This is a genomic window from Rhodanobacter panaciterrae (assembly GCF_014651895.1).
Lineage (GTDB): Bacteria > Pseudomonadota > Gammaproteobacteria > Xanthomonadales > Rhodanobacteraceae > Rhodanobacter > Rhodanobacter panaciterrae.
Window position 1 is genome coordinate 1,252,352 of record NZ_BMXT01000001.1, and the last position, 230,686, is coordinate 1,483,037.

At 63.0% G+C, this 230,686-nt stretch carries 199 protein-coding genes, 5 tRNA genes, 1 pseudogene and 1 riboswitch (2 of these 206 cut by a window edge); of the genes and pseudogenes, 105 read left to right on the forward strand and 100 right to left on the reverse strand.

The features are described from left to right. A protein-coding gene (locus IE071_RS05835; protein WP_189440920.1) for an NAD(P)H-quinone oxidoreductase crosses the window boundary here: on the reverse strand, positions 1–460 show its 5' end (the start). 542 nt of this gene lie to the left of the window's left edge; only the first 460 of its 1,002 coding nucleotides appear in the window; its start codon is at positions 458–460; its stop codon lies off the left edge, out of view. A gap of 221 nt (positions 461–681) precedes the next feature. Here IE071_RS05835 and IE071_RS05840 point away from each other — a divergent pair, with 221 nt between their 5' ends. From IE071_RS05840 to IE071_RS05850, 3 genes are read left to right on the forward strand one after another with little or no spacing between them, the layout of a single operon-like run. Next, on the forward strand, positions 682–3,378 hold the full coding sequence (locus tag IE071_RS05840) for a beta-mannosidase (RefSeq protein ID WP_308427764.1): 2,697 nt from the start codon (positions 682–684) through the stop codon (positions 3,376–3,378). Next, a complete protein-coding gene (locus IE071_RS05845; protein WP_189440921.1) occupies positions 3,378–4,814 on the forward strand; it encodes a glycoside hydrolase family 125 protein in 1,437 nt (478 codons plus the stop codon). The genes IE071_RS05840 and IE071_RS05845 overlap by 1 nt, the downstream gene beginning before the upstream one ends. 34 nt (positions 4,815–4,848) lie before the next feature. After that, positions 4,849–7,272 carry a GH92 family glycosyl hydrolase gene (locus IE071_RS05850; RefSeq protein WP_189440162.1) on the forward strand — a complete coding sequence of 808 codons (2,424 nt, stop codon included), beginning with the start codon at positions 4,849–4,851 and terminating at the stop codon, positions 7,270–7,272. On the opposite strand, the gene IE071_RS15990 is transcribed toward IE071_RS05850, so the two are convergent. Continuing rightward, positions 7,269–7,496 carry a pirin family protein gene (locus tag IE071_RS15990; RefSeq protein WP_229792765.1) on the reverse strand — a complete coding sequence of 76 codons (228 nt, stop codon included), beginning with the start codon at positions 7,494–7,496 and terminating at the stop codon, positions 7,269–7,271. The two genes, IE071_RS05850 and IE071_RS15990, sit on opposite strands and share 4 nt — an antisense overlap. A gap of 18 nt (positions 7,497–7,514) precedes the next feature. After that, on the reverse strand, positions 7,515–7,970 hold the full coding sequence (locus tag IE071_RS15995; RefSeq protein ID WP_229792766.1) for a pirin family protein: 456 nt from the start codon (positions 7,968–7,970) through the stop codon (positions 7,515–7,517). 281 nt (positions 7,971–8,251) lie between these two features. Here IE071_RS15995 and IE071_RS05860 point away from each other — a divergent pair, with 281 nt between their 5' ends. Beyond that, a complete protein-coding gene (locus tag IE071_RS05860) occupies positions 8,252–9,910 on the forward strand; it encodes a M20/M25/M40 family metallo-hydrolase (protein WP_189440163.1) in 1,659 nt (552 codons plus the stop codon). A gap of 414 nt (positions 9,911–10,324) precedes the next feature. After that, positions 10,325–10,720: a carboxypeptidase-like regulatory domain-containing protein gene (locus IE071_RS05865; protein WP_189440164.1), complete on the forward strand. Its 396-nt coding sequence runs from the start codon at positions 10,325–10,327 to the stop codon at positions 10,718–10,720. A gap of 104 nt (positions 10,721–10,824) precedes the next feature. Here the strand turns inward: IE071_RS05865 and IE071_RS05870 are convergent, their stop codons facing one another. Continuing rightward, positions 10,825–12,405 (reverse strand): SDR family NAD(P)-dependent oxidoreductase, encoded by a 1,581-nt coding sequence (locus IE071_RS05870; RefSeq protein WP_425503427.1) that lies wholly within the window; start codon positions 12,403–12,405, stop codon positions 10,825–10,827. Between the two features lie 506 nt (positions 12,406–12,911). Between IE071_RS05870 and IE071_RS05875 the strand changes: the two genes are divergently transcribed. The 4 genes from IE071_RS05875 (at position 12,912) to IE071_RS05890 (ending at position 18,906) form a co-directional block, all read left to right on the forward strand. After that, positions 12,912–13,832, forward strand: a complete 921-nt coding sequence (locus IE071_RS05875) for a hypothetical protein (protein ID WP_229792767.1) — start codon at positions 12,912–12,914, stop codon at positions 13,830–13,832. A 139-nt stretch (positions 13,833–13,971) separates the two neighbouring features. Beyond that, positions 13,972–14,502 carry an ECF-type sigma factor gene (locus tag IE071_RS05880; RefSeq protein ID WP_189440167.1) on the forward strand — a complete coding sequence of 177 codons (531 nt, stop codon included), beginning with the start codon at positions 13,972–13,974 and terminating at the stop codon, positions 14,500–14,502. A gap of 63 nt (positions 14,503–14,565) precedes the next feature. Continuing rightward, positions 14,566–17,241, forward strand: coding sequence for a serine/threonine-protein kinase (locus IE071_RS05885; protein WP_189440168.1), 2,676 nt, complete (start codon positions 14,566–14,568; stop codon positions 17,239–17,241). Positions 17,242–17,463: 222 nt separating this feature from the next. Beyond that, on the forward strand, positions 17,464–18,906 hold the full coding sequence (locus tag IE071_RS05890) for a hypothetical protein (RefSeq protein WP_189440169.1): 1,443 nt from the start codon (positions 17,464–17,466) through the stop codon (positions 18,904–18,906). Positions 18,907–19,056: 150 nt separating this feature from the next. Here the strand turns inward: IE071_RS05890 and IE071_RS05895 are convergent, their stop codons facing one another. Then, positions 19,057–21,180 carry an autotransporter family protein gene (locus IE071_RS05895; protein ID WP_189440170.1) on the reverse strand — a complete coding sequence of 708 codons (2,124 nt, stop codon included), beginning with the start codon at positions 21,178–21,180 and terminating at the stop codon, positions 19,057–19,059. 511 nt (positions 21,181–21,691) lie between these two features. Between IE071_RS05895 and IE071_RS05900 the strand changes: the two genes are divergently transcribed. Continuing rightward, complete coding sequence (locus tag IE071_RS05900) at positions 21,692–22,774, forward strand: hypothetical protein (RefSeq protein ID WP_229792768.1); 1,083 nt, start codon at positions 21,692–21,694, stop codon at positions 22,772–22,774. Between the two features lie 526 nt (positions 22,775–23,300). Here the strand turns inward: IE071_RS05900 and IE071_RS05905 are convergent. The 4 genes from IE071_RS05905 to IE071_RS05920 all read right to left on the reverse strand — a co-directional run bounded on the left by IE071_RS05905 (position 23,301) and on the right by IE071_RS05920 (position 29,217). Further along, positions 23,301–24,677 (reverse strand): hypothetical protein, encoded by a 1,377-nt coding sequence (locus tag IE071_RS05905; protein WP_189440171.1) that lies wholly within the window; start codon positions 24,675–24,677, stop codon positions 23,301–23,303. Between the two features lie 154 nt (positions 24,678–24,831). After that, on the reverse strand, positions 24,832–26,037 hold the full coding sequence (locus tag IE071_RS05910; RefSeq protein ID WP_189440172.1) for an acetyl-CoA C-acyltransferase: 1,206 nt from the start codon (positions 26,035–26,037) through the stop codon (positions 24,832–24,834). A 118-nt stretch (positions 26,038–26,155) separates the two neighbouring features. After that, complete coding sequence (locus IE071_RS05915; protein WP_189440173.1) at positions 26,156–28,543, reverse strand: 3-hydroxyacyl-CoA dehydrogenase/enoyl-CoA hydratase family protein; 2,388 nt, start codon at positions 28,541–28,543, stop codon at positions 26,156–26,158. A gap of 47 nt (positions 28,544–28,590) precedes the next feature. Then, the gene (locus tag IE071_RS05920; RefSeq protein ID WP_189440174.1) at positions 28,591–29,217 is read right to left on the reverse strand and encodes a TetR/AcrR family transcriptional regulator; all 627 of its coding nucleotides are present in this window, start codon (positions 29,215–29,217) and stop codon (positions 28,591–28,593) included. 223 nt (positions 29,218–29,440) lie between these two features. Here IE071_RS05920 and ndk point away from each other — a divergent pair, with 223 nt between their 5' ends. From ndk to der, 7 genes are all read left to right on the forward strand, one after another. Continuing rightward, on the forward strand, positions 29,441–29,866 hold the full coding sequence (ndk, locus tag IE071_RS05925; protein WP_189440175.1) for a nucleoside-diphosphate kinase: 426 nt from the start codon (positions 29,441–29,443) through the stop codon (positions 29,864–29,866). 28 nt (positions 29,867–29,894) lie between these two features. Then, positions 29,895–31,028 (forward strand): dual-specificity RNA methyltransferase RlmN, encoded by a 1,134-nt coding sequence (gene rlmN, locus IE071_RS05930; protein ID WP_189440176.1) that lies wholly within the window; start codon positions 29,895–29,897, stop codon positions 31,026–31,028. Then, positions 31,018–31,806, forward strand: a complete 789-nt coding sequence (gene pilW / locus IE071_RS05935) for a type IV pilus biogenesis/stability protein PilW (RefSeq protein ID WP_189440177.1) — start codon at positions 31,018–31,020, stop codon at positions 31,804–31,806. Before rlmN ends, pilW begins: the two co-directional genes overlap by 11 nt. Further along, the gene (locus tag IE071_RS05940; RefSeq protein WP_189440178.1) at positions 31,803–32,804 is read left to right on the forward strand and encodes a helix-turn-helix domain-containing protein; all 1,002 of its coding nucleotides are present in this window, start codon (positions 31,803–31,805) and stop codon (positions 32,802–32,804) included. The genes pilW and IE071_RS05940 overlap by 4 nt, the downstream gene beginning before the upstream one ends. A 164-nt stretch (positions 32,805–32,968) precedes the next feature. Further along, complete coding sequence (locus IE071_RS05945; RefSeq protein ID WP_189440924.1) at positions 32,969–33,619, forward strand: YfgM family protein; 651 nt, start codon at positions 32,969–32,971, stop codon at positions 33,617–33,619. Beyond that, positions 33,616–34,812, forward strand: a complete 1,197-nt coding sequence (gene bamB, locus IE071_RS05950; RefSeq protein ID WP_189440179.1) for an outer membrane protein assembly factor BamB — start codon at positions 33,616–33,618, stop codon at positions 34,810–34,812. The genes IE071_RS05945 and bamB overlap by 4 nt, the downstream gene beginning before the upstream one ends. Positions 34,813–34,834: 22 nt before the next feature. Continuing rightward, positions 34,835–36,238, forward strand: coding sequence for a ribosome biogenesis GTPase Der (gene der, locus IE071_RS05955; RefSeq protein WP_189440180.1), 1,404 nt, complete (start codon positions 34,835–34,837; stop codon positions 36,236–36,238). 22 nt (positions 36,239–36,260) lie between these two features. Here the strand turns inward: der and IE071_RS05960 are convergent, their stop codons facing one another. Beyond that, entirely contained in the window at positions 36,261–36,839 is a 579-nt protein-coding gene (locus IE071_RS05960) for a GNAT family N-acetyltransferase (protein WP_189440181.1), read from the reverse strand. Between the two features lie 75 nt (positions 36,840–36,914). Between IE071_RS05960 and folD the strand changes: the two genes are divergently transcribed. The 4 genes from folD to tadA all read left to right on the forward strand — a co-directional run bounded on the left by folD (position 36,915) and on the right by tadA (position 41,615). Beyond that, positions 36,915–37,784: a bifunctional methylenetetrahydrofolate dehydrogenase/methenyltetrahydrofolate cyclohydrolase FolD gene (gene folD / locus IE071_RS05965; protein ID WP_189440182.1), complete on the forward strand. Its 870-nt coding sequence runs from the start codon at positions 36,915–36,917 to the stop codon at positions 37,782–37,784. Between the two features lie 83 nt (positions 37,785–37,867). Then, the gene (gene guaB, locus IE071_RS05970) at positions 37,868–39,325 is read left to right on the forward strand and encodes an IMP dehydrogenase (RefSeq protein ID WP_189440183.1); all 1,458 of its coding nucleotides are present in this window, start codon (positions 37,868–37,870) and stop codon (positions 39,323–39,325) included. 145 nt (positions 39,326–39,470) lie between these two features. Continuing rightward, positions 39,471–41,048 carry a glutamine-hydrolyzing GMP synthase gene (gene guaA / locus IE071_RS05975; RefSeq protein WP_189440184.1) on the forward strand — a complete coding sequence of 526 codons (1,578 nt, stop codon included), beginning with the start codon at positions 39,471–39,473 and terminating at the stop codon, positions 41,046–41,048. 78 nt (positions 41,049–41,126) lie between these two features. Further along, positions 41,127–41,615: a tRNA adenosine(34) deaminase TadA gene (gene tadA / locus IE071_RS05980; protein ID WP_189440185.1), complete on the forward strand. Its 489-nt coding sequence runs from the start codon at positions 41,127–41,129 to the stop codon at positions 41,613–41,615. 9 nt (positions 41,616–41,624) lie between these two features. Here tadA and IE071_RS05985 read toward each other — a convergent pair whose 3' ends face one another. Both IE071_RS05985 and IE071_RS05990 read right to left on the reverse strand, forming a co-directional pair. Next, positions 41,625–42,455 carry an NAD-dependent protein deacetylase gene (locus IE071_RS05985; RefSeq protein WP_189440186.1) on the reverse strand — a complete coding sequence of 277 codons (831 nt, stop codon included), beginning with the start codon at positions 42,453–42,455 and terminating at the stop codon, positions 41,625–41,627. A 43-nt stretch (positions 42,456–42,498) separates the two neighbouring features. Continuing rightward, positions 42,499–43,047 (reverse strand): VOC family protein, encoded by a 549-nt coding sequence (locus IE071_RS05990; protein WP_189440187.1) that lies wholly within the window; start codon positions 43,045–43,047, stop codon positions 42,499–42,501. Positions 43,048–43,337: 290 nt separating this feature from the next. On the opposite strand from IE071_RS05990, the gene IE071_RS05995 reads away from it, so the two are divergent. The 5 genes from IE071_RS05995 (at position 43,338) to IE071_RS06015 (ending at position 48,635) form a co-directional block, all read left to right on the forward strand. Continuing rightward, on the forward strand, positions 43,338–43,517 hold the full coding sequence (locus IE071_RS05995) for a hypothetical protein (RefSeq protein WP_189440188.1): 180 nt from the start codon (positions 43,338–43,340) through the stop codon (positions 43,515–43,517). 147 nt (positions 43,518–43,664) lie between these two features. Beyond that, positions 43,665–44,186, forward strand: coding sequence for a sorbitol dehydrogenase family protein (locus tag IE071_RS06000; RefSeq protein ID WP_229792769.1), 522 nt, complete (start codon positions 43,665–43,667; stop codon positions 44,184–44,186). A gap of 12 nt (positions 44,187–44,198) precedes the next feature. Beyond that, positions 44,199–45,845 (forward strand): GMC family oxidoreductase, encoded by a 1,647-nt coding sequence (locus tag IE071_RS06005; RefSeq protein WP_189440189.1) that lies wholly within the window; start codon positions 44,199–44,201, stop codon positions 45,843–45,845. 5 nt (positions 45,846–45,850) lie between these two features. Next, on the forward strand, positions 45,851–47,230 hold the full coding sequence (locus IE071_RS06010; protein WP_229792770.1) for a c-type cytochrome: 1,380 nt from the start codon (positions 45,851–45,853) through the stop codon (positions 47,228–47,230). Further along, positions 47,163–48,635, forward strand: a complete 1,473-nt coding sequence (locus IE071_RS06015; RefSeq protein ID WP_229792771.1) for a carbohydrate porin — start codon at positions 47,163–47,165, stop codon at positions 48,633–48,635. The genes IE071_RS06010 and IE071_RS06015 overlap by 68 nt, the downstream gene beginning before the upstream one ends. Before the next feature lie 4 nt (positions 48,636–48,639). Here the strand turns inward: IE071_RS06015 and IE071_RS06020 are convergent, their stop codons facing one another. Next, on the reverse strand, positions 48,640–49,011 hold the full coding sequence (locus tag IE071_RS06020) for a helix-turn-helix domain-containing protein (protein ID WP_189440191.1): 372 nt from the start codon (positions 49,009–49,011) through the stop codon (positions 48,640–48,642). Between the two features lie 366 nt (positions 49,012–49,377). On the opposite strand from IE071_RS06020, the gene IE071_RS06025 reads away from it, so the two are divergent. From IE071_RS06025 to IE071_RS06070, 10 genes are all read left to right on the forward strand, one after another. Beyond that, on the forward strand, positions 49,378–49,545 hold the full coding sequence (locus IE071_RS06025) for a hypothetical protein (RefSeq protein WP_189440192.1): 168 nt from the start codon (positions 49,378–49,380) through the stop codon (positions 49,543–49,545). A gap of 85 nt (positions 49,546–49,630) precedes the next feature. Next, positions 49,631–49,834 (forward strand): hypothetical protein, encoded by a 204-nt coding sequence (locus IE071_RS06030; protein WP_189440193.1) that lies wholly within the window; start codon positions 49,631–49,633, stop codon positions 49,832–49,834. Positions 49,835–49,943: 109 nt separating this feature from the next. Then, positions 49,944–50,231 (forward strand): hypothetical protein, encoded by a 288-nt coding sequence (locus tag IE071_RS06035; protein WP_189440194.1) that lies wholly within the window; start codon positions 49,944–49,946, stop codon positions 50,229–50,231. After that, a complete protein-coding gene (locus tag IE071_RS06040; protein ID WP_189440195.1) occupies positions 50,218–50,406 on the forward strand; it encodes a hypothetical protein in 189 nt (62 codons plus the stop codon). The genes IE071_RS06035 and IE071_RS06040 overlap by 14 nt, the downstream gene beginning before the upstream one ends. Beyond that, entirely contained in the window at positions 50,399–50,668 is a 270-nt protein-coding gene (locus tag IE071_RS06045; protein WP_189440196.1) for a hypothetical protein, read from the forward strand. The genes IE071_RS06040 and IE071_RS06045 overlap by 8 nt, the downstream gene beginning before the upstream one ends. After that, complete coding sequence (locus IE071_RS06050) at positions 50,661–51,488, forward strand: rolling circle replication-associated protein (protein WP_189440197.1); 828 nt, start codon at positions 50,661–50,663, stop codon at positions 51,486–51,488. The genes IE071_RS06045 and IE071_RS06050 overlap by 8 nt, the downstream gene beginning before the upstream one ends. Then, positions 51,485–51,760, forward strand: a complete 276-nt coding sequence (locus tag IE071_RS06055; protein WP_189440198.1) for a hypothetical protein — start codon at positions 51,485–51,487, stop codon at positions 51,758–51,760. Before IE071_RS06050 ends, IE071_RS06055 begins: the two co-directional genes overlap by 4 nt. Before the next feature lie 33 nt (positions 51,761–51,793). Then, entirely contained in the window at positions 51,794–52,045 is a 252-nt protein-coding gene (locus IE071_RS06060; protein WP_189440199.1) for a hypothetical protein, read from the forward strand. 32 nt (positions 52,046–52,077) lie between these two features. Next, a complete protein-coding gene (locus IE071_RS16010; RefSeq protein WP_229792772.1) occupies positions 52,078–52,296 on the forward strand; it encodes a hypothetical protein in 219 nt (72 codons plus the stop codon). A 67-nt stretch (positions 52,297–52,363) separates the two neighbouring features. After that, the gene (locus IE071_RS06070) at positions 52,364–52,867 is read left to right on the forward strand and encodes a hypothetical protein (RefSeq protein WP_189440200.1); all 504 of its coding nucleotides are present in this window, start codon (positions 52,364–52,366) and stop codon (positions 52,865–52,867) included. Between the two features lie 602 nt (positions 52,868–53,469). Here IE071_RS06070 and IE071_RS06075 read toward each other — a convergent pair. Next, the gene (locus IE071_RS06075) at positions 53,470–53,754 is read right to left on the reverse strand and encodes a hypothetical protein (protein ID WP_189440201.1); all 285 of its coding nucleotides are present in this window, start codon (positions 53,752–53,754) and stop codon (positions 53,470–53,472) included. Between the two features lie 16 nt (positions 53,755–53,770). On the opposite strand from IE071_RS06075, the gene IE071_RS06080 reads away from it, so the two are divergent. From IE071_RS06080 to IE071_RS06095, 4 genes are all read left to right on the forward strand, one after another. After that, a complete protein-coding gene (locus tag IE071_RS06080; protein ID WP_189440202.1) occupies positions 53,771–54,082 on the forward strand; it encodes a hypothetical protein in 312 nt (103 codons plus the stop codon). Between the two features lie 103 nt (positions 54,083–54,185). Next, positions 54,186–54,761, forward strand: a complete 576-nt coding sequence (locus IE071_RS06085; protein WP_189440203.1) for a hypothetical protein — start codon at positions 54,186–54,188, stop codon at positions 54,759–54,761. A 4-nt stretch (positions 54,762–54,765) separates the two neighbouring features. Continuing rightward, on the forward strand, positions 54,766–56,058 hold the full coding sequence (locus tag IE071_RS06090; protein ID WP_189440204.1) for a zonular occludens toxin domain-containing protein: 1,293 nt from the start codon (positions 54,766–54,768) through the stop codon (positions 56,056–56,058). 390 nt (positions 56,059–56,448) lie between these two features. Next, a complete protein-coding gene (locus IE071_RS06095) occupies positions 56,449–56,754 on the forward strand; it encodes a hypothetical protein (RefSeq protein ID WP_189440205.1) in 306 nt (101 codons plus the stop codon). A 384-nt stretch (positions 56,755–57,138) separates the two neighbouring features. Here IE071_RS06095 and zipA read toward each other — a convergent pair whose 3' ends face one another. The 12 genes from zipA to IE071_RS06155 form a co-directional block, all read right to left on the reverse strand. Next, on the reverse strand, positions 57,139–58,146 hold the full coding sequence (gene zipA / locus IE071_RS06100) for a cell division protein ZipA (protein WP_189440206.1): 1,008 nt from the start codon (positions 58,144–58,146) through the stop codon (positions 57,139–57,141). A 10-nt stretch (positions 58,147–58,156) separates the two neighbouring features. Next, the gene (gene smc / locus IE071_RS06105; protein WP_189440207.1) at positions 58,157–61,666 is read right to left on the reverse strand and encodes a chromosome segregation protein SMC; all 3,510 of its coding nucleotides are present in this window, start codon (positions 61,664–61,666) and stop codon (positions 58,157–58,159) included. Between the two features lie 138 nt (positions 61,667–61,804). Then, positions 61,805–62,068: a BolA family protein gene (locus tag IE071_RS06110; protein WP_189440208.1), complete on the reverse strand. Its 264-nt coding sequence runs from the start codon at positions 62,066–62,068 to the stop codon at positions 61,805–61,807. Between the two features lie 13 nt (positions 62,069–62,081). Continuing rightward, entirely contained in the window at positions 62,082–62,381 is a 300-nt protein-coding gene (locus IE071_RS06115) for a YciI family protein (RefSeq protein ID WP_189440209.1), read from the reverse strand. Between the two features lie 3 nt (positions 62,382–62,384). After that, a complete protein-coding gene (gene lysS / locus IE071_RS06120) occupies positions 62,385–63,902 on the reverse strand; it encodes a lysine--tRNA ligase (protein WP_189440210.1) in 1,518 nt (505 codons plus the stop codon). A 105-nt stretch (positions 63,903–64,007) separates the two neighbouring features. Further along, the gene (locus IE071_RS06125) at positions 64,008–64,325 is read right to left on the reverse strand and encodes a hypothetical protein (protein WP_189440211.1); all 318 of its coding nucleotides are present in this window, start codon (positions 64,323–64,325) and stop codon (positions 64,008–64,010) included. Between the two features lie 46 nt (positions 64,326–64,371). Then, a protein-coding gene (gene prfB / locus IE071_RS06130; RefSeq protein WP_189440212.1) for a peptide chain release factor 2 occupies positions 64,372–65,497 on the reverse strand; the annotation gives its coding sequence in 2 pieces (ribosomal slippage) (positions 64,372–65,421 and positions 65,423–65,497; 1,125 coding nt in all). Positions 65,498–65,565: 68 nt separating this feature from the next. Continuing rightward, positions 65,566–67,248 (reverse strand): asparagine synthase B, encoded by a 1,683-nt coding sequence (asnB, locus tag IE071_RS06135; RefSeq protein ID WP_189440213.1) that lies wholly within the window; start codon positions 67,246–67,248, stop codon positions 65,566–65,568. A 296-nt stretch (positions 67,249–67,544) separates the two neighbouring features. Next, positions 67,545–67,919, reverse strand: a complete 375-nt coding sequence (locus IE071_RS06140; protein ID WP_189440214.1) for a SpoIIAA family protein — start codon at positions 67,917–67,919, stop codon at positions 67,545–67,547. A 127-nt stretch (positions 67,920–68,046) separates the two neighbouring features. After that, the gene (recJ, locus tag IE071_RS06145) at positions 68,047–69,795 is read right to left on the reverse strand and encodes a single-stranded-DNA-specific exonuclease RecJ (RefSeq protein WP_229792773.1); all 1,749 of its coding nucleotides are present in this window, start codon (positions 69,793–69,795) and stop codon (positions 68,047–68,049) included. Further along, a complete protein-coding gene (locus IE071_RS06150; RefSeq protein ID WP_189440215.1) occupies positions 69,756–70,679 on the reverse strand; it encodes a phosphoglycerate mutase in 924 nt (307 codons plus the stop codon). The genes recJ and IE071_RS06150 overlap by 40 nt, the downstream gene beginning before the upstream one ends. Positions 70,680–70,688: 9 nt before the next feature. After that, positions 70,689–72,608 carry an ABC-F family ATP-binding cassette domain-containing protein gene (locus IE071_RS06155; RefSeq protein ID WP_189440216.1) on the reverse strand — a complete coding sequence of 640 codons (1,920 nt, stop codon included), beginning with the start codon at positions 72,606–72,608 and terminating at the stop codon, positions 70,689–70,691. Positions 72,609–72,813: 205 nt separating this feature from the next. Between IE071_RS06155 and IE071_RS06160 the strand changes: the two genes are divergently transcribed. From IE071_RS06160 to IE071_RS06180, 5 genes are all read left to right on the forward strand, one after another. Beyond that, on the forward strand, positions 72,814–73,170 hold the full coding sequence (locus IE071_RS06160) for a hypothetical protein (RefSeq protein WP_189440217.1): 357 nt from the start codon (positions 72,814–72,816) through the stop codon (positions 73,168–73,170). Between the two features lie 126 nt (positions 73,171–73,296). After that, positions 73,297–74,346 (forward strand): agmatine deiminase family protein, encoded by a 1,050-nt coding sequence (locus IE071_RS06165; RefSeq protein WP_189440218.1) that lies wholly within the window; start codon positions 73,297–73,299, stop codon positions 74,344–74,346. A 66-nt stretch (positions 74,347–74,412) separates the two neighbouring features. Continuing rightward, positions 74,413–75,303: a carbon-nitrogen hydrolase gene (locus IE071_RS06170; protein ID WP_189440219.1), complete on the forward strand. Its 891-nt coding sequence runs from the start codon at positions 74,413–74,415 to the stop codon at positions 75,301–75,303. Between the two features lie 81 nt (positions 75,304–75,384). After that, positions 75,385–76,617, forward strand: a complete 1,233-nt coding sequence (locus tag IE071_RS06175; RefSeq protein WP_189440220.1) for a TraB/GumN family protein — start codon at positions 75,385–75,387, stop codon at positions 76,615–76,617. A gap of 85 nt (positions 76,618–76,702) precedes the next feature. Continuing rightward, positions 76,703–76,789, forward strand: a tRNA-Leu gene (locus IE071_RS06180). 126 nt (positions 76,790–76,915) lie between these two features. Here IE071_RS06180 and IE071_RS06185 read toward each other — a convergent pair. Then, positions 76,916–77,302 (reverse strand): HU family DNA-binding protein, encoded by a 387-nt coding sequence (locus tag IE071_RS06185; protein WP_189440221.1) that lies wholly within the window; start codon positions 77,300–77,302, stop codon positions 76,916–76,918. Between the two features lie 246 nt (positions 77,303–77,548). On the opposite strand from IE071_RS06185, the gene IE071_RS15835 reads away from it, so the two are divergent. Then, complete coding sequence (locus IE071_RS15835) at positions 77,549–77,854, forward strand: EAL domain-containing protein (protein ID WP_229792774.1); 306 nt, start codon at positions 77,549–77,551, stop codon at positions 77,852–77,854. A 282-nt stretch (positions 77,855–78,136) separates the two neighbouring features. Here the strand turns inward: IE071_RS15835 and IE071_RS06195 are convergent. From IE071_RS06195 to serC, 9 genes are all read right to left on the reverse strand, one after another. Further along, positions 78,137–78,210, reverse strand: a tRNA-Cys gene (locus tag IE071_RS06195). An 82-nt stretch (positions 78,211–78,292) separates the two neighbouring features. Continuing rightward, positions 78,293–78,368 (reverse strand) — tRNA-Gly (locus tag IE071_RS06200). Between the two features lie 144 nt (positions 78,369–78,512). Next, positions 78,513–78,588: transfer RNA gene (locus tag IE071_RS06205), tRNA-Gly, on the reverse strand. Positions 78,589–78,660: 72 nt separating this feature from the next. Beyond that, complete coding sequence (gene pgsA / locus IE071_RS06210) at positions 78,661–79,275, reverse strand: CDP-diacylglycerol--glycerol-3-phosphate 3-phosphatidyltransferase (protein WP_189440222.1); 615 nt, start codon at positions 79,273–79,275, stop codon at positions 78,661–78,663. Between the two features lie 72 nt (positions 79,276–79,347). Beyond that, the gene (uvrC, locus tag IE071_RS06215) at positions 79,348–81,174 is read right to left on the reverse strand and encodes an excinuclease ABC subunit UvrC (RefSeq protein ID WP_189440223.1); all 1,827 of its coding nucleotides are present in this window, start codon (positions 81,172–81,174) and stop codon (positions 79,348–79,350) included. 46 nt (positions 81,175–81,220) lie between these two features. Continuing rightward, the gene (gene kdsB / locus IE071_RS06220) at positions 81,221–82,000 is read right to left on the reverse strand and encodes a 3-deoxy-manno-octulosonate cytidylyltransferase (protein ID WP_189440224.1); all 780 of its coding nucleotides are present in this window, start codon (positions 81,998–82,000) and stop codon (positions 81,221–81,223) included. A gap of 62 nt (positions 82,001–82,062) precedes the next feature. Further along, a complete protein-coding gene (gene aroA / locus IE071_RS06225; protein WP_229792775.1) occupies positions 82,063–83,370 on the reverse strand; it encodes a 3-phosphoshikimate 1-carboxyvinyltransferase in 1,308 nt (435 codons plus the stop codon). A 19-nt stretch (positions 83,371–83,389) separates the two neighbouring features. Then, the gene (gene pheA, locus IE071_RS06230) at positions 83,390–84,478 is read right to left on the reverse strand and encodes a prephenate dehydratase (protein ID WP_189440226.1); all 1,089 of its coding nucleotides are present in this window, start codon (positions 84,476–84,478) and stop codon (positions 83,390–83,392) included. Positions 84,479–84,552: 74 nt separating this feature from the next. Next, positions 84,553–85,638 carry a 3-phosphoserine/phosphohydroxythreonine transaminase gene (gene serC / locus IE071_RS06235; RefSeq protein WP_189440227.1) on the reverse strand — a complete coding sequence of 362 codons (1,086 nt, stop codon included), beginning with the start codon at positions 85,636–85,638 and terminating at the stop codon, positions 84,553–84,555. A 134-nt stretch (positions 85,639–85,772) separates the two neighbouring features. Here serC and IE071_RS06240 point away from each other — a divergent pair, with 134 nt between their 5' ends. After that, on the forward strand, positions 85,773–86,756 hold the full coding sequence (locus tag IE071_RS06240) for a LysM peptidoglycan-binding domain-containing protein (protein WP_229792776.1): 984 nt from the start codon (positions 85,773–85,775) through the stop codon (positions 86,754–86,756). Between the two features lie 60 nt (positions 86,757–86,816). On the opposite strand, the gene IE071_RS06245 is transcribed toward IE071_RS06240, so the two are convergent. The 3 genes from IE071_RS06245 to IE071_RS06255 all read right to left on the reverse strand — a co-directional run bounded on the left by IE071_RS06245 (position 86,817) and on the right by IE071_RS06255 (position 89,947). Then, on the reverse strand, positions 86,817–88,520 hold the full coding sequence (locus IE071_RS06245) for a protein kinase domain-containing protein (RefSeq protein WP_189440228.1): 1,704 nt from the start codon (positions 88,518–88,520) through the stop codon (positions 86,817–86,819). Positions 88,521–88,530: 10 nt separating this feature from the next. Continuing rightward, complete coding sequence (locus tag IE071_RS06250; protein WP_189440229.1) at positions 88,531–89,055, reverse strand: FHA domain-containing protein; 525 nt, start codon at positions 89,053–89,055, stop codon at positions 88,531–88,533. Positions 89,056–89,179: 124 nt separating this feature from the next. Further along, positions 89,180–89,947, reverse strand: a complete 768-nt coding sequence (locus tag IE071_RS06255) for an FHA domain-containing protein (RefSeq protein WP_189440230.1) — start codon at positions 89,945–89,947, stop codon at positions 89,180–89,182. Positions 89,948–90,027: 80 nt separating this feature from the next. Between IE071_RS06255 and IE071_RS06260 the strand changes: the two genes are divergently transcribed. Beyond that, positions 90,028–90,303 (forward strand): polyhydroxyalkanoic acid system family protein, encoded by a 276-nt coding sequence (locus IE071_RS06260; protein ID WP_189440231.1) that lies wholly within the window; start codon positions 90,028–90,030, stop codon positions 90,301–90,303. 107 nt (positions 90,304–90,410) lie between these two features. Beyond that, a complete protein-coding gene (gene infA, locus IE071_RS06265) occupies positions 90,411–90,629 on the forward strand; it encodes a translation initiation factor IF-1 (protein ID WP_007508585.1) in 219 nt (72 codons plus the stop codon). A gap of 140 nt (positions 90,630–90,769) precedes the next feature. Here infA and clpA read toward each other — a convergent pair whose 3' ends face one another. Then, entirely contained in the window at positions 90,770–93,043 is a 2,274-nt protein-coding gene (gene clpA / locus IE071_RS06270; RefSeq protein WP_189440232.1) for an ATP-dependent Clp protease ATP-binding subunit ClpA, read from the reverse strand. A gap of 66 nt (positions 93,044–93,109) precedes the next feature. After that, a complete protein-coding gene (gene clpS, locus IE071_RS06275) occupies positions 93,110–93,436 on the reverse strand; it encodes an ATP-dependent Clp protease adapter ClpS (protein ID WP_158753515.1) in 327 nt (108 codons plus the stop codon). A gap of 122 nt (positions 93,437–93,558) precedes the next feature. On the opposite strand from clpS, the gene IE071_RS06280 reads away from it, so the two are divergent. Genes IE071_RS06280 through hflD form a run of 3 tightly spaced genes read left to right on the forward strand, consistent with a single transcriptional unit; the run spans position 93,559 to position 95,823 of the window. After that, positions 93,559–94,044 carry an NUDIX hydrolase gene (locus IE071_RS06280; protein ID WP_189440233.1) on the forward strand — a complete coding sequence of 162 codons (486 nt, stop codon included), beginning with the start codon at positions 93,559–93,561 and terminating at the stop codon, positions 94,042–94,044. After that, positions 94,041–95,189: a tRNA 2-thiouridine(34) synthase MnmA gene (mnmA, locus tag IE071_RS06285; protein ID WP_308427765.1), complete on the forward strand. Its 1,149-nt coding sequence runs from the start codon at positions 94,041–94,043 to the stop codon at positions 95,187–95,189. Before IE071_RS06280 ends, mnmA begins: the two co-directional genes overlap by 4 nt. A gap of 10 nt (positions 95,190–95,199) precedes the next feature. Next, complete coding sequence (hflD, locus tag IE071_RS06290) at positions 95,200–95,823, forward strand: high frequency lysogenization protein HflD (protein ID WP_189440234.1); 624 nt, start codon at positions 95,200–95,202, stop codon at positions 95,821–95,823. Positions 95,824–96,115: 292 nt separating this feature from the next. Here hflD and IE071_RS06295 read toward each other — a convergent pair whose 3' ends face one another. Continuing rightward, positions 96,116–97,486, reverse strand: coding sequence for a porin family protein (locus IE071_RS06295; protein WP_189440235.1), 1,371 nt, complete (start codon positions 97,484–97,486; stop codon positions 96,116–96,118). A gap of 185 nt (positions 97,487–97,671) precedes the next feature. Here IE071_RS06295 and rnt point away from each other — a divergent pair, with 185 nt between their 5' ends. From rnt to phoU, 6 genes are all read left to right on the forward strand, one after another. Continuing rightward, a complete protein-coding gene (gene rnt / locus IE071_RS06300; RefSeq protein WP_189440236.1) occupies positions 97,672–98,331 on the forward strand; it encodes a ribonuclease T in 660 nt (219 codons plus the stop codon). 170 nt (positions 98,332–98,501) lie between these two features. Then, complete coding sequence (gene pstS / locus IE071_RS06305) at positions 98,502–99,533, forward strand: phosphate ABC transporter substrate-binding protein PstS (protein WP_189440931.1); 1,032 nt, start codon at positions 98,502–98,504, stop codon at positions 99,531–99,533. 74 nt (positions 99,534–99,607) lie between these two features. Further along, entirely contained in the window at positions 99,608–100,624 is a 1,017-nt protein-coding gene (gene pstC / locus IE071_RS06310) for a phosphate ABC transporter permease subunit PstC (RefSeq protein ID WP_189440237.1), read from the forward strand. Beyond that, positions 100,624–101,490, forward strand: a complete 867-nt coding sequence (gene pstA, locus IE071_RS06315) for a phosphate ABC transporter permease PstA (RefSeq protein WP_189440238.1) — start codon at positions 100,624–100,626, stop codon at positions 101,488–101,490. Before pstC ends, pstA begins: the two co-directional genes overlap by 1 nt. Beyond that, complete coding sequence (pstB, locus tag IE071_RS06320) at positions 101,483–102,292, forward strand: phosphate ABC transporter ATP-binding protein PstB (protein ID WP_189440239.1); 810 nt, start codon at positions 101,483–101,485, stop codon at positions 102,290–102,292. Before pstA ends, pstB begins: the two co-directional genes overlap by 8 nt. A 17-nt stretch (positions 102,293–102,309) precedes the next feature. Next, positions 102,310–103,041 (forward strand): phosphate signaling complex protein PhoU, encoded by a 732-nt coding sequence (gene phoU, locus IE071_RS06325; protein WP_189440240.1) that lies wholly within the window; start codon positions 102,310–102,312, stop codon positions 103,039–103,041. Positions 103,042–103,083: 42 nt separating this feature from the next. Here the strand turns inward: phoU and sugE are convergent, their stop codons facing one another. From sugE to rnr, 4 genes are all read right to left on the reverse strand, one after another. Further along, positions 103,084–103,401, reverse strand: coding sequence for a quaternary ammonium compound efflux SMR transporter SugE (gene sugE, locus IE071_RS06330; RefSeq protein ID WP_189440241.1), 318 nt, complete (start codon positions 103,399–103,401; stop codon positions 103,084–103,086). A gap of 84 nt (positions 103,402–103,485) precedes the next feature. Further along, on the reverse strand, positions 103,486–103,755 hold the full coding sequence (locus tag IE071_RS06335) for a CBU_0592 family membrane protein (protein WP_189440242.1): 270 nt from the start codon (positions 103,753–103,755) through the stop codon (positions 103,486–103,488). After that, a complete protein-coding gene (gene rlmB / locus IE071_RS06340; RefSeq protein ID WP_189440243.1) occupies positions 103,752–104,498 on the reverse strand; it encodes a 23S rRNA (guanosine(2251)-2'-O)-methyltransferase RlmB in 747 nt (248 codons plus the stop codon). Before rlmB ends, IE071_RS06335 begins: the two co-directional genes overlap by 4 nt. After that, entirely contained in the window at positions 104,495–107,203 is a 2,709-nt protein-coding gene (gene rnr / locus IE071_RS06345) for a ribonuclease R (protein ID WP_229792777.1), read from the reverse strand. The genes rlmB and rnr overlap by 4 nt, the downstream gene beginning before the upstream one ends. Positions 107,204–107,350: 147 nt before the next feature. Between rnr and IE071_RS06350 the strand changes: the two genes are divergently transcribed. Beyond that, positions 107,351–107,437: transfer RNA gene (locus IE071_RS06350), tRNA-Leu, on the forward strand. 87 nt (positions 107,438–107,524) lie between these two features. On the opposite strand, the gene IE071_RS06355 is transcribed toward IE071_RS06350, so the two are convergent. Continuing rightward, complete coding sequence (locus IE071_RS06355) at positions 107,525–107,932, reverse strand: VOC family protein (protein ID WP_189440933.1); 408 nt, start codon at positions 107,930–107,932, stop codon at positions 107,525–107,527. 189 nt (positions 107,933–108,121) lie between these two features. Then, a riboswitch (glycine riboswitch) is annotated at positions 108,122–108,219 on the forward strand. Positions 108,220–108,270: 51 nt separating this feature from the next. On the opposite strand from IE071_RS06355, the gene gcvP reads away from it, so the two are divergent. After that, positions 108,271–111,141: an aminomethyl-transferring glycine dehydrogenase gene (gene gcvP / locus IE071_RS06360; RefSeq protein ID WP_189440244.1), complete on the forward strand. Its 2,871-nt coding sequence runs from the start codon at positions 108,271–108,273 to the stop codon at positions 111,139–111,141. A 53-nt stretch (positions 111,142–111,194) separates the two neighbouring features. Here gcvP and IE071_RS06365 read toward each other — a convergent pair whose 3' ends face one another. The 5 genes from IE071_RS06365 to IE071_RS06385 form a co-directional block, all read right to left on the reverse strand. Continuing rightward, positions 111,195–112,133, reverse strand: a complete 939-nt coding sequence (locus tag IE071_RS06365) for a GGDEF domain-containing protein (RefSeq protein ID WP_189440245.1) — start codon at positions 112,131–112,133, stop codon at positions 111,195–111,197. 135 nt (positions 112,134–112,268) lie between these two features. Then, positions 112,269–114,923 (reverse strand): M1 family metallopeptidase, encoded by a 2,655-nt coding sequence (locus IE071_RS06370; RefSeq protein WP_189440246.1) that lies wholly within the window; start codon positions 114,921–114,923, stop codon positions 112,269–112,271. A gap of 430 nt (positions 114,924–115,353) precedes the next feature. Beyond that, positions 115,354–115,626, reverse strand: coding sequence for a hypothetical protein (locus tag IE071_RS06375; protein ID WP_189440247.1), 273 nt, complete (start codon positions 115,624–115,626; stop codon positions 115,354–115,356). 236 nt (positions 115,627–115,862) lie between these two features. Then, on the reverse strand, positions 115,863–116,618 hold the full coding sequence (locus IE071_RS06380; RefSeq protein WP_189440248.1) for a hypothetical protein: 756 nt from the start codon (positions 116,616–116,618) through the stop codon (positions 115,863–115,865). Then, positions 116,615–117,106 (reverse strand): RNA polymerase sigma factor, encoded by a 492-nt coding sequence (locus tag IE071_RS06385; protein ID WP_189440249.1) that lies wholly within the window; start codon positions 117,104–117,106, stop codon positions 116,615–116,617. The genes IE071_RS06380 and IE071_RS06385 overlap by 4 nt, the downstream gene beginning before the upstream one ends. 121 nt (positions 117,107–117,227) lie before the next feature. Between IE071_RS06385 and IE071_RS06390 the strand changes: the two genes are divergently transcribed. Beyond that, on the forward strand, positions 117,228–118,475 hold the full coding sequence (locus IE071_RS06390) for a S8 family serine peptidase (RefSeq protein ID WP_189440250.1): 1,248 nt from the start codon (positions 117,228–117,230) through the stop codon (positions 118,473–118,475). A gap of 106 nt (positions 118,476–118,581) precedes the next feature. Next, the gene (locus tag IE071_RS06395) at positions 118,582–119,619 is read left to right on the forward strand and encodes a hypothetical protein (protein ID WP_189440251.1); all 1,038 of its coding nucleotides are present in this window, start codon (positions 118,582–118,584) and stop codon (positions 119,617–119,619) included. A gap of 115 nt (positions 119,620–119,734) precedes the next feature. On the opposite strand, the gene IE071_RS06400 is transcribed toward IE071_RS06395, so the two are convergent. After that, complete coding sequence (locus IE071_RS06400) at positions 119,735–120,229, reverse strand: hypothetical protein (RefSeq protein ID WP_189440252.1); 495 nt, start codon at positions 120,227–120,229, stop codon at positions 119,735–119,737. 722 nt (positions 120,230–120,951) lie between these two features. Between IE071_RS06400 and IE071_RS06405 the strand changes: the two genes are divergently transcribed. Next, positions 120,952–125,427 carry a DEAD/DEAH box helicase gene (locus IE071_RS06405; RefSeq protein ID WP_189440253.1) on the forward strand — a complete coding sequence of 1,492 codons (4,476 nt, stop codon included), beginning with the start codon at positions 120,952–120,954 and terminating at the stop codon, positions 125,425–125,427. Then, entirely contained in the window at positions 125,424–126,134 is a 711-nt protein-coding gene (locus tag IE071_RS15930) for a type ISP restriction/modification enzyme (RefSeq protein ID WP_189440254.1), read from the forward strand. Before IE071_RS06405 ends, IE071_RS15930 begins: the two co-directional genes overlap by 4 nt. Before the next feature lie 191 nt (positions 126,135–126,325). Here the strand turns inward: IE071_RS15930 and IE071_RS06415 are convergent. The 8 genes and pseudogenes from IE071_RS06415 to miaA all read right to left on the reverse strand — a co-directional run. After that, positions 126,326–126,700 (reverse strand): annotated as a pseudogene (locus IE071_RS06415) (adenylosuccinate synthetase); the annotation flags it as partial. A gap of 9 nt (positions 126,701–126,709) precedes the next feature. Further along, positions 126,710–127,690, reverse strand: coding sequence for a Fic family protein (locus tag IE071_RS06420; protein WP_189440255.1), 981 nt, complete (start codon positions 127,688–127,690; stop codon positions 126,710–126,712). Positions 127,691–127,822: 132 nt separating this feature from the next. Continuing rightward, complete coding sequence (locus tag IE071_RS06425; RefSeq protein WP_189440256.1) at positions 127,823–129,115, reverse strand: adenylosuccinate synthase; 1,293 nt, start codon at positions 129,113–129,115, stop codon at positions 127,823–127,825. A 115-nt stretch (positions 129,116–129,230) separates the two neighbouring features. Beyond that, entirely contained in the window at positions 129,231–130,097 is an 867-nt protein-coding gene (gene hflC, locus IE071_RS06430; protein ID WP_189440934.1) for a protease modulator HflC, read from the reverse strand. Beyond that, a complete protein-coding gene (gene hflK / locus IE071_RS06435) occupies positions 130,097–131,173 on the reverse strand; it encodes an FtsH protease activity modulator HflK (RefSeq protein WP_189440257.1) in 1,077 nt (358 codons plus the stop codon). Before hflK ends, hflC begins: the two co-directional genes overlap by 1 nt. Positions 131,174–131,330: 157 nt before the next feature. Beyond that, entirely contained in the window at positions 131,331–132,632 is a 1,302-nt protein-coding gene (gene hflX, locus IE071_RS06440; protein WP_189440258.1) for a ribosome rescue GTPase HflX, read from the reverse strand. Between the two features lie 57 nt (positions 132,633–132,689). Then, a complete protein-coding gene (gene hfq, locus IE071_RS06445; RefSeq protein ID WP_189440259.1) occupies positions 132,690–132,977 on the reverse strand; it encodes an RNA chaperone Hfq in 288 nt (95 codons plus the stop codon). A gap of 158 nt (positions 132,978–133,135) precedes the next feature. Continuing rightward, complete coding sequence (miaA, locus tag IE071_RS06450) at positions 133,136–134,101, reverse strand: tRNA (adenosine(37)-N6)-dimethylallyltransferase MiaA (protein ID WP_189440260.1); 966 nt, start codon at positions 134,099–134,101, stop codon at positions 133,136–133,138. Between the two features lie 129 nt (positions 134,102–134,230). Between miaA and IE071_RS06455 the strand changes: the two genes are divergently transcribed. Then, complete coding sequence (locus tag IE071_RS06455; RefSeq protein ID WP_189440261.1) at positions 134,231–134,926, forward strand: hypothetical protein; 696 nt, start codon at positions 134,231–134,233, stop codon at positions 134,924–134,926. A gap of 88 nt (positions 134,927–135,014) precedes the next feature. On the opposite strand, the gene IE071_RS06460 is transcribed toward IE071_RS06455, so the two are convergent. After that, positions 135,015–137,177: a S46 family peptidase gene (locus IE071_RS06460; protein WP_189440262.1), complete on the reverse strand. Its 2,163-nt coding sequence runs from the start codon at positions 137,175–137,177 to the stop codon at positions 135,015–135,017. A gap of 239 nt (positions 137,178–137,416) precedes the next feature. Between IE071_RS06460 and tdh the strand changes: the two genes are divergently transcribed. The 3 genes from tdh (at position 137,417) to kbl (ending at position 143,564) form a co-directional block, all read left to right on the forward strand. Next, on the forward strand, positions 137,417–138,439 hold the full coding sequence (gene tdh, locus IE071_RS06465; RefSeq protein WP_189440935.1) for an L-threonine 3-dehydrogenase: 1,023 nt from the start codon (positions 137,417–137,419) through the stop codon (positions 138,437–138,439). Between the two features lie 166 nt (positions 138,440–138,605). Further along, the gene (locus tag IE071_RS06470) at positions 138,606–142,274 is read left to right on the forward strand and encodes a DUF748 domain-containing protein (protein ID WP_189440263.1); all 3,669 of its coding nucleotides are present in this window, start codon (positions 138,606–138,608) and stop codon (positions 142,272–142,274) included. A gap of 90 nt (positions 142,275–142,364) precedes the next feature. Next, positions 142,365–143,564: a glycine C-acetyltransferase gene (gene kbl / locus IE071_RS06475; RefSeq protein ID WP_189440264.1), complete on the forward strand. Its 1,200-nt coding sequence runs from the start codon at positions 142,365–142,367 to the stop codon at positions 143,562–143,564. A gap of 55 nt (positions 143,565–143,619) precedes the next feature. Here the strand turns inward: kbl and IE071_RS06480 are convergent, their stop codons facing one another. From IE071_RS06480 to IE071_RS06490, 3 genes are all read right to left on the reverse strand, one after another. Beyond that, positions 143,620–144,399: a pseudouridine synthase gene (locus tag IE071_RS06480; RefSeq protein WP_229792778.1), complete on the reverse strand. Its 780-nt coding sequence runs from the start codon at positions 144,397–144,399 to the stop codon at positions 143,620–143,622. Positions 144,400–144,569: 170 nt separating this feature from the next. After that, on the reverse strand, positions 144,570–145,718 hold the full coding sequence (locus IE071_RS06485) for an OmpA family protein (RefSeq protein WP_189440266.1): 1,149 nt from the start codon (positions 145,716–145,718) through the stop codon (positions 144,570–144,572). 359 nt (positions 145,719–146,077) lie between these two features. Next, positions 146,078–147,529: a bifunctional 2-methylcitrate dehydratase/aconitate hydratase gene (locus tag IE071_RS06490; RefSeq protein WP_189440267.1), complete on the reverse strand. Its 1,452-nt coding sequence runs from the start codon at positions 147,527–147,529 to the stop codon at positions 146,078–146,080. 274 nt (positions 147,530–147,803) lie between these two features. Here IE071_RS06490 and IE071_RS06495 point away from each other — a divergent pair, with 274 nt between their 5' ends. Then, positions 147,804–148,493 (forward strand): TerC family protein, encoded by a 690-nt coding sequence (locus IE071_RS06495; protein ID WP_189440268.1) that lies wholly within the window; start codon positions 147,804–147,806, stop codon positions 148,491–148,493. Between the two features lie 57 nt (positions 148,494–148,550). Beyond that, positions 148,551–149,162: a glutathione S-transferase N-terminal domain-containing protein gene (locus tag IE071_RS06500; RefSeq protein WP_189440269.1), complete on the forward strand. Its 612-nt coding sequence runs from the start codon at positions 148,551–148,553 to the stop codon at positions 149,160–149,162. Between the two features lie 7 nt (positions 149,163–149,169). Here IE071_RS06500 and IE071_RS06505 read toward each other — a convergent pair whose 3' ends face one another. From IE071_RS06505 to prpB, 7 genes are all read right to left on the reverse strand, one after another. After that, complete coding sequence (locus IE071_RS06505) at positions 149,170–150,417, reverse strand: acetate kinase (protein ID WP_229792779.1); 1,248 nt, start codon at positions 150,415–150,417, stop codon at positions 149,170–149,172. Between the two features lie 246 nt (positions 150,418–150,663). Then, positions 150,664–151,134 carry a hypothetical protein gene (locus tag IE071_RS06510; protein ID WP_189440271.1) on the reverse strand — a complete coding sequence of 157 codons (471 nt, stop codon included), beginning with the start codon at positions 151,132–151,134 and terminating at the stop codon, positions 150,664–150,666. A gap of 111 nt (positions 151,135–151,245) precedes the next feature. Next, complete coding sequence (locus IE071_RS06515) at positions 151,246–151,953, reverse strand: C39 family peptidase (RefSeq protein WP_229792780.1); 708 nt, start codon at positions 151,951–151,953, stop codon at positions 151,246–151,248. Continuing rightward, positions 151,950–152,336 (reverse strand): hypothetical protein, encoded by a 387-nt coding sequence (locus tag IE071_RS06520; RefSeq protein ID WP_229792781.1) that lies wholly within the window; start codon positions 152,334–152,336, stop codon positions 151,950–151,952. The genes IE071_RS06515 and IE071_RS06520 overlap by 4 nt, the downstream gene beginning before the upstream one ends. A 132-nt stretch (positions 152,337–152,468) precedes the next feature. Beyond that, positions 152,469–153,311, reverse strand: coding sequence for a hypothetical protein (locus IE071_RS06525; protein ID WP_229792782.1), 843 nt, complete (start codon positions 153,309–153,311; stop codon positions 152,469–152,471). A 551-nt stretch (positions 153,312–153,862) separates the two neighbouring features. Then, complete coding sequence (gene prpC, locus IE071_RS06530) at positions 153,863–155,014, reverse strand: bifunctional 2-methylcitrate synthase/citrate synthase (protein ID WP_189440273.1); 1,152 nt, start codon at positions 155,012–155,014, stop codon at positions 153,863–153,865. Positions 155,015–155,083: 69 nt separating this feature from the next. Beyond that, positions 155,084–155,974 (reverse strand): methylisocitrate lyase, encoded by an 891-nt coding sequence (gene prpB, locus IE071_RS06535; protein WP_189440274.1) that lies wholly within the window; start codon positions 155,972–155,974, stop codon positions 155,084–155,086. A 302-nt stretch (positions 155,975–156,276) separates the two neighbouring features. On the opposite strand from prpB, the gene ahpC reads away from it, so the two are divergent. Both ahpC and ahpF read left to right on the forward strand, forming a co-directional pair. After that, a complete protein-coding gene (ahpC, locus tag IE071_RS06540; protein ID WP_189440275.1) occupies positions 156,277–156,840 on the forward strand; it encodes an alkyl hydroperoxide reductase subunit C in 564 nt (187 codons plus the stop codon). Positions 156,841–156,980: 140 nt separating this feature from the next. Further along, positions 156,981–158,576, forward strand: a complete 1,596-nt coding sequence (gene ahpF / locus IE071_RS06545; protein ID WP_189440276.1) for an alkyl hydroperoxide reductase subunit F — start codon at positions 156,981–156,983, stop codon at positions 158,574–158,576. A gap of 57 nt (positions 158,577–158,633) precedes the next feature. On the opposite strand, the gene prpE is transcribed toward ahpF, so the two are convergent. The 3 genes from prpE to IE071_RS06560 all read right to left on the reverse strand — a co-directional run bounded on the left by prpE (position 158,634) and on the right by IE071_RS06560 (position 162,931). Beyond that, positions 158,634–160,529: a propionate--CoA ligase gene (gene prpE / locus IE071_RS06550; protein WP_189440277.1), complete on the reverse strand. Its 1,896-nt coding sequence runs from the start codon at positions 160,527–160,529 to the stop codon at positions 158,634–158,636. Positions 160,530–160,665: 136 nt separating this feature from the next. Further along, on the reverse strand, positions 160,666–161,652 hold the full coding sequence (locus IE071_RS06555; protein ID WP_189440278.1) for a malate dehydrogenase: 987 nt from the start codon (positions 161,650–161,652) through the stop codon (positions 160,666–160,668). A 79-nt stretch (positions 161,653–161,731) separates the two neighbouring features. Next, positions 161,732–162,931, reverse strand: coding sequence for an aminotransferase class I/II-fold pyridoxal phosphate-dependent enzyme (locus IE071_RS06560; RefSeq protein ID WP_189440279.1), 1,200 nt, complete (start codon positions 162,929–162,931; stop codon positions 161,732–161,734). Between the two features lie 217 nt (positions 162,932–163,148). On the opposite strand from IE071_RS06560, the gene IE071_RS06565 reads away from it, so the two are divergent. Continuing rightward, positions 163,149–163,406 (forward strand): GlsB/YeaQ/YmgE family stress response membrane protein, encoded by a 258-nt coding sequence (locus IE071_RS06565; RefSeq protein ID WP_189440280.1) that lies wholly within the window; start codon positions 163,149–163,151, stop codon positions 163,404–163,406. Positions 163,407–163,490: 84 nt separating this feature from the next. Here the strand turns inward: IE071_RS06565 and IE071_RS06570 are convergent, their stop codons facing one another. From IE071_RS06570 to IE071_RS06580, 3 genes are all read right to left on the reverse strand, one after another. Then, the gene (locus tag IE071_RS06570; RefSeq protein ID WP_189440281.1) at positions 163,491–163,922 is read right to left on the reverse strand and encodes a YidB family protein; all 432 of its coding nucleotides are present in this window, start codon (positions 163,920–163,922) and stop codon (positions 163,491–163,493) included. A gap of 138 nt (positions 163,923–164,060) precedes the next feature. After that, the gene (locus IE071_RS06575; protein WP_189440282.1) at positions 164,061–164,570 is read right to left on the reverse strand and encodes a peptidylprolyl isomerase; all 510 of its coding nucleotides are present in this window, start codon (positions 164,568–164,570) and stop codon (positions 164,061–164,063) included. Between the two features lie 108 nt (positions 164,571–164,678). Further along, the gene (locus tag IE071_RS06580) at positions 164,679–166,427 is read right to left on the reverse strand and encodes a 3-hydroxybutyrate oligomer hydrolase family protein (protein WP_189440283.1); all 1,749 of its coding nucleotides are present in this window, start codon (positions 166,425–166,427) and stop codon (positions 164,679–164,681) included. A 207-nt stretch (positions 166,428–166,634) separates the two neighbouring features. On the opposite strand from IE071_RS06580, the gene IE071_RS06585 reads away from it, so the two are divergent. After that, the gene (locus IE071_RS06585; RefSeq protein ID WP_189440284.1) at positions 166,635–167,294 is read left to right on the forward strand and encodes a response regulator transcription factor; all 660 of its coding nucleotides are present in this window, start codon (positions 166,635–166,637) and stop codon (positions 167,292–167,294) included. Between the two features lie 62 nt (positions 167,295–167,356). On the opposite strand, the gene IE071_RS15840 is transcribed toward IE071_RS06585, so the two are convergent. From IE071_RS15840 to IE071_RS06600, 4 genes are all read right to left on the reverse strand, one after another. After that, positions 167,357–168,004 carry a DUF6988 family protein gene (locus IE071_RS15840; RefSeq protein ID WP_229792783.1) on the reverse strand — a complete coding sequence of 216 codons (648 nt, stop codon included), beginning with the start codon at positions 168,002–168,004 and terminating at the stop codon, positions 167,357–167,359. A 214-nt stretch (positions 168,005–168,218) separates the two neighbouring features. After that, positions 168,219–171,527: a hybrid sensor histidine kinase/response regulator gene (locus IE071_RS06590; protein WP_189440285.1), complete on the reverse strand. Its 3,309-nt coding sequence runs from the start codon at positions 171,525–171,527 to the stop codon at positions 168,219–168,221. A 211-nt stretch (positions 171,528–171,738) separates the two neighbouring features. Further along, complete coding sequence (locus IE071_RS06595) at positions 171,739–172,776, reverse strand: extracellular catalytic domain type 2 short-chain-length polyhydroxyalkanoate depolymerase (RefSeq protein WP_189440286.1); 1,038 nt, start codon at positions 172,774–172,776, stop codon at positions 171,739–171,741. Positions 172,777–172,897: 121 nt separating this feature from the next. After that, positions 172,898–175,210: a TonB-dependent receptor gene (locus IE071_RS06600; RefSeq protein ID WP_189440287.1), complete on the reverse strand. Its 2,313-nt coding sequence runs from the start codon at positions 175,208–175,210 to the stop codon at positions 172,898–172,900. A gap of 154 nt (positions 175,211–175,364) precedes the next feature. On the opposite strand from IE071_RS06600, the gene IE071_RS06605 reads away from it, so the two are divergent. The 3 genes from IE071_RS06605 to typA all read left to right on the forward strand — a co-directional run bounded on the left by IE071_RS06605 (position 175,365) and on the right by typA (position 179,709). Then, the gene (locus tag IE071_RS06605; RefSeq protein WP_189440288.1) at positions 175,365–176,762 is read left to right on the forward strand and encodes a GntP family permease; all 1,398 of its coding nucleotides are present in this window, start codon (positions 175,365–175,367) and stop codon (positions 176,760–176,762) included. Positions 176,763–176,903: 141 nt separating this feature from the next. Beyond that, positions 176,904–177,605 (forward strand): alpha/beta hydrolase family protein, encoded by a 702-nt coding sequence (locus IE071_RS06610; RefSeq protein WP_189440289.1) that lies wholly within the window; start codon positions 176,904–176,906, stop codon positions 177,603–177,605. Between the two features lie 277 nt (positions 177,606–177,882). After that, entirely contained in the window at positions 177,883–179,709 is a 1,827-nt protein-coding gene (typA, locus tag IE071_RS06615; RefSeq protein ID WP_189440290.1) for a translational GTPase TypA, read from the forward strand. Positions 179,710–179,767: 58 nt separating this feature from the next. Here typA and IE071_RS06620 read toward each other — a convergent pair whose 3' ends face one another. Further along, positions 179,768–180,718: a LysR family transcriptional regulator gene (locus IE071_RS06620; protein WP_189440291.1), complete on the reverse strand. Its 951-nt coding sequence runs from the start codon at positions 180,716–180,718 to the stop codon at positions 179,768–179,770. A gap of 255 nt (positions 180,719–180,973) precedes the next feature. On the opposite strand from IE071_RS06620, the gene acnA reads away from it, so the two are divergent. After that, the gene (gene acnA / locus IE071_RS06625; RefSeq protein WP_189440292.1) at positions 180,974–183,724 is read left to right on the forward strand and encodes an aconitate hydratase AcnA; all 2,751 of its coding nucleotides are present in this window, start codon (positions 180,974–180,976) and stop codon (positions 183,722–183,724) included. Positions 183,725–183,794: 70 nt separating this feature from the next. On the opposite strand, the gene IE071_RS06630 is transcribed toward acnA, so the two are convergent. Further along, complete coding sequence (locus IE071_RS06630) at positions 183,795–184,241, reverse strand: hypothetical protein (protein ID WP_189440293.1); 447 nt, start codon at positions 184,239–184,241, stop codon at positions 183,795–183,797. A 139-nt stretch (positions 184,242–184,380) separates the two neighbouring features. Between IE071_RS06630 and IE071_RS06635 the strand changes: the two genes are divergently transcribed. Then, on the forward strand, positions 184,381–186,060 hold the full coding sequence (locus IE071_RS06635) for an AMP-binding protein (RefSeq protein ID WP_189440294.1): 1,680 nt from the start codon (positions 184,381–184,383) through the stop codon (positions 186,058–186,060). A 72-nt stretch (positions 186,061–186,132) separates the two neighbouring features. On the opposite strand, the gene IE071_RS06640 is transcribed toward IE071_RS06635, so the two are convergent. Further along, on the reverse strand, positions 186,133–186,501 hold the full coding sequence (locus IE071_RS06640) for a PilZ domain-containing protein (protein WP_189440295.1): 369 nt from the start codon (positions 186,499–186,501) through the stop codon (positions 186,133–186,135). A gap of 968 nt (positions 186,502–187,469) precedes the next feature. Between IE071_RS06640 and IE071_RS06645 the strand changes: the two genes are divergently transcribed. The 4 genes from IE071_RS06645 to arsC are packed head-to-tail and all read left to right on the forward strand — an operon-like array spanning position 187,470 to position 191,275. Continuing rightward, positions 187,470–188,402 (forward strand): segregation and condensation protein A, encoded by a 933-nt coding sequence (locus IE071_RS06645; RefSeq protein ID WP_189440296.1) that lies wholly within the window; start codon positions 187,470–187,472, stop codon positions 188,400–188,402. A 49-nt stretch (positions 188,403–188,451) separates the two neighbouring features. Then, positions 188,452–189,315, forward strand: a complete 864-nt coding sequence (gene scpB, locus IE071_RS06650) for an SMC-Scp complex subunit ScpB (protein WP_189440297.1) — start codon at positions 188,452–188,454, stop codon at positions 189,313–189,315. After that, the gene (locus tag IE071_RS06655) at positions 189,312–190,892 is read left to right on the forward strand and encodes a pseudouridine synthase (protein WP_189440298.1); all 1,581 of its coding nucleotides are present in this window, start codon (positions 189,312–189,314) and stop codon (positions 190,890–190,892) included. The genes scpB and IE071_RS06655 overlap by 4 nt, the downstream gene beginning before the upstream one ends. A 38-nt stretch (positions 190,893–190,930) precedes the next feature. Beyond that, positions 190,931–191,275 (forward strand): arsenate reductase (glutaredoxin), encoded by a 345-nt coding sequence (gene arsC, locus IE071_RS06660; protein WP_189440299.1) that lies wholly within the window; start codon positions 190,931–190,933, stop codon positions 191,273–191,275. Between the two features lie 67 nt (positions 191,276–191,342). Here arsC and IE071_RS06665 read toward each other — a convergent pair whose 3' ends face one another. From IE071_RS06665 to IE071_RS06675, 3 genes are all read right to left on the reverse strand, one after another. After that, the gene (locus IE071_RS06665; protein WP_189440300.1) at positions 191,343–192,143 is read right to left on the reverse strand and encodes an amidohydrolase; all 801 of its coding nucleotides are present in this window, start codon (positions 192,141–192,143) and stop codon (positions 191,343–191,345) included. Positions 192,144–192,160: 17 nt separating this feature from the next. Then, entirely contained in the window at positions 192,161–193,303 is a 1,143-nt protein-coding gene (locus IE071_RS06670) for a pyridoxal phosphate-dependent aminotransferase (protein WP_189440301.1), read from the reverse strand. Positions 193,304–193,381: 78 nt separating this feature from the next. Next, positions 193,382–194,356, reverse strand: coding sequence for a LysR substrate-binding domain-containing protein (locus IE071_RS06675; RefSeq protein WP_189440302.1), 975 nt, complete (start codon positions 194,354–194,356; stop codon positions 193,382–193,384). Between the two features lie 112 nt (positions 194,357–194,468). Here IE071_RS06675 and IE071_RS06680 point away from each other — a divergent pair, with 112 nt between their 5' ends. The 8 genes from IE071_RS06680 to IE071_RS06715 all read left to right on the forward strand — a co-directional run bounded on the left by IE071_RS06680 (position 194,469) and on the right by IE071_RS06715 (position 201,186). Continuing rightward, positions 194,469–195,059 carry an FMN-dependent NADH-azoreductase gene (locus tag IE071_RS06680; RefSeq protein ID WP_189440303.1) on the forward strand — a complete coding sequence of 197 codons (591 nt, stop codon included), beginning with the start codon at positions 194,469–194,471 and terminating at the stop codon, positions 195,057–195,059. 143 nt (positions 195,060–195,202) lie between these two features. After that, positions 195,203–196,867, forward strand: a complete 1,665-nt coding sequence (locus IE071_RS06685; RefSeq protein ID WP_189440304.1) for an amidohydrolase — start codon at positions 195,203–195,205, stop codon at positions 196,865–196,867. 264 nt (positions 196,868–197,131) lie between these two features. Continuing rightward, positions 197,132–197,470, forward strand: a complete 339-nt coding sequence (locus tag IE071_RS06690) for a hypothetical protein (RefSeq protein WP_189440305.1) — start codon at positions 197,132–197,134, stop codon at positions 197,468–197,470. Between the two features lie 3 nt (positions 197,471–197,473). Next, a complete protein-coding gene (locus tag IE071_RS06695; protein ID WP_189440306.1) occupies positions 197,474–197,848 on the forward strand; it encodes a GntR family transcriptional regulator in 375 nt (124 codons plus the stop codon). After that, entirely contained in the window at positions 197,845–198,702 is an 858-nt protein-coding gene (locus IE071_RS06700) for an ABC transporter ATP-binding protein (RefSeq protein WP_189440307.1), read from the forward strand. Before IE071_RS06695 ends, IE071_RS06700 begins: the two co-directional genes overlap by 4 nt. Then, on the forward strand, positions 198,699–199,667 hold the full coding sequence (locus IE071_RS06705) for an ABC-2 transporter permease (RefSeq protein WP_189440308.1): 969 nt from the start codon (positions 198,699–198,701) through the stop codon (positions 199,665–199,667). Before IE071_RS06700 ends, IE071_RS06705 begins: the two co-directional genes overlap by 4 nt. 37 nt (positions 199,668–199,704) lie before the next feature. Then, positions 199,705–200,409 carry a hypothetical protein gene (locus IE071_RS06710; RefSeq protein ID WP_189440309.1) on the forward strand — a complete coding sequence of 235 codons (705 nt, stop codon included), beginning with the start codon at positions 199,705–199,707 and terminating at the stop codon, positions 200,407–200,409. Positions 200,410–200,469: 60 nt separating this feature from the next. After that, positions 200,470–201,186: a YggN family protein gene (locus IE071_RS06715; protein WP_189440310.1), complete on the forward strand. Its 717-nt coding sequence runs from the start codon at positions 200,470–200,472 to the stop codon at positions 201,184–201,186. Positions 201,187–201,257: 71 nt separating this feature from the next. Here IE071_RS06715 and IE071_RS06720 read toward each other — a convergent pair whose 3' ends face one another. Continuing rightward, positions 201,258–202,640, reverse strand: a complete 1,383-nt coding sequence (locus tag IE071_RS06720; protein ID WP_189440311.1) for a class II fumarate hydratase — start codon at positions 202,638–202,640, stop codon at positions 201,258–201,260. 129 nt (positions 202,641–202,769) lie between these two features. On the opposite strand from IE071_RS06720, the gene purB reads away from it, so the two are divergent. From purB to IE071_RS06740, 4 genes are all read left to right on the forward strand, one after another. Then, on the forward strand, positions 202,770–204,137 hold the full coding sequence (gene purB / locus IE071_RS06725; RefSeq protein WP_189440312.1) for an adenylosuccinate lyase: 1,368 nt from the start codon (positions 202,770–202,772) through the stop codon (positions 204,135–204,137). Between the two features lie 279 nt (positions 204,138–204,416). After that, positions 204,417–205,001 carry a hypothetical protein gene (locus tag IE071_RS06730; protein ID WP_189440313.1) on the forward strand — a complete coding sequence of 195 codons (585 nt, stop codon included), beginning with the start codon at positions 204,417–204,419 and terminating at the stop codon, positions 204,999–205,001. 561 nt (positions 205,002–205,562) lie between these two features. Continuing rightward, entirely contained in the window at positions 205,563–205,997 is a 435-nt protein-coding gene (locus IE071_RS06735) for a DUF1801 domain-containing protein (RefSeq protein WP_189440314.1), read from the forward strand. 126 nt (positions 205,998–206,123) lie between these two features. Further along, complete coding sequence (locus IE071_RS06740) at positions 206,124–206,555, forward strand: GNAT family N-acetyltransferase (protein ID WP_189440315.1); 432 nt, start codon at positions 206,124–206,126, stop codon at positions 206,553–206,555. 86 nt (positions 206,556–206,641) lie between these two features. On the opposite strand, the gene cysK is transcribed toward IE071_RS06740, so the two are convergent. After that, positions 206,642–207,580: a cysteine synthase A gene (gene cysK / locus IE071_RS06745; protein WP_189440316.1), complete on the reverse strand. Its 939-nt coding sequence runs from the start codon at positions 207,578–207,580 to the stop codon at positions 206,642–206,644. A gap of 101 nt (positions 207,581–207,681) precedes the next feature. On the opposite strand from cysK, the gene IE071_RS06750 reads away from it, so the two are divergent. The 8 genes from IE071_RS06750 to IE071_RS06785 all read left to right on the forward strand — a co-directional run bounded on the left by IE071_RS06750 (position 207,682) and on the right by IE071_RS06785 (position 217,969). Next, positions 207,682–208,875 carry a cupin domain-containing protein gene (locus IE071_RS06750; protein ID WP_189440317.1) on the forward strand — a complete coding sequence of 398 codons (1,194 nt, stop codon included), beginning with the start codon at positions 207,682–207,684 and terminating at the stop codon, positions 208,873–208,875. After that, the gene (locus IE071_RS06755) at positions 208,872–209,822 is read left to right on the forward strand and encodes a GNAT family N-acetyltransferase (protein ID WP_189440318.1); all 951 of its coding nucleotides are present in this window, start codon (positions 208,872–208,874) and stop codon (positions 209,820–209,822) included. The genes IE071_RS06750 and IE071_RS06755 overlap by 4 nt, the downstream gene beginning before the upstream one ends. Before the next feature lie 312 nt (positions 209,823–210,134). Continuing rightward, positions 210,135–212,981, forward strand: coding sequence for a 2-oxoglutarate dehydrogenase E1 component (locus IE071_RS06760; protein WP_189440319.1), 2,847 nt, complete (start codon positions 210,135–210,137; stop codon positions 212,979–212,981). Positions 212,982–212,998: 17 nt separating this feature from the next. Next, the gene (gene odhB, locus IE071_RS06765; RefSeq protein ID WP_189440320.1) at positions 212,999–214,192 is read left to right on the forward strand and encodes a 2-oxoglutarate dehydrogenase complex dihydrolipoyllysine-residue succinyltransferase; all 1,194 of its coding nucleotides are present in this window, start codon (positions 212,999–213,001) and stop codon (positions 214,190–214,192) included. 164 nt (positions 214,193–214,356) lie between these two features. Next, positions 214,357–215,781 carry a dihydrolipoyl dehydrogenase gene (lpdA, locus tag IE071_RS06770; protein ID WP_189440321.1) on the forward strand — a complete coding sequence of 475 codons (1,425 nt, stop codon included), beginning with the start codon at positions 214,357–214,359 and terminating at the stop codon, positions 215,779–215,781. 121 nt (positions 215,782–215,902) lie between these two features. After that, complete coding sequence (locus IE071_RS06775; protein WP_189440322.1) at positions 215,903–216,499, forward strand: LOG family protein; 597 nt, start codon at positions 215,903–215,905, stop codon at positions 216,497–216,499. 15 nt (positions 216,500–216,514) lie between these two features. Then, on the forward strand, positions 216,515–217,513 hold the full coding sequence (locus IE071_RS06780) for a YhdH/YhfP family quinone oxidoreductase (protein WP_189440323.1): 999 nt from the start codon (positions 216,515–216,517) through the stop codon (positions 217,511–217,513). Between the two features lie 90 nt (positions 217,514–217,603). After that, the gene (locus tag IE071_RS06785; protein WP_077441820.1) at positions 217,604–217,969 is read left to right on the forward strand and encodes a response regulator; all 366 of its coding nucleotides are present in this window, start codon (positions 217,604–217,606) and stop codon (positions 217,967–217,969) included. A 71-nt stretch (positions 217,970–218,040) separates the two neighbouring features. On the opposite strand, the gene IE071_RS06790 is transcribed toward IE071_RS06785, so the two are convergent. Then, positions 218,041–218,943 (reverse strand): DnaJ C-terminal domain-containing protein, encoded by a 903-nt coding sequence (locus IE071_RS06790; protein WP_189440324.1) that lies wholly within the window; start codon positions 218,941–218,943, stop codon positions 218,041–218,043. 255 nt (positions 218,944–219,198) lie between these two features. Between IE071_RS06790 and IE071_RS06795 the strand changes: the two genes are divergently transcribed. Together IE071_RS06795 and IE071_RS06800 are read left to right on the forward strand one after the other, a co-directional pair. Continuing rightward, the gene (locus IE071_RS06795; protein ID WP_189440325.1) at positions 219,199–219,681 is read left to right on the forward strand and encodes a peroxiredoxin; all 483 of its coding nucleotides are present in this window, start codon (positions 219,199–219,201) and stop codon (positions 219,679–219,681) included. Between the two features lies 1 nt (position 219,682). Further along, entirely contained in the window at positions 219,683–220,126 is a 444-nt protein-coding gene (locus IE071_RS06800; protein ID WP_189440326.1) for a hypothetical protein, read from the forward strand. A 156-nt stretch (positions 220,127–220,282) separates the two neighbouring features. Here the strand turns inward: IE071_RS06800 and gyrA are convergent, their stop codons facing one another. The 9 genes from gyrA to rbfA all read right to left on the reverse strand — a co-directional run. Continuing rightward, the gene (gene gyrA / locus IE071_RS06805) at positions 220,283–222,898 is read right to left on the reverse strand and encodes a DNA gyrase subunit A (protein ID WP_189440327.1); all 2,616 of its coding nucleotides are present in this window, start codon (positions 222,896–222,898) and stop codon (positions 220,283–220,285) included. A 223-nt stretch (positions 222,899–223,121) separates the two neighbouring features. Continuing rightward, the gene (gene mtnA, locus IE071_RS06810; protein WP_189440328.1) at positions 223,122–224,141 is read right to left on the reverse strand and encodes an S-methyl-5-thioribose-1-phosphate isomerase; all 1,020 of its coding nucleotides are present in this window, start codon (positions 224,139–224,141) and stop codon (positions 223,122–223,124) included. Positions 224,142–224,249: 108 nt separating this feature from the next. Beyond that, positions 224,250–224,441 carry a PspC domain-containing protein gene (locus IE071_RS06815; protein ID WP_189440329.1) on the reverse strand — a complete coding sequence of 64 codons (192 nt, stop codon included), beginning with the start codon at positions 224,439–224,441 and terminating at the stop codon, positions 224,250–224,252. Between the two features lie 35 nt (positions 224,442–224,476). Then, positions 224,477–225,544, reverse strand: coding sequence for a class III poly(R)-hydroxyalkanoic acid synthase subunit PhaC (locus tag IE071_RS06820; RefSeq protein ID WP_189440330.1), 1,068 nt, complete (start codon positions 225,542–225,544; stop codon positions 224,477–224,479). Between the two features lie 12 nt (positions 225,545–225,556). Further along, positions 225,557–226,648: a poly(R)-hydroxyalkanoic acid synthase subunit PhaE gene (locus IE071_RS06825; RefSeq protein ID WP_189440331.1), complete on the reverse strand. Its 1,092-nt coding sequence runs from the start codon at positions 226,646–226,648 to the stop codon at positions 225,557–225,559. A gap of 121 nt (positions 226,649–226,769) precedes the next feature. Further along, positions 226,770–228,884, reverse strand: a complete 2,115-nt coding sequence (pnp, locus tag IE071_RS06830; protein ID WP_189440332.1) for a polyribonucleotide nucleotidyltransferase — start codon at positions 228,882–228,884, stop codon at positions 226,770–226,772. Positions 228,885–228,967: 83 nt separating this feature from the next. Next, entirely contained in the window at positions 228,968–229,237 is a 270-nt protein-coding gene (rpsO, locus tag IE071_RS06835; protein ID WP_007513234.1) for a 30S ribosomal protein S15, read from the reverse strand. A 167-nt stretch (positions 229,238–229,404) separates the two neighbouring features. Further along, entirely contained in the window at positions 229,405–230,331 is a 927-nt protein-coding gene (truB, locus tag IE071_RS06840) for a tRNA pseudouridine(55) synthase TruB (protein ID WP_189440333.1), read from the reverse strand. 28 nt (positions 230,332–230,359) lie between these two features. Beyond that, positions 230,360–230,686, reverse strand: the 3' portion of a protein-coding gene (gene rbfA, locus IE071_RS06845) for a 30S ribosome-binding factor RbfA (protein ID WP_189440334.1). Its footprint extends 66 nt past the window's final position; only the last 327 of its 393 coding nucleotides appear in the window; the start codon falls outside the window, past its right edge — the gene reads right to left on this strand; the stop codon is at positions 230,360–230,362.

Here is a 230,686-nt window from a genome sequence, read left to right on the forward strand (position 1 = left end):
GCACCAGCAGGGTTTCGTGCGCACCGCCTTCGCCGCGACCGAGCTGGCCGCGATCGAATACGTTGCTCCACACGGTGAAGTAATTCTCCGGCAGCGCCGCGGCCTCGACCAGCGACAGTCCAGCCGGCACCGGCAGGCACTGCGCCAACGGTGCCACCGCATATTCCGCATAGCCGCCGCCGGCGAGCAGGGCGCATACCGCGTCGCCACGCTTGAGACCGAACGGGTTGTCGCCGCCAAAGTCGCCATCCACCAGCTCGCCGGCCACTTCCAGGCCGGGTAGGTCGGACGCGCCCAGCGGCGGCGCGTAATGACCCTGGCGCTGGAACACGTCAGGCCGGTTCACGCCGGATGCTGCCACCTTGATCAGCACCTCGCCCGGCCCGGGCTGCGGGATCGGACGCTGGGCCAGCTGCAGGACGTCCGGTGCGCCGAAGCGGGTGATCTCGATGGCTTGCATGGTGGTCATGGTGGCTTCGCTTGATGAATCAACAGGTAGACACTGGCGCCGGTGCGCGAGATATCAAGTGCCTGCATCGCATGGCACGGGGGCTCGACCCGTGCGGGAAGTCAGATTTACCACGTGCCTGATCGCGTATACCTTCACGGAGTCGCCGCCACGGTAATCGGCAACGGCACCACATCTTCATGGTCAAAGGCTCGCGCATGACGAAACATGGGATGCGACAGGGTAGGAATGTCTACTCCACCGCCGCGATTTTCCTGCGTGGGCGCATGGCGATCCTGGTGCTGTTCGCATGGGCATACGGCATCGGCACCGTCATGGCGGCCACGCAGACGCTCGCGACAGGTTGGCGTTTCCGCCTCGCGCCGGGCTCGGCCGCCGTGCAGACCCATCCGGAAGCGGCTGCATGGCGCACTGCCCACGTGCCGGGCAGCACGCAGACCGACCTGCTGACGGCGGGTGTGATCCGCGATCCGTTTGATCGCGACAACGAGGCCCAACTGCAATGGATCGGCCTGGCGGACTGGCAGTATCAGTTGCCGGTGACGGTCGATGCGGCGACGTTGCGGAATGAGCACGTCGAGCTGGTCTTCGACGGTCTGGACACATTTGCCGACGTCTCGCTCAACGATCACAAGCTGCTGTCCGCCGACAACATGTTCCGGCGCTGGCGGGTGTCGGTGAAGGATGTGCTGCATGTGGGCAGCAACACGCTGCTGGTCACGCTGCATTCGCCGATCACCCGGTTGCAGCCGTGGTTGCTGAAACAGCCGTATGCATTGCCAGGCGAATTCGATTCCGCGTTCGGCGACGAGCCGAAAGGCAAACAGACGTCCAACTACGTGCGCAAGGCGAATTACCAGTACGGCTGGGACTGGGGTCCGCGCTACGTCACCGAGGGCATCTGGCAGCCGGTACATCTGGAGAGCTGGAACGATCTGCGGCTGACGGATTTCCACATCGCCCAGCAGCACGTCGATGCGGACGCCGCGCAGTTGCTGGCGCAGTTCGACATTCGTGCCGACCATGCCGGCAAGGTCCAGCTGCAGCTGACGTGGAGCGCTCCGGACGGTAGCCGTCGCAGCACGATGCTGGAGAAGTTGCTGGAAGCAGGCGACAACCACCTCGATCTGCCCGTGCGTATCGAACACCCGCAACGTTGGTGGCCGGCCGGCTACGGCGCGCCGAACCTCTATCACTTCCACGCCGACGTCGTCGTTGCCGGCAAGGTGGTTGCCAGCAGCGAGCGCGACACCGGGCTGCGCAGTGTGGAGCTGCGGCGGCAGCATGATCGCTGGGGCCGCAGCTTCGCCTTCGTGATCAACGGCGTGCCGATCTTCGCCAAGGGCGCCAACCTGATTCCGTTCGACAGCTTTCCCGAGCGGGTCACCAATGCGCGCGTGCAGCAGATCCTGCAGTCTGCGCACGATGCCAACATGAACATGTTGCGTGTATGGGGCGGGGGTTACTACCAGAGCGATGCGTTCTACGCGATGGCTGACAAGATGGGCCTGATGATCTGGCAGGACTTCATGTTCGGCGGCGCGGTTCCGCCGTATGACGACGCGTTCCGCGAGAACACGCGGATCGAGGCGGCCGAACAGGTCATGCGACTGCGCGACCATCCCAGCATAGTGTTGTGGTGTGGCAACAACGAGGTGCAGACGGGTTGGGAGTCCTGGCCGGATCGGAAGCAGTTCGCCCAAGCGATCGGGCTGGCCGAACGCGCACGTGTCGAGCACGGCATGCGCACCCTGTTCGGTGAGACCCTGCGTGGCGTGGTGCAGCGTTACGCGCCGGACGTGCCGTACTGGGCCAGTTCGCCAAGCACGGATTTCGACGGACCAGCCAACGTGCCGAGTGACGGCGACATGCACGTATGGGATGTCTGGGCGGGCTCCGCGCCGATCGAGGATTATCTGAGGACCACGCCACGGTTCCAGTCCGAATACGGCCTGCAGTCGTTGCCAGCGCTGGCGACGATCCAGACCTTCGCTACGCCAGCTGACCTGTCGCCGGATTCGCCGGTGCTGCGCGCGCACCAGAAGTTTGATAGCGGCAACGGCAATCAGCGCCTGCTGTTCTATATCCGCAAGTACTACGGTGAACCGAAGGATTTCGCCTCCTTCGTCTACCTCAGTCAGGTGATGCAGGCCGAGGGCATTGAGCTGGCTGCCGACCATCTACGCAGCGCACGACCGCAAAGCATGGGCTCGCTGTACTGGCAGCTCAACGATGTATGGCCTGGAGCATCATGGTCCAGCATCGATTATTTCGGACGCTGGAAGGCGCTGCAGTTCCACGCACGCCGCTTCTATGCACCGCTGCGTGTGGCGCCGATCCGTCGCGACGGGCACACCGACGTGTTTCTGATTTCTGATCGGACCGCGCCACTGGATGCGCAGTTGCGCACGCGCGTGATGGACATGGATGGACGACTGCTGCATGAGCGGCTCGATAAGGTGCATATGCCCGCGCTGGCCAGCACCCGCGCCGCCGAGCTGGACGATGCGGCGTTGTTGCAGGGCGCCGATCCGCATCGCAGCTTCGCCGTATTCGAGCTGATCGAGCAGGGCAAGACGGTATCGCGTCAGCTGCTGTACTTCGAGCCAGCGCTCGCGCTGCAGCTACCCGAGCCGGACCTGAATGTTGAGCTCCACGACAGCGGCCAAGGCATCGTGCTGAGCGTGCGTGCGGAGCGTCTGGCGCGCGAGGTCTGGATCGACTTCGGTTCGCTCGACGCGCAGGTTTCCGACAACGCGTTCGATTTGCTGCCTGGCGAGCGTGTCGAGCTGCAGGTTACTGGCGCGGCCGACATCGTATCGTTGCGCGATGCACTACATGTACATTCGCTGTTCGATGCCACCATGCGCCAACACGCACCAATCGTCCTGAAGGCTGCACAGCCATGATCACCTCGCGCCGCTCGCTGCTGAAGTTGATGGCTGGCGCCGTCGGCGGTCTGATGTTTGGCCGCGTGCCGATGGCACGGGCTGCGCCGCGCTACATCAGTCATCGCACACCGATCGGCCAGCGCAAGTTCGTCAGTCCGGCGGTGGAAGCGCTGATCGCCCGCACCAAGGCGAAGATCGGCGATCCCGAACTGGCCTGGCTGTTCGAGAACTGCTACCCGAACACGCTGGACACCACGGTGCAGCTGGGCAGCCTGCACGGCAAGCCGGATACCTTCATCGTCACCGGCGATATCGATGCGATGTGGCTGCGTGATTCGTCCGCGCAAGTGTGGCCGTACGTGCCACTGGCGGCGCACGACGAACCGCTGCGCCGGCTGTTCCGCGGCCTGATCCGGCGCCACGCGCTGTGCATCTCGATCGACCCGTACGCCAATGCGTTCCTGCCCGACCCGCAGGCGAAGACGCCGCTATCGTGGGCGCAGCAGGACCTCACCGACATCCATCCGGGTGTGGCTGAGCGCAAATGGGAGATCGATTCGCTGTGCTATCCGATCCGGCTGGCGCATGCCTACTGGCAGGCCACCGGCGATCGTGAGCCGTTCGACGACGACTGGCGCGCCGCGATGCACACCGTGCTGGCGACCTTCCGCGAACAGCAGCGCAAGCACGGTCCTGGTCCGTATCACTTCCAGCGGCCTTCGGCGAACCCGACCGATACCCAGTTCCTCGACGGCTACGGCAATCCGACCCGCGCCGTCGGACTGATCCACGCGATGTTCCGGCCTTCGGACGACGCCTGCATCTATCCGCTGTCGATCCCCGGCAACCTGTTTGCGGTGAGTTCGCTGCGCCAGCTGGCGCAACTGGCCATCGCGCTGCATGACGATCGCGCCTTTGCTGCCGAGTGCAATGCCCTGGCCGGTGAAGTCGAACGTGCGCTGCAGGAGTTCGGTGTGATGCACGACGAGCACGGCAACGAAATCTGGGCCTACGAAGTCGATGGCTACGGCAACCAGCTGTTCATGGACGACGCCAACGCGCCGGGATTGTCGAGCCTGGCCTACCTCGGCTGCTGCCGCAGCGACGACGCGCGCTACCGGCGCAGTCGCGAGCTGGCCTGGAGTCCGCGCAATCCGTATTTCTTCCGCGGCAGCGCAGCGCAGGGCATCGGCGGTCCGCACGAGGGCTTGCGGATGATCTGGCCAATATCGATCATCATGCGTGGCTTGACCAGCGACGACAGCGGCGAGATCCGCCAATGCCTGCACTGGCTGAAGACCACGCATGCCGGCACCGGCTTCATGCACGAAGCCTTCGATCAGGACGATCCGGCACATTTCACCCGCGCGTGGTTCGCCTGGGCCAATACCCTGTTCGGCGAACTGATCGTGCAACTGGCGGCGCAGCGACCGGAATTGCTGCGGCGCGCATGACGAGCCATCCGGTACACGCAACGGAGAACGCACCATGGTGACACGCAGACGTTTCCTGCAGGGCGCAGCCGCATTGAGCCTGCTCGGCAGCCGGCTCGAACCGCTGGCGGCGTTCGCGACGCCTGGCAGCGATCATGCGATGTCGCCGGTGCCGGAGCCCGATGGTTTCGCCCGGCATGTCGACGTCTTCATCGGCACCGGCGGTCATGGCCACGTCTATCCCGGCGCCACGCTGCCGTTCGGCATGGTGCAGCTGAGCCCCGACACCAACGACGCGGGCTGGGATGCCTGCTCGGGTTATCACCAGGGCGACGGCTCGATCATGGGTTTCTCGCACACGCATCTGAGCGGCACCGGTGCCAGCGATATGCTCGATGTGTTGGTGATGCCGGCGCAGGGACCGGTGCTGCTGCAGCCCGGTGCTCGCGGTTTGCCGGAGCAGAATTACCGCTCGCATCACGACGGCGCCGCCAGCGGGGATCAGCTTTCGCCCGATGCGGTGGCACAGCCCGGCCCGGGCTACCGCTCGGGCTACGACCAGGAGCAGGCGCGGCCGGGCTATTACCAGGTACACCTGAAGAACCACGACATCCTTGCCGAGCTGACCGCGACTCTGCGCACGGGACTGCATCGTTATACGTTCCAGGGCGACGGCAGCGGCCACCTGCTGGTCGACCTTGCGCACGGTTACCACGACGATGCCGCGGTGCCGTGCAAGGTCAGCGATGCATCGCTGAAACTGGTCGGCAACAACACCCTGGTCGGCGAGCGCCGCGTGCATCAGTGGGCCGGCGGCCGGCACATTTATTTCGCGATGAAGCTGTCGCGTCCGATCACGCAGGCCACGCTGTATACCGAAGATGCCGCGTTGCCTGCTGGTGCCGACGAAGCGCACGGCACGCATCTGAAAGCGGCGCTGCACTTCGACAACGTCGCCAGCGCACCGCTGCTGGTCAAGGTCGGCATCTCCGGTGTCGACGTGGCAGGCGCATTGCGCAACCTCGACACCGAAATGGCCGGCTGGGATTTCGAGCAGGTGCGCAAGGCCGCAGCCGCATCATGGGAACGCGAGTTGGGCCGCATCCGCATCGACACCGTGTCAGAGGATATGCGCACCACGTTCTACACCTCGCTCTACCACACCATGCTGGCGCCGACCCTGTTCAGTGACGTCGACGGTCGCTATCGCGGCATGGATCTGGCCGTGCACCAGCTGCCGCAAGGTGCGAACAACTACAGCACCTACTCGCTGTGGGACACCTACCGGGCGCAGCATCCGTTGCTTACGCTGTACCAGCCCGATCGCGTGCCGGACCTGGTCAACGGGCTGGTGCGAATGGCCGGAGAGAGTCCCGACGGTCCGCCGGTATGGCCGCTGCAGGGCGTGGAAACCGGCTGCATGATCGGCTACCACTCCGCCGTGGTGGTGGCCGAGGCGCACGCGAAAGGCTTCACCGGCATCGACTACGCCAAGGCGTGGCCGCTGTTCCGCAAGCGCGCGATGGACGACGATTACCGCGGCCTGCCGTACTACCGCAAGCTCGGCTATATCCCCAGCGACAAGGAAGGCGAGGCGGTCAGCAAGACGCTCGAATATGCATATGACGACTGGGCCGTCGCGCACTTGGCCGATGCCGCCGGCGCGCATGCCGATGCCACCCGGCTGAAGCATCGCTCGCGCAACTACCAGCACGTGTTCGACCGCAAACTGGGTTTCGTGCGGCCGCGTGCGAATGATGGCCACTGGCTGGAGCCCTTCGATCCGCGCGGCATGGGCCACGCCGCGAAATGGCGTGACTTCACCGAATCGAACGCGTGGCAGGCGAGCTTCCTCAACCAGCACGACTTGTACGAATACATGAAATTGTTCGGCGGCGAGCGGGCGTTCGAGCGTAAGCTGGATGCGCTGTTCAGCACCAGCTCGGCGCTGCCGGTCGACGCGCCGCCGGATATCGCCGGCATGATCGGCCAGTACGCGCACGGCAACGAACCCAGCCATCATGTGGCCTACCTGTATGCGTACACCGGCGCGCACCACAAGACGCAGGCGCGTGTGCGCATGCTGCTGGAAACCATGTACGAGGCGCAGCCGGACGGCCTCGCCGGCAACGAGGACTGCGGCCAGATCAGCGCCTGGTACGTGCTCAGTGCGCTCGGCCTTTACGCGGTCGATCCGGTCAGCGCGAATTACGTGTTCGGCAGCCCGCTGATCGATCGCGCGGAGATTGAACTCGCCGGCCGACGCAAGCTGATGGTGCTGGCGCCGGGCAACGGGCCGGACAGCCCGTACATCCAGTCGGTCAGCTGGAACGGCCAACCGTGGAGCCGCAGCTGGATCAGCCATGCCGAACTGGCCGCCGGTGGCACCTTGGTGTTCCAGATGGGCAGCGCGCCGAATACCGAGTTCGGCGCGGCTCCGGCGAATCGGCCGCCGTCGTTCGGCAAGGCAGCTGTTTAGGGCGCGGTGTCGACCAGCACCAGCTCGGCATCCTCGATCGCGGTGATGCGCAACGCTTTCTCGTCGCGAATCGCCGCGCCATCACGGGTATCGAGCCGGATGCCGTTGATCTCCACCGACCCGGTGGATGGGACCAGGTACGCGTAGCGGCCGTCAGCCAACGCGTAGTCGACGGTGTCGCCGGCCTTCAGTGTGGCGCCGAGTACGCGCGCGTCGGTGCGCAACGGCAATGCCTCGGTGTCTTACTTGAAGCCGCTGGCCAGCGCCACGAACTTGCCCGAACGCTCGCCCTTCGGAAACGGCCGCGCGCCCCACGCTGGCGGCTGGCCGCTTTCGTCGGGAATGATCCAGATCTGGAAGATGCGCGTAGTGCCGGGTTCCACGTTGTACTCGGAGTGGGTAATGCCGCTGCCGGCACTCATCACCTGCACGTCGCCGGCTTCGGTACGGCCCTCGTTGCCGAGGCTGTCGCGATGGGTGATCGCGCCTTCGCGCACGTAGGTGATGATCTCCATGTTCGCGTGCGGATGCGGCGGAAAGCCACTCTGCGACGCGATGGTGTCGTCGTTCCACACGCGCAGCGCGCCCCAGCCCATGCGGCCGGCATCGTTGTAGCTGGCGAACGAGAAATGATGTTTCGCCTTGAGCCAGCCGTGGTCGGCTCCGCCCAGGCGGTCGAAGGGTCTGCGTTCAATCATGGCGGTGGCCTCCTAACGATGTGCCGGCATGGACAAGTACGCCAAGATAGATCGGATGCGTTGGCGAACACAGGCACAACGTTTGAACGGACTGTTGCTGGATTGAGTCATCCGTGCCGGATGAGGCGAGACAAACCGCGTTGGAATGTTGGTTCGTAAGCGACGGAAATTGCGCAAGTTTTGACGCTTAATTCGCAAATTAAAACGATCTTATCGTGCCGGTTGCGCCCGCCATTGACACCTGCGTACATTCGCCGTTTATCACTCGGGGGAGTGTGCTTGTGTATCGTTTGTTGCTGGTGGCCGTCATCAGTCTGTTTCTCTTTGCTTGCCATCATCATTCGGCCAGCAATCGGAACGGCGGCTACGGCAATGCGGTGTTTTCGCCCGGCATCATCGAAGCCGATGTGAGTCAGCACGTGAGGGTGCTGGCCTCCGATGCGTTCGAGGGCCGTGCACCAGGCAGCAAGGGTGAGCAGCGCACTACCGAGTATCTGATCCAGCAGTTTCAGCGCATCGGCCTGCAGCCAGGCAATCACGGCAGTTGGCTGCAGGCCGTGCCGTACGTGCAAGCCACGTTGCAGCATGCTGATCAATCGCAGCTTGCGATCGATGGCGGCAAGGGAAAGTCCGTATTGAGCTTCGGCAGCGACATGGTGGTCGGTTCGCCGGCGGACGAACCGCATGTCGAAATCAAGGACTCGCCGATCGTCTTTGTCGGCTACGGCGTCGATGCCCCTGAGCAGCAATGGAACGATTATGCCGGCCTCGATTTCAAGGGCAAGACGGTGGTGATACTGGTCAACGATCCAGGCTGGGGGAGCCAGGATCCGATGCTGTTCAAGGGTCGAGAGCTTACCTGGTACGACCATTGGACCAGCAAGTTCGAGGCGGCCGTGCGCCACGGTGCCGCAGCGGCCTTCATCGTTCACGACACGGCGGCAGCGGGTTACCCGTGGAATGTGGTGCAAACCGGTTGGAGCAGCCCGCGCTTCAGTCTGCCGGCCAGCGAGGATGCAACGCCACGCCTGCCAATCGCTGGCTGGCTGACTACCGCGGCGGCGAGAAAGCTATTTTACGATGCTGGTGCCGATTTCGATGCGCTGAAGAAAAATGCCGACGTGCGTGGCTTCAAGCCGGTCGAGCTGGACGCCAAGGCCAGCATCGCGATCGACAGCACGATCGTCCGTGGCCAATCGCACAACGTGATCGGAGAACTGCCAGGCAGCTTGCGCCCGTACGAAGCGATCATCTATTCCGCGCACTGGGATCATCTCGGTCGGGATGACAAAAATATCTATCACGGTGCGGTGGATAACGCCTCGGGTGTGGCCGGCATGCTGGAGATCGCCGAGGCGTTCGCGCATCGACGGCCGAAACCACAGCGCACGATCCTGTTCATGGCGCTGACGATGGAGGAATCAGGTCTGCTCGGCTCGCACTACTATGTCAACCATCCGGTGGTGCCGCTGGATCTGACTCTGGCCGATCTCGACATGGACGCGTTGACGGTGATCGGCCCCAGCCGCGATATAGCGGTCATCGGTTATGGCCAGTCGCAGCTGGACGACTATCTCGCCGAAGGTGCACGGAAGCAGCGGCGGATCGTCGCGCCGGACGTAGTGCCGAAACCGGGTTTCTTCGCACGCTCCGGCCAGTTCAACTTCGCCAAGGCCGGTGTGCCGGTGCTGTATGCGCGTTCAGGCTTTGATCTGCTCGACGGCGGCGTAACCGCGGGTCGCAAGGCCTACGAGGACTACATCACGAATCGTTACCACCAGCCCGCCGATGCATTCGATCCGAACTGGGATCTGCGCGGCATGGTGCAGGACCTGCGGGTGCTCTACATGGTCGGCAGCAAACTCGCCAAGGGAAATGCTCCGTTCCCGCAATGGAAGCCGGGCAGCGATTTCAGACGCCCCGGTGCGGAAGCGAAGTGATTCCAACAGGGGTGCGGCGGCGGATGGCCGCGCTCCTCCAAGAGCTTCCAGACGACGAGTGTTGAAGCTGTCCATCGTCCTTTGACACATGACCTTTGGCCCTTCGACAGATAACCCGATGCACATAGGCTGTGGCAGCGAGCCGGTATGTGGCTTTTAGTAACTGCAGGGGGAGTGGCCGAGGGCGCAGAACAGAACGGTACAGAGTCCAACTGCTAGCCAGACGCATGTCGGGTAGAGAGCCTAACTACTTATGCCCATTTCGGAACGCCGCGGCTCTGCGCACGCGAGTACATGGGGACAAATAGCAAATACACGGTAGTAAACCGAAGCCGACTTGAAAATCACCTTGCGCACGAATCCGGTCGGCAGCTTCGATTCAACGGATAGCCACTTATGAAATCAGGGAGTTCCATGAAAAGCAGCAGGCACCTCGAAATCAACCATCCAAAACGCCGCGTGAGTTTCTCCGCGTGGGGTCTTGCCATCGCAATCGTTCTGGGCGTCTATGGCGCGGTGGGGTCCACCACTGTTCATGCGCAAGCTACCTCCGGCAAGATTTTTGGATGGGCGCCAGCAGGTGAAACCATCACAGCGCGCAGCACATCCGGTGTCAATCGTCACTCCAAGGTAAATGCTGCGGGCCGTTACACCATCGGGTCGCTGCCCATGGGCGTTTACACGGTAGCGCTGGAGAAGGATGGAAACGCCGTCGACACACGCTCGAAAATCAAGCTTGCCGCGGGCGGGGGGGCTGAGGTTGATTTTGCCTGTCCCCACGACCAATGCGCAGAGTCTGCAAACAACTAGCCCTGCAATAATACTTGCTTGTCACGCGAGCCATGACTATCCGGCGCTGAAAAGCGAGGGATAGTCATGGTCCGTTTTGAATTGCAAACAGACGTCAAACCATTTCACCAATCCGTCGGTCGATAGTCCTTCAGGAACTGTCCCCACACGTGCTCGCCGGTGTTGATGCCGCTGATGATCGGATCGACGATGCGCGCGGCGCCGTCGACGATGTCCAGCGGTGGATGGAAGCGTTCCTCGGCAACCTTGCGCGCGGCCAGTGCCGCCGGATCCTCGTCGGTCACCCAGCCGGTGTCGACGCTGTTCATGTGGATGCCGTCGTTGTGATAGTCGGTGGCCGAGGTGCGCGTCATCATGTTGAGCGCGGCCTTGGCCATGTTGGTGTGCGGATGCCGGGTGGTCTTGAAGTTGCGGTAAAACTGGCCTTCCATCGCCGACACGTTGACGATGTGCTTGTCGCGTTCGGGGGTGCGCAGCATCAGCGGCTTCAGGCGCGCGTTGATGATGAAGGGTGCGATCGCATTGACCAGCTGCACCTCCAGCAATTCCACCGACGGCACTTCGGCCATCAGCAAGCGCCATGAGTTGCGCTCGCGCAGATCGACCTGCTGCAGATCCTGGTCGAGCCGGCCTTCGGGGAACAGGTGGCTCTGCGCCAGCAGCTCCTCCGGCAGCAACGGCACCTGCGACAGCTCCGCGGCGCGGGTCAGACCGGGGACGTGCGAGTCACGCCCGGCGAGCGTGAGCGCCGGTGCTTCGGCTTCCGGCAGGATGTGCGAACTGCGCAAGCCCTCGTAGTGGCCGACCAGCGTGCGCACATGTTCCGGCATGTCGTGCAGCGCGGCGGTCTCGCCTTCCATCATGTGCGCGTAGAAGTCCGGCGGACGGCGCACGGTCTGGCAGGCGTTGTTGATGATGAAGTCCAGTCGCGGCCGCGTGGCAACCAGTTCCTGGCAGAACGCTTCCACACTCGGCGTATGGCGCAGGTCGAGCCCGTACACCTGCAGGCGATGGCCCCATTCGGCGAAGTCCGGTTCCTCCGCGTAACGCGCGGCCGAGTCGCGCGGAAAGCGCGTGGTCACGATCAGTTCCGCACCGGCACGCAGCAATTTCAGGCCGGCCTGATAGCCGATCTTCACGCGACCGCCAGTCAGCAGTGCGACGCGTCCGCGCAGATCGACCAGTTCGGTGCGCTTTGCATAGTTGAACGCGGCGCAAGCGGGGCACAGCTGGTCGTAGAAAAAGTGAATCGTCGAGTACTTCTGCTTGCACACATAGCAGTGCTTCGGCTCGATCGACTCGCGCGGCTGCGCGGCGTCGGCTTCGGGCTTGATGTCATGCGGTTCAAATCCCAGCGGCGCATGCACATTCGGCGTGGTGAACACCGGCCGGCGGCGCAGCTCGCGGATGCCGGTCTGGTTGAGTACCGCGTCCTCGGCCTGGATCCTCGACGCATGCCGCGCCTTCTCGGCCGCTTTCAGCTTGATCCGGCGTGCGCCGGGATCGGGATGGTAGAGCTGCGCCACCGCCTGATGCAGCCGCTGGCGATCAGCCGCCGGCAACTGGTCCAGCAGTTGCCGATCGGCCGCAACCGATTCCAACAGCTCCGCTGCGGCGCGCAGGCGCTCAAGCAGTGCGGTATCTGCGTCGTCCGGCAGGGGCGGGGTGGCCGTCGTGATCGTCAAGAGTCTCATCCGTCGTGAGTGGGGCGGGGCGCAGGCGCGCCTCCGTTACAGGTGGCAGGCCAGCATCGCCGGTCGCCAACCGCGTATTTTGCCTGTTCCGGCCGGACTTCGGGGAAAACGGGTCACGCAGCGCGGGTGCAACGGCAGCCATAACGGCGCATTCGCCGCAACCACGAGGTGCAAATACTGCAGACCACCGCACATTACGATGGCATGACTCATGCAAAAGTGGCGTCGTGGCTATCCAGGCGGGATGGCATGAATATCCGGGGTATGGCGTAGCGGAGTTTCGCGTCATGACTACCCATAGCGACGAAGGTTGTTTCGTGAGTTTGCAAGTAGCAGTTGCCAAGAATGTGCAGGTGGCCGTACCGGCCCCATCCGTCGTTATTTCAATCCCGGCTGTTGACCTCATGCTGGGGAATTTGCCCACCGCACATCGTGCTCTGCCGATCGGGCGCCGGATTGCCGGGCAGGGCTGTCATGGCGCGAAAAAGTTTGCCGGCATGCGTTGGGTCTCGCACGCGCCTCGTATCCGCTTTGTCTACTTCCCGATGGCCGACGGCGATGATCGCTGGACGACCTGTCATCAACATCTGGTCATTGCCGAAGTGCTGCTGGATCGTGTGCTGGCCGCCCATACGGCCGGGCTTCGTTCGATGGTCCCTGCGCTCGACCATGCCGCCGAGGCGCGTGCGCTGGTGCGACCGCCGCGCGGACTGTTCCATGCGGCCACGCTGGAGTACCGCCGCTGGTATCACGCAGACGGCACGACGCGCGCGCAACCGCTGACCCAGGAAGCGCTCGCCATGCAGTTGGCGGTTGCCGATGGCCTGTCGATGGAAGAGGCACGGCATCGTGCCGCCCGTCGCTCGCATGCGCTACCCGCGGCAGATCAGGCGTGGCTGATCGATCGCCGCAACACCTCGCTGCAGCAGCGTCCGCTCAATCAGACGGAGTTCCATACCCTGGTCAACGCGATCGACGGCGTCTGGCAGAGTTGCGCTGGCACATCGCATGGTGAGCGCGCGAATCGCCAGATCGCGTTGCGCGTCGCGGCGATGCTGGGCAACCTGCTGGACGAATACGTAGCCTCGCCATTCAAGGTCGACGCCCTGGCGCAGGCCTTCACCGAACGTCATCTCGGTCACTTGCGCCAGACCATCGAGAATTCACGCCAGGCCGAGTCCACCTCGGGCGTCCTGCTGACTGGTCCCAAGGCATGGTTCGCCGCCAAGTCCGCACGGATGCGTGCCGAACACCAGATCGGGCTGGCCATGTCGCCGACCGCATTCCCGGCACTGCAACTGACCGTGCGCCCCGTAATCGCCGTCGTAGGCGGTCGGCTGCGCACTTTCGTGCACGGCTGGCGTCGCGGCGACTCAAGCGTTACGCAGCTTGCCACGGACTTCTCCGCGTTCGGTTGAACGTCGGCCACGAGAATCAGCCGGCGCTGCGATAGCCTCCACTGAGACTCACGCCAGAGCTATCGATAGCACTCCGACGCCCCGGCGGAGGCGTACCATGCGGCGGTGGAAGCCTGCATCTGCATGGAGGTGTTCCGTTATGCCCGATACCCGGCAGGTGCCCACCGTCCATTCGACGGATGTGCTGTTTATCACGGTCTACGCGCGCCTCAAGGCGATGGCTGCGCGACAACTGGCCGGTCGTCGCAATGCCACCCTGGATACCACCGAGCTGGTGCACGAGCTGTATTTGCGCATGGGCCAGCGTCAGGCGTTGCAGTTCGAGCATCCGGCCCAGTTTTTCAGCTATGCCGCGCGCGCCATGCGCCACCTGCTGATCAATCGCGCACGCGACCGCCTGCGCCTTTGCGCCGGCGGCCAATGGATGCGGGTCACGCTCGACGATCACAATCTGAAACTGGCGCTCGACACTGCCGAGCAGGCACTGGCACTGGACGCCGCGCTGGACACGCTCGAGCAGACCGATGCGCGTGCGGCCCAGGTGGTGGAGCTGCGCTTCTTCGCCGGACTCAGCCTGGAGCAGGTCGGCGAAACCCTTGGGCTGGCTCGGCGCACCATCGACCGCGACTGGCGCTTCGCCCGCGCGTTCATCAAGGCACGCATGGAATAAAAGGTCGCAATTGGCGCGCAGCTGGGGTTTATCGAAGGCATGGCATCTCGGGGAGAGTCTGTCGTGGAGTCCACACCGTCACTGCGCGACCTGTTCGAAGAAGCACTCACGCTGCCCGCTGCGGCGCGCCGGCGCCTGCTGACCGAGCGCTGCCCCGATCCGTTGCGCCGCGCCGAAGTCGAACGCATGCTGGCCGCCGACGCCATCGACGGCGAGTTGTTGTCCACCGGTGATGCCGCCAGCGCCGCGCGGGTGATCGGCGATACCAGTGTCGTCGAAGCGATGCCGGCCGGCAGTCACATCGGCCCGTTCGAGCTTCTCGAGGTGCTCGGCGAGGGCGGCTCGTCCACCGTGTTCCGCGCCTTTCGCGATGCCGACGGCGTGCGCCAGGAGGTCGCCATCAAGCTGCTGGCGCGCGGCCTGTACACCGCCGATGCGCAACGCCAGTTTCGCCGCGAACGCGAGGCGCTGGCACGCCTGCGACATCCGGGCATCGCGCGCCTGATCGAAGGCGGCATCACCGACAACGGCCTGGCCTACATCGCGCTGGAGCTGGTCGATGGCCTGCCGATCACGCGCTATGCACGCGAACACAACCTGGATCTGCGCCAGCGGCTGGTGCTGTTCCTGATGGTCTGCCGCGCGGTCGAGACGGCACACCGTGCATTGATCGTGCATCGCGACCTGAAACCATCCAATGTGTTGGTCACCGCCGACGGTCACGTCAAGCTGCTCGATTTCGGCATCGCCAAACTGCTCGACGAAGATGTGACCGGTGCCATCCGCACCCAGCATCGCGCGCTTACCCCAGCCTATGCCGCGCCAGAGCAGTTTGCGCAGGAGCCGGTCACCACCGCCACCGATGTGTATGCGCTGGGCATCCTGCTCGACGAACTGATCACCGGGCGCCGGCGCGCCACCAGTGATAGCGGCACGCCATCGTCGCGCATCAATCAGCCTTCCATCGCCACCGCCTACGGTCCAGCCCAGGTGCCGGCATCGGTGGCATCGATTCGACACAAACTGCGCGGCGATCTCGACAACATCGTGCTGATGGCCACCACCACCGAACCGGAACACCGCTACGCGTCGGCCGGTGCGCTGGCAGAGGACATTGAGCGTCATCTGGACCGCCAGCCAGTGCTGGCTCATCCGCCTTCGCGCTGGTATCGCACCAGCAAATTCGTGGCCCGCCATCGCGGCGGTGTCGTCCTCACTGCGATGTTCATGGCGGCCATCCTTACCTCGCTGTCGATTGCCGTGTGGCAGGGCCAGGTAGCGCGTCACGAAGCGCAACGCGCCGATGCGATCCGCGATTTCGTGGTCGGCCTGCTGCGCAAGACCGCACCCGACGTGCCCGCCAGCCAGCGTCCCGACGTGCCGACCCTGGTCTATACCGCCGCTGCGAGCCTGCCGCAGGAATTGCGCGACCAGCCGGAGTTGCACGCCGAGCTGCTGGTCACGCTCGGCAATGTGCTGCGCGACATGGGCGACACGGAACATTCCGAGATACTGCTGCGCGATGCGGAATCGAGCGAGGCAGCGCTGCCGGAGTATTCACCGGTGCGCATCGAGACCCAGATTGGCCTGACCCGAACCCTGATCCGTCGCGACAACTACACCGAGGCGGCGAAGCGCATCAACTTGCTGCTGGCCATCCCGGCCCGGCGGCTTCCGGCAGATACGACACGCGCCGAGTTGCTGAAGATCGCGATGGTCGTCGCCGACGGCCACGCCGACATGATTCCGGCCGTGGCGTTAGGACGCGAGATGCTCAAGGCGTACCGCGTCGACTGCGCGGCAGGCCTGCGTTGCCACGAGCTCAGCTCGGCCATCCACGATCTGGCCAGTGTGCTGCTCGACGCCGACCGTATCGCCGAGGCACGCGGGCTGGCTGACGAGGTGCTCGCGCTCAGGCTGCACGATGCAACGCCGATGAGCCTCGCCAATGCATACGAGTTGCAGTCGAAGATCGCACTCTACCGTGGCGACCTCGACGTCGCCGAAGCGGATGCGCTGAAAGCCGATGCCTTGCTCGATTCGCTGGGCAACAGCCTGCAGCGCAGGCCGCTGGAACCGAAGACCCAGCGCATCGACGTGCTGCTGGCCAGGGAAAACGCCAGCGACGCACTTGCGCTGGTGACCGCGCTCATCGCCGAACAGCACGCGCGCCATGCGTCGCGCTGCACCATCGCGTGGAGCGAAATGCAGCAGGCCCGCGCCGAACTGCTGCTGCAGCGCCCGCAGGATGCCAGCGCCAGTGCTGCGCACGCACTCGATGACGGTGCCGATTGCCACCGCGAGATCATTCGTGATGTCACCGTGGCACTGGCTCAACTTGTCCATGGCCGCGCGCTGGCCGCGACGGGCGACACGGCGGGCGCCGAAGCGGCCTATGCGAAGGCATTCGCGCAAAATGCGCACGTGCATGCCGACGATCCACTGTCGTGGCCGCTGTACCTGACCGAGTCGATGCGTCTGGCCAGCGCGCTCGGCCATACCGACGCCGCCGCGCGTGACGCGCATCTGCTGCTGGCCGCGCTTGATCGTGCCGAGGCTCCGGTCACCCACCCCTGGCGCCTGGAAGCGCAGCTGTCGCTGGCCAGCCGGTCTTCCGGGAATGGCGATGTCGCCGCGATGGGCGGACCTGTCTTCGACGCCGCCCTCGGCAGGATCCGCACGTGGCCCGTCGGTGCGCGGTTGGCGCAATGGCGCGCCAGCATGCACGGCCGCCCATAGCCCAACGGGGCAATTGCCGCCGATGCGTCGTCGATAACGACGCTCCACCAAGCATCAGCCGGCGTGGTGAGCCGGATATGTGTGCTCTCCAAGAAATTCGTCATGAGTCGCGGGTGCATGTCGCAATCTGCCGCCATGCGGTGTTTTGTGTAATGCCACGTCCGTGCAGACCGTGGCAGGGGCAGGGGAGTGCACACCGACAACTCTTGGGGGCATACCGTCATGTTTCAGCACAGCACTATCCGATCTGCCGTCTGTCAGCGACTGACCGCCGCTGCGGTGGCCTTCCTGCTTGCGGGCGTCGGCAGTACGCACGCGCAACAGGCCAATCGCCAACCGGCGACTGCCAGCCCGCTGATCACCACCGATCCCTCGGGCCTGCTGCAGACCAACGCACCCGGTGGCAGCATCGACAGCAGCAACCCGTTCTTCCAGAGCTTCGGCAGCAACGGACGCAGCTGCAACTCCTGCCATCGCCAGGCCCAGGGCTGGTCGATCACCCCGGATGAGTTGCGTCAGCGCTTCACCAAGACCAACGGTAACGATCCCATCTTCGCGCTGGTCGATGGCGCGGTCTCGCCGGTGGCGGATGTCTCCAGCGTCTACGCACGGCGCATTGCCTATGCCATGCTGCTCAGCCGCGGCGTGGTACGCATCGGCATGCCGATTCCAGCGAATGCCGAATTCCGCCTGACCAAGGTCGACGATCCTTACGGCTATGCCAGTGCGCGCGAGCTGTCGCTGTTCCGCCGCCCGCTGCCGTCCACCAACCTGATCTGGGATACCGCGGTGATGTGGGACGGTCGCGAAACCGCCGCACCGTTCAAACCGCCGATGGATGCCGGCATCGATCACGAAGACCTGCTCGAAAGCCTCGCCTCGCAGGCACGCGATGCGATCCTGGGCCATGAGCAGGCCGGCGCCGCGCCCGGCGCCGCCATCATCGACCAGATTGTCGATTTCGAAACGCACCTGTTCACCGCACAGCTTTCCGACCAGGATGCCGGCCAGCTCAACCACAGCAATGGCATGGGTGGCGCCAACATCCTCGCCCAGCAACGTTTCTGGATCGGCATCAACGACGTCCTCGGCAACGATCCAACCGCCGAACCGTTCGATGAAAACGCCATGCGTCTGTTCGATGACTGGAACGATCCCAATGCGCAGTTCAATCACGACCCAGGCAGTCGCGCGCGCGCTGCCGTCGCCCGTGGCCAGCAGCTGTTCAATACCTTGCCGATCGCCATCACGGGCGTGGGCGGCCTCAACGATGCAACCGGTCAGGCGGTCATCCACGGCACCTGCAGCACCTGCCATGACTCGCCCAATATCGGCAACCACTCGGTAGCGCTACCGATCAACATCGGCATCGCCGATGCCAGCCGGCGCACCCCGGACATGCCGCTATACACCCTGACCAACTACAGCACCGGCCAGACCGTGCAGACCACCGACCCGGGCCTGGCACTGCGGACCGGCAAGTGGGCTGACATCGGCAAGTTCAAGGGCCCGATCCTGCGCGGCGTGGCAGCACGTGCGCCGTACTTCCACAACGGCTCGGCGGCGGCGTTGGGCGATGTGGTCGACTTCTACAACACCCGCTTCAACATCAATATCACCGCGCAGCAGAAACACGATCTGGTGGCGTTTCTGTCGGCGTTGTGAGGCGTGGTTGCTGACGAAAGTCTGGGTGCTGTAGCCCGACTCCCGGTTACGCGAATTCATGGCGAATACCGCAGCTCTCGTTCACGACGAGCTGCGGCATGCATGCCACTTCAATCCATCAGGTTGTGCCATCCGGAATGGACGCTGTCCTCACAGCGCCAGCGCGAACTTGACCATGACCTGGCCCGACTTGTAGCTGTGGTTGAACTGGTAATCGTAAGCGCCTTCGACCGACCATCTCGTGCTGCTGGCGATCAGAAGTCCAGCGCCCAGATCCATCAGATCCCGTCCCGGCTTGACGCCCGTGGCGGTGAATGACGGGCCGCCGCTTTCGAAGGATGCCATATTGGTCATGGCGTCGCCGTGGAACGAATGCAGCCAGTTGGCATGCACCTCCGGACGTACGGTCAGCGGACCGGCATCGGCGAGATCGCGGGCGAGTTTCACACCGAGGCCCGACTGCAGGAAGTCATCGCTCTGCGCATCGACCTTGAGATTGACGGCGTTGCCACCGACTTCGCTGTAGCCGGGAGTTTTCAGACGGGTGTACTGCAAGGTGGCGGTCGGCGTAATGACGGTGCGTCCGTCACCCAGGTAAAAGTGGTAGCCGGTCGCGCCGAACGCGGTGTACTGATGGCCGCTGTAGTCGGCTCTCGCCGTCTCGTTGACTCCCGGAAACACGACCTGGCGCGAACTCGAATAGTCATCCAGTCCATACACAAGCGCTGCATTGACGAACCACGGCCCCGGCGCATAACCAAGATAGGCGGTTGCCTGGTACGAACGGATGTTGCCCTGACTCTGTGCATCGAGCCCGTCGAGCGTGGAGCGGGCGTATCTGACGCCGACACCGGCGGTGGTTGCCTGACTGAGCGGAATATCGAGGCCGACCATCGCGCCATAGCTGTTGTCGGTATAGCCCTCGTATCCGTTGTTGTCGCGCTGCGTACTGGCAAAGCCGTATGCGGCCGCCCACAGCTGCGGGTCCCGCTTGTCGGGTTGGCACGCTATCGCATCATCATCCTGGCGTTGCCTGTTCCGGTCATCCGGCTGGCCACTTTGCGCGCACGGCAGCTGGGTGCTTTCCATATGCGCGGCCCACAGTCCCTGCAATTGCTGGGTGGCGCGGTAACTGGCCTGCGGCGCGGCAAGGCTGGCCGCACCCGGCTGGAGTTGTGCCAATGCACCGGCGACGGCAGCAGCGTTCGGCAGCAGCGTGATCGCCGTCAGCAGCGGCGCGGTGCCCGGTGTCAACGGCAGTGCGTCGATGACCGGAGCGACGATCGGGGCGGTCGGATTGCCTACCGGGGCCACCACCGTCGCCAGCGGAATCTGGGTCGCGATGATCTGCACCTGGCCGTTCGTGGTGGGTGCTGCCGAAAACAGATAACGCGTGGTGTTGCTGGTCGCCGTGACGGTGCTGCCGCTGGTGCCGCTGGTGGCATCGACGATATTGAAAATGCTCCCCACCGGGATCGGCCCGGTGACCGTCACGTTGACCTGCAGTGCGTTGCCGATGGTGGCTGCGCCGACCGGCACGATCTTGCCGTAAAGCGATGGACTGAAGATCGTGGTGTTGATGATGCCGGCCACCGGAATCTTGAAGGCGCCCGCCACATTGAGCGTGTTGGTATCGAGCGTGTAGGCCGCGGCATTCGCTTGGCCGGTAATCAGTGCATTGCCACCGACCACATTGATCTGCCTGAGCCCGCTTGCAGCACCCACGGCGCCATCAAGAATGCTGTTGGCATGCAGGGTCAGCGTGCCGGTGCCAGCGCCCGCCGTATTGGTGATGGCGGCCTTGACGGTCTGGCCCGCGCCGACATTGATGAAGCCGTCACCGGCAAAATCCATCGTCGATCCGGTGTTGCTGGTAAAGCCGCCGTTGAAATTGACCGTGCCGGTGCCGGCCACCGAGAACGTCGTCGAATAGACCGGGCCGTTGAAGGTCACCGTGTTGGCGTTGCTGCCGGCGGAGATATTGAGGAAGGTGCTGCCGGTCGTACCGACGAATCCGGTCACCGTCGAGCTGTTGTTGAACAGGATGCTCGCCGTATTCGCGGCGTTCGTGGTGATCGCGCCACCGGGGTCATTGCCCGTATTGATGTCCTGGGCGCCCACGGTGAGCAGGCCGGGGCCTTGCGTATCGACGCCGCTGGCCACGCCAACCGGGTTGACCACACCGGGCAGCACGACGACTTCGCGCGCCACTGTCATGGGCAACCAAGCCACCATGGCCGAGCCGAGGAGGGGAAGGATGAGTGTTTTTTTCATGGGGATGTCCTGCAGGGTTTGCGAACGAAGCTCGCGGCTTTGCTTGGCCCACTGGGTCAGCAGGTGCGAAACGCTCGTCAGTCCCCGTTTGGCGTATCACCCCGGAGGTAAACGTGTGTGACCAGAAAACGGAAACAACTTTCCTCGCTGCGACGGACGTAATGCCCGCGCAGTCGATGCTGTGGCTCTGGATGACGACCGACGCCGGCGCACTGTGTGCGACCGCGAATGCTTGCGTCAGATGGAGGGTGCGAGAAACAGCGGACTCTGACCTGCTGCCATCGCCTCGGCATCTCGCGAGAAATGCTGAAGCGCTGGGTCGCATCAGGCACTGACCCGCGTGACGTGGGCGTGCAGGGCGCACTTGTCTGCATGCGCGGCTTCCCCACGTTCACTCGCAGGACATCTGCAACGACAGAGACTTCATGGTTTGAACCAGCGGAAACAGCTAGTGCATCACAGCCATGCGGTTGAACATTCCTCCGGTCGGCGCGGATCGCGCCGGTATCTGGTGCCATGCAGCCTGTGGCTGGCCGGCTGCCTTGTGGCGATGGGCGCCCACGCACACGGCAGCGGAGCGCCAGCGCCAGCACGCTCGCAAGCGCAGGCGCCCGAACGGCTGTCCATCCAGCTCAACAACGACCGCATGACCCTGGCGATCACCAAGGTGCCGCAGGTCTATCTGTATGGCGTCATCGACGCCGATGCGCCGCAACGCTTCGCCGCGATGGTGGCGGAAGGCAAGATCCCGACGGGCTCCGACATCTACCTCAATGCCACCAGCGGCGACCTGCAGGCCGGCATGGCGTTGGGGCGGCTGTTCCGCAAGGACGCGATGGTCACCCACCTGGGCACGCCACGGCGCAGCCGGCTCGCAACGAAGGTCAACAAGACCGCCACCTGCGTCGGTGCATGCAGCTACGCCTACTTCGGCGGCCTCTACCGTTGGGTGCCCGCGGGCAGCGATCGTTTCGGTCTGCCTTCCTACGACGCGGTGGCCGCGCAGAAGTCGGAAGACGTCGCCGCGTATCTGAAGGAAATGGATATCGACCTCGGCCCGTTGACTGCCACGCTGGCGACATCCCGCGATCCGGTAGTGTGGCTGACGACCGACCAGATGCTCTCGGCGGGGCTGGCCAACAACGCGCGGCTCCCGCTCACGGTGCAATCGCTGCTGTCACCGCCAGCACCGTCGGTGACGCTCGACCAGGTGGATCGCAACGGCCGGCACCGGCTGGTCATCCAGTGCCGGCCGGGCCAGCTCACGATCACCTCGTTCGATATGGTCGGTGTCGGCGCCGCGCGGGAGATCCTGCGGCGCGGCACACGCGCCTATATCGAAATCAACCGGCAGGAAACCCTGCTACAGCCGCCCGGCGGCGCCCGTGCCGTAGACGATGCGGTGACGATGATGCACGCCTATCCGCCCACCCAGATCGGTCACCTGCTGCTCGCACGCAATATTGGCGCCTGGGTCGACGGCAAGAACAAATCGTTCCGCAACGGTTTCGTCTTCGAACTCGACCCGGTCAGGGAAGACTTGAAGAAGTATTACAGCGCGTGCTGGAAAGCGGCGCCGTGGCCGACGGACTGAGCGTGTGAGCATAGACACCGCAGTCATCCCCATAAAACGCGACGCCTAGTGGGCTGCAACTCGGCAAGCCGGACAAGACGCTCGGCGTGCCGAGCAAATAACCCGGAGCGCCGAGAAAATAGCTCGAGGCATCGAGAAAAAAGCTCGGAAGGTCGAGCAAAAAAGCCCTGAGCATCGAGCTGATGAGCTCGAGGCGTCGGGCAAATAACCTGGAACGCCGAGAAAATAACTTGAGGCGTCGAGTAAAAAGTTCGGGACGCCGAGTAAAAAGCTCGAAGCGCCGAGCCAGGAATTCGACACGTCGAGTGGATGTGCTCGGCGCGCCAGCCAAAAAGCTGCAAGCGTCGAGTACGAAGCTCGGTAAGCCTGGTAGAAAGCTCGGATGGCCGGACAGTACCCTCGTTTGACGGAGCCGAAGGTTAGACGGGGGCCGGGCGCAGCAGGGTGGGTGATAAGTGGCTCTGACTCGGATACTGCCTGAGCTATTGCCTGAGCTGCCGGTCATACTTTCTGTCGTTCGACATGGTTACGACGTTGGTCTGGACTTTAGTTCGTTCAACCTTTCCAAACCACGCATACACAATTCGTCGGCGTCTACCGGGTCTTGGACTTTGACAACCTGGTTAACTAGGTTCTCTTGCGTTATCAGAAGCACGTCGTGACGAGCGATTTCCACGTCCGACGCATGTATGTGCGGCCTGGGAGTCTGGCAGACGAGAACGGCCATTACCGTATTTGAGTGCTTGCCTCGCGTAAACGCGGCGCGCAGCGCCTCACGGCGTAAGACCAGGTTGCCGATCTTGGCCATGGCATCAGGGGTCTTAATGGTGCATTCGACTAGTACCACTTGGCCGCCGGGAGTCACGCCAATGATATCCGGACCTTCGTCCTCCAGCGGCAGTAACGGAGCAAAGCCGCTGAGGAACATCAGTGCTGCGACGGCCTTTTCGAAAACGCGGCTGTCCGTAGAATTCAGGCGCGCCTTTATTTTCGTCAGGTCATGATCGAATTCTTGTGTGGCCGCAAACCTGACGTTTTTCGACAGTGACGGGTCGCTGAACCACTGACGTTGCACGTAAGTATTGCCAATGGATAGCGCTACGAGCGCCCTATAAGCGTTCGGCAACTCCACCGCACCAGTTCCGCGCACGCGCTTAGTATCAGGCTGAAGTGCCCATGTCAGGTGCTTGCGAAGCTGCTTTCTTAGGCTGATGCCTGTCGGAGGAGAACCCATCACCGCCACGCTGACGGTATTGATGTCAACGGATGGCATCACATCTATGACCAGGTTGAGATTTTCGTCTGCAAGCTTGCCGTCCTGAACTGCAATCTGGGCAGGAGGATGAACGATGACTGCAATGGATGGCAGTCCTCCAGGGTGACTGAATTCGTTGAGCCCGAGCCACAACAGAACATCGGTATAACCGTCAAATGGCACTTCAGCGCGACGTAGATCGTCGTCTAGAGATTGGGGCAGAACGAACTGTTCGGCGCCCATCGCAGTAACGGTCATATGGATCATATTGATCCAAGGGTTTGGCGCAGATCCACGAAGGTAGTGATACATGCTCGTGCGCGACGAGAGAGCCATTTTCACACTAGGCAAGTTGATCTGACCATTCAAAGCGTCATCCAAAACTCTATGTGCTTCCACTAGTACTTGGGCTGGCAGAACCATCTGACCGATTTCGAAATTACCCGCCTTGATGTGGAAGTTGAATTGCTTCGAGTCTTGGTTGCTATTCATCCATGGGTAAAACAGCACCATGGCGTGAATGACCTCTAGGCTACTGCCGATGTCTCTCGCAACATAGCGATACTCAACGTGATACGACTCGCACAACCATTCTCTTGCAGCTTTTGAAAAGTTGTCTCGGAAACTGTTGACCGAAAGATCATTCATGCGGTGCGCTCCAACGTTACAGCGTTTCTTCGGCCATGATCTTCGACGTTGTCGTTAAAAGACAATCCGCGTGGTCGTATCTGGGTCAGAACCACTTGTGCGAACGGCGCAGTATCACTACGGCGCCGTTCTTGAGTGCAGCTTAGCTTAGAAGTTACAACGCCTCGAAAATCCCCGCCGCACCCATACCCGTACCGATGCACATCGTCACCATGCCGTACTTCTGTTTGCGACGGCGCATGCCATGCACGAGCGTGGCGATGCGCACCGCACCAGTCGCGCCGAGCGGGTGGCCCAGCGCGATGGCTCCGCCGAGCGGGTTGACCTTGCTCGGGTCGAGCTTGAGGTCGCCCATCACGGCGAGGGCCTGGGCGGCGAAGGCTTCGTTGAGTTCGATCCAGTCCAGCTGATCCTGGGTGATGCCGGTCTGCTTGAGCGCCTTGGGGATCGCTTCCTTCGGGCCGATACCCATGATCTCCGGGCGCACGCCGGCGACGGAGAAGCCGACGAAGCGGGCCAGCGGCTGCAGGTTGTATTCCTTGATCGCCTTTTCGCTGGCGAGCAGCACGGCGCCGGCGCCGTCGGACATCTGCGAGGAGTTGCCGGCGGTGACGCTGCCGCCGAACTGGCCGTTGCGGAACACGGTCTTGAGCTTGCTCAACACTTCCAGCGTGGTGCCGGCGCGCGGACCTTCGTCGGTGCCGATGCTGCGGCTGTCGGTGATGATGCCGCGGGTGGCGAGGTTCGGGTAATGGTCATCCAGCGCGAACGGGCTGATCTCGTCGTTGAACTCGCCGGCGGCCTGGGCGGCCAGCGCGCGGCGATGGCTTTCCACCGCGAACGCGTCCTGCTGCTCGCGGCTGACCTTCCACTGCTTGGCCACGTTCTCGGCGGTGATGCCCATGCCGTAGGCGATGCCGATATGTTCGTTGGTGAAGATCGCGGGGTTCATGGCGATCTTGTGGCCCATCATCGGCACCATGCTCATGCTCTCGGTGCCGCCGGCGAGCATCAGGTCGTCCTCGCCGAGGCGGATGCGGTCGGCGGCCATCGCGACGGCCTGCAGGCCGGACGAGCAGAAGCGGTTGATGGTGACGCCGGGCACGGTGTCGGGCAGGCCGGCCAGCAGCACGCCGATGCGTGCCACGTTCATGCCTTGCTCGGCCTCGGGCATGGCGCAGCCGATGATGGCGTCGCCGATGCGGTGCGGGTCGATGCCCGGGTATTGCGCCATCACGCTGCGGATCACGTGGGCGAGCATGTCGTCCGGACGGGTGTTGCGGAATACGCCGCGCGGTGCCTTGCCGACCGGGGTGCGGGTGGCGGCGACGATGTAGGCGTCTTGCACTTGCTTGGTCATTTTGTTCTCCGTTGCCCTCGCGCTATGCGCGGAAGCGGGCGTGTGATTTGGTCGCGGCGGTGGGGGACAACCATCCCCACCCCAGCCCTCCCCTTGAAGGGGAGGGAGTAGGTCGCGGTCAGTTCCTGAGCGGTTTGCCGGTGGTCATGGTGTGGGCGATGCGGGCCTGGGTTTTTTCGGTCTGCGCCAGTTCCACGAAATGCTTGCGCTCCAGCGCCAGCAGCCATTCCTCGTCGACCGTCGAGCCACGCTCGATCACGCCGCCACACAAGGTGTCGGCGATGCGCGTGGCGATATCGACATCGTGCTCGGAGGCGAAGTAGCCCGCCTGCAGGTTCGCCAGCGAGGCCTTGAACGTGGCGGTGCCAACATCACCGGCGACCGGGATCGCGCGGGCCGGCAGCGGCGGACGGTAGCCGCTTTCCGCCAGCGCATTTGCCACCTGCTTGGCCACGTAGAGCAGCTCGTAGGCGTTGAACACCACCACGTCGCTGTCACGCAGCAGACCAAGCTGCTTCGCTTCGAACGCACTGGCGGAAACCTTGGCCATCGCCACGGTCTCGAACACCTTCTTCAGTTCCTCGAACGGGTCGCCCGGGTTCGCCTTGGCGGCGCGCACGGCCAGTTCATGCAGACCACCACCGGCCGGCAGCAGGCCGACGCCAGCCTCGACCAGGCCGATATAGCTTTCCAGTGCCGCCACGGTGCGTGCCGAATGCATCTGGAACTCGCAGCCGCCGCCGAACGCCATGCCGCGCACGGCGGACACCACTGGCACCAGCGAGTACTTGATCACCATGCTGGTGCGCTGGAAGTTCTCCACCATCTTCTCGAAGTCGGCGATCTTGCCTTCCTTGAGCAGGCCCAGCGCGCCCTTGAGATCGGCACCGGCGGAGAACGGCTCGCCGGTCTGCCAGATCACCACGGCCTTGAACTTCTCTTCGGCCAGCTTGATCGCGTGCTGCACGCCGTCGAGCACGAAATCGTTGACCGTGTTCATCTTGGTCTTGAACGAGAGGATGCCGACGCCGTCGTCGCCCAGCGTCCACAGGCGCACGCCCTCGTTCTCCCATACCGTGGTGCCCTGGTCGAACTTCTCGCCGAGCAGCGGATCGGGGAACAGCTGGCGCTTGTACACGGGATGCTGCGAACGCGGCTTGTCGGCGTTGGCGCTGGCCGAGTACGAGCCATCCTTGCCGTGGACGCCTTTACGGCCATCGGTAACCCACGCCGGCAGCGGCGCCTTGCTCATCGCCTTGCCGGCGGCGATGTCTTCGTTGATCCAGCCGGCGATCTGCTGCCAACCGGCAGCCTGCCAAGTCTCGAACGGACCAAGTTTCCAGCCGTAGCCCCAGCGGATCGCGAAATCCACGTCGCGCGCGGTGTCGGCGATATCGGCCAGGTGATAGGCGGTGTAGTGGAACAGGTCGCGGAAGCTGGCCCACAGGAACTGCGCCTGCGGGTCGCTCGACGCGCGCAGCTTGCCGAACTTCTCGGCCGGGTCCTTGATCGCCAGGATCGCGGCGACCTCGTCGGACGGCTTCTGCTCGGAGACGCGATAGTCCTTTGCCGCCGGATCAAGCACCACGATGTCCTTGCCAGCCTTCTTGTAGAAGCCGGCACCGGTCTTTTGACCCAATGCGCCCTGGTCGATCAACCCCTGCAGCCACACCGGCGCCTTGAAGTACTGGTGCCACGGATCGTCCGGCAGCGTGTCGGCCATGGTCTTGATCACATGCGCCATGGTGTCCAGACCGACCACGTCGGCGGTGCGGTAGGTTGCACTCTTCGGACGGCCCAGCGCCGGACCGGTCAGCGCATCGACGGTGTCGAAGCCGAGCTTGTACTGGTCGGTGTGGTACATCGCTGCCAGCATCGAGAACACGCCGATGCGGTTGCCGATGAAGTTCGGGGTGTCCTTGGCGATCACCACGCCCTTGCCGACGGTGGTGACCAGGAAGGCTTCGAGGCCTTCGATCACGGCCGGGTCGGTGAGCTTGGTCGGGATCAGCTCGACCAGGTGCATGTAGCGCGGCGGGTTGAAGAAGTGCACGCCGGTGAAACGGTGGCGCATTTCTTCCGGCAGCGCCTCGGCCAGGCCGTTGATCGACAGGCCCGAGGTGTTGGAGGCAAGGATCGCGGTTTTCGACAGATGCGGCGCGATCTTCTTGTACAAGTCCAGCTTCCAGTCCATCCGCTCGGCGATCGCCTCGATCACCAGGTCGACATCCTTCAGATGGCCCATGTCCTCGTCGTAGTTGGCCGGGATGATCGCGGCGGCGAGGTTCTTGTCGGCCAGCGGGGCAGGCGACAGTTTGGCCAGATTGGCGATGGCCTTCAGCGCGATGCCGCTCTTTGGGCCTTCCTTCGCAGGCAGGTCGAACAGCACGGTCTCGACGCCGGCGTTGGTCAGGTGCGCGGCGATCTGCGCGCCCATGACGCCAGCGCCCAGCACGGCAGCCTTGCGGATGCGTAGTGCCGATGTAGGTGAGGATGCAGCGGTCATTGGCTTCTCCGATGGTGCAAACGAGAGTGAAACGGGGGACTTAAAGATCAGGGATGGCTGAGCCCGGCGACGGCGAAGCGGATCAGGTGCTGCGCGGTCTGTTCGCGGTGCACCTGCTCGCTGACGTCGTGTTTGCGCTGGATCATGCCGAAGCCGGACATCGCGTGGGTCAGCGCGCCGGTGACCAGATCGATGCGCCAGTACAGCTCCGGCTTGCTCAGTTGCGGCAGCTGACGGGCGAATTCGGCGGTGAACTGGCGCATCACATGGCCGTAGTTGGCGGACAGAAACTGGCGCAGGGTGTCGTCGTGTTCGGCGAATGCACGCGCCAGCACGCGCATGAACAGGGAGCCGCTGCCGTCGTGCGACAGGTCCAGCGCCGGGCGGATATAGGCCGCCAACACGTCTTCGAGGGTGGTGTCAGCCTGGCCGGCGACCTTGGCCAGGGCGGCCAGTCGGCTGGCGTTCAGCGCATCGAGCCGGCGCCGGAACACTTCTTCGACCAGTTTGTCCTTGGATCCGAAGTGGTAATTGACCGCTGCCAGGTTGACCCCGGCGGCGGTCGTCAGCTGGCGCAACGAGGCGCCATCGAAGCCACGCTGGGCGAACAGGACTTCGGCGGCGCCGAGTATCCGTTCCTTGGTTGAGCCGGAGCTGTTCACAGACGGAACCATCCATCGGCCAGAGGCCAGTTCAAACGATCGTTTGAGCATACGCGGACAGCTTGGCGGCCGTCAAACCAAGCCGGTTGCAAACAACGAGTTACTTGCGTATGAGTTAGAATCTGTCAAACTTTCGTGAGCTAAATCCGCAATCCCTGTCAGATTTAGCTCATCGTCGGCTTGGGAGCCGACACGCCCCCTTTCCCTAAATCCGTTTTTTCCGGAGCACACCCGTATGGCGCTGGAGCGCACCCTTTCCATTATCAAGCCCGACGCCGTTGCCAAGAACGTCATCGGTGAAATCTACGCGCGCTTCGAAAAGGCCGGCCTCAAGGTCGTGGCAGCGAAGATGAAGCAGTTGTCGCGTCAGGAAGCCGAAGGCTTCTACGCGGTGCACAGCGCGCGTCCGTTCTTCAAGGCACTGGTCGACTTCATGATCTCCGGTCCGGTGATGATCACTGCGCTCGAAGGCGAGAACGCCGTGCTGGCTCATCGCGACCTGATGGGCGCCACCAATCCGAAGGAAGCCGCGCCGGGCACGATCCGCGCCGACTTCGCCGATTCCATCGACGCCAATGCCGTGCATGGTTCCGATGCGGTCGATACCGCCAAGGTGGAGATTGCGTATTTCTTCGCTGCGACGGACGTGCTGTCGCGCTGAGCGATTCAATTGTTGTGAGGCATAAGTTGTGAACCAGGTTGTTGTGAATCCGCCCGCCAAAGTCAACCTGCTCGACTTCGATCGCCAGGGTCTGCGTGATTTCTTCACGCAGATCGGCGAGAAGCCGTATCGCGCCGAGCAGGTGATGAAGTGGATCTACCACGATCTGGAAGACAACTTCGAAAACATGACCGACGTGGGCAAGGCGCTGCGCGCCAAGCTCACCGAGGTCTGCTACATCGGCGCGCCGAAGACGCTGCTGGACAAGGCCGCCACTGACGGTACCCACAAGTGGCTGCTGGGCATGGACAGCGGCAACGCGATCGAGACGGTGTACATCCCCGAGCCGACCCGCGGCACCTTGTGCGTGTCCTCGCAGATCGGTTGCGCGCTGAACTGCAGCTTCTGTTCGACCGGCGCGCAGGGTTTCAACCGCAATCTGTCCACTGCCGAGATCATCGGTCAGGTATGGGTGGCGGCGAAGTACCTGGGCAACATCACCCATCAGAACCGTCGCATCACCAACGTGGTGATGATGGGCATGGGCGAGCCGTTGGCCAATTTCGAGAATGTGGTGCGGGCGATGCGCCTGATGCGCGACGACCTCGGCTTCGGCCTGGCCGCCAAGCGCGTCACGCTGTCGACCGCCGGCATGGTGCCGCTGATCGACCAGCTGTCGGACGCGATCGATGTCTCGCTGGCGGTCTCGCTGCATGCGGCCAACGACGAGCTGCGCACCGAGCTGGTGCCGATCAACAAGCGTTATCCGATTGTGGAACTGGTGGCTGCCTGCCAGCGCTGGGTCGCGCGCAAGCCGCGCACCTCGATCACCTTCGAATACACCTTGATGAAAGGTGTCAACGACCAGCCCGAGCATGCGCGCCAGCTGATCAAGCTGATGCGCAAGCTGCCGACCTGCAAGGTCAACCTGATTCCGTTCAATCCATTTCCCGGCACGCGCTACGAGCGCTCGGACGCGAATGACATTCGCGACTTCCAGACGCAGCTGCTGAATGCTGGTGTGCTGACCATGTTGCGGCGTACCCGTGGTGACGACATCGATGCTGCCTGCGGCCAGCTGGCCGGGCAGGTGACCGATCGTACCCGGCGTAGCGCCGATCTTCGCAAGCGGCAGGACGAGGGGGCATTGCATGCGATTTGACCGGGTACTGATCTTCAGTCTGCTGTTGCCGCTGGCCGGATGCATCACCACACGTACCGACAGCAACTCGCTCGGCAAGAACCTGCCGCAGTCCAGCAAGGCTGATCAGGCCCAGGATGCTGCGCGCATCCATACGGAACTGGCCCAGCGCTACATGGAGTCTGGCGATTTGCAGACGGCGCTGGAGAAAGTGACCAAGGCGCTGCAGTTCAATCCCAACTACGCGCCGGCGCATACCGTGATCGCGGTGATCTACGAGCGCATCAACAAACTGCCCGAGGCCGAGGAGCATTACCGCAAGGCGGTGGCGCTGGAGCCGACCAAGGGCGCGCCGAACAACAATCTCGGCGTATTCCTGTGCCATACCGGAAAAGTCACGGAAGCGAACGGCTATTTCCAGAAAGCGGTCGCCGACCCGTTCTACTCGACACCCGATGTGGCGTTGACGAATGAAGGCGTCTGCCAGCTGCGTGCCAATGACGTCAGCGGGGCCGAAGCGAGTTTTCGTGACGCCATCGCGCGAAATTCGAACAATGGAGAGGCACTCTTCCAGCTTGCGAATGTGCTTTATCTGAATAAGGATGCGTTTCGCGCCAGGGCTTTCATCCAGCGATTCGATGCGCTGGGCCAACCGACTGCCGCGTCACTCAAGCTTGGTCACGACATTGAATCCCGTCTGGGCAACTCGGAAGCTGCCCTCACTTACAGCAAGCGGTTGCTTGGCCAGTTCCCGGACTCGGAGCAGGCGCACGCTCTCGACACTACTGCCAGCCCATGACCTCCATGCAGCCTCCATCGACCAAGCCCGGTACGAACGAAGCGGATCTGTTCGGCATTAATTTGCTCAATATGGATGTGCCGTTGACGCAGTCCGCCACGGTCAGTTTCGGCAGTCGCCTGCATGCAGCGCGTGAAGCGCGCGGGCTGGAACTGGAGGCCTGTGCACATACGCTGAAATTGCCTGCACGCGTGTTGCGCCAGCTTGAGCGCGACCAGTACGACGGCATCGATTCGAAGGTTTATCTGGCCAGCTACATCGGCAAGTACGCTCGCCATCTTGGCGTCAACCAGGCATCGATTGATGTCGAGCTTGACCGCATCAAGCAGGTCGAGCCAACGCTGGTGGCCACAGGCGGTATTTCGCATTCGCGTTTCCTGCTGGATCGCTACGCGACCGCCGCTACTTATGTCGTGCTGACGGCAGTGATCGTGGTGCCGATGATCTGGTTGGGCGTGCGCGGCACGCTTGATCGTGACCTCAGCCATCTGGCCCCGCTGGATGCTGCGCCGGTGGCGCAGCAGGATGCACCGGCGACAACATCAAGTGCGGCTGCCAGCAGCCTGGCCAGCCGTGTGGTTCCGTCGTCGCCGTCGCCAGTCGCGCAGGCGCCAGCGCAAGGACAAGAACCCTTGATGGCCTCGATGGCGCCGTTTCCAAGTCTGGACAACAGCAGCGTGTCGCCGGCCAAACCCACGGTGCCAGCGTCGGTTGACGCCGGTACTGGCAGCCATAGTCTGGGCTTGAACCTGAGCGCCGCCAGCTGGGTCGAGGTTGTTGACAGCAACGGCACACGACTGGAGTACGGTCTGCTGCCTGCCGGCAGCAACAAGACCTACCACAGCGATCAGCCGCTGGATGTGCGCATTGGCAATGCCAGTGCGGCGCAGATCAGCATCGATGGCCAGTCGGTGGGACTGGATGATTACCGGCGTGCCAATGTGGCGCGTTTCCGCGTGCAGGTGCAGGACGGCAAGGCCTCCGCAACCAGCCTCTGATCACGGCCCGGACCGCTCCGGGCAACCCATTTCGGTTATGCTTGCCCATTGTTCGCTCGGCAACGAGCGGACGTGATCGGCCGGACGTAATCGGCGCCTCCTCTTATTTACCGCGCAGGCCTGTGCAACGCCTGCGGGTGCGCAGCCTTTTGAATGGTGATTGCATGGCATTTGAAGAATACGACAAGTACGAACAAAGCGAATTGGTTCAGAAATGGCTGCGCGAGAATGGTGTGTCGATCATCGTCGGTATCGCGATCGGCCTGGTCGGTATTTTCGGTTGGCAGCAATGGCGCAACCATCAGGCCCGCAATGAGGGCATGGCGTCGCAGCTCTATCAGCAGGTGCAGATTGCCCAGGCATCTGGCAAGCCGGATACCGCCACGCAGCTGACCGATCAGCTAATGAAGGATTACACCAAGTCGCCGTACGCCGTATTCGCCGTCAGCGATCGCGCCAAACAGCAGGTGGAAGCCAAGCAGCTGGACAAGGCTGAGGCGTCGCTGGAGTGGGCCGAAAGCCACGCCCCCGATCCGGCCTTGAAATCGTTGACCCTGTTGCGCATCGCGCAGGTGGAGCTGGCGCGGGACAATGGCAACGCCGCACTGGCCACGCTCGATCGCATGCCGGCCGACAGCTACAAGGGGCTGGCTCAGGAACTCCGCGGGGATGTGCTGGTCAAGCTTGGACGTTCCGACGATGCGCGCAAGGCTTATCAGACAGCCTTGTCGACGTTGAGCGAGGAAGCGCCGCAACGCGGCGCCTTGCAGATGAAACTCGATGATTTGGCCGTGGCCGGGAAGCAGGGTGCATGAAAAGATTTTTACTGATCACACTGGCTTCATTGGTGACCCTTGCCGGTTGCCATTCGCTCAAGAAGGAAAATATCCAGCCGCCGACTCCGTTGGCCAAGGACTTCAAGCCTACCGTTCAAGTCACCCGTTTGTGGAGCACCAGTGTCGGCGGCGGTGCCGGTGACAGTGGCGCCCGCCTGCGTCCGACCGTGGTGGATGGCGTGCTCTATGCCGACAGCACAGACGGCAAACTGGTCGCGATGGATGCCGCCAGCGGCAAGACCCTGTGGTCGAAAAGCTCGAGCACTCATGGCTGGTTCGGCTGGGGCGACAAAAAGCGCAAAGATGCCTTCTATGCCGGTGGTCCGGCAGTCACTGGCGATCTGCTCGCCGTTGGTACGCTGGACGGTCACGTTTATGGCGTGAATGCTAAAGATGGCAGTCCCCGCTGGGAAGCCGAGTTGAAGTCCGAGGTATTGACGTCGCCGGTGATCGTCGGTGATCTGGCGGTGGTGCGGACCAGCGATGGCCGCATCTACGCACTGGACGGCAAGACCGGTGAGCGTCGCTGGGTCTATGACCAGGGCACTGTGCCGCTGTTGAGCCTGCGCGGCAATGGCCGGCTGCTGGTAGCCAATGGCGTGGTCTTTTTCGGCAGCGACGACGGCAAGCTGGTCGCGCTGCGCCTGGACAATGGCTCGAAGCTGTGGGAACAGAAACTCGCCAGCGGCGAAGGCCGTACCGAGATCGATCGACTGAATGACGTCGATGGCGCGATCGTGCTCGATGGCAGCACGCTCTATGGTGCCGCCTATCACGGCAATCTGGTGGCCGTGGACGGCCCCAGCGGTCGTCCACTGTGGTCGCGTCCGTTTTCCAGCTTCGGCTCACTGGCAGTCACCGGCAATGCGATTGTCGGCGCCAATGACGACTCGCAGGTTTGGGCATTCGACAAGGCCGGCGGCGCCGACATGTGGAAGAACGACGCACTGAAATACCGCTGGGTCACCAGCCCAGCCGTGCAGGGCGATTACGTCGTGGTCGGCGACATGGAAGGCTATGTGCATTGGCTGCAGGTCGGTGACGGTGCGCTGGCTGGTCGTCAGCGGCTGTCCAAGAAGGCGATCCGTGCCCAACCACTGGTGGTGGGTGACACCGTCTACGTCGAGGACGTGAAGGGCCGTATCGGCGCCTATCGTCTGTCCGCGCACTGATTGCTGAAACGAAGTCCTCACTATGCTGCCCGTCGTCGCGCTGGTTGGTCGTCCGAATGTCGGTAAATCGACCCTTTTCAATGTACTGACGCGCAGCCGTGACGCCTTGGTGGCCGATATGCCGGGTGTCACGCGTGATCGTCACTACGGCGTCTGCCGCAGTGGCGCGCGGCCCTTCGTGGTGGTCGATACCGGCGGTCTGTCCGGCGTCGAGGAGGCGATGGATGTCCTGACCGCGAAGCAGGTGCGCCTGGCGATCGAAGAGGCAAACGTGCTGGTGTTCGTGGTCGATGCCCGCGAAGGCCTGCTGCCGCAGGACTACGTCATCCTCAACGAGCTGCGCCGCAGCGGCAAGACGATCATCGCGGCGGTCAACAAGACCGACGGGTTGGAAGAGGAAGCCGTGCTGGCGGAGTTCTCCGCCTTCGGCGTCGGCAAGATCCTGCCGTTGTCCGCCGCGCATAATCGCGGCACAGGCGACCTGATTGAACTGATCCTGCCCTTGCTGCCTGCCGATGAGGAGAGCACGGTCGAGGAGGAAGGCGAGGGTGGCAGCATCCGTGTCGCCATCGTCGGACGTCCGAATGCCGGCAAATCGACGCTGATCAATCGCCTGCTCGGCGAGGACCGGCTGATCGTTTCCGACGTCGCCGGTACCACCCGCGATCCGATCCGCGTTCCGCTGGAACGCGACGGCAAGCGCTACACGCTGATCGACACCGCAGGCATCCGGCGCAAGGCACGCGTCGAGGAAGCCGTCGAGAAATTCAGTGTCATCAAGACGCTGCAGTCGATCGCCGCCGCCCAGGTCGTGGTGGTGATGATCGATGCCCGCGAAAACCTGGCCGACCAGGACCTCACCCTGATCGGTTACGCGATGGACGAGGGCAGGGCGCTGGTGATCGCCATCAACAAGTGGGATGGGCTGGATCAATATCAGCGCGACGAATGCATGCGTGCGCTGGACCGTCGACTGGTATTCGTCGACTGGGCCAAACAGGTGCATATCTCGGCGTTGCACGGTTCGGGCTTGCGCGAGTTGATGCGTGCGGTCGTGCGTGCGCATGCGTCGGCAACCAAGGTGTTGGTGTCTTCCGATCTGACCAAGACGCTGGAGAAAGCCTACGAAGGCTACCAGCCGCCGCTGGTGCATGGTCACTCGCCGAAGCTGCGTTTTGCGCATCCGGGTGGCAACAATCCGCCGACCATCGTCATCCACGGCACCCGCACCAAACACATTGCGCCGGCCTATCAGCGCTATCTGGAAAACTTCTTCCGCAAGCGCTACAAGCTCGAAGGCACGCCGATCCGGATTGCCTTCCGCGAAGGCGAAAACCCGTATGCGGGACGCAAGAAGGTGTTGACCAAGGAGCAGGAGCAGAAGGCTCGGCGTCGGGTCAGCGATCTGATCAAGCGCACGCGCTGATTCTTCGACACGCTCGCCCCGACTAACGCGCAGACGGCAACAGATCCGCCTGAGTCAAACCGTACACCGCCGCGTCATGGGCCAGTCCATTCGCCCACAGGCGCTGCCGCGCGATCGCTTCGAAGCGTGCACCGGTTTTTTCGGCGGTGCGCCGGCTTGCATGATTGTCGGGCATGACAACGATCTCGATGCGGATCAATCCCAGTTGTTCAAAGCCGAAACGCGCGACCAGCGCGGCGGCGTGTGCGGCAATGCCTTCGCCATGACGCGACTGCCGCACCCAATAACCGAGATTGGCGCTGCGATGCTGGCGGTTACGCTGGTTGAGTCCGGCACCGCCGAGCAGCTCGCCGGTATGCAGGTCGAAGATCGGGAACGCGAAGTGCTCGCCGCGTGACCAGCCATCCTGACAGTGGCTTATCCATGCGTGCGCATCAGCCCGCTCGTAACCCGCATGACACCAGGGTAGCCAGCGGCCCACGCTGGCTACGGACGAACGTGCCGCATCGAACAAGTCTTCGGCATCCTGCGCTTGCCATGGGCGCAGCCGCAGAGGTTCTTCGACAAGCTCCCATGTGGGCAAAACCGGTTCGATCGGCATCAGGCACCCTTTCGCTTTTGTTTGTGTGCATGCAGGCCAGTCGCGATAATGGGCAACTTCCAGTCAGGCATCAACATGAGCGCACGCATTCTCGACGGCAAACGCATCGCCCAGGAATTGCTGGAACGCCTGCGTCTGCGCGTCACCGAACGGGTAGCGCATGGACTGGCGGCGCCGGGACTGGCCGTGGTGCTGGTGGGCGACGATGCCGCGTCATCGGTCTACGTGCGCAACAAGCGCAAAGCCTGCCATCAAGTAGGTTTTCGCTCGTTCGATTACGACCTGCCATCGAACACCAGCCAGGAAGAACTGTTCGCCCTGATCGACCGCCTGAATGCCGATCCGGACGTGCACGGCATCCTGGTGCAGTCGCCGCTGCCGGAACATATCGACGAGGACGCGCTGGTCGACCGCATCGATCCGGACAAGGATGTGGATGGTTTCCAGGCGGTGAACGTGGGGCGCCTCGCGCTGCGCCGCTTCGGTCTGCGCCCGTGCACGCCGAGAGGTGTGATGACCTTGCTGGGCCATACCGATCGTCCCGTGCGCGGTCAGCACGCGGTGGTGGTCGGCGTGTCCAACCATGTCGGTCGCCCACTGGTGCTGGAACTGATGATCGCCGGCTGCACCACCACCAGCTGCCATCGTTTCACCCGTGATCTGGAAAGCTTCGTGCGCCAGGCCGATATCCTGGTCGTGGCGGTCGGAAAACCGGGGCTGGTCAAGGGCGAATGGATCAAGCCGGGTGCGGTGGTGATCGACGTGGGGATCAACCGCCTCGACGATGGTCGTCTGGTCGGCGACGTGGATTTCGATGCAGCGGCAGCGCATGCCAGCTGGATCACGCCGGTACCCGGCGGCGTCGGCCCGATGACCGTGGCCACGCTGATGGAAAACACGCTGGAAGCTGCGGACGCCCGCGCCATGACGCACAAGCTCGCCTGATCCGCGGGCTGCATTCAGCTGCGCATCTGGCGAGCCTCACGGCAGGGCGCGTATAATTCCCTCTTTGCAGCGGGACTTTTCGCATGCGTATCATCGCCGAGGCCCTGACCTACGACGACGTCTACCTTGTTCCGGGCCATTCCATCGTGCTGCCGCGCGATGTGAACACCTCAACGCGGTTCACCCGCAACCTGCGCCTGAACATCCCGATCGTCTCCGCCGCCATGGACACGGTCACCGAAGCTCGCCTCGCCATCACCATGGCGCAGTGCGGTGGCATCGGCATCATCCACAAGAACATGACGGCCGAGCAGCAGGCGGCCGAAGTGCGCCTGGTCAAGAAGTTCGAGGCCGGCGTGATCCGCAGCCCGATCACCGTGGGCCCGAACACCTCGATCCGTGAAGTGCTGCGGCTGACTCATGCGCACAACATTTCCGGCGTGCCGGTGGTCGACGGCGAGCAACTGGTAGGTATCGTCACCAGTCGCGATCTGCGTTTCGAACGCAAGCACGACGATCCGGTGCGCAACATCATGACCCGCCAGGACAAGCTGATCACGGTCAAGGAAGGCGCCAGCCAGGACGACGTGCTGCAGTTGTTGCACACGCACCGCATCGAGAAGGTGCTGGTGGTCAACGACGCGTTCCAGTTGCGCGGCCTGATCACCGTCAAGGACATCCAGAAGGCACGCGACAACCCGCATTCCGCCAAGGGCCCCAACGAGGCGTTGCTGGTCGGCGCAGCAGTGGGCGTCGGCGGCGATACCGAGCAACGCGTCGCCGCGCTGGTCGATGCCGGCGTCGACGTGCTGGTGGTGGACACCGCGCATGGCCATTCGCAAGGTGTGATCGACCGCGCCGGCTGGGTCAAGAAACACTATCCGCAGGTGCAGGTGATCGCCGGCAACATCGTCACCGGTGAAGCGGCACGCGCACTGCTCGATGCCGGCGTGGATGCCGTCAAGGTCGGCGTGGGTCCCGGCTCGATCTGCACCACGCGTGTGGTTGCCGGTGTCGGCGTGCCGCAGATCACTGCGATCGACATGGTCGCCACCGCGCTGAAGGACGAGATTCCGCTGATCGCCGATGGCGGTATCCGCTATTCCGGCGATATCCCGAAGGCACTCGCCGCCGGCGCATCCACCGTGATGCTCGGCTCGATGTTTGCCGGTACCGAGGAATCGCCAGGCGAGGTCGAGCTGTTCCAGGGCCGTTCGTACAAGAGCTACCGCGGCATGGGCTCGATCGGCGCGATGCAGCTTGGTTCGAAGGATCGTTACTTCCAGGACGAGGCCGATGCGGACAAGCTGGTACCGGAAGGCATCGAAGGCCGCGTGCCGTACCGTGGTTCGCTGCGCAACATCATTCATCAGTTGATCGGTGGCCTGCGCGCGTCGATGGGTTACCTGGGTGCAGCCACCATCGAGGACGTGCGCCACAAGGCGCAGTTCGTCAAGGTGACTTCCGCCGGCGTTACCGAAGCGCATCCGCACGATATCCAGATCACCAAGGAAGCGCCGAATTACCGGCTGAATTCCTGATTGAAGCAGGGAACGGGAAACAGGGGACGGGGATGTAAGCGAACCCGTTTCCTGTGGCTTACCGCTTGGTGGCAGTCGCTTGAACTCGAGCGACTGTAGCGTTTCCTGTTCCCCGTTCCCCGTTGCCGCTTCAAACCTGGCCGCCATGACCAACATCCATAACGACAAGATCCTGATCCTCGATTTCGGCGCGCAGTACACGCAGCTGATCGCACGCCGCATTCGCGAACTTGGCGTGTATTGCGAAATCTGGGCTTGGGATCACGAGCCGGCTGAGATCGCCGCGTTCGGTGCGAAGGGCATCATCCTGTCCGGCGGCCCGGAATCGACCACACTGGAAGGTGCGCCGAAAGCACCACAGCAGGTGTTCGACTCCGGCGTGCCGATCCTCGGCATCTGCTACGGCATGCAGACGATGGCCGCACAGCTGGGCGGCGCCACCGAGGCCGCCGATGCGCGTGAGTTCGGTCACGCCGAAGTCGATATCGTGGCGACGAGCCGTCTGTTTGCTGGCCTCAGCGATCATGCCGGCGCGCACAAGCTCGATGTGTGGATGAGCCACGGCGATCATGTCGCCAAGGCGCCGCCAGGTTTCGCGATCACCGGCACCACCGACCGCATCCCGGTCGCGGTGATGGAGAACGAAGCCAGGCGCTGGTACGGCGTGCAGTTCCACCCCGAAGTGACGCACACGAAGCAGGGCGGGGCGCTGCTGAAGCGTTTCATCGCCGAGATCTGCGGCTGCGCCACGTTGTGGACCGCTGCCAACATCATCGATGACCAGATCGCCCGTGTGCGCGAACAGGTCGGCGACGACCATGTGCTGCTGGGTCTCTCGGGTGGTGTCGATTCCTCGGTGGTTGCCGCACTGCTGCACAAGGCGATCGGCGACCGGCTGACCTGCGTCTTCGTCGACACCGGCCTGCTGCGTTGGCAGGAGGGCGACCAGGTGATGGCCATGATGGCCGAGCACATGGGCGTCAAGGTGATCCGCGTCGACGCGGCCGATCGCTACTTCAAGGCGCTCGATGGCGTGGCCGATCCGGAAGCCAAGCGCAAGATCATTGGCGGCCTGTTCGTGGAGATCTTCGACGAGGAGTCGGGCAAGATCGCCGCGGACGGCAGCAAGGTGAAGTGGCTGGCGCAGGGCACCATCTACCCTGACGTGATCGAGTCGGCCGGCAGCAAGACCGGCAAGGCCCACGTCATCAAGAGCCACCACAACGTCGGCGGCCTGCCGGCGCACATGAAGCTCAAGCTGGTCGAGCCGCTGCGTGAACTGTTCAAGGACGAAGTACGCCGCATTGGCGTCGAACTCGGCCTGCCGCGCGCGATGGTCTATCGCCACCCGTTCCCGGGTCCGGGTCTGGGCGTGCGCATCCTCGGCGAAGTGAAGCGCGAGTACGCCGAACTGCTGGCCCAGGCCGACGCGATCTTCATCGACGAATTGCGCAAGGCCGATCTGTACGACAAGACCAGCCAGGCGTTTGCCGTGTTCCTGCCGGTCAAGTCGGTCGGCGTGGTCGGTGACGCACGCGCCTACGAATGGGTGATCGCACTGCGCGCCGTGGAGACCATAGACTTCATGACGGCACACTGGGCACACCTGCCGTACGAGTTTCTTGGCAAGGTTTCAAATAGAATAATCAATGAGTTGCGTGGTGTTTCTCGTGTCGTTTATGACATAAGCGGCAAGCCACCCGCCACAATCGAGTGGGAATAACAGAATCAGCCACTTGCATGCATCCAGGAAGGCCGGCAGCTTGCCGGCTTTCTCATATATAGATCACAATTCATTGAAATGACTGACGAAATTTACGAAGCATTCGGAGCATTCTCGACTGCAGATGTGCAGTACATGCAGCGTGCGCTGCAGCTCGCTGCGCATGCACGCGACGCCGAGAACGAGGTACCGGTCGGTGCCGTGCTGGTGCTGGATGGAGAGATCGTCGGCCTGGGCTGGAACCGCAACATCACCTTGCACGATCCGACCGCGCATGCCGAGATCATGGCGATGCGCGCGGCTGGCGAGAGACTGGCGAATCATCGTCTGTCCGGTTCCACCCTTTACGTCACGTTGGAGCCATGCTCGATGTGCGCGATGGCGATGATCCATGCCCGTCTCGGCCGCGTGGTCTACGCAGCGTCCGACCCCAAGACCGGCGCAGCCGGCAGCGTGTTCAACACCCTGATCGACGAACGCCACAACCATCGCATTGAAGTCGGTGGTGGCTTGCTTGCCGAGGAATCCGCCAGCCTGTTGCGCGACTTCTTCCGCGCCCGCCGCTGAGTCACGCCATTACAGAAAGGCCAGTGCCAGCGCGCGGGATTGCTCGATCTTGATGCTCAGCAGCGGATCGGCGCGGGTATGGCCGATGTTCACCGCGGCGATCGGCTTGCCGGTACGAGCTGCGGCATTCGCAAAGCGATAGCCCGAATACACCATCAGCGACGAACCGATCACCAGCATCGCATCGGCATCATGCAAGGCCTGCATGCCGGCATCCACCCTTTCGCGTGGCACGTTCTCACCAAAGAACACCACGTCCGGCTTCAGCAGGCCGGCGCAATGCGGGCAGGGCGGTACCTGGAAGTGCGAGAAATCCTGCCCGTCCAGATCCGCATCGCCGTCCGGTGCATCCGCGGCATCAAGATCCGCCCAAGCCGGATTCAGCCGCAACAACGCGGCTTGGAAATCCGTGCGCAACATGCGCTGTTCGCAAGTCAGACAGCGCACCCGATCCAGTCGTCCGTGCAGGTCGACCACGTTTTCGCTGCCGGCGGCCTGATGCAGCCGATCGACGTTCTGGGTCAATAACAAGGTCAGCTTGCCTTGCTGCTCCAGTCGAACGAGGGCGTGATGGGTTGCATTCGGCTGCGCGCGCCCGAAACGTCGCCAGCCAATCAGGCTGCGTGCCCAATAGCGCTGGCGTGTTGTCAGTTCACCCACGAAGGCCTGATAGGTCACCGGCTGCGGGCGCTTCCAGCCGCCGTTGATGTCGCGGTAATCGGGAATGCCTGAATCGGTGCTGCAACCGGCCCCGGTCAGCACGAACAGGCGCCGATGCATCGCCACAAATTCGGGCAACGTCGCCGCGCTTGTGGGTACCTCGATCGGTTGAGATGACATGCCGTCTCTTATGGCATTCCGTTGCACTGATTGCCAGCGACGATCACGGCGCCGTGGCGATCTGACTTGGGGTTCTGCCGACCAGTTGCAGCCGTAGACCCCATGGCGCCACGAAGTTCACGACCGTCCGACCGGCATGCGGGCCGCTCGTCATCGTGACCGGAGCCCCGATCACCTGGATACCTTCGTGTCGCAGCCAGCGGTCGGCATGCGCCACATTGTCGGCAGCGAACGTTATCGGTTCACTGCCGTGATCGGTTGCATGGCGTGCCGGGGTGGGGAAATGCATCCCGTGGGCATCGAACAATTCGACGACCGTTCCCGAATCGCAGAGCAACAATCGGGATGGGGGCAAGGCGTCGCGTGTGGCATGACCGGCACGTGTGCTTTCAGGCGATTCGCTGCCAGCGACTGGATTGACCGGCTCGCAGTCCAGGATGTTGCGGAAGAATGCCGTGGCCTGCGGCAGGTCAGGGACGCCGATACTCACGTAGTCGTTGTCGTGAACGTTCGCGGCATAACTGCTGAAAGACATGCTGGCCAAGGCGAGCAGCAGCCCGCCAGCCAGTATGGAAAGAATGGATTTGCGCATGACCCGACACCAGTAGCCGTACTGGTGTCCTATATGGACATGATGGGCTCGCTCTGAAGTGCCGCCAGGCGACCACCGTGTTTCCCTGCGTGAACAGTCTTCGTGGCGTCAGCCCGAGAGGCTGTTGCCCCGTTGGTCGTTCATCAGCGGAAACAGAACGGTCGTGTGAAGGCGCTTTATCCGCGTCATCGCCATCCCCATACTTTCCGCCACGCAAGCAGACCGGCGAGCGTGGCCTGACCCAGGCGGTTGATCCGGTCACTCCATATCACCGTCATAGGACTGCCAGGATGAAGCGTCATCTCAACTCACTGCTGCAACGCAAACGCACCGAATTCGAAGGTGCCAGAGACACACGTCGTTCGCCGCAATTCAATGTCATCGACGAGGCAGTCACCGTTGAATTGAAGGATGGTTACGACTGGCTGGCCATGATCAAGGGTGCACGGGCGTCAGTTCGAGCGCACTGAAACTGCCGAAACAGGGGACCACGTGGTGGCGTCACTCGTCGACGTGTTTCCGCAGCAACTTACGCCATGAACGGAGTAGCGTTGCGCCGGCCGGTTAGAACTTCAGTCGCAGGTTTCGTTGCAACTCCTTGGGGGTAAGCAGTGGCGATGAACGAACTCGAAGACATGGTGCCAAGTCACGACGCTCCTGTTGACCCCTCGCGTCGCCGCCTGCTGGCAGGCCTGCTGACCGCATACACCGCTTCCCTGATTCCCTGGGCGCTGGCGCAACCGGCACCGCATGCTGACCGCGGCGCGTTTACGGCGCTCTCCGCGATCCTCGTCGGCCGACAGGTGCTGGATGCCACGCAGACGTCACGTCTTTATGACGCCCTCGTCGCCGACGATGCCCACTTTCCCGCCGATGCGCAGGCCTTGCTGACGCTGATCAACCAGCGCCAGATCGCCCCGCAGCAATTGCAGAACGTGCTGGACACCGAACATTCGCCGCTGGCACCGCTGCCGCGAAAAATCGTCGGCGCCTGGTACCTGGGTGTGGTCGGCAGTGATGAAGCAGCACGATGCATCGACTACGAAACCGCGCTCAACGCTGTAGTCGTCGCCGATGTGCTGAAGCCACCGACCTATGCCTATGGCACGTACGGAAGCTGGACCAACAAACCCATCTGAGGAGTGGGGCAGATGTCCGAACAACTATCGGCCGACATTGTCGTCATCGGCTCGGGAATCGTCGGCTCGCTGGCGGCACGTCGACTCGCGCTGCAAGGTGCTTCCGTACTGATACTCGAAGCCGGGCCGCGGCTGGATCGGGACCGGGTCGTCGCTGCGTTCCGGAATTCGCCGATCAAGGGCAACTGGATGGCGCCGTATCCGCCATCGCCATGGGCGCCGCATCCGATCTATGTGCCCAAGGACAATGGCTATCTGAAGCAGGCCGGACCGTATCCGTATCCGGCCGAATACATCCGCGCCGTCGGCGGCACCACCTGGCATTGGGCGGCGCAGGCATGGCGGCTGGTGCCGAATGATGTGCGCATCAAGAGCCTGTATGGCGTGGGTGTCGATTGGCCGCTCACTTATGAGGAACTCGATCCCTGGTATCAGGAGGCTGAGGAACTCATCGGCGTCGCCGGCGCGCCGGACACCGGCTCACCGCGCACCCAGCCGTTCCCGATGGAGCCGGTGGCCGAGCCTTGGTCGATGCGCCGTTTTCGCGAGCGGCTTGCGCCCACCTATGCCGTCGTCGCTAATACTGTGGCGCGCAACAGCCGCAGTTACGGCGGCCGTCCGGCCTGCGTCGGCAACAACAGCTGCCAGCCGATCTGCCCGGTCAACGCGCAATACACCGGAGAAACCGCCATAGCCGCGGCCGAAGCCGCCGGCGCGCGGCTGATCGCGAACGCCGTGGTGTATCGGATCGAGCACGACGCCAAGGGCCGCATCGCCGCGGTGCATTACTTCGATCCCGACAAGGGCACGCATCGTGTCACCGGCAAGACCTTCATCCTGGCCGCGAACGGCATCGAGAGCCCGAAGCTGTTGCTGCTGTCGGCCAGCGACAAATACCCGAACGGCCTGGCCAATAGCTCCGATATGGTCGGCCGTCATCTGATGGACCATCCCAGCACCTCGCTCACGTTCTACGCCGACGAGGAGCTGTGGCTTGGTCGTGGTCCGCAGAGCCCGAGTTCCATCAATACGCTGCGCGACGGCGCCTTCCGCTCCCAGCATGCACCGTACCGGCTGGATTTCACCAATATCTCGCAGGTGCTCAGCGTCACCCAGGACCTGATCAAGGAAGGCGTGTACGGCGCCGAGTTCGACAAGCAGTTGCGCTGGCGCGCGGCGCGCCAGGTCAACGTCAAGAACGTGCTGGAGGTGCTGCCCGATCCCGACAATCGCATCACGCTCAGTTCGGAAAAGGATGCCATGGGCATCCCGAAACCCGAGGCGCATTACTCGATCGGCGACTACACACGCCGTGCTGCGGATGTATCCAAAGCCGATTTCGCGCGCATCGCCGAACTGATGGGCGGCACCGGCCTGCGTTACAGCGCGGACGGCAACTTCGCCAACAACCAACACATCACCGGCACCATGAGCATGGGCAACGATCCGAAGAGTTCGGTCGTCGATGGTTTCGGCCGCACGCATGATCACGAGAATCTGTTTATCTGCAGCACCGGCGTCATGCCCACGGCGGCGACGATGAACTCCACGCTCACTGGTATCGCGCTGGCGCTGCGCACTGCCGAGCACATCCTGCCGAAACCAGCGGGCGTGCATGCGGCGATATCGAACGCCGAGCGCGAAGCGAGCCTGTCATGAAAGGGATGACTCCACTCCTCGCGTTGATCTGCGTGCTTGCGGGCCTTTACGCGGGCGTCGCCACGGCGGCCGACAGTGCGAGTACCGGCCAGTATCTGGCGATCGCCGGTGATTGCGTGGCCTGCCACACCGCACCTGGCGGCAAGCCTTTCGCCGGCGGCTTGCCAGTACCGACACCGATCGGCACCATCATCGCTACCAACATCACACCATCGAAAACGGCCGGCATCGGCAACTACACCGAGCAGCAATTCAGTGATGCGCTTCGCCGCGGTATCCGTGCGGATGGCGCGCGGTTGTATCCGGCGATGCCGTACACCGCGTATGCGCGGCTCAGCGACGACGACGTGCACGCGCTGTATGCCTGGTTCATGCACGACGTGAGCCCCGTCGACACCGCACCGACGCCGACCCGGCTGCCGTTTCCCTTCAACATCCGGTTGTCGATGGCGGCGTGGAATCTACTATTCCTCGACAGCAAACCGTTCACGCCCGATCCGGGCAAGAGCGCCGACTGGAACCGTGGCGCCTATCTGGTGCGCGGGCTGGCGCATTGCAGCACCTGCCATACGCCGCGCAATTTGTTGATGGCCGAACAGTCGTCACGCGAACTGGCTGGCGGCGATGTTGGCACCTGGCATGCGCCCAACATCACCTCGGATGCGAACAGCGGCATCGGTGGTTGGAGTGAATCGGATCTGGTCGCTTACATGAAACTCGGGCACGCCACCGGCAGGGCACAGGCTGCCGGCCCGATGGCCGAAGCCGTCGACAACAGCTTGCAACATCTCACCGCCGCGGACCTGCAGGCGATCGCCACGTACCTGAAAACCGTACCCGCGCAACATGATCCGGTCGACACCCGCGCTGTCGATAGCTGGGGCGCTGCATCCGATGAACTCGACAGCTTGCGTGGTGTGGCGTTGCCCAGCGATCCGAACAAGATGACCGGTGCGCAGCTCTACGACGGTTACTGCGCAAGCTGTCACCAAGCCCAAGGGCAGGGCAGCTTCGATGGGGGTTTGCCGTCGCTGTTCCACAACACGGCGACTGGCCGAACTCACACCAACAATCTGGTGATGGTGATACTCGACGGCATCCGCTGGCCGGCGGATGGCTCGGATGTGCACATGCCTGGCTTTGCGCAAACATTGACCGATCAACAAGTCGCCACGCTGGGTTCGTATCTGATCAAGCACTACGGAAACCCCGCCGCCGCGATCAGTGTCGATCAGGTGAAAACCCTGCGCGCCGGTGGCGCGCCGTCGCATCTGGTGCTGCTCGCACGACTGGCGCTGGTCGTCGTTGTGCTGCTGCTTGTCGCGATCATCGCCATGCTCATGCGACGCAAGCGACAAAAGGCGCGTCGGGCAGGGCACGACTAGCTCGATCACCCTGACGGTATTGCAAGGCTCAACCAGATCTGAAGCAGCAAGACCCTCCCGAGGTGATCATCCGATGCGCAGTCACTCGATTCCGCAGTTGCATCAGACTACCCGGTGCCTGCTGTTCGGCACGGCTCTGCTAAGTGTTTGTCCGGCCATGGCGCAGCAGGCAACGACGGACGGCTGGCTGGGTCAACCCACGATGACCGGCGACTGGGGCGGTTTGCGCACCGAGCTGCAGAATGATGGCATCACCCTGCGTGCGCACTGGACGACCGAAAGTGCCGGCAATCCCTCCGGTGGCAAGTATCAAACCGCGCGCTATACGCAGCAGTTCGACCTCGGCGCCGATTTCGATCTCGACCGATTGTGGGGCGTTCCCGATGCGAAGATTCAGTTCACCCTGACCGATCGCAGCGGACGCAGCCTGTCGGCCGATGCAATCGGAAACCAGTTCGCGGTGCAGGAGCTTTATGGTGCCGGCCAGAACTTCCGCCTGGCCGAACTGAACTATCAGCAGGATCTGCTCGATCACAAGGTCATCATCGAGCTCGGCTGGTCACCGCTCGGCGATCACTTTGCGAATCTGCCGGCATTCTGCGATTTCCAGAACGGCGTGATCTGCGGCCACGCCAATGCCATGACGGTCAACAGCGGTGCGCACAATTTTCCCACGGCAGAGTGGGGTGCTCGCATCGAAGTACGTCCCACGCCGGGCTTCTACGTGGCAACCGGCATCTATCAGGTGAATCCCAACGAAGGCAATGCGGATGAGGGATTCAATCTGAGCTTCAAGAGCACCGGTGCTTTCATACCAGTCGAACTCGGCTGGATGACTGGCAGCGGCAGTGGCGAACTGCCCGGTAACATCAAGGTCGGCGGCTACTACAACACCTCCAAAGCGCCTGACGTGCTCACGGATGTCAACGGACTTTCCGCCGGACTGACCGATGGCTCCTTCGAACAGCACAACGGACGCTCGGGCGGCTACGTCGTCGCGAACCACATGGTCTATCGCGAAGGGCCAGACTCCGCATGTGGGCTCTATTTTGGGGCCATGGCCGGCGTGGGCGATGCGGCGACCGCCAAGTTCCGCTACTTCTGGATGGCCGGCGGCCACTTCCAGGGCACCTTTCCCGGCCGCGATGACGACGTGGTCGCTTTCATGGTTGCCTATGCGCGCACCAATTCCCGACTGACCCGTTATCAGGAAGACCGCGACAGCGTGACGCCTGGTGCCGTAGGCATCCAGACTTACGAAAGCGTCGCCGAAATCGACTATGGCGCGCGGCTAACGCCATGGCTCGTATTACGTCCCAATCTGCAATACGTGATTCATCCCGGCGGAACAGGGAAGATTCCTGACGCCTTCGTCATCGGGCTATATACCCAGGTGACGTTCTGAAATTTTACATAATATACAGTGTGCCCGGATTACGCGAAGCCAAAACCAGCGCCGAAACGATCCCTTCATGGACGTTTAGACGGCTAAACGCGTAGATCATTGCGAACGACGCAGCAGCCTGAGCCAGTCGAAGCCACACCTTGCGATCGCCCGGTGTTCGGGCACGTTCTGCCTCGATCAGCGGCAACCATGCGCGAAGCGGTTCGTTGATCGCGCTGCACATTCTCTCGACCGCTTCGGCATTCGGCTGGGCGCGTCCATGTCGCCAATTGCTCACAGCGCCTTTCGACACGCGAAGCTTTATCGCGAGTTCCTTGTCCTGACTGGTCCCGCACACTGCGGCATATTTGTCAAGCAATTTATTCGCTGTGCTCATGGTTCAAGACCCTTGACTTGGGAGGTTCAAGGGTAGTGTACTTCGCTCCGAGTTCAACAACCTTGAACCGTAACAGGGGCCGCAATGTACCTTCTCGCCGCAATACCGTTCTCCCTCGCGCTGTTCTGGCTCGTAGTCGTGGTCCGCCGACTCGCCAACCTCAACGCTCGCCTACGGGCCAATTTGGCCGGTTGTGCCGGGTACCCGATTTCACCTAGTTTCCGCCGCCCTGCGAATCTGCCACCGCCACCCCTGTCGGTGGTTGAGTACAGGGCGGCGGGGCGTTCTGCCCGTGTCCTCGCACAAGTCGGGCGCGTACACGCTGCACGTGTTTTCCGGTTCGCCGGTATGAGGCACACCCAGCCCATGACCGCTGAGGAACAGCGGATAGACCAGGCCATGCGTAAGGAGCATCGCTCGCACGCGCAACAGGACGCGGCGCTCTCTGCCTTCCGGCTGGCGCACCTTCGCTCCGACAAGCGCGAGTCGATGCTGGAACGCACTGCGGATTTGATGCTCGGGGTGCAGTCGTGAGCCGCCGCTGGTCGTACTACGTGACGCGCATCGCCTGCGGCGTAGCTATCGCGTTGATCCTGTCCGCGATCCGGCATGCGCTCCGATGAATACCGTCACGGTCGATCAATTCGCGCAGGCGCTCGCCATGTTGTTCAAGGCCGGGTTTGTGGGTTCCTTCGCCGCGTGCTGGGCTGGTGCTTTGTTCGGCCGGTTGAGCGGACGTGGTGTCCTTCTCTTCCTTCGCCGCCGCTGCCGCACATGGCGGCGTTTCTCGCGTGCGTATGACCGCACGGTTTGGGGGCAGTGATGCAAATCGCACTTTCACTTCTGGCCGTCTATGTGTTCTTCCTCGGCCTTCGCGAGTTCGGTCGGCAGGTGACACGCGTGGTCCTATGGATTGCGCACCGGGGCGAGCAATGACTGCACGCCATTCCACTACCGTCGAAGCCGATGCCGGAATGGTCTACGCCGAAGGCATGCGCAATGGCATTCGGACGGCTATCTCGATGATTGCCAAAGCGGGCGGCGACGTTCCGCTTTCGCTGCGTCGTGAGCTCGTCAAATGGGACGCGCACTCGATCCATCGTGAGTGGCTGGTTAGCCAGGGCAGGCCGGTGCCGTTCGCGCAATCCGAACAATCCTATTCCTTCATTCATCTGGCGCTGCAACGCGTCGGGTTGGAGTGTCCTCATGTCGATGGATGAAACCTGCCCTGTGCAGATGGCCGAGACTAGCCAACTGCTCTCGCGCCTTCGTGCGCTCAGTGATCGCGCTGCTTTGAACGGTCAGCAAACGCTGCATTTCGTGTTGTCGATCACGGCGGATTCGCTTGCCGACAACCTTGAAACAGCGTCCGATATGGCCGACTGCGATGGATAGGCTCTACCTCGGCAAGTACCCGCCGCCTGACTATCCGTGTCCCGCCGCTGGGCCTGCCGGCATGGGCGTCGAACCGTTCGACCTGTACCCGTCCGGCCTCGCTGCGGCGGCGCAGTGCAACGACGAAGTTTTCTCACTGCTCGACGCTGCCGATACGCTGGCCGTGCGTCATACCCGGCTGTACTGGGCGATACGGAACCAGCAAGACGCCGCGATCAATGCACCTTTTGTCGATATCGCTCGGAGCAAATGGCATGGGTGAAATTTGCCAGTTCAACAGGGCAAACGCCTCCGCGGAGCGAAGCGACGCGGAGCCGTTTGCCCTGGGGTTTATCACTAATGCAACAAAGGATCGGGTAGATACTTTGCAGGCAGAAAAGCGGCCGCTTCGCGAGCGGTTGAAGATCAACCGGGAAGCCTCGCGCATCAAGCGGATGAAAACGTCAGTCGGCCATGCGGCACGGCTGTTGCATTTCGACGCGCACACTGAACGCAACGCGCAGCTGTGGAATAAGAAGTTCATCACCCTGACCTATGCGGACGTTGACGGTTGGCAAGCGGGCCACTTCGGCGCGTTTCGCAAGGCGATGAACCACTGGTGTCGCGAGCGTGGAATTCGGTTGCGCTATGTCTGGGTGGCTGAGCTACAGAAGCGCGGTGCACTTCATTACCACGTCGTGGTCTGGCTCCCGAAGGGTAAATACCTGCCGCACGCCGATGCGCAAGGCTGGTGGCCACATGGCATGACGAACATCGTTACGGCGCAATCGCCAATCGGCTACATCACGAAGTACGCCAGCAAGACGACGGTAGAGCAGGCGATGGGCTACCCGCGCGGCGCGCGCATGTGCGGTCATGGTGGCTTGCAGCCCGAAGGTCGGCGGCACGTCCGCTACTGGCAAGCCCCGATGTGGGTTCGCGATGCGCTGACCGGCAAAGCGGACATCCGCAAGGTTTCGGGCGGTTACATGGACAAATTCACGGGGGAGTTCCTGCCGTCTCCGTGGCGCGTGGTGGTAGGCGCTGGCGGGCAGGTTTGGGCATATCGCATCGACGATCAACTACAGGAGCAAGCAGCATGAAAATTAATGTTCTCAACAAGGCCGTGGAGCCGTTCGAATCCACATGGGAAGGCGTTACTCGCCAGCGTATCAAGCAGTGGGCGGTGCTTGAAATCGACGGCCTGCCGACCGCCTTCCAGCTGACGCTCGATCCGGGCAAGCAGCTGTCTCCGGGCGAGTACACGCTGGCTCCGGAATCGTTCGCGGTCGCTAATGGCCGTCTGACCATGAGCCGGGCGGTGCTGGTGCCGTTGGCGCAGATCAAGCCGCAGCCGGTCGCGGCGCAGAAATAACAGCCGTCTAGACGGCTAAAAGGATTCGCCTCTATGGCTATGTGCGTAACGCTCAACGTTGACGGAACCCTGACCCCTACGGGTCAGACCGTCGGCGAGTGCACGGGTTACGTGCTGGTCAGTGGAAGCGAATACGGCGTGTATCAGGTGATGCAGGACGCCTTGACGGCTCCTACCTCTGATCAAGCGCTGGGTTGGTTCTTCGGGGCGTGGGGCTTGGTGATGATCATGTATCTGGCTGCACGCTGCGTGGGAGCCGTTGTTTCGATGTTCAACGACAAATGACCAATTCCGGTCGATCAACAAAGGGTGATTTTATGAACAAGGCAAAGACCTTGAGTTTGGCTCTGCTGGCCTCGATGGCGGTGGTTTCGGTGAATGCGTCGGCGGCCATCGTCGGTGCGGACTTCTCCTCGATCCTGACGGGTCTGGACAGCAGCACGGCGATCACGGCGCTGGTTGGTGCCGGTGTGATCCTCGCTGGCGTCGGCTTCGCCAAGTGGGCGACCAAGAAGGTGGCGCGCTTCTTCGGTTGATCGTGTGACACCAACGGGCGGGGATTCCTCGCCCGTTACTTCTTCTCCACCTGGGCGAATAGCGGACATGCCAGACCAACAACTTCCCCCCTGTGGTATCGGCGGTGCGTCTGTTTCGGGCGGTCCGTGCTCGGGCACGTACACGGCCAGTCAAGCCGGACAGGACGCGTTCTCGCAGATTGACAAGGCACCGGTGGTGTCCACGTTGCTCTCTGCGGGCGTTATCGTGGCGGGCGTGTTGTTCGTTTTGTTCATGGTCCGCAAGGTGGCGGGCTTCTTCGGTGGCGCGCCTGTGTACGTCGGCGGCGAACCGGGAACGATGGAATACGACGATAACTTCTGGGCGGCGCGCGGTCGTGAGGCGAATGCATCGGTTCCGGACGTTGAGTTTTCGGACGACGTCAGCGAGGCGGATGCCGAAGATGATTCGCAGCTTGACTACGACGGCGACCAGCGTTTGCTCGATGCACCTGACCTTGAGGAAAAGCAGGGCGCTGACATGACCGATGAAGAGTATGACGCGATGGAATGGCGCGAAGAGTACCGACGCGAGCATGAGGGTGACGCATGATCCTCGATCTGTTTTGCGGCTTCCTCGGTGCGCTCTGTGCATGGGCGGCGTGCAAGGGTCTTGATAATGATTAAGGCCGTCCTCCTTTCGCTTCTCGTGGCTCTGCTGGGCCTGTGTTACTCGGCTCCTTCGCGGGCTGCGGCATTTGGCGCTACTTATGCGCAAGCCATGTCCCAGTGTCAGGCGTGGACACTGGCGGAGCATTTTCCTTTCTCTGGCCCGTACACCGGCGAAGATTGTGTCGTCGTGTTCGGGACATACGTCGGTAAAATTGGCTGCTTGGCTAACGGTTCGTGCGGGACGACTACCTCTACGTTTGGCCAGTGGGGCTTCGACGGCGGCATTCCTCCGGACGCGTCTTGTCAAGCGGGCTCGTATCTCCCGAGCCCTACGACGCCTTTCAACTACTACAAAAAGTCGGGTGCGGCTTGCACGATTCCGCCTTCTGGGGGTACCTCTTGCGCGCTATCGCTACAACTTGGCGGCGATCATTCCGGTCAGCAAATGGTTATCGGAACCGTCTGCGAGGTAACGAATGGCGAGCCAGCCGAAGTACCTCCCGTGCAACCCGCACCAGTGGTGAACGCTGACGGCAGCAAGACTTACTGCGATGCCATCAGCGGCACGTGTGTCACGGCTAATCCAAGCTCGACCGGTGCGCCTGCCTCTTCATCGTCCAGCGCGAACCATTCCACCGATACGGCTAGCACTACCAAGAACCCAGCGACGTCCAGTAGCAGCACGACGACGAGCACAAGCACGACAACGACGACGGGTGATGGTACGGGTACGGGCGGCACGGGCAATTCCACGGGTGTTACGACGGGAATTTCTACGACGAAAACCGATAACCCCGCTTCGGCATCGTCTACTGCTTCGAAGTGCACGACCGGAGCCTGTGACGTGGGCAATGCGGACGGCATCATGGGCGACATGTACAGCGCCGGGACGGACACGCCGGCTAGCGTTTACGCCGATTTCAAAGCGCAGGTTTCCATTTCGCCGCTTATGTCCTCGGCGACGGGGTTCTTTAATGCGTCGGGTCTTGGCGGGTCGTGTCCGTCGTGGCATATCGCCGGGAACAAATACTGGGGTATGGCGGGCTTTGACTTCGGCTTTTTCTGCGCAGACGGGATGCTAGCGCTGCTCACGTTGGCCGGTTATATGGTTCTTGCTTTGGGGGCGTTCCGTGCATTCTGCATCGCGATTTATTGAGTCCTTGCTCTTCGTAATCCTCCTTGCCTTGTTCGGGCTTGGCGCGATGACGTATGCGCCTACTGCTCGTGCAATCGGCACGATTCCGTCAGGGTGTTCCCTCGTGCAAGGCATTGTGGTCTGCGCTGACTCCGGCACCGGTTCGAACGGTGAGGGAACGATTCCTCCAGGCTGCTCCAGCGTGACGGGTGTCATCGTTTGCGGTGATGGCAACGTCGGCGGCTCGGGATCGGTCTGCGTGACGCAACAGGGCAGTACTAATCAATCCTGCCTGACCGGTATAGGCGGCTTCACGGCGGCGGCGCGTGGCAGGCTCGGTGTTGGCCTTGGCGTGGTCAAGGGCCTGCCCGCGCAGATCACTAGCAGCGGCTGGCTCTCACGGATCACGGGTTGGCTCGCCTATGCCTTCAACGTGTTTTTCGCGGCGATTGCGCAGTTCTTTAAAGACCTCGTGACGTACGTGCTTGCGGCGGTGCTGGGCCTTGTCGCGTTGGCGATCTCGTCGATCCCTGTGCCGGATTGGATTGCTAACAACTCGATGGGCAACCTGCTCGGACAGGCCGGGCCGATTGCCGGTTTCTTCATGGTGAAACTGCAAATTCCTGCCGCGTTGGTCCTAATCGGCGCGGGCTACGCCTTCCGCTTGATGCGCAAATTCCTGACTCTCTTCCAGTGGTGATCCCGTGATTGTTTTCAACGAAGGAATCCCGCGCTCGGGCAAGTCCTACGACGTGATGAAGTTCCATATTCTTCCGGCGCTCACGGCAGGTCGGACGGTGTACGCAAGGCTTAACGGCTTGGATGAACCGGATAAGCGCCAGGCCATTGGCGACTATCTGAAGATGGACATGGCGACGCTCGATGAGCGTTTGGTGCACCTCAATAGTAAGGAAGTTCGCGGCAAGTTCCTTGCTGTTCAGAACAAAGAGGGCGACTGGAAAATCCCGCCACACTTGCAAGACTCGCTGTGTGTGATCGACGAGTGTCACGGTTTCTACGTCGCGTCCCGGGAGGCGATACAGCCAGCGATTGAAGAGTTCTTCGCATTGATTGGCCAGAACGGCGGTGACGTGGTGTTAATGACGCAGTTCTACAAGCGTCTCCACTCGTCGGTGCGTGGTCGTATTGAGCGTAAAAACACCTTTCAGAAACTTACCGCAGTGGGCATGGATGGTAAGTACAACGTCACGCGTTATCACTCGCTTGCGCCTGAGAAGTTCGAAAAGATTGGCGTTGAAACCTTCACGTACGACAAGGCGATTTTCCCGCTTTACAGGGGTTACGCGCAGGGGTCAAAAAACGTCGCGGTCTACAAGGCGGGCGGGACAACGGTCTGGCGCAAAATCGGTAAGTACGCAATCTTCGTCGTTCCGCTGGTGATCTTCGCGATTTACCAGTTCACGTCGTTTTTCGGCCCGCACTCGGGCTTGGCGAAGCCTGTGCCTCCCGTTGCTACTTCGCACGCTGTGCAGACCACGACGCTCTCTACGGGCGAGGTTCTCCCGCACGCTGCGGCTCAGGTCGCGTCGGTGCAGCATCACGCCAAGATGGATCAGGGGCAGGCGTACGTGTTCGACCTTGCTGATAAGGCACGCCCTCGGCTGGCCGGATTGGTTTCAATGCCAGGTCATGAGGCGCTCGGCGTGATCGAGTGGCGACAGGATCAGGGCGCAGTGCTTGACCGGCTTAATCTCGCGCAGATTCGCGAACTGGGTGTCACCGTCGAAGTTCACGGCTACGGTGTGAAGCTGATCGTGGGCAAGGATGCGATCGTCGTCACGGCATGGCCACTGGACGTGCCAGCAACGCCGCCTGCGGGCGATCAGGTGGCCTCGGTGGATCAGGGGCAGGGCAAGTCTGCTGCTGACGCTGGCGATGGCACCAATTGGCACAAACGGGGCATTCCTGCGGAGTACACCCCTCCCGAGCTTGTACATGGGCCGGGGCCGTCGTCTTGGACGGGTCGCTCCAACTAGGCGGCGTTGCTCTTTGGGCCGTAGGCCCGAGCCCGGGAGGGCGTCTCTAAGGGCAGCTGGGCAGTGTGGTCAGCGCGTGTTGCTAACCCTGCCCGCATGTCCACCGGTGGTCAGTCGTGTACAACCCTTCTCACGACAAACCCGCTTTTGATTGTTTCCGGTTTTCCCTCGAATTCTCCGATCGCGATGCCGGCATGCCCTCGATCGCGTGATTGTCTCTCTGCGTGAACACCCCTGCAGGGCGCGACAATCGGGCTCAAGGTGCTTGCACCTTGGGCAAAACCTATGGAGAAAACGGCCAGCCGATAGACCGCTTTTGACCGAGCGGTTTCCCGTCGGGAAATCGTGCCTGTATGCTCCCTGCAGGAAACTGGGCGGTTCGGGGGAATCATGCGAGCAGGAAGCTATTACGCGCTGGCCGCTGTGTTGGTGCTGGCTACGGTGCCGATGTATCGCTACATCTTCCAGCGGTCACGCGAACTGGAAAGGCCGTTGCCTCGCGCAGTCCAGGTGTCGGACGTATCGCCGTTGCGCGATCTGCCGGCACGTATTGTTGAGCCATCCCGTATGCCGCTGCTGCCAGGTGAGTCGTGTATGGGCGGCGTGGTCGTCCTCGTCAGCGGCACCACGTACACGAACGCTGTTGACGGTTCGGGGCATGCGGTGCGCTGTGAGGCCGGTTTTGTGCTGCGCTAGGTCGGATTGCTACCGTTCGCTGCTGCGGTCAGTCGCAATTGGTCGGGTGTGATTCGCTCGCCGCGTGGGCCTGTCAGAACCTTTCCCCGTATCCGCCAGCCCGCCCAAGGTCCGGTGAGGTCATACCTGCATTGCACTCTGTCCTGTAACGCTTGGGCGATTTCTCGAACGGTGACGGTCCATCCGCTCGGTGCCTGAAGTACCTGTTTTTTGCGGTCAAACTTCCATGAGAATTCCATTGCGGCTCCTGTGCTGCTTAAGGAGACCGGCAACGATCATGCCAACGACGATCAGGCCAATAACGCAAGTTGACATAATATACATTATGCGCAATTAAAGATTGACCACCACAGCCAGCGCCGACTGCCAAACCAACGCTCCTGCTCAACGGCCGAAGATGATTTCCTTGCCTTCGTGGTCGCGGTCCCAGCCGCGCAGCTGGTCGCGGATGTGCGCGATGCGCTGACGGCCAAGTGCGTTGCGCTCTTCATCGAGGACGTGACCGTCCAACAGTTCGGCCAGACGCTGTGCAGTGGGCAGCATCGCATCCCATGCATCCAGTGCCGGCAGTGGGCCAGGCAAGGTCATGAAGAAGCTCACTCCGGGCGTGTGCAGCGCGTCCAGTCGAGCCAGATCGAAGTTGCCCGGTTTGAGCATGTTGGCCACGCTGAAGATCGGGCCAAGTTCGCGCTTGCCGTCGAGCAGGCGGTGATAGATGCCCATATCGCCGAATTCGAGGCCAGCTTTCTCGGCGGCTACCACGAGATCCGGGCCATTGAAGTGCCCTCCTTCGCGCGCCACCACGAACAGCGTGACGATGCGCTCCACCGGTAGTTGACTCGGTCGGCGGCCGAGATCCGAGCGCGGCGGTACTTTCTCTGTCACTGGCGCGGCTGCGGGAGCCGTTGGCGCAGCAGCGGGCGGTGTTGTAGCGGTAGTAGTCGCCGGAGGTATCCGTTCAGCGGAACTGGGTGCGCGCAGTGCATCCACGATGGAGGCAGCATGACCGGCCAGAGTGGAGTGCCCCGAGGCAGCCGGCTTTGGCGTAGCCGCACTACGTTCACCCGAAAGTGTCGCCCCGAGTCGTTCGAGTTCCTCGCGCAGACCGACTTCCAGCTCGCCCTGCTCCGGTTGCGTGATGTCCATGTGTTGGCTGCCGTGTCCTGGCCGGTCGAGTGCACTGAATACCGGATCGTCAGCCAGGCTCGGTTCGCCCAGCGTCGGCTCACGGCGTTCGCCGGTGTGCTCGCTGGGGGCGGGACGGCGCTTGCCCTGCTCCTTCTTAGGCTGACCAAACAGCCAGATCAGCGCCAGCACGATCAGGCCGACAATCAGCAGCGGAATGCCGACAGCGGGGTTCCAGGCGAAAGCGAGCACGGGTTGCAGCGTCATCATGGGTTCCTCAGGCAGCGCCTGCGAGTTTAGCCGCTTCGGCCAGATCCACCTGTACCAGTCGCGACACGCCCGGCTCGCGCATGGTCACGCCGCACAGTTGGGTAGCCGCTTCCATCGTGGCCTTGTTGTGGCTGATGAAGATGAATTGCACCTTCTCGCTCATTTCGCGAACGAGACTGGAGAAGCGGCCGACGTTCGCCTCGTCCAGCGGCGCGTCCACCTCGTCGAGCAGACAGAACGGCGCGGGATTGAGGCCGAAGATCGCAAACACCAAGGCCACGGCCGTCAACGCCTTCTCGCCGCCGGACAACAAGGTGATATTGGAGACACGTTTGCCCGGCGGGCGCGCCATGATCGACACGCCGGTATTGAGCAGGTCATCGCCAGTCAGTTCGAGGTAGGCGTGGCCACCGCCGAACAGGCGCGGGAACAGTTCCTGCACACCGGCGTTGACCTTGTCGAAGGTTTCCTTGAAACGCTGGCGCGTCTCGCGATCGATCTTCTTGATCGCGCCTTCCAGTGTTTCCATCGCGCTGACCAGATCGGCGAGCTGGTTGTCGAGATAAGTCTTGCGCTCGCTCTGCTCAGCGTGCTCCTGGATCGCGGCGAGGTTAACCGGCTCCAGTCGCACGATCTTCTGACCGAGGTCGGTGAGATGCTGGCGCCACTGGTTGGCGTCGATGTCCTCGGCCAGTTCGGCCAGCAGGGTTTCCAATTCGAGGCCGGAAGCGATGATCGCCTGGGCCAGCTGCTCGGCGCGCAGATGCAGCGCCTGCGCAGCGAGGCGTTTCTGGGACAGGCTCTCGCGCAGCGTGGACAGACCCTGCTCCGCCAGATGGCGTTGCTGTTCCAGCTTGCGGAATTCGAGGTCGCAGTCTTCCAGCGCGCGGCGTGCTTCGACCAGCTGCTTGTCGACCAGCAGGCGTTGGTCGAGATAGGTCTGCCGCTCGGCCTCGAGTTCGGCGATCGGATCGGAACCGGCCGCGAGCTGCTCGGTGATTTCCGTGCGGCGCGATTCGATCTGACGCAACTGGCTGTCCATGCGGCCTAGCGCCTGTTCCAGCGAAGCCAGCGACGAGCGTTTGGATTCCAGTGCCAGAGCCAGCGAGTGTGACTGGTCGGCCGCTTCGCGCGCATTCATGCGCGCTTCCTCGCGCGCTTCCAGCAAGACGCGACGCTCGTTTTCAAGCTCGCGGCGCTGGTCTTCCAGGTCGCCCATCAGGCCGACCGATTCATCCAGCCGTGCGCGAGCCTCACGGGTCTGACTCTGCAGTTCATCGAGCTGGGTGGCCAGATCGTTCAACTCGCCGGTGACTTTCTCGGCGCGGGCGCGAGCGGTTTCCAGCTTGCCGCGATGGCTCTGCAGCTGGCCGGCCAGCTCGGACTGGCGACGATGCGCGGCATACAGCTCACGCTGGGCGTCGTCGCGGGCACGCTCGGCCTCGAACTTGCTGGTGCGCAAGGTATCCAGTCGTTCGCTGGATTCCTCCAGTTGCGCTTCCAAGGTGGCGATCTGTTCGGCCAGCAAGCGGATCTCGCGCTCACGCGCCAGCACGCCGACCTGGCTGCCTTGCGCACGACGCACGCGTGCCCAGCCTGGACCCAGCCATTCACCGTTGCGCGTGATCACTGACTGGTACGGTGCCAGTGCGGAAAGCGAAGCCACGCGTTGATGCGCGTCGTCGAGCGATTCGGCAGTCAGAACATGGCCGAGAATCGCCAGCGCCGCGGCGGGTCCGCGCACATGCGCGGCCAGCGTGCCGGCGGTGTTCGCACCGCCATCGGCGGCATCGAGCAACGCGACGTCGGCGTTCTCGAGCGCATGGAATTCGGTGGCCAATGCATGCGAGCCATCGACCAGCACGCTATCGATGAAGCCACTCAACGCGCTTTCCACCGCGGTTTCCCAGCCGGCCTCGACCTGCAGCGATTCGCCGAGACGGCGCGACTTGTCCAGCCCGAGTCGGCTCAGCCAGCCGCTGGCGGCGCTTTCCTCCTGACCAAGCGCGGCGTGCTGCAGTGCTTCCAGCGAGGCCTGGCGACCACGCGCGGTCTGCAATTGCTGGCGTGCCTCGTTCAGCGCCGACTGCACCTGACGCTCATCTTCCTGCACTTTCTCGTGGCTGGATTTGTGCTGGTCGAGCAGGCTGCCGAGCGTTTCGACGCGCTCGCGCTGGGTGTCGTGCTCGCCGTGCAACTGCTCGCCAGCGGCATCCAGCGCAGCCACGTCGGTGGCTTTCTGCTCGGTTTCCAGCGCCTCGCGACGGCGGGAGAGGTCGATGCCTTGGCGATCTAGGTAGTTGAGCTTGGTGCGCTCCACTTCGGCCGCGCGGTTGGATTCACCGGCGTTGCGGGTGTGGCTGTCCCAGCGCTGCTGCCAGTCGGCCAGTTTGGCCTCGGTGCTGCGCTGTGTCTCGGCGGTGTCGTCCTGCATCTGTTGCAGAGCTTCGAGTTTCGGTTCGCCTTCGGCCAGCGCCATGCGCAGCGTTTCGATCTGCCCGCTGTCGGTGGCGATGTGCGCGGCCAGCTCGGCATGTTCGCGCTCAGCGTCGCCATGGGCGCGCTGCAACCGATCGGCATTTTCGCGGTTATGCCGAACCTGCTGCTCGACTCGGGCGATCTCGGCGCCGACCTTGTAAACGTCGCCCTGCACCGAATTCAGATGCTCACTGGCGTCGGTATGGCGCTCACGCACGTTTTCCAGCTGCGCCTCGATCTGGCGCTGGCCGGCCAGCTGTTTCTCGATCTCGATCTCGGCGGCGGACAGGCTCGCGCCTTCGCCGTCGTGCTGGCTTTTCAGGCCGCGGTATTCCAGTGCACGCAGCTCAGCTTCCTTGCGCGTCTGCTCTTCCTTCAGTGCCTTCCAGCGCTCGGCGGCACGTGCCTGGCGGTTGAGGTGTTCGAGTTGCTTGTCGACCTCGTCGCGCACATCGCGCACGCGGTCGAGGTTTTCGCGGGTGGCCTTGATGCGGCTCTCGGTTTCCTTGCGGCGCTCCTTGTACTTGGAGATGCCGGCGGCCTCCTCCAGATGCATGCGCAGCTCTTCCGGATGCGCGTCGATGATCTGGCTGATCATGCCCTGCTCGATGATCGAGTAGCTGCGCGGGCCCAGCCCGGTGCCGAGGAACAGGTCGGTGATGTCGCGGCGGCGGCAACGTGCGCCATTGAGGTAATACGCGGACTGGCCGTCGCGGGTGACCTGGCGTTTCACCGATATCTCGGCGTACTGGCCGTACTCGCCCTGGATCGAGCCATCGGCGTTGTCGAAGATCAGCTCGACCGTGGCCTGCCCCACCGGTTTGCGCGAATTGGAGCCGGAGAAGATCACGTCGGTCAGCGAATCGCCGCGCAGGCGACTGGCCGCGCTCTCGCCCATCACCCAACGGATCGCGTCGATGATGTTGGATTTGCCGCAGCCGTTTGGGCCGACCACGCCGATCATGTTGCTCGGCAGATGCAGGGTGGTCGGGTCCACGAAGGACTTGAAACCGGCGAGTTTGATCGTGCTCAGGCGCATGCGGTCATCAGTAGGTCAGTCAGGTAACGCCCGCTGCTCGGGCGACAGGGCACTGTGCCAAACGCAGGGCGGCGCTGCAATGTGGTTAAACATGAAGTTTCACTTCAATAGTTAACCATAAATATATGTTATTAATTGTTATTTATCTTGAACGGCGTCGATCGACAGCGCATGGATGCCGTTATCCATCAGCCCGTCGAGCGCCGCATAGACCATCCGGTGGCGCTTGATCGGCGGCTGGCCGGCAAACGCGGCACTGACGATCCGTACATGGAAGTGGCCCTTGTCCTCCCCCGCATGGCCAGCGTGCTTGTGGCCTTCGTCCAGCACTTCCAGCTCAGTCGGGGCGAAAGCGGCCTGCAGGCGTTCGCGGATTTGCTCAATGACGGGTTGCCCGGTCATCGCTGTGTCCGCATCACGGCAGCACTTTGCGGAACGGCTTGACCACGGTTTCGCGATACACGCCGGCAGCGATATAGGGATCGGCAGCAGCCCAGCCTTCCGCCTCGGCCAGCGAGGCGAACTCAGCCACGATCAGGCTGCCAGTGAAACCGGCCGGGCCTGGATCTTCCGCATCGATCGCCGGAAATGGACCAGCCAGCAGCATGCGTCCCGCGTCCTGCAGCTGCTGCAAACGAGCCAGATGCGCCGGCCGCACGGACTTGCGCGCCTCCAGCGAATTCGCGTTGTCGGTGCCGATGATCGCGTACCACATGGTTCAAGCCTCCGGGCGCATATAGGGGAACAGCAACACGTCGCGGATCGACGCCGAATCGGTCAGCAGCATCACCAGCCGGTCGATGCCGATGCCAAGGCCGCCGGTAGGCGGCAGGCCCACTTCCAGCGCCCGAATGTAGTCGGCGTCGAAGTGCATCGCCTCGTCGTCGCCGGCGTCCTTCGCGTCGACCTGGGCCTGAAAACGTGCGGCCTGATCTTCCGGATCGTTCAACTCGGAGAAGCCATTCGCGATCTCCTTGCCGTTGACGAACAGCTCGAAGCGGTCGGTGATGCCCTTGTCGGTATCGCTCTCGCGCGCCAGCGGCGATACCTCGACCGGATGCTGAGTGATGAAAGTCGGCTGGACCAGGGTGTGTTCGACCGTCTTCTCGAAGATTTCCAGCAGCAGCTTGCCCCAGCCGTAACCGGGCTTGACCTGCGCACCGAGCCGCCTGGCGTGCGCCGCCATCGCCTCACGATCGCGCAATTCTTCGCGGCGGATCTCCGGATTCAGCTCCAGCACCGCGTCTTCCATGCTCCAGCGACGGAACGCCGGGCCGACATCGATATCGGCGCCGTCCCAATGCAACTGGGTGCTGCCGATCACTGCCTTCGCCGTATCGCGGATCACGCCTTCGGTGAGATCCATGATCTCGGTATAGGTGGCGTAAGCCTGGTACAGCTCCAGCATGGTGAACTCGGGGTTGTGCCGGGTCGACACGCCCTCGTTGCGGAAGTTGCGGTTGATTTCGTAGACGCGGTCGAAGCCACCAACGACGAGGCGCTTGAGGTAAAGCTCCGGCGCCACGCGCAGATACAGATCCATGTCCAGTGCGTTGTGATGCGTCACGAACGGCCGCGCGGTGGCACCGCCGGGGATGATGTGCATCATCGGCGTCTCCACTTCCATGAAGCGACGGCTCGGCGCCTCCAGCCACTGGCGCATGAAGCCGATGATCTTCGAGCGCTGCATGAAGGTGCGCCGCGCCTCTTCGGTAACGATCAGGTCGACGTAACGCTGGCGATAACGCTGCTCCACGTCGGCCAAGCCATGGAACTTGTCCGGCAATGGACGCAGGCTCTTGGTCAGCAAACGCAGGTTATCAACGCGCACCGACAGCTCACCGGTCTTGGTGCGCATCAGCACGCCTTCGGCGCCCACGATGTCGCCCACGTCCCAGCCCTTGAACGCCTCGTAGGTTTCGCCCAGCGTGCCTTGGTGGATGAACAGCTGGATGCGTCCGCTGAAATCCTGCAATTGCACGAAGCTGACCTTGCCCTGCACGCGCTTGAGCACGATGCGGCCAGCCATCTTCACGCGACGTGCCGCGGCATCGATCACCTCGGCCGTCTGCATGTCCTTGTCGGCGAACTCGGCTTGCAGGTCACCAGCGAAGCTGTCGACCTTGAAGTCGTTCGGGAACGCGATGCCCTGTCCTCGCAGCGCCGTCAGTTTCTCGCGACGCTCGGCGATCAGCTTGTTTTCGTCGATGGGCAGGGTGTCGACCGATTCACTCATGGGGATTCCGTTACAGCCGGCGCTCGAGCCGAGCGGCGGACGTTTCTCTGTTTAGGATTTGGGTTGCAAACAACGCGGGAGGTTTCTTCGGAACGGCGCCGCCCGTCAATCGTCCTTGTGAAACACATGCTTGACAGCGTGTCGGGTCGCATTCCAGCCATCGCGCGCGCCGTGTCCGACGGCGATACCGGCCTTCTTCGCACCGTGCCCGATGCCGAGGCCGGCCTCCTTCCCGGCATGCCCGACCTTGACGGCGACGTGCTTGGTCGCGTGGCCGACATCGCGGGCGCCGTTGGCGACGCCGTGGCCGACGGCCTTGGCGTCCTGCTTGACACCTGAGCTCTCCTGAGCGCCAGTCGTGCCGTTGAACGCCGCAAGTGCGGCGAATGCGACAAGGATTCCGCAGATCTTCTTGCTGTTCATGCTGTGGCTCCTGGCAGGTGATCGGGCCGATTCAACGGATCAATTCTCACGCATCGATGCGTTTCGAACCCGCTTCGAGGCCGGATTTCAGGCTGGCTTCGATGAACTCGTCGAGGTCGCCATCCAGCACCTTCTGCGTATCGGTGCGTTCGATGCCGGTGCGCAGATCCTTAATGCGACTCTGGTCGAGCACATAGTTGCGGATCTGGCTGCCCCAGCCGATGTCGGACTTGGTCGCTTCCAGCGCATCGCGCTCGACGTTGCGCTTCTGCACTTCCAGCTCGTACAGCTTGGCGGCCAGCATCTTCATCGCGGTGTCGCGGTTCGCGTGCTGGCTGCGGCCGGTCTGGCAGGCCACGACGGTATTGGTCGGGATGTGCGTGATACGCACCGCCGATTCGGTCTTGTTGACGTGCTGGCCACCGGCACCCGACGAACGGTACACATCGGTGCGCAGGTCGGCCGGATTGATCTCGATGTCGATATCGTCATCGACTTCCGGTGACACGAATACGGAGGTGAAGCTGGTATGCCGGCGGTTGTCCGAATCGAACGGGCTCTTGCGCACCAGCCGGTGCACGCCGATCTCGGTCTTCAGCCAGCCATAGGCATAGTCGCCTTCGACACGGAATGTGGCCGACTTGATGCCAGCCACTTCGCCGCCGCTGACTTCCATCAGCTCGGTCTTCCAGCCACGCGACTCGCACCAGCGCAGGTACATGCGCAGCAGCATCTCGGCCCAGTCCTGCGCCTCGGTGCCACCGGCACCGGCCTGGATGTCGACGAATGCATTGGTCGCATCCATCTTGCCGGAGAACATGCGCTGGAACTCCAGCTTGCCTACCTGCGCCTCAAGCTTCGCCAGATCGCTGATCACCGAGTTGGCGGTGTCCTCGTCGTCATCGGCGACAGCCATCTCCAGCAGGTCGCTGGCGTCGGTCAGACCCGCGGTCAGCGTGTCGATGCCATTGACGATGGTATGCAGGCGGGCGCGCTCGCGCCCCAGCTCCTGCGCGCGTGCCGGATCGTCCCAGACGTTCGGGTTCTCCAGCTCGCGACTTACTTCTTCCAGACGTTCGCTTTTTGTAGCGTAGTCAAAGATACCCCCTAAGCGACTCGACACGGCCCCGGAGGTCCGCGATCTGCGCGAGGATCGGATTGATTTCGATCATGGTTCGGCCAATAAAGTTGCTGGCGTCGCAAAACGCCGTCGATAAAGCGCTACAGGATAGCAAACAGGTCAAGCCAGTGCCTGACTGTGCACCCCGCGCACCGCCCGTCCCGATGGATCAACTGCACTGGCGAAGGCTGGATCCCATGCTAGCGCCGCGGGCGAGGAGCAGGCGATCGACTTGCCGCCCGGCACGGTGGCCGCGCAGGCCTCACCCGGAAAATGCTGCTCGAAGATGCGCCGGTAGAAATACGCCTCCTTCGTCGCCGGCATGTTGAACGGATAGCGTGCCGCGGCCGCAGCGAATTCGCGATCGCTGATCGCTTGCTCGGCATGTGCTTTCAAGCCGTCGATCCAGCCATAGCCGACGCCATCGCTGAACTGTTCCTTCTGCCGCCACAGGATCGAATCCGGCAGCGCGCCTTCGAACGCCTCGCGCAGCACCGCTTTCTCGATCCGGCCCTGCCCGGCCATCTTGTGCAGCGCATCCAGGCCCATCGCCACATCGATGAACTCCAGATCGAGGAACGGCACGCGCGCCTCCACGCCCCAGGCCATCATCGCCTTGTTCGCACGCAGGCAGTCGTAGCTGTGCAGCGCGTCCAGCTTGCGCACGGTTTCTTCGTGGAACGCTTCGGCCGATGGCGCCTTGTGGAAGTACAGATAACCACCGAACAACTCGTCCGAGCCTTCGCCGGACAGCACCATCTTCACTCCCATCGCCTTGATCCGCCGTGCCAGCAGGTACATCGGCGTGGCGGCGCGGATGGTGGTGACGTCGTAGGTTTCGATGTGCCGGATCACCTCCGGCAGCGCGTCCAGGCCTTCCCAGAACGTGTAGACGAAGCCGTGATGCACGGTGCCCAGCGCATCGGCGGCGATCTGCGCGGCGGCCAGATCCGGCGAGCCATCCAGTCCGATCGCGAACGAATGCAACCGCGGCCACCAGGCCTCAGTGCGATCGCCCTCCTCGATGCGATGCCGCGCGAACTGCGCGGCACATGCAGCCACCAGCGAGGAATCCAGCCCACCAGAAAGCAGCACGCCGTAAGGGACATCCGTCATCAGCTGCCGATGTACGGCCTGCTCGAACGCCTTGCGCAAAGCCGGCGCCGCGACATCGTGGCCTTGCGTTTGCGCGTAGTCGCGCCATGGCCGGTGGTAGTAGCGGCGCAGCTCGCCATCGGCGCTGTCATACACATGCCCGGGCGGAAACGGCGACACGTCCGCGCATACGCCGACCAGCGCCTTCATTTCCGAGGCCACGCACAGGCGACCTTGCGCATCGTGTCCCCAGTACAGCGGGCAGACCCCGATCGGGTCGCGGGCGATCACGTAGCGTTGAGCCTCACCATCCCACAAGGCAAACGCGAAGATGCCGTTGAGCTTGCCGACAAGATCAGCGAGGGAGCCGTCTGCACCCAGTTCGCGATACAGTGCATTGATCACCTCGCAATCCGAGCCGGTGGTGAAGTCATAGCTGCTGGCTTCACGCAGCTCGCGGTGGTTGTAGATTTCGCCATTCACCGCCAGCGCGAGTGCACCGTCGCGCGAACGCAGCGGTTGCGCACCGCTGGCCGGGTCGACGATGGCCAGACGCTCGTGCACCAGGATCACGCCGGCGTCGACGAACACCCCGCTCCAGTCCGGCCCGCGATGGCGCTGGTGCTGCGACAATTCCAGCGCCTGCCGGCGCAGTGCGGCGAGATCGTCGCCCGGCTGCAGGTCGAACATTCCGAAGATCGAACACATCACACTTCCCCTCGTCGTTGATGAAAAACCGTGGTGCAGAAACGAAAAAAGGCCCGCTCTAGGCGGGCCTTTTTCGCGTATGTATTGGAAACTTGAAGCTACGCGTCGGCCCGCCAGAAGTTGGCGTTATTGTTCGCGCGATTATTGTTGTTGCCGGCCAGGACGAAGCTCCGCGCGAAAGGCGCGGCGAGGTTCTGGAAGCTAGTGGCAATGGAATGCATGGGCCAACTTGAACAGATCAGCGGGACGAAGGCAAGTGCATGGGCACGTGCCGACGGTGCCGATGAGCCAGCGTTCTAGGCTGTCTGCTTTTCAGCTATCCAGTGCGTGGCTTCGGTCAGCTCGGCACCGTGGAACAGGCGAACCTGTGCAGGTACGGCAAAACTAAACGCCGTCGCAGCGGTGCGCAGCCAACCCACGTCAGTGACCAGGGCGATACGTTCCCAACTGCTGAAATGGCGCATGCCCAGCTTGGCGTCGTCCCACATCGCGCCGGGGTCGAAGCCCGTGAAATCCTCGGCGGTGACATACAGCAGCCGCAGTTTGCGGTTGAGCGCGAACGCCGCCTCGACATCCGGCACGATGATGTTTTCGTAGTCGGCAGCGGTGACCTGGCCGTGGGCGCGGAAACCCAGCGTACCGGCAGGCAATCCTTCGATCTGTGCGATCACGAGCGTTCTCCATGGGCAGGGTTGTCGCCAGCTTGGATCAGGCCACGTGAAAAACGTGCAAGTGAAACACCTGGAATCCCTTCCCTCACTTGCGGGGGAAGGTGCCGCAGGCGGAAGGGGGCGCTCTTCAGGCGGGTTCGATATGCCGCAACAACAGGCGTGGTGTTTCGCGCCCCTGCCAGTCGTTGATGGTCAACTCGTAGGCGGCGCGCAGGTACGGCGGCGGTGGCTGGCCCTGATACGCATTGAACATCACTGCGTCATGCACGCTGCCGTCGCGCGGGTCACGCAGCTGTAAGCGCAGGTGCCGTTCGCTCATCACTTTCCAGCTGGCGCATTCGAACAGGTTGTCGAACAGCGGCTCGGGGAACGCCTGCCCCCACGGCCCGGCATGGCGCAGTTGCCGGGCCAGCGCCAGTGAAGCGGCACCCGGTGGCAATTCGCCGTCGGTATACAGCACAGCCTGCAACCGCTCGGCGTCGAGCAACTCGCGCGCGATCGCGTCGAATGCTGCCGCGAAACGCGGATAGTCGCAGGTCTTCAGGCTTAGTCCGGCCGCCATCGCGTGGCCGCCGAAGCGTTCGATCAAACCGGGGTGGCGTGCATCGATCGCTGCCAGCGCATCGCGGATATGGAAGCCGGCAATCGAGCGCGCCGAGCCGCGCAGGTTGTCGGTGTCGTCCTCGCTGGCCGGAGCGAACGCGATCACCGGGCGATGCAGGCGATCCTTCAGCTTGGACGCGACCAGGCCGACGATGCCGGCATGCCATGACGGCTCGTACAGCGCCACGCCGATCGCGTCGATGTCGGTCATGCCGACCACCATCTGCTCGGCCTCGGCCACCATCGACGCCTGCAGGTCGCGGCGCTCCAGGTTGATCGCGCTGAGCTGCTCGGCATAACGGCGAGCCTGTGCCACGTCGTCGGTGAGCAGACATTCGACGCCGAGGCGCATGTCTTCCAATCGACCAGCGGCATTCAGACGTGGACCGACGGTGAAGCCGAGATCGCTGGAGCACAGCGTCGCCACGCTGCGCTTGCCGGACTCGACCAGCGCGCTGATGCCGACACAGGCCCGGCCGCTGCGGATGCGTTGCAGCCCAGCCTCGACCAGTACGCGGTTGTTGAAATCCAGCGGCACCAGGTCGGCCACCGTACCCAGTGCAACCAGGTCGAGCAGCACCGACAGATCCGGCTTTGCACCATTGAACGCACCCTGCTCATGCAAGCGCGCACGCAGGGCCAGCAGCAGATAGAACATCACGCCCACGCCGGCCAGCATCTTGCTCGGAAACGGATCGCCGAGCAGATTCGGATTGACCATCGCATCGCACGCCGGCAACTGCTCGCCCGGCAGATGATGGTCGGTCACGATCACGCGGATGCCACGTGCTTTTGCCGCGGCCACGCCGGCCACGCTGGCCACGCCGTTGTCGACGGTGACAATCAGCTGTGGCGTCGGCTGCAGTGATGCGACCAGCGCAGGACTCAGCCCATAGCCATGCACGAAACGATTGGGGATGGCATAGCTCACCCGCTTCGCACCAAGCAGGCGCAGGCCACGCACGGCCACCGCGGTGCCGGTGGCGCCGTCACAGTCGTAATCGCCCGCGATCAGGATGCTCCAGTCGTCACGAATTGCTTCAACCAGCAAATCGACGGCCTGTGTCATGCCACCCAGCAACTGCGGCGACAGCATCCGGGCCAGTCGGTGTTCTACCTCCGCTGGAGTCAGCACACCGCGGGCAGCGTAGATCTGTTGCAAGACCGGATGCACCGAGTCGGGCCAGCCACTGGGCAAGCCGTTGCTCGCGCGTCGACGCAACTGCAACCTGCTCAACGCCCCGCCCCACGCCAGATGCGCCAGCGATGCCACGGCTTGCGCTGCCAGCGCTCGGCGCTGGCGAAATGCAGCACGACCGACTGACGACCGAGAAGCGACTGCAACGTCGGCCACCAGTGCGATGCGATCTCGCTTGCCGGCAGATCCTGCAGGTCGATCAGCCAACCTGAGCTTGCAGCAGCCACGGTTTCTGGCGCGCGTGCCTGCTGTGCCATATCGACACGTCGGGCCAGCGCGCACAGCAGCAGGTCGTCGCTGATCACGCCATGCAGAGAGCTTTTCAGCGGGTCCGGCAGGCTGCCACCACCCCACAGCCACAGGCTGTTGACCGGTGCCAGACCTTGTGTGCGCCGCTGCGCATTCACTGGATGCTGGTGCAGCAGCACCTGAACCTCGTTGAGCAGCACGCGCCAGCGTCGCCCTTCCGCGCCTTGCGGCAGGTGCTGCGAAAGGTCTTCGCCGAGCGCCTGCTCAGGCGCCGCGAAACTGGGCAGCGCGGTGTCGACAGGCAACTTCAGATGCCAGCGATCCGGCGTCGAAATTTTCAGTTGCAGGCCAGCTTCGTCGAATACCGATATCAGCGGCTCGGCCAAGGCTTGCGCATCATCCATGCTCAACTGCAACTGGCCGCAGGCCAGCAGCCGTACACCGTTCATGTCGGGCTGCACCCAGGCCGGATCAGCCGACAACCAGGTGGCATCGGCCGCATCGCCAGCGAGAAATTCGCGGGTGATCGCCGCTGCGGGCAAGCTGGCATCGATGCCCGGGAAGTAGTCGCTGAGGCCGCCCAGGTAGCCTACATGGCCATCGCTCAACCGGTCAGCGCGAACCAACCAATCGCGCAATGGATGATCCGGCTCGAAATGCGCCAGCGCAGGCAGCCACAGTTGCAATGATTGCTCCGGCTTCGCGCTCACCGCCGTCTCCTACGCTTCCAGCTGTTCGTACAGTTCCAGCCACTCCGCTTCCAGCGCTTCCTTCTCGCGGCGCAGTTCGGTCTGACGCTGCCCCAGCCGCATCATTTCCTGGGTCGGGCCGTTATAGGTCGCCGGATCGGCCAACTGGACTTCCAGCGCCGCCAGTTCGGTGTCGATCGTGGCGTTGCGGGTTTCGATGCGCTTCACCCGCTGGCGCGAGGTCTTCTCGTTCTCGCGCTGGGTGGCCGCGTTGCGGCGGCGCTCCTCCGGCGTTTCCTCCGGCACGATCTTGACCACCGGCTTGGCCGCTGCACCAGCCTTCGCGGCCTTCTTGTTGGCCGTGCCACGTGTGCGTAGCCATTTGGCATAGTCGTCCAGATCGCCGTCGAAGCTTTCCACCACGCCGTCGGCGACGCGCCAGAAACTGTCGCAGACCATGCCGAGCAGATGGCGGTCATGCGAGACCAGCACGAGTGCGCCGTCGAAGTCAGCCAGCGCATCGGCCAGCGCCTCACGCATGTCCAGATCGAGATGGTTGGTCGGCTCATCGAGCAGCAGCAGGTTCGGCTTGTCCCACGCGATCAGCGCCAGCGCGAGACGCGCCCGCTCGCCGCCGGAGAAGCCGTCGACCGATTCGAACGCGCGTTCGCCGGCGAAATTCCAGGTGCCGAGGAAGTCGCGCATGACTTGGGTGGCCACGCCCGGCGCCTTGTCCATCAGGTGATCGAGCGGACTGGCGCCTTCGCGCAGGCTCTCCACCGTGTGTTGGGCGAAGTAGCCGATCTTCAGATCCTTGTGCACTTTGCGTTCGCCGCTGAACGGATCGAGCTCGCCGACCAGGGTCTTCACCAGGGTGGATTTGCCGGCGCCGTTGGGGCCGAGCAGGCCAACTCGATCGCCCGCCTCCAGGCTGAAACGGACGTCGCGCAGGACGATGTTGAGGCCATCGCCATCGCGGTTCGGGTAGCCGGCGTTGATGTCTTCCAGTTGCAGCATGGAATCAGGCAGCCGGCCCGGTGCCGGGAACTGGAAGCTGAAAGGACGTTCTGCGCGCACTGCCTCGGTGCCAGCCATCTTCTCCAGCCGCTTCATCCGTGACTGTGCTTGCTTGGCCTTGCTGGCCTTGGCTTTGAAGCGGTCGACGAAGGACTGCAGATGTGCTCGCTCGGCCTGCGCGCGCTCATGCGAAATCTGCTGCTGGCGTAGCTGCTCGGCACGCAGGCGTTCGAACGCGCTGTAGTTGCCGGTGTACAGGGTCGCTTTGCCGTCGTTGAGGTGCAGCGTATGGGTGATCACGCCATCGAGGAATTCACGATCATGCGAAATGATCAGCAAGGTGCCTTGATAGCGGCGCAGCCATTCCTCCAGCCACAGCACGGCGTCGAGATCGAGATGATTGGTTGGCTCGTCAAGTAGCAAAAGATCAGACGGGCACATCAGCGCGCGAGCCAGGTTCAGACGCCCGCGCCAGCCGCCGGAGAATTCCTTGACGGCGCGCTCGTGCGTTTCCGGCGGGAAGCCCAGGCCATGCAGCAGGCGGCCGGCCCGCGCACGACCGTCATAACCGTTCAGTTCCTCGATGCGGTGATGCGCCTTCGCCATCGCCTCCATGTCGCCGCGTTCGCCGGCCTCGGCCTCGTCGCGCATCGCGGCGGCCAGTTCCTCGTCACCGCCCAGCACGTAGTCGATCGCTGCGTCTGGCAGTGCCGGAGTCTCCTGCGCCACCGAGGCCAGCCGCAGCTTGGCTGGCATGTCCAGCTCACCGGCATCGCTCTCCAGCTTGCCCTGCAGGGCAGCGAACAGGCTGGACTTGCCGCAGCCGTTGCGACCGATGACGCCCAGGCGCCAGCCGCTCTGGATCACCAGGTCGATATCGGAAAGCAGCAGGCGAGTGCCGCGGCGCAAGGCAAAATGTCGAAAGGAAATCATGAAAAGCCGTATCCAAACCGGGCGGGCAATCGCTCGCAGCCGCCCATGATAGCGGTGATGGCGCTATTCTCGACGAACCAGCTGGTTATGCCCACGCGGTGGTCGAATGCCGAACCCATCGCAATCGGCACAAACCGGCATGGCGTAGCATAAGCAGTTCTGCTACAACGACGCCGCATACAGCCTTGTATGGAGAGGGGGAGCCATGGTCAAGTTCACACGCAGTTTGCCGATCATCGTCATGCTGGCCGCTACTGCCGGTTTTGCTGCGCCACAGGCGGCCCAGGCAACTCAGCACGGGGACAATCTGCTGATTCACCGCGTGCAGCAGGAAAACGGCATGAACCTGCCCAGTCGCGGCATGAGCATGAGCCAGGTTGAGCGCAAGTACGGCGCGCCGCAACGCAAGCTGTCGCCACGCGGTGGCGATACCAAGAAGCACCCGCAGATCAACCGCTGGGAGTACTCGAACTTCATCGTGTACTTCGAGCATGAGCACGTGATCCATTCCGTGCTCAACACGCCGGCGGGCAACAATACCAATCCGGCTGCCGTCAACTGACCCTAGCTTTCGACGACGCGGCCCGTGGCAACACGGGCCGCGTTTTAGTGTGCGCGCCAGTCACGTCGTACAATTTGCAGTCGGCACCCTACTTGGTGCCCTCTTCCATTGCATGAGATCCCTCGCATGACCGACCCCTCCTTGCGCCTGCCGGCGGAATGGGAACCGCAGGCCGCGGTACTGATTGCCTGGCCGCATGCCGATACCGACTGGGCTGAGCGCCTGGCCGCGGTGGAAACCACCTATGTGGCGCTGGCGGCAGCGGTCACCCGCTTTCAGCCACTGATCGTTGTTGTCGCCGACGGCGAACTGCAAGCCCATGTCGAAACCCTGCTGCGCAACACCAAAGTCGACCTCGCCCGCATCCGCTTCGTCGAACTGCCGTACGACGACACCTGGCTGCGTGATTCCGGCCCGATCACGCTGAAAGCCGGCGATGCCAGCTTCCAGCTCACCGACTTCCGCTTCACCGGCTGGGGCGGCAAGTTCGGCGCCGAGCAGGACGACGCGCTGATCGCCGGGCTGGTCGACGCCGGCGTGTTCGGCCATGCCGCGCACAAGCGCATCGACTGGGCGCTGGAAGGCGGCGGCATCGAGAGCGATGGCGCGGGCACTGTGCTCACCACCTGGCGCTGCCTGGTGCAGCGTCACCCCGAGCAGTCGCGCGAGGAAATGAGCGCGATCCTGCGTGACAGCCTGCACGCCGCACGCGTGCTGTGGCTGGATTACGGCTATCTCGAAGGCGACGACACCGACGCGCATATCGACACCCTGGCGCGCTTCGCGCCAGGCGAGCGCATCGTGTTCCAGGCCTGCGACGACATCAGCGACCCGCATCACGACGAACTGCAGCGGATGGGCGTCGAACTGGCCGCCTTGCGCACCGTCGATGGCCGCCCATACGAGCTATACCCACTACCGTGGGCGAAGCCGATCCTTGATAAAAGCGGCCTCGACGAAGGCCGCAGGCTCGCCGCCTCCTATGCGAACTACCTGATCGTCAACGGTGCCGTGCTGGTGCCGGCCTATGACGACCCGGCCGATGACGAGGCCGCACGCATCATCGGCACCGCCCATCCGGGCCGCGAGATCGTGCAGGTGCAATGCCGCCCGCTGATCTGGCAGAACGGCAGCCTGCACTGCATCACCATGCAGTTGCCGGCTGGTCTGGCCTGAGTTTTCTCGGCATCCGCTAAACTCCGCCGGTTGCCAGTACGAACAGCCAAGTCAGGATCGAAGCCGATGACCCGCAAGACCCTCAAGGTCGCCCTGCTGCAGGAAACCGACCGCGGCAGCCGCAACGCCAACCTCGACGCGATCGAGGCCGGCCTGCGTGAAGCTGCCGCCGCCGGCGTCGAGCTGGTGTTGCTGCAGGAGCTGCACAACGGCCCGTATTTCTGCCAGCACGAATCGGTCGAGATCTTCGACCAGGCCGAGACGATCCCCGGCCCCGGCACCGCGCGCATCGGCAAGCTGGCCGAGGAGCTGAAGCTGGTGGTGGTCGCCTCGCTGTTCGAGAAGCGCGCTACCGGGCTGTATCACAACACGGCGGTGGTGTTCGATCGCTCGGCCGCGATCGCCGGCAAGTACCGCAAGATGCACATCCCGGACGATCCGGCGTTCTACGAGAAGTTCTACTTCACGCCGGGCGATCTCGGTTTCGAGCCGATCGACACTTCGGTTGGCCGGCTCGGTGTGCTGGTGTGCTGGGATCAGTGGTATCCGGAAGCCGCGCGCCTGATGGCGCTGGCCGGCGCCGAACTGCTGCTCTACCCTACCGCGATCGGCTGGGACCCGAACGATGTGCAGGCCGAGAAGGATCGCCAGCGCGACGCATGGATCACGGTGCAACGCGGCCACGCGGTAGCCAACGGGCTGCCGCTGCTGTCGTGCAACCGCACAGGCTACGAAGCCGATCCCTCTGCTGTCGGTGCCGGCATCCAGTTCTGGGGTTCCAGTTTCGTCGCCGGTCCGCAGGGTGAGTTCCTTGCACAAGCCGGCACCGATGGTCGCGAGCTGTTGCTGGCCGAGATCGACCTGGCGCGCAGCGAGCACGTGCGGCGGATCTGGCCGTTCCTGCGCGATCGCCGCATCGACGCGTATGCCGACCTGCTCCGGCGTTTTCGTGACTGAAGTCGCGCACTCGTGCGGCTTGTTCCGCATGGCGGGCGTCCCCATGCTTGGATTTCCCCTTGAGACCGGCCTGCTGATCGCATGAGTGTTCCCGAAACCGACCTTGTCCTGTTGCCTGCCCTGCAGGGCCAGCCGATCGAACGCGTGCAGCGTGACGGCGTGGAATATGTGGTGCTGGGCACCGCGCATGTCTCGCGCAGCAGCGTGGACGCGGTCGAGGCGCTGCTCGCGCATGAGCATTTCGATGCGGTGGCGGTGGAACTTTGCGACAGCCGCGCGCAGAGCATGCGCGATCCGGAAGCGTTCAAGCAGATGGACCTGTTCAAGGTGATCCGCCAGGGCAAGGCCGGCATGGTCGCCGCCAGCCTGGTGCTGTCGACGTTCCAGAAACGCCTGGCCGATCAGTCCGGCATCCAGCCCGGTGCCGAGATGAAGGCGGCGATGGATGGCGCCGATCAGCGCGGCCTGCCGCTGTGGTTGATCGATCGCGAGGTCGGCACCACGCTCAAGCGCGCCTGGCATAGCGTCGGCTTTCTGCAGCGTTTCGGCCTGCTCGGCGGCTTGCTGGCCAGCGTGTTCGAGCGCGAAGAGATCGAACAGGGCGAGATCGAGAAACTCAAGCAAGGCGACTTGCTGGAAAGCGCGTTCAGCGAATTCGCCAGCGAATCGCAGCCGTTGTATCAAAGCCTGATCAGCGAGCGCGACGCGTTCATGGCCGCACGCCTGCGCGAGGACGCGATGCGTTCGGCGACCAGCGAGCCACGCCGCGTGCTGGTGGTGATCGGTGCCGGCCACCTCAAGGGCTTGTGCGAACTGCTGCGCACACAGCAGGATGATCCGGCCACCAAGGTCGCCGAACTGGCCGCCACGCCGCCCAAGGCACGCTGGCCGAAATGGCTGGCCGCGGCCGTGGTGCTGCTGGTGTTTGCCGCCATTGCCTTCGCCTTTCATCGCAATGCCGCGTTGGGCACCCAAGCACTGATGTCATGGGTGCTGTTCACTGGCGGCTTCGCTGCGCTCGGCGCGCTGGCCGCCGGCGGTCATCCGCTCAGCATTCTCGCCGCCTTCATCGCCGCACCGATCAAACCGTTTCGTCCCGGCATTCCCGCTGGTGGCATCAGTGCGATGGCCGAAGCCTGGGTGCGTCGCCCGCGCGTGGTCGACTTCGACACCTTGCGCGACGACATCGTGCACTGGAGCGGCTGGTGGAAGAACCGCGTCGCGCGCACCCTGCTGAACTTCTTCCTAGTCAGCGTGGGCACGATCATCGGCGAGTACAGCGCGGGCATCCACATCTTCAAGAGCCTGCTCTGACCCACACAGCGCGCTGAGCGAGCTCGGCGTGCATGCTACGATTCGCGCCGCCTGCAGCCCTGTCTGCAGGATGCTTCAACATCCAGCCCGGATGGCGAAACTGGTATACGCAAGGGACTTAAAATCCCTCGGCCGCAAGGCTATGCGGGTTCGACCCCCGCTCCGGGCACCAAGCACCAAGCGTTACGCCGAGCGCGTTTCGCCAAGAGCAGAATCTTTCCACTGCACATGCAAAAAGTGCGACGGACAAAGCCGTCGCACTCTGATGACATACTCTCGTTGGAGTGGGTCAGAACTATCAGGCTGCAGCGTCCTTCAGCTTCTTCAGCGGACGGATCTTGACCTTGACCGACGCCGGCTTGGCGGCGAACCACTGCTCTTCCTTGGTGAACGGATTGATGCCCTTGCGCTTCGGCTTGGCCGGCACGCTGACAGCGGAAATCTTCAGCAGGCCAGGCAGCATGAAGGAACCGGAGCCCTTCTTGTGCACCGATCCAGCGACAGCGCCTTCCAGCGCGGCCATTACAGCGCGCACGTCCTTCGCAACGACACCGCTCGCCTCGACGATATGCGCTACCAGTCCGGACTTGCTCAAGGCTTCCTTGATCGGCTTGGGAGCGGCAGGTGCGGCCTTCGCCTTGGGTGCTGCTTTGTTCTTGACTGCTGCCTTCTGCGTCTTTGCCATGGATTTCCCCGTCGTCAATGATTGATGGAATGTTTGGATGCCTCGCGGCAGGTTGAATGTAGGGGATTTTTGCGGCGTCGCCAACGGCTTCGAGCAATAAAACGTGCTTTTTTCCCGCAAAAACCGCAAAACGTGATCAATCGAAGCCCGTTGTGGCTGTTCCAGGACTGGTAAGGGCTCGGTGTGGATTTTGGCGAGCGCATTTCGGCCAATGTCGGCCCATGACAAATCACCCACCCGCAATTCGTGCAGCACACCGAGGCGCAAGTCGCCAGCGCTGGCATCGATCCGTCCCAATTGACTCTGGAGTTGACCGAAAGCGCCATGCTCGCTGATTTCGATGTGGCGATGCAGACGCAGCACAGACTGTCGACGATCGGATTTCGACTGGCGCTGGATGGTTTCGGCACCGGCTATTCATCGCTGGCTTATCTGCAGCAATTGCCATTGGATGAACTGAAAATCGACCAGGCATTCATCAGTGCGCTGCAACCTCCGTCGCCGATCCACTGGTTGGCCTCATCGTCGATGTCGGCCGTCGTCTGGGCATGACCACCATTGCTGAAGGCGCGAGACCTGGCAGCAGAAGGTCATGCTAGACAGGCCGCTGACCGTAACCGATTTCCAAAGGCGATTAACCGTGCATGCTGCGACCAGCCATTCGGTGAAGGCAGCCGCCAGCTCTGACGCTCAAGCCCCAGCCGTCGAGTAGTTCAACAAATTTGGCGACGTCTGGACTGCGCATTGAGCTGCACATGCGTGGGCCAATTTCAGGCAACAAAAAAACCCGCCTCAGGCGGGTTTTTTGGGGCTGGGTCGCAGCCTGTTACGCAATGGAGGCCTAGGTCGGAATCGAACCGGCGTACGCGGCTTTGCAGGCCGCTGCATGACCACTCTGCCACCAGGCCATTGCTTGATGCATCGCGATCATGATGATCGCAGGTGCTTTTAAAAAACAAAACCCCGGTGGGCCGAGGCTTTGCTGAAATCTGGAGCGGGAAACGAGACTCGAACTCGCGACCCCGACCTTGGCAAGGTCGTGCTCTACCAACTGAGCTATTCCCGCATCTGAGCGGCGAATGATAACAGAACGATGACGGTTGTGAATAGCCGTGACCGCCTTTTATCGATCCGATTCGCCGCCCGCGCGAATCGCGCCCAAGCACTGAAACGACAAAGCCCCGAACAGGTCAGGGCTTTGCAGAAAAACTGGAGCGGGAAACGAGACTCGAACTCGCGACCCCGACCTTGGCAAGGTCGTGCTCTACCAACTGAGCTATTCCCGCATTGGAGCCGCGCATTCTAATACGTGAATGCAGATCGTCAAGCCCGTATCGATCACACCGGCATCATGGCATTCACGCATCGTCATTTCCGCTGGATGGTTGTGACGGCGTATCACCGCGCAGGATCGGCCATGCCGCACGCAGGTAGTACAGGCCGGACCAGATCGTGAGCACGCCGGCAATCACCAGCAAGGCCTCGCCGATGTGGTACAGGCGCAGCGCCGTGGCTTCCTTCTCGTGCTGCACGATCAACACCACCAGCGCGACCATCTGCATCACAGTCTTGAGCTTGCCGACGAAGGCGACCTTGACCGCGGCACGCATGCCGATTTCGGCCATCCATTCGCGCAACGCCGACACGCTGATTTCGCGCCCCACGATCACCGCAGCAGTCACCGCCATCACCACACCAGACCAGCCGTTGCTGTGATGGGACTCGACCAGCAGGAACAGCGTCACCGCCACCATCAACTTGTCGGCAACCGGATCGAGAAACGCGCCGAACGCCGAAGTGAGATTCATCCGCCGTGCCAGGTAACCGTCCAGCCAGTCGGTGAACGCCGCCAGCACGAACACGATCGCCGCGGTGATGTTGTGGCCCGGGAACGGCAGATAGAACGCCACCACCATGACTGGCAGCAGCGCGACGCGAAACAAAGTCAGCCAGGTCGGCAGGTTGATACGCATGATTTGTTCCAGTGATTTGTCGCAGTTTCGCACGTCATCGCGTCACTGCCGAGTAACGGCGGGCGCCTATGCTCAGCCGTGCAGGCTGGCATAGATGCGTTCAGCCAGGCCGCGATCGATACCCTTGACCTGCATCAGCTCCTCGATGCCAGCGCTCTCCACGCCCTGCATGCCACCAAACGCCTTGAGCAACGCCGAGCGCCGGCGTGCGCCGATACCGGGCACATCTTCCAGTACGCTGCGCTCACGCGCCTTTTCGCGACGCTTGCGATGACCGCTGATCGCGAAGCGATGAGCTTCGTCGCGCACGGCGGCAACCAGATGCAAGGCTGGCGATGATGAACCGGGATGCAGTTCGTGTCCGGAGTCTGCAAGCACCAGCGTTTCCTCGCCGGCCCGCCGACCCGGTCCCTTCGCCACGCCAACCACCTCGATGCCGCTGACGCCAAGTTCCTTCAAAACGTCCAGCGCCTGCGCCACCTGCCCGCTGCCGCCGTCGATCAGCAGGACGTCCGGGCACACGCCCTCGCCTTCCGCCACCTTGCGGAAGCGGCGGGCCAGCGCCTGATGCATCGCGGCGTAGTCGTCACCGGGCGTGATGCCGGCGATATTGAAGCGCCGGTAATGCGACTTCTCCGGCCCTTCCGGCCCGAACACCACGCACGAAGCAACCGTCAGCTCACCCATGGTGTGACTGATATCGAAACATTCGATCCGTCGTGGCGGCGCCGCCAGCTCCAGCACTTTCTGCAGATCATCGAAGCGCGTGCCCAAGGTCTGCCGGCTGGCCAGGCGGGCGGTCAGCGAGGCCTGTGCATTGCGCTCGGCCATCTGCAGGAATTGCGCGCGATCGCCGCGCACGCTGGACTTCAATTCCACCGCGCGACCGGCATGCTCGGTCAGCAACTCGGCCAGGATCTGCTGGTCGACCAGGGTCTCACCGAGGATCAGCTCGCGCGGCACCGGCCGGTCCAAGTAGTACTGCGCGATGAACTGGGTCAGCACGTCGGCGGGTTCAGCGTCCAGCGGCAGCCGTGGGAAGAAGTCGCGCGTGCCGAGGCTGATGCCGTTGCGGAAGAACAGCACGCTGATGCAGGCCATGCCCGCTTCGATGCGGCAGGCGATCACATCCATGTCGGCGCTGGCACCGTGCACGTGATGCTGCGCCTGCAACTGGCGCAGGGCGGCGACCTGATCGCGCAGTTTGGCCGCGCGCTCGAACTGCAGCGCCTTGCTGGCCTGCTCCATTGCCTTGGCCAGCTCGTCGATCACGGCATTGCTGCGCCCTTCGAGAAACATCTCGGCATGACGCACATCACTGCGGTAATCGTCGATGCTGATCAACTGCACACACGGCGCGGTGCAACGGCCGATCTGGTGTTGCAGGCACGGCCGCGAGCGGTTGCGGAAATAGCTGTCCTCGCACTGGCGCACCTTGAACAGCTTCTGCATCAGGCTGAGGCTTTCGCGCACCGCATAGGTGCTTGGATACGGCCCGAAGTAGCGCCCCGGCAGGTTCTTCGCGCCGCGATGGAATGCCAGTCGCGGATAGTCCTCACCACCGGACAGGTAGATGTACGGATAGCTTTTGTCGTCGCGCAGCAGGATGTTGTAGCGCGGTTTCAGCGACTTGATCAGCTGCGATTCCAGCAGCAGCGCCTCGCCCTCGGTGCGCGTCACGGTAATCTCGACGCGAGCGATCTGCGCCACCATCGCGGCGATGCGCGGCTCCATCCGCGGCTTCAGGAAATAGCTGCCGACGCGCTTCTTGAGGTTGCCGGCCTTGCCCACGTACAGCAGATCGCCGGCGGCGTCGAAATGACGATAGACCCCGGGCGAGGACGTTAGCGTGCTGACGAAGGCCTTGCCGTCGAAGGGTGGCGGTTGCGCGGGCTGCATGGATGGATTCTAGCGGTGCGGATGAGTCTCCGACCGATGTGGAGGCTCAATGCTGCGTGCGCAACCACTGCTCGGCGCGTTCGAGATCGGCCAGCGTGTCGATGCCGGGCGGAAACGGCTCGGGGGTCAGCCGCACGGCAATCGCATGGCCGTGTTCCAGCACGCGCAACTGCTCCAGCGATTCGGTCTGTTCCAGCGGCGTGCGCGGCAGGCGGGTATAGCGATCCAGAAATCCGGCTCGATAGGCGTAGATGCCGATATGCCGCAGAAACGGCGAGCCAGACGGCAATGTCTGCCGATCGACGGCAAACGCATCGCGCGCCCATGGCAACGGTGCCCGGCTGAAGTACAGCGCCCGCCCGCTGACGGTGCGCACCAGTTTCACCACGTTCGGATCGAACAACTCTTCGGCATCGATGATCGGCGTGGCCAGGGTCGCCATCGGCGCATCGTCGCCGGCCAGCGCCTGCGCCACGGCACGAATGCCGGCGGCTGGCGCAAACGGTTCGTCGCCCTGCAGGTTCACCACGATGCTGTTATCGGCCCAGCCATAGTGCGCTGCGCATTCGGCCAGGCGGTCGCTGCCCGAGGCGTGGTCGCTGCGGGTCATGCAGATTTGCACCCCTGCTAGCCCGGCCAGTGCATCGGCGATGCGCTGGTCGTCCACCGCCACTACCACTTGGCTCGCGCCGGCCTGCAATGCGCGTTGCGCCACCCGCACCACCATCGGCACACCGTCGATCTCGCGCAACGGCTTCGCCGGCAGGCGAGTCGAGCCGTAACGGGCAGGAATGGCGACGATGAATGGGGGCACAGCGTTGGACATGGATAATCCTTCAACCAGGCGACAAGCGTGACCGCAACGATACATGCACCCGCGCGGGCAGGTCAGCCCACATCCTGTAACGCGAAGCCGCAGCCATTGGCCAGTTCGAGAAAACCGGGAAACGAGGTGGCGACGTGGCTGCAGTCGTTGATCCGTACCGGACCGCTCGCGACCAGCCCGGCCACCGCGAAGCTCATCGCAATGCGATGGTCGAGATGGCTTTCCACGCTGCCGACACCGAGCTTGCCGCCGTGGATGATCGCGCCGTCCGCGGTTTCCTCGATCGGTGCACCGAGCACGCGCAGACCAGAAGCCATCGTCGCGATGCGATCGGATTCCTTGACCCGCAATTCGGCGGCGCCGCGAATGACCGTGCTGCCGCTGGCGACGGCGGCGGCAATGAACAGCGCCGGAAACTCGTCGATCATGTCGGGCACCAGCGCCTCGGGCAGCTCGACGCCATGCAGCGGTGCGTGGCGCACCAGCAGATCGCCGACCGGTTCGCCGCCACTTTCGCGTTGGTGCTCGATCGTGATGTCCGCGCCCATCAATCGCAGCGCATGCAACAGTCCCGTGCGGCGCGGATTCAGGCCGACCGCCGGCAGGTGCAGCTCGGAGCCCGGCACGATGCTGGCGGCGACCAGGAAGAAGGCCGCCGAAGAGAAATCGGCGGGCACGTCCACATCGGTGGCGTGCAAGGTATGGCCGCCTTGCAGCTTCGCGCGGCCCGGTTCGAACGTAATCGGCCAACCGAATGCGGCCAGCATGCGTTCGGTGTAGTCGCGGGTCGGGTGCGGCTCGAGGATCTCGGTGTCGCCAATGCCGTACAGGCCGGCTAGCAACAGGGCGGACTTCACCTGCGCACTGGCGACCGGCAGTTCGTAACGGATGCCGTGCAGCGGCTGTCCACCGTGCACTCGCAGCGGCGGCAGACCGTCATGTGTGTCGATGCGCGCACCCATCAAGGTCAGCGGATCGGTCACACGCCGCATCGGCCGCTTCGATAGCGAGGCGTCACCGATCAGCGTGCTGTCGAACGCCTGCCCGGCCAACAAGCCAGTCAGCAGGCGCATGCCCGTGCCAGCATTGCCGCAATCCAATGGTGACGATGAACCACACAGGCCATGCAGGCCGACACCATGTACCACGCGCTCGCCTGCTGATGATGTATCGATGCGTACGCCGAGCTGTGCCAGCACGGCGGCCGTGGCGCGGGTGTCCTCGCCTTCGAGGAAGCCGCGGATGCGCGACTCTCCTTCGGCGATTGCAGCCAGCATCAGGGCGCGATGCGAAACCGACTTGTCGCCGGGCACGCGCACGCTGCCGCGCAGAGGCTGGCCCGGTCGGCTGCTCCAGTCGAGACGATTCAATCCATTGCCTCCATGCGGCTCAAGGCAACGCGACCGGGTAGGAACCCAGCACGCGTATCGTCGCCGACGACTCACCGATGTCATGCACGGCGGCCTGCAACGCCTCGCCGTCGATATGGCCGGAGACGTCGATGAAGAACGCGTACTGCCACTTGCCGGTATGCGCCGGCCGCGACTCGATCCGGTTCAGGCTGATGCCGTGCTTGGCGAACGGGCTGAGCACGTCGTACAGCGCGCCGGGCTTGTCGTTGACGGTGATCAGCAGCGAGGTGCGATCGTTGCCCGACGGTGGAAACAGCGAACGGCCGATCACCAGGAAGCGGGTGGTGTTGTCGGCGCGATCCTCGATGCCCTGTGCCACGGTCTTGAGGCCGTAAATCTTGCCGGCGGTTTCGCCAGCAATCGCCGCGGCGTCATCGGCATGCCGGGCCAGCCGCGCAGCCTCGGCATTGCTGCCGACCGCGATGCATTCGACGCCCGGCAGATTGATGCGCAGCCAGGTCTTGCACTGTTGCAGCGACTGCGCATGCGCGTACACCCGCTTGACGTCTTCCAGCTTGCCGGCCTGCGAATGCAGGCACTGGTGCACGCGCAACTCCACTTCGCCGCAGATGGTGGCTTCGGAGGTGAGGAACATGTCCAAGGTGACCTGAATCATGCCCTGCCCGGAGTTCTCTACCGGGACTACGCCGAAATCCGCGTGGCCGGCGGCAACTTCCTGGAACACTTCCTCGATGCTGCCCAGCGGCAGGCCGTAAGCCGCGTGGCCGAAATGCTTGCGTACGGCCTGCTCGCTGAACGTGCCCTCCGGCCCGAGAAAGCCGATCTTCAGTGGATCTTCCTGTGCCAGGCACGACGACATGATCTCGCGGAACAGGCGCACCATCTCGGTATCGGAAAGCGGGCCGCTATTGCGATCCACCACCATGCGCAGCACATGGGCTTCGCGTTCGGGGCGGTAATAGTCGATAGCCGAAAGCCCGGTACCCTTCACCTTCGCGACCGTCTGCGCATGGTTCGCGCGCTCGGAAATCAGCTGCTGGATCTGCCGGTCGATGCTGTCGATACGCTCGCGCATCTCGCTCAACGGTGTTTTTTCGTCGGTCATGCTTTAGCCGCCTGGAAGTAAAGAAGTCCAAATGATGGACAGGCATCATGCCCGAGGATAGCCTCCTTGGCCAATCAGCCGTGACGCTGGGCAAAGTCCTGCATGAATGCTGTCAGCACCTTCACGGCTTCCAGCGACACCGCGTTGTACAGCGAGGCACGCATACCTCCCACCGCCTTGTGACCTTTCAGCGCAAGCAGACCCGCGGCTTCGGACTCCTTCAGGAACGCCGTATCCAGCGCGGCATCGTGCAGGGTAAATGGCACGTTCATGCGTGAACGCGCAGACGGCTCGACCGGGCTGCGGTAATAACCACCCGACCCGTCGATGGCCTGATACAACAGCTCGGCCTTGGCGCGATTGCGCTCGCCGATCACCGCAATGCCACCCTGCTCCTGCAGCCACTGGAAGGTCAGCCCAGCCAGATACCAGCCCCAGGTATTGGGCGTGTTGAGCATCGAATCGTTCGCCGCGTGCTCGGCGTAGCGGAAGATCTTCGCCATCGGCCGACCAGCCCGCTGCAGCAGATCGCGGCGGATGATCATCAGCACCAAGCCGGAGGGGCCGATGTTCTTCTGCGCTCCAGCGTAGATCAGCCCGAAGCGCGAGACATCCAGCGGTTCGGACAAGATGTTCGAGGACATGTCCGCCACCAGCGGCACCGCATCCACATCGGGAATGTTGTGGAATTCCACGCCGTGGATCGTCTCGTTCGGCGTGTAATGCACATAGGCGGCCTGCGGATCGAGTTGCCAGCTTTCTCGTGCCGGCAGCTTCAGATAGTGATCGGCCTCACCGCTGGCGGCCACGTTCACTCGCACATAAGTCGCCGCCTCGCTGACCGCCTTTGCGCTCCAGTGGCCGCTGACGATGTAGTCAGCGCTGTCGCCGGCACCGGCCAGATTCATCGGGATCTGCGCGAAGTGCTGGGTTGCGCCGCCTTGCAGGAACAGCACGGCGTAATCGGCGGGAATCGCCAGCAGCGCGCGCAGATCGGCTTCGGCCTGTGCGGCCATCTCGATGAAGCGCTTGCCGCGATGGGACTGCTCCATCACCGAGGCGCCGCTACCGTTCCAATCCAGCATCTCGCGCTGGGCGCGTTCAAGTACCGCCTGTGGCAAGGCTGCCGGACCGGCGCTGAAATTCCAGACTCTGCTCACGTGCGCTTGCGTCCCGTCGAGGTGTTTCGCGCATTATGGCGCGGCGCAGCATGAAGCGGTCAACTTCGAGCTTTCGATGTTGACTTCCGGTCACTTGCGTAGGCTCGATGCGGTCGCGTCCGGAAACTTTGGCAGTGGCCAAACCCGCCGTTACACTGGTGGAACGGTCTGGCAAGCAGGTCGTGGGCAATCATCATCAGGGGCGTATGACATTGGCAACGCAGTCTCGTTTCGTCGGATCGTGGCTCAGACAAGCCATGCTCGTGGCCGTCCCGTTGAGCTTGCTGGGCGTAGCAGGTTGCGCTCAGGTCAATGCACTCAAATCGAAGGTCAATGGAAATTCGACCACCACGAGCGTGACGACGGTTACCCAGCCGCAGACCAGGCCGACACAACCATTCACTGCAATCGTTCACGAGCTTCAGCTCGGCCACTACAGCGACGGCGAGCAGGATCTGCGGCAGTATCTGACACAGCATCCAGGCGACCACCCGGCACAAGCCATGCTGCGCCAACTCACGGTCGACCCCAAACAGTCGCTCGGCTCCCGTTCGCGCTCCTATGTGGTGCAGGCTGGCGACTCATACAGCACCCTGGCGGCCCGCTATCTGGGCGACCCCGGATCATTCCTGATCCTGGCGCGCTATAACGGATCGACCAACCCATCCGTGTTGCGCACTGGCGAAACGATACATCTGCCTGTGTCCAGTTCCGGACCCGGCAACACCACCGATCCGGCGGCATCCACTGGCGACATGTCACTTTCATCCGGGGACAGCGCTCCCGTGGCCGAATTGCCGACCGCAAAGGCACAGCGATTGCAGAGGGAGAGCCTGACCCTGCTCGATCAAGGACAGAATGATCAAGCCCTTACGCGGCTCGGCGAGGCCCTGTCCATCGAACCCAGGCTGAAACCCGCCGGACCACAAGCCGCCGCGCTGCGCGATCAGTTGCTGGGTTCCTACCACGAGCGCGCGATCGTGCTGTATCGCGATCAGCAACTGGATCAGGCCATCGCGTTATGGGATCGCGTGCTGGCGATCAACCCGAATTACGAGCCGGCGGTCATCTATCGGGCGCGGGCGCTCGAGCTCAAGCATCGGCTGAAACAGATTTGAACTTTGCCGCGGATCGGGCCCGCCCTGTCACCCGGCACGCTGGATGAAAAATGGCATATCTCAGGTCGGTTCTTCATCAACCACGGCGGGTCTGATCATTTGCGTCGGTTGTGCGACATCGTCTGCGGCGACACGAGGGGATCGTTGTTCCGCAATATGGTGCCGCGTCTGCAGTGCGCCATTCATCAAGTTGAAAGCACTGAACAGTCGACCCAGCTCGTCCCTGCGTTCAAGGCGGATGCGGTAGCGAAAATCTCCCTGCGCAACCCGGACCAAGGCATCGCCGAGCATGTCCAGCAACGCCAGTGGTCGCCTGAACAGCCAGTAGGCGGCACCGACCAGGGCAACGAGCGTCAGCACGAGCACGGCAACGATGACCCACAAGGTCGTCTTCTGCGCCGCGCGCAGAGGCTCGTTGCTGATGCCAAGGCGTAGTTCACCGACGGTCTTGGTCTGGTAACTGATAGGTACGTCGAACAGCAGCATCTCGTCGTGACGCGTGCCGTCCACAACCTCACTGCTGTAGCTTTCGATGCCGTCCGATGACGACAGGTGTTTCTGCACGGTCGAAGCAGCCAATTTCTGCCCGATCTCCGCCTGATGCGTGCTGGCAATGATGTCGCCATGCCGGTCGGCAATGGCGAGATAGTGGATCTGCTGATTGCGTGCGACATCTTCCACCAGCGCGCGGGTGGCGGCGTGATCGCCAAGCAGCAGGTTCTCCGCCGATTCGCTGGCGACCATGCGTCCCAATGAGCTGCCAAAATCCAGTGCCAGACCGGTGACAGCAGCGTTCTGCTTGGCATGAATGGCTGCCAGACCCAGCAGCAAGACAAGGCACAGTGTGGCTCCCAGCACACCAGCCCAGCGCAATCGCAGCGAGATGATGCGGTTGGCCAAGGGCCTTTCATGCAATCGTTCATACTCGCGACGTGCTAGGCGCAGATCGTCGATGACTTCGGCACCGCGCTGGTAGCGTGCCTGTACGGTGGGAGCAAGCAAGGCATGCACGATGTCGGTCAGCATCGGCGGCGTGGCGGGATCATGTGGTTCGACTGAAGGGAGTGGCGAACGTTGCCGCTCCCTGATCAGGCGTCGCACGTCACTGGTTTCCGACCAGGGCAATTTGCCGGTGATCAGCCAGTAAAGCACCACACCCAGCGAAAACAGGTCACTTCGTGCATCGGCGGCCTCACCGCGCAAACGCTCCAGGGCCATGTACGCCGGCGTTCCACCAATCTCCCGACGCTCACCACCGTCGATATCGTGCATACCGCGACGATCGGCAATGCCGAAGTCGCTGATCTTGGCGGAGTGCAAGCCCTCGGCCAGCATGATGTTTTCCGGCTTGATGTCATGATGGATGACACCTTGCGCGTGGGCATAATCGAGTGCCGCGGCGATCTGGCTGGCCAGCTCGATGACCACCGGCAGAGGTGGCAATCCCTCGCTGGCGATTCGGCTGGCAAGCGTCTCGCCGGAGAGGCGCTCCATGGCGATGTACGAGCGGCCGTCATCGGTCTCGCCCGCATCGAAAATCGTGACGATGTGGGGGTGGGTCAAATTGCCCGCCGCGCGGGCTTCGACCAGGAACCGTTGCCTGTAGTCGGGATCGGAGGCCACTTCCCGGTGCAGGCACTTGATGGCCACCTGGCGTTCGATGCCGGGATCGAAGCCGGCATAGACGACAGCCATCGCTCCTTCACCGAGGATGCCCTCGATGCGATAGCGACCAAGGGTTTTCGGCCAGGCACGCCCGCTCATCGAAGTGACATCAGAAAAGCCACCAGGCCCACGCAGCCACGCCGGCCAGCACGATCAGCCCGAGCGCAAGGAGAACAGCGCGCCGTGGGCCGGCGGAGCCGTGATCGCGGGTCAGGAACACCAGCTCGGCATCCCCGAAGCGGATGTGATCGCCGTGCCTGAGCGTTGCCTGGTGAATCCGCTTGTCATTCACGAACGTGCCATTGGTCGACAACGTGTTCATGATGATGCAGCGCCCTTGCTGATTCGTGATCCAGGCATGTGAGGAGGAGACGCTCGGGCCACTGACAACAATATCGTTGCTGGCGAGCCGGCCGATCGTCTGACGGCCCGGATGAATGGAAAACCGTCGTCCTCCGAGCTCCGGACTGATGCTCTCCAGAACCGGTTTGTGCACGCTGGGCCGTTCTTCGGGTGCCTTGTGTGCCTCGGACGCGAATTGACGCAAATCCTCTTGACTGAAGAATCGCGTCCCCTGCGGGCCGGAGGAACGCCGTCCGGGTGTGGCAGGCAAGATCGGGCGTGGGGTATCCATGGGGCGCTTCAGGCATCGTATCTGCCGGCATTGTAGCCGACCGCATGGCGGGTTCCGGCCGTGCATCACAAATCGTGAGAGCAATGGTCCCGAGTCCCGGGGGTCTGTCGCGCCACCGGCAGACTCAGAAACGGATCAGCAACACCAGTGCGATACCCAGCGCCAGCACGGCGGCGGTAACGATCAGCCACCACACTTCGCCCGTTGGGCCAGCGGCCTCTTCGGGCAGGTGTGTCGGCAGCGGTTCCGCCATCACGATCTCGGGTTCGGGTTCCATGCCAGGTGCCTCGACCACGAAACGATGCATGGCCACGCCGATCTGATCGTCGGGCAGCAGCGCCACCCGCTGCACGGCAACACCATTGACGCGCAGCGGGTGACGTTCGGATGGCTGGGTCGCTTCAAGCCGCAACTGACCGCCGTCCCAAAAAAGGCGCATTGCGGTGACGTCACCTTGCGGCAGCTCCAGTGCGCAACGGCCTTGCGGTCCGAGCTCCAGACTGTCCTGCAGCGACAACACCCGCCCGGACAATGGCCCGGCCACGGCGCGCAATGCCACCGTGCAGCGCCCCTGCTCCGGCACGCTCAGCGGCGGACGCAGGGCCGGATCCTGATCGGCACGCAGCAGCATGCGGCAGTCGCCGACGCTGACCACGTCGCCGGCACGCAGCAAGGCACGTTCGCGTACCGGCCGCGCATTGACGTAGATGCGGTCGGCCGACGGCAACACCTGCAGCACCCAGCCGCGACGATCCTGCTGGATGCGCAGGTGCTGGGGCGCTGCCTGGCTGGCCGCCAGCACGAGGTCATTGTCGGGCGCGCTGCCAATACGCAATTGCGCCTGCGTCCAGTGGAAATCCTCACGGGCCGCATTGGGAAATTCGATACGCATGGATCAACCGCCGGAAAGACCGCGAAACTCTAGCATGCAGCCGCATGGCATTAAGATGGGTTCTTCCCACGGAGCCCGCCATGCCCAAGATCGATATCCACCGTCCGCATCAACTGTCGATCGCCGAGGCTCGTGCGGTGGTCGACCAGGTGGCCGCGCGCATGCACGAAAAGCTGGGCATGGAGGGACAGTGGCAAGGTGACACATTGCGCTTTTCGCGGCCCGGGGTGACCGGCACGATCGCCGTCAGCAGCGATGCCATCCAGGTCCATGCGGAACTGGGCCTGATGCTGTCGCCATTGAAGGGCATGGTCGAGCAGGAGATCCGGCGCAAGCTGGATGAGCATTTCGCCTGATCCGGATGGATCAGGGCATTCCTTGATGTTTCTTTAACCAAATCCCTATTCGTGGCATAATCGTCGGCTTACGCAGCCATGACGGCTGCGCGTGAACCCCGGAACACATGGCCAAAGACGACGTCATCGAAATGGAAGGCACGGTCCAGGAGACCTTGCCCAACACCATGTTTCGTGTGCAATTGGAAAATGGGCACGTGATCATCGCCCACATTTCCGGCCGCATGCGCAAGCACTACATCCGCATCCTCACCGGCGACAAGGTCAAGATCGAAATGACCCCGTACGACCTGAGCAAGGGACGCATCACGTACCGCATGAAGTAACCCTGCGGTCACGCCGTGGCTGTCGCGCCAGCGCGCAGCGATCCGGTAACGGGATAGTGGTGTCTTATTGATGCAAAAGGCGGCGCAATGCGCCGCCTTTGCTTTGTCCTGCGTTTGGCCATCGAGGCCGGTCGGTGTGTTTACCCAACCACCACCGGCAGCTTTTCAGCTGCTTCGCAATCGACCTTCAGCTCGCCGTCGCGCACGCTCAGGCGCACCACGCCGCCCTCGGCCAGCTTGCCGAACAGCAGTTCGTCGGCCAACGCACGCTTCACCTTCTCCTGGATCACTCGTGCCATCGGCCGTGCACCCATCTGCGGATCGAAGCCATGCTCGGCCAGCCAGCGGCGGGCATCGGCGTCCACGTCCAGGCTTACGTGCTTGTCGGTCAACTGGCTTTCCAGTTCGATCAGGAACTTGTCGACCACGCGCAGGATGTGCTCGAAGTCGAGCGCGCTGAACTGGATGACCGCGTCCAGCCGGTTGCGGAACTCCGGCGTGAAGATGCGGCGGATCACTTCCATCGCATCCGACTCGTGCTTCTGCTCGACGAAGCCCATGCTGCGCCGCGCGGCGATCGCTGCGCCCGCGTTGGTGGTCATCACCACCACCACGTTCTTGAAGTTCGCTTCGCGACCGTTGGTATCGGTCAGCACGCCGCGATCCATCACCTGCAGTAGGATGTTGAACACATCCGGATGCGCCTTCTCGATCTCGTCCAGCAGCAGCACCGCATGCGGATGCTTGGTCACCGCCTCGGTCAGCAGGCCACCCTGGTCGAAACCGACATAGCCCGGAGGTGCGCCGACCAGCCGCGACACCGAATGCCCTTCCATGTACTCGGACATGTCGAAACGGATCATCTCGATGCCCAGCTGCATGGCGAGCTGCTTGGTCACTTCGGTCTTGCCGACACCTGTCGGACCTGCAAGCAGGAAGCAGCCGATCGGCTTGGACGGATCGGCCAGGCCCGAGCGGGCCATCTTGATCGACGCAGCCAGCGCCTCGATCGCAGGATCCTGGCCAAACACCACCATCTTGAGGTTGCGTTCCAAGTTGCGCAGCACGTCGCGATCCGACGCCGAGACCTGCTTGGCCGGGATCCGCGCCATCTTGGCGATGATGTACTCGACCTCGCTCACATCGACCTTGCCGGTGCGCTGATCCAGCGGCAGCAGCCGTTGTCGCGCGCCCGCCTCGTCGATCACGTCGATCGCCTTGTCCGGCAGCAGCCGATCGGGAATGTGCTTCACAGACAGGTCCACCGCAGCCTTCAGCGCCTCGTTGGTATACGCCACATGGTGGTGTTCCTCGAAGCGCGAACGCAGGCCCTTGAGGATCTCGATGCTGTCGGCCACGGTCGGCTCGACCACGTCGATCTTCTGGAAGCGACGGGCCAGCGCGCGGTCCTTCTCGAACACGCCACGATATTCCTGGAACGTAGTCGAACCGATGCAGCGCAGCTCGCCGGAAGCCAGCATCGGCTTGATCAGGTTGCTGGCGTCCATGGTGCCACCCGACGCCGAACCGGCACCGATGATGGTGTGGATCTCGTCGATGAACAGGATCGCGCCAGGCTGCTTCTTCAGTTGGGCGATCACGCCCTTCAGGCGTTTCTCGAAATCGCCACGGTACTTGGTGCCGGCCACCAGAGCGCCGAGATCCAGCGACCAGATCGTGGCGCTTTCCAGCACCTCCGGCACCTCGCCATCGACGATGCGCTTGGCCAGACCTTCGGCCAGTGCGGTCTTGCCCACGCCGGCTTCGCCGACATACAGCGGGTTGTTCTTGCGCCGGCGGCACAGCACCTGGATCGTGCGCTCGATCTCGTCGGCGCGCCCGATCAGCGGGTCGATCTTGCCTTCCAGCGCCAGTTCGTTGAGGTTGCTGGCGAACTCGTGCAGCGGATTGCCCTTCGGCTCGCCGCCCTCCTCGCCTTCGCGCTCGCCGCCACCGGACACGCCGGCCGCCGGCTCGTCGCCGATCTTGGCGATGCCGTGCGAAATGTAATTGACCACGTCGAGCCGGGTGATTTCCTGCTGGTGCATGAAATACACCGCGTGCGAATCCTTCTCGCCGAAGATCGCCACCAGCACGTTCGCGCCGGTGACCTCTTTCCGTCCCGAGGACTGCACGTGGTACACGGCACGCTGCAACACGCGCTGGAAACCCAGCGTCGGCTGCGTGTCGCGCTCATCGCCGTGCGGCAATACCGGCACGGTTTCGCTGATGATGCGCGTCAGTTCGCTCGACAGTCGTGGCAGATCCACGCCGCAGGCGCGCAGAGCGCCCAGTGCCGACTGGTTCTCAGTCAGCGCCAGCAGCAGGTGCTCCACCGTCATGAATTCATGGCGTTGTTCGCGGGCCTGCTTGTAGCAATGGCCGATGGTGACTTCCAGATCCTTGCTGAACATTCGGATCGTCTCCGCTTGAAAAGTTGAGCGGCCTTCAGCGCCGCGATGAGCACAAAATGGGGTCGCTCAGAGCTTTTCCATAGTGCACAACAACGGGTGCTGATGGGAACGTGAATATTCGTTGACGTGGGTTACCTTGGTTTCAGCCACCTCGCGAGTGAATACACCACATACGCCCTTGCCACGGGTATGTACATGCAGCATCACCTGTACCGCCTGCTCCTGGTCCAGGTTGAAAAAGCCGCGCAACACCTCGACCACGAAATCCATCGGGGTGAAGTCGTCATTCAGCAGCAGCACCTGGAACAGTGGCGGTCGCGCCACCTCGGGTTTGGCGGTTTCCAGCGCCAGACCGCGGCCGCTGTCGTGCTCATGTTCGGATTCGTGGGCCATGGTTTCTTGGGGTGTGATCTCTGATACGAAGTATACGCCGCGCTGGATAAGTAGCTCTTTGCAGCGACCGTCTGCATAGGTAATGGCACAATGGCGGCTTTTCCAGCCCCTTGCCGTTCCCCATGGTCGATTCCGTCCCCACTGCCGAGATCTGGCGCCCGCACGTCACCGTTGCCTGCGTGGTGGCTGACGGCGACCGTTACTTGATGGTGGAAGAAGAAGTAAACGGTCGGCTCGCCTACAACCAGCCTGCCGGCCATCTGGACGACGGCGAAAGCCTGGTTGCGGCCGCCTTGCGCGAGACGCTGGAGGAAACCGGCTGGACGGTGGAACTACAGCACCTGATCGGCGTGCACCAGTGGCGTAGCACCGAGCATGGTGACGCGGTCGTGCGTTTCAGCTTCGCCGCCCGTGCGGTCAGCCATGATCCGGATCGCCCGCTGGATACCGACATCCGCCGCGCGCTGTGGCTGACCCGTGCCGAAATCGCCGCACTGGGTGATCGCCTGCGCAGCCCGATGGTGCTGCTGAGCATCGACGCGTGGCTGGCAGGCCAGCGCCTGCCGCTGGACATGCTGAGTTATCTACCTGAAGGCGATCCGACGTGAAGGTGATGCTGGGCATCTCCGGTGGCGTCGACTCCTCGGTCGCGGCCCTGCTGCTGCAACAGGCCGGTCATCAGGTCGAAGGCCTGTTCATGCAGAACTGGGAAGAAGACGACCGCTCTGGCCCCTGCACCACCGACGCCGACCGTAAGGACGCCGTGGCCGTGTGCGGACGACTCGGCATCCCGTTCCATGCGCGCAACTTTGCCGCCGCCTACTGGGACGGTGTGTTCGAGCATTTCCTCGCCGAATACCGCGTCGGACGCACACCGAACCCCGATGTGCTGTGCAACCGCGAGATCAAGTTCAAGACCTTCCTGGACGAAGCGCATGCGCTGGGCGCCGAGAAGATCGCCACCGGTCACTATGCCCGCGTCGATTTTCACGAGGGCCAGCACCGCTTGCTGCGCGCGGTCGATACGGCGAAGGATCAGAGCTACTTCCTGCACGCGCTGGGCCAGCAGCAGCTCGCCGCCACGCTGTTTCCGCTGGGCGAGATCGAGAAGCCCCGCGTGCGCGAGCTGGCCCGTGAGGCGGCGTTGCCGACGCACGCGAAGAAGGACTCCACCGGCATCTGCTTCATCGGCGAGCGCGATTTCCGCAGCTTTCTGGCCCAGTACATCCCGGCCCGACCCGGCGAGATGCGCACGCCCGACGGCGAGCTGATCGGCGAGCACCAGGGTGTGATGTATTACACCCTGGGCCAGCGCAACGGGCTGGGCATCGGCGGCCGTCACGGCGCCAGCGGCGAGGCATGGTACGTGGTCGGCAAGGATGTGGCCGCGAACGTGCTGTACATCGCGCAAGGCGGCGAGAACCACTGGCTGTATTCACAGCGACTGCAGACGGAAACGCCGACCTGGGTCGCCGATGCAGCGCCGGCTGCCCGCTTTCGCTGTACCGCCCGCACCCGCTATCGCCAGCTCGACCAGGCCTGCATCGTCGACGTGCACGACGACGGCCTTGAGGTACGCTTCGACGAACCGCAGCGCGCAGTCACCCCGGGGCAGTCGGTGGTCTTCTACGATGGCGAGGTCTGTCTCGGCGGCGCGGTGATCGCTGCCACCGATGCGCCCTACGGTGGCCTGCTGCCGGCCTTCACTCCTTCCCCCACGTCCCCTGCAAGAGAATCGCAACCCCGTGTTTGAAACTTTTTCCATGAACGAAGAGCGCGTGCTTGCCCTCGCCGGCCTGTTCCAGGCCTGTGCGTTGGCGCAACAGCTGGCCAACGAAGGCCGCTGCGACGACGGTGCGATGGAGGCCAGCGTGGCCAGCGTGTTCCGCATCGATGCGCCCTCGGTGGTCGGCGTGTACGGCAATATCTCGAACGTACGGATCGGCCTGCGCAACCTGATCGCTCAACTCGATGAAAGCGACCGCGACATGTCGGTCACCCGCATGGTGGTGACCGTGATGCGACTGGAGCGCAGTCTGACCGGTCGCCCCGAGCTGCTGAACAAATTGCAGCAAGGCATCGTCGCCGCCCAGCGGCAGGTCGAGCACTTCGGCCAGGACTCCACGCAGGTCGTCAGCCGGCTGGCCGAGCTGTACGCCTCCACCCTGTCCACCTTGAAGCCGCGGGTGATGGTCAGCGGCAATCCGCAGCAGCTGCAACTGCCGGTCGTGGTGGAAAAGGTGCGCGCCAATCTGCTCGCCGCCGTGCGCTCGGCGGTGCTCTGGCGGCAGGTCGGCGGGCGCCAGTGGCAGCTGCTGCTGTACCGGCGCCAGTGCAGCATGCTGGCGCGCGGGTTGCTGACCGGGGCGACGCTGGACAACCGCTGACGGCAGCCGTCCACGATGCCTGAAAAGCAAACGGCGGGCATAAGCCCGCCGTTTTCCGTCCATGGGTGACACTCCCTTGCGATAATCTTGATCACTGCCGCTTCGACCACTGCTGCAGCTGCAGTGTGCAGCGGTCGTGTGACAGTTTCTGAACGACGATTTGACGCTTGGATGAATCCAGCCGCATCGCGACGCACGCCGCTGGCTCAGTGGAACGCAACAAAGCAAACGGCGGGCATAAGCCCGCCGTTTTTCCATCCTTGGATCGAACTCCCTTCGATAACCGGTCGGCTTAGTAGCTCAGGATGCCCCAGAAGCCGATTTCGTTGGTCTTGTAGGTGAACGGGCTGCCCACCGGACCTTCGAGCTTGTCGTATTTCCAGGCCAGCGCCAGACGCAGGTTCTTCAGCACGTCGTAAGAGACGCCCGCGTTGTAGTAGGTGTCCTTGAGCTGCTTGTAGACGCCGTTCACGCCGGAGTACTTGTAGTTGACGCTGTCGTAGCGGGCGAACAAACCCCACTGCGGCATGAAGGTCCAGTCACCAAAGACCGAGTAGCCGTCAGCCTTGTCCTTGATCGCCGTCGGTGCCGGCACGGCGCCCTGATACTTCAGGACGTCATCCCAGTTATGCGCGGTGAAATACTCGCCACCGAAGCCAAAGCTATCGTTGCGGAAAGCGATCAATGCATCACCACGCGTGGCATCGCGCGTCGGCTGACCGTTCTGCACGTCCTTGGCGCGCTTGCCGTCGTAACCACCGAGCGCGATGACCATTTCCTGGATCGGCTGGTAACCGATGCGGGCTTCGACGTCCATGCCATTGGAGCGCGTCGGGTTCTTGTAACCGCCGCCGTTGACCAAGGAAACCTGGTAGTTGATCGCGTTGTCGCCGGTGGTGGCGCCCATCGCATGGACACCCCAATCCGACGAGTTGCCGAACGAGCCGATGCCGGTGGGAGCAGCGCCGACCGTGCCGCGACCGCCATCAATCGAGCGATCGGTGATCGTGTTCTCGAGGAAGCGATAGCCGTACCACTTCTCGACATACGGGATCCACGGCATGTCGGCCGCACCGAAGCGCACAGCGAAGAGATCGTCGAACTTGCCCTGCAGGTAAGCCTTCTTGACGAACAACTGGGTCTCGGAATCGGCAGACACGTAGTTGAAGTCGGTGGTCAGGTTGGCCGACCAGATGTCGTTGAACTTGTGGTCGACGGAGAGGTAGAAGCGCTTCACGTCATAGCCGACGCCATTGACCGAGCCATGACCGTCTTTCTTGACGGAGGAGCCGGTACCGGTCTGCTCTTTGTGGCTGACATCGGTCATGTCGAAGAACATGGTGCCGCTGACCTTGGTGTTGCTGACCAGCTTGTCGATGCTGCTGACCTTGGTATCGCTGACAGCCTGTGCCTTCTGCACCGTTTCCACGGCCTGGCCGGTGGACACATTGATGTCGGACTGCGCGTCGGTGCGCTGTTCCAGCGAATCCACCTTGGCCTGCAATGCAGCCAGCTGCGCTTTCAGCAGCTCGATTTCAGCGTTGCTGGTGGCCTGGGTGGTGGTTGTCGTCTTCTGCTTCTGCTTTGCCGGCGCCGCGGCGACCGTGAAACTGGTAACGCCCAGGCTGGCAGCAATCGCCACCGCAATCAGTTTGGAACGCATGTCATTCTCCGCAAGTTGGTGGGAAACATCTCAACCGCCCCCTCGATCCGATGGCCGGCTAGCGATTAGTTAACAAGTGTGCCGACGCATTTTTACGGTTGGATGCACGTTTGATGACACATTCAAGACAGCCTGTCGGCGCGGGCGCGCCTCATGTCACGCGGGGCGGCTGATATGCTTCACCGATGGAAATACTGAGCAACAGCACCGCATCGCGCATGGCCGAGCGGTTTCGCGGCTTCCTGCCGGTGGTGGTCGACGTGGAAACCGGCGGCTTCGATGCCGAACATGACGCCCTCCTGGAAATCGCCGCGGTACCGCTGACGATCGGTGCGGATGGCTTTCTGTGCCTGCAGCCGACGGTGTCGACACATGTGGAGCCGTTCCCCGGCGCGAACCTCGATCCGCGTTCGCTGGAGATCACCGGCATCGACCCGACCAACCCGCTGCGCGGCGCGCTGGCCGAACGGCTGGCTCTGGATCACATCTTTCATGTGGTGCGCGAGGCCGTGCGCGAGGCTGGCTGCCAGCGGGCGATCCTGGTCGGCCACAACGCGGCGTTCGATCTGGGCTTTCTCAACCAGGCGGTGCGCCGCTGCGGACACAAGCGCAATCCGTTTCATCCCTTCAGCTGCTTCGATACAGTCAGCCTGGGCGGCCTCGCCTATGGCCAGACCGTCCTGAGCAAGGCCGTACTGGCGGCGGGCCTGTCGTTCAACAGTCGCGAGGCCCATTCAGCGGTGTACGACGCCGAACGCACCGCCGAGCTGTTCTGCAAGATAGTCAATCGCTGGCGCCAGTTCGAACTGCTCGAACAGGCGCAGCTAGGGCTGGATGCCGCCTGAAACCGCCGTCGTACGCGGTTTTCGGGTCAATGACGGTGTGGTTTCAGCAGCAACTTGTGACAGTCTGTCGCTCACTGTCATCTGGTTGAAACATTCATTACATCCAATGGCAACACCAAGGGCCTGAAATGGCGGGGTCTCATCCGACATCCCTTCAAGGAGCTACCGTGTTGACCTCACGCAAATCCCCCATTCGATTCGCCGCTGTCGCCGCGATCGCCGTGGCTTCGACCTTCGGCATGGCCGCGCAGGCCACCGATATCACTGGCGCCGGCTCCAGCTTCGTCTACCCGGTCATGTCCAAATGGTCGGCCGCGTATGCCGAGAAGACCGGCAACCATCTCAACTATCAGTCGGTCGGCTCCGGCGCCGGCATCGCGCAGATCAAGGAAGGCACCATCGACTTCGGCGCTTCCGATGCACCGATGAAGGCGGAAGACCTGCAGAAGTTCGGTCTGGGCCAGTTCCCGATCGTGGTCGGCGGCATCGTGCCGGTGGTCAACATCGACGGTGTGCAGGCCGATCAGGTCAAGCTGGACGGCGTTACCCTCGCCGACATCTTCCTGGGCAAGATCACCAACTGGAACGACCCGAAGATCGCTGCGCTGAACGCCGGCCTGACCCTGCCGGCCGGCAAGATCACCGTGGTGCATCGTTCGGACGGTTCGGGTACCTCGTTCAACTTCACCAACTACCTGTCCAAGGTCAATCCGGAGTGGGCCAGCAAGGTCAAGTTCGGTACCGCGGTGGAATGGCCGACCGGCGTGGGCGGCAAGGGCAATGAAGGCGTCTCGCAGTACGTTCGCCAGATCAAGGGTTCGATCGGTTACGTCGAATACGCCTATGCGGTGAAGAACAAGCTCGCCTGGGTCGATCTGAAGAATGCCAGCGGCAACTACATGAAGCCCAGCGCCGCTGCCTTCGCTGCCGCTGCGGCCACGGCCGATTGGGCCAGTGCCAAGGACTTCAACCTGATCATGACCAATGCACCGGGCGCGCAGGCGTGGCCGATCACCGCCACCACCTGGATGATCATGTACAAGTCGCCGAAGAACGCCGGCAACAGCAAGGTCGCCTTCGATTTCTTCAAGTACTCGCTGGAGAACGGCCAGCAGGCTGCCAGCGAACTCGACTACGTACCGCTGCCGGCCGCACTGGTCAGCAAGATCGAGGCGTACTGGGCTTCCGAATACAAGCATTGATGACATGACTTCCGCTCCCTCGCCGGTCCAGCCGACGAGGGAGCGGAAGTTTTATTCCGCATACATGGATTGCCATGCCAGCCAACCAAGCAGCCTTGCCCACCGACATTCTGGAGCAACGCAGCCATCGTGACGCCCGCCACGAGCGGCTGTTTCGCTGGTTGTTGAAAGGCTGTGCGCTGATCGTGCTGGCGGCCCTGCTCGGCGCCGCAGGCGCCACCTTGTGGGGTGGTCGCGAAGCGTTCAGCACGTTTGGCTGGCACTTCCTGGTCAGCTCCGCATGGGATCCGGGCAACGATGTCTACGGCGCGCTGGTGCCGGTGTACGGCACGATCGCCACCTCGTTCATCGCGCTGCTGATCGCCGTGCCGGTCAGTTTCGGCATCGCCGTCTATCTCTCCGAAGTGGCACCCACCTGGCTGCGTACACCGGTCGCCTCGGCGATCGAACTGCTCGCCGGTATCCCCTCGATCATCTACGGCATGTGGGGCCTGTTCGTCTTCGCCCCGTTCTTCGCCAACCATATCAAGCCGTGGCTGACCAACAACCTCGGCAACAAACCCGATGACGGCAAGCTGTCATGGGTCGCCGAACACGTGCCGTTCGTCGGCAAGCTGTTCGGCAGCGACTATCCGTTCGGTGCCAGCATCCTGGTTGCCGGCATCGTGCTGGCAATCATGATCATCCCGTTCATCTCCTCGGTGATGCGCGAGGTGTTCCAGACCGTGCCGACCCGCTTGAAGGAGTCAGCCTATGCGCTCGGCTCCAGCACCTGGGAAGTGTCGTGGGACATCGTGCTGCCCTACACCCGCTCCGCGGTGATCGGCGGCATCTTCCTCGGCCTCGGGCGCGCACTGGGCGAGACGATGGCGGTGACCTTCGTGCTCGGCAATGCGATGCAGCTGTCGGCCTCGCTGCTCGATCCGGGCACCTCGATCGCCTCGACCATCGCCAACCAGTTCAGTGAAGCCTCCGGCCTGCAGAAGTCCTCGCTGATGGCGCTGGCGTTCCTGCTGTTCGTGGTCACCTTCATCGTGTTGCTGATCGCGCGGCTGATGCTGCGCCAGCTCGCCCGCAAGGAGGGTCGCTGATGAGCTCGCCCTATCTGCGCCGCCGCATCACCAACGCGCTGGCGATGGTGCTGAGCACGCTGGCCACCCTGGTCGGTCTGGCCTTCCTCGCCTGGATCCTGTGGGAAACCCTGCGCCAGGGCATCAGCGCGCTCGACCTCAAGCTGTTCACCAAGATCACCGCCTATGGCGAGGACGGCGGCCTGGCCAACGCGATGGTCGGCAGCCTGATCATCAACTTCATCGGCATCGCGATCGCCACGCCGATCGGCGTACTCGCCGGCACCTGGCTGGCCGAATACGCCGATCGCACCAAGCTGGGCGAATCGATCCGTTTCCTCAACGACATCCTGCTGTCGGCACCGTCGATCGTGATGGGCCTGTTCGTCTACACCATCATCGTGCTGCCGACGACCGTGCTGACCCACGGCTCGACCACGTTCTCCGGCTTCGCCGGTGGTGTGGCGCTGGCGCTGATCGCCCTGCCCGTCATCGTGCGTACCACCGACGAGATGCTGCGACTGGTGCCGTCCACGCTGCGCGAAGCGGCGCTGTCGCTCGGCGTGCCGCAGTGGAAGCTGACCTTGCAGATCCTGATCCGCGCGGCGCGTTCAGGCATCATCACCGGCGTGCTGCTGGCGCTGGCACGCATCAGCGGCGAGACCGCGCCGCTGCTGTTCACCGCGTTCGGCAACAACTACATGGCGATCAATCCGATCGAGAAGATGTCCAGCCTGCCGCAGATCATCTACCAGTACGCCAACGATCCGGGCGATTCGATGCACGCGCTGGCCTGGGCCGGTGCGTTCGTTGTCACCATGTTCGTGCTGCTGCTCAGCCTCGGTTCCCGCCTGATCCTTTCCCGCACCAAGGTGTCCCATGACTGATTCCGCCCTCGCCACGAATCCGGCGTCCGCGGTGGCCACCTCGGCTGTCGCACCCAAACTCACCGTGCGCGACCTGCACTTCTACTACAACGGTTTCCATGCGCTGAAAGGCATCAACATGGATATCCCGGAGAAGAAGGTCACCGCGATCATCGGCCCGTCCGGTTGCGGCAAGTCGACCCTGTTGCGCATCTTCAACCGCATCTATGCGATCTATCCGAAGCTGGAGGCCAAAGGCGAGGTCGTGCTGGATGGCGACAACATCCTCGACCCCAGCTATTCGATGAACCGCCTGCGCAGCAAGGTCGGCATGGTGTTCCAGAAGCCGGTGCCGTTCCCGATGACGATCTTCGAGAACGTCGCCTATGGCATCCGCCATCACGAGAAACTGTCGAAGTCGGACATGGAAGCCCGCGTCGAGCAGGCGCTGCGCAGCGCCGCGTTGTGGGACGAGGTGAAGGACAAGCTCAAGCAGAACGCGCTCGGCCTTTCCGGCGGTCAGCAACAACGCCTGTGCATCGCCCGCGCGATCGCGCTGAAACCCGAAGTCTTGCTGCTGGACGAGCCTACCTCGGCGCTCGACCCGATCGCCACCGGCCGCATCGAGCAGCTCGTGGAAGAGCTGAAAAGCGAATTCACCATCGTCATCGTCACCCACAACATGCAGCAGGCGGCGCGCTGTTCCGACCTCACGGCGTTCATGTACATGGGCGAACTGATCGAGTTCGACCAGACCGAGAAGATTTTCACCAAGCCGGGCAAGAAGCAGACCGAGGATTACATCACCGGTCGATTTGGCTGATCACACAGGACAACACCATGAGCACCGGCACCGACCACATCATCAAGAGTTACGACAGCGAATTGACCCGGCTCACCGGCGAGATCGTGCGCATGGGCGAGCTGTCGGTGAGCCAGCTGGAAGCGGCGATCGACGTACTCGAACGCCGCGACGAGCGCGCTGCCCAACGCGTGGTTGGCAACGACGACGCGATCGACCAGCTGGAGCAGGAAATCGGTCACGACGTGGTGCGCCTGCTGGCGCTGCGTGCGCCGATGGCCGGCGACCTGCGCAACGTGTATGCCGCGCTGCGCATCGCCTCGGATATCGAGCGCATCGGCGACTACGCCGCCAACGTGGCGAAGCGTTCGATTCCGTTGTCGATGGTGGCTCCGGTGGCACCGGTCGGTGGATTGCGCCATCTGGCCGAGCTGGCCGCCGATGAAGTGCGCGACGTGCTGCTGGCCTATCGCGACCGCGATGCCGACGCGGCCTATCTGGTATGGAAAAACGACGTGGTGCTGGATGAGGCCTACACCGGCTACTTCCGCCAGCTGCTCACCTACATGATGGAAGACCCGCGCAACATCACGCCGTGCACGCATCTGCTGTTCATGGCCAAGAACATCGAGCGGATCGGCGATCACGCCACCAACATTGCCGAGAACGTGTGGTTCCAGGTCACCGGCGAGCAGTTGAACAAGCAGCGCAGCAAGGGCGATTTCACCTCCAGCCCGGAAATGACCAAGCTGGGCGACAAGCCTGAGTGAGCTTTTGCGGGAGCCCGTGGACGGATTCCCGCAGAAAGGCACTCACGTTGCGGTGAGCTTGAGCCCGACGATGCCAATCACGATCAGCGCGACGCACAGCAACCGCGGCAGCGTCGCGGGATCGCCGAACAGCACGATGCCAAGCGCCACCGCACCGACCGCACCAATGCCGGTCCAGATCGCGTAAGCCGTGCCGATCGGCAGCGTCTTCACCGCCATCGCCAGCAATACGATGCTGATCACCATTGCTGTCACTGTGCCGACGGTCGGCCACAACCGGGCAAAGCCTTCGGTGTATTTGAGGCCGATCGCCCAGATCACTTCGAACAGGCCGGCCAGCAGCAGATAGATCCACGCCATGTTGGCGCTCCTCTGTGTGTGGCAGGGCCGTCCCCGCGATGGAAAGTACGCGCGGGGTCGTCCCCGCACCAGCGCAAGCCGCCGTTATGGCAGCTCGAGGGTTTCGCGACGACGCTTGATGCCACGCACCATGCCGTAGCCGCCGATCAGCAGCCACGCCACCTGCATGATGAAAGACGCCAGATTGAAACTGCCGAAGCAGAGCGACAGCATCATCCCGATCGCGCCGAGAATATTCATCAGCTGATAGGTCAGGCTGCTGCCTTGCAGCTTGCGTTCCTGCAGCAGGAAAAATGCCAGCAGCACCAGCGCCACGCCGATATAGCCGGCCCAGTCGTACCAGAACAGGTTCATCGCTTCGCACTCCGCTGCCGCAAGGCCTCGAACAGCACCACGCCGGTGGCGACCGAGACGTTGAGGCTCTCCATCGTGCCCGGCATCGGGATCTTCGCCACGAAATCGCACAGCTCGCGGGTCAACCGACGAATGCCCTCGCCTTCGCCGCCCAGCACGATGGCCACGGGTCCCTTGAAGTCGACGCCATAAACCGAGGTGTCGGTGTCGCCGGCCAGGCCGGTGATCCACACGCCGGCATCCTTCAATTCGCGCAGCGTGCGCGCGAGGTTGGTCACCGCAATCAGCGGCACCCGATCGGCGCCGCCAGCCGAGGCGCGCCGCACGACAGGCGTCAGACCCACGGCGCGATCCTTCGGCACGATCACCGCGGTGACTTTCGCCGCCGCCGCACTGCGCAGGCAGGCGCCGAGATTATGTGGATCGGTGACGCCATCCAGCACCAGCACCAGTGTGTTGCTGCCGTCGCGCTCCATCAGCGCCGCCAGGTCGTTCTCATGCGCCATCGGCGGTGCTTCGTAAAGCGCCGCCACGCCCTGATGACGCGCCTCGCCGGCAAGCTTGTCGAGCTGCTCGCGTGGACGATGATTCACCGTGATCTTCAGCGCCTTCGCACGCTCGGCCAGTTCCAACACCCGCGCATTGCGCTGACCCTGCTCGACCACCAGCTCACGCACTCGCTCGGCGTCGTTGCTCAGCGCACCTTCGACGGGATTGATGCCGACGATCCAACTCTCACTCATGGCTTGCCTTTCGGTTTCGGTTTGCGTCCGCTGCGCTTCTTGCCGCCGCTTGCGGGTGTCGATGCTGGTGCCGCTTTCGCAGTTGGGCCTTGACCCTGCCGCTTGCCACGACTCGGCTGGCCCTGCGCCGACTTGGTTGGTGCTGGTGCCGACGAGCGACGCGGACGGTTGCCATCATCATGCGATGCGTAAGCACGCGAACGAGGCGGCGGATTATCACTCAATACGGGCACTTCTGGCGCCGCGGCATCGCGTCGACCGAAGGCACGACCGATCGCCTTGGCCGCCCGACCGAACATGCTTTGTGCCTTGACTGGAGCAGCAGCTTTCTTCGGCAACGAGTAACGCTCACCACTGGCCGCATAGTCGTAAGCCTTGCCGCTGCCTGTCGGCGGTGTCACCGGCGTGCGCGGCGACACCAGCCGGAAGTCGATCTTGCGATCCTCCAGGCTGGCGCGCAGCACCTGGATGCGCACGTGGTCACCGAGACGGAACTGCGCGCCGGTGCGCTCGCCCTTCAGCAGTTTGCGGGTTGCATCGAAGTGGTAGTAGTCGTTGACGAGCTGGCTGATATGCACCAGACCGGACACCTTCGATTCGTCCAGCTCCACGAACAGCCCGAACGAGGTAACACCAGTCACCACGCCCTCGAACTCGCTGCCAATGTGCTTTTCCATCCACGCACACTTGAAGCGCTCATCCACATCGCGCTCGGCCTCTTCGGCACGGCGTTCGCGCTGCGAACAATGGATCGCCATCGCCGACATCTCGGCCGGGCTATAGGTGTAGTCGGCCGGCTTGCCGTTGGTCAACGCGTAGCGGATCGCACGATGTACCAGCAGATCCGGGTAACGACGGATCGGCGAGGTGAAATGCGCATACGCCGGCAACGCCAAGCCGAAGTGGCCGCGGTTGTCCGGCTGGTAGGCCGCCATGCTCTGCGAGCGCAGCAGCACGTTCTGGATCAGCTCGCGCTCGGGGCGGTCATGCACCATGCGCAGGATTTCGGAGAAGTCGGCCGGCGTGACGTCTTCCACTGGCGGCATGCGCAACTTGAACTCGCGCAAGAACTGCTGCAGGTCTTCGTATTTTTCGGCCGGCGGTGGCTCATGCGCGCGGAACAGCGCGGGAATTTTCTTCTTCTCCAGGAACAGCGCCGCCTGCACGTTGGCGGCGATCATGCATTCCTCGATCAGCTTGTGCGCGTCGTTGCGCTCGGTGGCGCCCATCGACTCCACGCTGCCGGTCTGGTCGAGGCGGAATTTCACTTCCGGTGTCTCGAAGTCGATCGCGCCTCGGCGCTTGCGCTGCTGCGCCATCGCCTTGTACAGCGCGTGCAGGTTTTCCAGCTGCGGCAGCACGTCGGCGACTTCATGGCGCGCGTCAGCATCATTGAGACCAACTACCTGCCACACCTTGTCGTAGGTGAGCCGCGCATGCGACAGCATCACCGCGTCATAGAACTTCGACTTGGTCACGTTGCCTTCGGCATCGACCAGCATGTCGCAGACCATGCACATCCGCTCGACTTTCGGCATCAGCGAGCAGATGCCGTTGGACAGCGTTTCCGGCAGCATCGGCACCACGAAACCGGGGAAGTAGGTCGAGGTGCTGCGCTCGTAGGCTTCGCGATCCAGCGCGTTGCCGACCTGCACGTAATGCGACACGTCGGCGATCGCCACGATCAGCCGCCAGCCACCACCACGCTTCGGCTCGGCATACACCGCGTCATCGAAGTCACGTGCATCGACGCCATCGATCGTCACCAGCGGCAGCATGCGGATATCGGTACGACCTTCGCGCTCGGCCGCGGTCACCACTGATTCCACCTGCGCTGCATCGCGCAGCACTTCGGGCGGCCACTCGTGCGGCAGGTCGTGGCTGGCAATCGCCATCTCCACCACCAGCGACGGCTGCAGCCGTTCGCCCAGCACCGCGCGAATCTCGCCCATAGGACCACGATGCGGTGTCGGTGGGTCGGTGATCTCGACCACCACGATCTGACCAGAAGTGGCGCCCTGCTCCTGACCCGGCTTGATCATCACGTCCTGGTTCAGGCGACGATCGTCCGGCGCCACCAGGGTCACGCCGTTCTCGATCACCACCCGGCCGACCAACCGCGACGAACGCCGTTCCAGCACTTCGGCAATCGCGCCCTGCTTGCGGCCACGACGATCGATGCCGACCACACTGGCCAGCACCCGATCACCATGCATGACAGTGCGCATCTGCTGCGGCGACAGGTACAGATCGTCACCACCTTCGTCCGGGCGCAGGAAGCCGTAGCCTTCGGCATTGGCCAGCACCCGACCGGCAATCAGGTCGAGTTTCTGCGTCGGCGCATAACCGCCGCGACGGCCCAGCAGCAGCTGGCCGTCGCGCACCATCGCACCGAGCCGCTTGCGCAGCGCGTCGAGGTCGTCTTCTTCGTGAATTTCCAGCGCCTCGGCGATGCGTGCCTCGGTCAGCAGTTCGCCGCGCTGTTCAAGCAGGGCGAGGATCGCCTCGCGGCTGGGGATCGGGCGCGCATAACGCTGCGCCTCGCGATCGGCATGGGGGTCACGCACGGCGCCTGCGGCAGCCTTGTTGCGTCGTGGTCCGGTGGAAGCGCCGGCGCGCGATTTCTGGCCAGCGGATTTCGCCGGGCCTTTACCTGCAGATGAGCCCGGACCGTTGCCGGACTGCGAGGGAGTTTTTCTGGTCACTAAATATCCTTGTGGTGTGCGCGGCGCGGAGAATGACACGACGCGATGATTGGGTGTGAAAGAACGGAATATGAAAAAGAGTTGACAAGCTACCGACAGATGCCTAAATTACGCGGCTCACGCAGCTCGCAGAGCGGTGTGACACCTGCCCAGGTGGCGGAATTGGTAGACGCACTAGCTTCAGGTGCTAGCGGGGGCAACTCCGTGGAGGTTCGAGTCCTCTCCTGGGCACCAATTGTAAACGAAGGCCGCCTCTCAAGGCGGCTTTCGTCTTTTCTGGGTTCAGGTAACGCGGACTGCAAGATCGCGTCGACCAACGCATCAGGTAGCTGGCGGTCCCTTCAGCTCGATCATGTTGCCCTGCGGGTCATACACGTAGATCGACGGCCCCTCGCCCTGCGCGCCATAGCGCGAACCCAGCTCGCCGATGCGCACGTCATGTGCCTTCAAATGCGCGAGGATCGCTGCCTCGTCGTAATCCTCCACGCGCAAGCACAGGTGATCCATGTTGTGGCCCTCGCTGCCCGGTGCAGCGCCGCCGTGACGACCAAGCTTGCTGTCGACCGGCACCAGATCGATCAGCGAACTGCCCGCGCGCAGCTGCACTAGCCCGATCTCGTTCTGCCGGCGTTCCTCACGACAACCCAGCACGTCGCAATAGAAACGCTGCATGGCGTCGATGTTTATGACACGCAACACCACGTGGTCGATTTCAGCGATGCGGATCATCATGACGTGCTCAGTGCTCCGGGTGGGTTACCAAGCATAAACCGTACGGATTCGGGTGATCGTCACTGGTCGGCGGCGCCTGTATAATCAGCGCGGTAACGCTTGGTGGGAGAAGCGGATGGCTCTGCAAAGGGCACTCCGCTGCCGAAGACGCAACGCCCGTAATCGCTCAGGCCCCACACCATCACGCGTAAACACTCTGGAGAGAGCGGTTGAATCCGCCGCCGAAGGGGCACGAAGCGCAGCCGCGTTTCCAAACTCTCAGGCAAAAGGACAGAGGGGCGCCCCACGTGCGGCACGCACGTCCGGCCTTTATCGGCCATTTCCGGACGCCCGTCATGAGCCAGACCAACACGCCTTCCCTGCGCGACCTCGAACACCACCACGCCTTCATCGAGCGCCACATCGGACCCAACGATGCCGAGATCGCGCAGATGTTGCGCGTCATCGGCCACGATTCGCTGGAAGCGATGACCGACGCGATCGTGCCGGGCAAGATCAAGTCGCCGACACCGCTGGCATTGCCGAAGGCGATCACCGAAGTCGAGGCGCTGGCCAAGATCCGCACCATCGCGGACAAGAACGAGGTGTTCCGCAGCTTCATCGGCCAAGGCTATTACGGCACGCTGACGCCGAACGTCATCCTGCGCAACATCCTGGAGAACCCGGCCTGGTACACGGCGTACACGCCTTACCAGGCGGAGATTTCGCAGGGTCGCATGGAGGCGCTGATCAACTTCCAGACGCTGTGCGCCGACCTCACCGGGATGGAGATCGCCAACGCCTCGCTGCTGGACGAAGCCACCGCCGCGGCCGAGGCGATGACGCTGGCCAAGCGCTCGTGCAAGTCCAAGTCCAACGTGTTCTTCGTGTCGAACGGCGTGCATCCGCAGACGCTGGAAGTGGTCAAGACCCGTGCCGAAGCGCTGGGCCTCGAATTGCATATCGGCGATGACGCCGAAGGCAGCACGGTCGACAGCTTCGGCGTGCTGCTGCAGTACCCGAACACGTTCGGTACCATCAACGACTACAAAGCCGTCGCCGACGCCGCGCATACGCGCGGCGCGCTGGTTGCGGTCGCCACCGATCTGCTCGCGCTGACCCTCATCGCTGCGCCCGGCGAATGGGGTGCGGATATCGTGGTCGGCAATTCGCAGCGCTTCGGTGTGCCGTTCGGCAATGGCGGCCCACACGCCGCGTTCATGGCCTGCCGCGATGCGTACAAGCGCTCGATGCCGGGTCGCCTGATCGGCGTGTCGATCGATGCCGAAGGCAAGCCGGCCTACCGCCTCACTCTGCAGACGCGCGAGCAGCACATCCGCCGTGAGAAGGCCACCTCGAACATCTGCACCGCGCAGGTGCTACTGGCGGTGATGGCAAGCATGTACGCCGTGTATCACGGTCCGGAAGGCCTCACCCGCATCGCGCGTCGCACGCATCGCCTCAGCGCGATTCTCGCCTGCGCGCTGCGCCAGGCCGGCGTCAACGTGGGCACGGATTTCTTCGACACGCTGCACATCACCGACGTCGACGCCGACGCCGTGCATGCCCGCGCCGAAGAGCTGCGCATCAACCTGCGCCAGATCCACGGCACCAGCATCGGCATCAGCCTGGACGAGACCACCACCCGCGCCGAAGTGATCGCACTGGCCAGCCTGTTCGGTGCCGAGATCGACGATATCGACGAACTGGACGCCGCCACCGCTGACGCCCTGCCCGCCGGCCTGCGCCGCAAAAGCGGGTTCCTCACCCACCCGGTGTTCAACACGCACCACAGCGAGCACGAGCTGCTGCGCTACATGCGCGCACTGGCCGACAAGGATCTGGCGATGGATCGCACGATGATCCCGCTGGGTTCGTGCACGATGAAACTCAACGCCACCGCCGAGATGATTCCGGTGACCTGGCCGGAGTTCGGCAACATCCATCCGCTGGCGCCGACCACGCAGACGCGCGGCTACAAGGAACTGATCGACGGTCTGGAAGCGATGCTGGTCGAGTGCACCGGCTACGACGCGGTGAGCCTGCAGCCGAACTCCGGCGCGCAGGGTGAATACGCCGGCCTGCTGGCGATCCGCGCCTATCACCGCTCGCGCAACGAAGCCCATCGCGACATCTGCCTGATTCCCGAGTCCGCCCACGGCACCAACCCGGCCTCCGCGCAGATGTGCGGCATGACCGTGGTGGTCACGAAGTGCGACGCCAACGGCAACGTCGACGTGGAAGACATTCGCCGCGCCGCCGAGAAGTACAGCGACCGCCTCGCCGCGCTGATGATCACCTACCCGTCCACGCATGGCGTGTTCGAGGAAGACATCGTCGCGATCTGCGAGATCGTGCATGCGCACGGCGGTCAGGTATACACCGACGGCGCCAACATGAACGCACTGGTTGGCGTGGCCAAGCCCGGCAAGTGGGGCTCGGACGTGTCGCATCTGAACCTGCACAAGACCTTCTGCATCCCGCACGGCGGCGGCGGCCCGGGCGTTGGCCCGTGTGCGGTGAAGTCGCATCTCGCCCCGTTCCTGCCGCGCACGCTCGGCGGCGAAGGCACCGTCGGCATGGTCAGCGCGGCCAGTTATGGTTCCGCCTCGATCCTGCCGATCTCGTGGATGTACATCACGATGATGGGCCAGCAGGGCCTGCGCAAGGCAACCCAGGTCGCCCTGCTCAACGCCAACTACATCGCCAAGCGGCTGGAAGCGCACTACCCGACCCTCTACACCGGCCGCAACGGCCTGGTCGCGCACGAGTGCATCCTCGACCTGCGTCCGCTCAAGGACGCCACCGGCATCGGTGCCGAGGACGTGGCCAAGCGTCTGATCGACTTCGGCTTCCACGCACCGACACTGAGCTTCCCGGTCGCCGGCACGCTGATGGTCGAGCCGACCGAAAGCGAATCGCAGCACGAGCTGGATCGCTTCATCGACGCGATGATCCAGATCCGCGACGAGATCCGCGCCGTCGAAGACGGCAAGCTCGACCGCGAAGACAACCCGCTGAAGAACGCGCCACATACCGCCACGATGGTCTCGGCCAGCGAGTGGACGCATGCCTACCCGCGCGAACTGGCTGCGTTCCCGCTGGCCAGCCTGAAGCTGCAGAAATACTGGTCGCCGGTCGCTCGCGTCGACAACGTCTACGGCGACAAGAACATCATGTGCGCGTGCATTCCGATCGACGCGTACAAGGAAGAAGTCGAGGCGTAAGCCGCGGCGTCACTCACCGAAAGAAAAGGCCCCGCATGCGGGGCCTTTTCTTTTCATCTCGCAACGATGCAATTCCGCCCCCGCTGCTTGGCCTCATACAGCCGCTTGTCCACCGTATCGATGAACGGCAGCAGCTCGTCGTCGTGGCCGGGAATCACGGTGCCCACGCCGAGGCTGATCGTCAGCACGGGACTGATCGAGGATCGTTCGTGCGGGATCTGCTCGCCCAGGATCAGCTCGCGGCAGCGCTCGGCCAGCATGCGCGCAGCGGCCTCGTCGGTTTCCGGCAGCACCAGCACGAATTCCTCGCCGCCGAAGCGGGCCAGCAGGTCGCGCGCTCGCGTCGCCGCTGAAGTCAGCATCCGGGCCACGCGCTTCAGACAGATGTCGCCTTCAAGGTGACCGTAGCAATCGTTGTACTGCTTGAAATAATCGATATCCAGCATGATCAGCGACAACGGCTGCCGGTTGCGTCGCGCATTGCTCCATTCAAGTTCCATCAGCGCGTCGAAACGGCGCCGATTGGCGACGCCGGTCAGGCCATCACGAAACGAAAGCTCCTCCAGCTCCTTCTGCAGGGTGATCAGCTGATGCTCGGTGCGCTTGCGCTCGCTGATGTCGAACATGAAGCCGATCAGCGAATTCACCGTGCCGTCCGCGTTGCGCACTACATGCACCACATCGCGAATCCACACGTAACGGCCGTCGTGGGTCAGCGCGCGGTAGTCGGCCTCGTGATCCACGCCTGCCTGCGATTGCGCCACGCAGAAATTCACCACCCACTCGCGATCCTCCGGATGCATGCGGCTGGCCCAGTCGCCCACGGTCACCCAGCTCGCCGGGGTCCAGCCTAGCAACGCCTCGATCTGCGGCCCGATGTAGGCGAACTGCATGGTGCCCCAGTCGATCTTCCACGGAATCGCCTTGGTCGACTCCAGCAAGGTCTTGTAGACCGCGCTGTCAGGTTCCAGCTTGTTTTGAATATCGACCATCGCTTTCGGGCTCGATTGGTGAAGTGCAGCGGGGCACGCCTGAGATCATATCGCTGTGCCCGGAAGCACAGCCGGCTGCTGAAAAAGGAAACCCCGCAGTTGCGGGGCTTCCTTGGGTCAAACCGCAGCCAGGGATCAGCCGCCGTTCTTCGCCAGCCAGGCGTCGATCGCCGGCAGCCGCTCGTTGCGCACCATCATGCGGTAGTTGATGTTGGCGATCACCGTGTCGGCAGCACGGCGCGAGCCGGCGGCGATATGCGCGTCGGCGAAGGCCTTGATCTTGCCAACCATCGCCGGATCGTTCGAGCTGCCACCCAGGCCCGGGTAGTAACGGCTGCTCGAGGTCGAATCGACCAGCTTGTCCACCTGGGCGCGGTGCGCCAGCGCGAAGTCGAACGCCATGTCCGGATGCTGGAACCCGACGATGCTGATCATGCCGGCACTGTTGGTGGCGCCCGGCTCATCGGTGAGCGCCATGTCCAGTGCGCGCTGGGCCAGCGCATCGTCTTCGGCGACGGCCAGCAACGCGTACAGCCGGTCCTTGATCAGCGGGGTCGTCTCGGCCTTCGCCATGGCATGCAGCTTGTCCCAGGTCGCTGCGTCGGCATGCCGTGCCACCACCGCAAGAATGGTCTTGCGCAAGACGGCAGGCATCGCTTTCGGATCGCTATCCTGTGCCGCGTAACGGCGCTGTGCCTCGTTGATCACCGCGGTATCGCCGAGATCAGCCAGCACACCGATCAGTTGCGTGCGCAGGATCGCGATCGGATCACTCTCGCCCGCCTTGGCTTCCCAGCCGATACGTGCGAACACCGGCTGCAACTGCTTCCGTGCAAACGCATCGAAGCGTGCCTGCCGCGCCTTGTCGCCGCGGTAGTACTGATGCAGGCCGGAGAAGCTGTCGGCGATGTCGCCCCAGATCTGCGGATCGGCGTCGGCCGGCGTAGCCTGGGCCAGGTCCAGATAACTCGACGCCGGCTCCAGCCCGGCCATGCCCAGCGCCCAGGTGTCACCCATCAGGCCCATCTGGTCGATCGGCGCCAGCTTGGCGAAGTCGCCCTTGATCGCCGCGAACTGTGCCGGCGAATACAACGTACGGTAATAGCCGCTCTGGCCGGCATTGACCAGCACCGGGCCGCAGCCGGGTACCGACAGCGTGGCCGAGCCGTCCACCACAGTGCGTGCCGGCTCGCCGCCGACGCTCTGTGCGATCACCGGCACATGCCACTTCAGCGGGGTCTTGTTCGGGCGGTCCTTGGTGAACTCGCCCTGGGTCAGCTTCAGCGTGGTCTTGCCACCGCTGCACGCGGACGCTTCCACGCGGATCAGCGGCACGCCCGGCTGCAGCGTGAAGTCATGCGCGATCTGGGTGATCGGCTTGCCTGCCGCAGCCTGCACTTCGCGCCACAAATCGTCGGAGGTGGTGTTGCTGTACGCGTGCGCCTTGATGTAGTTGCGCACACCGGCGCGCCAGGTATCCGGGCCGACGTAGGCCTCCAGCATGCGGATCACCGCCTCGCCCTTGGCGTAGGTGATCGCGTCGAACGCCTGGCTGGCCTGCTCCACCGTCTCCACGTGCTGCACCACCGGATGCGTGGTGGCCACCGCGTCGCGCGACATCGCGCCTTCACGCGTGCCCACCGCGTCGAGATCGGTATGCCACTCCGGGTGCAATTTCTCGGTGGTGCGCGCGGCCATCCACGAGGCAAAGCCTTCGTTGAGCCACAGGTCGTCCCACCAGCGCATCGTCACCAGATCGCCGAACCACTGGTGCGCCATCTCGTGCGCCGCGGTGTTGAACACATTCTGCTTGTCCGACTGGGTCGAGATCGAGGGATCGAGCAGCAGCGCGTATTCGAAGGTGTAGATCGCGCCCCAGTTCTCCATCGCCGAGAAGAACTGGCTGCTGCCCGGCGAGGCGATGTTGTCCAGCTTCGGCAGCGGGTACGGCACGCCGAAGTAGTCGTTGTATTCGTGCAGCACGTCACTGCCCGATTTCAGCGTGAAGCCGGCCTGCGACGACAGCCCTTTCTGCGTGATCACGCCGATCTCGGTGCCGTCGGACATGGTGGTGGCGCGATCGAACTCGCCCAGCCCGAAGAACAGCAGATAGGTCGACATCTTCGGCGACGGCTGGAACACCACGCGGGTCATGCCATTGCCCAGATCAGTCTTCGACGCAGCCGGCATGTTGCTCACCGCCATCTCGTCGCTCGGCACGGTCACTTCCAGATTGAAAGTGGCCTTGTACGCCGGCTCGTCCCACGACGGTATGAAGCGGCGCGCGTCGGAATTCTCGAACTGGGTATACAGCGCGCGCTTCTTGCCCGCCTTGGTGTCGTAGTCGATCGCGAACAAGCCGTTGGCCTGGGTGCCGATCTTGCCGGTGTAGCTCATCGCCAGCTTGTAGCTGCCGACCGGGATCGGCCCCGCGAAGGTGAACGTCGCCGTCTGCGCGGCGGCATCCACCGTCACCTTCGGCGGCGCGAGGGCGGTGACTCTCACCCGGTTCGGCGTCAGGATCACCCTCGAGAACGTCATGTCGATCGCGTTGAGCGTGATGCTGGTGGTCGGCTGCAACACGTCCACCGTCACCGTCACCGTGCCGTCGAAACTCAGCTTGTCCGCATGCGGCACCACCGCCACGTCGTAATGACTGGGCCGCACGCTGCGCGGCAGCTGGGTGGTGGCAAGCTCGGCATGGGACGCGACGGCGGGTGTCGCCGCCATGCCAGACATTGAAACGCCGGCAAGCGCCAGGGCAATCGCCGAAACCAGAATGCTACGCATGAGATCCCCTCAGGTTGTGGTGCGGCCGTCGGTTGGACACGCCGTCGTCGGATACGGAAAACACGCAAGACGGGTGGCGACCGCCAACCGGTCACACCTGCCCTGCCCGCCGAGATAGTGATCCCCACCCGAGCTTCCTGACACGGCCGGAAGTCATGGCAGGCGCCAAGCACCCCGAAAACCCCGCTCATGAAGTCCCCCCACTCCTATAGCACCTCACCCGACCTTTGGCGTCTCGATACCCTACCTACATCGTCATTCCGGCGAAGGCCGGAGGAGTTTTTCAACAGCGAAGCTGGTCATCGCACCCCCCAACAACCCAAACCGCGCCAACCACCGTCAGCGTCATGGATCGACCACGCACAAAAAGGCCCCGATGCCGGGGCCTCTTCATCGCGCTGGCAATGCCATCACCGGCATCGCATCTCCACTAAGCCTCAGCCTCTGGTTCGGGCTTCATCTTCTCCAGCACTTCTTCCAGATCGACGATCGCGTTTTCCAGCGCCTCATGCAGCTGCCCCTGCCGATCCATCAGGTCGGCAATCTTGTCGGCCAGTTTCAGCTTGGACAACTCACCGTCGAACAGCAGCCATTCCGCCGTCAGCGTTTCCACGTTGTTCTTCGAGTAGTGCCGCATCTCCTTGAGTTGCGTCACCGTATTGCCGATATGGTCGGCAGGTGTCTTGGCATGTTCGTCGGACATGGATGGTTCCTCCTGGCAAAGCGTGGCGATCATTCGATAGCCTTCGGCGATGCTGGCTATCGGCAGGATGCAGATGCCGTGATCCCGGCGTATCGGGCCGTTCGATCTGACGGTAGCGAGGTAGATGCGAAGTGCGAGTCAACGCCCTGCTCAAGACTCGTTGTCCGTCACGGCGCCATGGCCAGACAAACGGAAGATCCTCATCCGGGACGGGCGCGTGACGACACGTCGTGCGTCTAGCGCCAGCCGGTATCGCGCGCTGCACGCTCCTGCTGCGCATTGAAGACATCGCCGCGCAGACGCGCGTCGACCGCGGCCTGCACTGCGGGTGGCAGGGCACTCGCTGCCTGACGCAGCTCGCCGCCTTCGGATGGGGTTGCCGCGCTGAGTACGGGCAGCGACCAGCCGGCATCGCCATGGCAGGCAAGGCCGGCTCGCACCGGCGGGGAACGCAGAACGAAGGTGCGGCAAATCTGCCCGTCGGCACTGCGGAAACTCAGGCCGATGGCAACCGGCGCATTCGCATCGGGTTCGCTCGCCAGCGCCTTGTCGAGCGCACGGGTCAAGGCGCCCGCGGCGAATGACTGGCCGCCCTGCATGCGCACCATCTCGCCGGATCGCGACCACCACAGGCCCACGGCGAGCAGCGCCACCGACGCGGCCAGCGCGGCACCCGGCACAAACCAGCGGCGGGTCGCGCGACGTCGCGTCGTGCCAATGCCATGCCCACCGACAGGCAGCACGCGTGGCGTGACGGGCATCGCCGCCTGCGGAGATGGCGGCTGCAACAAGGCGGACAGACGCGCCGGAACCGGCTCTTCGAGCACCGGGTCGAACGCGGCCTGTACCTGTGCTCGCACGGCGCGCGCCTGCCGTACGCGACGTGCGAGCACATCGTCGTGCATCAGCGCGGCGTCGATCCGCGCGATGTCCGGCGCGTCGAGTTCGCCGTCCACGTATGCCTGCAATGTATCGTCGTCGATCGGGTTCATTGGTCTTTCCCAAGATGGGCCTGCAAGGTGGCGCGGGCGCGGGCCAGACGGCTGGTGACGGTTCCTACCGGCACCTCCAGCAACTCGGCGGCTTCGCTGTACGACATGCCCTCGACCAGCACCAGGGCCACTACTTCGCGATGGTCTGGCGGCAGCGCCGCCAACGCCATCGCCAGTTCCAGCTGCTGCGCGGGCTGTGCGCTGGCGCGATCGGCAGCCATCTCACCGGCTTCCTCCGGCGCGAACAAATGTTGCGTCCTGCCACGCGCGCGCAACTCGTCCCGCCAGGCGTTGCGCGCGATCGCGAACACCCACTTGTCCAACGCGGCGTCGGGCCGCCACTGCGCGGCACGAGCCAGCGCGCGTTCCAGCACGATCTGCACCAGGTCGTCGGCGTCGGCCACCTGCCCTGCCAGCGCTCGCGCCAGGCGGCGCAGGCGCGGCAACAGCGGGATCAGTCCTTCGCGCACGGTGTCGCTCGAATTCACGCATCACCTTCCATTACGTCTGGAGGGGAGGATTCCTTCCCTCGTGCGCATCGGCGCAGTTCGGGGGCGTAAAGCAGGTCAATGCTAGCATCCGATCCCGTTGCTCCCGAGGCCTTTGGACATGCCCCTGCACCGCCCGTCCACCATGCTTGTTTCGTTGCTGACCATCGCGCTTGCCGCGGTCGGCGCAACGCCTGCACAGGCACAGGTGCTTGGTCCGGTGCAGAACCTGCGCAACCTGCAGATGCCCGGCGTGGGCCTGCCCGGTGTCGTTCCGGCTTCGCCCCTGCGCAGCGTCGATGACCTGCTGCGCGGCTCACTGGCGATCACGCGGAAGTTGCAGATCGATACGCTGCTGCGCAGCGAACCCCGGCGCGTCGATGTCGACCCCCACGGCGCACCGATCCTGCGCGGCGAATTCCTCGCCATGGGTCTATCGGCGACGCAACGCGATGCGGTGCAAACACTGGGTTTCGTGGTGGATCGCGAGACACCGGCCGATGCGACGCTGGGGTTGGACTTCGTGGTCCTGCACGATACCCGCGGACGCAGCACGGCCAAGGCCATGCGCGCCCTGCAGCAGGCGGCGCCGGACGCGGCGTTTACCTACCAGCACCTCTATCTGCCTGCAGGCAGCAACGACCCGGCCAGCACAACGACCTCGGCCAACCCGCCGCCCACCGCATCAGAGCAGCGCGTGGGACTGGTCGATGGCGGCGTCGACCCGGCCGACCCCGCGCTGGCACGCGCGCGCATCGAGCAACACGGCTGCAAGACGGCAAGCGCATCGCGCCACGGCACCGCGGTCGCCGCGCGCCTCGTCGCCGGCGACGCGGACACCTTGTACGCCGCCGACCTGTGGTGTGGCGACGTGGTCGGCGGCGCCACCTCGAACCTGGTGGACGCGCTCGCATGGATGGCGCGCGAGCATGTGGCGGTGATCAACATCAGCCTGGTCGGGCCCGACAACCCGGTGCTCGCGCGCGCGGTGCAGGCGATGATCGCGCGCGGCCACGTGCTGGTCAGCGCGGTCGGCAACGACGGACCTGCGGCGCCACCGCTATTCCCGGCAGCGTATCCGGGCGTGATCGGCGTCAGCGGCGTCGATGCGCGCGAGCGCGTGTTGCCCGAATCTGGCAGCGGCGATCAGGTGGACTTCTGCGCGTCCGGCGTGGTCGGCAGCGGCCGCAATGCGCTGCGCGGCACCTCCTTCGCGGCGCCGATCGTGGCGCGAAAAGCTGCCCAATTGATGGACGCTCCTCGCGAAGGAGCCGCATCCCAGGTACAGCAGCGCCTGATCGAGGAGGCTCGCCATCTCGGTGCGCCGGGGCACGATCCACGCTACGGCTACGGCCTGTTGTCGCCCTGAAACTGAATACCACCCAACCGCAGCCTGCCGACGTGGAAGGATCTTCCCGGCACGGACGTACAGGACCTCGGAAGCCGCGGATTCGCCGCAGGCAGGAGGTCCTCCCATGCGCAACACGACCCTCAACAACAAGAATCTCAACATCGCCCTGTTCGCCGGCGCCTTTGCCTTGGCCGCGATGGCCCCGGCGCACGCCCAGGTCCTGGGTCGCGTCACTGGCGGCATCACCGGCGGGCTGAGCAGCCCGGTCAATTCCACGATGGGCCAGATGAGCGGCCAGGTCGGCGGCTCCGCGCGCGGCATGAGTGGTCTCGATACTCCCGACATCAACCAGCGGGCTGCCGAGCGGCGCGCGGAGCGCCTGCGTCAACGCGCCGCTGCAACCGCCGCTTCCGCGACGGGCACCGCTGCGCAAGCTGCCCATCAGGCGAACGGTCAGGCGTCCACTGACGCCGTCGGCAACCTCACGGGTGCGGCTGGCGCCGACGCCGGCAACGGCAACAACGCCGCGCTGGACGGCGCAGCGGGTGTGGGCTCGTCCGCGACCGGCGCAGTCGATACCTCAACCATGCGCGATGCCGCGACCGGCGCCGCAGGCCAGGCGGTCGGCCAGACGCGTTCAGCCGTCTCGACGGCCAAACGTGGCGCCAAGGGCACACTGAGCCGCGCGCAGAACGCGGCCGACAACGCGTCCGCGAACGCCGAAAGTGCAGCCGATGGCTCGGCCAGTACCGGTCTGAGCGCAGCGCAGCAAGCCACCGCCGCCGGCGCGCAGTCGGCTCATACCGCCGGCTCGCTCGGCTCGAATGCCGCCGGCAATGCGTCGCAAGCCACCTCGGCCGCAGGGAGCGCCGCGAGCCAACAGTCGGGTGACGCAAGCACCACGCAACCGGGCCTGGTGTCGCCGACCGCCAGCGCTGCGCGCAGTGCCGGTGACAAATCCGTCGACGCGTCCGGCTCGGGCGCAGCCAAGGGCAACGCGAATGCCGGCACCAGCTCGACCTCGGGCACCAGCAGCTCGGCCAACACCAGCGGCCGCGCCGCCGGCAGCGCCAGCGCGCACGGTTCGGCCCGCGGTGGCGTCACCACGTCGGCGCAGGCCGACGGCGATGCCGGCGTCAGCGCAAATGCGCAGCAGCACTAAGCCATCCGTGCCGTAAAAAGCAGGAGCCTCGCTTGCGGGGCTCCTGCGCGACAAAAAGAGAGGCCCCGCCATGCGGGGCCTCTTTGGTCTCACCAGAGATGCAGCGAATCCAGACTCAAGCCGTCAGCGGCCCGCTCGGCGCAGGGCCAGTCGGCTGCGCGGGCGTACGCGGTCCACGACTGAAACGAGCGGACAGCGCCCTGCGCGCCTCGTCCAGCCCCTGCCCCTTGCCGGCAACCTTGAACACCGCGTAGCCCTCCAGCGCATTGGTCATCAGATCGCTGCCGATCGCCATTTCGGTATCGGTGCCGCGCTGATGCAGCTTGCCCATGCGCACCAGTCGCGGACGCAACGCATCCAGCGTAGCCAGATCGCGCTGATAACCGGCCAGATCGAAATTGCCCGGCAACAGGCCCGGGTTGTCGCCGAAGACGTGACCGGCCTGCCGGCAGAACGCCTCGGACTTGTCGCCCATCTTGGTCAGCTGGTGCCGCTGGTCCGGCGTCAGCGCGATCAACGAGGCCAGGCCCGTTTCCAGCGCGGTGAGAGCGTTGTCGATGGCCGCAAGCGCGTCGGTGTTGAGATCGATATCGACCAGATTCTGGCTCATGTCCACTCCTTAGATGTGATGTCAGGAAAGCCAGCCCGCTTGGCCGGCGCCGCAGCGTAACGTGCCCGCCATCCCCCGCCCATGCCTCACCTGTAGGTCAAAAAAGCGCTTCGGCGTAGGCGTGGAACGCGTTTCCGGGCGCGTGAATGCTGGTGGTCGGCGCGACCATCCCTGCTCCGGGCGCTTGAGAGGGTCGTTCCACCCAAAAAGAGCCAATCGCCGACCAAAAAGACCCACGCTCGACCGGAAAAGACCCACGCGCCGATGCCAGAGAGCCACGCGTGGGACTGGGGAGCCCCAAACGCCAGTGAAAAAGAGCCACGTTCCGAATGAGTAGAGCCAAGCGTGGCTCTCCTGAGTGCCAAGCGTGGGTCTTTTAGTCCCAAGTGCGACACTAAAAGAGTCGCGTTTGGCTCTTTGAATGTGGCGGGTGGGACTCGGGAGAGCAACGCTTGGCTCTTTCCACGCAACTATCAGGGTCGTCATCCCTGCGCAGGCAGGGATCGCACTTCGCTGTGACGAAGCGATGACCAGCTTCGCTGTTGAAAAGCTCCTCAGGGATGACGGCAAAAAAGAGCGTAACGCCGACTCGCCGCCCACCCCACCAATAACGCGATCAGGCCACCGCCCGCTCGACCAAGGCATCGGCACGATGGCCGTGCCAAAATCGGAGCCTGTTGCCTCGGATTGGAGGCCGCGAATCCATTGCCTCAGGGAAAGACATGAGCGCTCTGCAAGACCTGCTGACTACCTTCCGCGATGCCGCTGTCACCGAACGTGAGAAAGGCACCTACTTTGAAGAGCTTATCTGCGCCTATCTGCGCAACGAGGCCACCTATCGCGATCTCTACAGTGACGTGTGGATGTATGCCGACTGGGCCAAGGCACAAGGTCTGGATGCTCGCGATACCGGCATCGACCTGGTAGCCAAGACACAAGGTACGGGCGAGTTCCACGCCATCCAGTGCAAGTTCTACCCCGAGAGCCATCGCATCTCGAAGAACGACATCGACAGCTTCTTTACCGCCTCGGGCAAGAAGGTGTTTTCGCATCGCATCATCGTCTGCACTACCAATGACTGGAGCGAGCACGCCGAGGAAGCGCTGCGCGACCAGCATCCGCCCGTCAGCAAGATCGACCTGCACGACTTGGAAACCAGCCAGATCGACTGGGCCAAGTATCAGCCCAAGATCGCGCCTGTCCTCAAGCCCCAGAAAGCCCTGCGCCCGCATCAGCAATCCGCGCTGGCTGCGGTGCGCGAAGGCTTGGACAAGGCCGACCGTGGCAAGCTCATCATGGCCTGCGGCTCCGGCAAGACTTTCACCGCGCTGAAGATCGCCGAGACACTAGCTGGCAAGGGCAAGCGCGTGCTGTTCCTCGTGCCCAGTCTCGCTCTGCTCTCACAGACGCTGACGGAGTGGACGCAGGAAAGCACCACCCCGCTGCACAACTTCGCTGTCTGCTCGGATAGCGATGTGGGCAAGAAGCGCAAGACTGACGACGACAGCGTGCAGACCTTCACCCATGAGCTGCGCTACCCGGCCACCACGGACGCCAATCGACTGGCCATCGAGATGGTCAAGCGGCACGACGCCACGCATATGAGCGTGGTTTATGCCACCTATCATTCAATCGACGTCATCAGTCGCGCGCAGAAAGAGCACGGCCTGCCCGCGTTCGACCTGATCGTCTGCGATGAAGCCCACCGCACCACTGGCGCCACCTTTGAGGGCGACGACGAAAGCCATTTCGTCAAGGTGCACGACGCAGCCTTCATCAAGGCAGACAAGCGGCTCTACATGACCGCCACACCACGAATCTATGGCGAGAACGCCAAGGCCAGCGCGCAGAAGGACAACGTCGCGCTGTGCTCGATGGATGACGAGGCGCTGTTCGGCAAACAGCTCTACGTGCTCACCTTCTCCGAAGCGGTCAAGCGCGGCTTGCTGGTGGACTACAAGGTCATCGTGCTGGCCGTGGAGGAAAGCCACATCAACCGGCGCCTGCAAAAATTGCTGGCCGGCGACGACAACGAGCTGAAGATGGACGATGCCGCTCGCATCGTCGGTAGCTGGAAGGCATTGTCCAAGCAGGGACTGTCCAACGACCTGGGCGACGATCACCATCCGATGCAGCGCGCCGTGGCGTTCTGCCAGGTCATCGAAGCGAAGAAAGGCGCCAAGACGCGCAAGGTCGGCTCCAAGAATATCGCGCAGATGTTCCAGGCCGTGGTCGAGGAGTACCAGAAAGGTGCTGACACGGACGAGGAGATCGCCGCCACGCTCACTTGTGAAGCCGAGCATGTAGACGGCGGCATGAACGCCAGCGCGAAAGAGGAGAAGCTCGACTGGCTCAAGGCCAATCCACCCGAGAACACATGCCGCATCCTCAGCAATGTGCGCTGCCTGTCCGAAGGCGTGGACGTGCCAGCGCTGGACGCCGTGCTGTTCCTCACCCCGCGTAACTCGCAGGTGGACGTGGTGCAGTCGGTAGGCCGCGTGATGCGCAATGCGCCGGGCAAGCAGCGCGGCTATATCGTGCTGCCGGTGGTGATCCCTGCCGGGGTCGAACCACACGAGGCGCTCAACGACAACAGCACCTACAAGGTCGTGTGGCAGGTGCTGCAGGCATTGCGCTCACACGATGATCGCTTCGACGCGATGGTCAACAAGCTCGACCTGATCGGCAAGGACACCAGCAAGATGGAAGTGGTGGCCGTCACCGACAAGGTGCAGCGCCGCGCCGCCAACCTGCGCGTCAGCAAAACCCAGCAGCACGCGGCCAAGGCCCGCGGCGGCCAGAGCATCGGTCGTGGCGTAGGCGACGAGAAGGTTCCCGAGCAGGTGGCGATGGAATTCGAGATCGGCGAGATCGAGCGCGCCATCTACGCCAAACTGGTGCAGAAAGTCGGCAACCGTCACCACTGGGAAGACTGGGCCAATGACATTGCGCGCATCGCGCATACGCATATCGACCGCATCCAGGCCATCCTCGAAGATTCAGACCACATCCGCGAGCGCGCCGCGTTCGACGCCTTCGCGGCCGAACTGCGCGACGACCTCAACGACAGCATCAGCGATGGCGAGATCATCGAGATGCTGGCCCAGCACCTGATCACCAAGCCGGTATTCGACGCGTTGTTCGAGGGCTACAGCTTCGCTCAGCACAACCCCATGTCCCGTGCCATGCAGCAGGTGCTTGACCTGCTGCATGAACATCGTCTCGACAAGGAAGCAGACACGCTGCAATCGTTCTATGACAGCGTGAAGCTGCGTGCCCAAGGCATCGACAACGCCGCTGGCAAACAGAAGATCGTGGTGGAGCTGTACGACAAGTTCTTCCGCAACGCCTTCCCCAAGATGACCGAGCGTCTGGGCATCGTCTATACGCCGGTGGAGGTGGTTGATTTCATCATCCACAGCGTCGACCACATCCTGCGCACCGAGTTTGGCGAATCGCTGGGCAGCAAAAATGTCCATATCCTGGACCCGTTCACCGGCACCGGCACCTTCATCACCCGCCTGATGCAGAGCGGCCTGATCAGCCCCGAGCAGCTCAAGCACAAGTACAAGCACGAAATCCACGCCAACGAGATCGTGCTGCTGGCCTACTACATCGCTGCTATCAACATCGAAGCGGCCTACCACGACATTGTCGGTGGCGACTACGTGCCGTTTGAAGGCATCTGCCTCACCGACACGTTCCAGATGTATGAGAAGGACGATCTAGTCGATGCACTGCTGGTGGATAACAGTGCACGGCGCAAGCGGCAGAAGAAGCTGGATATACGAGTCATTGTCGGGAATCCGCCGTATTCAGCCGGACAGAAAAGCGAGAATGACAATGCCGACAACGTGACCTATCCATACTTGGACGAGCGCATCCGCCGCACTTACGCCGCGCGCTCCAAAGCTACCCTCGCGAAGGGTTTATACGACAGCTATATTCGTGCCATTCGCTGGGCTAGCGACCGCGTAGGCGACAGCGGCGTGATCGGCTTCGTCACTAACGCCGGCTTTCTGGACGCCAACACCGCCGACGGCCTGCGTCAGTGTCTGGCTGAGGAGTTCGGCAGCATTCATGTGTTTCATCTGCGCGGCAATCAACGCACAGCCGGCGAACTGTCGCGCAAGGAAGGCGGCAAGATCTTTGGCAGCGGCAGCCGCGCACCGATCGCTATTTCCCTACTGGTCAAGAATCCACACGCGGCGGAACACGGCCGCGTCTTCTTCCACGATATCGGCGACTATCTCAACCGCGAAGATAAGCTGGACAAGATCAAGGCTTTCCGCAGTATCGCAGGCATCGGCGAAGCGAACGCTTGGCAATCCATTACGCCGGACGCACACGGCGACTGGCTCAAGCAACGCGACGATAGTTTTGGCGAATTCATCGCGCTGGGTGACAAGAAGGGCGATGGCCTCAAGTTGTTTGACAACTTCTCACAAGGCGTTCTCACTGCGCGCGACGCATGGTGTTACAACTCCAGCCACTCCGCCGTCAGCGACAATATGGCGCGCATGATCGCTTTCTACAACGACGAAGTGGTGCGCTTCGGCACGGCCCACGCCGGACTGGACAAGAAAAGTCGCGAAACACAAGTGGATAGTTTCATCGACACCGACTCGACACGAATCAGCTGGACATCCAATATCAAGCAGGAACTGATTAAGGATCGCCAGTTCGCGTTCGATGCGGTCTGCGTCACGCCGAGCCTGTATCGCCCATTCACCAAGCAATGGGTGTATTTCAACCGTCGTTTCAACGAGAGGGTGTATCAGCTGCCGCGTATCTTTCCTGATGCGGAAACCAAGAATCGGGTGATCTGCGCCTTGGGGACGGGCAGCAAGAAGGATTTTTCTGCCTTGATAGCTGAGGTGGCACCTAATTTCGACAGCATGGAGAAGGGCCAATGCTTCCCGGAACATCTTTATGAAATGGACGCAACCGCAGCAATAGCAGCGAGCAGCGAGCAGCGAGCAGCGAGCAGCGAGCAGCGAGCAGCGAGCAGCGAGAACAGCATACCGTTTGGCAGCCTGAAAGCGGCGAACCCACCCAATCGAGTCATCTGTCTGACATTGAGCGGGACGAAAGGATTTTCAGCTCTGATGACGGATACGCTACCGGACAATCATCTGATCGGCGACGCACAGTGCTTTCCGATGTTTCTCTACGAAACGGAGGAGACCGAGCAATGAGTACCGTCAAGCAAACCGGCAATGGTGATCTGTTCGAGCAGGAGCATGCCCAGCCAAGGGTCGTCCGCCGCGACGGCATCACCGACGCTGGCCTCGCACACTTTCAGTCGGCCTATCCGGCAGAGACGATCACCAAAGAAGACCTCTTCTACTACGTCTACGGCCTATTGCATTCGCCCGATTACCGCGAACGCTATGCAGACAACCTCAGCAAGGAACTGCCGCGCATCCCCTGCGTGAAAACCGCGGCCAACTTCTGGGCGTTCTCTAAGGCCGGTCGTGCACTGGCCGAGTTGCACCTGAACTACGAAACCGTGCCGACTTACGCGGGCGCGAAGATCGACACCGGTGGCAAAAAGCTGACCGATGCCGACTACCGCGTGGAGAAGATGAAGGTTCCTAAAATCGGCAAAGAGTACGACCGCTCCACGCTGATCTACAACAGCAAGATCACCGTCACCGGCATCCCGCTGGAGGCCTACGACTACGTGGTCAACGGCAAGCCCGCGCTGGACTGGGTGGTCGAGCGCCAGTGCGTGAAAACCGACAAAGACAGCGGCATCGTCAACGACGCCAACGACTGGGCCATCGACACCATGCACAACCCACGCTACCCGCTGGAGCTGTTCCTGCGAGTGATCACCGTCAGTCTGGAGACGATGAAAATCGTCAACAGCCTGCCCAAGCTCGACATACTCACCAAGTAGCTCGACCGAAATGAAAAGGCCCCGCATTGCGGGGCCTTTTGTATCAGCTTGGATGATCGGCTTCGTTGTTCAAGTGCGATTCCCGCTTTCGCGGGAATGACGACTGGTTAGGATGGCGCCTCGGGTCAGGAATACGGCTCGTGGGGATGTGCCGTCTTCTTTCTGCTGTTACCGACTGTCGCTACTTCCTATCAAGCAAACGGATCATCCAGCACGATCGTGTCATCACGATCCGCGCCGGTAGCAACAAGCGCCAAACGGCAGCCGGAGAGTTCTTCCACCGCGCGCAGGTAGGCGCGTGCCGCGGGTGGCAGTTTGTTCCAGTCGCGGATGCCGGCGGTGGATTCTTCCCAGCCGGGGAACTCGAGGTAGACCGGCTTGCACTCGTCCCAGCCGTCGGCGTCGAGCGGGGCCAGTTCGCGGCGCTTGCCGCGGTATTCGTAGGCGATGCAGACCTTGATGGTTTCCAGGCCGTCGAGCACGTCGAGCTTGGTGATGGCCAGGCCGTTGATGCCGTTGATCTGGGTGGCGCGCTTGAGCGCGACGAGATTGATCAAGCCACTCCGATAACGGAGTCAGCAGAGTTCCCAATGACCACCCTTGGCCGGACCGACGCGCCGCAGCAGACCTTCTCCCTGCAGCTTCTGCAAGTTCCGTTCGATCGTTCGCGAACTGACTCCTGCCAGTTTGGCCAATTCGGGGATCGTGATGTCCGGGTTGCTGCGGACGACGGCCAGGATTTTCCCCGACACTTTGCCCGACATTTTCCCCGACACCTGATCAGGTGCTCCCGTCAGCACGGCTTCCGTCATCGCCGCATGCAGGGCTCGCAGCATGAACTCCACGAACGACGTCGCGTCGGATGCCTTGTCCGATGCAGCCAACGCCGCGTAGTAATCCTGCTGCTGCGAACGGATCACCGTTTCCACCGGCAGATACGCCAGCATCGGCTGCCAGCGACCCAGCATGAGCGTCTGCCACAGCCGGCCCATGCGCCCGTTGCCATCAGCGAATGGATGGATGAATTCGAATTCGTAGTGGAACACGCAGCTGGCAATCAGCGGATGCGTGTCGGTGCGATCCAGCCAGCCGAGCAACTGATCGACGAGGGTGCCGACACGACTGGCGGGCGGTGCCATGTGCACCAGTTGGTCACCCCGATAGATGCCGACATCGCCCCGGCGAATTCGACCCGGCGCATCCATCAGCCCCGCCATCAGCAACCCGTGGGCACTCAGCAGATCGTTGCGTGATCCCGGCTGCCAATCGGCCATGTGTTCATAAGCGACAAAGGCATTGCGCACCTCCTGGATCTCGCGCGGCTGACCCAGCACGCGCTTGCCGTCGAGTACCGCCGTGACCTGTTCCAGACTCAGGCTGTTGTTCTCGATCGCCAGCGATGCCTGGATGGTGCGAATGCGATTGTCGCGACGCAGCTGCGGTGCCAATGCAGCATCAGCCGACACCGACCAGCGTCCCAGCAACTCACTGATCTGCGCGACCAGGTTCAGTGCGGTTGTGGAAATCTGGAAGGGAGGCTGATAGCGATGGGGCATTTCGCAAGGGCACCGGATGATGTGTGGAATGCCGCCATCGTAACAGCGGCATCTGGCTCTATTGGATACGCCACCGGAAACAAGAAGGCCCCGCTATGCGGGGCCTTCTTGCATAGATCGCTTGCCAAACAATCAGGCGAACGGATCGTCCAGCACGATCGTGTCGTCACGATCCGCACCGGTGGCGACCAGCGCCAGCTTGCAGCCCGACAGTTCTTCCACAGCACGCAGATAGGCGCGGGCGGCGGGCGGCAGTTTGTTCCAGTCGCGGATGCCGGCGGTGGATTCTTCCCAGCCGGGGAATTCCAGGTAGACCGGCTTGCACTCGTCCCAGCCGTCGGCGTCGAGTGGGGCCAGTTCGCGACGCTTGCCGCGGTATTCGTAGGCGATGCAGACCTTGATGGTCTCCAGGCCGTCGAGCACGTCGAGCTTGGTGATGGCCAGGCCGTTGATGCCGTTGATCTGGGTGGCGCGCTTGAGCGCGACCAGATCGATCCAGCCGCAGCGGCGCGGGCGGCCGGTGCTGGCGCCGAACTCGTTGCCGACCTTGCGCAGGCGCTCGCCCATCTCGTCTTTCAATTCGGTCGGGAACGGGCCGCTGCCGACGCGCGTCGCATAGGCCTTGCAGATGCCCAGCACGTAGTCGATGTCGCGCGCGCCCACGCCAGTACCGGCGAGTGCGCCGCCGATGGTGGTGTTGCTGGAGGTGACGTAGGGATAGGTGCCGTGGTCGATGTCGAGCAGCGCGCCCTGCGCGCCCTCGAACAGGATGTTGCCGCCGTCCTTGCGCACGTCGTGCAGGATGGTGGCGACGTCGTCGACCATCGGGCGGATGTATTCGCCCCAGGCCATCGCATCCTTCAGCACAGTGTCGTAATCGACCGGCTCGACCTTCAGCCACTGGGTGAGGATGAAGTTGTGGTAGTCGACAGCAGTCTTGATCAGCGCCGGCAGCTCGTGCGGGTACATCAGGTCGGCCACGCGCACGCTGCGGCGGGCGACCTTGTCCTCGTACGCCGGGCCGATGCCGCGGCCGGTGGTGCCGATGGCCTTGCCGCCGGCGGCGATCTCGCGCGCCTTATCGACGGCGATGTGGTACGGCATGATCAGCGGCGTAGCCGGGCTGATCTTGAGGCGCGAGCGCACTTCGACGCCGTTGGCCTCGAGCTCGGCGATTTCCTGGATCAGCGCCTCGGGCGACAGCACCACGCCGTTGCCGATCAGGCACAGCGCGTCGTCGCGCAGGATGCCGGAGGGGATCAGGTGCAGCACGGTCTTCTTTCCCTTGATCACCAGCGTGTGGCCGGCGTTGTGGCCGCCCTGGAAGCGCGCCACCGCACTGACCCGCTCGGTCAGCAGGTCGACGATCTTGCCCTTGCCTTCGTCGCCCCACTGGGCACCAAGAATTACGACTGACTTACCCATGATGTTCTCGCTCGGTTGGTCACGCCCGCGGGGGGCATCTCAAATATTTTTCTCGTCATTCCGACGCAGGTCGGAATGACGTTTGTTTCGGAATAGCGTGCCGAAATCCGCCGGATCAGCGCTTGGCGGCGGGCTGGCCGAAGTAGCGCAGGAACTCGTCGTCCGGCTTCATGATCAGCACGCCCTTGCCGTCTTCGAACGACTTCTTGTACGCCTGCAGGCTGCGGAAGAACGCGAAGAACTCCGGATCCTGGTTATACGCCTGCGCGTAGATCGCCGCCGCCTGCGCATCGCCCTCGCCTTTCACCTTGGCGGCGTCGCGGTTGGCATCAGCTTTCAGCACCTGCGCCTGGCGGTCGGCGTCGGCCTGGATCGCCTGGGCCGATTCCTGACCGGTGAAGCGCAGTTCGTTGGCCAGTTGCAGGCGCTCGGCGCGCATGCGCTTGTAGACCGATTCGCTGACTTCGTTGGGCAGGTCGATGCGCTTGATGCGCACGTCGACCACGGCGATGCCGAGGTTCTTGCGCGCGGAGGCGTCGGTCTGCGCACGTACCCGCTCGGTGATGTCCTTGCGGCCGCCGGAGATCAGGTCAGGCAGGGTACGCGCGTTGAACTCGAAGCGCAGCGCGTCCTTGACGATCGGGGTCAGCCGCTGCGCGGCCATCAGCTGGTCGCCGCCGGTGGCGCGGTAGTAGGCCGCGTTGTCGGCGACGCGCCACTTCACGTAGAAGTCGACGTTGACGCTCTTCTTCTCGGAGGTGAAATAGCGTTCCGGCGGCGCATCCAGCGACAGGATGCGCTTGTCGAAATCCATCACCTGCTGGATCAACGGCAGCTTGAAGTGCAGCCCCGGCTGGTAATCGGTGTGCACGATGCGGCCGAACTGCAGCAACAGCGCGCTATGCCCTTCGCGGACCACAAACATGCTGTTGAGGCCGAGCAGGATCAGCAGCAGCGCGATGACGGCGGAAGTGATCTTCATCATGGCTGCGTCCCCTTGTCGGCCGCGTTGCTGCCGGCCGGTGCCGGCGTCGGCACGATCGCGCCCACGGTGGCCGAAGCGGTTTCAGGCGCCGCAGCACCTTGCGGTGTCTGCAGGTTGATGATGTTGCGACCGCCGGAGCTGTCGATCACCTTGGGGTTGTCGGCCATCACCTGTTCCATCGTTTCCAGCCACAGGCGCTTGCGGGTCACTTCCGGCGCGGCCTTGTACTCGGCCAGGATCAGGCCGAAGCTGGTGGTGTCACCTTGCGCACGGGCAATCCGCGCCGCCTTGTAACCAGAAGCCTCGGCCGCGATGCGCGCAGCGTCGCCACGCGCGACCGGCACCACCTTGCTGGCGTAGGCCAAGGCGGCGTTCTCGATGCTCTGCTTGTCTTCGCGGGCGTTGTTGACGTCGTCGAAGGCGTCTTTCACTTCGTTCGGCGGGGACACATTCTGGAAGCTGACCTCGGTGACGCGCAGGCCGGAATCGTAGCCGTCCAGCGTCTTCTGCAAGGTTACCTGGGCTTCGCTGACCAGGCTGGCGCCGGCGGCGGACAGGATCTGGTCCATGTCGCTGCCGCCGATCACCGAGCGCACCGCAGCCTCGGCCGCGGCGCCGATGGTGCCGTCCGGGTCGTTCAGCGAGAACAGGTATTTGCGCGAATCGTCCACCTGATACTGCACGGTGAAGTCGATCGTGATGATGTTTTCGTCCTTGGTCAGCATCGCCACCTTGTCGGTGACCGAGCGGATCCGCGTGGCCTCGACCTTGCTGACCGACTCGATCGGCTGCGGCAGCTTCAGGTGGAAGCCCGGCGCCAGCGTGCGCGAGTACTGGCCGAAGCGCAGCACCACGCCCGCTTCACGCGCGCCGACGATGGTGTAGCTGCTCAACAGCAGGAAGACCACCAGCAGGACCAGCACGGCCATCAGGATGCTGCCGGGACCCTGCCCCAGCTTGCCCAGATGGTTCTTCGCGTTGTTGAGCAGGTCGTCCAGTGGCGATTTGCCGGTGGCGCGCTTCCTGTTCCACGGATCGTTCTGCCCGTTCTTGCCGGGTTCATTCCATGCCACTGTCAGTCTCCTTGAGGCCGTCGGAGGCCGGCAACCCTGACCAGGACATGTCTTGGCACCGGGTTGCACATGAGATTCAGCCTGAGCTGTCGATGGGGTGTGCGGCCTGATGGGGAATGGCCGCACAAACACTGGGTATTCTAGCAGAGCCGGCGGCTCATTCCGCCACGGCGAGCAGCTCGCGCAGCAGCAGGGTTTCGGTGGGATCACCGCCGCTGAGCGGCGCGATGACGCTGCGCGGCGCGTCGATGCGCAGCTGCCAGCCGTGCTCGTCCACCGTCTCGCCGGTGATCGCGCCAGCCGCCTTCAGCCGCGCGTGCAGCCGGCCGGCCGACAACGGCAATTGCAGCGCCGACTGCACCCGCTCACCGCCGAGCAGTTCGCCCAGCGCCTGACGCAGCAGATCGAGCCCAACACCGGTAGCGGCGGACAGCCAGACCCGCACGGGCTTGCCGGCGGCATCGCGATCGATGCGTGGTTCGGCGCCAGCCAGGTCGATCTTGTTCATGATGTGCAGCTGCGGCACGTCGCCGGCGTCGATCTCCTCCAGCACGTTGTCGACCACGCGGTGCAGGCGCTCGCGCTCCTCGTCGGCCGCATCGCTGACGTGCAGCAACAGATCCGCATCGTGCGCTTCGGCCAGGGTGGCGCGGAACGCGGCGACCAGATCGTGCGGCAGCTCGCGGATGAAGCCAACGGTGTCGGCCAGCACGGCTGGGCCACAGCTCAAGTTCTCCAGCTTGCGCACGGTCGGATCGAGCGTGGCGAACAGCAGGTCGGCGGCGTAGACGTCACCGGTGGTCAGCGCATTGAATAGGGTCGACTTGCCGGCGTTGGTGTAACCGACCAGCGCGACCTGCGGCACCGTGTTGCGCAGGCGCGAGCGACGCTGCTGGCCGCGCTGGGTCTGCACCTTCTCCAGCCGCTTGGTCAGCATCTTCACGCGCACGCCGATCAGGCGGCGGTCGGTTTCCAGCTGGGTTTCGCCGGGGCCGCGGTTGCCGATGGCGCCGCCGCGCTGGGCGTCCAGATGGGTCCAGCCGCGCACCAACCGGGTGGCCAGATGCTTGAGCTGGGCCAGCTCCACTTCCAGCTTGCCTTCGTGCGAGCGCGCACGCTGGGCGAAGATGTCCAGGATCAGGCCGGCACGGTCGACCACGCGGATGCCGAGATGCTTCTCGAGGTTGCGTTCCTGCACCGGGGTGAGCACGTGGTCGACCAGCACCACGTCGGCCTGCAGCGCACGCGCCGCCTCGGCGACTTCGTCCGCCTTGCCGCTGCCGATGTAATAACGCGGGTTGGGATCTTCGACGCGGGCGGTGACCACGCCCAGCACGTCGGCACCGGCGGACTTCACCAGCTCGGCGAATTCCTCGGCACGCCGGGCTGTATCGCCTTCGCCGCGGGAATGCGGCAGGACCAGGACGGCGCGGTCGCCTTTCTCTTTTCTATCGAACACTAGTGGGTGCAGTCCTTCAGGAGCAGACCCACTTCATGCGGGCGGGTGCCCCGTCTATCAAGCGTCCGCGTCGGCGGATGCATCCGACGCACCGGCGTGGCTGTCATGGCCCTCGGGACCATCATGGCCATTGCCGATACGCACATTGCGGCTCGGTACCACGGTGGAGATGGCGTGCTTGTAGACCATCTGGCTCACCTGGTTGCGCAGCAGCACCACAAACTGGTCGAACGACTCGACCGTCCCCTGCAGCTTGATGCCGTTGACCAGATAGATGGCGACCGGCACGCGTTCGCGCCGCAATGCATTCAAAAACGGATCCTGCAACGATTGTCCCTTGGACATTTCTTGTTCTCCCCTTGCTACGGCACAGACCGAAGAAAAAACGCCAAAGGCGCCCCGGCCCAACATGCTGGGATGTTAACTGCTTTCAAATACTTGATGAAAGGGGATTTTTGCGTGGCGCAAGTGCACTGGGTCACGCTGGCAATGCGATCCGACCGCTATGGCCCGGTTGGTTGGTCCGGGCGACCGAGAAACAGCTGCACAGCATCGGTGGCGCGCGCGGTCAAGCCGGGTTGATCCGGATCGAACAGGCGGGCGCCGTAGTCGCTGCGCAGCCAGGTGATCTGGCGCTTGGCCAGCTGGCGGGTGGCGAAGATGGCGCGGTCGCGGAATTCGGCGGTATCGGTCAAACCGTCCAGATGTTCCCATGCCTGTCGGTAGCCGACGGCGCGGATCGCCGGCAGCTCGGCGTGCAGGTCGTCGCGTGCACGCAATGCACGCACCTCGTCGAGAAAACCCGCCGCCAACATCGTGTCGAAACGCAGGGCAATGCGTTCGTGCAGCGTGCTGCGATCCGGTGGCAACAGCGCCAGCTTGAGCACACGCCATGGGAAGTGTGTGGTCGCGCCACCGCGCTGCAGTTCGGACAACGGCCGGCCGGTCAGCTCGATCACTTCCAGCGCGCGTTGCAGGCGTTGCGCGTCATTGCAGCCGATCCGCGTCGCCGCTACCGGATCCCGCTGCGCCAGTCGCGCATGCATGGCCGGCCAGCCCATCTGTTCGGCCTCCGCGGAAAGCCGCGCCCGGATCGCAGGATCGGCCTCCGGCAAATCGGACAGTCCTTGTTGCAGCGCGCGGAAATACAAGCCGGTGCCACCGACCAGCAACGGCACCCTGCCCCACGCGCTGATCTGTTGCATCAGCGGCAACGCATCGGCGCGAAAATCCGCCGCCGAATACGGCTGGGCCGGATCGCGGATGTCGATCAACGCGTGCGGATAGCGCGCCAAGGTCGCGGCGTCGGGTTTCGCGGTACCGATGTCCATGCCGCGATAGACCAGCGCCGAATCCACGCTGACCAGATCCAGTGCGAAACGCTCGCTCAGCTCGCACGCCAGCGCGGTCTTGCCGGAAGCGGTGGGGCCCATCAGGAAGATGGCGAGGGGGCGATGATCGACGGGCATCGGTGCATTGTAACGGGCGCTTGGCCATTCGCTGCCGCGGTCAACCACTGCCGTGAGCAGCGCGTTTGAGTGAGATGCCGTGCTGCTATACAGCGACATGGCCTCAGCCGACTCTCAGAAGTATTCCCCATGACGCTCCCGAAATCGCGTTACCTGCCGCTGGTTCTGCTGCTGGCCATATCTTCGCTGGCGGTCCGTGCGGCCAGTCCTCCAACGCCGGACTTCAGCGGCATCTGGCGATTGAACGAGCAACAGAGCGACAGCCCATCCGACATCGCAGCACGCCTGCATGCGGAAAAGAAGCTCGAACAACCCGTGCAGCAACCCGCGACCGCCGCCTCGTCCGGTACACCGGCAAGCCACACGCCCGGTGGACATGGTGGTGGCCGCGGCATGGGTGGCGGCGGCATGGGCGGTGGTGGTCATGGCCATGGAGGTGGCGGTCGAAGCCATGACAAGACCGCGACCACCGACAACGGCACGGCGGCTCCCGACGACCCGCCGCCGCTGCTGGCCAACGATTCGTTGATGAATGTGCAGCAGGATGCCAAGGACATCCGCGTGGCGTTTGACGAGAAGGACCAACTGGACGGCCGGCTCGACGGCACTACGCATCAGTCACTCAGCGGCAACGCACTGGTGCAGACCCGACTGACCGCGGAAGGCCTGCAGATTTCCATGCAATTTGAAGGCGGCGTCCGGTTGCGGCAGGACTGGGTACAGTCGCCCGATGGCCATCATCTGACCGTCATCGAAACGTGGACCACGCCGGCCGTGCAACAGCCGATCGTGTTCAAGCGCAGCTACGACCGACTGGATATCTGAACTGTCGCACCGCTGCTTCCACAATAGCCACACAAAACAAAGGCCCGCGTCATCGACGCAGGCCTTTGTGCTTACACGAGCCGCTGGCTTACTTCGCCGGCACGCCCATTTCCTTCAGCAGGTTGTCGGCGTGGTCGAGGTGGTGCATGACCCATAGCATGTAGCGCACATCGACCTGGATCGAACGGTTGAGCTGCGGGTTGAACAGCCAGTCGCCACTCACCGACTCCCAGTTGCCGTCGAACGCCAGGCCGACCAGCTGGCCGTTCGCGTCCATCGCCGGCGAGCCGGAGTTGCCGCCGGTGATGTCGAGATCGGCGAGGAAGTCGACCGGCAACGTGCCCAGCTTCGGCGACGCGTAACCATCGAATGCCTTGGCCTTGATCGCGGCGAGTTCGGCCTTCGGCGAGTTGAACGGCTCGACGCCGGTGTCTTTTTCCAGAATGCCCTGCACCGTGGTGAACGGCGCATAGCTCACGCCATCACGCGGGGCGACGCCCTGCACGTTGCCGAAGGTGACGCGCAGCGAGCTGTTCGCATCCGGATAGACCGGCAGGTGCTGCGAGTCCTTCCACGCGATCATCGCCTGCATGTAGCGCGGGCGCAGCTTGCTCATCTCGCCGGCACGAGCATCCTGCTCATCCTCGAGCTTCTGCAGCTGCGGCTGCATCGCAACGGCAAGCTTGAGCATGCTGTCGTTGCTGGCGTCAATCGCCCTGGCGTCGGCCTTGAACCACTTCAGCCGCTCGTCGGTGTTGCCGAGCTGGCTGCCGGCGTACAGCGCAGCAACCTTCTGGCTGAGCTGTGCCTCGGTTTTCGCATCGCCCAGCCACGCATCGAGCGCCGGCAGGCGCTGATCCTTTGGCAGCGTCACGTAGCGCTGCAGGCCATAAACCATCAACTGCTGGTCGACCTTCGGATCGTAGCGACGCTCCATCTGCTTGAGCGCCGCTTCGATGCGCACTTCGTCGCGCTGCTGGTAGCCCGGATCGCGCTGCAGGTCCGGCTTGGCGCGCTCCTTGGACAGGCGCACCAGGCGCAAGGCGCCGCTCAGCATCGAGGAACGGTTGACCAGTCCCAGGTCGAGACTGCGCTCACGAGTGGACTTGTCCGCGGCGATCGCCTGACGCAGCTTGCCGATATCGGCGACCAGGGCCGTGTTGTCGGCACCGCCCTGCTGCTTCAGCCACATTTCGAGCTGAGCTTCCTGGGCGCGCTTGACGTTGACGGCGTCGGCACGGCGCAGGCCTTCGAGCTGGCCACCGAAGTTCTTCAGGTAGTTGTTGAGGCTGGCGACCATGCTGGCGTACTTCACCGCCACTTTCGGATCGGCCTTGCCGGCGGTGTTGATGATGTTGAGCGTGTCCTCGTACACCTTGATCTGGGTCGGGTAGACCCAGTCGATTGAGCTCTGCACTTCATCGGCGAGACGGTAGCGGTTGGTGCGGCCCGGATAGCCGACCACCATCACATAGTCGCCCTGCTCCACGCCCTGCGGGTTCACCTTCAGCACATGCTTCGGGTGATACGGCACGTTGTCCTTCGCATAGGTGGCCGACTTGCCGTCCTTCGAGACGTAGGCGCGCAGGTAGCTGAAGTCGCCGGTGTGGCGCGGCCACATCCAGTTGTCGACGTCGCCGCCGAACTTGCCGATCGACTCCGGCGGCGCGTAGACCAGGCGCACGTCCTTGATCTCCAGTTGCTTGATCAGCTGGTAGCTGTAACCGCCATGGAAGGTGTAGACGTCGCAGCGGTAACCGTCGCTCTCGCAGCCCTTCACCAGTTCCTTGATCGCCAGCTCGATCGCCTTGTAGCGCTCGGCGCCGCTCATCTTGTCGTTGAGCTTGGCGGTCACATCCTTCGTGACGTCGCGGATTTCCTCGGTGACGAACACGCGCATGTCCGGCGAACCCTGCAGCTCTTCCGCCTGCGTCTTCGCGAGGAAGCCATCGACGATCAGATTCTTCTGCGGCGTGGAGTTGTACTGCAGTGCGCCGTAACCGCAATGGTGATTGGTGACGATCAGCGCATCCGCCGACACGAACGAGGCGGTGCAACCACCAAGGCTGACGATCGCACCCATCGGGTAGGCGGTCAGGTCGGTCAGTTTGGCCGGGTCGAGCTTCAGGCCATGCTGCTTCAACGTGTCGGCGATCTTCGGCAATTGGGCGGGCTGCCACATGCCTTCGACGGCATGGGCGGTACCGGCAAGGCCGGCGGCGAGCGCGGCAGCGAGCAGAACACGACGCATGGACAACTCCTTCAACGTGGGTGGATAACGGGTCACGTCGCATTTTCTTGCGATATGAATTGGCCTTTATGCCGCAAACCCGCGTCACAACGATAGTGACTTTCGGCAGGGTCAGGCCGCTGACCCGGTTCGCCACCATGCCACCAGTGCCTCTACGGCGCCCGATACGATCCCTCTATAATTGGCGGCTTCCCTGCCCGCTGTGCGGGCCAACCGATGGATTCCCCATGTCGCAGACGATGAAAGCCCTGGTCAAGCGCAAGCCCGAACAGGGCATCTGGATGGAAGAGGTGCCGCTGCCGGTGGTCGGCCCGAACGAAGTGCTGATCAAGATGGAGAAGACCGCCATCTGCGGCACCGACCTGCACATCTACAAGTGGGACGAGTGGAGCCAGCGCACGATCACCCCCGGCCTCACCATCGGCCACGAGTTCGTCGGCCGCATCGTCGAGATCGGCCCGGGCGTGACCGGCTACAAGATCGGTGATCGCGTCTCCGCCGAAGGCCATATCGTCTGCGGCCATTGCCGCAACTGCCGCGCCGGCCGTCAGCATCTGTGTCCGAACACGATCGGCATCGGCGTGAATCGCAACGGCGCGTTCGCCGAATACATGACGATGCCGGCCTCGAACCTGTGGCCAATCCCGGACCAGATCCCGTCCGAGCTGGCCGCGTTCTTCGATCCGTACGGCAACGCCGCGCATTGCGCGCTGGAGTTCGATCTGATTGGCGAGGACGTGCTGATCACCGGCGCCGGCCCGATCGGCATCATCGCCGCCGGTATCTGCAAGCACATCGGCGCGCGCAACGTGGTGGTCACCGACATCAACGACTACCGCCTGAAGCTCGCCGCCGACATGGGCGCGACGCGGGTGGTCAACGTGTCCAAGCAGTCGCTGAAAGATACGGTGAAGGAGTTGCACATCGAAGGCTTCGACGTCGGCCTGGAGATGAGCGGCAACCCGCGCGCGTTCGGCGACATGCTCGACTGCATGTATCACGGCGGCAAGATCGCGATGCTCGGCATCATGCCGCGCGGCGCCGGCATCGACTGGGACAAGGTGATCTTCAAGGGCCTCACCCTGCAAGGTATCTACGGCCGCAAGATGTACGAGACCTGGTACAAGATGACCCAGATGGTCCTGACCGGTTTTCCGCTGCAGAAGGTGTTGACCCATCAGATCGCGATTGACGATTTCCAGAAGGGTTTCGACCTGATGGACGCCGGCACCTGCGGCAAGGTCGTCTGCTCCTGGAACTGAGCGAATCCTGTCACACCCTTGCTTTTCCGCCGGGAAAGCCATCCTGAAAACTCGGCCGCCCTAGTACACTTGCGTCAGGGCGGCCGACAGAATCGCCGGGATTGTGAAGGTGCAAGGCCTCATGGCCTGACACGGTCGGCGCGCGATGTCATGGGAGCGTCGTTGGATGGCCGATCTCTTCAGCAACCCTCGTATGGCCGCAGGACGCGACCACGCCCTGGCCGTCTATCGCTCACATCGTGTGCGCAAATGGCTGATGATCGCGGCCATCGTGCTGGTGATCTTTGGCCTGCTAGGCTTCCTTGCCGCACCATCGATCATCCGCAGCCAGATCGAAAAGCGCGCCGGCGTTGCGCTGCAACGCCAGGTAACCCTGGGCGCGGTTCATCTCAATCCGTACACGCTGCGACTGCAACTGGATCAGCTGCACATCGCCGACCGCGATGGCAAATCGGCCTTCGTGGATATCGACCAGGCGGTCATCAACGCCTCCTGGACATCCGTATTCCGCATGGCACCGGTGCTGGACGAACTTGCCTTGCAGCATCCGCGCATCCGCATCGTGCGCACGGCGGACCAGCGCTTCAACTTCAGTGACATCATCGATCGTTTCGCTGCCCAGCCGTCCGATCCGAACGCATCGCCGACGCGTTTCGCGCTGTCCAACATCAGCGTGCACAACGGCGACATCGCGTTCGACGACCAGCTGTTGAAGGCGAATCATCACGTCGAACAGCTGGAGCTTGGCATTCCCTTCATCGCCAACCTGCCCAGCGACACGGATGTATTCGTGCAACCGTTGCTGGCCATGCGCGTGGATGGCAGCTCCATACACATCGATGGCCATACCAAGCCGTTCGCAGGTAGCCGCGAATCGATCGTCAACTTCCAGCTCGACCGGCTCGATCTGTCGCGTTACCTCGCCTATGCCCCCACACCGCTGCCGGTGGCTGTACCCAAGGGTCTGCTCAGCGGCAAGCTGGACCTGCACTTCATCCAGACCAAACCCACCCCACAGTTGCAACTCACCGGCAACCTGCAGCTGGATGACTTCGTCCTCGACAGCAGCCATGACGAACCCATCGTCACGCTGGCTCGCGGCAATGCGAACCTGGTCGACGTGCAGCCGCTGGAGTCGCGTTATCACCTGGGCACGCTGAAGCTGGACCAGGCCCAGCTCCATTACACGCAAGGCGCGGAAGGACACAGCAACTTCGACACGCTGACCGCCCCCGCTGCCCCGGCAGACGCCAGCAAGAAGGCCACGCCGACCGACCTGCGCATCGCCTCGATGGTGCTCACTGGCAGCACCATCCACTACACCGATGCCGCACAGAACAAACTCGACCTGGCCAACCTGCATGGCAGCATGCAGGGCCTGAGCATGCTCGCAGCGCCCCCCGCCCGGCTCGACCTTGCCGGCCAACTCTACGGCGGCAACATCACTGCCAAGGGCACGGTGGACCTCGCCGCATCGAAGATGGTGGCAGCGCTCGGCCTGAACCAGGTGGACTTGGTACCGTTGCAAGCGATGGCGGCCTCTTCCGTCGCAGCGCGCATGACCAAGGGCAAGCTCGACGCTACCGGCCAGCTGCAGCTCGACTGGGGCAAGACAGTGAACGTGCATCTTGCCGATGCCCATGTCGCGGTGAACGACTTCGCACTGGAACCACAATTCAAGGGGCACGGCGCACCCGTCGCCTGGGGCAAGCTGGACGCCGAGATCAAGCAGATCGACCTCGCGAGCCAGCAGGCCCAGCTGGGTACGGTGACGGCCAGCAACCTCAGCCTGGACGTGCAGCGCAATAGCAACAAGTTCATCAGCCTGCTCGACCTGTTCGCGGTCAAGAATACCCGGCAGAAGAAAGCGCCGAGCAGCAGCCCGCCCTGGCACTGGAGCATCGCCCACCTGCTGTTCGACAACGCCATGGTCGACTTCACCGACATGGCGGCCGGCGACAAACCCGTGAAGATCAAGGTGCAGTCGCTCAAGGGCGGCATGGACAACATCAGCGACAAGCTCAACGAGCCGCGCGACCTGAAACTCGAGGGCGTGGTCGACAAGGGCAGTTTCGTTGCCACCGGCAAGCTGCAACCGGCGCCGATGCTGGCCGACTTCCAGCTGACCACCAAGCGGCTGGACATCGCCAATTTCGAGCCGTACATCAGCGTGCCGCTGAATGTCACCATTTCCAGCGCGCGTATCAGCAGCAACGGCAAGGTGCATTACGACGGTCGTGGTGCGGAGCCAAAATTCACCTACAAGGGCAATGCCGCACTGGAACAGGTGCGGGTGCAGGACAAGCTCACCGGCGATGACTTCCTGCGCTGGCGTACGCTCAGCGGCTCCAACATCGATATGACCTACGGTTCGGGCACGCCGCGCATGCACGTGGGCGGGCTGGTGCTCAGCTCGTTCTATGCCCGCATGATCATCAATGCGAATGGCAAGCTGAATCTGTCCGACGTGGTGGCCAAGCCGGAAGAGGCGCCGGTGTCGGTGACCCGTGCCGGTGTCACGGGAGCCGCCGCTCCCGCTGCGCCCAAGGTGCCGGTACCGGCACCGGTCGCAGCGACCACGGCAGTCGCACCCGCCACGCCGGCAGCACCCCAAACACCCGCGGCGGATATGCGTATCGGCGGCATCACGCTGATCAACGGCCAGCTCAACTACACCGACAACTTCATCAAGCCCAATTACACCGCCAACCTCACCAAGCTCACCGGCAAGATTGGCGCCATCAGTTCCACCCCGGGCGAACCGCCAGCCGACCTCTCGGTACAGGCTGCGTTGGACGATGCCTCGCCGGTGGACATCGACGGCAGCATCAACCCGCTGCAGCCAGTGGCTTTCCTCGACATCAAGGGCAAGGCCAACGAGGTCGAGCTGACCCGGCTTGCCGCCTACTCCACCAGGTACACCGGATATCCGATCACCGCCGGCAAGCTGACGATGGACGTCCACTACATGCTGGACCAGCGCAAGCTCAATGCCGACAACCACATCTTCATCACCCAGCTGACCTTTGGCGATCGCGACGAGAGCCCTGGCATCCAGCATCTGCCGGTTAAGCTGGCTGTGGCGCTGCTTAAAGATACCCAGGGCAATATCGACGTGAACGTGCCGGTATCCGGCTCACTGGACGATCCGCAATTCAGCATGGGCGGGCTGATCTGGCATGCCATCGGCAATTTGATCGCCAAGGCCGTCACCGCGCCGTTCCGACTGCTCGGCGCCGCCTTCGGCGGTGGCAGCCACGAAGACCTGGGTTACGTGGAGTTCGATCCGGGCTCGGATGTGCTCAATAGCCAAGCGCAGGAGCGGCTGGGCAAGATCGTCGCCATGCTCAACCAGAAGACCGGGCTGAACCTCGACATCATCGGACGCGTGGATCCATCCAAGGATCAGGACGGCCTGCGCAAGTTCACCGTGGACACCATGATTCGTCGCGAAAAGGCGCTGAACCAGTCGGGCAAGAACGCCGATACTTCCGATAGCGCACTTGCGGCAATCAACGTGACACCAGACGAGTACGAAAAGTATCTCAAGCGCGCTTACAAGAACGACGATTTCGCGAGCAAGCCGAAGAACATCATCGGCCTGAAGAAGTCACTCGAACCCGACGAAATGCGCAGCCTGATGGAAACCAATGTACCGGTCGACGACAAGGCCATGCATGATCTCGCCGAACGTCGCGCCGCCGCGGTGCAAGCCTGGCTGAAAGGCAAGCTGGACGACAAGCGTGTGTCGCTGAAAGGCCCCAAACTCAATACCGATGGCATCGACGACAAGGGCAAGACGACGCGGGTGGAATTCGGCCTGCATCAGGGATAAAGAGCGTGGCCGACCATCTGTCGGCTCGCGTTCCTTCACAGCGTGGCCGCGAGGGCTCAAAATAGCCCTTTGCCCAGTTGGAATACCCTCATGAGCTACCCCGGCCAGTCTCGCTACGCGAGCGAACTCGATTCCATCCGCGAGCAAGGCCTGTTCAAGGCCGAGCGCATCATCACCTCACCGCAGTCCGCCGAGATCGAGCTGGAAGGCGGTCGCAGGGTGCTGAACTTCTGCGCGAACAACTACCTTGGTCTGGCCGATCATCCCGAGGTAATCCAGGCGGCGAAGGACGCACTCGACACGCACGGCTTCGGCATGGCCAGCGTGCGCTTCATCTGCGGCACGCAGGATCTGCACAAGCAGCTGGAAGCGAAGATCGCCGCATTCTTCGGCACCGAGGACACCATCCTCTACGCCGCCTGCTTCGACGCCAATGGCGGCCTGTTCGAACCGTTGCTGGATGAAGAGGATGCAGTCATCTCCGATGCGCTGAATCATGCCTCGATCATCGATGGCATCCGCCTGTGCAAGGCCAAGCGTTTCCGCTACGCCAACAGCGACATGGCCGACCTTGAGAAGCAACTGCAGGCCGCTGACGCCGCCGGTGCGCGCACCAAGCTGATCACCTCGGACGGTACGTTCTCGATGGACGGCTTCATTGCACCGCTGGACCAGATCACCGCGCTGGCCGCGAAGTACAACGCACTGGTGCACATCGACGAATGCCACTGCACCGGCTTCCTCGGCGACAGCGGTCGCGGTGCAGCCGAAGTGAATGGCGTGATGGACAAGATTGACATCTTCACTGGCACGCTGGGCAAGGCGCTCGGTGGTGCGTTGGGCGGCTTCACCACGGGCCGCAAGGAAGTCATCGAGTTGCTGCGCCAGCGCTCACGCCCCTACCTGTTCTCCAACTCGTTGCCACCGCACGTGGTTGCCGCCGCCATCAAAGTGTTCGACATGCTGAGCAGCGCTGGCGACCTGCGCAACGTGCTCAAGGAGAACACCCGTTATTTCCGCGAGCAGATGAGCGCGGTCGGCTTCGACATCAAGCCGGGCGTGCACCCGATCGTGCCAGTGATGATCTACGACGCGAAACAGGCGCAGGCGATGGCTACCGGCTTGCTGGAGGAAGGCATCTATGTCACCGGCTTCTTCTATCCGGTGGTGCCGCAAGGCCAAGCCCGCATCCGCACGCAGATGAGTGCGGCACATACCCGCGAGCATCTCGATCACGCGATTGCCGCGTTCATCAAGGTGGGTCGGCAACTGGGCGTGATCGGCGGTTGATCAAGTAACTCCGCAGGGCGGGTATGCGCTATCCGCTCTGCGAAGTTATTGACAGTCAGTTTTTGCCCTTGCGGGTATCGAGTGCGCTGACCTCGCCAGCACTCAATCGCCGCCATTGACCCTTCGCCAACTCGCCCAGCGTCAATGGCCCGATCGCCACCCGGATCAGGCGCAGCACATCGAAACCCAACGCCGCCAGCAGGCGGCGGATGTGCCGGTTGCGGCCTTCGTCCAGCACCACTTCCAGCCACGCATTCTTCTCGCCGACACGCAGCAGTGTCACCCGCTTCGCCTTCAGCAAATCACCAGCATCGTTGATGCCTGTCTGCATCATTGCCAACGCCGTCGCATCCGGCTGACCAGCCACCTGTACGTGGTAAGTCTTGTCCAAGTGTGTCGCCGGATCAGTGATGCCAGCAGCCCACGTCGTGTCGTTGCTCAATAACAGTAAACCTTCGCTGGCCTTGTCCAGCCGGCCGACCGGTCCCAACCACGGTAATCCGGCGGCGGCCAATGCGGTATAGACCGTTGCGCGCCCCTGCTCGTCGGCCGCGCTGACAATCAGCCCGCGTGGCTTGTTGAACGCGACATGGACGCATTCGGCGGATTTCACGATCTGACCATCGACCGCAACCTGTTGCCGATCGATCAGCGTCGGGTGATGCGGATCGCGCACGATACGTCCATCCAGGCTGACGCGACCAGCGCGTATCCATTGCTCAGCCTGGCTGCGCGAACAGGCACCCAGTTTGGACAGGACGCGTGCCAATCCATGCCGTGGCGGATGTATCGCAGGTGCAACGGAACGCGCGGAATGGAAAGGTGGGCGAGACATCCCGCTAGCGTATAAGCCGGAGCCGCAACATCACAAGAATCATTATGAAAAGGTGGTCCGATCCGGGTATAGAGCGCCGCAATTCGGTGTGCAGAGGACTGGTTTCGACAAACCAAAAAAAAAACCCGGCCGAAGCCGGGTTTTTTCATACTACTTTTACCGAGGTTCGATTACTGCTGAACCTGCAGTTCCGTACGACGGTTCTGCGCGCGACCGGAGTCGGTTGCATTGTCGCCAATCGGGTTGCTCATGCCGTGGCCGATCGGGCCTTCCAAGCGGCTGGCATCGATGCCGTGGCTGGTCAGGTAGTTGTAGACGATCGAGGCACGACGCTCCGACAGGCTCTGGTTGTAAGCTTCAGTGCCCTTCGAGTCGGTGTAACCGGCAACCGTCACATGCACCTGCGGATAACGCTGCAGGGTATCGACAGCCTGGTTCAGAACCGCGATCGAGTCGGCGCTCGGCTCAGCCAGCGACTTCGAAATATCGGTCTCACCCTTCTTCGGGCGATCGAACTTGAAGTTCACACCGCGCAGATCGATGACAACCTTCTGCGGGCAACCGTCCGGACCGACGATCGTACCGGCAGGCGTACCCGGGCACTTGTCGTCGCAATCATTCACGCCGTCGCCATCGCTGTCCTTGGTCGAGCAATCAGCCGGCGGCGGAGTAGCCACCGCGGCCGGAGCCGCGGCCGGAGCGCCGAAGCGCGAGACGATGCTGAAACCCAGGAACCAGTCGCCGTAACCGCTCTTGGCAGGCTGGGTCTTGTTGTCGAAGTCGTAGCGGTAACCACCTTCGACGCGGATGTCCGAGCTGTCGGTGATCGTCTTGGAGACACCGCCGCCCACTTCAGCCGCCGGCGACCAGCCTTGATCGCCCGAGGAATGATGGTTACTGCCCATCACACCAGCAAGCAGGTACGGACGCCATGCGTTCCAATCGCCTGCGTAGAAGCGTGCAACGGCACCGATATTGTTGTTGGACCAATTACTGTGGGAGTGGCCCGTGCCGCCATTCACGACGCGGTTATCAACCTTGCGGCTGGTACGGTCGACGAACAAGTCGATCGATGCGTTCGGCGAGATGAAACGACCCACGCCCAAGCCATAATAAATCTGACGGCTGTTGGTGTTGCGATCGGTGTCGTTGTAATAACCGCCCACGGTCGGAGCGATATACCAACGATCGTCATAGCTCGAGGTAGCGGTGTTGGTGCTGGCGGTATCGGCGGGAGCAGCCGTGGTGTCCTGCGCATGAACGGCACCTACGCCGCCCAGGGCCAGCGCAATCAGAAAGTACAAGCCCTTACGTTTCATCAGGTGTCTCCTCAATTATTAGGTTTTCGCGTCCGTTCAACCCCAACCGGAAGTCGCGCGTCAGAACTGAACTACGTCATTCAGAGCATTTACAGCCCCTGCTTGGCGTTTCTGCGGCAAGCGGCGGGCAGTGTAGCAAACTTGTTAAGTTATTGGTGCTTTAACGCTGCACAACAAAATCCTGGTGAGATTCCGTTCAGAAAAGTTTGTTGGCAAACGCGCCGTCAAATTCTTCGGGTAGCTATCACGTAATTACATGCAGTTTTCGCACTTGTTCGCAGGTCGAACAGAAGCAGATCGACAGGGGCAGAAGCCATCCTCACTTCTGTCCCTGTCTTAATCTTCCACTCACGCCGTCTTTACAACGTGAAGAGCGCCAGAAACTGCTGTACCGGCATTGCATCGAGCTGCGCCGGATCTTTCGTCGCCACCATGATCGCCTTGACCCGATGCGCCGGCAAATGGTCGCGAATGGCCGCTTCGAATTTCTGCAGCAGCACCGGGATACCCTCGGCACGACGCTGGCGGTGACCGATCGGGTAGTCGATCGATACCTTTCCGGTGCCGCTTCCATCCTTGAAGAACACCTGCACCGAATTGCCGATGTAGCGCTTGGCCGGGTCGAAATAATCCCTCGTAAACTGCGGATTTTCGACCACCGTCATCCTGTCCCGCAGCGCATCGATGCGCGGATCGGCGGCAATGTCATCGCTGTAGTCGCTGGCCACCAGCCGTCCGAAAATCAGTGGCACCGCGACCATGTACTGGATGCAATGGTCGCGGTCGGCGTAATTCGCCAGCGGGCCGGTCTTGTCGATGATGCGGCAGCCGGCCTCTTGCGTTTCGATGACGATCTTCTCGATCTGATCAATTCTGTCGGCAACCTCCCCATGCAGCTGCATCGCGCATTCCACTGCGGTCTGGGCGTGAAATTCGGCCGGAAAGCTGATCTTGAACAGCACGTTTTCCATCACATAGCTGCCAAACGGACGCTCGAACTCGAATGGCTTGCCCTTGAACGCGACGTCGTAGAAACCCCAGGTCTTTGCCGATAGTGCCGAGGGATAGCCGACCACACCACGATAGACGGCGTTGATCGCGTGAGTCACCGCACGTCGACAAGCATCGCCGGCAGCCCAGCTCTTGCGCGGGCCGGTGTTCGGCGCATGGCGATAGGTGCGCAGCGCGCCGTTGTCGATCCAGCTATGCGACACGGCGGTGGTGATCTGCTCCTTGTTGCCGCCCAGCATCGCGGTGGCTACTGCGGTGGAGGCCAGCCGTACCAGGATCACGTGATCCTGACCAACCCGGTTGAAGCTGTTCAGCAGCGCATAGCAGCCCTGGATCTCGTGCGCCTTGATCGCATAGCCAAGCACATCGCGCACAGTCAGCGGCTGACCGCCTTCGCGCTCTGCCTTGCGGCTCAGGTAGTCGGCCACCGCGAGGATGGCACCGAGATTGTCCGACGGATGACCCCACTCGGCCGCCAACCAGGTGTCGTTGAAGTCCAGCCAGCGGATCTGCGTACCAATCGCAAACGCGGCCTGCGCCGGATCCAGCTCGTGGCTGGTACCCGGCACGCGCGCACCGCCCGGCAGTGTCGCGCCCGGCACCAGCGGACCGAGATGCTTCGCGCACTCCGGAAACTTCATGGCCAGCATCGAGGTACCGAGCGAGTCGAGCAACATGTAACGCGCAGTGTCGTAAGCCTCCTGTGAGTCGATCTGATAGTCGACAACGTAATCGGCGATATCGACCAGTGGCTGGTCGGGATCGGGACGGACGGCCGAACGGGTGTCGTGCGCACTCATGGCGGATCTCGCAGGAGGGGCAACAATCATTTTAGCCGACTGGCGCGCCCGACGTTGCTTGACCGCAACTACCCTGACCCCGACAATCCAACAACACATCCCAAAAGGGAGTAGTTCCCGGCGCAAGTTCAGCTGCGCCGGTGTGGTGATCGTCAACACGAGCGACGCTTCGCTCCGGTCACCTCGGCAGTCCTGCTGCGAACGAGACTTTTGTGGTGGATACGGGCCGCGCGCGTCCGTATCCACTGCATTGTCTGACGCGCATGGACTCCACATGGATCTCTTCGCTACCGATTTTCTCTCCGGCCTGCTGGCCATCATCCTGCTCGATCTGGTGCTGGCCGGCGACAACGCCATCGTCATCGCCATGGCGGCCAGCCGCCTGCCGAAGGCGATGCAGAAAAAGGCCGTGTTCTGGGGCACGTTCGGTGCCGTCGCCGTTCGTTTTGCACTCACCGCCGTCGTCGTCTATCTGCTCAAACTGCCGGGACTGATGCTGGTCGGTGGCGTACTGTTGCTGCCGATCGCCTGGAAGTTGTTGCGCCACGATGCCGACGACAATCCCCATGTCAGCGCCAGTAATACGTTCTGGAGCGCACTGCGCACGATCATTGTTGCCGATGCCCTGATGGGCATGGACAACGTGCTGGCGATTGCCGGTGCATCGAAAGGGCATCTGTCCCTGGTCATCATCGGACTGCTGGTGAGTGTGCCCTTGGTCGTCTGGGGCTCGACCCTGATCCTCAAGCTGATCGGGCGTTTTCCGATCATCATGTACATCGGCGCCGGTGCGATCGCATTCACTGCCGGGCGGATGATCTCGCACGATCATTGGCTGAGCGGCTGGTTCGATGCACACAGCTGGGTGAAATACGCCATGGATGTGTTGCTGGTGATCGGCATCTGCGGTGGCGGCTGGCTGATGCAACGGCGCCGCCAGCGCCTGAAGCCGCTGTCCGGTTGAGGTCGTGTCAGACATACGAAGCTGCAGAACGCTGCCCTGCCACATACGGAGTCACTCATGAAGCTTTACTACGTGCCCGGTACCTGTGCCCTAGCCGACCATATCGTGCTGGAGTGGATCGGCCAGCCTTACGAGCTCGAGGAAGTACCTCGTGCCGAGCTGCGCTCGCCGGAGTATCTGAAGCTCAATCCGGATGGTGTGGTACCGACCCTGGTCGACGACGATGGCTGGGTGTTGACCGAGAACATCGCCATCCTCAACTACCTGGCCGATCGTTTTCCGGTTGCCCGGCTTGGCGGCAACGGTACGCCGCGCGGACGCGCTGAAGTCAACCGCTGGCTGGGCTTTCTCAACGCCGACGTGCATCCGGCGTTCAAGCCGCTGTTCCGGCCCGAGCGATTCATTGCCGACCCCGCCCAGCACACCGGACTGCAGGCCACTGCAAAGACAAAGCTGCGCGGCTATTTCGAGCGATTGGATGGCCAGCTGGCAGGCCGGGACTGGCTCACCGGCACACGTTCGCTCGCCGATCCGTACTTGTTCGTGGTGCAGCGCTGGGCCAAGGCGAAAGCCGTCGACCTGAACGGGCTCGATCATCTGGAACGCTTTGTCCAGCGCATGCACGCCGATACCGGCGCCATCGCAGCCATGCGTGCCGAGGGTATCTGAGCGACCGCTAGTACATCGTCGGCACTCTGACCGTCACGGTGGCATCGGGCGTATCGCGCGTCACTCCCACACCAAGCGTGAAGTTCATGCTGCGCTTGTCGCTGAATCGATAGGAGCCGCCGATCAGCAAGGTGCCCAGCACGCTCTTGGCCGAGCCAGCCACAGTCTTGCCGTTTTGCTTGGTGATGCCGACAAAGCTCTGGTCATAGCCGATGCTGATCGATGCCTTCTCATTGAGCGCGAGCCCCATGCCGAGGCTGGCATCAACGATGTCGCCCACCTGCACCGTACCCAGCGGCTCCTTGCCCCCGAGCAGCACGGTGCGGCTGACGTCGTGACGCGGGAAGTTGTGCAGGTAACTCACGTTGCCGAAGAACACCACCGGATCGGAGGGATACAACCAGGTCACACCCGGCTGCAGCGAGTAGAAGCCCGAACCGGTCGGAAGTTGCAGCGGCAGCCCGGTGCCGGTCGCATTCTCCACGCAGCGGGTGACGCAATCGGTGGTGACCTCGAAAGGATCCCTGCCGGTGCGCGACTTGAAACGTAGCCAGCCTATGTAATACGGCTTGTCTGCACCACCGTCGTTGATCTGGTAACGGGCGGTGGCCTCCACGTCGCCGATGCCATGGCCAGCGCTCGTGAAGACCTTGTCCGTGGCACTGCCAGTGAAGATCTCGCGACTGATCGTGTCGGTGTGCCCATAGACATACGGTATCCGCAGCTCCATCTCCAGTCGGTTGGTAATGCCGTAGCGCAGCGCGACTGCGCCGGTCTGGGTCGTCGTCTTCACTTGGCGCGCGTCGATCAGACCGATCAGGATCGCCGGGATCACGGTGTAGCCGATCAAGGCGACCCGGTCGGCGGACGAGTAGCCGAATTGATAGGACGGCTCCACCACCAGCTTGCCACGCGGCGTCAGTACGCCAGGTTGATTGAAGATCGGGGCGACAGCCGGCGGCCCGCTATCGCGCTCAGGTGCCTGCCCAACTGTCCGGTCCGGTGGATTGTCGGTCGGCTCCGTATCAACGCTGGCCGCGTCGCCGGCAGGCATGGGCAATGCGGTCGCCATCGAGCCACCTGCCCTCACGTTGCCCGCGCGTTGCCGGTCGAGCACGTCGAGACCCACGGCGTGCCGCAGTGCTCGATAGTCGGCCTGCTGCGATGCGAGCGCTTGCTTCATCGCCTCGATCTGCGCGTTCTGGGCAGCCAGCTGGGCGCGCATCTCCTCGATGCGCGCGTCCTGCTTGCTCATGTTCTTTTGAAGTACCGCAGACAGTTCACCCGAACTCACCGGGTTCGAACTCACCGGGGCTGGATTGACTGGCGCTACCGGATCCTGCGCGCTTGCCACACCACCGAGTAGCACCAGCCCGGCACAGCCGGCTGAACATCTGCTTCGCCACGATTTCCGGGCCATCAAGTTGCCCTCCTGTATCGGGCGTCGTTCAAGTGAGGCGGCGTTTGGCCGGCTATTTGCGCATCGGCTTCGGATACCTTGTCAGTGCCCCAGCGATCCGATCAGGCCAGCCTGCAAACTCTCCTGCAGGCCAAGACTGCGGAACAGGTTCTGGCTGTTCGCGGTGACATTGATCGTGGTCAAACTGCGGATGTCCTGATTGTCGAGACTGTTCTGGATCACCGTCGCGGCCGTCGCATGGTCGAACGTCGCCGGATCGACGGTGTTGTTCGCACCGTTCTGGATGATGTTGACCGTGCCCGTGGCGGCAGCCAGGGCGCTGGCCTGATCCGGCGTCATCCGACCAATGTCAGGAATGTTCACGCTGGTGCTGGAGACCAGATTGCCGTTGATGTAGACCGCGCGTTCGATGCCGAAGGACGCCAGCAGCCCGTTGCCCATATCGAAACCGCCACGAGTGGTATCCAGCTGACGATCGCTGACCGCCAACGGCCATGCGCCCATGACCCGCATGCCGTCAGCCGGTATGCGCGGCGATGCAGGCTGTGGCAAAGGTGATGGATCCTGCGCACTGACCATGCCAGCCCAAGCCATCGACAAGCCCGTCAGCACGCAAAGACATGGGAGCCTGGTACGAAAGGTGTTGCTCATGACGGCACTCACTCAGATATCCCCCGGCCCACGTTTGGGCAGCGTGATATTGCCCAAGCCGGTGCGGTCGATGGCGGAATTGATGGGTGCCATTGGCGCAGCGCGCCAGTCGTCGCTGCTGTTGAATCTTGCCAATGCACGCCGGTTGTGAATGACGAATACCAGCTGGTTTTTCCATGCCGCATCGAACTGCGCGCGTGGGATCGAACGCGTGCCGCGGGCGGGGTCGCCCACCAGGACACGACCATCACGCATCCCCTTGATCACCACGAAATGGTGGTAACCCCTTTCGTCGATCAACACGATCGCAGGAAGATTTTCCTGCCGCAGTTTTTCCAGCGGTACCTGGAACCCGTCGGCGTCGAAACCATTGGCCTGCAGGAAGCGCTTGATATCGAGCAGCGAGAAGCCTTCCCGGTTGATTTTCGAGCGGTCGCCGTTGGCATACATCTGCACAAACGCTTCCTGCTCGTCGACCGGATAGCCGTACTGATAGGTCAGCAAGGTCGCCACGGCGGCGGAGCCGCAGCTGAAATCGTATTTCTGGCGGATCGTGTTCCTGAAGCGAATCTCTTTCAGACTCGTCATGTGCAGGCTGTAACTGCCGCCCTGCACGCCCGGCAACACGACCGGTGCAGCTGCTGCCAGCTGCATCACGGGGAGCAGGCCGGCAACGAACGTCGCGACCAGCCAGAAAGAGCCATGCCACCGGGAAATCATGGCTGGAACTGCACGTTGACGATGGTGGCATTCTGGATCAGCACGGCGTTGCCGCTGTTCTGGATCACCATCGGCAAACCCATCGCTCCAGTGAACGAGCCGGAGCTGATCACATTGGCTCCGTTCACCACATGATCGACGTTGTTGTTGGCCACCGTGCCGTTCAACGTCATGGTTTCGGTGACATCGGTACCACCACTGAGTTTCGCCAGCGCTGCGGAATCGATGCTCGGCCCCCATCCCGCGACGCCATTTGGCGGCACAACTTCATGCCTGGACGATAATGACGATGTTGCCGCTACGTTGGGCAACGGTGCGACGGGCTCTCCGGCCAGCGCATTCCATGTCGTTGCCGTGAGCAACAACGGGATGAGCCAGGACATCGGTCTGACTATTCGCATGGTTCTATCTCCCTCGCCGGCGCGGGCAGCGATCTCTGCTTATGCCCGGCAGTCCGGTCGCAACCAACGGAAAACACGGTGGAGCGCCTGGCGCTCCACCGTGTCTGGCTCCACTTATGGACCAACGTTGAGATTGGCCTGGACGTTCACGCTCTGCTGGATCAGTGAGCCGACGCCACTGTTCTGCGCCATGACCGTAACGCCGGCGGCTGCCGCAGCTGCACCTGACATGTTGTTGGACATGTCGAACGTGCCCGCATTCACCGAGTTCGATCCACCGGCGCCACCGGAACCACCGGCTCCGGCGATACCTTCGCCACCCGTAGCGGAAGCACCGCTGCCGCCAGCTCCACCCATGCCACCGGTGCTGTCAGCTGCACCACTGCTGCCACCCGTCGAGGTCGCCGCGCCGCTGCTTGCGGTTGCCGAACCGCTGGTGCCTGCTCCGCCAGCCCACGCACCACCAGTTCCGCCGGTCGCCGTTGCCATGCTGGAGCCGCGTGAGCGGGCATGCGCGTTACCGTAGTTGTCGCCGCTGCTGTCGCCACCGGCTGCTGCACTGAGTGCGCCGACCTGGCCGCTATCGGCGCCTGATCCACCGGCATAGCCGCTGTGCGAATGGGCACTTCCACCGTCACCACCGGATCCGCCACGACCACCATTGGCATTGCCGCCGGATCCGCCACCACCGGATCCGCCACGACCACCATTGGCATTACCCCAATTGCTGGCGACATTGCCGATGTCGTGTGCACGGATGTCGGTCACGGTGCCATCGAGCCGGCTGATCGCGACAGCCCGGCTGCTGTTGAACGAAGACGCGATCGAGGATGTGGCCGTTCCGCCATTGTTGGCGGCCGAACTGCCCTGTCCGTTGGCATAGGCGTCGCCATTGTTGTTGCGTTGACTCGAATGCGTTGAGCTGTTCGAGTGCGTCGAGCTGTCACTGGTCTGCACTGCAATGGAGTGTCTCTGGGCAGAGGGTCCAGCTCCGCCAGTCTGCGTGTCATCTGCCAAGGCCGGAAGAGTAAGTCCCAAGCCAACACATATCGCTGTTAAAAGTAGAGTCTTTCGCATGTTTGTTCTCCTGGAACGATGCGGTGACCCCCCTGTTTGGTCTTTGCCGTAAGGCAAGCAGCTACAGCAATCTTCGCGCCAGCATCGAGAGTTTTTTTCGCTCGCTGTCTATCTGCTGAAAATTCAATGCATTGGAAAATCCGATAGACAGACATGCGCGACACAAGCCGCATGGCGAAGAGTGGAAACTGCGTCAGCTCCGCAACATGCCGACCTGTCGCAATCCGCACAACCGACGCGGTAGCGGAGGGATCCGGTGCAGATGCCGGCCCTGCCGCGCTTTGCTGCTACATGTAACAAAAATGATACAGCTGCGTGGTCGCGTGAACGGCTTGCATCATTCGTGAGGTTTCCCACCACTGATTCGGTCATTTTCCAGGCAAAAAGAAGGGAGCCTTGCGGCTCCCTTCTCCTGTCAATGCAGCCTTTCCTCAGCGCTTGTCGATCGGCACGTACGCCTGGTCTTCCGGCCCCATGTAGTTCGCGCTGGGGCGGATGATCTTGCCGTCCTCACGCTGCTCGATCACATGCGCGCTCCAACCGGAGGTGCGCGCGATCACGAACAGCGGCGTGAACATCGCAGTCGGCACGCCCATCATGTGGTACGCGCTGGCGGAGAACCAGTCGAGGTTCGGGAACATCTTCTTGACCTCGCCCATCACCTTCTCGATCCGCTCGGACACCTCGAACAAGGTCGGGTTGCCGCCATCGGTGCACAGCTTGCGCGAGATCTCCTTGATGATCTCGTTGCGCGGGTCGGACACTGTATACACCGGGTGGCCGAAGCCGATGATGATTTCCTTGCGCTCGACGCGGGCGCGGATATCGGCCTCCGCTTCATTGGCGCTGCGGTAGCGCGCGATGATTTCCATCGCCACCTCGTTCGCCCCGCCGTGCTTCGGACCACGCAACGCGCCGATCGCGCCAGTGAGCGCCGAGTACATGTCCGAGCCGGTGCCGGCGATCACGCGCGCGGCGAACGTCGAGGCATTGAACTCATGCTCGGCGTACAGCACCAGCGACTTGTCCAGCGCATGCGCATGCAGTTCGCTCGGCTTCTTGCCGTGCAGCAGGTGCAGGAAGTGCGCGGCGATCGACTCGTCGTCGGTCTGCGTCTCGATGCGCTTGCCGTTGTGGCTGAAGTGGTACCAGTACAGCAGCATCGAACCGAAGCTGGCCATCAGGCGATCGGCGATCTCGCGCGCACCGGTGACGTTGTGGTCGTCCTTTTCCGGCAACACGGTGCCAAGTACCGAGCAACCGGTGCGCATCACGTCCATCGGATGCGTCGCCGCCGGCAACAGCTCCAGCGCAGCCTTGACCGGCGCCGGCAGGCCGCGCAGGCGCTTCAGCCGCGCGCGATAGTTGTTGAGCTCGGTCCAGTTCGGCAGCACGCCGTGCACCAGCAGATAGGCCACTTCCTCGAAGCAACCCTTGGCGGCCAGGTCGTGGATGTCGTAGCCGCGGTAATGCAGGTCGTTGCCGCTGCGGCCGACCGTGCACAGCGCGGTGTTGCCTGCGGCCACACCGGACAGCGCGACGGATTTCTTGGCCTTGGGCAGCGTTTGCGTGGTTTCGCTCATGGATGGAACCTCAATCAATGAAGATGCGCCGGCACGCCGGCGCAGTCAGGGAAGGAACGCGTCAGTCAATCAGTCGGATTTGCCACCGGCAAACAATTCGTCGAGCTTGCGCTCGTAGGCGTGGTAGCCGAGGTAGTCGTACAACTCCTCGCGCGTCTGCATGGTCGGCACGGCTGCCTTCTGCGTGCCGTCGCGGCGCACCGTCTCGTAGAAATTCAGCGCCGCCTTGTTCATCGCCCGATACGCGCCGCAGCAGTACAGGATGATGTCGACGTTCGCGCTGGCCAGCTCCTCGCGGGTGAACAGCGGGGTCTGGCCGAACTCGGTGATGTTGGCGAGGATCGGCACCTTCACCGCCGCCTTGAACTGGCGATACTGCTCCAGCGTGTAGATCGCTTCCGGAAAGATCATGTCGGCGCCCGCCTCGACGCAGGCCTGCGCCCGTTCGATCGCCGACTCCAGACCTTCCACCGCGATCGAATCGGTACGCGCCATGATCACGAACTGCTCGTCGCTGCGCGCATCGACTGCAGCCTTGACCCGATCGACCATCTCGTCCTTCGACACAATCGCCTTGCCGGGACGATGACCACAGCGCTTGGCGGCAACCTGGTCCTCGATATGCATCGCGCCGGCACCTGCCTTGATCATCGAGCGCACGGTGCGGGCGATGTTGAACGCACCACCCCAGCCGGTATCCACGTCGACCAGCAACGGCAGATCACAGACTTCGGTGATGCGGCGGATGTCGGTGAGTACGTCTTCCATCGTGCTGATGCCCAGATCCGGCATGCCCAACGAGTTGGCGGCAACGCCGCCGCCGGACAGGTAGATCGCCTTGAAGCCGCTGCGCTGGGCCATGCGGGCAGCGTAGGCGGTGATCGCGCCGACGACCTGCAGCGGCTGTTCCTCGGCAACGGCAGCGCGGAAGCGCGCGCCGGGGGATGCTGGCTGTGTCATGTCACCTCCGTAAAACGGTCATTTTAGCGCAGTGCGACGTGCACGCCGCATACGACCATAGGGCGATCACCGAAGCAGCGCTCCACAGATACGAGCGCACGCACATTCTCGATGACAATACACATGCTCCGGAACAGCTCGATGCATACGACACCCGACTCGGGCAGCAGGCTTGATGCCATCGGACCTAATCCATTTTGATAGTCACTGACAATCGAATCAATGCCAACAATCAATTAGATTAATCGACTGAAACCCCATATCCTCACACTTCACTTTCAACCACCACGGGAAAACCCACGATGTCGCTGATCAACACCGAAATCAAACCGTTCAAGGCGCAGGCGCTCAAGAGCGGTCAGTTCATTGAAGTTTCCGATGCCGACCTGAAGGGCAAGTGGTCCGTCGTGTTTTTCTACCCGGCCGACTTCACCTTCGTCTGCCCGACCGAGCTTGAGGACCTGGCTGACAACTACGCCGAGTTCCAGAAGCTGGGCGTCGAGATCTACTCGGTTTCCACCGATACCCATTTCGCCCACAAGGCGTGGCACGACACCTCGGACGCGGTGAAGAAGATCAACTACACCATGGTTGGCGATCCGACCGGCACGATCAGCCGCAACTTCGGCGTGATGATCGAAGAAGCTGGTCTGGCCGATCGCGGCACCTTCGTGATCGATCCGTCCGGCAAGATCCAGATCGTCGAGATCACTGCCGGTGGCATCGGCCGTGACGCCAACGAGCTGCTGCGCAAGGTCAAGGCCGCGCAGTACGTCGCCGCCCATCCGGGCGAAGTCTGCCCGGCCAAGTGGAAGGAAGGCGAGAAGACCCTCGCGCCGTCGCTGGACCTGGTCGGCAAGATCTAAGCCGTACCGCGCACCATGCGCCACGGACCCGGAGTTCTTCCGGGTCCGAACTACCGAAACACAGCGCAACGTCGACGCCCGGCCCCGTCCGGGTGCTCGCCAGGCGCACCCTGAAGAAACCCATCGACGGAGCTACGCCCATGTTGGATGCCAATCTCACCACCCAGTTGAAGACCTATCTCGAAAAGGTCACGCAGCCGATCGAGATCGTTGCGTCCCTCGACGACAGTGCCAAATCTCTCGAACTGAACGAGCTGCTCGGCGAGATCGCCGCGCTGTCCGAACGGATCAGCCTGGTGCGCCGCGATGACAACGAGCGCAAGCCGTCCTTCGCGATCAACCGCGTTGGCAGCGATATTGGCGTGCGCTTCGCCGGCATTCCGATGGGTCATGAATTCACCTCGCTTGTGCTCGCCCTGCTGCAAGTCGGTGGACATCCATCCAAGACCGCCGCGGATGTGATCGAGCAAGTGAAAAATCTCGACGGGAGCTATCGCTTCGAAACCTATTTCTCGCTGTCCTGCCAGAACTGCCCGGACGTGGTGCAGGCGCTGAACCTGATGAGCATGCTGAATCCGAAGATCCAGCATGTCGCCATCGACGGCGCGCTGTACCAGGACGAGGTCGATGCACGCCAGATCATGTCGGTGCCGACTGTCTACCTCAACGGCGAAGTGTTCGACCAGGGCCGTATGAGCCTGGAGCAGATCCTGGCCAAGCTCGACACCAGCGCCGCCCAGCGCGAAGCCGAGAAACTCCAGACCAAGGATGGATTCGACGTGCTCGTTGTCGGCGGCGGTCCGGCCGGCTCGGCCGCGGCGATCTATGCCGCGCGCAAGGGCATCCGCACCGGCGTGGCGGCCGAGCGTTTCGGCGGCCAGGTGCTGGACACCATGGCGATCGAGAACTTCGTCTCCGTCTCGCATACCGAAGGCCCGAAGCTGGCCACCGCGCTGGAGCAGCACGTCAAGGATTACGACGTCGATGTCATGAATTTGCAGCGTGCCGAGAAGCTGCTGCCGGCGACGGAAGCCGGTGGCCTGATCGAAATACAGCTCGCCAACGGCGCCACGCTGAAGTCGAAGACCGTGATCCTGTCCACTGGCGCACGCTGGCGGCAGATGAACGTGCCCGGTGAAGACGAGTACCGCAACAAGGGCGTGGCCTACTGCCCGCATTGCGACGGCCCGCTGTTCAAGGGCAAGCGTGTAGCGGTGATCGGCGGCGGCAACTCCGGCGTCGAGGCGGCGATCGACCTGGCCGGCATCACCAGCCATGTCACCCTCGTCGAATTCGATAGCAAGCTGCGTGCGGACGAAGTCCTGCAGCGCAAGCTGCGGAGCTTGCCCAACGTCGACATCATCGTCAGCGCGCAGAGCACCGAAGTGCTGGGTGATGGCCAGAAGGTCAGCGGCCTTGTCTACAAGGATCGCGTCGATGGCGTCATGCACAGCGTCGAGCTGGAAGGCATCTTCGTGCAGATCGGCCTGCTGCCGAATACCGAATGGCTGAAGGGCACACTGGAACTGTCGCCCCGCGGCGAGATCGTCATCGACGAGCGTGGCCGGACCTCGCTGCCCGGCGTGTTCGCCGCCGGCGACGCCACCACGGTGCCGTACAAGCAGATCGTCATCGCGATGGGTGCCGGTTCCACCGCCGCGCTGAGCGCGTTCGACCATCTGATCCGCAGCCCGCTTCCGGTCGCGGAGACGGAAAAAGAAGCAGTCGCTGCTTGATCGTGTAAGCAGGAACAAACGGGACGGCAGAAGCCGTCCCGTTTGCGTTGATCGCCCTCAACTGCCCAGATCGGGTCCAAGCTCCAACGCACGACGGATATCGTCCAGTGCGCCCGGATCATCCAACGTGGACAGATCACCCGGATCGCGTTGCTCCGCCAGCGCCTGCAGCGATCGGCGCAGCAGCTTGCCGGAACGTGTCTTCGGCAAGGCATTCACCACGTAGACGCGTGACGGCTTCGCCACGCCACCGAGCTGCTCGACCACGCGCTGCTGCATTGCCAGCGCCATCGCACCCGCCCCGACTCCCGCATCCTGCTTGAGCGTGGCGAACACGATCGGCACCTGCCCTTTTAGTTCGTCACGCACGCCGACCACCGCCGCCTCGGCCACGGCCGGATGGCTGGCCACCGCCTCCTCGATCTCGCGTGTACCCAACCGATGGCCAGCCACGTTGATCACATCGTCAGTACGGCCAAGGATGAACGTATAGCCGTCCTCGTCGCGGATCGCCCAGTCCAGCGAGCTGTACAACAACTCCCTGAAGTGGCTGAAGTAGCTGTGCACGTAGCGGTCGTCGTCACGCCAGATCGTGCTGAGGCAACCCGGCGGCAACGGCGGTTGCAGCACCAGTACGCCCTTGGTACCGGCGGGTACTTCCTTGCCGGTGTTCTCGTCGATCACCTTCATCTTGTAGCCCGGCGCGGGCAACCCGGGCGAACCAAACTTTACGGCCTTCAACTCCAGCCCCGGCATCAGCGTGATCGCCGGCCAGCCGGTTTCGGTCTGCCAGTAGTTGTCGATCACCGGCACGCCGAGCGCATCGGTGATCCACTGTGCGGTCGGTTCGTCCAGTGGCTCGCCGGCGAGGAACAGCCACTTCAGGTTCGACAGGTCATATTTCTTCAGCCAGCTCTCGTCCTGCTTCTTCAGCACGCGGATCGCGGTGGGCGAGGAGAACATGGTGCGCACGCCGTAACGCTCGCACAGCTGCCACCAGATGCCCGGGTCCGGCCGCGTCGGCATGCCTTCGTACAGCAGCGAAGTGGCGCCGCCGATCAGCGGGCCATAGACGTTGTAGGAATGCCCCACCGCCCAACCGACGTCCGAAGTGGAGAACATCGCTTGCCCTGGCGCGATGTCGAACACCGTGCGGATCGACAACGCCATCGCCACCGCGTAGCCGCCCACGTCACGCTGCACGCCTTTCGGCTTGCCGGTGGTGCCGGAGGTGTACAGCAGGTAGCTCGGCTCGTTCGACTCCAGCCAGATCACCGGCACTTCGACGCCTTCGTGCGCCCGGCGCAGTTCGGCGTAGTCGAAGTCGCGTCCCGCCACACGGGTCATCTGCGGATCGAGTCCGCGGTCGACGATCAGTACCTGCGGCGGCGGTGCCGAGGCCTCGTTCAATGCCGCATCCACCAGTGGCTTGTACGGAATCACCTTGCCGCCGCGCATGCCGGCATCGGCGGCGATCAGCAGCTTCGGCTGCGCGTCGTCGATGCGCAGCGCCAGGTTGTGCGCGGCAAAGCCGCCGAACACCACCGAGTGGATCGCGCCGATCCGCGCGCAGGCCAGCATCGCGAACACGGCCTCGGCCATGTTCGGCAGATAGATCACCACCCGATCGCCCTTGCCCACCCCCAGCGACCGCAACACGGCGGCAAACGCATTCACCTCCCAGTACAGCTCCCGATAAGTGAACTCGCGGGTGACATCCGTTTCGCTGGAAATCGCCACCAGCGCCAGCTGTTCGGCACGATCGGCCAGATGCCTATCGACCGCGTTGTAGCAGAGGTTGGTAGTGCCGCCGACGAACCAGCGCCGGAACGGCAGATTCGACTGGTCGAGGATCTGCTGCGGTGGCGTATCCCAATGGATCAGCCGCGCCTGCTCGGCCCAGAACTGCTCCGGCTGCTCGATCGACTGCCGGTAGAAATCCTCGTATTGCATGCTCGCTCCGCCAAGCCTTGAGACGAACCAAGCCTAGACCGATTCACTGCTGCAAGGCACTCGACTTTCGCCGTATACCCCAACGAAAACGGGCCAGCAAAGGCCGGCCCGTTCGATCAAGCAAGATAGGTACTAATTATTTCTTCGCGAACAGGTGCTCGACGCCGGCACGCTCTTCGCGCAGTTCCTTGTCGGTGGCGTCCATGCGGCCGCGCGAGAAGTCGTTGATCGCCAGACCCTGCACGATCGTGTACTTGCCGTCCTTCACGGTCACCGGATAGCCATAGATCACACCCGGTGCGATGCCGTAGGAACCGTCGGACGGGATGCCCATCGAGACCCAGTCACCCTCGGCGGTGCCCTGTGCCCAGTAGCGCATGTGGTCGATCGCCGCCGACGCGGCGGATGCTGCCGACGAGGCGCCGCGCGCCTTGATGATCGCCGCGCCGCGCTGCTGTACGGTTGGGATGAAATCGCTCTCGTACCAGGCCTGGTCGATCAGCGACATCGCAGCCTTGCCGTTGACAGTGGCGTGGTGGATGTCCGGATACTGGGTCGAGCTGTGGTTGCCCCAGATCGTCATCTTCTTGATGTCGGTGGTGTGCGCACCGGTCTTTTCGGCCAGCTGCGACAACGCGCGGTTGTGGTCGAGACGGACCATCGCGGTGAAGCAGTTCGGATCCAGATCCGGCGCATTCTGCTGCGCGATCAGCGCATTCGTATTGGCCGGGTTGCCGACCACCAGCACCTTGACGTCGCGCTTGGCGTGATCGTTCAGTGCCTTGCCCTGCGGGCCGAAGATGGCGCCGTTCGCTTCCAGCAGATCCTTGCGCTCCATGCCCGGACCGCGCGGACGCGCGCCGACCAGCAACGCATAGTCGACGTCCTTGAACGCCACGTTGAGGTCGTCGGTGGCGACCACGCCGGCCAGCGTCGGGAACGCGCAATCGTTGAGTTCCATCACCACACCCTGCAGCGACGGCAGTGCCGGGGTGATTTCCAGCAGGTGCAGGATCACCGGCTGATCCGGACCCAGCATGTCGCCGGCAGCGATGCGGAACAGCAGCGCATAACCGATCTGGCCGGCAGCGCCGGTAACGGCAACTCGAACGGGGGCTTTCATCGTGGCAACTCCATAAGAAATGAGGCGAGGTGGAATAAGACGAGGCCCGCACCCTGCGACGCGGGCCAGAACTAAACGGTCAGCTCAACTCGGCGAAGAACTCGGCGATGCGCGCAAGTCCCGGTGCCAGCTGTGCCGTCGGGCAGGTGTAGGAAATGCGCAGCGCACGCGGCTCGCCGAACGCCGAACCCGGCACGCAAGCGACGCCCTTGGCTTCCAGCAACGCGGCGCAGAACTCCACATCACTGTTGATCTTCACGCCATTGTGGCTCTTGCCGAACGCCACCGAAATATCCGGGAACGCGTAGAACGCGCCCTGCGGTCGCGGACAGATCACGCCTGGAATCGCGCTCAGCGCGGCAAATACGGTGTCGCGCTTGCCGGCAAATTCCTTGCACTTGGCCTGCGGGATGTCCTGCGGGCCACTGAGTGCTGCCACCGCCGCTGCCGTGATCACTTCCGGCAGGCTGGTGATGTGGTTGGAGTTGAGCGTGGTGATCGCCTTGGCCACCACTTCCGGCCCGGCGATCAGGCCGACACGCCAGCCCGGCATGCCGTAGGTCTTGGAGACGGAGTCGACGAAGATCACCCGTTCGCGCAACTCGGGTCTCGCGAACACGAAGTTGTGATAGCCGAGGCCGTCGAACACCATCGAGTTGTAGATGTCGTCGGTGATCACCCAGGTATCCGGATGCTTCACCAGCACCTCGGCCAGCGCGGCGATTTCCTCGCCGGTGTAGACCATGCCGGTCGGATTGGACGGGTTGTTGAACAGGAATACCTTCGGCTTGCGCGCCAGCGCAGTGTCGAGCTGCGACGGGGTGAGCTTGTAGTTCTGCTCCGCACCGCAATGCATCACGTTGGTCTTGGCGCCGACGATATCGGCGATGTCGTGATACGTGGTCCAGTACGGCGCCGCGAAGCAGATCTCGTCGCCTTCGTCGAGCAGTGCCTCGGCCAGGTTGTACAGCACGTGCTTGGCACCGATGCCGATCGACAGGTTCATCCGCGTGTAGCCACTGAAACCCAGCGCCTCGATGTGCTTCAGGAACGCATCCAGCAACGCCTCGGCACCGCGGTTGCTGCCGTACTGGCCGGAGTCGTGCGACAGAGATTCGCGCGCGGCGGCATACACATGTTCGCCGGGCAGAAAATTCGGTACGCCGATCGAGAAGCTGATGATGTCGCGGCCGGCAGCCTTGAGCTGCTTGGCTTTTTCGGCGATCACCATGATCGCGCTGGGTTTGGCGCGGCCGACGCGCTGGGCAAGCTGTGGCATGAGTTCCTCGACGTCAGGGGATGAGGTCAGCAAACCCGCGAATTTTAGCATGCGCCGCCCCACGCATCGGTTCGGTTCGCAAAAGCTTGCGTTGCCGGCCAGCTATGGCGTTTCTTGTCCGGCTCGTTGCATGATGCCGACGCCACTGCGTTGCCTGCATACGATCGCCGGTGGAGGGGCTACTCAACTCGTTCGCAATCCAAGGAGGTAGGCACCGATGTTTCATCTGATCTGGTCCATCATCGTTGGTTTCTTTGTCGGTCTGATCGCCAGGGCCATCATCCCCGGCGCCGATCACATGGGGTTCTGGATGACTGCTGGTGTTGGCATCGTCGGTTCGCTGATCGGCGGCCTGATCGGCAACCTCATCAGCCGACCACCACCGGGCTCCAAGTTCCATCCTGCAGGCTTCTTCATGTCCATTCTCGGCGCTGTCGTTTTGATGCTGCTCCTGCGTTACGTGTTCCATATGTAAGGCATTACTTGCGCAAACATGCACCACAAAAAAAGCGGCAGGGATGACTCCCTGCCGCTTTTTTGTCTGTTGCTGAAACTGATCTCAGGCCGTCTTGCCGAACAGCTTGCCGGCCAGCCCTTCCAGTGCGCCCAGATCGAAACCACTACCCTGACCGGCAGCTGGAGCCTGACCGTCAGGCGTCAGATGATCGACCGCATGCGGCAGCACCTGAGAAAGCCCGTTGAGCACCACACTGGGATCGACGCCAAGCTTGCTGGCGGCCTCCTGCACCACCGAACCCATGCCACCGCTCTGCAGTGCCTGGCCAAGCTGATCACCCGACACCGGCTGGTTCGCACCCGTACCGACCCATGACTGCACCGCGCCGCCGAGTCCATGTTGCTGCAGCATGCCGATCAGGCCCTGCACGCCACCGGCTTGCTGCAGCAGCTGGCCAGCTACCGAAATCATCGAGCCGGTACCGCCGGCCTGCTGCTGTCCCTGACCGCCAAGCAAATCGTTGAGGAATGACATGTTCGCTCTCCTTGATGAATGAACAAGCGTGAAGCCTGCCGATCATAGGCCCACGAAACCGGCGCTGTCATGACATTTGCGCACAAAAAAAACCGCCGACAGAAATCGGCGGTTTTTTTGTGAATCCGGGCCGGAAACTCAGCCGCGCTGGTCGAGCACCGCATTCCATTCTTTCACGCGATCGGACTGCGCAGCCAGCAGCGCGTCGACGTCGCCGTCTACGGCGACCTTCTCGATCACGTCGCCCTGCTGGATCGCGTTCACCACGGCCATGTCAGCCGCGTCGACCACTTCGCCGAACACGCTGTGCTTGCCGTCCAGCCACGGCGTGGCGCCATGGGTGATGAAGAACTGGCTGCCATTGGTGCGCGGACCGGCGTTCGCCATCGACAGCACGCCCGGCTTGTCGTGACGCAGCGACGCATTGAACTCGTCCTCGAACTTGTAGCCCGGGCCGCCGCGACCACTGCCCTCGGGGCAACCGCCCTGGATCATGAAGTCGGCGATCACGCGATGGAACGACAGACCATCGTAATAACCACGCTTGGCCAGGTTGACGAAATTGGCCACGGTGACCGGGGCCTTGTCTTCATGCAGACGCAGGTGGATCGGGCCGCGGTTGGTGGTGAAGGTGACATTGATGGTCATCGAGAATCCTTGAGTTCGAAAGCTGCGTCGCGCCACGGCTCGGGCGCGAGGGCTGCCAAGAATACTCCAGTGACGCCGACGTGACAGCGCCATCTTGGTGAACAGACTCTACGGCAGCCCAAGCATGTCGCGCTCCAGCGCACCCACGCCACGCGGCCGGGTCACCGGCGTCGGCACATCGGCCGGCCATGCCGCACCTTCGTACAGATGCGCCCACAGCCGATCCAGCGCCGCATAGCCATACGGCACCAGCGGCACGTGCAGGTCGCCAAAACCGGGCAACGCCAGGAATGCATCGAAGTGCTGCGCGTGCGGCACCTTCCAGTAGATCGGTGCGCGCCCTTCCTCGCGCAGCCACGCCACATACGGCTCGGAGCTGAACGCGGTCGGCAACAGTCCGTCGCTGGCGCCATGCACCACCCACAGCGGCAGGTCGCTGCGCGGCAACTTGGCCGCGGTGGCCGCAATGGAAGCGTGCAAGGCCTGCGACTCGTGATCGTCGCCGGTCCATAGCGCGCGCAGGCATTCGCTGCCGATCAGGGTCGGATCGGTCGAGACGCTGGTGCCACCGAGCAGGCCGATGCCGTTGCCGGGCGGAATGCCTGAACCATCGGCCCACCAGGACGCCCTGATAGCCGGATCAATCACGCCTGGCAAGCCCTTGGCGTCGATCGCCGCGTAATGGAAACCGCATGACATGTCGGTGGCGCCACGGCGCAGATACGACGAGGCATAACCCGCAGCGATCACCCGCCACAGGTCGAACGCCGTCGAACTGGCGGCTGTGCTCATCGCCTCGTCGGTCCAGCCACGGGTATGCAGGTACTGATACGCCTGCTCCGCCTGCTCGGCCACGGTGCCGCCGCTCAGCTTGCCCTGCGCGCGCAGGCTGGCGCAGCGCGGTGGCCATGCCGGCGGCAACACACCGTGCGGGCCACGCGCGAACGGTGTCGCCGCAAAGCGCTCACTGCTCAGCGCGCATGGCAACCAGATCGCTGCCTCGGTCGCGTAGTCGTACATCGCGCGACCGCGTTCGAACACGTGCACGTTCGGTTCCAGCGCCACCACGCCAGCAAAGAAATGCTCTTTGTCGAGGCCGGCCGCCTGTAGCACCGCGCCGCCGCCGTTGGACAAACCGGTGGCGATGATCTTCGTGTTCTGCGCTGTGAACGGCGCCTCGTCGGGAAATGCGCGATCGAGCATCGCCAGCCCGAACTGTGCCGCCTGGATCACATGGTGGCCCCAGTCAGCCTCCGGGTTGTCGCCGGAGTGCATGTGCTTGATCGCGATACCTGCGCTCGCCGGTGCCAGCGCTGGCTGGAATTCGAGTTCTGCCTCGCCGCGTTTCGCACGGCGGCCGTCCAGCGCCACACCGCTGTTGTCACCGTAATCGAAATAGCCCGCACCGGTGCCCTTGTCCGTATACGCCACCGCACAACCGTGCGGCAGACCCCAGGCACCGGCCAACGAAATTGCGCCGTAGATGCCGCGCGAGCCGGACGAGGCTGTGACAACCAGGCAGCGCTTCTGCATGTCGAAGTTATCCGGCAACTGCAGCAGCACGCGATGCGGCGCGCGTGCACCGGGGATGCGTGCAAACGCCTGGTACTCGCGGCCCGGCACATCCGGCACGCCGCCATACACCGTGCCGTAGCCACCCAGCGGACCGAGATCGGCGATGCCCTTCCAACTGGTCTGGATCGCCCGTCGACGCAGTTCGTCCGCCGTGGGATCGAGCGGATCGGCGAACGGCAGTGGCGCGCCGGCCAGACCCGCCAGCCCCAGACCCGCACTCAGCAGATCATCGTGACCGCGATGTTCGGTCACACGCACTTCGCCGTAATCGACCTCACGCATGACAGGTTCCTTCGTCACCGGGCTGCTGGCACAAGCCGACAGCATGACTGATACCAGCACAGGCAAACACAGCAGCGTCGACAAGCGGGCGGATTTCTTCATTCCGCCACCATAACAAGCACACCGCCGCTCGCCATCGTACGAAAGTCCATGCCGCGTCGCGCGCCGAACTCGACGTGACCGCCGCTGCCCGCTAACTTCAACAACATGACGACCCTGCTGATCGCCGACGACCATCCGCTGTTCCGCGCTGCACTGCGCCTCGCCGCCAGCGAGAGTCTGCCCGATTGCATGGTACGCGAGGCTTCGGACCTACCTGGCGCGCTCGCCGTGCTGGCCGCCGAACCGGACATCGACTTGGTCCTGCTCGACCTGCACATGCCCGGCAGCCAGGGTTTGTCCGGATTGGCCGCGCTGCGCGGCCAGCATCCCGGCGTCGCCGTGCTGGTGGTCTCCGCCCACGACGAACCACGCATCGTGCGCCGAGTACTCGATCACGGCGCCTCCGGCTTCATACCCAAGAGCGCCAGCACCACCGAGATCGGCGAAGCGATCCGCAGCGTGCTCGATTGCGGCAGCTGGCTGCCACCCGGCCTCGCCGACGCCGTTGCGGCCTTGCCTGCCGATCCCGCCGACACCGATCTCGCCAGTCGCCTTGCTCGCCTTACCGAACAGCAGTCCCGCGTACTCGCCCTGCTCGCCGAAGGCCTGCTCAACAAGCAGATCGCCGATCGGCTGGCAATCCAGGAGCGCACGGTGAAGGCGCATGTGACGGCGATCTTCGAGAAGCTCAGGGTGAGGAATAGGACACAGGCAGGGATGCTGTTGCGGTCGCTGGATTTGGGGGAGCCAGCGCGGGTTGGTTGAACGGGTCAGACGTCACGAGGACGGATGTTTAGAGGGCAGCTTCCGCGACTGGTCCGTCATATTCACGCAAACGGGGGGCCGCAACCTTCCTCAAGTAGCTGTGCGACTGGAAGGCTGTGCGGCTGTTGCGGGATAGGGTCTGTTCCAAACGTCGTCTGCAGCTCGAACGCGAGCTCGTCCCTGTAGCTAAATCCGTACTTCGCAAGAGGTGCATTGGGAGCTATCACTGTTTCCAGACACGCAGCCAAGTCCGAGAACATGTCGCCCCTGATCAGAGTCAACATGATTTCGCCTTTCGTCCACCCCCCATTCACTCGCCGAGTTAACTGAGGTGTGCCGCCATGTGTGTACTTGTGAAGCCACTTGGCTGTTCCCCCTGTCTTCAGACCGTCAGACATCTTCTGAATATCTGGGAAGGTGGGAATGAGTGATTTGAGCATATCCCCAAGTTTCGGGATGTCTACCTTAGGGTTATCCACTGACGTCGTCGGCAGTGCTTGAATTTCGCTGCAGGTGGCGACGTAGACGAACCAGTAACCTATCGTGGACGCTTCGAGCACTGGACGTAACAGCGCTCCGCCAGTTCCGTATTCTCCGGCCTCTACCACGCGAACAAGGGCAGAGTGGTGTTCAAGCGCAAGGTCTATCGCACACCTTGCAAAGTTTGCGCGCAAAGAGGGAGCGTCACCCGCTGGCATCAGGGATCTCATTCGGTCGTTGTGTCTTCGCGACAACTGGCAACGCTCTAAGATCATTCGCAGGGACTCTGCATCCATTGACCTTCCCCTTTAGCGCATGGCGACAAATCACCGAATAGCTGTAAGCCGGACCCGCTGTTCCTGCAAAAAAAACGGACTTCGCAAAGTTCCAACCTAATTGCAGATGTAATGAGAAATTTGGCACATATGGTTTAGATAACTCGAATCACGTACTTATCGCTCCCGCCGCCACCCGCTGCAAAACCTGCCTCAACGCCAAAGGCTTTAACGGCTTGTACAACACCCCCACGCCTGCATCGAGCAATCGCTGACGCAGTTCACCATCGCGATCCGCCGTGAGCATCACGGTCGGCACATCAGCATGCAATTCGCGTAACTGATGCCACACATCGAAACCGGTGTGACCGCCGTCTAGGTGGAAATCGAGGATATGCAGATCCGGCCGCCACGGTGCCGCCAGCGCCTGCTCGGCATTGCGCGCGGCATGCACGTGCCAGCCCCAGCTGGTCAGCAGGCTGCTGAGCGCAGCGAGTGCGGCCGGCTCGTTGTCCAGCACCAGCGCACGGCCGGCTGGCAATGACTGCTGCGCATCGGCGATCGGTGGCAGTCGTATCGCAGCTCGCGCAATCGGCATGCTCAGATCGAACACGCTGCCGCGACCTGGCCACGAGCGCAGCCTCAGCGGATGGCCGAGCAAGCCGGCCATGCGCTGCGCGATCGACAGGCCCAGCCCGAGCCCCTGCCCGCCCGCCGCACTGCCTCGACGAAATTCCTGGAAAATCAGTTGCTGCTCACCTAGCGCGATGCCCGGCCCGGTATCCCACACCTCCACGCGCAACTGCTCGCCGCGCCGACGCACGCCGAGTAACACACGTCCGTGTTCCGCATAACGCAACGCATTCGACAGAAAGTTCTGCAGCACACGGCGCAGCAGCTGCGGATCGGAACGTACCCACGCACGCGTGCCGACCACGTCGAACTGCACGCCGCGCTCGAGCGCGATGGCACGGAATTCGGCGGCGAGCGGATCGAGTACCTCAGCCAGCGGGAACGCGCGTGGTTGCGGATGCAGGCGACCGCCTTCGAGCCGGGCCACATCGAGCAGGCCGGTGAGCAAGCCTTCGGTGGCGGCAAGTGCGCCGTTGAGATGTTGCGCGGTGGTGGCGTCGTTGCCGTGCTCGGTCAGCGAATGGGCGAACAGCTGCGCCGCGTGCAGCGGCTGCATCAAGTCGTGGGTGACTGCGGTGAGAAAGCGGCTCTTCGCGTCGTTCGCGGCCTGCGCTTCGGCGGATGCTGCAGCCAGTGCGCGGGTGCGTTCTTCCACCCGCAGTTCCAGCGTTTCGTTGACGCGTTTGAGCGAGCGCTCGGCCTGGCGGAAGGCGGTGACGTCGGTGAAGGTGGCGACGAAGCCGCCGCCGGGCATCGGGTTGCCGCGGATCTCGACGATGGTGCCGTCGGGGAAGCGTCGCTCGGACAGGTGCCGGGTGCCGGCGCGCATGTGGGTAAGTCGCTGCTGCACGCGTTGTTCGACTTCGCCGGGGCCGAGCATGCCGGCGTCGATGTTGTAGCGGGTCAGCTCGGCGACCGGACGGCCGACCTGCAGCAGTTCGGGCGGATAGTTGAACAGGCGCGCGTACGGACTGTTCCAGGCGACCAGTTGCAGTTCGGCATCGACCACGCAGATGCCCTGGCTCATGTTCTCCAACGCCGCTTCCAGCACGCGCTGGTTGAAGCGCAGGTCCTGCGCCGCCTCGCCGACGATCGCGACGACGGTGTCCAGATCATCGCGGCCTTGCCGATGCACCACTTCCAGTAGCAGGCGCGCCGAGGCGGCGCCGATCACTGCGGCCAGTTCGTGTTCGACCTGACTGACTCGCGCACTGCCGGCGGGGCCGGCCGCGGGTGCATGGGCAAACAAATGCTCGACCCGCTCGGACGGCAGGAAGCGCGCCGCCAGCGCGCGCAGTTCGACCACACCGACATCGCCCACGCTAACTGCACGCGCAATGCGGCCGTAACGCGAACTGGCCACCGCCAGCATCACGGCGATGTTCACCAGCAGGCTCACCACCACGGCGCGGCCGAGCCGGTTCCAGTTGGACAGCCCGAGCAGATCATCCGGTGCCAGCCAGTGCAGCCCCAGCGGGCCGCTGTGCAGCCATGTCGGTGCGGATGGCAGCAAGGCCGGCAGCACCGCATACATCCACACCAGCGTGCCGACTGCCAGCCCGGCCATCACCGCGCGCGAACCCAGTTGCGGGCGATATACCGCGGCCAGCAGCGCCGGTGTCAGCCCGGCCAGCGCGGAGAACGAGATTGCGCCGATATCGGCCAGTGCCTCGTTGCGTGTCAGCACGCGGCTGTACGCCCACGCCAGCAGGATCACGACAAGAATCGCCACGCGCCGATGATTCAGCAACTCGCCACGCAGGTCGCCGTGTTCGTCGCGGCCCCAGCCAGCCTTCACCCGCAGCGGTGCGATGAAGTGATTGACCACCATCAGGCTCAACGCCAGCGTGGCGATCACCACCATGCTGGTGGCGGCACTGAGGCCACCGAGGAACGCGATCAGCGCCAGGCCGTGTTCGCCGCGCGCCAGCGGCAGCGCCAGCACGTACATGTCCGACGACACACCGCTCGGCCCCAGCAGCGCATCGCCCAGCCGCGCCAGCGGCAGGATCGGCAGCGAGATCAGCAGCATGTACAACGGAAACAGCCAGCGCGCGGTACGCAGATGACCGTCGTCGCGGCACTCCACCACACCTGCGTAGAACTGGTGCGGCAAAGTGAACATGGCCAGCGCACCGAGCAGGATCAGCGCCGGGAAGCCACCGCTATCGGGTGGCGACGGCACGGTAACCGGCAAATCCGCAGGCAAGGCCGTAAACAACAGCGTGCCCAGCGCCAGCATTGCACCGAGCTTGAACAGCGACTCGAACGCCATCGCCACCACCAGCCCGCGGTTGTGCGCCATGGTCGACGCGCGGCGCGTACCGAACAGCATCGCGAACAGCGCCATCAGCAACGCCACATACAGCGCGCTGTCCTGCCATGGATTGGATTCGGACAGCTGGCCGTGACTGAGGATGCCGTAACTCATCGCCACTGCCTTCAACTGCAGCGCGATGTACGGCACGATGCCGACCAGCACCACCGCAGTGACCAGCGCGGCCAGCCCTGAATGCCGCCCCAGCCGCACCGCGATCAGATCAGCCAGCGAACCGGCGTTGTACTCGCGCACCAGTTGCACCAGCCGGCCAAGGAATTTCAGCGCGAACACGTACATCAGGATCGCCCCGACGAACGTCGGCGGCAGCCACCAGCCGGAGCGGCTGGCCTGGGTCACGGTGCCGTAGAACGTCCACGAGGTGCAGTGGATCGCTAGCGACAACGCGTAGACGATCGCCCAACGTTTCTCGAACAGCTGCGGGCGGCGCTCGCCGAGCAAGGCCACGCCAAACAGCAGACCGAGCCAGCACAGCGCAGCGAAGGCGATGAGGCTGGTGTTCAGCATGGCTTTCTTACCCCCTCTCCCCCGGCAGCTTTATCGCCGGGGGAGAGGGTTGGGGTGAGGGGGATGCCTTGGCTCTTGTTGTTGCTTCGGCTGTTTTGGCTAGAAGCAAAACCCTCCCCCTCACCCCAGCCCTCTCCCCCAACGGTAAAACTGTTGGGGGAGAGGGGGCTAAAGCGGCGCGCGTTAGGGAAGCATGGACGACTCGCCGACATCAGGGACGAACAGGCAATCCCAGCGCATGCACCGCGTTCACCACCCAGCGCAACTGCACGCCTTGGCGGCTGTCGTAGTTGGCTCCGGAATATCCCCACCAGTCCCAGCATGCTTGCGGATTCAAAGGCGCGAAACTTGCGCGGGTCTGAGGATATAGCACTGCCACGTTGTAGACGTCGGCCCAGCGGTTGAAGCCGGCATCTTTGACGAATGCCTCGCCCACCGCGTCGGCGTTCTGCTTGCAACCATGCAGCGCGACCACTACGCCGCACGACTTGCCGGCGAGGCAGGCTGGCGGCAGGTAGACGTAGCCGGTGCTGGCCATGAAGGCGTCGGCACCATCGGGGCGCAATGCATCCTGGTCGAATGCACGCAATTCGCCGCGCGCTTCGGTCGCCGCATGAACCGGCTTGCCAAACATCTGGCTGAAGATTTCGCCGGCGGCATCGAAGCCGCAGTGACCGAGGTATGGCGCGACCGATTTGTCGCAGTCGTCGCCGCTGGCTGCTACCGGCAGGTTGTGCGCGAACGCGCGCTGACCATCGTCATGCACCTGCATGCCCTTCAGGCCCGGCACGCCATCGCGCAACTGCTCGTAGAAATGCGCACCGGCCTCCGCCACCGCCGGCGCCACCAGCGCGTCGGCGTTGCCGTGCAGCAGGTAGACATGCGCGTGTGCGAGATCCTTCAGCGCACCGATTTCGCCAGCGGCGGAACGTTTCTCTGCGCTTGCCACCAGCGCGGCGACATCCGGTGTCGGCACGCCCTTCATGCAACTGCCGAGCGCCACGTCCAGCTTGCCGCCGGCGCAACCGAACGGGCCGCCAGCCACCATTGCCGCGTTCGGAAACAGTTCCGGATACGCCAGTTGGGCCTGCGTTGCCATGTACGCACCGGAGGACAGGCCGACCACGGCGGTGCGTGCTGGGTCGATCTTGAGCTTGGGCAGGCTCGAACTGGCGTCTTTCGCGCAGGCGGTGCCGGCGCTGGCCAGCAGGGCCAGCCATAGCAGGCGCGTTACCCATCGAGTGTTCATCGGTCTGCTCCGTTTCGTCGGTTTAGTGTGTGATGTTTCACTCCCGTGGAAACGGCTTCAGCCGCGATAGCTCATGCAGAGCATCGCGGCTGAAGTCGCTCCTACAAGAGCCGATCCATGCTTAGAAGTTGTAACGCACACTGGCATACCAGTTGCGCGGCATACCGTAATACGCGGTGCGGATATTGCCCACGCTGGAGAACTCCTGGCCGTCGGTCTTGTAGACCTTGTCGGTGAGGTTGCGCACGCCGGCACGCAGCTGCCAGTGGCTGTCGGCGGAGTCGTAGATGCCAAACAAGCCGACCAGCGAATAGGCCTTCTGGCTGAGCGCAGCGTAGTTGTCCACGCTGAGCCAGGTTTCGGTGCGGTAGGAGTAATCGCCACCCACGGTGATCGCGCTGCCATCGCCCAGGTTGAAGCTCTGCGTGAGCGCCAGTCGTGTGGTGAGCTTTGGCGAGAACGGCACGTGATCGTGCAGATGGGGGTTGTAGGCCGGATTGGTCGGATCAAGACGTGCGTCGTCGAAACGCGCATAACGCGCATCGAGATAGCCGACCTGGGCCGACAGTCGTGTGCCCTGCCCCAGCACGGCGGCGCCTTCGAATTCGATGCCGTCCATCTTCAGCTTGGCCGCATTGAGCACCGGGAACGCGAACGTGGGAGTGATCGCGCCGGGGTTCTGGATTTCCGACACGCGAGCCTGGAAGTTGGTGTAGTCGCTGTGGAACGCGGCCACGTTCGCCTGCAGCTTGTTGTCCGCCGAGCGCCACTTCAGGCCCAGCTCGTAGGTCCACACGTACTCGGGGCTGTACTCGGCACTCTTTACTTCAGCAGCGGAGTTGGCGCGGCCATTGAAGCCGCCGGACTTGAAGCCGCGGCTGGCCGAGGCGTACAGCATGGTCTGCGGATCGAGCTGCTTCTGCAGGCTGAGCGTCGGCGTCCACGCGTTCCAGCGTTTGTTGCCGGTGAAGGCCACCGGTGCGCCATTCAGCGCCGGGAACGGCAAGAAACCACCATACAAAGAGGTCGAGTTCCAGAACACGCTGGTAGTACGGTCGTAATCCTTGTGGTCGCTGCTGTAGCGCACACCGGCAGCCAGCGTCCAGCTCGGCACGAACTCCCAGTTCATGTGTGCGAAGCCAGCGTACGTGGTAGTCGTCAGGTCGTCGTCGATGGTCCGCAGGAAGCTGACCGGGACGCCGCCGTTGGAGAACAGGTCATTGGCATAGGCCTCCTGGTGCGACGGCACGGTTTCGCGCAGGTAGTAAAGGCCATATACCGCCTGCAGGTTGCTGCCGTTGTCGTATTGCAGCTGCAATTCCTGGCTGACCTGCTTCTGGTGGAAATCCACCAGCACGTCACCGAGCTGGAACTGCGAGGCGTCGATGTCGATATAGGAATCGCTGTCGAGCTTGCGGAAGGCGCTGATGCTCTTGAGGTTCCACTGGTCGGCGAGCTTCCAGCTCAGGTTGAGCGCAGCGCCTTCGTGCTTGAGCTGCTGGCCCTTGTCCGGGCTGAATGAGGTGCGTGTCTGGAAATTGTATTTCTGGTCCGGATTCGGCTTGTACAGAACGACGGTGCCGAACCTGAAGTCGGTGCGGGTCAACGAGGAAACCGGCTGACCGAGAGTAAGCCCGGTGTCCTGCTTGGTGTAGTCAAGGCTGAGCACCGCGTCGAACGTGTCCGACGGGTGGTAGCGCAGCTTGCCGCGCACCGCCTTGGTGTTCTCGTCGTTGTATTCATGATGGGTGGTGGGATCTTCCACATAGCCATCGGTTTTGGTGATCGCGCCAGCCAGCGAAGCCGACCACGCGCCGCCGAGCTGGCCGCCGAAGTAAAACTTGCCTTCGCGCTTGCCGAAGCTGCCAACGGTGGCTTCCACCGAGGCCTCGTTGTTGTCGCCTGGATTCTTGGTCACCACCTTGACTGCGCCGCCGGTGGAATTCTTGCCGTACAGCGTGCCCTGCGGGCCGCGCAGCACTTCGACGCGCTCGACGTCGAACAGGCTGATCAGTGCGCCCTGGATGCGCGAGTAGTAGACGTCATCGACGTACATGCCCACGCCCGGATCGAACGTCTGCAGCGCGTCCGGCTGGCCGATGCCGCGGATGAAGATATTGGCGGCCGAGGACGAGCCGCGACCCTGCACGATATTCATGTTCGGCACCGCGCCCTGCAGTCCGTCGATACTGTTCGCCTGCAGGTCCTTCATGTCATCGCCGCTGAACGCGCTGACCGCGACCGGCACTTTTTCCATCGACTCGTTGCGACGCCGTGCGCTGACGGTCACCGATTCAAGCTGCTTGGCTTCGGCCTGCTTCGCTGCCGTCGGCTTGGTACTGGCATCCGTGGTCGCCTGTTGCGCATGCATCGGCGCGATGAATGCCAGACCCAGAACCAGACCGATCGCCGAACTCAAATGCGTACGTTTCATGACGTCCCCTTGCGGTGAATGCAATCGCTCACGCGAATGCTGATGAGGGGAGCTTAGGTGTGCTGTACGACACAGACACTTGTACCTTCGTACAGTGCCGCTGCGGCAGACGCTCCCGGATACTCGGCGCCTGTCGTAGTGGGGAGATTCACGGATGGCATTCCTGATCGTGCTGGCCGCGCTGTGTTTTCTGATGCTTGCGGCGTATCGCGGCTACAGCGTGATCCTGTTCGCGCCGATCGCCGCGCTTGGCGCGGTGCTGCTGACCGAGCCGGCACTGGTCGCGCCGATGTTTACCGGCCTGTTCATGGACAAGATGGTCGGCTTCCTCAAGCTGTACTTCCCGGTGTTCATGCTCGGCGCGGTGTTCGGCAAGCTGATCGAACTGTCCGGTTTCTCCAAGGCCATCGTCACCGCCACCATCGGCCTGGTCGGGCGCAGCCGCGCGATTCTCTCCATCGTGCTGGTGTGTGCGCTGCTGACCTACGGCGGCGTGTCGCTGTTCGTGGTGGTGTTCGCGGTGTATCCGTTTGCGGCCGAACTGTTCCGCGCCAGCCATATCCCGAAGCGGCTGATCCCCGGCACCATCGCGCTGGGTGCCTTTACTTTCACCATGGATTCGCTGCCGGGCACGCCGCAGATCCAGAACATCATCCCTACCGCATTCTTCGGCACCAACACCTGGGCAGCGCCATGGCTGGGCACGATCGGCGCGGTGTTCATCCTGATCGTGGGCCTGGCCTATCTCGACTGGCGTCGGCGCAAGGCCGCCGCGGCTGGCGAAGGCTACGGCGATAATCTCGTCAACGAACCGGCACCGTTCGAGTGCGGCAAGCTGGCACATCCGCTGATCGCGCTGCTGCCGCTGGTGCTGGTTGGCGTGTGCAACAAGCTGTTCACGGACCTGATTCCGCGCATCTATGGCGAGACACAGTCGTTCCTGCCCAGCGTGGTGGGCGACGCGAAACCGGTGGTGCAGGAAGTGGCCAAGATCGCCGCGATCTGGGCGGTGGAAGGTGCGTTGCTGGTCGGCATCCTGTGCGTGCTGGCGTCTGCCTGGCGGCCGGTGATCCGGCAGTTTGCCGACGGCAGCAAGGCGGCCGTCGGTGGCGCCTTGCTGGCCTCGATGAATACGGCATCGGAGTACGGCTTCGGCGCCGTGATCGCGGCCCTGCCCGGCTTCAAGCTGGTCGCCGATGCGTTGCACACGATCCCGAATCCGCTGGTCAATGAAGCGGTCACCGTGACCGCGCTGGCCGGCATCACTGGCTCGGCCTCCGGCGGCATGAGCATCGCGCTGGGTGCGATGGCCGATACCTTCATCGCCAACGCACAGGCTGCCGGCATCCCGATGGAAGTGCTGCACCGGGTCGCTGCGATGGCTTCCGGCGGCATGGACACGCTGCCGCACAACGGCGCCGTGATCACCTTGCTCGCAGTGACCGGCCTGACCCACCGGCAGGCATACAAGGACATCTTTGCGATCACCGTGATCAAGACGCTGGCGGTATTGGTGGTGATCGCCGCGTACTACCTCACTGGCGTGGTCTAGCAACTACTACAACGACGTCGCTCCCCCGACCGGCCACATGCTGGTTGCCGACGCCCGACCGATCCGGAACCGCGCGCTTGCGCGCGGCTCCTCCTGTTCCGCGCAAGCGGAACTGTCGTGAAGCGAAGGGAGATATGAGCGATGTCGATCAAGACGTACGTACTGGGGCTGCTAGCCCTGCTGCTGTTCATGCCGGCGCTGTCCGCGCGAGCCACCTGTCATGACACCGTGGTCATGGTGCACGGCAATACCGGCAGTCCGGCCGATTTCCAGAACACCTACACCCTGTTGCGCCAGCAGGGCTGGAGCGACGCACAGATCGTCGCGCCGGCCTGGGGCAATGCACTCTGCGCTGCCTGCAACGACCACAACGGTAGCGAGGAGACGCCGGTGAAGAGCGCAATCAGCAGTGCGATCGCCAGTTCGTGCAGCGGGCACATCGACGTGATCGGCCATTCGATGGGTGTGACCCTGGCGATGCGCGAGATCGACAAGCTCGGCGTCGCCAGCAAGGTCGATGTGTTCATCGGTATCGCTGGCGCGGTGCACGGGCTGTGGTCGTGCGGGATGTATCCATGGAACGTGGCTACCGCCACCTGCGGCACGTACGGGCTGTCGGTGGGCAGCCCGTTGTTGCAGGGCTTCGCGGGACATCGCTACGCCACGCACATGTACTCGATGAAATCGTGGGTCGACGAGATCAACTGCTCCACCGGTACTTGCCTCGTCTACGGTGTGCATACCTCGACGATACCCGGCGAGGATTACAGCTTCGACTATCCCTATGGCCACTATCAGTTGTTGTGGCTCACAGCCGCCGACCAGGTGAGTCTGTTGCAGTAAGGTTTCTGGCAGGCGCGCGGCGGAGTCCGCGCACCTGTTTGCCAGGAACGGCCCCGGATCAACGGTGTGCGGCTGTGACCAGCCCAGCGCCCACCAATGACCTTTCCCGCCAGCGGGCGCACTGGCCGGAACCATGCCCTCCGACGCCCCCTCGTATGGGCGCCCATAAACGGCCAACGCGGCACCGCAGCAAACTGCCACATAAATCCGTATAATCGACGGGTTAATCCTTCTGATAACCCACGTGGTGGCTACAAGCGCCACCCGAGTGCTTTCTATGTCCATCGAAAAACTGCGCAACATCGCCATCGTCGCCCACGTCGATCACGGCAAGACCACGCTGGTCGATTGTCTGCTCAAGCAGTCCGGCACGCTCAACGAGCGCACCGTGCTGGCCGAGCGCGTGATGGACTCGAACGACCAGGAAAAGGAACGCGGCATCACCATCCTGGCCAAGAACACTGCCATCACCTGGCAGGGCAACCGCATCAACATCGTCGACACCCCGGGACATGCGGACTTCGGCGGCGAAGTGGAGCGCGTGCTGTCGATGGTCGACTCGGTGCTGATCTTGGTCGACGCGATGGACGGCCCGATGCCGCAAACCCGTTTCGTGACGCAGAAGGCCTTCGCGATGGGCTTCAAGCCGATCGTGGTGATCAACAAGGTCGATCGTCCGGGCGCCCGTCCGGAGTGGGTGGTCGAGCAGGTGTGGGATCTGTTCGATCGTCTGGGCGCCACGCCGGAGCAGATGGACTTCCCGATCGTGTACGCCTCGGCTTTGAACGGCTATGCCGGCCTCAACGACGACGTGCGCGAAGGCGACATGACCCCGCTGTACGAAGCGATCATGCAGCACGTCAGCAAGCCGGACGTGGATCCGGATGGCCCGTTCCAGATGCGCATCAGCCAGCTCGACTACAACAACTTCGTCGGCGTGATCGGCATCGGCCGCATCCAGCGCGGCGTGTTGAGGAAGGGCATGCCGGTCTCAGTGATCGATCGCCATGGCAAGAAGCGCCAGGGCAAGGTGATGCAGGTGCTGGGCTTCCTCGGCCTGGAGCGGATCGAGCAGGACAGCGCCGAAGCCGGCGACATCGTCGCGATCTCGGGTATCGCCGACCTGACCATCTCCGACACCGTCTGCGCACTGGATACCCCGGAAGCGCTGCCGGCACTGACCGTCGACGAGCCGACCATCTCGATGACCTTCCAGGTCAACAACTCGCCGTTCGCCGGCAACAAGGATCTGTCCGGTGGCAAGTTCCTGACCAGTCGCCAGCTGCGTGAGCGTCTGGATCGTGAGCAGGTGCACAACGTGGCGCTGAAGGTCGAGGAAGGTTCCGACGCCGACAAGTTCCTGGTCTCCGGCCGCGGCGAGCTGCATCTGTCGGTGCTGATCGAAAACATGCGCCGCGAAGGTTACGAGCTGGCCGTGTCGCGCCCGGAAGTGATCATCAAGGAGATCGACGGCCAGAAGATGGAGCCGATCGAGCAGTTGGTGGTCGACGTGGAGGAAGTCCACCAGGGTGCCGTGATGGAAAGGCTCGGCGTGCGCAAGGGCCAGCTGAAGAACATGGAATCCGACGGCAAAGGTCGTGTGCGTCTGGACTACGAGATTCCGGCGCGTGGCCTGATCGGCTTCCAGAACCAGTTCAAGACCCTGACCCAGGGCTCGGGCCTGTTGTTCCACGTGTTCGACCACTACGGTCCGAAAGAAGACGGCCAGATCGCCAAGCGCCTCAACGGCGTGATGATCGCCAACGCTGGTGGCACCACCCCGGCCTACTCGCTGGGGCCGCTGCAGGATCGCGGCAAGCTGTTCGCGGCCGAGGGCGATTCGGTCTATGAAGGCCAGCTGGTCGGCATCCATGCCAAGGACAATGACCTCACCGTCAACGTGATCAAGCCCAAGCCGCTGACCAATATGCGCGCCTCGGGCAAGGACGATGCGATCCAGCTGACCCCGGCGATCAAGTTCACGCTGGAACAGGCACTGGACTTCATCGACGACGACGAGCTGGTCGAGGTCACCCCGAAGGAAATCCGTCTGCGCAAGAAGCACCTCACCGAGAACGATCGCAAGCGCGCTTCGCGCGGTTGAGTCGTCGCTTCAGGTGATGAACCAGAAGGCCGCCGCAAGGCGGCCTTCTGCTGCGTGGTCATGGTGCAGCGGTTTTTGTCTTCGCGCCCATCACGCGCAGACCCGGTCGCTGCCGCGCCAACTTGCGCAGCAATTCGGCAAACGCCTGCAGGTCGTCGTGCCACGGCGAGGCGTCACGCCAGTACAACGCGATCTCCCGGCCCGGCGCCTGCCCTTTCAGCTTGGCCAACACGATGTTCGGCATCGAGGCCAGCCGCTCGTGCGCCAGCGTGGGCACCAGCGCATAACCGCCGCGCAGGCTGACCAGCGCGGCGAGGCTTTCCAGGCTGACATCCTGCACGTGACCATGCTCGCTGCCGTCGCTGTCGAGGCCATCGGCATGGCTCTCGGCCATCAAGGTCGCCTCGGCCGGATCGAGCTGATCCAGCGCAATGCTGCTCTGGCCGGCCAGCTGATGATCCGCACGCAGCATCAGCTCCCACGGCTCGGCGAACAGCGGCCGCATGGCGATGCCGCTCACCGCCGGCGTCGGTGGTGCCAGCACCGCATCGAGCTCGCCCTCATGCAGACGTCGCAGCAGGCCACGCGGCTTGCCCTCGGAAATACCCAACCGCGCGCCCGGGAAATGCTGCGGGAACGGCGCGATCAGATGCGGCAACAGATACGGGCCCAGCGATGCCGGTACACCAAGCCGCAACTCACCGCCGAAGGCGACCGCTCCGGCACGAGCGACCTGCTGCAGGTGTTCGCCCGCGGCGAGCACGGCATCGATCTGCTGCAACAGACGTTGTCCGCCGGCGGTCGGCACGATGCGGCGGCCGCCGCGTTCGAACAGCGGCGCGCCCAGCGCCTGCTCCACCTTCTGCACCTGATGCGACAGCCCGGACGGGCTGATGTGCATGGCCCGCGCTGCGCTGTTGAAACTGCCATGCCGATGCACCGCCTGCACCAACGCAAGGTCGCGCAGCGAAACGGCGGCGAGGGCCATCGAAATCATCGAATGCTGCATGTCATCAAATACGTTTGTGCATAACGAACCCTGCGCCCATGCTAGGCGGCGAACCAGCACCGCAACCGCCCTGCCCATGCCGCAGTCTACCCGCCCGAACCGATGCCGCCACAAGGCTCGCGCATGTAGCTGAAACCGGCTGAGCGGTTAGCGACTGCTCCGTGTTTGCGCGATAATTGCGTTCTTTGCCGATCTGGCAAGCACGCATCCATTGCCTCCCCATCCCAGCCGCAGGATTTAGCCAGGAGTTCTCCCATGAAAGATTCATTCTCGGTACGCGACACGCTCGAAGCCAACGGCAAGCGCTACAGCTACGCCAGCCTGGCCAAGCTGGGCCAGCGCTTCGACCTGAAGCGCCTGCCTTATTCGATGAAGATCCTGCTGGAAAACCTGCTGCGGCACGAGGACGGCCTCAACGTCACCACCAAGGAAATCGAGGCGGTCGCGAACTGGAACGCCAAGGCCGAACCGGATACCGAGATCTCCTTCATGCCCGCCCGCGTGGTGCTGCAGGACTTCACCGGCGTGCCCTGCGTGGTCGACCTGGCTGCGATGCGCGACGCGGTGGTGAAGCTGGGTGGCGACGCCAATCAGATCAATCCGCTGGCGCCAGCCGAACTGGTCATCGACCATTCGGTGCAGGTCGATGCCTACGGCTCGGCCAGCGCGCTGGAGCAGAACGTCGAGATCGAGTTCGAGCGCAACCAGGAGCGCTACTCGTTCCTGCGCTGGGGCCAGAAGGCGTTCAACAACTTCAAGGTGGTGCCGCCGCGCACCGGCATCGTGCACCAGGTGAACCTGGAGCATCTCGCCCGCGTGGTGTTCACCAATGATGCGAACGGCGAAAATTGGGCGTATCCGGATACCGTGTTCGGCACCGACTCGCATACCACCATGATCAACGGCATCGGCGTGCTGGGCTGGGGCGTGGGCGGTATCGAGGCCGAGGCGGCGATGCTGGGCCAGCCCTCGTCCATGCTGATTCCGCAGGTGGTCGGCTTCAAGCTGACCGGCAAGCTGCCGGAAGGCGTCACCGCCACCGACCTGGTGCTCACCGTCACCCAGATGCTGCGCAAGCTCGGCGTCGTCGGCAAGTTCGTCGAGTTCTTCGGCGACGGCCTGGCGCACCTGCCGCTGGCCGACCGCGCCACGATCGCCAACATGGCGCCGGAATACGGCGCGACCTGCGGCATCTTCCCGGTCGACCAGGAAGCGCTGAACTACATGCACCTGTCCGGCCGCACGGCCGAGCACATCAAGCTGGTCGAGGCCTATGCCAAGGCGCAGGGCCTGTGGCACGACGCCAACACTCCGCATGCCGAGTTCACCACTACGCTGGAACTGAACCTGGCTGACGTGCGTCCATCGATGGCCGGCCCCAAGCGTCCGCAGGATCGCGTGCTGCTGGAAGGCGTGCAGAAGAGCTTTCATGACGCCGTCGGCCCGCTCACCATGAACCGCAAGCCGAAGAACGGCGCCGACGCCAGCTACGCCAACGAGGGTGGCTCGACCGCAATCGGCAATCCCGCCAATGCCATCGTCAACGATGGCGTGCGCGTGGAGAAGGACGGCGAGAGCTTCAAGATCGGTGACGGCTCGGTGGTGATCGCCGCGATCACCTCGTGCACCAACACCTCCAACCCGGCGGTAATGCTCGGCGCCGGCCTGCTGGCGAAGAAGGCCGCGGCCAAGGGCCTGAAGGCCAAGCCGTGGGTGAAGACCTCGATCGGCCCGGGCTCGCTGGTGGTCAGCGACTACCTCGAAAAGACCGGCCTGCTGAAGGAGCTGGAGAAGATCGGCTTCTACATCGTCGGCTACGGCTGCACCACCTGCATCGGCAACTCCGGCCCGCTGCCGGTCGAGATCAGCAAGGGCATCGCCGAGGGTGACCTCGCCGTGGCCTCGGTGCTCTCCGGCAACCGCAACTTCGAAGGCCGCGTGCATCCGGAAGTGAAGATGAACTACCTGGCCTCGCCGCCGCTGGTGGTCGCCTATGCGCTGGCCGGCACGCTCGACATCGACCTGACCAAGGACGCGCTCGGCACCGGCAGTGATGGCCAGCCGGTGTACCTGAAGGACATCTGGCCGAGCAACCAGGAAATCTCCGACACCATCGCCGGCGCGATCAATCCGGCCATGTTCGAGAAGAACTACGCCGACGTGTTCAAGGGCGACAGCCGCTGGAACCAGATCGCCTCGCCGGATGGCGCACTGTTCAAGTGGGACGACTCCACCTACATCAAGAACCCGCCGTACTTCGACGGCATGAGCAAGGAAGCCGGCACGATCGAGGACATCCACGGTGCCAGCGTGCTCGGCCTGTTCGGCGACTCGATCACCACCGACCACATCTCGCCCGCCGGCTCGATCAAGAAGGACAGCCCGGCCGGCCGCTTCCTGATCAGCAAGGGTGTCGAGCCGAAGGACTTCAACTCCTACGGTTCGCGCCGCGGCAATGACGACGTGATGGTGCGTGGCACCTTCGCCAACATCCGCATCAAGAACCTGATGCTTGATGGCGTGGAAGGCGGCTACACACTGCACGTCCCGAGCGGCGAGCAGCTGGCGATCTACGATGCTGCGATGAAGTACAAGGCGAGCAAGACCCCGCTGGTGGTGCTGGCCGGCAAGGAATACGGCACCGGCTCGTCGCGTGACTGGGCGGCCAAGGGCACCCTGCTGCTGGGCGTGAAGGCAGTGATCGCCGAGAGCTTCGAGCGCATCCACCGTTCCAACCTGGTCGGCATGGGCGTATTGCCCTGCCAGTTCCTCGACGGCCAGAACGCACAGTCGCTGGGCCTGACCGGCAAGGAGACTTTCGACATCACCGGCCTCAACGGTGGCGAGTCGAAGGAAGCCAAGGTCGTCGCTACCGCGGCGGACGGCAGCAAGAAGGAGTTCACCGTGAAGGTGTTGCTGCTGACCCCGAAGGAGCGCGAGTTCTTCCGTCACGGCGGCATCCTGCAGTACGTGCTGCGTCAGCTGGCCAGCAAGAAAGCCGCCTGAGTTTCAGCGTGACCTGGTGACAAACAGAAACCGCCCCGGATTCGGGGCGGTTTTTTTACGGGTCGGCCAACTACATCGAATGTTTCCAGCTCGCCGTATAGCAACGCCACTTGCCATCGTCCTTGCGCCACGCCGATTCGACCTGGTACAGGCCCAACTGATCGGGCAGCAATTTGCCGCCGCTGGTCAGCGTGACGGTGAATGTAGCCACCATCCGTTCGCCGCGATGCTCGATCGACACCGGCCCCATCGTCACGCCGATATGCTCGCCGCGCAGCGCGAGGAGCCTGACCATATTGGTCAGCCCGCGCCGATCCAGTTCACCGGCATTGCCGTCAAAATCGTCGCTGAGCGGTGCGCCCACGTCGCTTGCCGCGCCGGCCTCGGCTGCCTGCGCAACCGCGGCAATCGCCTCGCGCACCTGCTGCTCGTCCGGCGTGTGTCGGCACGCCGACAAGGCCAGCGCGAACAGCGCGAAAGCGGTCAATACACAGGCGATTTTTCTCAGTCGGATCATGGACGGAACTCGCTGCATTGCGGCTTGCTGCTGTACGCGGGCGTATGCTCAAATGAACTGCGCAGTGGTCCATGATGGATGCCGTCGTCATCCCAAGTCCATCCTCGATCAGCGGTCATCCACACAGGGAACCCCAAGCATGAGCATTGAACGTCCGTGGCTGGATCACTATCCGACAGGCGTGCCCAGCCAGATTGACGTCAATACCTATGCCTCGGTTCCGGCGGTGTTCGAGGAAGCGTTCAAGCACTTTCGCGAGCGACCGGCCTTTGCGAATTTTGGCCATAAACTGACCTATGGTCAGATCGACGAGATGAGCCGCCAGTTCGCCGGCTATCTCACCGGCGAACTCAAGCTCGGCAAGGGCGATCGCATCGCGATCATGATGCCGAACGTACTGCAGTATCCGATCGCGTTGTTCGGCGCGCTGCGCGCCGGATTGATCGTGGTCAACACGAATCCGATGTACACCGCGCGCGAACTCAAGCATCAACTGGAGGACGCCGGCGCCAAGGTCATCGTGGTGCTGGACAACTTCGCCGCCACGTTGCAACAGGTCGTCGCGGAAACCCCTATAGAGCACATCATCACTACCGGCATCGGCGACCTGCTGGGCCCGAAGGGCGTGCTGATCAATTTCGTGCTCAAGCACGTCAAGAAGATGGTGCCGGCATTCGATCTACCGCAGGCCGTGCGTTTCCGTGATGCATTGACGCGTGGCGCGCCGCATCCGCTGCAACCGGTAACGCTGGGCCACGACGACATCGCCTTCCTGCAGTACACCGGCGGCACCACCGGCGTCGCCAAGGGCGCGATGCTGACCCACGGCAACATGATCGCGAACATGCTGCAGGCCGGTGCATGGGTTGGCACGAACGCCAAACCCGGCGAAGAAGTGATCATCACCGCGCTGCCGCTGTATCACATCTTTTCGCTGTGCGCGAACGGACTGGTGTTCACCCGCCTGGGCGGTCTGAACTGGCTAATCACCAATCCGCGCGACATGCCCGGTTTCGTCAAGGAGTTGAAGCAGTCTGGCTTCACCGCACTGACCGGCGTCAACACGCTGTTCAATGGCCTGCTCAACACGCCCGGATTCGCCGAGCTGGATTTCTCGAAGCTGCACCTGACCCTGGGCGGCGGCATGGCCGTGCAACGCGCGGTGGCCGATCGCTGGAAGAAGGTCACCGGTTGCACGCTCGCCGAAGCGTACGGGCTGACCGAGACTTCGCCGGCGGTATGCATCAATCCGCTGGATATCAAGGAATACAACGCGTCGATCGGCCTGCCGGTACCATCGACCGACGTGGCGATCTGGTCGGAGGAAGGGCAGCCGCTGCCGACCGGCGAAGTGGGCGAACTGATGGTGCGCGGTCCGCAGGTGATGAAGGGCTACTGGCAGCGACCGGATGAGACCATCAAGGTGCTCGGCGACGATGGCTGGCTGCATACGGGCGACATCGCGAAGATGGATGCCAACGGCTACTTCTACATCGTCGACCGCAAGAAGGACATGATCCTGGTGTCCGGCTTCAACGTGTACCCGAACGAGGTCGAGGACGCCGTGATGCAGCACCCCGGCGTGCTCGAGGTGGCGGCGGTCGGCGTTCCCGATGAGCATTCCGGCGAGGTGGTGAAACTGTTCGTGGTGCGCAAGGACCCGAACCTGACCGAAGAGGCGCTCCGGCAGTTCTGCCGCGAGAATCTCACCGGCTACAAGCGGCCCAAGTTCATCGAATTCCGCGACGCCTTGCCGAAGAGCAACGTGGGCAAGATTCTCCGCCGCGAGTTGCGCGACGAGAAGAAAGCCACCGCCTGAAATCCCGCTCGACACCCGAAAGCAAAAACGCCCGCATGATGCGGGCGTTTTTCATGGCACGGCAAGCTACGCTCAGCCGTCTTTCCAGTACTCGAGAATATCGGCGTAGCCACCCAGCAGATTCCACAGCGGAACCTGTTTGTCCTCGGGAATGCGGCTGTACGAAAAGCCGATGTGGTGATCGGAAATCCGAGCGACGACGGCCTCCAGATGAATGTGCAGGTCGTGCCCGAAGATCATGTCGAGCACCCAGCTTTGCCCCGCTTCGCCGGACCAGCCCAGGGGACGCCGCAACAATGCACCGGTGGCCGAGATATCAACCAGTTCGGTCGGGTGCGACTCGCCATGACGACTCATCAGCACCGTCGTCGCGATCTGCATGCGCGCCGGACGCAACTGTTCCGGTACGCTGCCGCCCTGTCCATTTTTGCCGATCGTCATCAGTTATACCGTCCATTTGCGTTTGCACCTGCCGCTGGCAACGACACGGTGCCCAGCCACACCCTGCAATCTTTCTGCCGCATCATTCATCAATACTGCAGCACATCTTCTTCGCATGATCCGCTTGCGTGACGCTCTGATTCACTGGCTGGCTGCGATGACCTGCTGTAGCTGAGCAATCGTCGTGCCATTCCGGCTGTAAATCATACTTTGCATGCTAATTATGAGATTCGTATCACATTTACTCTGGCACTCGCCCCCCACCGAGCCTTTCCACGTCCGGGTCAAACCCCGCCAAACGCCCACCCCTCATCGCACAACAATGGGGGACAGCGCATGAATCCGCGCGTTTCCGCGATGTAGTGCGCAGCCCTGCCGCATATCGTCACATTCAGTCACAGGCCGCACCAGCATCGCGATGTATCCGACTCGATTGGCAAGCTGACCCGCATGATCCACCTATTGTGTCGCGAGACCAGCCGCCATGCAGCATCGAACCTCATGAATCGACCCCCAGCGCAAGCCCACGTCTGGAGCCCTCTACTGGACTTGACGGCAGCTAGCCGCTACTCTTCATACACGCGTGGCTGCATGACAGCGTTTGCCGATCACTTTCGGCGACCCATGACTCCCATTCGATTGCTCTCGAACCGACCAGTGAATAGTCAGTGGCGCTGCTCTTCGCCACCATGACTTGCGCCCTTGCCGTGGCTGACAACCCGGAATGGCGTGCGATGGCCGCTTGCGACCTGCCTGACCGAACCACCATTGCGTGGCTTCATCTTGCCCGTCGTGACGAGGCAGCCGCCGCACCTCGGCTGAAGATGTGAAAGAACGCAGTACCCCGGGAACACTGCTTCACCGTCGTGTTCCGAGCACGGACATTCCATGTTGCGCCGATGTGTGAATGATTCCGATCGTGTTGAACGCACTGCCAGCCGCTGAAGGCGGCCCCATGACATGCATTGATGAGCACTGAGCCAGTCGAGCCACAGAGCCTGATCACCGCACCGCAGGATGCGTTTGCGTCGGTACCGCAACAGCAGGAAATGCCGCTTGCCATCGTGCGCGGCCAACCGATGCTGCAGATGCCGCAGGATCTGTACATTCCGCCGGACGCGCTTGAGGTCATCCTGGAGGCGTTCGAGGGCCCGCTGGACCTGCTGCTGTACCTGATCCGCCGGCAGAACCTGGACATCCTGGATATCCCGGTTGCCGAGATCACCCGGCAGTACATGACCTACATCGAGCTGATGCGCGATGTGATGCGGCTGGAGCTAGCCGCCGAATACCTGTTGATGGCCGCGATCCTGGCCGAGATCAAGTCGCGGCTGCTGCTGCCGCGGCCGCCGGCCGAGGAAGGGTTGGAAGAGGATCCCCGTGCCGAACTGGTGCGGCGCTTGCAGGAGTACGAACGATTCAAGCGGGCGGCCGAGGATATCGAGGCCCTGCCCCGGCAGGAACGCGACAGTGTGGTGGCACATGCCGACGTGGGCGAACGCAACGTGATCAAGTTGCCCCCGCCGCTTGAGCTGAACGAGATGCTGCTGGCGCTGAAGGACGTGATGCACCGGGCCGAATTGTTCGGCCATCACGCGATCAAGCGCGAGGCACTCAGCGTGCGCCAGCGCATGGGCGAACTGCTGAGCCGGCTGGACGACAGCAGCTTCCACCGTTTCGAGAGTTTGTTTGATCCCACCGAAGGACGCCTCGGCATCGTGGTGACCTTCTTGGCGATGCTGGAGCTGGCCAAGGAAATGCTGGTCGAGATTGTCCAGGAGGAACCGCTGGCGCCGATTTATGTGAAGGCGAAGGCGAACCACTCCGAAGAGTCCGTCGAGTTACCGGCGGACGATGTACAAGCAGGCGAATCGGCACTGATCGAATCGTCCGGCAAATGAACGATACCCACTGAGCGGTCCGAACAAACCGGCATCCGAACCCAAGGTTATGCAGATCGAGCAACTCAAACCCATCATCGAGGCCGCCCTGCTGGCCTCCACCCAGCCGATGACCGTCCATCAGCTGGGCGACCTGTTCAATGAAACCGACGAAGTCGATCACGGGCAGATCGCCAAGGCGCTGGAAGCGCTGGGCGAAGATTGCAGCGGCCGTGGCATTGAATTGAAGGAAGTCGCCTCCGGTTTTCGCTACCAGGTTCGTCAGGACGTGCATCCGTGGATCTCGCGGATGTGGACCGAACGACCCAGTCGCTATTCACGCGCGTTGCTGGAAACACTGGCGCTGATCGCCTATCGGCAGCCGATCACCCGCCCCGAGATCGAGCAGATCCGTGGCGTAGTGGTGTCCTCCAACATCATCAAGACGATGGAAGAGCGCGAGTGGATCCGCGTAGTCGGTTACCGCGACGTGCCCGGCAAGCCGGCACTGTTCGGCACCACCCGTGCGTTTCTCGACTACTTCAACCTGAAATCGCTGGACCAGCTGCCGCCACTGTCGGAAATCCGCGACATGGAAGACCCGCAATTGCGCTTCGAACCGGAACCCTTCCCTGCCCGTATCGTGCGCGACCTGTCGGTCGATCCGGACCATGAAGCGCCGCTCGAAGCCGACGGCCACGAACTAGAAACCGAACACCATGCATCCGCGGACGCCGCAGATGCTGAAAACAACAATACGAACACCACGGCCGACGCCGACGCGTCAGCCGTTTCCCCCGAGTCCGACGAGCCTGGCTCCGATACGAGCCCACTCACCGATCACCCGATTGCCACTGCCGATGAGGCAGCGAACCCCGCCGCAGACGTCGAACCCGACGCTGCCGAGCAAGATACCGAGGAGTACCGCGCATGACTGCGCCGCAGAAATCCGTTTTATCCCTGAAGCGCGAACCGCGCATCGACACCGACGCGCCCGCGCTGGAAGAGCGCCTGCACAAGGTGCTGGCCAATGCAGGCCTTGGCTCGCGCCGCATGCTGGAGCAGCGCATCCAGTCCGGCGAAGTCGAACTGAATGGCGCACCCGCCGAAATCGGCATGAGCGTGAAGGCGGGTGACCGCGTGGTGATGGACGGCAAGCAGTTCGTCGTCGCCACCGACAGCCGCGACGACACCGAGGTCTTGCTGTACCACAAGCCCGAGGGCGTACTGACCACCCGTGACGACCCCGAAGGCCGCCCCACCGTGTTCGAACAGCTGCCGCGCCTGAAGGGTGCGCGCTGGGTCGCCGTGGGCCGCCTCGACATCAACACCACTGGCTTGCTGCTGCTGACCACCGACGGTGAACTGGCCAATGGCCTGATGCACCCGAAGAGCGGCCTCGAGCGCGAGTACCTGTGCCGCGTGCATGGCGAAGTGCCGGACGAGATCATCGAACGGCTGAAGGCTGGCGTGGAGCTGGACGACGGCCCTGCACGCTTCGACGAGATCGCCGTGATCAGTCGCGGCGGCAGCCACAGCTGGTTCCGCGTGGTCATCCGCGAAGGCCGCAACCGCGAAGTGCGTCGCCTGTGGGATTCGCAGGGTTTCCTGGTCAGCCGCCTCAAGCGCATCCGCTACGGCACCATCGAACTGCCGCGCAACCTGCGCCGCGGCGAATGCGAAGTGCTCGATGCAGAAACCGTCAAGGAGCTGCGCCAGACTACCGGTCTCGGCATGCCGCAGCCGGTGCTGACCCTGAGCCCGGTCCTGCATCAGCGCCGCGCGAACCGCAGCGTCACTGAATATCGCCCCGAGCGCGGCGCCAGCAGCGCCTGGACCGGCGGTCAGGACGAGGCACGCGAAATACGCGCCTACGACCGCATCCGCGAAGAACCGATCCGCGGCCGCAAGCCGCCGCGTCGCGACGGCAAGGAAGTCAACGGCAACGTCGCGCGTCCCGAGCGTGCAGGTGGCAGCAGGGGCCGGCGTGTAGCGCCGGGCCAGGAACTGCCGTCGGTGCGCACCTGGTTCGCCGGCGAAAGCCGCGACGGCAGCGGTCGTCCCGGCGCACCGCGCGGCAACGCCGGTGGCGGTGCTGCAGGCAATCGTCGGCCGGCCGGTGGCAAGCCGTTCGGCGCCCGTAGCAGCGGCGAAGGTCGTGCTGCCGGCAACAGCCCGTACAGCGGCTTTGGTGGCGAATCGCGTGGTGCCGCCGGCGGCACCGGCAACCGCGCGCATGGTGCTCGTCCTGCACATGGCGGTCGCCCGCAAGGCCAGGGTCAGGGCCAAGGCAATCGTGCCCAGGGGAATCCTGCACACGGCAATGCCCGGCCCCACGGCACGGGCGGTGCGCGACCGCAAGGCCAGGGTGGCAATCGTCCGCAAGGCGCTGGCCGGCCGCAAGGTCAGGGCGGCAACCGCTCGCACAGCGGTGCACGCCCACAGGGTCACGGTGGCCCTGCCGGCGGACGTCCGCCGGGGCGCGGCGGCAATCGTTCGGGCAATCGCTGAGCCACGGCTCGGCATGACGGATCGAGATAACTGACCGAATGGTGCGCATCTATCACAACAGCCGCTGCTCCAAATCGCGCGCCACGCTGGCGTTGCTGGAGGAGCACGGCGGCAAGGTCGAGGTCATCAACTATCTCGACAACCCGCCGACCGTGGCCGAACTGGCCGTGTTGTTGAAGCAGCTGGGCATGAGCGCGCGCGAACTCTTGCGCACGGGCGAAGCGGAGTACGCATCGCTCGGGCTGGATGATCCTGCGCTCGGCGATGCAGCATTGATCGCCGCGATGGTGGCGCATCCGAAACTGATCGAGCGACCGATCGTGGTCGCCAACGGCAAAGCTGCACTCGGACGGCCACCGGAAGCGGTGCTGGCGATACTCTGAGCGTTATGTACCCATCAACAAAAAGCCGCCTATCAGGCGGCTTTTTGTTTTCATGCATGGTGGCGGGTCAACCTGGATCGAGCGAAAACGCATCAGCATCCATCCACGCCGGAAAGCGTTCGCGATGCGCCAGCAGCGGTGCCGGATCGAGCATGACCGTCACCACTTGCTCCTGCGTACCCAACTCGACCAGTGGCTCGCCGACCGGATCGATCACCGCGCTGTCACCGGCATACGGAATTTCGTTGCCGTCCACGCCGACCCGATTCACCCCGATAACGTAGCTGAGGTTCTCGATCGCGCGCGCGCGCAGCAGCGTGCGCCACGGACCACGGCGCGGTGTCGGCCAGTTCGCCACGAACAAGGCGAGGTCGTAATCCATACCGCCGTTGGCGGAAGCCAGTCGGCGGTTGCGCAGCCATACCGGAAAGCGCAGGTCGTAGCAGACCTGCGGCAAGATCCGCCAACCCTTCAGTTCCACGATCGGCCGCTCGTTACCGCTGCCATAACGGGTGTGTTCACCAGCCATGCGGAACAGGTGGCGCTTGTCGTACTGGGTGAAATTGCCATCCGGCTGCATCCACAACAGGCGGTTGTAGACGACGTCGTTCTCGCGGATCGCCAGACTGCCGCAGATCACCGCGTTCATCTCGATCGCCAGCGCGCGCAGCCACGCCACGCCCTCGCCGTCCATCGTTCCGGCATTGGCCTGGGTGTCGTTGCTGAAACCCGACAGGAAGGTTTCGGGAAGCACGATCAAATCGCTGCCGGCGGCCTGGCGCACCAGCGCGCCGTAGTAGTCGCGGTTGGCAGCCGCGTCGTGCCAACGGGTGGCGCCCTGCACCAGCGAAACCTTCAGAGCACGCATATTTGAAGCTGGCATGTTCACAGCCGGCATAACCGCTCCGCGGCCGCATCCATCGTGGCATCGCTCTTGGCGAAGCACAGCCGCAGCAGGCGCGTGCCCGGCGCGCTTTCGTAAAACGGTGTCAACGGAATTGCTGCCACGCCGCCCTGCTCGACCAGCCACTTGCTGAAAGTGAGATCGTCCTCGTCGCGGATCGCCGAATAATCGACCAGCTGGAAATAACCGCCGGGCACGTCGAGCAGCTTGAAGCGCGACGGCGCCAGCAGTGCACGGAAACGATCGCGCTTGGCCTGGTAGAAGGCCGGCAATTCCAGATAGTGCTCGGGATTGCTGGCCATGAATTCGGCGAACGCCACCTGCGCCGGATGGAACGTGCAGAACGTGAGGTACTGGTGCACCTTGCGGAACTCGGCCGACAGCGCGGCCGGCGCCACGGCGTAGCCGACCTTCCAGCCGGTGCAGTGATAGGTCTTGCCGAACGAGGAGACCACGATGCTGCGCTCGGCCAGTTCCGGATGGCGCAACACGCTCTCGTGTTGCGCGCCGTCGTAGACGATGTGTTCGTACACCTCGTCGGACAGCACCACGATCTTCGTGTCGCGCACGATCGCCGCCAGCTCTTCGAGGTCGGCTGCCGACAGCACCGCACCGGACGGATTGTGCGGGCTGTTGATCAGGATCATCCGCGTCTTCGGCGTCACGGCGTCGCGCACGCGCTGCCAATCAATCGCGAATGCCGGCACGGTCAACGGGATATGCACCGCGCGTGCGCCCTGCAGCTCGATCGCCGGCTCGTAGCAGTCGTAGGCTGGATCGAACACGATCACTTCCTCGCCCGCACGCACGACGGCGGCAATCGCCGCGAAGATCGCTTCGGTGGCGCCGGACGTGACCGTGATATCGGTATCGACATTGAGCTTGCGACCGTACAGCTGCGCGACCTTCGACACGATCTGCTCGCGCAGCGCCGCCGTACCGTGCATCGGCGCGTACTGGTTGCGGCCTTCGTTCATGGCGCGGGTCAGCGCATCGCGCAGTCCCTGCGGCGGTTCGAAATCGGGAAAGCCCTGCCCCAGGTTGACCGCCTTGTGCTCCAGCGCCAGCTGGCTCATCACGCTGAAGATGGTGGTGCCGACTTTTGGCAGCTTGGTTTCGATCATCATCATTCGGCCGTTTGGATGTCCATAAAGGTTCAAGCGTAGCGTATCGGTGCTGCCGCGTGCATCACGGCACACCGATCATGGTTTCGGCAGCTCGTCCAGCGGACGCAGCTTGCATTGCTCATGTTTCAGCAGCGTCATGGCCGGCAGTCGCTCGGCCAGGAAGTCGACCAGTGCGCGCACACCCGGCAGCATGCCGCGGCGGCTGGGATAGACGAAGTGCATGGTGCCCTCGGGCACGCTCCAGTCCGGCAACACTATTTCGAGTTCGCCACGGGCGATCGCCGGCGCACACACGAATTCCGGCAACAACGCCACGCCCATGCCGCGGCGTGCGGCTTCCAGCAGCACCGTGAAATCGCCAGTGATCAGGCGTGCCTGTACTTCGACATTGACCTGTTCGCCGTTCGCCCCGATCAGCTCCCACACCTGTGCGCCTTCGTGCTCGCGCATCGACAGCGCCGGCAGCTTGGCCAGCTCCTCGGGCATGGCCGGACGTCCTTGGGCTTTCAGCAACGCGGGGCTGGCCACGAGCTTGGTACGCGACTGGCCGAAACTGCGCATTACCAGGTTTGCATCGCTGTCCAGCTTGCTACGCACCCGAATCGCCAGATCGTAGCCTTCACCGACCACGTCGACGCGGCGATTGCTGGCCAGCAAGCGCACCTGCATCTTCGGATACTGCGTGAGGAAATCCGGCAGCAAGTAAGCCAGCACCGTCTGCGCCAGCGACTCCGGACAGCTCAAACGCACCACACCACGCGGCTCGGCACGCAATTCATCCACTGCGTCCTGCGCCGCCTGCGCTTCTTCCAGCACGGCGCGGCAATGCGCGTAGAAACGCTCGCCGACCTCAGTCACCACGAAACGCCGCGTGGTCCGTTGCAGCAGGCGCACACCGAGCCGCTCCTCCAGCTGGGCCACCCGCTTGCTCAGGCGCGATTTCGGCACGCCCAGAGCCCGGCCGGCGGCGGAGAAGCCGCCGTGTTCGACCACCGCGGCAAAGAAGTACAGGTCGTTGAGATCCTGCAAGGCGCCACTCAATACCGTCATGATTGTTTCCAATAAGGAACGATAAGTTCGAAGATACCTATCTTATCGCATCATTGTTCCGAATATATCCTGTTTACATCGCCGGGTAGCCGGCCCGACCAGGAACCTCATCATGAAACTGTTGCATATCGATTCCAGCGCACTGGGTGGTTACTCGGTTTCGCGCCAGCTGACCGCCGACATCGTAGCCGAGCTGCAGCGCAACACAGCCGCCGCCTCAGTCCAATATCACGACCTGGCTGCCAAGCCGCTGCCGCACTGGACGCCGGTGGCCGATGCCAGCGACCCCGTCGTTGTACTGGGCAACCAGATGCTGGAGGAATTCCTCGCCGCTGACGTCGTGGTGATCGGTGCGCCGATGTACAACTTCGGCATTCCCAGCCAGCTCAAGGCCTGGATCGACCGCATTGCGGTCGCCGGCAAGACCTTCCGCTATGGCGCCAACGGCCCCGAGGGGCTGGCCGGCGGCAAGCGCGTGATCATCGCCTCCAGCCGTGGCGGCATGTATGCCAGCGGCCCGGCCGCCGTGATGGATTTCCAGGAGTCCTATCTGCGTACCGTATTTGGCTTTATCGGCATCACCAACGTGGAATTCGTGCGTGCCGAAGGGCTCAACATGGGCGATGAGCCGAAAGCGCTGGCCTTGCAGTCGGCACAGGCCGCGATCGGTTCGCTGATCGCACCTGAAGCCAAGGCCGCCTGATTCAGCTCGCGCTTGCAAACGCCCTCTTCACGAGTGAAGAGGGCGTTTGTCGTTGTGCGACCGGTGCGATCCCGTGAGCCGGCAGTGGAAAAACCACACGCCGGCCGACACACTGCGGATTCAACCGACACAGGAATCCGCGCATGAATCGCTCGCTACGTCTGTCGTTGCTTGGGCTGCTGGCACTGGCACCCGCCGTGCAGGCCGCCGATCTGCTGGTGAACAACGTCAACGGCTATACGCTGGACAGCCACGGCAAACTGCAGCAATTCCAGGCGCTTCTGATCGATCAGGGCAAAGTGGTCGCCACCGGCAACCGTGCCGACTTGGCCAAGCGCGCCGGCAACGCCAAGATCATCGACGGTCACGGCCACACCTTGCTGCCGGGCCTGATCGACGCTCATGGCCACGTGCTTGAACTGGGCTATGCGCGCAACCGGGCCGATCTCATCGGCACACAGTCGCTGGACGAAGCTCTGGCGAAAGTGAAGGCGTACGCCGCAGCGCACCCCGACGCGAAGTGGATCACCGGCGGTGGCTGGAATCAGGAAATCTGGAAACTCGGCCGCTTCCCCACCGCGAAGGAACTGGACGCCGTGGTATCCGATCGCCCGGTGTGGCTGAGCCGCGTCGACGGTCATGCCGGCTGGGCCAATACCGCTGCCATGAAGCTGGCTGGCATCACCAAGGCCAGCCAGGATCCCCCAGGTGGACGCATCGAGCGTGACGCGGATGGCAACCCTGCCGGGGTCTTCGTCGATGGCGCCATGGCGTTGATCGACCCCAAGGTTCCTGTACCAACGGCGCAACAAAAAGCCGTGGCGCTGGATACCGCGTTGGCCGAAATGGCCAGCGTCGGCCTCACCGGCGTCAGCGATGCCGGCATCGACCTGGCGAACTACCGGCTGTACCGGCAATACGCCGACGCGCACAAACTCACCGCGCGTATCTACGCCATGATCCTGGGTACCGGCGACGACTTCGATGTCATCAACAAGAACGGCCCCTTGATCGGCTACGGCGATGATTTCCTCACCGTGCGCGCGGTCAAGCTGTTCGCCGACGGCGCACTGGGCAGCCGCGGCGCGGCGATGCTGCAGCCCTACTCCGATGATCCGGGCAACCGCGGTTTGCTGTTCATGAAGCCCGACGAGATGACCGCGAAGATCGGCAAAGCGCTGGGCAAGGGCTATCAAGTCGCCATCCACGCGATCGGCGATCGCGCCAACCGTGAAGTGCTGGACAGCTATGCCGCAGCCTACAAGCTGCATGACGGCAAGGACCTGCGCAACCGCGTCGAGCACGCGCAGATCGTGTCGCCGCAGGACATTCCGCGCTTCGTGTCGTTGCGGCTGATCGCCTCGATGCAACCGACCCACGCCACCTCCGACATGAACATGGCGGAGGATCGCATCGGCCATGACCGCATGCAGGGCGCCTATGCATGGCAGCGTTTTCTCAAGCAGGGCACGGTGGTCGCCGGCGGCTCGGATTTCCCGGTGGAATCGCCCAATCCGTTCTATGGCCTGTACTCGGCCATCACGCGCGAGGATCACCACGGCCAGCCGCCCGGCGGTTGGTATCCAGAGCAGGACATGACCCTGGTCGAAGCGTTGCGCGCCTTCACGTTGGACGCTGCCTACGCCGAGCATGCGGAAAAGACGCTCGGCACACTGGAACCGGGCAAGTGGGCCGACTTCATCCTGATCGATCACGACATCTTCAAGGATGCTCCGGCCACGCTCTGGAACACCAAGGTGCTGCAGACCTGGGTCGGCGGCAAACAGGTTTACACCGCGCACGATTGATCACGACGCCCCTTGGTTACAACGAAAAGGCCAGCCCGAGTGCTGGCCTTTTCGTTGATGCGCGCGGCGCCAACTCCGGCTCATGTGGCGCAGCTGCCCGCCTGAAGGGCATTGCGCAGCGGCGATTCCAGCGACAACTTATGCCGGAGAGCCATATAGGCCATCAGTCATGTTGCGAAATGGCACTTTGCCTATTGACGGTTCAAAAGTCGGTGTTATAGTTCACTACAACACCACCTAACGAGCTCACCAAGGAGGCCCGTCATGAAAGCGCAGAACCTGATCTCCAGCGTCGCCGCCGTCCTGTTTACCTTCGCCAGCCTGAGTGCCGTCAACTACAACGTGGACAGCCAGCTGGCAGCGGCCAGCAAGACCCGCACGATCAAAGTCACCGAACTGGCACCCGTCACGGTCCATCCCAGCGCTGCCGAAATGCGCGCCGCCGCCCTGCTCGCCGATATCGGCAGCGGCATCGCCACAGTGCCGTCACTGAGCCACATCGACGGAACCGGCACAGCCGAGCCGTTCAGCCTGCTCGGGTCGCCATTGGCCATGCCCTACTATTCGTTTGGCAACAAGTTTGGCCGTATCACCAAGGAATAAAACATGACCATTACCTGGAACGACAGCGTCCCGATCTATCGCCAACTGCAGCAACGCGTAGTGGCGATGATCCTGGACGGCGCCTTGAACGAGGGCGACCCGCTGCCGTCGGTACGTCAAGTGGCAGCGGATTATCAGATCAACCCGCTGACCGTATCGAAGGCGTATCAGGAACTGGTCGACGAACAACTGGTTGAAAAAAGGAGGGGTCTGGGCATGTTCGTCATCGAAGGCGCTCGTGAGGCGCTGCTGAAATCCGAACGCGAGCGGTTTCTGCGCGAAGAATGGCCGGTGCTGTTCGCACGGCTGCAACGACTGGGGCTGGATCTCAAGACGCTGCTGCGTGAGGCCGAGTCTGGCAAGGGAGAGCAATCATGAGCGCGGTAATCACGGCCAGCGGCCTGAGCAAACGGTACAAGTCGTCGCTGGCGCTGGACAATGTGAACTTCCAGATCGCTCCCGGCCGCATCGTCGGCCTGATCGGCCCCAACGGCGCCGGCAAGACCACTGCACTGAAAGCGATCCTCGGCCTCACCGACTTCACTGGCCAGCTCAACGTGCTGGGTTTCGACCCACGCAAGCAGCGCGACAAGCTGATGGGCGAGGTCTGCTTCATCGCCGATGTCGCGGTGTTGCCACGCTGGATCCGCGTCAGCGAGGCGGTCGACTTTGTTGCCAACGTGCATCCGCGCTTCGATCGCGCCAAGTGCGAAGCGTTTCTTGCACGTACCAAGCTGCAGCCGAATCAGCGCGTCAAGCAGATGTCCAAGGGCATGATCGTGCAGCTGCATCTGGCACTGGTGATGGCGATCGACGCCAAGCTGCTGATCCTGGACGAGCCGACGCTGGGCCTGGACATCCTCTATCGCAAGCAGTTCTACCAGCACTTGCTGGAAGACTACTTCGACGAAAACAAGACGATCATCGTGACGACGCACCAGGTCGAGGAAGTCGAACACATCCTCACCGACCTGATGTTCATCCGCGACGGCAAGATCGTGCTGGATGCTGATATGGATGCAGTCGGCGAGCGCTTCATCGAAGTGATGGTGAACGCCGACAAGGCCGACGCCGCCCGCCAGCTGAAACCGCTGGACGAGCGCCAGGTCTTCGGCAAGAGCATTTTTCTGTTTGACGGCGCGAACCGCGCGACGCTGGAGCAACTGGGCGAAACCCGCCGGCCATCCATCAGCGACCTGTTCGTCGCCACCATGAAGGGAACCTACGCATGAAAACCTTCTATTGGCTTGTGAAGCGCGAATTCTGGGAACACCGGGGCGGCTTCTTCTGGGCTCCGATCATCACCGGCGGCGTATTCCTGCTGCTGAACATCATGGGCATCATCACCGCCGAGGTACTGGGCGCCCACCACGGGATCAATTTCGGTGCCAGCGGTGGTTTGCACAATGTCATGAGCGACATGGATGCCGGCGACATGAGCAAGGTCGGCTTCGCCCTGGACCTCGCGATGTATTCCGCGACAGGCCTGCTCACCGTGGTACTCGGCTTCGTGGTGTTCTTCTATTGCCTCGGCGCGCTGTATGACGACCGCCGTGATCGCAGCATCCTGTTCTGGAAGTCGCTGCCGATCTCCGATACCAGCACCGTGCTGTCCAAGATCGTCAGTGCCACCGTGCTGGCTCCGATCATTGCCGTCATCGTGGGTATCGTCGTCGGCATACTGCAATTGCTGATACTGGCGATAACCCTGTCCTTCCATGGCGTGAATGTGTGGCATCTGCTGCTGATGGCCCACCCCTTCCGCATCGTGTTCAACCTGATTGGCTACATCCCGCTGTACGTGCTCTGGGCTCTTCCCTCGGTGGGTTGGTTGTTGCTCTGCTCGGCATGGGCACGCAACAAGCCGTTCCTCTGGGCAGTCGCATTGCCGGTGGCCACGGGTCTGATAATCAGCTGGTTTGGCCTGATGGGACTGTTCAACCTTCCGACCACCTGGTTCTGGAAGAACGTTGTGCAGCGCGGCCTGTTCAGCACATTCCCTGGCACCGGCAGCGTGTTCGGCACCAGCGGTGAATCGATCGCACACAACGTCGCCGGCAATCCGAACATGGACTTCATGGATCTGACCAACACCTACCAGCTGCTGGCTTCGTCGAACCTGTGGATTGGTGTCGTGATCGGATCGGCGCTGCTGGCAGGCGCCATCTGGTTCCGCCGCTGGCGCGACGACAGCTGACTTCCGATCGAATTCGAGATTAAGGAGAACACCCCCCATGAAGTCCTCTACTTTCAACGCGCTCGCACTGACCATGCTGCTGCCACTGACCGCTTGCGGTCAGTCCGGACACACCGACTCCCAGCCGGGTGTCGCCGACAACGTGGCACAGGCAGTCAAGGACGCCGACGAGAAAACCTCCCCGTCGATGATTTCCGGAGAAATCCAGAAGGCGATGCAGGAGGCCAAGCAGGAACTGGCCACCAAGAACATCGACGTGAACAGCGTTCACATCAACGATAGCCACCACAACGACAAGGATTCGCGTCCCAAAGCCGAGATCACCCCACAGGGCGACTTGCTGATCGCAGGCAAGCAGGTGGCGGCCACGCCGACGCAACATGGCCTGCTGCTGGACTACCGCAAGCAGATCGTCGGTATCGCCGAAACCGGCATGGACATCGGCGCGCAAGGTGCCGACCTGGGTGTCAATGCGGCCAAGCAAGCACTGTGGGGCGCGCTCGCCGGCAAAAGCAACAAGGACATCGAAGCATCCATCAAGCCACAAACCGACAAGATCGAGGCTGCCGCTGTCAGGTTGTGCCAGCGAATGCCCGACCTGCTCTCCACGCAGCAGAAACTGGCCGCGGCGATGCCCGAGTTCAGGCCCTACGCAACCATGCAGCAAAAGGACGTCGATGATTGCGGCAAGGACATGAAGGACAAGGACGGCAAGAAAGGCATCGCCGTATTCTCGGATTGATCCAGGCACCCAAGGCTCTCACGGACGGTGTAACCCATCCCGCGGAGCCTTGACCCCATCATGCAGGAGCCCGCTGGCGGGCGACGCCGTTGCCTTGAATCCAGGCAGTTATCCGGCATAGCAGCACCACCCGCCAGCGGGCTTCTACAAAAAGTTTCAGATCAGCCACAGTGCCGCCGCCCTGCCTACGTTACCCAACTGGAGCATGTCTTGATGTCTTACCAACGCGTGATCGGGTTGCTTGCGATGACCGCTTTGATAGCTGGTTGCGGCAAAGAATCAGGCAATACCAATGTCATCAGTTTTCGCAGCGGCAGCCTGGTCAACGGTGGCATCACCTTGCGGCATGATGAAGTCACCCTGCACGTCCAAAGCACACCGGATGCCGTCATCAATGCTGCAGGTGATCTAAGCATCGATCAGCACCCGGCTACCGTCAGCGCAAACCAACGTGCACTGCTGCAGGATTACTACCGCAACGTGCTGGCGGTCAATGAACACGGCATCGCCACCGGCAAGGCTGGTGCGGCGATTGCCGGCCAGGCGATCAAGAGCGTCGTCAAGGGTATTGCCAGCGGAGACACCGACAGCATCGACAAGGACATCGATGCCAAGTCACAGAAGGTGACGCAGGAAGCCCTGAAGATCTGCCTGGACCTGGCCAACATCAAGACGGCGCAAGACAGCCTCGCCGATCAGCTCGCTGCATTCAAACCCTATGCCGGCATTATCAAAGCCGACAACATCACCGATTGCACAAGCGACTCCAAGAACTGATCGTGTGACGAGGTAATGAAACGACAACGGGTGCTTCGGCACCCGTTGTCGTTTCTGTACAAGGCGATCTGTTATTCGCCGTGAATGCCGCCCTTGGTCAGCGCCATCGGATCGAGCAGCCGCTTCAGTTCGTCCTTCGACAGTCCAGTGGTTTCCAGCGCCACGTCCATGATCGGGCGGTGTTCCTTGTAAGCCTGCTTGGCCGTGGCGGCACCCTTCTCGTAACCGATCACCGGATTCAGCGCGGTGACCAGGATCGGGTTCATCGCCAGCGCCTGATTGACCCGCACCGTGTTGACTTTGAAGCCGGCGATCGACTTGTCGGCCAGCAGCACGCTGACGTTGCTCAGAATCCCGATCGACTGCAGCAGGTTGTGCGCGATCAGCGGCAACATCACATTGAGCTGGAAGTTACCGGACTGGCCGGCGATGGTGATCGAGGCATCGTTGCCGATCACCTGCGCGGCGACCATTGCGGTCGCTTCGGGAATCACCGGATTGACCTTGCCCGGCATGATCGACGAACCCGGCTGCAGGGCGGGCAACTCGATCTCACCCAGGCCGGCCAGCGGACCGGAATTCATCCAGCGCAGGTCGTTGGCGATCTTCATCAGTGCCACCGCCAGCGTCTTCAGCTGGCCGGACAATTCCACCGCGGCATCCTGCGACGCCATACCCTCGAAATAATTTTCCGCCGACTCGAACTTCACGCCGGTCAGCTTCTTCAATTGCAGCGCCATCGCCGGACCAAACTTCGGATCGGCATTGATGCCGGTGCCGACGGCCGTGCCGCCCTGCGGCAGCCGGCGCATGCGCTTCAGCGCATCCTCGATACGTTCGATCGCCGAGCCGATCTGCGCCGCCCAGCCAGACAACTCCTGCCCGAACGTGATCGGCATCGCGTCCATCAGATGCGTGCGGCCGGTTTTCGGCGTGTTCCGCAACTCGCGGGCGCGCTTGTCGATGGCTTTCTTCAGATGCTTCAACGCCGGCAGCAGCTGCTCGCTGGTGGTGAGCGTGGCGCTGACATGGATCGCGGTGGGAATCACGTCGTTCGAGCTCTGCCCGTAATTGACGTGATCGTTCGGATGCACCTTGGTGCCAGCTTTCACCGCCAGATGCGCGATCACCTCGTTCGCATTCATGTTGGTGCTGGTGCCCGAGCCGGTCTGGAAGATGTCGATCGGAAACTGCGCGTCGTACTGGCCGTCCGCCACCGCCAGCGCTGCCTTGCGGATCGCCGCGGCCTGGTTTTTCTTCAGATGACCCATCGACAGGTTGACCTCGGCCGCGGCGGCCTTGATCAACCCCAGCGCACGGATGAACGGACGCGGCAGGTGCAGGCCGGAGATCGGGAAATTGTCGATCGCGCGCTGGGTCTGCGCGCCGTACAGCGCGTCCGCGGGCACCTGCAACTCGCCCATGCTGTCGTGCTCGGTGCGAAAACCGTTCATGCCCGGCTCCTCGAAATTGAAGAATGTCCAACTATAGGCCGCTGCCGGTCACTGGCGCGACATGCCGGCCAGAACAGAGAAGGGCCGCACCCATGTAAAATGGCGGTTTCCTCTTGCCGGAATGCCCCGATGTCCTCTCATGCCCTGACCGCCCTGTCGCCACTGGACGGCCGCTATGCCGGCAAGGTCGAAGCGCTGCGCCCGATCTTCAGCGAGTACGGCCTGATGCACCGCCGCGTGCACGTGGAAATCGAATGGCTTCTGGCGCTGGCCGCCGATCCAGGCATCGCCGAACTGCCGCCGTTCACGCCCACCCAAGTCAAGCAGCTGCACACCATCGCCGACAGCTTCGGCATCGAGGAAGGCGCGCGCATCAAGGCGATCGAGGCGACCACCAATCACGACGTGAAGGCGGTGGAGTACTTCATCAAGGAGCGCATCGGTACCGACCCCACGCTGGCCCAGGCCCGCGAGTTCGTGCACTTCGCCTGCACCAGCGAGGACATCAACAACCTGTCCTATGCGCTGATGCTGCGCGACGCGCGCGAACAGGTACTGCTACCGCAGCTCGACGCCGTGATTGCCCAGTTGCGCGAACTGGCGCACGCCAACGCCGCACTGCCGCTGCTTTCGCGCACGCATGGCCAGACCGCCTCGCCCAGCACCCTGGGCAAGGAAGTCGCGAACGTGGTGGCGCGCCTGCAACGCCAGCGCCAGCAGCTCGCCGCGGTGGAAATTTCCGGCAAGATCAACGGCGCTGTCGGCAACTACAACGCCCACCTCATCACCTATCCGGAAGTGGACTGGCGCGCATTTTCGCAGCGCTTCGTGGAAAGCCTCGGGCTCGACTACAACGCCTACACCACCCAGATCGAACCGCACGACGGCGTCGCCGAATACTGCGACGCGGTGCGACGCGCCAACATCATCCTGATCGACCTGACCCGCGACATCTGGGGCTATATCTCGCTGGGCTACTTCAAGCAGACACTGAAAGCCGGTGAAGTCGGTTCGTCGACCATGCCGCACAAGGTCAACCCGATCGACTTCGAGAATGCCGAAGGCAACTTCGGCCTCGCCAACGCCTTGCTCGGCCACTTCGCCGAGAAGCTGCCGATCAGCCGCTGGCAGCGCGATCTCACCGACTCCACCGTGCTGCGCGCACTCGGCACCGCGTTCGGCCACACCCTGGTCGCGCTGGAATCGCTGAAGAAAGGCCTCGGCAAACTCAACGTCAACGCCGAACGCATCGCCGCCGACCTCGACAGCAGCTGGGAAGTGCTGGCCGAAGCCGTGCAGACCGTGATGCGCCGCTACGGCCTGCCCGAGCCGTACGAACAGCTCAAGGCACTGACCCGCGGCCACGGCATCACCCAAGACTCGATGCGCAGCTTCATCAACGGTCTCGACCTGCCGACCGACGCGAAACAGCGTCTGCTGGAACTGACTCCTGGCAGCTATGTCGGCATGGCCGAAATGCTGGCAAAGGACATCTGAACGCGGTTGTCTGCCTGGCGCATTACCGTTTCCGGCGGCGAGGGTGTGTACGTCTGCCGACCGTAAGGTTTATTCCTCCACTTCCGAGGCCATAAGAGATAGCGCCTCGGTTCGTGCAATATGCAAAGGCCTCTAAGCACCATGACAGTTACCCGGCAAGCCCTTGTCTGCCCGTAGGATTTGACGAAGTCCAGGCGAAAGCTGAACATCCGGTGCATATGCCCCGATGTGGGGTCTAATAAGCGTTAGCCTTCAAATCGAATTAGGGGGAAGAACATAATGAATACGCAAGAAGGACCTGCTGAACAGGCGAGAGCGGTGGGGCGCAGGAATCGACCTTGGCTGCTCGGTCTAGGTGCCGTGGTGCTTGTGGCAGTGACGGTACTGGTCACCACACTAGCAATACGCGGCTTGCCGAATGGCATCGTCAGTCACGGCGACGTACCAACGCTAACTGCCGTGCAGCGATCCGCGCTTGACAATGCCGTCGCCGCAATTGGCAAAGTCAATGCTGCCGTTGAGGTGGGCGTGAATTTCCCGACATACGGGCAACTACTTATCGATGCAAAGGCGGCAACGAATCATGTAGTTGAGGTGGGCGCGACCCCAGCAATTACTAATATCTTGCAAGAAACTATCCAAAACTATGTAGATGCAGCTAAAGCGTGGCAGTCTAAGGTGCAATATCCAAACCTTAAGTTGGCTTCAGTCTATGGCGACGCCGCACTACTACAGAAGTACGGATTAATTCCCTCCAACGGAAAAAAGGACGATGGCGTAGACCCGGACACCGCAATGCAAAAGATATGGGGCGTGGCGGGGTCGCACTATCGGCAGCTTTTGGCAGCTCAATCCGGTGTGTAGCTAACTAATCGTTCAAGTCGGACGGCTACGCCGCCGCTTTACTCCAGCGTTAGCCATCAGGGGCATCCAGAATGCAATTTTCGGCTTTCTCCGAAACTTCCGTCATAAGTTACGAGGACGGTCAAATTAGGCTCCGTGTCAGTAGCGTTGCGGAGGCGAGAATTGCAATCAAGGAACTCAAGATAAAGAAGAAGGAGCTTTCCTTGCTCAAGCGCGAGCTTGCTGCCCAACAGAAGGAGCTAAGGTCTGCGCACACCCAAGCGGTTCGCGCCCGTGGACCCATGATGCGAGGAGGCGGCAGTTTTGGGAAAGTCATTCGTGCCATGCAATCAATTTCCAGAAACTCTACCCGTGCGAGCGTTGCGAACAGTCTCGTTCCCGTAGAAGACGAAAAAGTGAACATTGATCGGGACATGCGAGGACTTGAGTCTCTAATCCTCCAACTCGGGAATTTCATCACCAAAAATGGCTAACAAATCATTCGAGGCGGACGGCTTCGCCGCCGCTCAATTCCAGCGCTAGGCGGCCCTCTTGGTGAATCGACAAATTTTAGGATTTGACGTGAACATCCAGAAACAAATCCAAGAGTACATTGCCAATCAGCCCGAACCAAAACGCAGCGAAATGCGGGAATTACACGGCATCATTCTTGAGTTAATGCCACAATGTAGATTGTGGTTTCTGGATGGCAAAGATGAGAAAGGTAAGTCAATATCTAATCCGAATATAGGATATGGGTTTCACACCATGGAATATGTCAACGGGAAGACTAGGGATTTTTACCAAATTGGCCTCAGCGCAAACACAGCAGGAATTTCTATCTATATTCTAGGGATTGATGACAAGAAGTACTTGGCTCATAAATATGGAAAAGAGCTCGGCAAGGCAAGTGTTACAGGCTATTGCATCAAGTTCAAAACCCTGAAAGACATAAACATCAACGTGCTTAAATCAGCAATGCAATACGGGATCAAGCAGACAGGCACTCAACATTGATTTCAAGTTGATCTATTCCTTGCCTGCTGGCCAGCGGTCAAGCGCTCCTCGCAGATCCTGTCCAACCACTTAACACGAACGCTTCCGCCACGCGGCATCGCCGGTTATTTCGAAAGCTAGAGAACTATGGAAGATTTTCGTATCACCACGGAAAAGGCTGAACTGGATATTCCGTTCATCCATCAATTCCTCTCCGAGCAGACTTATTGGGCCAAGGGTATTCCACTCGCACTGGTTCAAAGGTCCATCGAGCATTCGCTCTGCTTCGGTGGCTTCCTTGGAACTACTCAAGTGGCGTTTGCTCGCGTCATCTCCGATTACGCAACTTTTGCCAATCTCGTGGACGTCTTTGTCCTCCCCGAGCATCGGGGCAAGGGTTACAGCAAGGCACTCATGGCTGCCGTGTTTTCGCACCCTCAGCTTCAAGGGCTGCGCCGCTTCATGCTGGCAACCGGGGACGCTCATGGGCTGTACGCTCAGTACGGGTTCACGGCTCCGCTGTATCCGAAGTCGCTGATGGAGCGCTACTTCCCGGATATCTATACCGCTGCCCTCTGAAATTCACTCAAGCCGAATCCGTCGGGCTTTTTGCACGACATGCCGAGCTCCGCAAGCGGAGCGCGGAGCTCTTCGGTTGGTCGCGCTCACACCTCGTCCGAGCCCTCGTTGACGCCTTCGAACAGGAACGTCGACAGGTAGCGTTCGCCGGTGTCCGGCAGCATCGCCAGCAGCACCGAGCCCTTCGGTGCATCCGCAGCCACCACCAGCGCGGCGGCCAGGGTGGCGCCGGAGGAAATGCCGGTGAAGATGCCTTCCTGCTGCGCCAGCTGGCGCGAGGTGTCGCGCGCCAGCACGTCGTCGATCAGCACGAGCTGGTCGACGACCTTGCGGTTGAGCACGCCCGGCACGAAGTCCGGCGTCCAGCCCTGGATCTTGTGCGGCTGCCATTCCTTGCCGGACAACAGCGCTGCGCCGGCGGGCTCGCTGGCGATGATCTTCACCTCGGGACGCGCCACCTTGAGTACCTCGCCCACGCCGGTGAGCGTGCCGCCGGTGCCCCAACCGGTAACGAAGTAATCCAGCCGGCGACCGGCGAAGTCGCGCAGGATTTCCGGTGCCGTGGTCTGCCGGTGATACGCCGGGTTGGCTGGGTTCTCGAACTGGTTGGTGAAGAACCAGCCGTGCTTCTGCGCCAGCTCCACCGCCTTCGCCACCATGCCGCTGCCGCGCGCGGCGCCCGGCGTCAACACCACTTTGCCGCCGTAGGCGCGGATCAGCTTGCGCCGCTCGATCGAGAACGTGTCCGACATCACCGCGACGAACGGATAGCCGCGAGCCGCGCATACTGCCGCCAACGCCACACCGGTATTGCCCGAGGTGGCCTCGATCACGGTTTGGCCGGGTTTCAGCGCGCCACGTTGCTCGGCGTCGAGGATGATGGCCAGGGCGAGCCGGTCTTTCACCGAGCCGGCCGGGTTGAACGCCTCCACCTTCACGTAGAGTTCGACGTGCTTCGGCGCGAGACGTTGGAGCTTGATGATCGGCGTGTTGCCGATGGTGTCGAGGATGCTGTCGTGGATCATGAGTCGCTCCGGCAGGTCAGAGGGAACCCCTGTCGACGGATCATGCACCCAAACAGGTGGTTGTTGCATCGGAGCCAGCGCGGCGCCGCTACAATGCGCGGATGACCAAGCCAGCCTCCTTTCCGATCGAAGTCCGCGGCTCCGCAAAACAGCCGCTGGGTATGCCACCCGCCCGATTCCTGCGCGACTACTGGCAGAAGCGGCCATTACTGATCCGCCAGGCTTTTGCGGATTTCCAGCCGCCGCTGCAGCCGGACGATCTGGCCGGACTGGCCTGCGAAGAAGGTGCCCTGGCCCGGCTGATCATGCATGACGAGAAGCGCGATCGCTGGCACGTCAATCCCGGTCCGCTGAGCGAAGCCGATTTCGCGAAAACGCCCAGCACCAACTGGACCGTGCTGGTGCAGGATGTGGACAAGTGGGACGCGGACGTCGCCGACTTGCTGCAGCATTTCAATTTCCTGCCGAGCTGGCGCGTGGACGACGTGATGGTCTCCTACGCCGAACCGGGCGGCGGCGTCGGTGCGCATGTCGACCAGTACGATGTCTTCCTGTTGCAGGGCCTGGGCCAGCGCCATTGGGCGATCAGCGACGACGTGATGGCGCCGAAGGAGTTTCGTCACGACGTCGAACTGAAGCAACTCGCCCAGTTCGAGCCGACCCACGAATGGCTGCTGGAACCGGGCGACATGCTGTACCTGCCGCCCGGCGTGCCGCACGACGGCGCGGCGTTCGGCGGCCCGTGCATGACGTTCTCGATCGGCATGCGCGCGCCGTCGCAGGCAGAGCTGACCGGCGACCTGGCCGACCATATCGCCGAGCATCTGCCAGAAGAACTGCGCTACGCCGACCCGGACCTGAAGCCAGTCAAGGCGGCGGGCGAAATCGACCGCGCCGCGATCGATCGCCTGAAGACCGCGTTGCCATTTGCCGCGGCCTTGAACGACGACATGCTGCGCGACTGGTTCGGCTGCTTCATCACCCGCTACCGCAACGCGCAGGTGCCGGCACCGCTGGACAAGCCACTGAGCGACGCCGCGCTGGCGAAACAACTCGATGCCGGCGCACAGCTGCTGCGCCACCCCTGGTCGCGGCTGGCCTGGAGTCGCGGCAAATCCAGTTGCACGCTGTATGTCAGCGGCCACGCCTACCCGGCCACGCCGGCACTGGCGCAGCAGTTGTGCGAGCAGCGCGCGCTCAGCCTTTCCCGCAAAGCGAACGCCACTGAACGCGTGTTGTTGCTGGCGCTGGTCAATGACGGTCATCTAATACCGAGAAAATCCCGTCGCCGATGAAGCTGCAAAACTTCCACGTCGAAGTCGCCGAATGGTCGCGCGAGGATCAACGCGCGGCCCTGCTCGACTTGCGCGGCATCGTGTTCATCCAGGAACAGGGTGTGCCCGAGCAACGCGAACGCGATGGACTCGATGGCGACTGCTGGCATGTGCTGGCGCGTGACGAAGCCGGCCAGCCGATTGGCTGTGGCCGGCTCACGCCGGCACACAAGATCGGCCGCATGGCGGTGTTGCAGGAGTGGCGCGGTCAGGGCGTCGGCTTGGCGTTGCTGCGCGAACTGATCGCACGTGCACGCACGCAAGGCTGGCCGGAAGTGGCGCTGGATGCCCAGGTCAGTGCGCTCGGTTTCTACGAACGCGAAGGTTTCATCGCGTATGGCGCGGAATTCGAGGATGCCGGGCTGGCGCATCGGGCCATGCGTCTGAGCTTGCCCACGACGGTCGACAAAGAGGCTCCGCTGCGCGACATCGGTGCACTGCCTGTCGGTTCGCGCAGTGAAACCGCCGCTGCGCGATTGCAGCTACTGGGCGAGACGCGTCACCGGTTGTCCATCTACATGCCGCTGCTCGGCAACGACAGCTACGCCAGCGCGGAAGAACTGGCCGAGTTGCGGCGTGTCGCGATCTCCGGTCGCGGCGCGCAGATCCGCATCCTGCTGCACGATCCCGAAGCCGCCCTGCGCAACGATCATCGACTGATCGCGTTGGCGCAACGCCTGCCCAGCGCGATCCAGATCCGCATGCCGGTGGAGGAAGCCGATCTGACCTATGTCTCGGCCTATCTGCTCAACGATGCTGCTGGCTATCTGTTCCTGCCCGAGGCGGATCGCCCGCAAGGCCGCGCCGCTCTTCACGACCGCGCCAGCCAGGCGCCGCTGCAACAGCATTTCGATGAAGTGTGGGAGCGTGCCGAGCGCGCCAGCATCCTGCAGACGCTGAATATCTGACCGGCCTCGTGGCATCGGCTGAACACCAGCTGGCCCGGCGACTTTCCCCGTCGGTCGCCAGCGTCATCGATAAAGCGGCTGAAAACCGCAGCCTGCGACGATAGTTCGTTAGACCATCGTCTCGAATGCATGCCGGTAGCCCATTTCGAGCCCCTTGCGGGTTGCCGCCTCGCGGCAGCCAAAGGCTATAATTGTCCGGATTCTCTCCAGTCATCCGTTTCAGCGGTGGGTCGGGCTTGAAAACCCACCAAAAACCGCGACTTCCTTGGTCACACGGATGGCTGCAAGCATCCCTTCCCTGCCGGTGGTGACGTGAGTACAAACCTGATCCGCGAGTTCTTCGAATCCTCCCAACTCGCTGGCGGCAACGCCGATTATGTCGAATCGCTTTATGACGCCTGGCTGGCCGACGCCTCGTCGGTACCCGTCGAGTGGAGCAAATACTTCGAGACCTTCAAGGGTCGCGAGTCGGGGGATGTCTCTCATGTCCCGGCCATTGCACGTATAGAGGCCGCGCAAAAGCAGCGTTATGCCGGCAATGGTGCCGCCGCCGCGCCGATCAGCGACGAGCACGCGCGCAAGCAGGCTGGCGTGCTGCGCCTACTGACCGCCTATCGTTCGCGCGGCCATCTCGCCGCCGATCTCGATCCGCTCGGCCTGACCGAGAAGATGTCGGCGCCGGATCTCGGCCTCGCCTTCCACGGCCTCTCCGATGCCGACCTGGATACCGAATTTGACGCCGGCAACTACGCCGGTGGTGGTCAGCGCCTGAAACTGCGCGAGCTGCTGAGCCGCCTGCAGAAGACCTATGCCAGCACGATCGGCACGGAATTCATGCACATCAGCAATCACGAGCAGCGCAACTGGATCTACAGCCGGCTCGAACAGGCCGCCGGCAAGAGCGCGCTGGACAAGGCCGGCAAGCAGCGCGTGCTGGACGGCCTCACCGCCGCCGAAGGCCTCGAGCGCTACCTGCACACGAAGTACGTGGGCCAGAAGCGCTTCTCGCTGGAAGGTGGCGACAGCCTGATCCCGATGATCGACGACGTCGTGCGCGCCGCCGGCGACAACGGCATCAAGGAACTGGTGATCGGCATGGCCCATCGCGGCCGCCTCAACGTGCTGGTCAACATCCTCGGCAAGCCGCCGAAGACCCTGTTCGACGAATTCGAAGGTCGGTTCGACCACCCCGACGATCCGGCTCATTCGGGCGACGTGAAGTACCACATGGGCTTCTCCGCCGACGTCAAGACGCCCAAGGGCGGCGTGCACGTGGCTCTGGCGTTCAACCCGTCGCATCTGGAGATCGTCAACCCGGTGGTGTGCGGTTCGGTGCATGCGCGCCAGACCCGTCGCCGCGACACCATGCACACGCAGTCGATGGCCGTGCTGATCCATGGCGACGCCGCGTTCGCCGGTCAGGGCGTGAACATGGAACTGCTGAACATGTCGCAGGCCCGTGGTTTCAAGATCGGCGGCAGCCTGCATATCGTGATCAACAATCAGGTCGGCTTCACCACCTCGAATCCGCAGGACGCCCGTTCCACCATGTACTGCACCGACCTGGCCAAGATGGTCAATGCGCCGGTGCTGCATGTGAATGGCGACGATCCGGAAGCGGTGATCGCAGTGACCCGCCTCGCCTACGATTTCCGCAAGCAGTTCCGCCGCGACGTGGTGATCGATCTGGTCTGCTACCGCCGCCACGGTCACAACGAGGCCGACGAACCGGCGGCGACGCAGCCGGTGATGTACAAGATCATCCGCGCCCGCCCCACCACGCGCGACCTGTATCAGCAGCAGTTGGTCAAGGAAGGCGTGCTGGCCGAGGGTGATGCGCAGAAGCAGTTCGAGGCATATCGCGACCGACTCGAAGCCGGCGCACCGATGACCGAGCTCGACCCGTCGCCGACCCGCGACGGCCATGTCGATTGGGCGAAATTCATCGGTGGCAAGCTGTCGACGCTGACCGACACCAGCGTGCCGAAGCAGAAACTGCAGGAACTCTCCGGCAAGATCCTCACCCTGCCCGCCGACCTCACGCTACAGGCGCGCGTGGCGAAGATCTACGACGACCGCCGCAAGATGGCCGCCGGCGAACTTCCGGCCGACTGGGGCTTCGCCGAGAACCTCGCCTACGCCACCCTGATCGATGCCGGCCACGACATGCGCCTGGTCGGCCAGGATTCCGGTCGCGGCACCTTCTTCCATCGCCATGCCGTGCTGCATGACCAGAAGGACGGCCACACCTACATGCCGCTGGCCACGATCCGCGCCGGCGCCGACGTGGAAGTGATCGACTCGCTGCTCAGCGAAGAAGCGGTGATGGCGTTCGAGTATGGCCACTCCACCACCGACCCGGACACGCTGAATATCTGGGAAGGCCAGTTCGGCGATTTCGCGAACGGCGCGCAGGTGGTGATCGACCAGTTCATCAGCTCCGGCGAAGCGAAGTGGAACCGTCTGTGCGGCCTCGCGCTGTTCCTGCCGCACGGTTACGAAGGCCAGGGCCCGGAACATTCTTCTGCGCGTCTCGAGCGCTTCCTGCAGCTGTGCGCGTTCGACAACATGCAGGTCTGCGTGCCGACCACGCCGGCGCAGGATTTCCACATGATCCGCCGGCAGATGCTGCGCCCGGTGCGCAAGCCGCTGATCGTGATGACGCCGAAATCGCTGCTGCGCCACAAGCTGGCCGTATCCACGCTGGACGAGCTGGCCAACGGCAGCTTCCAGCTGGTGATCGGCGAGCATCGCGAATTGCCGGCGAAGAAGGTCAAGCGCGTGGTGCTGTGCTCGGGCAAGGTCTATTACGACCTGCTGGAAGACGCCGAGAAGCGTGGACAGAACGACGTGGCAATCGTGCGCGTCGAGCAGCTGTACCCGTTCCCGCGTGTCGAAGTCACCGCCGAACTGGACAAGTATCCTTCCGCCAAGGAGGTGATCTGGTGCCAGGAAGAGCCGATGAACCAGGGTGCCTGGTTCCAGATCCGTCATCACCTGCAGGCCTGCACCGGCAGCAAGCGCAGTCTCTCCTACGCGGGACGCGCACGCTCGCCGGCACCGGCCGCCGGCCATCTCAATACCCATGTTGCCGAACAGGCAGCGCTCGTCGAGCAGGCGCTGGTTGCGCCGGTCGGCACCGACCACTCAGCAGAATAAAGGCCCAAGGATCCCTCATGTCCATCGAAGTCAAAGTCCCCGTTCTGCCCGAGTCCGTTTCCGACGCCACCATCGCCAGCTGGCACAAGAAGGCCGGCGACGCGGTGAAGCGCGACGAGAACCTGGTCGATCTCGAAACCGACAAGGTGGTGCTGGAAGTACCCTCGCCAGTCGATGGCGTGCTGAAGGAAATCCGCCAGCAGGTCGGTGACACGGTGAACAGCCAGCAGGTCATCGCAATCATCGAGGAAGGCGCGGTTGCTGCTCCGGCTCCTGCCGCTGCGGCCACACCGGCTCCCGCTCCGGCCCAGGCTGCCGCTGCCGCACCGAAGGCTGCCGCCGAGCTCTCGCCCGCCGCACAGCGCGTCGCCACCGAAAACAAGGTCGACACCTCGGCCATTGCCGGCACCGGCCGCGATGGCCGCATCATCAAGGAAGACGTGGTCAACGCCGGCTCGCGCCCGGCCGCGGCTCCCGCCGCGGCACCGGCGGCCAAGCCGACCCCGGGCTCGCGCCCGGAAGAGCGCGTGCCGATGACCCGCATGCGCTTGCGGATTGCCGAGCGCCTGATGCAGTCGAAGAACTCGATCGCCATGCTCACCTCGTTCAACGAAGTGAACCTGGCCGAGGTGACGAAGATGCGCAAGTCGCTGGGCGAAGCGTTCCAGAAGGAACACGGCGTCAAGCTCGGCTTCATGAGCTTCTTCGTCAAGGCCGCGGCGGAAGCACTGAAGCGCTACCCGTTCGTCAACGCCTCGGTCGATGGCAACGACGTGATCTATCACGGCTACCAGGACATCTCGATCGCCGTGTCCACCGACAAGGGTCTGGTCACTCCGGTATTGCGCGACGTGCAGGACATGAGCTTCGCCGACGTTGAGAAAGGCATTGCCGACTACGCCGTCAAGGCGCGCGCGAACAAACTGTCGCTGGATGACCTGCAGGGCGGCACCTTCACCATCACCAACGGCGGCACCTTCGGTTCGCTGCTGTCCACGCCGATCGTCAACCCGCCGCAGAGTGCGATCCTCGGCATGCACACGATCAAGGAGCGCGCCATCGTCGAGAACGGCCAGATCATCGCCGCGCCGATGATGTACATCGCGCTGTCGTATGACCATCGCATCATCGACGGCAAGGACGCGGTGCTGTTCCTGGTCGACATCAAGAACCAGCTGGAGAATCCGCAGCGCATGCTGCTCGGCCTCTAATCGCCGTCCCGCCTTGATCGCCTCGGCGATCAAGGCAAATCGGCAACGAGGCTCTGGTGCCTGAATTTTGCTGATGCGTCGTTTTCAAGTGTTGCGTTTCCAGTCTTGATGCCCATCTCCGCTACATCCGCGAGTGAACTGACTCGCCGAAAAGGAAGACTTTCATGAGCGACAAATTCGACGTCATCGTCATCGGCGCCGGCCCGGCCGGGTATGTGGCCGCGATCCGCGCTGCACAGCTGGGCCTGAAGACCGCCTGCGTGGATGCCTTCGCCGGCAAGGACGGCAAGCAGGCACTCGGCGGCACCTGCCTCAACGTGGGTTGCATCCCGTCCAAGGCACTGCTCGATTCCTCGCGCCAGTTCCACAACCTCACGCACAACTTCGGCGTGCACGGCATCACTGCCGACAACGCGAAGATCGACGTGCCCACCTTCGTCGGCCGCAAGGACAAGATCGTCAAGCAGTTCACCGGCGGCGTGGCGCAGCTGTTCAAGGCGAACAAGGTCACGCCGTACTTCGGTACTGGCAAGCTGCTCAAGGGAAACAACGTCGAGATCACCGGTGCCGACGGCACCAAGCAGACGATCAGCGCCACGAATGTGATCCTCGCTTCCGGCTCGGTACCGATCGAGCTGCCGTTCGCGAAGTTCGATGGCAAGGCGATTGTCGACAACGCCGGCGCGCTGGACTTCACCGAAGTACCGAAGCGTCTGGGCGTGATCGGCGCCGGCGTGATCGGCCTGGAGCTGGGCAGCGTGTGGAGCCGTCTCGGCGCCGAAGTCACCATCATCGAAGCGCTGCCGGACTTCCTCGCTGTCGCCGATGCCGACGTGGCCAAGGTTGCCGCCAGGGAATTCGCCAAGCAGGGCCTGACCATCAAGCTCAACGCCAAGCTCAACAAGGCCGAAGCGAAGAAGGATGGCGTGCACCTCACCTATACCGACAAGGATGGCGAGCAGAATCTCGTCGTCGACAAGCTGCTGGTCGCCGTCGGCCGTCGCGCCTACACCGCCGGCCTGCTGGCCGACGACACCGGCGTGAAGCTGGACGAGCGTGGTCGCATCGTGGTCGACGAGCACTGCCACACCGGCGTCGATGGTGTGTGGGCGATCGGTGATGCCGTGCGCGGACCGATGCTGGCGCACAAGGGTTCCGAGGAAGGCGTGGCGGTGGCCGAGTGGATCGCTGGCAAGGCTGGCCACGTCAACTACGACACGGTGCCGTGGGTGATCTACACCGAGCCGGAAATCGCCTGGGCCGGCAAGACCGAGAAGGAATTGAAGGACGCCGGCATCCCGTACAAGGTCGGCAGCTTCCCGTTCGCCGCGATCGGCCGCGCCGTCGCGATGAACGAGGCCGTCGGCCAGGTGAAGATGCTTGCCCATGCCGAGACCGATCGCATTCTCGGCGTGCACATGGTCGGCCCGGGCGTCTCCGAGCTGATCGCCGAGTGCGTCGTCGCGATGGAGTTCAAGGGCTCGTCCGAAGATCTGGCCCGCATCGTTCACGCGCATCCGACGCTGTCCGAGGCCGTGCACGAAGCGGCGCTGTCGGTCGACAAGCGCGCGATCCACAAGGGCAACTGAGCGCAGGATGCGCTCATCCCGGACAGCACATGCATGTGTGTTGGCCCTGGATACTTCCAATAATCACGCACGACACGCGACCCGTCTCCCAAGGACGGGTTTCGCGCTTTTGGAGATATAGATGGCCAAAGTTACCTCGCTCTGCGTCTACTGCGGTTCCAGCCCCGGCAATCATCCCGATTACACCGAACAAGCCCTTGCCTTCGGCGCCGAAATGGCCCGGCGCGGCATCGCTCTGGTCTACGGCGGCGGCAAGGTCGGCCTGATGGGCACCGTGGCCGATGCCGTGCTGGCTGGCGGCGGCAAGGTTATCGGCGTGATACCGCGCCAGCTGGTGGAACTCGAGGTGGCCCATCCGGGCCTGAGCGAGCTGGTCGTGGTCGAAACCATGCACCAGCGCAAGACGCGCATGTATGAGCTGTCCGACGCCTTCGTCGCCCTGCCCGGCGGCTTCGGCACGATGGACGAGATGTTCGAGATGCTGACCTGGGCGCAACTCGGCCTGCATTGCTATCCGTGCGCGTTTCTCGATGTGCGCGGCTACTACGGTGGCTTGCGTACGATGATGGATCACATGGTCGGCGAAGGCTTCGTGCGGGCAGGCCAGCGCGACAGTGTCTGGTTTGGCGACTCGATGGCCGCGCTGTTCGACTGGATGGACGAATACGACGGCGGCGACGCCTCCCGCGTGATTGGCCCGTCCAGCGTCAAGGCCTGAAACCGGAGATCCGAGATGACCACGTTCCGCGCTTTTCGCATCCACAACGATGATGCCGGCTACCGCGCCGGCATCGAGAGCATGACGGCCGATGCGCTATCGCCGGGCGAGGTGCTGGTCAAGGCCGCATATTCGTCGGTGAACTTCAAGGATGCGCTGGCCGGTACCGGCAAAGGCAAGATCCTTCGCCAGTTCCCGCTCAACAGCGGCATCGACGTCGCCGGCCACGTGGTCGCCTCCACCGATCCCGCGTTCAGGGAAGGCGATGCGGTGTTGTGCACCGGCAGCGGCCTGTCCGAGACACGCGACGGCGGCTACGGTGAATATGCGCGGCTGGACGCGCGCTGGACGATCCCGCTGCCATCGGGCCTGAGCCTGCGCGAGAGCATGATCCTCGGCACCGCCGGCTTCACCGCCGCACTGGCACTGCTGCGCATGCAGGACAACCGGCAGACGCCGGCACTCGGCCCGATTGCCGTGACCGGTGCCAGCGGCGGCGTGGGTCAGCTGGCGATCGACATCTTCAGTCGTGTCGGCTACGAGGTACATGCGATCAGCGGCAAGGCGGATCACTTCGACTTCCTGCGCAATCTCGGCGCCAGCGCATGCATCGACCGCCACCAACTCGTCTTCAGCGGCAAGCCAATGGATTCGGTGCGCTTCGGCGGTGCGCTGGACAATGTCGGCGGCACGATGCTGGCTGGCCTGCTGCCGTTGATCGCGCCCTACGGCAACGTGGCGATCTGCGGCAATGCCGGCGGCATCGCCTTCGACAGCACCGTGATGCCATTCATCATCCGCGGCGCCAGCCTGCTCGGCATCGCCTCGGCCGGTACCGCGCGTGACATCCGTGACGAGGTCTGGCGACATCTGGCCAGCGACTGGAAACCACAACATCTGGAGCGCATCGCGACGCGTGAAATCACGCTCGATGAACTGCCTGAAGTGTTTACGCGTATGCTTGCAGGCGACTCTTTTGGTCGCACGCTCGTGCGGATCGACGGCACAATTTGACGAAAGCGCATATGGGTTGGGCGAAACCGCGCTTGGAAGTAGCATCGCCACGGCTTAGAATCAACGAAACTCGCAGGGGAATATCACCTTATGGCACGCATCCTGATCGTCGACGACTCCCCGTCACAATTGCTGGGTATCAAGCGAATCGTCGAAAAACTCGGGCATGAGACGCTTTCCGCCGAAGACGGTGCAGCCGGTGTCGAAGTAGCAAAGGCGGAAAAGCCCGACCTGATCCTGATGGACGTGGTGATGCCTAACCTCAATGGTTTCCAGGCTACCCGCACGATCAGCAAGAACGCCGACACTGCGCATATCCCGATCATCCTGGTGACCACCAAGGATCAGGAGACCGACAAGGTCTGGGGCATGCGTCAGGGCGCCAAGGCCTATGTGACCAAGCCGATCAAGGAAGAGGAACTGGTCAAGGCACTGAACGAGTTTCTGCCGCACTGACCCTCGTTGCTCCCAAGCTCAAGAAAAACGGCGCCCGCAGGCGCCGTTTTCATTTGCCCGCCTGCTTCAGCTTAGCGCCGCGGATCGTAGTCCTTGAACTGCTCGTGCAACGTTTCGAAGGCCGCGCGCTGCTCGTCGCTGTCCGCCACCGGAACGCGGATCGACAGTTCCACCATCTGGTCGCCCGGATGCGTACCGGGCATGCCACGACCCTTCAGGCGCAGCTTGCGCCCCGACTGCGAACCGGCCGGAATACGCAGATCGACCGTGCCAGCCAGGGTCGGCACCGGCACCGTCGCGCCAAGCGCCGCTTCCCACGGTGCGATCGGCAAAACATGCACCACGTTGCGGCCATCCAAGCGGAAACGCGCATCGTCGTGGATGCCCACTTCCAGCAGCAGATCGCCATTCGGCCCACCGGCCATGCCCGGCTGTCCCTGCCCCGAAAGACGGATTACCTGCCCGGGGTTGATGCCAGCCGGAATCTTCACTTCCAGCACGCGCTCGCCACCGGCCGGGTCATGCAGCGCCAACCGCGTGCGACCGCCGTCGAACGCGGTCTGCAGGTCGATCCGCACTGACGCCTGCACATCCTGGCCACGCCGCGGACGCGGCTGGCCGCGTTGGCCGCCACCGGCCGCACCACGACCGAACAGACTCTCGAAGAAATCGCTGAAATCGCCGTCGCCACCATCACCAAAACCCTGGTGCTGACCCTGCCAGCCCGGTGGCGGACGGAACTGCTCGCCACCGCGATAGCCGCCAGCACGCAGCTGATCATACGAACGCCGCTTCTCGGCATCCTTCAATACTTCGTTGGCCTCGTTGACCGCCTTGAATTTCTCCTCGGCGCCGGCTTCCTTGTTCTTGTCCGGGTGGTACTTGCGCGCCAGCTTGCGATACGCCGCCTTGATCTCGGCCTCGCTGGCATCGGGCTTCACACCCAGAATCTCGTAATAGTCTTTGAATTCCACGAACACTCCCCGGCTTACACGAAACAGCGGCGATCGACTCCGCTGCGGGCAAGGCCTGCATACGACTTGGCGACAGGTGTTGATGGTAATGCGTCAAGGCGGCGTCGGCGCTTTCTTCACCCGCTGACGGCTTGAACCGCTGTCTCAATCACCAACTGCCACAGAAATAGGTGCGGCCGCGGACGATTCAAGGCGACAGCCCGCCACCAGGCGATCTAGCATGGTGTTACCCCCTTCCCTGAGTCCGAGACCTGCATGACCATCCAACCCGGCGACACCATTCCCGACACCACCATCCAGCTCATCGACGGCGAGATAAAGCCATGCCACACCGGTGAATTGTTCGCCGGGCGAAAAGTCCTGCTGTTCGGCCTGCCCGGGGCGTTCACTCCGACCTGCTCGAACAAGCATCTGCCCGGCTATATCAGCCACTACGCCGAATTCCAGCAACGCGACATCAGCGTGATGTGCCTCGCCGTCAACGATGGCTACGTGATGCAGGCCTGGGCCGCCTCTCAGCAGGTTCCCGCCGGCCTGCTGATGCTTGCCGATGGCAACGCCAGCTTCACCCGCGCGCTGGGACTGGAACTGGATGGCACTGCATTCGGCATGGGCCTGCGTACACGCCGCTTTGCGCTGTACGCGGAAGATGGTGTGGTGCGCGTGTTGCAGGTCGAGGCGCCCGGCGAGCTGCGTGTTTCCACCGCTGAGGTGATGCTGGCGGCGATCGAGCACTGACATGCAAGCCTGGCTCGCGCTCTCCCTGTTTCTTGCTGCTGGCCAGCATGAAGCAGCCCTCACGGCGACAGCGCACACCGAAGCAACGCTCTATGTGACCCGCCATCTCGATGTGCTGTCCTTCCCCAATTCAATGAAAAGCCGTGCGCGGATCGGTGCGCATACTCCCATGGACTACGGCTTTATCGACTTCAAGCCGATTGGAAGCAAGGGAGATGTAGGTGCGTATACAAACGGGAGAAGCTGGTTTTTCGCCGTCCGCATCATCCGTAAGCAACGCGACAACATGCTCCTGTGTATCAAGGACATGGCAGTCAATGGCAGCGATCAGGCCACCTACCCGCTCGAAGTACGACTCGGTTCGGACGGCCTGTTTCATTCAACCGGAATAGTGCCCCCTCCAGTAGCATATGAGGGCTGCTATCTAGAGGGCGTAGTGGACTGACACTACACCACCCCGCTGTGAATGCCTTTGCAGTATGCAGCCCTGATCATTTCGGCAGTCGCGATCAGAAGCATCCAGTACAGATGCGAGGCACACGCAACGTTCCGACAACAAAAACCCCGGCATGCCGGGGTTTTGTTCAAGACTGCATCAAGCTCATTCTTCCGTAGCTGTCGGCTCAGTCACGTCCGAGCTTCCACCCTCGGTTGGTGCCGACGCATCAGCAACCACACCTTCCTCACCGTTATCCTCATCAGCATCCAGCCGCATCACGCTGACAAGTTTTTCATCAGCCGGCAGCTTGATCAGGGTGACGCCCTGGGTGTTGCGGCCGAGCTGCGAGACTTCCGCCACGCGGGTGCGCACCAGGGTGCCCTGATTGGAGATCAGCATCAGCTCGTGCGCCTCGGTGACCTGCACGGCACCCACCAGCGCGCCATTGCGCTCGGAACACTGGATGCCGATCACGCCCTGGGTGCCGCGACCCTTCTTGGTGAACTCGACCAGCTGGGTGCGCTTGCCGTAGCCGCGTTCCGTCGCGGTAAGGATGTCACCTTCAGCCGCCACGATCAGCGAAACGACTTGCGCGCCTTCGGCCAGCCGCATGCCGCGCACGCCAGTAGCGGTACGGCCCATCGAGCGCACGGTGTTTTCGTCGAAGCGATTGACCTTGCCGTTCGAGGCGAACAGCAGGATGTCGCTGTTGCCGTCGGTAAGCTCGACGTTGACCAGCGCATCGCCCTCGTCGAGCTTGATCGCGATCTTGCCCTTCTGCAGCTGGAACGCGAACTCGGTCAACGGCGTCTTCTTCACCGTGCCCTGCTTCGTTGCAAAGAACACGAAACAGTCATCGCGGTACTCGCGCACCGGCACCACCGCCTGCACCTTTTCGCCCTCGCCAAGCTGCAACAGATTGATGATCGGCTTGCCGCGCGCACCCGGACCTGCATCCGGCATCTGATAGACCTTGAGCCAATAAACTCGGCCGGTGCTGGTGAAGGTGAGCAAGGTGTCGTGCGTGTTAACCACCCACAGCTGCTCGACGAAGTCCTCGTCCTTCAGCGCCGACGCCGAGCGCCCCTTGCCGCCACGCTTCTGCGCGCGATAGGTGCTGGCCGGCTGACGCTTGATGTAACCGGTATGCGACAGCGTGACCACTACGTCCTCCGGCGCGATCAGGTCGAGTACGTTGAGGTCTTCCTGTGAATGCTGGATCTCGGTACGACGCGCATCGCCGAATTCGGCCTTGACCGCTTCCAGTTCGCCACGGATCACTTCGAGCAGACGCTCGGGGTTTTCCAGGATCTCGATCAGGCCACGGATGGTTTCCAGGATCTGCTTGTATTCGTCGGAAAGCTTTTCCTGCTCTAGGCCGGTCAAGCGATGCAGACGCATCGCGAGGATTTCCAGCGCCTGGGCCTCGGACAACTGGTAGCCGTCTTCTTTCAGGCCATCGCGCGGATCCATTTCTTCCGGGCGCGACGCATGGGCGCCGGTAGCCGAAAGCAGCGCACGCACCATGCCGGCTTCCCAGCGTCGGGCGACCATGCGCTCACGCGCTTCGGTCGGCGACGACGAGGTCTTGATCAGCTCGATCATCTCGTCGATGTTCGCCAGCGCGACGGTCAGACCTTCGAGGATGTGCGCACGCGCACGTGCCTTGCGCAGCTCGAAGATCGTGCGGCGGGTGACCACTTCGCGACGATGGCGGATGAACGCTTCGAGGATGTCCTTGAGGTTCATCAGCTTCGGCTGGCCATCGAGCAGCGCCACCATGTTGATGCCGAACGTCACCTGCAGCTGGGTCTGCTGGAACAGGTTGTTCAGCACCACGTCGCCCATCGCGTCCTTGCGGATCTCGATGACGACGCGCATGCCGTCCTTGTCGGACTCGTCGCGCAGCTCGCTGATGCCTTCGAGCTTCTTCTCTTTGACCAGCTCGGCGATCTTCTCGATCAGCCGCGCTTTGTTCACCTGGTACGGCAGCTCGTGGATGATGATCGTCTCGCGACCGTTCGACTCGGTCTCGATCTCTGCCCTGGCGCGGACCAGGATGCGACCACGACCGGTGCGGTACGCCTCGATGATGCCGGAGGAGCCGTTGATGATGCCGTAGGTCGGGAAATCCGGCCCCGGGATGTAGTGCATCAGGTCGTCGATCGACAGCGTCGGCTCATCGATCAAGGCCATCGTCGCCGCGATCACTTCGTTGAGATTATGCGGCGGGATGTTGGTGGCCATGCCGACGGCGATACCGGACGAACCGTTGATCAGCAGGTTCGGCACGCGCGCCGGCAGCACCAGCGGCTCGTGTTCGCTCTCGTCGTAGTTCGGGCCAAAGTCGACGGTTTCCTTGTCGATGTCGGCCAGCAACTCATGCGTGAGCCGCGACATGCGCACTTCGGTGTATCGCATCGCGGCCGCGTTGTCGCCATCGACCGAGCCGAAGTTGCCCTGGCCATCGACCAGCAGGTAGCGCAGCGAGAACGGCTGCGCCATGCGCACGATCGCATCGTAGACCGACTGATCGCCATGCGGATGGTATTTACCGATCACGTCACCGACCACGCGGGCCGACTTCTTGTACGGTTTGTTCCAGACGTTGCCCAGTTCGTGCATCGCGAACAACACACGGCGATGTACGGGTTTCAGACCATCGCGGACATCCGGGAGGGCGCGGCCCACGATCACGCTCATGGCGTAGTCGAGGTAGCTCTGGCGCATCTCGTCTTCGATGTTGACACGAATGATTTCTTTGGCGAGTTCTGCCATGAATCGGCTTCCCTGATGACGAAAAAAAGGACGCTGGCGCCGCGCCTCCAGCGCATGCGCGAGCGACCCGAAATCAACCTGTAAAGTGTAGCACGAATGACATCAAAACGACAGGATTTAGTCGTTATTAATCAACAACTTATGATGACGTTTTGATGATCATGAAAAGCGCGCGACGCACTGTCGAAAAATTGATCAGCGCAGCGACTGCGGAAGCCGGGTTTCACCACCCGAACATCGCCTGCATCGCGAGGCTGTTCGGCCGCTCGATCACGCCACGCTCGGTCACGATCGCGTCGATCAGCTCGGCCGGTGCCACGTCGAACACCGGATTCCACGCCTGCGCGCCTTCGACCACAGTGCGTTTCCCCGCGGTGCTGAGCAACTCGGTGGGATCGCGCAGCTCGATCTCGATTTCCTCGCCGGTGCCGGTGGCCATGTCGACCGTGGATGACGGTGCCACCACCATGAATTTCACGCCGTGGTATTTCGCGGCGATCGCCAACTGGTAGGTGCCGATCTTGTTGGCGGTATCGCCGTTCGCGGCGATCCGATCGGCACCCACGATTACCCATTGCACGGCACCGGATTTCATCAGGTGCGCAGCGGCCGAATCGGCAATCAATTGCGCCGGAATGCCATCGCGCACCAGCTCCCACATGGTCAGGCGGGCGCCTTGCTGCCATGGCCGGGTTTCGCCGGCGTAGACCCGGTTGATCCGGCCCGCCGCCACACCCGCACGGATCACGCCGAGCGCGGTGCCGTAACCGGCCGTAGCCAGCGAGCCGGTATTGCAGTGGGTCAACACGCCCGAGCCGGGAGTGATAAGCGAGGCACCGAGTTCGCCCATGTGCCGGTTCGCAGCCAGATCCTCGTCCTGGATCGCCTGTGCCTCGCGCAGCAGCGCTTCGGCATCGGCGCCGGCAGCGAGGCGCTTCTTCATCCGGTCCAGCGCCCACATCAGGTTCACCGCAGTGGGGCGCGCCGCACGCAACATCGCCAGGACTTCATCCAGCGCGGCATGCTGCTGCGCCGCCATCGCCACGCCCCATGCCGCGGCAATCCCGATCGCCGGTGCGCCGCGAACGGCGAGATCGCGAATTGCCTGCGTTACCTGCGCCGCATCACGGCAATCGATCCAGCGTTCTTCGCCAGGCAGGAGGCGCTGATCGAGCAGGCGCAGATGGTCGCCCTGCCACTGCACGGCGCGGATGGAATCGTGGGTTTCGGAATGCGTAGTCATCCGCGCATTATCGCCGAAGCCGGTGCAGGCAACGACAGTAGCATTCGAAATCGTGGATGGTACTTTTGCCGGCTGATACCGCGACACGCGATATCGAACGGACACCAGTCAGGACGCCTCGGGCATCACCAGCCACATGATCAGGTAAAGCAGGATGCCGGATCCGCCCAGCAAGGTAAGCACGATCCAGGCAACCCGCACCAGCGTCGGATCCCAGCCGTAGTAATCGGCAATTCCGGCGCAGACACCGGCCAAGGTCCGGTTGCTGCGTGAACGGCACAAACGTTTATCCGTATTCACTTATCTATCCCCATCTGAAATCAATCGCGCTGAAATCAATCGCGTGCTCGCAGCCACTGGTGGATAGCCGGCGGCACCTCACGCTGCGCGCGGCCCGAGACATAGATGCCGATGTGGCCACCCTTGAACGCGAGCTGGGTGTAGTCGGTAGTACCGACATGCTTGCCCAGTGCGCGCGAGGCATCCGGCGGGACCAGATGATCCTGCTCGGCGAAGATGTTCAGCACCGGCTGGGTCACCATGCCCAGGTCCACCGGCTTGCCGCCGATCTCGAGCGTGCCCTTGACCAGTTTGTTGCCCTGGTAGAAATCCTTGATGAACTGGCGGAACGTCTCGCCGGCCTGATCCGGTGAATCGAAGATCCAGCGCTCCATGCGCAGGAAGTTCTCCAGCTCAGTCGGGTTGTCGAGGATGTCGACCATGCCGATGTATTTCTGCTGGTTCAGCCGCACCGGCTTCAGCGTGAGGTAAACGTAGTTCATCAGCCCGGCGGGGATATTGCCCATGGTGTCGACAAACAAGTCCACGTCCATGCTGCGGCACCAACTCGACAGCATGTTGTCCGGCGTGTGGAAGTCCACCGGCGTGACCATGGTGATCAGGTTCTTCACCTTGTCCGCGTGCAGCGCGGTGTAGCACAGCGAGAACGCGCCGCCCTGGCAGATGCCGAGCAGGTTGATCGCATCGAGATCGTGACGTTTCCGCACGGCATCGACGCAACGGTCGAGATAACCGTTGATGTAATCGTCCAGGGTCAGCCAGCGATCGGCGCCGTCGGGATAGCCCCAGTCGATCAGATAGACGTCCTCGCCCTGCTCCAGCAGGTTGCGCACCATCGAGCGGTCGGCCTGCAGGTCGGTCATCCACACCGTATTGACCAGTGCGTAGACGATCAGCAACGGTGTCTTCGAAGTGGTCTTGCCATGGCCGGTGAAGTGCCACACCTTCAACTTGTCTTCGCTGTAGACCAGCTCGCGCGGCGTGTTCGCATACTCGGGCTCGCGCATGCTGCGCAGATGGCCCATGCCGGTGGCAAGCTTGCGCTGGAACGTAGCGATATCGCCCAAGGCCTTGGTCGGGTCGATGCGCAATGGCGTGTACATGACGATCTCTCCTTACTTGCGCTTGCGCGGGCTGGTGCGGGAGGGAGATGCCACAGTGGACTTGGCCTTGCTGGCCACTGTCGCACGCGCCACCTTTGCCGGGGCCTTCGAAACAGACGTCTTTACCGCTGAAGTCGACGGCTTGGCGGGCGCAGCCTTCTTGGTTGCGGATGCCGCGGCCGAGCCACTGGCAAACTGACGCTTCAGCGCAGCCAGTTCACGGCGCAAGGCCATGATCTCGTCAGCATGATCTGCGGCCGCTGGCGCGGCGCTGGCACGGAACTCCCGGCGCAAGGCCTGCAGTCGTTCGCCGAGGCTCGACACCTCGCTGCGCGTCGGTACGCCGAGTTGCTGGCAGAATTGCTCGGTCTGCTGCTGCTGCATCTGGCGCACGCGCATCTGCGTGTTGACCATCTCGCCGTAAGCCTCGCGAAACTCGTCGGTCAGCGCGATCTCGGCGTAGGCCTCTTCCGCAGCGTCTACCCACAGGTCGTACAGCGCCTTCAGCGAATCGATCTGGCGACCGGGCTCGGCACGCTCGGCCAGCTTGTCCTGCAGCCGCTGCATCGCCTGCGTGTTGGAGCGCTGGATCAACGCCTGATAACGCGCGGAAGCCTGCAACGATGCCAGCACGGCAGCTGCCATCGCCTGCTGCTTCATCTGTTGCTCGCGATCCTGACCGAACGCCGGCGTTGGCCCATGGATACCCGGCAGATCGCCAAAGCCTCCGTGCTGCGCCGCCTGCTGCCAGGATTGCCATTGCCGCGCAAAGCCTTCCGCGCCGGCGCTGTCGATGCCGCCGAACGCCTGCGCAAATGGCTGGCTGGCACCACCGAACAGTTGCTGCAATTGCTGACGCCAATCGACCGGCTGGGCCGCGGCACCATTGGCAGCAGCACCCTGCATCCAGTCGAAGTACCCCTTCAGGCCGGCCAGGGTGCGTTCCAGCGTGTCGTTGCCGGAAGCCGGTGCTGTCGGCGGCGTGAAAAATGGATTCGCTACGGGCTGAGGCTGCTGCTGTTGCAGCTGGCGTGTCCAGGCGTCCCATGACTGCTGCGCCAGGGTCTGATAGTCCCTGATGAAATCGTTCGCGGGGTCGGCCATCGGTGCGTCCTCATGCGTGGTCTCTGCATCCTAGCAAAAACGTATTGCACAAAATCATCGACAGCAAAACGCACAAGGCCCGGCATGAGCCGGGCCTTGTGGAGTCACGCTAACTTGAAACTCAGGCGGTGGCGCCGCTGGCGCGCTCGTCTTCGGTGACGGCCTTCATCGACAGGCGGATGCGGCCCTGCTTGTCGACTTCGAGCACCTTGACCTTGACGATGTCGCCTTCCTTGAGCTTGTCGGAAACCTTCTCGACACGCTCGTCGGAGATCTGCGACACGTGCACCAGACCATCCTTGCCCGGCATGATCGTCACGAATGCACCGAAGTCCATCAGCTTGGCGACCTTGCCCTCGTAGATGCGGCCCGGCTCGACGTCAGATGTGATCTGCTCGATGCGCTTCTTCGCCGCTTCGCCCGCTTCGCGATTGACCGAGCCGATGATGATGGTGCCGTCGTCGCTGATGTCGATCGTGGTGCCGGTCTCTTCGGTGATCGAACGGATCGTGGCGCCACCCTTGCCGATCACTTCGCGGATCTTGTCCGGATGGATCTTGATGGTGATCAGGCGCGGGGCGAACTCGCTCATTTCCGTGCGGGCAGTGGTGAGCGCCTTGCCCATCTCGCCGAGGATATGCAGACGACCACGCTTGGCCTGCTCCAGCGCCACCTTCATGATCTCTTCGGTGATGCCGTCGATCTTGATGTCCATCTGCAACGCGGAGATGCCATCGGCGCTACCGGCCACCTTGAAGTCCATGTCGCCGAGATGATCCTCGTCGCCCAGGATGTCGGACAGCACGACGAAGTCGTTGCCCTCCTTGACCAGACCCATGGCGATACCGGCCACCGGTGCCTTCAGCGGAATGCCCGCATCCATCATCGCCAGCGAGGAACCGCACACCGAGGCCATCGACGAGGAACCGTTGGACTCGGTGATTTCCGAGACCACGCGTACCACGTACGGGAATTCCTCGATCGTCGGCTTCACTGCCTGCACGCCGCGCTTGGCAAGACGGCCGTGACCGATCTCGCGACGCTTCGGCGCACCGAAACGGCCAGCCTCACCCACCGAGAACGGGGGGAAGTTGTAATGGAACAGGAACGGATCCTTCGACTCGCCACCCGGCGCATCGATGATCTGTGCGTCACGCGTGGTGCCCAGCGTGATGACGACCAGCGCCTGCGTCTCGCCACGGGTGAACAGCGCCGAGCCGTGGGTACGCGGCAGCACGCCGACGCGGGCAGTGATCGCACGGACGTCGTCCAGCTGACGGCCGTCGATACGCACCTTGGTCTTCAGCACGCTGTCGCGCATGGTGTGGTATTCGAGCTCGCCGAATTCCTTCGCCATGTCGCCAGCAGCCCAGCCGTTCGCTTCGGCCTGCGCCTTCAGCTCACCCAACACGTCGGCCTTGATCGCGGAAATCGCGTCGCGGCGCTGCAGCTTGTCGCGCACCTGGAACGCTTCGTCCAGCTTGTTGCCGACGGCGCCCTTGAGCGCGGCGACCAGCGATTCGTTGCGCGCCGGTGCCTTCCAGTCCCACGACGGCTTGGCGGCTTCGGCAGCCAGCTCGGCGATCGCACGGATCGCGGTCTGCATCTGCTGGTGACCGAACATCACTGCGCCGAGCATCACGTCTTCGGACAGCAGCTGGGCCTCGGATTCCACCATCAGCACCGCACCAGCGGTACCGGCGACGACCAAGTCCAGCTGTGAAGTCTTCAGCTCGGTGGCCGTCGGGTTCAGCAGGTACTGGCCGTTGGCGTAGCCGACGCGGGCGGCGCCGATCGGACCCTTGAACGGGATGCCGGCCAGCGACAGCGCGGCAGACGCGCCGAGCAGCGCGACGATGTCGCCGTCAATCTCGGGATTGAGCGAGACGACCTGCGCGATGACCTGCACTTCGTTCTTGAAGTCTTCCGGGAACAGCGGGCGCACCGGGCGATCGATCAGACGCGAGGTCAGCGTCTCCTTCTCGGTCGGACGGCCTTCGCGCTTGAAGAAGCCGCCCGGGATGCGGCCGGCGGAGTAGAACTTTTCGACGTAGTCGACGGTGAGCGGGAAGAAATCCTGCCCTTCCTTCTGCTTGGTGGCCGCCACGGCGGTGACCAGCACCACGGTGCCGCCCATGCTGGCCATCACCGCGCCGGACGCCTGGCGGGCAATTTCGCCCGTCTCCAGCGTGACTTCGTGACTACCGTACTGGAATGACTTGGTTACTTTTGCCACGTGCTTAATTCCTGATCTGATTGAGGAGTGCGCCCAGGAATGGGCGCCTCTTGATCTTTGCGCTCATGGATGAGCGCACGAAATTACCGACGCAGGCCGAGGCGTTCGATCAGGGTCTGGTAGCGCGCAAGATCGCGATCTTTCAGATAGCTGAGCAGACGCTTGCGCTGGTTGACCAGCTTCAGCAGACCACGGCGGGAATGGTGATCCTGCTTGTGTTCCTTGAAGTGGCCGGTGAGATGGTCGATGCGGGCGGACAGCAAGGCCACCTGGACTTCGGTTGAACCGGTGTCGTTCGGCACGCGGCCGAAATCAGCAATGATCTTGCCGGTCTGTTCTGCGGTAAGGGACATGGGTATACGTTTCCTTGGAAAGGCGATGCGAAGCTTGTGCTTGCATCATCGCGATGACGCAAGCACAAGCTTCGCCTAGATGAATGAAAGCGTTGAAATAACCTGTCTATTCTACTGATGGGAGTGGTGTTACAACAAGTGCGCAGCGGTTTATCGGCGCAATTTCTTCAGTCGGGCGGCAGGTTGAAGCCGCGCAGGATGCGGGCACGGCCCTCATCATCCAGCTCCAGCAGCGCCAGCAGCGCGCCATCACTGGCATAGGCGGCACAACGGCCGCTTGACGGCGCCTGCGGCAGCGGGATCTGCTGGCCGCGCGAGATCGCCATGCTTTGCTGCTCATCGAGCTGCAGCACCGGCAAATCGGACAATCCGGCCGACACCGGCAACAACCACGCCAGCAAGGCTTCGTCCCCCTGCTCCGCCGCCTGCTGCAGCTGCTCCAGCGTCACCATGCGCGGCTCGCGAAACGGATCCACCCATAGGCGGCGCAGTGCGGTCAGATGCGCGCCACAGCCCAGATCTTCACCCAGGTCCACCGCCAGCGAGCGCACATAGGTGCCGGAGCCGCACTCCACCAGCAGAGTCAGCGTGTCGTCGGTGCGTGCCAGCAGCTCCAGCCGGTGGATATCCACCTCGCGCGGCGGCACTTCGATGGTCTCGCCACGACGCGCCTTCGCATACAGCCGTTCGCCATCCTGCTTGAGCGCCGAATACATCGGTGGTACTTGGGAGATGCGTCCACGCAGCTTGGCCAGCGCCGCCTCGATGGTGGCATCGTCAAGCGCCGGTACCGGGCGTTGCCGCACGATCTCGCCTTCGCAGTCAGCCGTATCGGTGGTGATGCCCAGCCGGCACTCAGCCACATAAGCCTTGCGCGCACCGAGCAGACTGCCGGCCAGCTTGGTCGCCTCGCCGAAACACAGTGGCAACAGGCCAGTGGCCAGCGGATCGAGCGCGCCGGTATGGCCACCCTTGGCTGCGCGCAACAGCTTTCGCACAGACTGCAGCGCCTGGTTGGAACTCAGGCCCAGCGGTTTGTCGAGCAGGACGATGCCGTGCAGATCACGGTGCTTGATACGCGGAAGACGGCTCATCGGTTCAGCGGCGCCTGCTTATCCAGGCTCAGCCCTGCTTGTCGTCGGTGGGGTCGGTGGGCGGTAACAGATCGCGCGCCTGCCCACGCAGCAAGGACTCGATGCGCTCGCCCTTGTCGACCGAGTCGTCATACTTGAATTTCAGCTCCGGCACCCGGCGCATGCGCATGCCGCTGTGTGCCAGCGAATGGCGGATCTCGTGGCCGATCTCGTTGAGTGCCTTTACCGCCGGCAAACCCTGTTCGGGCAGCATGGCGGTCACCCACACGGTGGCCCAATCGAGATCACGGGTGATTTCCACATCCGACACGCTGACCGACGGCAGCCCGTGATCGCGCACGGCCGCATGCACCAG

Bases quoted from the DNA above. Each gene is read 5' to 3' on its own strand.
- IE071_RS06045 (WP_189440196.1), top strand. From the start codon at position 50,399: ATGGATAGGCTCTACCTCGGCAAGTACCCGCCGCCTGACTATCCGTGT.
- clpS (WP_158753515.1), bottom strand. From the start codon at position 93,436: ATGGCCCACGAATCCGAACATGAGCACGACAGCGGCCGCGGTCTGGCG.
- IE071_RS06480 (WP_229792778.1), bottom strand. From the start codon at position 144,399: ATGTCTCGCCCACCTTTCCATTCCGCGCGTTCCGTTGCACCTGCGATA.
- IE071_RS06605 (WP_189440288.1), top strand. From the start codon at position 175,365: ATGGCATTCCTGATCGTGCTGGCCGCGCTGTGTTTTCTGATGCTTGCG.
- IE071_RS06630 (WP_189440293.1), bottom strand. From the start codon at position 184,241: ATGATCCGACTGAGAAAAATCGCCTGTGTATTGACCGCTTTCGCGCTG.
- IE071_RS06820 (WP_189440330.1), bottom strand. From the start codon at position 225,544: ATGTACACGCCATTGCGCATCGACCCGACCAAGGCCTTGGGCGATATC.
- IE071_RS06380 (WP_189440248.1), bottom strand. From the start codon at position 116,618: ATGAACCCGATCGACGACGATACATTGCAGGCATACGTGGACGGCGAA.
- IE071_RS06095 (WP_189440205.1), top strand. From the start codon at position 56,449: ATGCGAGCAGGAAGCTATTACGCGCTGGCCGCTGTGTTGGTGCTGGCT.
- IE071_RS06035 (WP_189440194.1), top strand. From the start codon at position 49,944: ATGACTGCACGCCATTCCACTACCGTCGAAGCCGATGCCGGAATGGTC.
- IE071_RS06495 (WP_189440268.1), top strand. From the start codon at position 147,804: ATGGATCTCTTCGCTACCGATTTTCTCTCCGGCCTGCTGGCCATCATC.
- ndk (WP_189440175.1), top strand. From the start codon at position 29,441: ATGGCGCTGGAGCGCACCCTTTCCATTATCAAGCCCGACGCCGTTGCC.
- IE071_RS06355 (WP_189440933.1), bottom strand. From the start codon at position 107,932: ATGATCCGCATCGCTGAAATCGACCACGTGGTGTTGCGTGTCATAAAC.
- hflC (WP_189440934.1), bottom strand. From the start codon at position 130,097: ATGAAGATCACTTCCGCCGTCATCGCGCTGCTGCTGATCCTGCTCGGC.
- IE071_RS06395 (WP_189440251.1), top strand. From the start codon at position 118,582: ATGCGCAACACGACCCTCAACAACAAGAATCTCAACATCGCCCTGTTC.
- IE071_RS06255 (WP_189440230.1), bottom strand. From the start codon at position 89,947: ATGCGTATCGAATTTCCCAATGCGGCCCGTGAGGATTTCCACTGGACG.
- truB (WP_189440333.1), bottom strand. From the start codon at position 230,331: ATGAGCCGTCTTCCGCGTATCAAGCACCGTGATCTGCACGGCATCGTC.
- IE071_RS06000 (WP_229792769.1), top strand. From the start codon at position 43,665: ATGAACGAACTCGAAGACATGGTGCCAAGTCACGACGCTCCTGTTGAC.
- IE071_RS06825 (WP_189440331.1), bottom strand. From the start codon at position 226,648: ATGGCCGACCCCGCGAACGATTTCATCAGGGACTATCAGACCCTGGCG.
- IE071_RS06515 (WP_229792780.1), bottom strand. From the start codon at position 151,953: ATGATTTCCCGGTGGCATGGCTCTTTCTGGCTGGTCGCGACGTTCGTT.
- IE071_RS06705 (WP_189440308.1), top strand. From the start codon at position 198,699: ATGAAAACCTTCTATTGGCTTGTGAAGCGCGAATTCTGGGAACACCGG.
- IE071_RS06460 (WP_189440262.1), bottom strand. From the start codon at position 137,177: ATGCGTCGTGTTCTGCTCGCTGCCGCGCTCGCCGCCGGCCTTGCCGGT.
- cysK (WP_189440316.1), bottom strand. From the start codon at position 207,580: ATGATCCACGACAGCATCCTCGACACCATCGGCAACACGCCGATCATC.
- IE071_RS06115 (WP_189440209.1), bottom strand. From the start codon at position 62,381: ATGTGGTACGCGATCATCGGCACCGACAACGCGAATTCGCTGGAGGCG.
- pstC (WP_189440237.1), top strand. From the start codon at position 99,608: ATGCCAGCCAACCAAGCAGCCTTGCCCACCGACATTCTGGAGCAACGC.
- IE071_RS06050 (WP_189440197.1), top strand. From the start codon at position 50,661: ATGGGTGAAATTTGCCAGTTCAACAGGGCAAACGCCTCCGCGGAGCGA.
- IE071_RS06750 (WP_189440317.1), top strand. From the start codon at position 207,682: ATGACCAAGCCAGCCTCCTTTCCGATCGAAGTCCGCGGCTCCGCAAAA.
- IE071_RS06655 (WP_189440298.1), top strand. From the start codon at position 189,312: ATGACTGCGCCGCAGAAATCCGTTTTATCCCTGAAGCGCGAACCGCGC.
- lysS (WP_189440210.1), bottom strand. From the start codon at position 63,902: ATGAGTGAATCGGTCGACACCCTGCCCATCGACGAAAACAAGCTGATC.
- IE071_RS06710 (WP_189440309.1), top strand. From the start codon at position 199,705: ATGAAGTCCTCTACTTTCAACGCGCTCGCACTGACCATGCTGCTGCCA.
- IE071_RS06505 (WP_229792779.1), bottom strand. From the start codon at position 150,417: ATGAGCAAGCAGGACGCGCGCATCGAGGAGATGCGCGCCCAGCTGGCT.
- IE071_RS06795 (WP_189440325.1), top strand. From the start codon at position 219,199: ATGACCATCCAACCCGGCGACACCATTCCCGACACCACCATCCAGCTC.
- pilW (WP_189440177.1), top strand. From the start codon at position 31,018: ATGCGATTTGACCGGGTACTGATCTTCAGTCTGCTGTTGCCGCTGGCC.
- kbl (WP_189440264.1), top strand. From the start codon at position 142,365: ATGAGCTACCCCGGCCAGTCTCGCTACGCGAGCGAACTCGATTCCATC.
- IE071_RS06720 (WP_189440311.1), bottom strand. From the start codon at position 202,640: ATGAACGGTTTTCGCACCGAGCACGACAGCATGGGCGAGTTGCAGGTG.
- IE071_RS06585 (WP_189440284.1), top strand. From the start codon at position 166,635: ATGACGACCCTGCTGATCGCCGACGACCATCCGCTGTTCCGCGCTGCA.
- IE071_RS06405 (WP_189440253.1), top strand. From the start codon at position 120,952: ATGAGCGCTCTGCAAGACCTGCTGACTACCTTCCGCGATGCCGCTGTC.
- IE071_RS06555 (WP_189440278.1), bottom strand. From the start codon at position 161,652: ATGAAAGCCCCCGTTCGAGTTGCCGTTACCGGCGCTGCCGGCCAGATC.
- IE071_RS06600 (WP_189440287.1), bottom strand. From the start codon at position 175,210: ATGAAACGTACGCATTTGAGTTCGGCGATCGGTCTGGTTCTGGGTCTG.
- infA (WP_007508585.1), top strand. From the start codon at position 90,411: ATGGCCAAAGACGACGTCATCGAAATGGAAGGCACGGTCCAGGAGACC.
- IE071_RS06485 (WP_189440266.1), bottom strand. From the start codon at position 145,718: ATGAAACGTAAGGGCTTGTACTTTCTGATTGCGCTGGCCCTGGGCGGC.
- IE071_RS06070 (WP_189440200.1), top strand. From the start codon at position 52,364: ATGCCAGACCAACAACTTCCCCCCTGTGGTATCGGCGGTGCGTCTGTT.
- IE071_RS05890 (WP_189440169.1), top strand. From the start codon at position 17,464: ATGTTTCAGCACAGCACTATCCGATCTGCCGTCTGTCAGCGACTGACC.
- IE071_RS06580 (WP_189440283.1), bottom strand. From the start codon at position 166,427: ATGCGTGAGGTCGATTACGGCGAAGTGCGTGTGACCGAACATCGCGGT.
- miaA (WP_189440260.1), bottom strand. From the start codon at position 134,101: ATGCCCGTCGATCATCGCCCCCTCGCCATCTTCCTGATGGGCCCCACC.
- IE071_RS06365 (WP_189440245.1), bottom strand. From the start codon at position 112,133: ATGGTCGATATTCAAAACAAGCTGGAACCTGACAGCGCGGTCTACAAG.
- lpdA (WP_189440321.1), top strand. From the start codon at position 214,357: ATGAGCGACAAATTCGACGTCATCGTCATCGGCGCCGGCCCGGCCGGG.
- IE071_RS06490 (WP_189440267.1), bottom strand. From the start codon at position 147,529: ATGAGTGCGCACGACACCCGTTCGGCCGTCCGTCCCGATCCCGACCAG.
- prpC (WP_189440273.1), bottom strand. From the start codon at position 155,014: ATGAGCGAAACCACGCAAACGCTGCCCAAGGCCAAGAAATCCGTCGCG.
- IE071_RS06420 (WP_189440255.1), bottom strand. From the start codon at position 127,690: ATGCCCCATCGCTATCAGCCTCCCTTCCAGATTTCCACAACCGCACTG.
- IE071_RS05910 (WP_189440172.1), bottom strand. From the start codon at position 26,037: ATGACCAAGCAAGTGCAAGACGCCTACATCGTCGCCGCCACCCGCACC.
- pgsA (WP_189440222.1), bottom strand. From the start codon at position 79,275: ATGCGTATCAACCTGCCGACCTGGCTGACTTTGTTTCGCGTCGCGCTG.
- IE071_RS06125 (WP_189440211.1), bottom strand. From the start codon at position 64,325: ATGAACAGCAAGAAGATCTGCGGAATCCTTGTCGCATTCGCCGCACTT.
- folD (WP_189440182.1), top strand. From the start codon at position 36,915: ATGAGCGCACGCATTCTCGACGGCAAACGCATCGCCCAGGAATTGCTG.
- IE071_RS06620 (WP_189440291.1), bottom strand. From the start codon at position 180,718: ATGCAGCATTCGATGATTTCGATGGCCCTCGCCGCCGTTTCGCTGCGC.
- ahpF (WP_189440276.1), top strand. From the start codon at position 156,981: ATGTTGGATGCCAATCTCACCACCCAGTTGAAGACCTATCTCGAAAAG.
- IE071_RS05880 (WP_189440167.1), top strand. From the start codon at position 13,972: ATGCCCGATACCCGGCAGGTGCCCACCGTCCATTCGACGGATGTGCTG.
- scpB (WP_189440297.1), top strand. From the start codon at position 188,452: ATGCAGATCGAGCAACTCAAACCCATCATCGAGGCCGCCCTGCTGGCC.
- IE071_RS15930 (WP_189440254.1), top strand. From the start codon at position 125,424: ATGAGTACCGTCAAGCAAACCGGCAATGGTGATCTGTTCGAGCAGGAG.
- IE071_RS06595 (WP_189440286.1), bottom strand. From the start codon at position 172,776: ATGAACACTCGATGGGTAACGCGCCTGCTATGGCTGGCCCTGCTGGCC.
- IE071_RS06645 (WP_189440296.1), top strand. From the start codon at position 187,470: ATGAGCACTGAGCCAGTCGAGCCACAGAGCCTGATCACCGCACCGCAG.
- IE071_RS06030 (WP_189440193.1), top strand. From the start codon at position 49,631: ATGAATACCGTCACGGTCGATCAATTCGCGCAGGCGCTCGCCATGTTG.
- IE071_RS05960 (WP_189440181.1), bottom strand. From the start codon at position 36,839: ATGCCGATCGAACCGGTTTTGCCCACATGGGAGCTTGTCGAAGAACCT.
- IE071_RS05840 (WP_308427764.1), top strand. From the start codon at position 682: ATGCGACAGGGTAGGAATGTCTACTCCACCGCCGCGATTTTCCTGCGT.
- IE071_RS06670 (WP_189440301.1), bottom strand. From the start codon at position 193,303: ATGATCGAAACCAAGCTGCCAAAAGTCGGCACCACCATCTTCAGCGTG.
- rlmB (WP_189440243.1), bottom strand. From the start codon at position 104,498: ATGAGTGAGAGTTGGATCGTCGGCATCAATCCCGTCGAAGGTGCGCTG.
- ahpC (WP_189440275.1), top strand. From the start codon at position 156,277: ATGTCGCTGATCAACACCGAAATCAAACCGTTCAAGGCGCAGGCGCTC.
- IE071_RS06400 (WP_189440252.1), bottom strand. From the start codon at position 120,229: ATGAGCCAGAATCTGGTCGATATCGATCTCAACACCGACGCGCTTGCG.
- IE071_RS06335 (WP_189440242.1), bottom strand. From the start codon at position 103,755: ATGAACCTGTTCTGGTACGACTGGGCCGGCTATATCGGCGTGGCGCTG.
- IE071_RS06675 (WP_189440302.1), bottom strand. From the start codon at position 194,356: ATGACGGTATTGAGTGGCGCCTTGCAGGATCTCAACGACCTGTACTTC.
- IE071_RS06635 (WP_189440294.1), top strand. From the start codon at position 184,381: ATGAGCATTGAACGTCCGTGGCTGGATCACTATCCGACAGGCGTGCCC.
- rnt (WP_189440236.1), top strand. From the start codon at position 97,672: ATGGAAATACTGAGCAACAGCACCGCATCGCGCATGGCCGAGCGGTTT.
- pheA (WP_189440226.1), bottom strand. From the start codon at position 84,478: ATGACCGACGAAAAAACACCGTTGAGCGAGATGCGCGAGCGTATCGAC.
- IE071_RS06010 (WP_229792770.1), top strand. From the start codon at position 45,851: ATGACTCCACTCCTCGCGTTGATCTGCGTGCTTGCGGGCCTTTACGCG.
- IE071_RS05850 (WP_189440162.1), top strand. From the start codon at position 4,849: ATGGTGACACGCAGACGTTTCCTGCAGGGCGCAGCCGCATTGAGCCTG.
- IE071_RS06170 (WP_189440219.1), top strand. From the start codon at position 74,413: ATGACCCGCAAGACCCTCAAGGTCGCCCTGCTGCAGGAAACCGACCGC.
- prpB (WP_189440274.1), bottom strand. From the start codon at position 155,974: ATGACACAGCCAGCATCCCCCGGCGCGCGCTTCCGCGCTGCCGTTGCC.
- IE071_RS05875 (WP_229792767.1), top strand. From the start codon at position 12,912: ATGCGTTGGGTCTCGCACGCGCCTCGTATCCGCTTTGTCTACTTCCCG.
- IE071_RS06040 (WP_189440195.1), top strand. From the start codon at position 50,218: ATGTCGATGGATGAAACCTGCCCTGTGCAGATGGCCGAGACTAGCCAA.
- zipA (WP_189440206.1), bottom strand. From the start codon at position 58,146: ATGACGCTGCAACCCGTGCTCGCTTTCGCCTGGAACCCCGCTGTCGGC.
- pstA (WP_189440238.1), top strand. From the start codon at position 100,624: ATGAGCTCGCCCTATCTGCGCCGCCGCATCACCAACGCGCTGGCGATG.
- IE071_RS06700 (WP_189440307.1), top strand. From the start codon at position 197,845: ATGAGCGCGGTAATCACGGCCAGCGGCCTGAGCAAACGGTACAAGTCG.
- IE071_RS05945 (WP_189440924.1), top strand. From the start codon at position 32,969: ATGGCATTTGAAGAATACGACAAGTACGAACAAAGCGAATTGGTTCAG.
- IE071_RS06020 (WP_189440191.1), bottom strand. From the start codon at position 49,011: ATGAGCACAGCGAATAAATTGCTTGACAAATATGCCGCAGTGTGCGGG.
- IE071_RS06570 (WP_189440281.1), bottom strand. From the start codon at position 163,922: ATGTCATTCCTCAACGATTTGCTTGGCGGTCAGGGACAGCAGCAGGCC.
- IE071_RS06110 (WP_189440208.1), bottom strand. From the start codon at position 62,068: ATGACCGGGCAACCCGTCATTGAGCAAATCCGCGAACGCCTGCAGGCC.
- IE071_RS06295 (WP_189440235.1), bottom strand. From the start codon at position 97,486: ATGCGTTCCAAACTGATTGCGGTGGCGATTGCTGCCAGCCTGGGCGTT.
- IE071_RS06370 (WP_189440246.1), bottom strand. From the start codon at position 114,923: ATGCGTAGCATTCTGGTTTCGGCGATTGCCCTGGCGCTTGCCGGCGTT.
- IE071_RS06740 (WP_189440315.1), top strand. From the start codon at position 206,124: ATGGAAGATTTTCGTATCACCACGGAAAAGGCTGAACTGGATATTCCG.
- IE071_RS15840 (WP_229792783.1), bottom strand. From the start codon at position 168,004: ATGAGATCCCTGATGCCAGCGGGTGACGCTCCCTCTTTGCGCGCAAAC.
- IE071_RS06060 (WP_189440199.1), top strand. From the start codon at position 51,794: ATGGCTATGTGCGTAACGCTCAACGTTGACGGAACCCTGACCCCTACG.
- acnA (WP_189440292.1), top strand. From the start codon at position 180,974: ATGAAAGATTCATTCTCGGTACGCGACACGCTCGAAGCCAACGGCAAG.
- IE071_RS06560 (WP_189440279.1), bottom strand. From the start codon at position 162,931: ATGCCACAGCTTGCCCAGCGCGTCGGCCGCGCCAAACCCAGCGCGATC.
- IE071_RS06260 (WP_189440231.1), top strand. From the start codon at position 90,028: ATGCCCAAGATCGATATCCACCGTCCGCATCAACTGTCGATCGCCGAG.
- kdsB (WP_189440224.1), bottom strand. From the start codon at position 82,000: ATGTCCAACGCTGTGCCCCCATTCATCGTCGCCATTCCTGCCCGTTAC.
- IE071_RS06055 (WP_189440198.1), top strand. From the start codon at position 51,485: ATGAAAATTAATGTTCTCAACAAGGCCGTGGAGCCGTTCGAATCCACA.
- IE071_RS06155 (WP_189440216.1), bottom strand. From the start codon at position 72,608: ATGATTTCCTTTCGACATTTTGCCTTGCGCCGCGGCACTCGCCTGCTG.
- IE071_RS06165 (WP_189440218.1), top strand. From the start codon at position 73,297: ATGACCGACCCCTCCTTGCGCCTGCCGGCGGAATGGGAACCGCAGGCC.
- tadA (WP_189440185.1), top strand. From the start codon at position 41,127: ATGACTGACGAAATTTACGAAGCATTCGGAGCATTCTCGACTGCAGAT.
- IE071_RS06245 (WP_189440228.1), bottom strand. From the start codon at position 88,520: ATGAGCGGGCGTGCCTGGCCGAAAACCCTTGGTCGCTATCGCATCGAG.
- IE071_RS06160 (WP_189440217.1), top strand. From the start codon at position 72,814: ATGGTCAAGTTCACACGCAGTTTGCCGATCATCGTCATGCTGGCCGCT.
- der (WP_189440180.1), top strand. From the start codon at position 34,835: ATGCTGCCCGTCGTCGCGCTGGTTGGTCGTCCGAATGTCGGTAAATCG.
- IE071_RS06025 (WP_189440192.1), top strand. From the start codon at position 49,378: ATGACCGCTGAGGAACAGCGGATAGACCAGGCCATGCGTAAGGAGCAT.
- IE071_RS05920 (WP_189440174.1), bottom strand. From the start codon at position 29,217: ATGGTTCCGTCTGTGAACAGCTCCGGCTCAACCAAGGAACGGATACTC.
- IE071_RS05940 (WP_189440178.1), top strand. From the start codon at position 31,803: ATGACCTCCATGCAGCCTCCATCGACCAAGCCCGGTACGAACGAAGCG.
- IE071_RS06575 (WP_189440282.1), bottom strand. From the start codon at position 164,570: ATGACCATCAATGTCACCTTCACCACCAACCGCGGCCCGATCCACCTG.
- IE071_RS05915 (WP_189440173.1), bottom strand. From the start codon at position 28,543: ATGACCGCTGCATCCTCACCTACATCGGCACTACGCATCCGCAAGGCT.
- IE071_RS06695 (WP_189440306.1), top strand. From the start codon at position 197,474: ATGACCATTACCTGGAACGACAGCGTCCCGATCTATCGCCAACTGCAG.
- IE071_RS06520 (WP_229792781.1), bottom strand. From the start codon at position 152,336: ATGTCCTGGCTCATCCCGTTGTTGCTCACGGCAACGACATGGAATGCG.
- IE071_RS06500 (WP_189440269.1), top strand. From the start codon at position 148,551: ATGAAGCTTTACTACGTGCCCGGTACCTGTGCCCTAGCCGACCATATC.
- IE071_RS05865 (WP_189440164.1), top strand. From the start codon at position 10,325: ATGAAAAGCAGCAGGCACCTCGAAATCAACCATCCAAAACGCCGCGTG.
- purB (WP_189440312.1), top strand. From the start codon at position 202,770: ATGTCCTCTCATGCCCTGACCGCCCTGTCGCCACTGGACGGCCGCTAT.
- IE071_RS06775 (WP_189440322.1), top strand. From the start codon at position 215,903: ATGGCCAAAGTTACCTCGCTCTGCGTCTACTGCGGTTCCAGCCCCGGC.
- IE071_RS06610 (WP_189440289.1), top strand. From the start codon at position 176,904: ATGTCGATCAAGACGTACGTACTGGGGCTGCTAGCCCTGCTGCTGTTC.
- typA (WP_189440290.1), top strand. From the start codon at position 177,883: ATGTCCATCGAAAAACTGCGCAACATCGCCATCGTCGCCCACGTCGAT.
- arsC (WP_189440299.1), top strand. From the start codon at position 190,931: ATGGTGCGCATCTATCACAACAGCCGCTGCTCCAAATCGCGCGCCACG.
- IE071_RS05895 (WP_189440170.1), bottom strand. From the start codon at position 21,180: ATGAAAAAAACACTCATCCTTCCCCTCCTCGGCTCGGCCATGGTGGCT.
- gcvP (WP_189440244.1), top strand. From the start codon at position 108,271: ATGAGCCAGACCAACACGCCTTCCCTGCGCGACCTCGAACACCACCAC.
- hfq (WP_189440259.1), bottom strand. From the start codon at position 132,977: ATGTCCAAGGGACAATCGTTGCAGGATCCGTTTTTGAATGCATTGCGG.
- IE071_RS05990 (WP_189440187.1), bottom strand. From the start codon at position 43,047: ATGCGCAAATCCATTCTTTCCATACTGGCTGGCGGGCTGCTGCTCGCC.
- IE071_RS06800 (WP_189440326.1), top strand. From the start codon at position 219,683: ATGCAAGCCTGGCTCGCGCTCTCCCTGTTTCTTGCTGCTGGCCAGCAT.
- hflD (WP_189440234.1), top strand. From the start codon at position 95,200: ATGAACGAAGAGCGCGTGCTTGCCCTCGCCGGCCTGTTCCAGGCCTGT.
- prpE (WP_189440277.1), bottom strand. From the start codon at position 160,529: ATGCAATACGAGGATTTCTACCGGCAGTCGATCGAGCAGCCGGAGCAG.
- IE071_RS06785 (WP_077441820.1), top strand. From the start codon at position 217,604: ATGGCACGCATCCTGATCGTCGACGACTCCCCGTCACAATTGCTGGGT.
- IE071_RS06455 (WP_189440261.1), top strand. From the start codon at position 134,231: ATGACGCTCCCGAAATCGCGTTACCTGCCGCTGGTTCTGCTGCTGGCC.
- IE071_RS06730 (WP_189440313.1), top strand. From the start codon at position 204,417: ATGAATACGCAAGAAGGACCTGCTGAACAGGCGAGAGCGGTGGGGCGC.
- rpsO (WP_007513234.1), bottom strand. From the start codon at position 229,237: ATGTCCCTTACCGCAGAACAGACCGGCAAGATCATTGCTGATTTCGGC.
- IE071_RS06680 (WP_189440303.1), top strand. From the start codon at position 194,469: ATGAAACTGTTGCATATCGATTCCAGCGCACTGGGTGGTTACTCGGTT.
- guaA (WP_189440184.1), top strand. From the start codon at position 39,471: ATGACCAACATCCATAACGACAAGATCCTGATCCTCGATTTCGGCGCG.
- IE071_RS06005 (WP_189440189.1), top strand. From the start codon at position 44,199: ATGTCCGAACAACTATCGGCCGACATTGTCGTCATCGGCTCGGGAATC.
- IE071_RS06640 (WP_189440295.1), bottom strand. From the start codon at position 186,501: ATGACGATCGGCAAAAATGGACAGGGCGGCAGCGTACCGGAACAGTTG.
- uvrC (WP_189440223.1), bottom strand. From the start codon at position 81,174: ATGCAGCCCGCGCAACCGCCACCCTTCGACGGCAAGGCCTTCGTCAGC.
- IE071_RS06565 (WP_189440280.1), top strand. From the start codon at position 163,149: ATGTTTCATCTGATCTGGTCCATCATCGTTGGTTTCTTTGTCGGTCTG.
- IE071_RS15995 (WP_229792766.1), bottom strand. From the start codon at position 7,970: ATGATTGAACGCAGACCCTTCGACCGCCTGGGCGGAGCCGACCACGGC.
- IE071_RS06390 (WP_189440250.1), top strand. From the start codon at position 117,228: ATGCCCCTGCACCGCCCGTCCACCATGCTTGTTTCGTTGCTGACCATC.
- IE071_RS06755 (WP_189440318.1), top strand. From the start codon at position 208,872: ATGAAGCTGCAAAACTTCCACGTCGAAGTCGCCGAATGGTCGCGCGAG.
- IE071_RS06590 (WP_189440285.1), bottom strand. From the start codon at position 171,527: ATGCTGAACACCAGCCTCATCGCCTTCGCTGCGCTGTGCTGGCTCGGT.
- sugE (WP_189440241.1), bottom strand. From the start codon at position 103,401: ATGGCGTGGATCTATCTGCTGCTGGCCGGCCTGTTCGAAGTGATCTGG.
- pstB (WP_189440239.1), top strand. From the start codon at position 101,483: ATGACTGATTCCGCCCTCGCCACGAATCCGGCGTCCGCGGTGGCCACC.
- smc (WP_189440207.1), bottom strand. From the start codon at position 61,666: ATGCGCCTGAGCACGATCAAACTCGCCGGTTTCAAGTCCTTCGTGGAC.
- phoU (WP_189440240.1), top strand. From the start codon at position 102,310: ATGAGCACCGGCACCGACCACATCATCAAGAGTTACGACAGCGAATTG.
- IE071_RS06185 (WP_189440221.1), bottom strand. From the start codon at position 77,302: ATGGCAAAGACGCAGAAGGCAGCAGTCAAGAACAAAGCAGCACCCAAG.
- IE071_RS06665 (WP_189440300.1), bottom strand. From the start codon at position 192,143: ATGCGTGCTCTGAAGGTTTCGCTGGTGCAGGGCGCCACCCGTTGGCAC.
- odhB (WP_189440320.1), top strand. From the start codon at position 212,999: ATGTCCATCGAAGTCAAAGTCCCCGTTCTGCCCGAGTCCGTTTCCGAC.
- IE071_RS06715 (WP_189440310.1), top strand. From the start codon at position 200,470: ATGCAGGAGCCCGCTGGCGGGCGACGCCGTTGCCTTGAATCCAGGCAG.
- IE071_RS06470 (WP_189440263.1), top strand. From the start codon at position 138,606: ATGGCCGATCTCTTCAGCAACCCTCGTATGGCCGCAGGACGCGACCAC.
- IE071_RS06250 (WP_189440229.1), bottom strand. From the start codon at position 89,055: ATGGATACCCCACGCCCGATCTTGCCTGCCACACCCGGACGGCGTTCC.
- bamB (WP_189440179.1), top strand. From the start codon at position 33,616: ATGAAAAGATTTTTACTGATCACACTGGCTTCATTGGTGACCCTTGCC.
- IE071_RS16010 (WP_229792772.1), top strand. From the start codon at position 52,078: ATGAACAAGGCAAAGACCTTGAGTTTGGCTCTGCTGGCCTCGATGGCG.
- tdh (WP_189440935.1), top strand. From the start codon at position 137,417: ATGAAAGCCCTGGTCAAGCGCAAGCCCGAACAGGGCATCTGGATGGAA.
- IE071_RS06425 (WP_189440256.1), bottom strand. From the start codon at position 129,115: ATGGGTAAGTCAGTCGTAATTCTTGGTGCCCAGTGGGGCGACGAAGGC.
- asnB (WP_189440213.1), bottom strand. From the start codon at position 67,248: ATGTGTTCGATCTTCGGAATGTTCGACCTGCAGCCGGGCGACGATCTC.
- IE071_RS06375 (WP_189440247.1), bottom strand. From the start codon at position 115,626: ATGTCCGACGAACATGCCAAGACACCTGCCGACCATATCGGCAATACG.
- gyrA (WP_189440327.1), bottom strand. From the start codon at position 222,898: ATGGCAGAACTCGCCAAAGAAATCATTCGTGTCAACATCGAAGACGAG.
- IE071_RS05905 (WP_189440171.1), bottom strand. From the start codon at position 24,677: ATGAATGATCTTTCGGTCAACAGTTTCCGAGACAACTTTTCAAAAGCT.
- IE071_RS06280 (WP_189440233.1), top strand. From the start codon at position 93,559: ATGGTCGATTCCGTCCCCACTGCCGAGATCTGGCGCCCGCACGTCACC.
- IE071_RS06780 (WP_189440323.1), top strand. From the start codon at position 216,515: ATGACCACGTTCCGCGCTTTTCGCATCCACAACGATGATGCCGGCTAC.
- IE071_RS06690 (WP_189440305.1), top strand. From the start codon at position 197,132: ATGAAAGCGCAGAACCTGATCTCCAGCGTCGCCGCCGTCCTGTTTACC.
- clpA (WP_189440232.1), bottom strand. From the start codon at position 93,043: ATGTTCAGCAAGGATCTGGAAGTCACCATCGGCCATTGCTACAAGCAG.
- mtnA (WP_189440328.1), bottom strand. From the start codon at position 224,141: ATGACTACGCATTCCGAAACCCACGATTCCATCCGCGCCGTGCAGTGG.
- IE071_RS06175 (WP_189440220.1), top strand. From the start codon at position 75,385: ATGAGTGTTCCCGAAACCGACCTTGTCCTGTTGCCTGCCCTGCAGGGC.
- IE071_RS06685 (WP_189440304.1), top strand. From the start codon at position 195,203: ATGAATCGCTCGCTACGTCTGTCGTTGCTTGGGCTGCTGGCACTGGCA.
- guaB (WP_189440183.1), top strand. From the start codon at position 37,868: ATGCGTATCATCGCCGAGGCCCTGACCTACGACGACGTCTACCTTGTT.
- IE071_RS05985 (WP_189440186.1), bottom strand. From the start codon at position 42,455: ATGTCATCTCAACCGATCGAGGTACCCACAAGCGCGGCGACGTTGCCC.
- IE071_RS05995 (WP_189440188.1), top strand. From the start codon at position 43,338: ATGAAGCGTCATCTCAACTCACTGCTGCAACGCAAACGCACCGAATTC.